A 226,079-nucleotide genomic window follows, 5' to 3' on the forward strand; every position below is an offset into this window, starting at 1 on the left:
GCCGAGCCCGCTTGCCCGCCACACCAGCCCCGACAGCGGGATCAACACGATCAGCACCAGCCAACTCAGCGTGATCCCGAGCGACAGCCCAAAGCCAGGCAAAACACTCGGCTGGCGAAATCGCCAGGGCGCAGTCTTCGTCGCTTCCGTCAATGACACTACCTTTACAAAGCTCGCGAGACGTAGTGAACCGCGCTTCGTGCCAAGGGCCCGGCGCGGCGCAAAGCAAGACGCGCGGCCGGATTGTCCGGCCGCGCGTCCAAGGTCGGTCTTATTGGCCCGGCTTGTAAAGCTGGTCGAAGACGCCGCCGTCGCCGAAGAATTTCGGCTGGGCTTCCTTCCAACCGCCAAAATCTTCGATTGTGACGAGCTTCAGGTCGCCGAACCGCTTGATATCAGCCGGATCGGCCGCTGCCGGCTTGAACGGCCGGTAGTAATGCTTGGCCGCAATCTTCTGACCGGCATCGCTGTAGAGGTAGCCGAGATAGGCTTCCGCCACCTTGCGGGTGCCCTTGGCGTCGACGTTGCCGTCAACGAGCGCCACCGGCGGTTCGGCCTTGATCGAGATTGACGGCGTGACGATCTCGAATTTGTCGGGGCCGAGTTCCTCGAGCGACAGATAGGCTTCGTTTTCCCAGGCGAGCAGCACGTCGCCAAGGCCGCGCTGCACGAAGGTCGTCGTCGCGCCGCGCGCGCCGGTATCGAGCACCGGAACATGCTTGAAGAGTTCCGTCACATATTCCTGCGCCTTGGCGTCATCTCCGCCATTGGCAGCCCGGCCATAGGCCCAGGCAGCCAGGAAGTTCCAGCGCGCGCCGCCCGAAGTCTTCGGGTTCGGCGTGATCACCTGGATGTCCGGCTTCACCAGATCGCCCCAGTCCTTGACGCCCTTAGGGTTGCCCTTGCGCACCAGGAATACGATCGTCGATGTGTAAGGCGCGCTGTTGTTCTCGAACTTCGTCTTCCAGTCCGCCGGGATTTTGCCGGTTTCCTTGGCGATCGCGTCGATATCGGCTTCGAGCGCCAGCGTTACGACATCGGCCTGCAGGCCGTCGATGACGGAGCGGGCTTGCTTGCCCGAGCCGCCGTGCGACGTCTGGATCGTCACGGTTTCGCCAGCGTCGGCCTTCCACTTCTCAGCGAAGGCAGCGTTGAAGTCCTTATAGAGTTCACGTGTCGGATCGTAGGACACGTTCAAGATCGTCGTGTCGGCAAACGCAACACTCGCAGCTCCCAGCTGCAGGCCCCCGAGCACAATTGCCAGTCCCACCATTCCGGTAATTCGTCCAAAGACCATTTCGACCTCCATCGGTTACCAGATAAAACTATCAATTTTATCGACTGCTACAACGCAAACAGATGACCCCGAGGGCGGCAAACGGGAAATGTCCTATCGTTCTCGCCGCGTTTTCGGGAACGGTTTGCCTGCAACCGCCCAGTATGGCCGTGCCGGCCCGCCAAGGTCATTAGATGGAGGGCGCGATGCCGGTGTCCAGTGGACGCGCGTCGATTCTCCTTTCGATCGTTTGCCGGACCGATCCATCGATGAGCCTTCAGCCCTGCATTTCCGGCGAATGCGGGGCTCTCCAGGCGAGCACAGATTTCTGCAGAATAGGGTCTCTAAGGCGCGATTCTAAAGCACGCGGCCGCGGGCGACGATCGGCCAGGTGTCTTTCAGGGTGTCGCCCTCGATGATATGGACCGCATCGACCATGTTGGTCACGACGCAGGCGTGGTTGGGCACGATGCGGAGCTGATCACCGACCTTGAGGTTGATCGGCCCATCGGTGACGAGGCGGCCGTGTTCCTCCGAGAGTTGGTCGATGCGGATGTCGTCGCGGCCGAGCACGTGACCATAGCCTGTCAGTCCCAGCAGATCCGAGGTCAACACCTTACTGCCGGCATCGATGATCGCGCGGGTTTCGGATGGGACGGAGACGACGGTCGCAAGCACGGTCAGCGCGCAATCGTCCCAGCTGGCGACACCGCGCGAAACCAGGGAGCGGTCGTTGTAGATATAGGTGCCCGGCCGATACTCGCTGGCAACCGGCGCACCGGCGGCATGCATCATGCTCGGCGTGCCGCCTGAGGTGATCACCGGCACCGCGTTGCCGTCGGCTTCGATCAGGCTTTTTGCTTCGCTCATGAAGGCCTGGACCTTTGCCTCGCCGTTGACGGGCGGATAGGTCATCAGTCCACCGAAGACGAGCCCTTGGGCATCGGCGATCCGCCGCGCCAGCCGGGCCGCCGCCTCGGGAGCTCCAACGCCACAACGATCGGCGCCGGTGTTGCATTCGACGAAGACTCGAAGCGGCTTGTCCTTGCCGGCGAAATAGCCCGCAAGCCCGTCGATGACGGTCTCGCTGTCGGCGACGACGGCAAGCGCGACGCGGCCATTGAGCCGCTCCAGCCGTGCCATCTTGGCCTCGCCGAGAATGTTGTAGGTGATCAGCACATCCTGGATCCGGTCGCTGCCCTCGACCATTGCTTCGGCTTCGGTCACCTTCTGGCAGGTGATGCCAACGGCGCCGGCCTCAAGCTGAAGCTCGGCCATCTGCGGCAGCTTGTGCGTCTTGATGTGCGGGCGCACGCGAATGCCATGTTCATCGGCATAGGCCTGGAAGCGCTCGATATTGCGCTTGGCAATTTCGAGGTCGACGAGAACGGCCGGCGTTTCGATCGGCAGGGGCATCGCGGTCACTTCCTCTTCTCGCGCGGGACAACGTGTGATGAACGATTCTCACAAGAAGGAAAAGGCGTTGCCAAAGCAATCCCGGTCGTCGCCCGCAGGCACCCTCAGTCTTTCGCCAGCGATCGGCCGGTGTCGGGATCGAAGAGATGAAGGGCATCCGCCTCGATCGTGAAGGCGCGCTCTTCGCCCGACAGAACCGCACTGCGCGGTGGCAGGCAGGCGGTGATGCGCTGGTCGCCGATCCGCGCCGTGGTGACGAGTTCGGGACCGGTCAATTCGACCACCTCGACGCGTGCCTTGAACTGCGGCACCGGCTCGTCACCAGCGGCAAGTCGCAGCGCTTCCGGGCGAATACCAGCCTTGACGCGCTGGCCATCGGAGACAACGTTGCGGAGGCGTGCCGGCAGGGCGATCGCCTGGCCGTCGCCGGCGATTTTCAACCGACCTTCCACAACGGTCGCATCCAAGATGTTCATCGGCGGCGAGCCGACGAAGCCGGCGACATAGAGCGTGGCCGGGCGGTCGTAGATCTCTTCCGGCGTGCCGAGTTGCTCGATCCGCCCGTCACGCATCACCGCGATGCGGGTCGCGAGCGTCATCGCCTCGATCTGGTCGTGGGTGACGTAGACGATCGTGGTCTTCAGCATCTGGTGCAGGCGCTTGAGCTCGGTGCGCATCTCCATGCGCAGCTTGGCGTCGAGGTTGGAGAGCGGCTCGTCGAAGAGGAACACCTGCGGATTGCGCACCAGCGCCCGGCCGATGGCGACGCGCTGGCGCTGGCCGCCCGAGAGCTGGCTCGGCTTGCGGTCGAGCAGGTTCTCGATTTGCAACAGCTTTGCCGTCTCCGCCACCGCCTTTTCGCGCTCGGCCGAGGGGACCTTGCGCATTTCAAGGCCAAAGCCGATGTTCCTTGCAACGCTCATATTCGGGTAGAGCGCATAGGACTGGAACACCATGGCGATGTCGCGATCCTTCGGATGCGCGCCGAGAATGGATCGGTCGCCGATGCGGATATCGCCGCCGCTCGGCTCCGCAAGCCCGGCGATGATGTTGAGCAGGGTCGACTTGCCGCAGCCGGAGGAGCCGAGCAGCACCAGGAACTCGCCGCTCTCGAGATCGATGTCGATGCCCTTCAGCGTCTCGACCTCGCCATAGCGCTTGTGAATGTTCTGAATGGCGAGTGCGCTCATGCGCCGGTCTCCTGAAGGTAGGACGAAAGCGGTTTGCCGTAGCTGCGCGGCAGGGTGGAAATCGCCTCCGAGGCGATGGCGACGCCGGTGCGAAGACAGGCCTCCAGAGGCATCTCGGCGGCAAGGGCTGCCAGGAACCCGGCATTGAAGACGTCGCCGGCGCCGATGGTATCGACCACAGTAACCGCTGGGGCGGCGGCCGATGAAAGACGGCCTTGCGCATCGATAGCGATCGCGCCATGGGGACCACGCTTGACGACGACGATTGCGCCTTCGGGCATGTGGTTCCTGAGCTCGTGGGCTGCCTCGGTCGGGTCGGAGAGGCCCGTCAGCGTGGTCGTTTCAACCTCGTTGAACAGTGCGAGCCGGCAACGCTTGAGCCAGCCCACGGTCGCCGCGCAGTTCGTTTGCGTCCAGCCGTCGAGCGGCCAGCCGGTGTCGAGCGCGACAGCGATGTCGTGGGCATCGGCCCAGTCGAAGAAGCGGTCATAGTCCGATGTCAGCGCATCGGTCAGGAAGGCACCGGTCAACAGCGCATAACCACCGCGGAGCTTCTCGCCGTTGAGCATGGTGCGGACTTCGTCGAAGCTGAGCAGCGGCAGATGCCCACGCGTCGTGAAGAAGGTGCGCTCGCCGTCGGGATGGGTGATGCCGACGGAAAGCGTGGTCCCGACATTTTCGACCGGCCAGGACTTGGACCGCGCGGGAAAAGCCTCTTTCAACCAGGTGCCGAACTGATCGTTGCCGACATTGGCGGCGATCGCGTAGTCGACGCCGAGGGAATCCCAGGCGAGCGCGCTGTTGCCGGCGCAGCCGCCGACACGCAGCTCGTCGTGGTCGACGATGATTTCGGTTCCGGCTTTGGGCCAGGGGGCCGCCGGCCCGAGGATGAGATCGACATTGGCATTGCCGACCACGGCAAGAGGACGCATCGTTTATTCGCTCCGGGTGATCTTGGTCGAGCGCACGGGAGTGCCGGCATTCTCGACACGCGACGCCGCAAAGGCGATCATGAAGGACTGGGCGACGGGCAGCATGGCGAAGATCGCCGCCATGCCCGCGGCCGGCGCAAAGGGAATGGTGGTGACGCCTTCGATGGGCGCCTCGCCGGAGGCATCGAAGACGATGACCGGCGAGCCGGCTTCGGCGGCGGAAAGCGCCATGGCTTCTACAAGGCCGGCGGTCGGATCTGTCGCGCGGAAGAGCACAACACCGACGGATGGACCGAGCATTTCCATCGGGCCGTGGCGAAGCTGGCCGCCTTCAAGCGAGAAGCAGGGCAGGCGGGAAAGCTCGGTCAGGCCGAGGCCGATCGCTTCGGCGAGGCCTTGCAGCCGGCGGCCCGAAGTTACAACGGATCGGACGCTGTGCAGGGCTTCGAGTGCCGCCGACGTATCGGGCGATTGCGGGTTTTCCAATGCGTGAAGGGCATCGGCCGGATCATCAGCGAGGGCGGCGAGAATGGCGAGGTGCAGGGCGAAGCTGATGGTCAGGCTGCGGGTGGCGGCAAAGGCCTTTTCGGTTCCGCCAACGCCGACCAGAGAAGGCGCATTGCTGGCGAGGAAGGAACCGCCTTCAAGCGTCAGTCCGAAGGTGTGCGGCGTTGCGCCATTGGTTTCGCTGAACCAGCGCAGCACCTCGGCGCTTTCGCCGGACTGCGAGGTGATGAGGATCGTCTTGCCTTCGATGACAAGCGGCTGGCCGAGTTGTTCCGAGAGCGGCAGGGCAATGGCGTCGATGCCATGGGCGCGGTAGAGCGGCTCGACGGCGCGACCGACGGCATGCGAGCCGCCCATGCCGAGCAGCAGCAGCTTGCCGGTAGACTTCAGTGAGGCAGCGACACTGGCCGCCATCGCTGTCGCCTGGTGCACGGAGGCGATGGCGTCGGAGGCCTGACGCGCCATTTCGCGATCGATCGCGACGAGCCCGGCGGGGCGTTCCGAATTGGTCATAGCCGTCATCCTTTGACGCCGCCGCTGGTGAGCCCGGAAATGAGGGCACGCTGCATGACGAGACCGATCAACACCGGGGGCAGGGCGGCCAGCACCCCGGCTGTGGCGATCAGCCCGTAATCGGAGACACGGCCGCCGGCGAGATCGGAAATGGCAACCGTGAGGGTCTTGGCGCGCAGATCCGACGTGAAGAGCAGCGCGTAGAAGAATTCGTCCCAGGCGAGCAGGAAGGCAAAGAGCGCCGACGTCGCCATGACGGGTGCCGCGAGCGGCAGGGTGATGAGCCGGAGGATCTGGTCGAGACGGGCGCCGTCGATCATCGCGGCACTCTCGATTTCCTTCGGGATGGAATCGAAGCCGGATTTCAGCAGCCAGGTGGTGAAGGGCGCCAGAATGGTGAGATAAACAAGCGCGAGGCCGAAGACCGAGTTCAGAAGGCCGAGATAGGCAAGCCCCATATAGAGCGGCACGGCAAGCGCTACTGGCGGCAGCATGTAGGTGGCGATGACCGCATAGAGCGACCAGGAAACGTTGGATGTGCGCGATACCGCCCAGGCGGCGGGAATGGCGACCGCGATCGCCGCCAGCGTCGCCATCCCGGCAACCTTCAGGCTGTTGAAGAGCGAGGCAGTAAAGGCAGCGCCGGTGCTGTTTTCGATCGTGGACAACAGCAGGCGGTAGCGCGACAGATCGATCTCGTTGGGCCACCAGTTGAGCGGCTTTGTCGAGAGGTCGGCGGCCGACGAAATGCTCATGACGAAGAGCCAGAGAATGGGGGCCAGGATGATGGCTGCCAGCAGCAGAGCCGCAGCATAGACGAAGGCGGTGAAAACCGGGTTCTGGCGTTCCATCAGGATGCTCCTGCGGCTTTGCGCACCATTGCTGCATAGGCGACGGCGAGCACGGTTACGAGCAGCGTGACGATCAGCGCCAGCGAGGCGCCCGATCCGGCACGCTGGAAGGAGAACGCTTCCTGGTAGACGAGGATCGACAGCGTGCGTGTGCTGTTTGCCGGGCCGCCGCGGGTCATCACCCAGATCAGGTCGAACACCTTGAACGCCTCGATCGTGCGCAGCACCAGTGCCACCAGCAGGGGACCCGCCAGATAGGGCATGATGACATAGCGAAAGCGATTGAGCGGACCCGCGCCATCGACGAGCGAGGCGGCGGTGATGTCACGCGGCACGGCCTGGAGTGCCGCAAGCGCGATCAGCGCAACCAGCGGAAAGTTCTTCCAGCAGTCGGCGATGATCAGCGCCGTCAGCGCCGAGCCGGGTTCGCCGAGCCAGGAGCGGTAGCTGTCGATCAGGCCGATTTGCGTCAAGGCGGCGTTGAGCGCGCCATATTCCGGATTGTAGATCAACCGCCAGAGCGTGGCGTTGACCACCGTCGGCAAAGCCCAGGGCAGGATCATCAAGGCTCTGAGAGCCGTGCGCCCGCGAAATTGTTGATTGAGCAGCAGGGCTGCGAGCACCCCGAGCACCATTTCAGCGGTGACCGAGACGACGGCGAACCAGGTCGTCGTCACGAAGGCGCGCAGGAAGTTCGAGCCGCCGAGCATCTTGGCATAGTTGGCGAGGCCGACGAACGTGCCTTCCGTGCCGACGAGCCTGGCGTCGGTGAAGGAAAGCCTGACCGTATCGATCAACGGCCAGCCGATGACGGCGATCATGACCACCAGCAGCGGCAGCATGAGCAGCCATGCGCGCGTTGTTATCCAGGTGCCGGACATAAGATGGAAACCTTCTCGGGCCTAGGGAGCCCCGTCATGCTATCGCATATTGCCCCGGATCGTCATCGACCCAAGCGAATGATGCACCAAATCAAAGTGTTAAAGCGCGTGGATGCCAGCGCTACCGCATAATTCCCGCGGTCCCCGGGCGGTTACCCGCCCGGGGCTTGGGAGGGCGGCTCAGAGGCCGCTGTTTTCGGCCGCCGTCTTCAAGGCGTCCTCAGGCGAAGCCTGGCCGAGCAGTGCTTCCTGGATCGCCTGCTGAAGCGCAGTCGAAAGTTCCTGGTATTTCGGTGTCGTCGGACGCGGATACATGGCCGCGAGGCCGAGCTTGGCGGCGCCGATCAGCTCTTCCTGGCCCTTGGTGACGCTGGCATCTTCGTAGGAAGAGGCCCAGATCGGCAGGCTGAGCTTGGCGTAGGCATTCTGCGTCTGCTGCGAGGTCATGTAGACGATGTACTTCCAGGCCTCGTCCGGGTTCTTGCTGGTCGAGGTGATGCCAAGACCCATCGAGCCGTTGACGGCGGAGACTTCGCTCTTGCCGGCAACGCCCGGCGCCGGCACGACGCCGACCTTGCCTGCAACCTTGCTTTCCTTCGGATCGTTGGCGAGGTTGTACATATAGGTCCAGTTGAGAGCGAAAGCGGCTTCGCCGTTCTGGAACACCTTGCGGACATCCTCCTCCAGAAACTCCTTGGAGTTGGGATTGGTGAGGCCCGAAGAGTAGCTCGCCACCATGTAGTTGAGCGCGTCGAGGCCGCCACCCGACGCGAAGGCCGGCTTACCGCCGTCAATGAACTTGCCGCCGTAGGCGCTGACGAGCGTGGTATAGTCGCAGATCGCGGCTTCGGCCTGCGACCAGCTCCAGGCGATCGGGGTCGCGAGCAGACCCTTGTCCTTGATCACCTTGGCCTGTTCGGCAAGCTCGTCCCAGGTCTTCGGCGGCGCCTTGATGCCGGCCTTCTCCAGGATTTCCTTGTTGTAGAACAGGTATTTGGTGTCGAGGATCCAGGGCATGCCATAGCGCTTGCCGTCATATTCGACGGTCGTCCAGGCGCCCGGCAGCACGCCGGATTTCATCTCGCCTGTGATGCGGTCGGTCACATCGACGAGCACTTTGTTGCTTGCATATTCGGCCGGCCAGATCACGTCGAAGAGCACGACGTCGTAGCCGCCGCCGGAACCCTGCGCCAGCACGGTCTTGTCGTGCAGGCCCTCATAGGGCACGAATTCGAGATTAACCTTCACGTCCGGGTTGGCCTTGGTGAAGGCCTCGGTCATGGCGCGCACATCCGCCTCGCTATAGGCGGCCTGGGCCATGAAGAGGGCGTTGAGCGTCGTTTCCGCATGCGCGTGGCCGACGAAGGAGACGCCGGCGAGGGTCGCGCAAAGCAAGGTGGTTCTTATCGATTTCAACATGATTTCCTCCAGTAACTTGAGCGTTTCAGCCTTCTTCGGCGCGCCTCTGCGATGCGCCGTATGCGAGAAGTCCGTCCGTTTCCGAGCGGCCGTCGACATATCCATCGGAGCGCCCGCAGCGGTGCTTGCCGCTGCTTTCGTTCCCCCGGAGCTCTTTTGGGCTCCTATTAAGTCAATTGTCTTGACTTATTTTTTGTTCAATATTCTAACAGTGTCAAGAGGGGTTTTTTGGATGAACGATATGCGCCTGATCCGGGCGAAGAGCGGCACCAACCAGGAGGGGACGAGCGCACACAACCGGCGCGTCATGATCGACGCGCTGCGGCTGAACGGTCAATTGTCCCGGGCGGACCTTGCCCGCGCGACGGCGCTCACGAAGCAGACGGTCTCCAACATCATCGAAGACCTGGAGCGGGACGGGCTGGTCGAATCGCTCGAGGCGGTGCGCAACGGCCGCGGGCAACCTTCGACGCCCTATCGCCTGGTGCCGGAGGGTGCTTTCGCGATCGGCCTGCAAATTGACAGGCATGTGACGCGGACCATCGCTGTCGATCTCGTCGGCCGGGTGCTCGCCCGTGGCGAGGCCAACCTGCCGGTCGGTGGGCCGGCGACAGGCGTGCGGACGATCCTCGAACTGATCGAGAAGACCCGCCGTGATCTCACGGAGATCGCGCCGCAATCGGAGGATCGCCTCGTCGGCCTTGGGGCGGCGATGCCCGGGCCCTTCGGTATCGAAGCCGACGACGACGATACCTGGATGATGGCGGCGTGGCAGAATTTTCCGTTGCTGGAGACGCTTGCGACCGGCACGGGGCTCGATGTCGGCTTGCAGAACGACGCGGCCGCGGCCGCTACTGCCGAGCGCATGGTTGGCGCTGCGCACGGTGTCGACCATGCCATCTGCATCTATCTCGGCTATGGCCTTGGCGCCGGGCTGATCCTCAACGGCGAGCTCTACCGCGGCGCCAATGGCAATGCCGGCGAGATCGGCATGATCCTCAGCCTGCCGCGTGGCGCATCGCTGGACGAACGCACGCCGCTCGAACATCGCGCTTCGATCGCCTCGCTCTGCAGGCTGCTCGACCTCGATCCCGCCGATCCTGAGCTTTACGCCCATATCGATGCGATTGCCGCCGGCCCGGACGAGCGGGTGCGGCGCTGGCTCGATGCGGCGGTCTTTGAACTACGCGCCGCCGTTCAGGCGCTCGAAACGATCTTCGACCCGCAGACGGTGATCCTGTGCGGTGGGCTTCCGCCGGGGCTCGCGCGCCTGTTGGTCGAGGCGATGATGCCGCTGCTCCCCTCGATCGCCGATCGGCGAGACCGCAGTCTCCCGCGATTGCAGATCGGTTTCACCGATCCCTGGGCGGTGGCGATCGGTGCGGCGGCAGAGCCGATCAGCCGCACGTTCGATCCGCGCTTCTCCGCGATCTTGAAAACACGAGAGCACGCCACGGTGTAATGGCGCGACCGTCAGGTTCTGGGCTCGTCCAGACGGGCAAGTTCAGCATATCCGGCGGCCAGAAAATCGAGCAGGGCGCGCACCGAAGGAAGCAAACCCCGGCGTGAGGGAAAGACCGCGTGAATGATGCCGGCCCTCGGCGCCCAGTCGGGCAGCACATCGACAAGCGTGCCATCCTTCAGGTCTTGCCGTATCACCATCTCCGGCAGTTGGCAGATGCCGACACCGCGCAGGGCGGCAAGCCGCAACGTCACCATGTCTTCGGTGGCGAGCCGCGGCCGATGGCGCACGATTGCGGTTGCGCCGCCGGGGCCCTCCAGCCGCCAGTCGTGCTCCGGGCGATCAGGGTTCCAGGCAAGGCTTGGGAAGGCGGCGAGGTCGGCCGCCATCAACGGCTTGCCGATGGACGCGAGCAGCCCCGGGCTGGCGACGAGCCGCTGCCGGCTCTCGGCAAAACGTTTGACGACAAGATCGCTTTCTTCGAGTGGCGGAAAGCGGACGCGGACGGCGATGTCGATGCCTTCGCGTAGCACGTCGGCGCGCCGGTTGGTGCTTTCGAGCACGACCTCGACCTTCGGGCATTCTGCCATGAACCGGGCGATCATTTCTGCGACCTGGAAATAGACCACAGAAGAGGGGCAACTGACATGGACCACGCCCTGTGGCTCGGATCGCATGCGCTCGATCATCTCCTGCGCCGCTTCGGCTTCCACCAGCATGGCGACGCAATGGCGGTAATATTCCCTCCCGATCTCGGTGATGACGAAATGACGCGTCGAGCGCTGCACCAGCCGCACCCCGAGCCGCTCTTCCAGAAGGCCGATGCGGCGGCTCAAACGTGAGCGCGGCATGTTCAACTTTCGGGCGGCAGCGGCAAAACCGTTCTGCTCGACCACGTCGACGAATAGCTTGAGATCGTTCAGGTCCTGCATGGGGAATTGTCCTATTTTCAGGACATTATAGCTCGATATGGCCGTCTACTGCTAGGTTTGGTGCAGGGATATCTTCTCCTCAACGCCAACCACCATGGATGGGGTGGTTGCTCAACCGAAAAGGAGCAAGACCATGACACCTGCAAACTTCAACGGACAGCGCCCGGTCATCGACCCCGATGACGCCGTGATGCTTCTGATCGACCACCAGAGCGGCCTGTTCCAGACCGTCAACGACATGCCGATGCCGAAGCTGCGCGCCCATGCGGCGGCACTCGCCAGCATGGCGACGCTGACCAAGATGCCCGTCATCACCACGGCCTCCGTGCCGCAGGGCCCGAACGGCCCGCTGATCCCGGAAATCCATGCCAATGCGCCGCATGCCAAGTACGTCGCCCGTCGCGGCGAGATCAATGCCTGGGACAACCCGGATTTCGTCGCCGCGGTGAAGGAAACCGGCCGCAAGACCCTGATCATCGCCGGCACGATCACCAGCGTCTGCATGGCCTTCCCGGCAATCAGCGCCGTCCATGATGGCTACAAGGTCTTCGTAGTTGTCGATGCTTCGGGCACCTATTCGAAGATGGCTGAGGAGATCACCCTTGCCCGTGTCGTCCAGGCCGGCGTGGTGCCGATGGATACCGCAGCAGTCGCCTCCGAGCTGCAGCGCACATGGCACCGTGACGATGCCCAGCAATGGGCGGAGATCTACACCAAGATTTTTCCGGAATATCAGTTGCTGATCGAGAGCTACCTGAAGGCGCAGCAGGTCGAAAAGGACCAGGAACAATTGGACTCGCAGCGCGGCTAAGAACGCAGGCAAGCCGTGAAACCGGTTTGCAAGCACCCACGGCAGACTGTCTGCCGTGGGTGCTTGGCTTTATCGGTCAGTGCCGGTCGAGTTCCAGGATGGTCTGGAACAGAACCTCTGCGCCACGGGCGCACTCTTCGGGCGCGGTGTATTCCGCTTCGTTGTGCGACAGCCCGTCCTTGGAAGGCACGAAGATCATTGCGGTCGGCATGATCGTCGCGATATGCGCCGCATCATGCCCGGCACCGGAAACGACGTCCGTGGCCGAATAGCCGAGCGCTTCCGCGCTGTTGCGGACGGCATCCACGATCGATGGATCGAAGACGACCGGCGCTTTAGACCAGATGCGCTTCAGTTCGGCGCGGGCGCCGGCCTTGCGAACCGCCTCCTGCAACGCACCTTCCATCTGGTCGAGGCCGGCCTCGGACGGATGGCGCATGTCGATCTGGAGTCGAACAGAACCCGGCACGACATTGCGCGAATTGGGGCCTACCTCGACGAAGCCGACGGTGCCGACACCGGGAGGGTTCTCTCGGGCGATGTCGCGCACGGCGAGCACGATTTCGGCCGCGGCGACAAGCGCATCGTCGCGCTGCGCCATCGGCGTGCTGCCGGCATGCGCCTCGGTGCCGGTGACAGTGATATCGAACCAGCGCAGCCCCTGGATGCCGGTGACGATGCCGATCTCGGTTGCGGAGGCTTCCAGCAGCGGTCCCTGCTCGATATGCAGCTCGACGTAAGCCGCGAAGGCCGCCGGCTCGACCCATGCTTCACCGCGATAGCCGATGGTATCGAGCGCCGCACCGATCGTGACGCTGTCTCGGTCGGTGAGCGCGCGCGCCGCATCGAGCGAAAGCGCGCCGGCAAAGACGCCTGATCCCATCATTGCAGGAGAAAAACGCGACCCTTCCTCGTTCGTCCAGTTGACGACCGTCAGCGGATGGCGGAGCACGGTGGATGTTTCCTTGAGGGTGCGCAGCACCTCAAGGCCGGCAAGCACGCCGAGAATGCCGTCGAACCGGCCGCCCTGCGGCTGCGTGTCGAGATGGCTGCCGACGGCGATCGCCGGCAGCGACATGTCTTCGCCGGCATAAGTCGCGAAGATGTTGCCGATGCCGTCGACTTCGACCGTGCAGCCGAGCGTCCGGCACGCGGCGACGAACCAATCGCGGACCTCACGGTCCTCCTCAGTCAGCGTCAGGCGGGTGACCCCGCCTTTATCGGCGGCGCCGAAGCGTGCGGTCGCGACGATGTCGTTCCACAGCCGGTCGCCGTTTGTAACCGGCGTGTTGATGCGCTTGGGCTCAGTGCGCAAGGCTTCGGCGCTCATTTCGGCTGCTCCGGTGCGTCCTTGTTCAGCTTGTAGCGGAAGTCGCAATGGGAGGCACCCTGCATCACCGTCTGGGTGCGCTCCAGCGTGATGCGCGGATCGTAGCCGGTACAGAAGACGCCGTCGCGGTTGCAGGAAAGCAGGTGCCCGATATGGCCGAGCCCCATCTCGCGATAGGTTTCGGCGTAGCGACAGCGCTTCACATTGTAGTGGAATTCCTCATCCGTCGCCTTGGTCACCTCGATGACAAGCGCGTCGTCCTGCGTCCAGAGGTCCTGCAGTTCCTGGAAGGTGCGCAGGTTGGTGCCGCCAGGCGTCTTTGCCGCAAAGGTCCTGCCGGCTTCGATCGCGGCCTTGGTGATCGCCTTGTCGAGGATTGCTTGCGCGCGCTCCTCGCCGATCTCCTCGCGCATCGCCTCATAGATCGGCGCGATGATGCCGGCCTCGATGCGGCGGCGCGCGAGTATGCCGATCTCGCCATCCATTGCCGCCCGCGAGGTGGTTTCGGTGTTTTCTTTGTCCGTCTTTTCCATGGAATGCCTCCCTGTCTGCCACAGGGCAGAACAACGGCGGCAGGATACTACGTGGGCAATGCCTCTGTGTTGCAAATCTGTGCCGGAGGTATTTCGCGTCGTGCAAAAATTTTGCGCTATTCCGCGATTATGCAGGAATCAATCTTAGCCCGACCGATGCCACGCGAACTGCAGTCGCGTGGGGGCCCGGATTCGGCTGTGCGCAATCAGCGCTCGCTGCTCGAAACGAACCAGCGGTAATAGGGATTGTCCGGCTCCACGCGCATCAGCAGTTCCATGTCACGCGCCCATTCGTCGCGATAGCCGGCATAGGCGTTGAGCGAAGCCTGATAGAACAGCATTAGCCGGTTGTGGGCGTCCGCTACGGATTTCTTGAACGCCACGTCCGCTCCGACGAGCGGTGCCTTGCTGCGCAGGCCGACCACGGCTGGGAGTGTGCGCTGCAACTCGCCGGGACGAACCCAGCTTGCATATTCGATCCGCGGCTGGTCGTCGGTGGCAGGCTGCGCCGATCCGGCGTAACGATCAAGTCCGGCGCGGTCGGTCATCCAGGTCGCGAGCAGGTCGGCTGCACCACCTATGCCGACTTCCTTGAACGCCGCGGCGACGGACGGGTCGGCCATGCGCTTGGCAATGCGCGCGACGTCGAGTGCCTGTGGTTCGACGGAGCCGATGAGCAGCATCTCGTGCAGCTCGGTCGACCAGAGCGAGGCATGCGGGAAACTGTCGAGGAAACTGCGCACGAGCGCGCGCGTGTCCTCGTCGTTCTGTGTGGCGATCGGCAGCCATTGCGCAACAAGACCGTTTGGAGCGAGGCGTTGGCGGGCCAGCCGGTAGAAATCGGACGAATAGAGATTGACCACGCCAGCGGCCGACGGCGGCGGTGGTTCCAGCGTGATGAGATCGTAGCGCTCCGCGCTGCGCATCAGCTCGCGGCGACCGTCTGCAACGCGCACTTCGAGGCGGCTATCCCCTGCCGCGTTGAAATTGCCGGCAAACAAGGTCGAGGCGCGGGCGACCGACGGCAGCAGTTCGGCAGCGACGCGTCGGTCGAGCCCAGGATAGGCAAGCAATGAGCCGGCGGTAATGCCGGTGCCAAGCCCGATGACGAGCGCCGATTTCGGCTCGCCCTTGTGGATCATGAGCGGCAAGAGCGCCTGCAGCCGCATGTAGCGCAGCGACGGCATGGCGTCGCCGGTGTTGGACACGCCTTGGATATAGAGGCGGCGGAAGCGCCGGTCCGGCTGGCCCTGTTCGATGACTGCGACGGTGGCACCGAGGCCCTCCTCATAGGAGACGATCGTGCCGTTGCCGCGCGAGAGATTGAGCAAGGTGGCCAGCCGGTCCGATGGTGCCATCACGGCGATCAGCACGGTGACGACGCCGAGCGCTGGCGCCGCAAGGCGCCAACCCTTCCAGCCGGTTGCCCCGCGGCTGGCTGCGATGACGCCGATGATGGCTGCAGCGACGGCGAGAACGGCGAAGCTTCTGACGATACCGAACGACGGAATTAGCACGAAGCCGGTCAGAAGCGTGCCGGCGATGCCGCCGAGTGTGTTGAACGCCAGAACGCGCCCGGTGTCGCGACCGACATGATGAGGATCGACCGCGAGCCGCAGGGCGACCGGGAAGGCGGCGCCGAGGATCAGCGTCGGGACGAAGACGATCGTGAGCGCCGCGACGAGGAAGCGTGCGCACATGCCGGCAAAGATGCTGCCAGTGATACCGGCGATGGCTGCTTCCGCGCTGGCCTGCAACGCCGTCAGCCAGGGGCCGAGCAGGGCAAGCTCGGCCAGCGCCACGAGGCCGGCCAGCGTGATGAGCAGGCCGAAGGCACTCCAGGGATCCGACAGGCGGTCGGTCCGGCGCGCAAAGAGTGCGGCGCCGAGCGCCAGCCCGGCGAGATAGGTGGCCAGCACCACGGAAAAGGCAAAGGAACGGGTGGAGATGAATTGCACGATCGCCTGCGACCAGGCGACCTCATAGCCGAGGGCGATGCCGCCGGCGATCGCGTAGAGGAGCAGCGCCAACCTTGAACCAGCGGTGCCCTGCGCCGGTATCGGCATATCAGCTTGCGCGTCTTCGCGAATCGCGGTCGTGCTTAGCGATAGCGCGATCGCCGCGGCGCCAAGCCCGAGGCCGGCGGCGGCAAGGCCGCTTGCCTGCACGCCGAGAGTGGGGATGAGAACGAAGGAGACCGCAAGGCAGCCGAAGATGGCGCCGAGCGTGTTGGCGGCATAGAGCCGGCCGCCCTTTGCGCCGACGCCTCTCGGCGCCCCTTTGAGCGCTCGCAACAGCAAGGGGAGGGTGCCGCCCATCAGGAAGGCGGGTGTAGCGACGATCAGGATCAGCAGGGCCCAGGCGGCGAATGCTGTGGTGTCCTCGATTGCGACGAAGAGCGGCGCGATCTGGGAAAGGATGAGGGTGACGCCGGCGCCGAGCACGGCCACACCGGTTTCGAGCAGGGCATAGAGGCGGAGCGGCTGTCGGGAGCGGTCGCCAATGCGCCCGAGGGCGAAGCTGCCGAGCGCCAGGCCGAGAAAGAAGGCGCTGACCCCGGTGCTGACCGCATGGACATCAATACCGGTGATGAGCGAGAGCTGCTTGATCCAGAGAACCTGGAAAACCAGCGCCGCGGTGCCGGAGAGGAAGAGCATGAAGGCGGCGATTGCCGGCGCGACGTGTGCCCGCGGTCTCGCCAAAGGGTCTTCAATCGACTCCTCGTAGGCGATCGTTCGAGCGGGCTGAATGTTCTTCGTCATCGCGGCACGCCATTTTTAGCAAAAGTGAAAGAGAAGGCGGCGCGGGGCGCCGCCTTCTCGAGAGCGTTATTGTGCCGGCTGGGTCTTCGCCAGGATCTCGTCGATCTTCTGGTGCACGCTTTCTTCGATCTGGTCGACCGAGAAGCTTGCCGGCGTCTGGCTTGGCGGATACGCGACGAAGGTTTCGAGGAATGCCGCCGATTTCCCCACCGCTTCGGCGAAGAGATAAGCGTTCTTCGTCCGCCAGTCGTTGTACTGATCGGAGACGGTATCGGCTCGCTCGTAAGGGTCCATGCGCAGGTTGAAGATCTTCGGAACGCGCAGGCAGGTGAACGGATCCTGCCAGACGTCGAAGCCACCGGGTTTGCGCATTTCGCAGAAGACGGCTTTCCAATTGTCCCAGCGCATGCCGACGAGCTTGGCGTCGTCATTGAAGTAATAGAACTCGTTGCGTGCGCTCTTCGGCTGTTCACCGGTGAGATAGGGCAACTGGTTGTATCCGTCGAGATGCACCTTGAAGGTCTTGCCGCCGAGGTCGGCGCCCTTCAAGAGGCGCTCCTTGATGTCCTTGTCACCGGCTGCTGCAAGCAGTGTCGGGAACCAGTCGAGACCGGAGAACATCTCGGTGGAGACGCCGGGCTTGATCTTGCCCGGCCAGCGGACCATCGCCGGGACGCGGAAGGCGCCTTCCCAGTTGCTGTCCTTCTCGCTGCGGAACGGCGTGGTTGCCGCGTCCGGCCAGGAGAACTGGTTCGGGCCGTTGTCGGTCGTGTAGACGACGATGGTGTTGTCGGCGATCTTCAACTCGTCGAGCAGGTCGAGCAGCTTGCCGACATCGTTGTCGTGCTCGATCATGCCATCGGCATAGTCGTTGCCGGGCATACCGCTCTGGCCCTTGTACTGGTCGCGAACATGGGTGAACAGGTGCATGCGCGTCGTGTTCATCCAGGTGAAGAAAGGCTTCTTCGCCTCCGTCTGTTTCTTGATGAACTCTATCGCTGCGGCGGTCGTCTCGTCGTCGATCGTTTCCATGCGCTTGCTGTTGAGCGCGCCGGTGTCCTCCACCTTGCCGTCGGCGAAGGAATGCAGCACGCCGCGCGGCGCGTAGGACTTCAGGAAAGCCGGGTCGTCCTTCGGCCAGTAGGGGCGTTCCGGCTCCTCCTCGGCATTCAGGTGATAGAGGTTGCCGAAGAACTCGTCAAAGCCGTGGGCTGTCGGCAGGAAGCGGTCCTGGTCGCCGAGATGGTTCTTGCCGAACTGGCCGGTGGCGTAGCCGAGCGGCTTCAGCGCCTGGGCGATGGTCACGTCACGGTCCTGGATGCCGACGGGGGCACCGGGAACGCCGACCTTGGACATACCTGTGCGCAGCACCGTCTGCCCGGTGATGAAGGTGGAGCGGCCGGCGGTGCAGCTGTTCTCAGCGTAATAGTCGGTGAACAACATGCCGTCGCGCGCGATCCTGTCGATATTCGGGGTCTTGTAACCGACGACGCCGAAGGAATAGGCGCTGATGTTGGTCTGACCGATATCGTCGCCGAAGATCACGAGGATGTTGGGTTTGGCGGCGTCTTGCGCGACGGCGGGGAGCGCCGAGGCGGAAATCGCCGACATCAGCACGGTGCCGGCGAACGCCAGCGCTTTCGGTTTCATCGACCGCTCGACGGCGCACGCCGCGAGCCGCCCAAGCCTGGTCTTCAAATCGATACTCATTTCAAGTCTCCCTGAGGCCGCAAACAAATCGCTCTCGGAATGCAGGCAAAGTTTCGAATTTACCGATGCAATCTTCGCGGGAACGCGACCTCAGGTAAGTACGTAACAGTTACGAAGGCACGCAGGACGCGTAACACGCGCCCTCACAGGGCTTCAGCGGATCTGCCGCAAGGCGCTGTCGAACACCGGGTTGAGCTCGGGCAATTCATCTAGCGCTTCGTCGCCGTCGTCGGAGAATTCGTCCAGCCAGCGTCGCCGCGCCGACTTCAATCCGCTTCGCAGCCGGGAGAAATCCGGCCGTTCGTGATGGGATTGTGGAGTGCCGTAGCGGTTCTTTCGGTGCATAGCGAAAGCGACCCTCGCCTCCGGATCGGCAAACCGGTCGAACCATTTCGCAAGAGGTACATTGCCGGTCTTGCGCGACCAGCGATCGAGTGCCGCGTCCAGCCGCGCCCTGTCGTGGTCGCGGCAAGCGTCGAGAACATGGCGGAAGGCCGTCTCCTCTGACTGCGCCTTGCGCGAGAGCGCCGCACCGATCCAAGTTTCCAGCCGTCCGAACAGATTGGCGGCGAACTGGATGACAATGGCGACGGCGAGGACAGTGGCCATCGCGATGCCCCACCAGAGCCAATCGAAGGGTTCCTTTGTCGGCGGAGGAGCGGGTGGTGCGATGGCAACCTTCGTTGCCGGCCCGGCACCGACGACCACTTCCGCGCCATCGGCCTCCGCGGTTTCGGTCTTTCCGGTCTGAGGATTGAACCACTCCAATGTGATTGCCGCCAGAGAGAAGGTGCCCGGCTCGGCAAAGACGTAGGTTGCGGTGTCCTTGCGCAGTCCCGCAGCGATCTCGCCGCGCGGCGTGCGCTCCTCGGAGAGTGCCGGATCATGCTGATAAACCTGCACGCCCTCTGGAGCCTTCAAGCTGGGCTCGGGAATCATCATCGGCGCGAGGCCGGCTGCGCGGGTGGTGACCGTGCGCACCAGCGCATCGCCCGCATGCAGGCCGGCTGGGTCGCGGTCGAATGTCTGCGTGATGGTGATTTCGCCAGCGGTCACGCCGGGCGTGCCGCCGACACCTCCTGGTACCGCTTCCACGGTAAATTTGAGCCGCGGCACGGTAACCTTACCCTGTGTCGTTTGGCCCGGCACGGCGGCATAGCCAAAGGGGATCACGATTGTCGGCAGGGCATAATTACCTGCCGCCTGTGGCGTGATCACATAGGTTTTGCGGATGCCGGAAAAGGCCTCGCCATCGACGGTCTCGTTGAGGTTCAAGCCGCGGTCGTCGGGCATGGTGACCACCGCACCCCTAAGATCGAAGAGCGGAAACTGCGGTGGTGTCAGGAAGTAATTCGGCACGAAGACGTCGATGTCGATCTCTATCTGCTGCCCGGCATAGATCGTGCCCCTTGTCGCGAGCGTGGCGCGCGCGAAGGGGTTGTCGGCGAGCGCATGGCCCGCAAGCCAGAGCGACAGGCCGACGAGCCAGACCAGTAACCGAGGCATTCCGGACAAGGCACTCACGGCGTCGCCTCCTTTGCCTCGATCGCGAATTTTCGCGCGAGCAGCTCGGCGGGCGAGACCTGGATGTTGCGCATCCACATGTCCGCCGTCTGTGGTCCACCCTGGATCGTCGCCTCCGTGCCTTTCTTGCCCTTTTCGTCGAACTGGACCTGATCGGGGTCCATGCCCGCCTGTTCCTGTTGTGCGTCCTGTTCCTGCTTGTCCTTGTCGGCCTTGAATTTTTCGGCAGCCGCCAGGTTCCTTTTCGCGTCCGGCCAGTCGGGGCGGCGTTTCAATGCCTGCTTATAGACGGTGATCGCCTCTTCCGCCTTGTCGAGGTGCATCAGGGCGTTGCCCTGGTTGTAGTAGCTCTCGGCCGTATCGGTTTCGGCAAAGGCGTCGATCGCATCCTGGAAACGGCCGGCCCGGTAGAGCGCCGCTCCGCGCCAGGTGGGATCGGCGAATTTTTCGGCGGCACCCTGGAAGTCGCCCTCTTCGAACGCGCGACGACCCTGCTGGTCCGGCGTCAGCCAGAGATCGAGGAAGCGGTTATCGGCCGCCTCCGCCCGCTCGTTGCTCAAGAGCAGGCTGATGGCGAGCAGATAGACGGCCCAGCGCACGGTCCAGCCGCGCCGGAACCAGAACAGCCCGAAGACGGCGATCGGGATCGTCAGCCACCACCCGGCATCGTGCCAGCGGGTCAGCCCCTCGGCGGTCTTTGCGGCAAAGTTGGTCTGGATGCGCCTGACGATCCAGCGCACGTCGGCATCATCCGATGTGATAGTCGCGACCTCGGCCTTAGATGCGGACTGCAAGGCCTTGAGGCCGTCGACATCCAGTTTGGAGCGAACATGACTGCCCGTCGCGTCGGTCAGGAACCCGCCGTCGGCAGTCTTCACCGGGCCGCCTTCTACCGTGCCGATGCCGAGCACCATCACCGCGTTGCGGCCTTGATACTGGCTGAACGCCTGAAAGGCGGAGCGCTCGACCCCGTCGGTCATGAAGAGGATCGTGCCAGGCGCGGTTTCATTGGCCAGGGCTTTCTCGACCTCCTGCAGGGCCTTTGCCGTATCCTTGCCTTCGACCGGCATGATCTGAGGCGAGAGTGCCGCGAGATAGGTCTTGACCAGTGCCGCATCGTCGCTCAGCGGCAGCACCATATGGGCGGAGCCGGCATAGGCGAAGAGCGCCGTGCGCGAACCTTTTCTGAGGCTCAAAATATCCTGGACCTTGAGCTTGGCGCGTTCGAGCCGCGTCGGCGAGATGTCCGTCGCGTTCATGGTCGGGTTGAGGTCGATGGCGATCGCCAGCGGCGCGGTGTCCTCGACGAAGGGCGGGCGCTCGCGCTGCCAGGTCGGACCGGCGGCAGCGATGGCCGCAACGGCGATCAGCGCTGCGGTGATGTGCACGGGCTGGAGGCGCCGCTTGCCACCCTTCTCGATCAACAGGTGATCGAGCAAGTGCGGCGCGATCATGCCTTGCCATTGCGAGCGGACATCGCCGCGCCGGCTGACGAGGTAGACGAGCAGGGGGACGGCGAGCAGTGCCAGCAGCCAAAGCGGTCTCAGGAAGTGGAAGTCCGAGATCATGGCGCTGCCTCCTGCCGCCGGCGGCGCTCGGCGAGTGAAGAGAGGAGCCACATGATGGCGTGGTAGGCGAGGACGATCAGCAGTGCTGCGCCAAGCGGGTAGTGGAACAGTTCGATGCGCGGCCGCCAGGAGAGTGTCTTCTGGTTCGCCGGTGTCAGTTGATCGAGCAGTTCATAGATGTTCTGCAGGCCCGCCTGGTCCTGGCCGAAGAAGTAGCGGCCCTTCGTCGTCTCGGCGATACCCTGAAGGGTTACCGTATCGAGCTTCTGCTCGCCTTGCGCACTGGGATCACCAATCCCCACGGTGTGGATCACCACGTTCCGGTCGGCAGCGATGCCGGCGGCCTTGTCTGGCGGCATCTTGCTGGCGGTATCGTTGCCGTCAGTCAAAAGGATCATCACCTTGTCCGGCGCGGTGCTGGCGTCGAACATCTTGATCGCGAGCCCGATCGCGTCGCCGACCGCAGTGCGCGGGCCCGCCATGCCGGGCAGGCTGTCGGCCAGCATCAACTTGACCGTCTTGTGGTCGAGCGTGAACGGCACCAGTGGATAGGGCGCGTCACCGAAGGCGATCAGGCCGAGCCGGTCGTCCGGCCGCCGGTCGATGAAGTCGGCGACAACCTTGTGCACCGCCTCGACGCGGGTCTGCAGATTGCCGGAGGGATCGCGAAAATCCCGCGTGTCCATCGACTGCGAAAGATCGATCGCCAGCATCAGGTCGCGCTGTGGCTCGGTCTTTTCGATTGGCGGTTCGACATATTGCGGCCGCGCCAGCGCCACTACGATCAGGGCCCAGCAGATGGGCGCAATCGCCTTCTGGCCGAGATTGGTCCTTGGGACGACGGAGCCCTCGGTCGGCCCGAGATTGGCGGCGGCCGTTATGTCCTTGAAGAAAGGTATTCTGACCGCGGCCGATTGCTCGCGGTAGGGTGGAAGCAGCCACCAGACGACGAAGGGCAGAGGCAGAAAGATCAGCGCCCAGGCGTGGTCAAGCACGTACATGGTGCGCCTCGATCCAGTGACGTGCCGCGGCGGCATAGGTCCGCGCTTCGGGTTCCGGGACGGCGCAGAGCGCCGCGCTGCCACGATATTCGGCTTCCTCGAAGAAACGCGCCGAGGCGATCGGGAACACCGGGCCGCCGGAATGGGCATCGAGGAAGCCCGTCCAGCCCGTGCCATGGAGCCCGGCTATCGTTTCGCGCGGCCAGAGCACCAGGGCGGTGCGCTTCAAGAGGACGGGCAAAGCGACGAGCGCCTCGCCGCGGGTTGCGGGCGCGGTGAGCCGTCCCTCAATTTTCTTGAGGTCGGCGAGCGCTTCGCGACGGTAGCGATTGGCCTCCCAGCGCCGGTACCAGCGCCAGCATGCGAAGGCGATCAGCAAGAGTATGACGCAGCCGAGCGCCGCCCAGGCCCAGGTCTGCGGCATCATCGAGACGGGCTGAGGCATGGCGATGTCCGCGAGCTGCCGAAGGGTTGCCTCGAGCAACGGGTCTTTCGCAGGGGCGGCCGTCGCCATCGCTATCGCCTCCGTTGCCGGCTGGCGAGCTGGCCGAGCATGGTGCGCAATTGTGGCGCGACCTCCTCGGCGGCGGAAATCGGCAGCATCGGCAGGCCGAGTTCTTCCTGCCAGGCGCGCAGTTCCCGCCCGCGTTTTCTGGCAAAACTGTCGATCGCCTCGCGGACATTGCCGTGGGCGAATTGCACTTCGGCTTGAAGCAGGCCGCCGCTGAAGACGATATCGCCCTTGCGTGGCAGTTCGAGCAGGAAGGGATCGTAGATGAGAACGGAGATCACATCGTTGTGGGCCGAGAGCTTCAACAGCATGTCGCGGGTTTCGAGGCTGTAGCCGTCGAAATCGCTGATGACGATGACCAGGTGGTCGTGCCGGGCAATGTTGGCGACGGTCGTGAGGACGACGTCAAGCTGCTCCGCGCCATGCGGCGCCTGCGAACCGGCCTGCAGCGCCGTATTGTGGCGAACAATGCTGTCGGCAAGCCGGACCACCGCCTCGCGGCTGCGGTAAGGGCGCACCTCGGTAACCTCTTCGTCGCCGAAGATGAAGCCGCCGACACGATCGCCGAGCGCCAGCACGCGCCAAGCCGAGAGTGCGGCGACTTCGGCCGCCGCGACCGACTTCATCGCCCGGCGGCTGCCGAAGAACATGTTGATGCGCTGGTCGACGAGGATCAGGGCCGGCCGGTCCTTCTCTTCGTCATAGACACGGACGACCGGCTTGCCGGTGCGCGCCGTCACCCGCCAGTCGATCGTGCGGATGTCGTCGCCCGGGAGATAGTTGCGTAGCTCCTCGAAGGAAAGGCCGCGGCCGCGCATGCGCGATTCATGGCGCCCGGCGAGCAGGCGCTGCACCGGTGCCTTGCGCAGGAAGGTCAGGTCTCGGGCCATGGCCTCGAGGCCGACGAGCGTGTCGACCGAGGTGTAGACGCCGGTCGTATCGACCTGGCGGGGTTTTACGATGCCGCGGGAACGGGCGAGAGCCGGCAGGGATATGGCCATCGGCAAACCTCCATCCTCAGGCGACCGCGACGAGTTCGACGATACGGTCGATTACCTGGTTGGCGGTGGTGCCGCCGGCATGTGCTTCGTAGGAAAGCACCAGCCGGTGGCGAAAGACGTCGTGCACGGTGGCCTGCACATCGTCGGGGGTCACGAAGTCGCGGCCGTTCAGCCAGGCGTGGGCTCGCGAGACCTTGTCGAGACCGATGACACCGCGCGGGCTGACGCCGACCTGCAGCCATTTGGCGAGATCCTTGTCGACCTTGTCGGGGTAGCGGGTCGCCATGACGAGCGCGACGATGTAGTTCTCGATTGCCTCTGAAACGGTGATCGCCGAGATCTCCTGGCGCGCGGTAAACACAGCATCTTGGGCGAGTTTTTCCGTCGCGTGATTGTTGGATTTCGCGTGGATTTCCTCGGAACGTACGAGCCGCATGATGTCGGCTTCCGACGCGGCGTCGGGATAATCCACCTGGATATGCATGAGGAAGCGGTCGAGCTGTGCCTCGGGCAGGGGATAGGTGCCTTCCTGCTCGATCGGGTTCTGGGTCGCCATCACCAGAAACAGATCCGGCAGCGTGTGGCTCTTGCCACCGATGGTGACTTGGCGCTCCTCCATCGCCTCGAGCAGGGCCGATTGCACCTTCGCCGGCGCACGGTTCACCTCGTCCGCGAGGATGAGGTTGGCGAAGATAGGGCCTTCCTGAAAACGAAACTCGCCTTTGCCGCCGTCGGAAAAATAGATCTCCGACCCGGTGATGTCGGCGGGCAGGAGGTCGGGGGTGAACTGGATGCGCGACAGCTCTGCGTCGAGGTTCTTCGCCATGCTCTTGATGGCCCGGGTCTTGGCGAGCCCCGGCAGGCCTTCGACGAGCAAGTGGCCGTTGCTAAGCAAGCCCAGCAGCAACCGCTCGATCATGCCCTCCTGGCCGATGATCGCTTCGCCGATGCGCTTGCCGAGTTGCTCGATATCGTCGCGTGCACCCATGAATTCCTGCTCCCTCTGCCTCTCCGGCAGCATCGGTCATCATGAAATTTTGGCAGAGCTTATTGTTAAATCAGGCCAATTGGAAAGAACGTAACAGTAACGAAGACCACCGCAAGGACCACATTTGGCCGATTTTCATCGTGGCCACGAGGTTTTGTTTGCCATCGTAACGGTTACGTACTTTGGGCCGGCGAGGAATGGCGTTAGCTTGGACCGGTTTGGTGGTCGAACCCGCCACCTTCGGGAGATGGAAGCCGCATGCAAGTGTCGTCGAAGATACCGCTTCTCAACGAAACGCCGGCAGCAATCAGCGCGCGCGAGCCGATCTGGATCGAAGGTGGCACCTTCGTCATGGGGTCGGACAAGCACTATCCGGAGGAAGCGCCGGCGCATCCGGTCAAAGTGGACGGCTTCTGGATCGACGTGGCGCCGGTGACCAACCGGCAGTTCGCCGCTTTCGTCGAGGCGACCGGCTACGTCACCGAGGCGGAGAAGACCCCGGACCCCAAGGATTATCCCGGCGCCCTGCCGGAGATGATGCGCGCCGGCTCGGTGATCTTCGATCCGCCGAAGCGGATTACCAGCAACAGCCCGTCGCAATGGTGGAACTTCAAGTTCGGTGCCGATTGGCGGCGGCCCTATGGGCGGCAGAGCAATATCCGCGGCAAGTTCGATCATCCGGTCGTCCAGGTCTCCTATCTGGATGCCAGGGCCTATGCGGAATGGGCGGGCAAGGACTTGCCGACGGAGGCGGAATGGGAGTTCGCGGCAAAGGGCGGGCTCGAAGGCGCGGAATTTGCCTGGGGTGACGAACTGGTGCCGGAGGGACGTTTCATGGCGAACACCTGGCATGGCATGTTCCCGACGGAAAATCTCAGACCCGACGGCTTCGAACGGACCTCGCCGGTCGCAAGTTTCCCACCGAACGGCTACGGCCTCTACGACATGATCGGCAATGTCTGGGAATGGACGAGCGACTTCTGGTCGACCAAGCATCCGGCGCCGGCGCAAAAGAGCTGCTGTATCCCTTCCAATCCGCGCGGCGGCGACAGGGAAGCAAGCTTCGATCCGAGACAACCGACGATCCACATCGCCCGCCGGGTGGTGAAGGGCGGCTCGCATCTCTGCGCGCCCAACTATTGCCGCCGCTACCGGCCGGCGGCGCGCCATGCGCATGAGGAAAACGCGGCGACCACCCATATCGGGTTCCGCTGTATTCGGCGGCCCTGACCCTGCCAGAGGCTTCAAATCGTTCCCGCAAGGAGGATGCGTGATGAGGGCAACAGCGATGCGATCCAACTCGGTGCCAAGCGGGTACCGCTCGCGGCTCGTCTGTCTCCTGTTCCTGCTTTCCACGGCGTTCGCTGCTCCGGCTGCCGTCGTCGCGGCCGATGCGCCGGCCGACAATCTTCCGTCCTGGAACGAGGGCGAGGCGAAGTCGACCATCGTCGATTTCGTCACCCGCGTGACCAGCGAGAACGGAGCGGACTTCGTGGCGCCGGAGGAACGGATCGCCGTCTTCGACAATGACGGCACGCTCTGGACCGAGCAGCCGAACTATTTCCAGGGCATGTTCGCTGTGGATCGCGTCAAGGCGATGGCGCCGGAACATCCGGAGTGGAAGGACAAGGAGCCATTCGCATCGCTGCTCAAGGGCGATATGGCGGCCGTCGCCGCCTCGGGCGAGAAGGGCATCGTCGAACTCGTGATGGCGACCCATGCGGGCATGGCGACGGTTGCGTTTACCAAGACGGTCAAGGACTGGTTTGCGACCGCCAAACATCCGCGCTTCAACCGTCCCTACAACGAGATCACCTATCTGCCGATGCGCGAGCTGCTCGATTATCTCCGGGCAAACGGTTTCAAGACCTACATCGTCTCCGGCGGCGGCATCGAATTCATGCGGCCGATGACCGCACAGATGTACGGCATCCCGCCCGAACAGGTCGTCGGCAGCAGCATCACGACGAAGTATGACCTCGATGGCGATACGCCGGTGCTGACACGCGAGCCCAAGATCGACTTCATCGACGACGGCCCGGGCAAACCCGTCGGCATCAACACGTTCATTGGCCGGCGGCCGATCTTTGCAACTCCGACGGCGACTATGAGATGCTGCGCTGGGTAACAGCGGGCTCCGGTCCACGCTTCGGCCTGATCGTGCACCATACGGACGGCGAGCGCGAATGGGCCTATGACCGGCAATCGCCCGTCGGCAAGCTGGACAAGGCGCTGACCGAAGCCGAACAGAGAAACTGGCTGCTGGTCGATATGAAACAGGACTGGCGCAAGATCTATACTTTCGACAAGTAAGGAGCGGACAATCAGCCCCTTTGGTTGCGCGCCCATGTAGGTCGACTTCGCCTGCGACGTTCCGGCCGACGGATTCTAGTCTTTGAGGAGTTCCGGAGACGATGACCTACGGTTCGACAATGGCGTCCAAACCGGTCTGTCATCGATAGGGATCGCCTTGGCGATACCGGGACCTGCTGAGGCATAAAGCTTGTCGTATCCAGGGACGAACTCGGACGATCATATCGTCGGCGTCAAGACTATCGGGGCAAAGTTACTGTTACGTACTTCCGAAACGGAGCGTCTGTTGTCACGTTAACCACCGAGGGAGAGGTCCGGTCCGGCTGCCAGTTTTGGTTGAGCGCTGGGCGGGCTGATGTGTCGTCACGGTCCCGGAGAAAATGATCCTTGAGAAATGGGGCGCCAGCGTATCGGGCCGGCGGCAAGGTCATCGATTGTCGATCAGGCGGGTAGGAAACAATGCCCAACGCGGCCGTACAGCGCGGACTTCTGAAGCTCATGCTGAAGCTTCCGGCGTTGCGCGGCCAACTGCAACTGCTGAGCGTCAAGAACCTTTCTCTTTCCAACCTCTGCGAGGCCTATGAAGAGGCGAGCTCCATGCTCGACCGGCAACGTAAGCTCGATCCGCTGGATCATTCGATGATCTCGGAGTATGAATTGATCTGTCGCGAGATCGAAGAAGAGGTAATTTCCATCTGTATCATCGATTCAGGCCGCGAACCTAGTCCATTGTGATTAACAAATAGCCTTATCGGGTTCATTCATTTCATGTAAATCCCGTGAAAATTCTGTGGGATTTTCGATTGGTTCTTGCTCTATTTTGAAATGACTCATTTCCTTCGTGAAAATGTTTTGTGATGGCGCAATATTTTTCTTTTCGCCACTGCGGCTCTCGTCTAGAGTTCGTCTCGCGTTTGCACTCTCTTTGAGGTTGTGGGCAGTTGGGAGCGCATCATGGAAGCCAGAAATGCGGGTCAAGCAGCGCATTGTGCCGTTGCCGAATGTGACGCACGCCCTGCACTTGATCGTATTCTTGCCGATAGTCAGTTTCATGCGACTGAGCGCCACCGGAAACTCCTGCGCTACCTGGTCGATGAATTCTTCGCTGGGCGCTCGGGGCAGGTCAAAGCCTATACCATCGCGATCGACGTTTTCGGTCGGCCGGCTTCCTTTGATCCGGCAACCGATCCGATCGTGCGTGTTGAAGCTTCGCGCCTGCGCGCCGCGCTGACGCAATATTACGAGACCGTCGGCGATAAGGCGGGGCTTCGCATCGAGCTTCCCAAGGGCAATTACGTTCCGCATTTCGTGGTGAGCGACCGCTCACCGGACCCGTCGGAAATCGCGACGGCTCTCAAGGAGACGGCGAGTGAGCCGGAGGAACTGGTCGATGTCGCTCCCGCCATCGTCCAGCCGAAGCGTCGGCCGTTCGGTCTGATCGCCGTCGCTGTCGCAGGGACCGCGGTTATGGCTGGAGCCTTCTATCTCTCCGTCGTCGAGCGCCTCCCGTGGCAACCGGTGCTTTCCGCCAAGCCGACGATCGTCATCGACGTTCCGGCGGCCAGCGGAGCCGGTGCCGAAGAGCAGAGGAGGGCGGGCGACTATCTGGTCCACGCGCTGTCGCAGTACTCCGCGGTGCGCACTTTGGCGCAAGCGCCGGCGCCGGGTGTCGATGTTGCATCGGTCACCGGCTGGGTCGCGTCGGCACCGCCGGTGAAGCTGCAGGGGAGCAAGGAGTACCGGCTCTCGGTCGCTTTCAGCGCTGACGTCAAGGAGCATCAGATCTCGTGGCAGGTTGTCGATGCGCAAAGCAATGAGGCGCTCCGAGCGGGTACGGCGAAAGCCGATATCGACAGCGGTGACGCACGAGCAGTTCAGGAAAAACTGCTGGCTCGGCTTGCCCGATCGCTCGCCGGCGAAGAAGGTGTCATCGTCAGCCTGGAGGCGGCGCGGCAGCTCGTGTCACCGTCGATCGGCTACGGTTGCGTGCTTCTTGCCGATGTCGCGCTGGCGCGGATCGACCCGGAAGGATTGGCTTCGGCACATGCCTGCCTGGAGCAATCGGTGACCTATCAGGCCACAGACCCTGACGTCCTTGCCAGCCTGGCCACGGTGCTGGTGGCGACCGGCGAGGCAAGCGCCTTGCCGACGGTGGCGGCGCGGGCGGTGAAGCTCGCGGACAAGGCCGTGGCTCTCGCACCGCAATCGAGCCAGAGCTACATCGCTCAGATGCAGGCGCGCTTCGCCTCAGGCGACACCGAGGCCGCGTTCATGTCCGGTCGCCGCGCCGTTGCGCTCAATCCGCTCGATGATGCCATTCCCGCTCGGCTCGGCCTGCTGCTCTTCGTCAGCGGGCAATATTCGGAGGGCGTGAGTCTTGCGCGGGTGGCGGAAGTGGGCTGCGAATATGTGCACCACGACGCGGCGCTCACGCTGGCGCTCGAAGACTACCGAAACGGCAAATACCGCGAAGCACTGACGCGTGCGCGCCAGCTCGCCAATCCCGCCGACACTGCCGTCAACCTCCTGCGGATGGCGGCGGCAGGTCAACTCGGCCTGACGAGAGAGGCCACGAGTGCCCTTGACGGCTTACAGCGGAACAAGGCTGGCTCGATGCGGTCGATTGAGAGCGAACTCGCCGCGCGTGGTTACACGCCCGAACTGATCGCGCTTCTCGATGATGGTCTTGGCAAGGCCGGCGTCCGCCTCGCCAGCCTGCACTGATCGCTCGCGAGGCGTGGTTTTCAGTTCTCGGCGGCCACCCGCACGACCAGCTTGCCGAAGTTGCGGCCTTCGAGGAGCCCGATGAAGGCATTCGGGGCGTTCTCGATGCCATCGACAACGTCCTCCTTGTAGCGAACCTCGCCGCTGGCGATCCAGCCTGCCATCTCCTGGTAGAAAACCGGACGCTGATCGGCGAATTCGCGCTGGATGAAGCCCCTGATCAGCAGGCTCCTGCTCAGAACTTCCCGCATGACGCCCGGCAGCCTGTCGCCACCAGCTTGCGGACCGCCGGCTTGGTTGTATTGCGCAATCAGGCCGCAAACGGGCACGCGGGCGAAGTCGTTCAGCAGCGGAAAAACCGCGTCCCAGACATGGCCGCCGACATTCTCGAAATAGACGTCGATGCCTTTGGGGCAGGCCGCGGCGAGCTGCTCGGCGAAATCCGGTGCACGGTGATCGATCACCGCATCGAAGCCGAGCACGTCGCGAACGAAAGCGCATTTGTCCGCACCGCCCGCAATGCCGACCGCGCGCGCCCCCTTGATGCGGGCGATCTGGCCGACAGCCGAGCCGACGGCGCCGCTTGCGGCGGCCACGACGACTGTCTCGCCCGGCTTCGGCTTGCCGATCGTCAGCAGTCCTGCATAGGCGGTGAAACCGGGCATGCCGAGAATGCCGAGCGCGGTCGACAGAGGTGCCGCCGACGGATCGAGCTTGCGCAGGTCTGCGCCGCGCGACAGCGCATAGCTCTGCCAGCCGGAATGGGAGAGCACGAAATCACCGTCGCTGAAATCCGGGTGGCGCGAGCGCACGACGCGGGCAACCGTGCCGCCCTCCATAACCGCGCCGATCTCCACCGGCTTGGCATAGGACCGGCCGGTGTTCATGCGCCCGCGCATGTAGGGATCGAGCGAGAGGTAGAGGATTTTGAGCAGAACCTCGCCTTCGGCCGGCTCCGGTATTGCCGTCTCGACGATGCGGAAGTCGCTCGGCGTCGGTCGCCCCGATGGCCGGGCGGCCAGCAGAACCTGGGTGTTCGTGCTCATTGTCTTTCCTTCCTTATGCATGGCCGGATCTGCGCCGGGGTGCCATCCGACGGACGCTCGATTAGAGCATGTTGTGGCATGAAACCGAACGGAGGCCTACCGGCGCGTTCGGACGCCAAAATGGCGCCGCGGGCCCGGCCCTAAAGGGCGAGCCCGCGGCAACTCCCGCAAAAGCGTTCGATCAGGCGGCGTCAATCGCCTGCTTGATGTCGGCGATAATATCGTCCGGATGCTCGATGCCGATCGAGAGCCGGACATAGCCCGGCGTTACGCCGGTCTTCAGCTGGTCGTCCTCGGTAAGCTGCGAATGCGTCGTCGTCGCCGGGTGGATGGCAAGCGAGCGCGCGTCGCCGATATTGGCGACGTGGTAGAGCAGCTTCAGCCCGTCGATGAGACGGCGTCCCGCCTCTCGTCCATCCTTCAGTTCGAAGCCGACCAGGGCTCCATAGTGTCCATTCCGGAGATACTTCTCGGCGCGAGCCTTCGCTTCGCCCTTCTGGAATTTTGGAAAGATCACGCGCGCCACTTTCGGGTGGGTGCGGAGGAACTCGGCCACCTTGATCGCATTCTCGTTATGCTGGCGGATTCTGAGCGGCAGCGTCTCCAGGCCCTGGATGAACTGGAATGCGTTCAACGGACTGATGGCGGCGCCGAGGTCGCGCAAAAGCACCGCGCGGGCGCGCAGAATATAGGGATGGAAGGCGATCGCCTCGGCCTTTTCGAGCCAGGTCTTGCCCTGGTAGCTCGGGTCCGGCTCATGCAGGTTCGGGTGCCGCGTCTCATGGTCGTGCCAGGGGAAGCGGCCACTGTCGATGATCGCGCCGCCGATCGAAGTGCCGTGACCGCCGATATATTTCGTCGTGGAGTAGACGACCACTGCGGCGCCGTGATCGAAGGGGCGGATCGTCAGCGGTGCGGCCGTGTTGTCGACGATCAGCGGAATGCCGAAGCGCAAGCCGACTTCGGCCACTTCGGCGATCGGAAAGACCTCGAGCTTCGGGTTCGGCAGGGACTCGGCATAGTAGGCGCGCGTCCTGTCGTCCGTTGCCCGGGCAAAGGCCCCCGGGTCGGCGGCATCGACGAAGCGCACCTCGATGCCGAAGCTTTTGAGGGTCGCGGCAAAGAGCGCCCAGGTGCCGCCATAGAGGCCGGCGGCGCTGACGATGTTGTCGCCGGCACGGGCAAGGTTCAGCAGCGCGAAGGCCGATGCCGCTTGGCCGGAACCGAGCGCCAGTGCTGCTGCGCCACCTTCGATTTCCGCCAGCCGCTGCTCGAACGCATCCTGGGTCGGATTGGAGACACGGGTGTAGAGATGCCCGGGAGCCTCCAGCGCAAAGAGCTTGTCGGCGCCATCGGTGCCCGGCAGCTGATAGGAGGTCGTCTGATAGATCGGAACGGCGACGGCGCCGCTTGCCGGATCGAAGCGATAGCTGCCGCCATGGAGCGCCAGCGTTTCCGGATGCAGCCGTCCGCCGGGCTCGCGCAGCCCTGTCGGTGCCTTGATCTCGGCTGCTGGTTCTTCCGGCTTCTGATGGATCGTCATGCCATTTCTCCTTGGTTCTCAGGTTGATCGGCGCTGTCCGGTCGATCAGGCGGGCACGGCCGCCTTCTGCTGCTCCAGCAGGTCTGCATGGTGCTCGGCGGCGACATCGGGGTGCGAGCGCAGCCGGGATTTCAGCACGTTGCGGCCGACCTCGTGGAAGAGCGGGTTCTGCGGATCCTGGGTGACGCCGCGGACCTCGGCCGCAAGCGCCGGCGGCAGGTCGAGCACCGGGATGGTGGAGGCGAGGTTGGCGCCGAGGAAGAAGGCGACGGAAAGCCGGTCGCCGCCTGCAGGTGGCGTAACCACCCGGTGGATATTGGCGAGCAGATAGCCGTTCGACGCCAGTTCCAGGAGTTCGCCGACATTGATGACGAAGGTGCCGCGCTTCGGCGGCGCGTCGATCCAGCCGCCCTTGCCGTCATCGACCTGCAAACCGCCGACCACGTCCTGCAGCAGGATGGTGACGAAACCGCCGTCCTTGTGGGCGCCCACCCCCTGGTCGCTTTCCGTCTTGTCGCGGCCGGGATAGCGGATGATCTTCAGGAGCTGGTTGGGGCCATCGCGGTAGATCGGCCCGAAGACATCTGGCTGCTGGCCGAGCGCTTCGGAGAAAATCTCGATCAGTCGGATACCGAGCCCGGTGACGGCGTCTATGTAGGCGAGGATCGCCAGCTTCAACTCGGGCAGAGCTTGCGGGAACTGGTTGGGGCCGACCAGCCGCTTCCACGGTGCATCCTCGGGCTTGACCTCAAGGCTCTGGCGCTCGGGGCCGAAATCGACCTGTTCGCGCCAGTCCTGGGTGCCGCGGGTATATTCGAGCCCGGCGCGATTGTAGCCGCGAAAATGCGGCGACTTGCGCATCTCGATTGCCAGCTTGTCATCCTCAGACAGTGCGAAGAAACGCCGCGAAAGCGAAAGGATACCGTCGATCTGTTCCTGCGGAATCCCGTGGCCTTCGAGATAGAAGAAGCCCACCGAGCGGGCAACGCTGCGCAATTCGTCGAGCGCCGTCGCCCGCTCGGGGTGGCCCGCCGCAAAGCGCGAAAGGTCGAGGACGGGTAGGGTAGGGGTGGTCTGGCTCAAGATCGTCTCCGTTGTTTCGTTAGGCGTGCCGCTGGCTGCCGAAACCCGCGGATTAAGCGGAGCGAGCAGGGGCACATCGAAGGACTTCGGGTGAGGCCGGCGGATGCGGCAGCAGCCGCAGTGCCTATTGGCCGCAAGGGGGTGCTGCGCGACAAAACGCTGGTCGTTGAACGGCGTTGGCTCATGGCATCCCCGCTTGTGTCGAGTGGTTCAAGCCTAACCGGCGGCGCTGATTATTCAATAATATCTATGGAAATTATGGACTAAATTCTGAGCGTCAGGCGAAGCAAACATTCGAACGGGCCGAGGTTCCGGGGAAATTCCGTCCGTCCCCTTCCATCTCGCCCTGGCGAGCGTGCCCTCGCGTGGAAATTGAAATACCGACGACTGCCCGGTGACGCAGCGGCGGAGCTGCAATGCCGTCACCTTAAGCCGCGCCGTGCACATCGCAGCAGGCGAACTCGCTTGCAGGCGGAAAATGAAAAGCCCCGTTTTGCTTTTCTGCAAAACAGGGCGTTGTAACGATTGGGTTGATCAGATCATTCCATCGTTCCGGAAGACGGAGGACGATCCTTCACGGCTGCGCAATTCTGGACGCAGAACACCCGAACTTGCTGGCCTCAGCAGCGGCCGAGGCTCGGTCGCGTCAGCAGTTCGTTGGTCAGATGTGCGCGCTTGTCTCCCCATTCCTCTGCCTCCTTGAGCAGCGATGCGAGCGCCAGCTCGAGACAGTATTGCACACCTTCGACATTGAGGGTCTTGGCGGAGTCTCGCGCATAGGTGACAAGGCGAGCCAATGCCAGTAGCTCCTTCTCCTTGTCTTCCGGTTCCACCGGTACAGCAAATGAAGACAGCATGATTTTCCCCAGCTCCCTATGGATCAGCCAGATCCAGTTCAGCGTGACCAATCATAGCGTGACTGCGCGGCAGTGCGCGTGACATGAGCGTGACACACGTTGTATGGGAAAACCGCGCGCTTAAGATGAGGCGTCAGGTTGACCGGACAACCTCTTCCACATGCTGGTAGAATTGAATTCCCAGTCTCGCACCACAACCGTTCGTTGGTTCGGCGCGTTGTGCAGTGCGTCGAGCAGAAGCAGCGCATCGATACGTTTCTGATCGACGAATTCGGCGGCAAGCAGGTCTGCGAGACACGTGCGGTCTGTACCGGCGGGAAGGCGTGCGCGCTCGACAACCGCGGCCCAGGTGCGCTCCTTGTAGAAGACGCCGGCTGCCGCGGCGCGGACCGCCGCCACCGCTTCAACAGAAAGCAGCTGGCGATCCGCCAGGCGTCTGAGGGTCACGTCCACATTGACGAGCGGCAAGGTCAGCGGCAGGTATCCAAGCTCAGCCGGACTATGGATCAGGGCGACATCGGCATCGTCCACTCGCTCGCCTTGCGCATATTGCCGATAGATCTCGCCGATGCCCGTCATGCCGAAGGGAGCGCATTCGGCAGCGCGAAGCGCGCCCATGCTGGCTGCCCCGAAAACCTGAACGCCTTGCGTCAGTGCGTAGAGGATCTCCTTGTGCCAGACCGGCGCGACCTGTTCAAAGTTGCCGTCGATCAGACCGATAGCCGTTGCACCACGCTTGGTCGCGCGGAGAATGTCGCCCTGCATGGCAGGCGGCTGGAGCGTGATGGCGGCGCCCGCAACGCGGCGCGCGTCCGGCAGGGTCGGCCCGACGAAGACGATCTTCATCCGACCTCCAGTGCGCGTGCCAGCGCCCGCTCTCCGAAACGGCGCTTGCGCAGCCCATCGGGGTTTTCCAGGCCCGGAACGAGAACCTTGACGGCAGAGAACGGCACGGCCCCTTCTTCCACCAGCGGTACGACCACAACCGAGCGGATACGCGCCTCCCTGAGCCGCTGCATCAAGAAGCGCAGCAGCGCGGGCAGTCCGCCCTCGGCACCTGTGGGGATCGTCGTTTTCCGTTGCGGGACCGCCTCGAACAGGCGCCGCGTCTCGCCCGGAAGGGGGCGGATAAAGGTCTCGGGAAAGACGTCGTCGCGGGCGCCGCTGATATAGGTGAGCCTTGACTGGGCCGCCTCCGTCACGGCGCGGATGGCGGCTCTGCGCGCCACCAGGTGCGCACCGTGGCCGATTGTCACGTCGTGGTACCGAGGTTGCCGCGCGGTCAGAATGCCAGCATCGGCAAGTGTCGCCGCATAACAGGGGACGGCGACGTCGCTGGTCATGTCGAAGAGACGCAGGTTCAGGCCGCAAGCCGTGATCTGCCGCGCCATCTGGTCGAGGAGCGGGTCCTCGAACGATGCCGGATCAATGCACGTCGCGAGCTTTCCGCTTAGCGGCAGCAGGCGCCAGAGCGTTTCGGCGTCGCGCTCGATCCGCTCGAGCAAGCCATGCAGGATGGCTTCGGTCTCGGTGTTGCCGGAGGCAAGGCCATCGGAGGATTGCCAGTATCGGCAGCCCTCGATGGTTCGGTCGAGGGTGGTCGCATGAAGCGGCGCCCATGTGGTAGTTCCGTCTGCGAGATCGAATCCGCGAAGCCAGGCGACCGTCTCATCGTCGCCGAGATCGGGCTCGCCCGTCGCGACCAGACCGGGAAGCGTCAACGCCCGATCGCCGCTTTCGCACAATGCCCGCCGCGTCGCCATTCTGGTCGGCACTGCCGGCGCGCAGGCAACGGCGCGTTCGATCGCCTCCATGGCGGCCGAAACCTTGGCGTCGTTGTCGGTGATGCCTTTTCCTTGATTGATGACGATCGACCGCGCGTTCGGGGATATGGCGCTCCAGACCGGGATCCCGATCTTGTCGAGCCCGGTCAGGCGCGCAAGCCTGCTGACGCCGAATGTCGGCAAAAGCGGCTCGATGCGCCGAAGGGTCTCTTCGGACGGACAGGCACGATCGCTGTATGAAAGCATACCGGCCGTCGGATAACCGAAGCAATCATCCGACGGCCGATCAATTCCGGTGACTTGCGCCACGTGTCGGCGCTAGCCGTCCATGAACCCGCCGGAAACCGAACCGGACGAGGCCGCCACCACAGCGAGGTTCACGCCCTTGTGCACCGTTGCGCCACCGTTGACGCGCAGATCGTTGGCCGCTGCCAGCGGCCCCTGCGTCGGCGTCGGAATTTGCGTCACCGTTCCCGCGTCCAGATCCGCCATCCAGAGCCTGTCGTCGCCCGCCACGCCAATTACCACCACTTTCGCCATTTACCCCTCCTGGCTTTCGCTGAATGAAGACGTCAGAAACCTGCCTTGCGCAGGCCCTCGCAATAGTGGACTCGCTGCCACTCTTCCCTGAAGGGAACGATGGCCATCCATTTGTCGAGATCAAAATCCGGATGTACGTCGAATGTCTTGCGGACGAATTGGCGGGCCTTTTTCCTGTTGCCAAGCATGCCCCAACTCGCCGCCGACAACCGGTCTGCAGGCGTCGGATCGCGCATACGCTCGATATAGGCGATCGCCTGCTCGTACTGGCCAAGCGAATAGCTGGCGCCGGCTGCAGTCCAGAAATATTCATCCGGTGCGATCGGGTTGAGGTCGAGTGCCGCCTGGATCTTGCGTAGACCACCTTCCGGACGCGAGGCCTGCACCAGCGTGTCGGCATAGCTCGCGATCACGTTGGCATGCTGCGGGCTGAGCGCCTCCGCCTTGTCATGGTATTCCATGCTCTCATCGAATTGTCTCAGATAGAGCTTGACGACACCGAGCTCGCGATAGCCCGTTGCCAGCGTGTCATCGGCCCCCACCGCGTCGCGCGCATGCCTTTCCGCAAGCGCCAGCAACTCGCTGTCACCACGCGCCGTCAACAGCCACTCGAAGAAGTAGCTGCGCGCCAGCCCGCTCATCGCCGGCGCAAAGTCGGAATTCTCGTACAGCGATTCACGGAAACTCTTGCGAGCGCGCCGCACTTCCGGAAGGTTCAGCTGCTTGAGATAGCGCTGCCCCAGTAGGAAGCTGCGATAGGAGCCGACATTGGTTTCGTAGGTCTTGCGATGCGCCTCGTTGCGTTCCACCTGGCTGGCGATGGCATAGGCGATCTGGCGTGCGATCTCTCGCCTGGAGGTCATCAGTCCGTCGCCGTCGAGGTTGAAGCGGTCAGCCCAGATCACTTCGTCATTGGCAAAAAAGATCAGCTGCGTGAATAGCGTCAGCCGGCTGCCCTCGTCCGTCAGGCGAGTGTCGAGGATGTAGCTGATGGCGTGCTTCTGGTAGGTGTTTGCCTTGTCGGCCTGGAGGCTGATCTGCGCGGCCGTGTAGGGGGCGATGACCGAAACCGAACGAAGCGCGCAAAGGCCGATGGTGACGTCCTCGATCAAGGCGCCAGCAAACTGGGTGGCGGGACTGTCGATCGCTCCGTTGCTCGGCGGCAGCAGCACGACGCGCGGCGGACGCAAGTCCGCGGCCGCCTCGGAGGCCGGCGCAAAGATCGTCGAGGCTGGCCGCCATTCCGCGATCGCCGGAACGGCCGGCGCATTGCTGTGTGCAAGTGCTCTCGCTTCCAGGTGATTGCCTTCCAGCTGAAACACCTGGGTCAGGATCTTGCGCACCTCCTCGTCGAGCGGATTGCGCTCGAGGAGCCGCGCTGCCGCGGCCTTGACCAGCTTGCGATGACTCTTCGCCGCTTCCGGCGCGGCTGCGATGAGACTTTCGCGCAAGAGCGTCATGTGTTCGCCGCGCTGCCGTTCGATCCAGCCGTGCAGCGCTTGCCCCTGGGACTTCAGGTCCTTGAGAAAGTCCTCCTGGAATGTCGTTGCTGCCAGTTGGAAGCGGTTGAGCGCATCGCCCGGATCACGACTGATTTCGTCCAGGTCGCTCTGCAGTCGATCGACGTCGAGTCCGACCGACGATGGAGAGAAGCTCAGGAAATGACAGCCGAGTTCGTCCTGCCGTGCACTAATCCGGGAGATCGTCTTGCGCAGATTGACGAAGGCCTGACTGGGAACGACTTCGTCCCACAACAGCTTGGCGATGTCGTTTCTCGATTGTTCGCGATATCCGCCGACGATCAGATAGCAAAGGATAAGCAGACCCTTCTCCGGGAACGTCACTTCGCGCCCGTCCTTATCGACGAGACGCAAGCGCCCGAGGGTCTGCAGTCTGAATGTCATCCGGTCATTCCTGTCGGGTGCACACGATTATCCGTGCAGATCCTGGGCGTGGCTGGTTCCTGTACGGGTGCTCTCCGTCTCGGGCGTCTGGGCGACGGCGGCGACGAGCGAGATGATCTTCTTGCGCAGCACCGGATCGGTGATCTTCAGGAAGGCGCGGTTGAGAGCGATGCCTTCCTTCGACGAAACGAAAGAGGAGATTTCGCTCGGCTCGCGCGTCGTGTCGCCGTTGCGGGCAGCGGCGTCGTCGCCTTCCTGGAAGAAGAAGCTTGGATGCACGCCGAGGATATCGGCGATCGCCTGGAGGCGGCTGGCGCCGATGCGGTTGGTGCCTTTTTCGTACTTTTGAACCTGCTGGAATGTGATCCCGAGACCGTCGGCCAGCTTTTCCTGGCTCAACCCGGCCATCAACCGACGCATCCTGACGCGGGAACCGACAAAGACATCAATCTGGCTGGGGGCTTTTGTGTTCACTTGTATTTCCTCCGCACGTAGGAATGGTCAAATCATACATATGAGTTTGCTTGAATAAATCCCCTGATGCAATCACCACGGGCTAAAACGCGGAGATTTGCGGCGCCGTCCCGGTTTTCCAGGGGATGGGCCGGGCGATGCTGCCGTCACCGGGGCGCAAGCGCGCGAATTGTGGCGGGTCGCGTGCGTCACGTTGTCTCGATCGCGCCAAAATGCGAGGCGGCCCCATGCGAATCGATCCTGCGTCAATCTGCGTTCGGCGGCCCGAAGGGAGGCTCATGCCCGGGCCTCATCGTCCCTTTTCAACGGCCTGTTACGGTCGCCGTTACTGTTACGTACTTGTGCTGCCCCCGATGCCGAAGATGCTGCGATCATACCGGTCCGATGTCCGCTCCTCACCTGCCAACAACGTGGCACAGGCGGCGACAGCACGGTCTCGGTTCGGATTGCTGCTAGACGCCGGAGAACCGTGATGCGCAGATTGACCCTGGCCTTGACCCTTTTCGTGATTGCCTCCGTTCCGGCCGAGGCCGGTCCGGCTACGACAAACGCGTCCGTCAATTTCCGGGAAGGGCCGGGCACCGCCTTCGACAGCCTCGGCACGATTGCGGAAGGCGCGGAAGTCGACGTCAAGGAATGCGACGATGGCGGCACATGGTGCGCGGTGAGCTTCAATGGCCAGAACGGCTTCGTCAGCGGCAAGTATCTGAACGATGCCGATCCCAAGGGGCTCGGCTGGCCACGCGCCTTCAAGACCGACATCGGCGCGACCATTACGCTCTACCAGCCTCAGATCAACGCTTGGAAGGACTTCACCGATCTCGATGCGTTGATCGCCGCCGAATACAAGCAGTCCGACGATGCCAAGCCGATCTATGGCGTCATCGGGGTGACCGGCATGACCGACGCCGACAGCGCATCCGGCCAGGTCGTCGTATCGGACATCAAGATGACGGAGATCAATTTTTCCGTCCTCGACCGGAAGGAACTGGCGGATCTCGCCCTCGAGGTCGGCAAGCTGATGCCGGTCGGAACCATCACGGTTTCGGAAGACAAATTGACGGCGAGCCTGGCGGACTACGAGCGGCTCGGCAATGTCGAGGGGCTGAAGGCCGACCCGCCGCCGATCTTCGTCAGCAAGGCGCCGGCGGTGCTGCTGCAGACCGACGGCAAGGCGGTGTTCGCGCCGGTCAAGGGTGTCGAAGGCCTGTCCTTCGCGGTCAACACCAATTGGGACCTGTTCAAGGTCGATGCGGACAGCGCCTATTATCTGCGCGACGACAAGGCGTGGCTGCAATCGAAGGACCTGGCCTCGGGGTGGCAGCCTGCAGCGTCCCTGCCGGACATTTTCGGCAAGCTTCCGGACGACGACAACTGGAAGGATGCCAAGGCGACTATCCCGCCGCAAGCGGACAAGGCCGCGGTGCCTGACGTCATCTATTCGGACAAGCCCTCCGAGTTGCTCGTCTTCGACGGCGAGCCGAAGCTGGAGCAGGTGCCCGGCACCGGGCTCAAGGTTGCGACCAACAGCGAGAGCGACGTCTTCTATCGCGATGCAGATTCCAACTGGTACATTCTCGTCTCCGGTCGCTGGTTTGCGAGCTCTTCCCTCGACGGTCCGTGGACTTTCGCGACGCCCAAGCTTCCCGAAGATTTCCAGAATATCCCGCAGGACGCCGCCTATTACACGGTGCGCTCGTCCGTTCCAGGCACGTCCGAAAACGCCGAAGCGCGGCTGAAGGCAAGCATCCCCGAAAAGGCGCGTGTGGCGCTCGACGGGTCGGTCACGGTGGACGTGACCTATAGTGGCGATCCGAAATTCGAGAAGATCGACGGCACCTCGCTGACCTACGCCGTCAACACCAACGAGACCGTCATCAAGGTCGGTGACAAGTATTTTGTCGTGAAGGACGGTATCTGGTTCGTCGGCGATGCGCCGACCGGACCCTTCAGCGTCGCCAAGGCGGTGCCCGACGAGATCTACAAGATCCCGCCATCCTCGCCCGTCTACAACGCCACCTATGTACGGATCTACGAGACCGAGCCCGACGCGGTCTGGTTCGGCTACACGATGGGCTATCTCGGTGCCTATCTCGCCTGGGATACCTTCGTCTACGGCACCGGCTGGTACTATGACGATTATTGGGACTATGGCTGGGCTGGCGGCGGCTACTGGCCCTATTATCCGCGTCCCGTGACCTATGGCGTCGGTGCGTTCTACAACCCGGCTGTCGGAACGTTCGGCCGCTACGGCTATGCCTATGGCCCCTATCGCGGCATCGCCGCCGGTGCAGCCTACAATCCGCGCACCGGTACCTACATGCGAGGCGCTGTCGGCTACGGGCCGAACGGTGACCGGGGCTTCGTCGCCGCCTACAATCCGCGCACCGGCAACGCGGCGATCGCGCGTGGCGGACACAATGTCTACGGGAGCTGGGGAACGGCATCCGTCAAGCACGGTTCCGACTTTGCGCGCATTTCCGGCGGTTCGACTGCGGCCGGCGCGGGTGCCCGTTGGCGCACGTCAGACGGCAACCATGGTTTCGTCGCCGGCGGCAAGGGTGGCGACGTCTACGCCGGGCGCGACGGAAACGTCTATCGCCGCGACGACGGGCAATGGCAGAAGCACACGCCTGACGGCTGGCAGCCGATCGACAAGCCTTCCATCCAGGACAGGGCCAAGGCGGGCGAACAGTTTTCCGCCAATCATCCGGACGCCGTCCAAAACCTGAACCAGCGGATCGGATCCGGCCAGGGGGCAGGCACCCGGACTCTGGACCGCGCACCCGATCATCTGGCCATCGACAATATCGGCCGACAGCTCGGCAACCAGCGTTCCTTCGAGCGTCAGTCCTTCGATCAGCGGCCGCTGAATTTCCCGAGCAGTGGAGGTGGTGGTTTTGATCGCCCGGGTGGCTTTGGTGGCGGTGGCTTCGAGGGAGGCGGTTTCCACGGTGGCGGCGGTTTTCAGGGAGGCGGGGGCTTCCACGGTGGGGGAGGCTTCCATGGGGGCGGCGGCTTCCGTCGTCGTTGATCCGCGGCGCGGCGAAAGGGCGTTGGTAGAACCGCCTACAGGTATGTTAGCATTTGTAAAAGTTGAGAATCGTGCCGGTCGGGGCCGGCATGATCCCTGGGGGTGGTAAGAATGGGCTGTGTCGGGTCGTCGCGTCGTTTTCTGGGGCCGGTATTCGGCCTTCTTGCGTTTCTTTCAATTATTTTCTGTCCCGTTTCCGAGGGGTTTGCGCAGGAGGCGGTGCCCGCAGCTCCGCCTGCGAAGGTTCAGCAATTGATCCAGCTTCTTGATGACCCGGAAGTGAAGCAATGGCTGTCGGCGAAGCCGGCTCCGGCACCGGCTGCCCAAGCGCCGGCTGCGGGCGTCGTCGCGCGCTGGACCGCCGAGATCAGGCGGCGGCTGACCGGCATTCGCGATGCCGTGCCGCGCGTTCTACCGGAAATGCAGGCGGGGCGGGATCGGCTGGCCGGCGTGATGGAGAGCCACGGCAGGGCGCCCGTTCTCAAGGGCTTCTTCTTCATTCTCCTGATCGGCTACGGTGCCGAATATCTGCTGCGCTGGCTGTTGCGGCGTAGCCTGCAAGGGGCCGCGTTGGCAGGACCGGCGCGGACCATGTTGGCACGCGTTCTGCCGCTCGTCGTCTTTGCTGCCGCCAGCATGTCAGTGCTTGCCTTCGCAGAATGGCCAAAGCTGCTTGAGGCGACGATCGCGCCGCTGCTTGGAGCCTGGATCGGCGCTCGCCTGCTGATGATCATCGCATCCGCCGTCCTGAAAGGTGGTCGCGAAGGCGAGGAGAGCGCCGACGCCCGTGGCGGCTATCTGTCTCTGACCGCAGACGAGGCAGGCTTCTGGTATCGTCATTCTCTCTGGCTGATCAGTGCCGCCGCGCTCGTCTGGGGCGTCGGTGATGCGATGTTGGCGCTTGCCATATCCGCGGATGTGCGCGAACTGGTTACGGCGATCCTCGGGCTCGGAGTCCTGGTCCTGGCGATCGCAACGGCTTTGCGGCGACCTATTGGCGCGGTTTCCGGCTCGCGCCGCGTGGTTAGCAATGTGCTGCTGGTCGCTTTCCTCATCGTGCTGTGGCTGCTCTGGGTCGCGGGCATGGAGGTCCTGTTCTGGATCGGTCTCTATGTGATTGGCCTGCCGCCACTGCTGCGCTTCACCAGCGCCTTCACGAAGACGATGCTGGACGCCGACGCCGCCGATGATCTCAGGGTGATGCGCAACGTCCTGATCGAGCGGGGCGCCCGTCTGCTGATCATCGCCCTCGCGGCCGCCTGGTTGGGAGTCGTGTTCAAGGTCAACGCGACGGCGATGATGCATGATGATGTTTTCAATCGGATTTTCCGCGGGGCGCTCGCCGGCGTCGTCATTCTGCTGGCGGCGGATCTCGTCTGGCAACTGGTGAAGGGTTTCATCAGCCTGCGCCTGACGCAGGCGCATGCGGCGGCCAACGATCCGGCGGAGTTGGCTCGCAACACGCGCATGCTGACCCTGTTGCCGATCCTGCGCAACTTCCTCGCGATTTTCATCGCCGTCGTGGCGGTACTGATGGTTCTCTCCGGCCTCGGCGTCGAAATCGGTCCGCTGATCGCCGGCGCCGGCGTGTTCGGTGTCGCACTCGGCTTCGGATCGCAGTCGCTGGTCAAGGACGTCATCAGCGGCATCTTCTACATGACGGATGACGCATTCCGGGTGGGCGAATATATCCAGAGCGGCAGCTACAAGGGCACGGTCGAATCCTTCAGCATTCGCTCGGTCAAGCTCCGGCACCATCGGGGCCCGGTCTTTACCGTGCCGTTCGGCTCGCTGGGTGCGGTCCAGAACATGAGCCGCGACTGGGTGATCGACAAATTCATGATCAACGTTTCGTTCGATACCGATGTGGCGAAGGTAAAGAAGGTGGTGAAAGGTATCGGGGCCAAGCTGCTCGAGGATCCCGAACTGGGGCCGTTGATCCTGGAAACGGTCAAGATGAAAGGCGTCGAACAGTTTGGCGATTATGGGATGACGCTCAGCTTCGCCATGAAGACGAAGCCGGGAAATCAGACCCAGGTCAGACGTCGGGCCCAGGTCATGATCAAGGAAGCCTTCAAGGAAAACGGCATCAATTTCGCTTCGCCGACGGTGCAGGTGGCGGGCGACGAGCAGCAGCAAGCTGCGGCGGCCGCTGCCGCGACCCGTGATGCCATAGCCAAGAAGAATGCCGCAGCAGCGCTCGGCGAAGGTGGCCCGCCGCAGGAATAGGATTTCGCCAACAGGTTTTCCAGGGGCGGGGGAGGCCGACCATGAAACGCGTTCTGTTCGGGATCTTGCTTCTCGTGTTCTTCGCGGGCGGCAGCGCCTTGGCGCAATCGAACGAGCAATTCGTTCGGTCGATGCTCGCTCCGCACACGGACGACTTCGACGGGATGGAAAAGCGACGTGTGATCCGCATCATCGTACCGTTCAGCAAGACGATCTATTTTATCGACCGCGGCCAGCAATTGGGCACGGCTGTTGAATTTGGGACGGCGCTCGAAAACGAGCTCAACAAGGACCGCAAGAAGCAGACCGACAAGATTCGCGTCGGTTTCGTACCGATGCCGCGGGCGAGACTTCTGTCGGCGCTGGAAGAAGGTCTCGGCGATATCGTCATGGCGAACCTGACGATCACCGAAACACGGCTTGCCAAGATGGATTTCACGGCGCCGCTCTACGACGAAGCCAGGGAGGTTCTCGTCACCGGCCCATCCGCGCCCGCAATCGCCAGTCTTGATGACCTGAGCGGACAGGAAATCCATGTGCGCCGCTCGAGCAGCTACTACGAGCACCTTGCGGCCCTCAGTGCCGGTTTCGAGAAGTCCGGCCGCCCGCCTGTTGTCTTGAAGGACATGGATGAGAACCTGGAGGACGAAGACGTCCTGGAGATGATCAATGCCGGCCTGCTGCCGTGGACGGTCGTCGATATGTACAAGGCGAACATCTGGTCGAAGGTCTTCACCGACCTCAAGGTGCGGGAGGACATTGCTGTGTCCGATCATGGCGAAATCGCCTGAGCGATCCGCAAGGACAGCCCGAAGCTCAAGGCCGTCCTCGACGACTTCGTCAAGTCTCACAAGGTCGGCACCACCTTCGGCAACATCTTGAAGAACACCTACTACAAGGGCGACAAGATGCTGAAGCGCGCCTATGATCCGGCGGATGTCGAACGCTTCAAAGTGCTGGTCGAGATCTTCCGCAATCACGGAAAGACCTATTCCTTCGACCACCTGATGCTGATGGCGCAAGGATACCAGGAATCACAACTTGATCAGTCCAGGCGCAGCCATCGCGGTGCTGTCGGCATCATGCAGCTCCTGCCGTCGACCGCAGCGGACAAGGCGGTCAACATCCACGGCATCGACAAGGACGAGAATCTGAATGTCGAAGCTGGATCCAAGTATCTGCGCTTCCTCGTCGATACCTATATCAACGACCCGGCCGTGACCCCGCGAGATCAGTTGCTGTTTGCCTTCGCGGCCTACAATGCCGGGCCTGGGAACCTGCGCAAGTTCCGGGCAAAGGCCAAGGATATGGGGCTCGATCCGAACCTCTGGTTCGGCAATGTCGAAAATGCCGCCGCCGCGATCGTCGGGCGCGAGACGGTTCAATATGTCAGCAACATCTATAAGTACTATGTGGCCTACAGCCTGCTGGACGCCCATGACGCTGACGCGGTCGCGGCGAAAGTCGAAAACAGGTCGGCGGCCACCGCGCCATAGGCGTGCGGCGCACGTGTTCTCGCGAGATGTGGAGGTCTCGAAATGGTCGCTATGAAATGCAACTCGCCTGTGAGGCGGTCGGCAGCCTTTCTTTGCCTTTTCGCTCTGATGCTCTCCGGCTGTACCACGCCAGATATCGAGCCGATCCCGGGCAGCATCACCTATGGTGGACAGCCCCGCACGAAGCTGACGAAGGCGCCGGTGGGCAGCATCGTCCCGCACCGCTTCACGAGCGGCAACAGTTTCGTTCAGGAGACCTACGTCATTGAACCGGATCGCACGCTTAGACTTATCCGACGCGATTACTATGATCTGCCGATCGACTGACGAACCGGTTGTGCGTACGGAAACCCATTGGTTGACAGTCTCGGGCGGAGGCACGATAGCTCGCTGCGGATGAAGATCGCCTTTTATGCACCGCTGAAATCGCCCGATCACCCGGTGCCGTCAGGCGACCGGCTGATGGCCCGCATGCTGATCGCGGCACTGCGGATCGGTGGGCACGAGGTTGCGATTGCATCGGATCTGCGCAGTTTCATGGCCAAGCCATCGGATCAGGATTTCCGCGAACTTGAGCTTGCGGCGGAAACCGAAACCGCGCGCCTTCGGACACTCTGGCAGAGCGAGGGCGTTCCCGATCTCTGGTTCTGCTACCATCCCTATTACAAGGCGCCCGACCTTCTCGGCCCCGGGCTCGCGGGCGAGTTCTCCATTCCCTATGCGACGGCGGAAGCGTCATACTCGATGCGGCGGAATGAAGGTGTCCGCGCGATTGCCCAACGCCATGTTCTTGCGGGGATTTCGCAGGCGGCCGTCAACATCTGCCTGACGCGCCGCGACCGCGACGGCCTTCTTGAAGCCGCTCCCTCATGCCGCCACGCGATGCTTGCGCCGTTCATCGACGCTGCGCCGTTCATTGAGAGCAAGCCATCAGCCGATGCCCCCTGCCGGCTGGTCGTGGTCGCGATGATGCGCAGCGGCGACAAGATGAATAGCTACCGCATGCTGGCGCAGGCGCTGACGCGTGTTGCCGACGCCGCCTGGACCTTGACGATCGTCGGCGACGGACCTTGCCGCGACGAGGTCATCGGGGCCTTTGCGACTTTGCCTCCCGAGCGATTGATGTGGCTTGGCGAAAAGGATGCAGCCGACCTGCCGGATATTCTTGCCAGCACTGATCTCTACGTGTGGCCCGGCTGCGGCGAGGCCTACGGGCTTGCCTATCTCGAAGCGCAGGCTGTGGGCCTGCCGGTCGTTGCGCAACGAACGGCCGGCGTGCCGGAAGTGGTGAGAGACGGCGAGACTGGGCTGCTGACGCCGGACGGGGATATCGGCGCCTATGCGGCGGCGGTGCGCGACCTGATCGAGGATCCGGCCGGCCGCAGGCGATTGGGCGCAGCCGCCCGACGGTTCGTTCATGAGGAGCGCTCGTTTCCGGCAGCCGCCCTACGGCTTCGCTCGATTTTCGATGAATTTCTGGAGACGCCGAAATGACAGAGGAAATCCATTGGCAGCGCCTTGCTGCGGAGCTCGATCGCATTGAAGCGTCGGGACGGCCGGTGGATTTCTGGCTGCGTGACGACGACGCAGCCGAGCCGACGCGGGCGCTCGATCGGCTGCTGTCGCTGGTCGACCGACACGCTCTTCCGGTCGTTTTGGCCGTTCCGCCAGCCCAGACCGGCGAGGCGCTCGCGCGCCGCCTTGGCGGGCTCGCAGATGTCAGCATTGCCGTGCACGGGTGGGCGCATCGCAATCATGCGCCGCCTTCGGAAAAGAAGCAGGAGCTTGGCGCGCACCGGCCGCGCGCCACGGTGCTCCACGAACTCGAACTCGGCTATGACCGCTTGCGGACGCTCTTCCCGGGCGGCTTCGTGCCGATGCTCGTTCCCCCGTGGAACCGGATCGACAACACGCTTCTCGACGGCTTGCCCGACATCGGTTTCAAGGTGCTCTCGGTCTTCGGGCCGGAGAAACCATCGCCGTTCAAGCTCGTCAACACGCATGTCGATGTCATGGATTGGCGCGGGACGCGCGGTTGCCGCGACCATGCACTGATCGTCTCCGACATCATTGCGAGGCTTCGGCAGGTGACCGGCGACGTCGAGGAGAGAGCGGAGCAGAAGGGCCGCACGATCGGCGTGCTGACGCATCACCTCGTTCACGACGAGGGCGTCTGGACATTCCTCGAAAAGCTCTTTGCGGCGACCAGCGGACATCCGGCCTGCCGTTGGCTTGCCGGCCGCGAGATTACAGCTCGATGATCTGTCCGTCGCGGGCGGCAAAGGCGCCGGCGAACGTCGCCTGAACGTCGCGTTCCATCGCGGCCAGCGCCTCGTCGGTGCGGGACGGATCGTGATGGAACATGGCGAGATGCTTGACACCGGCGGCCATCGCCAGCCGGGCGCCATGCATGCCGGTCGAGTGCCCAAAGCCCTGAAAATGATCCATCTCGCTTTCGAGATAGGTGCAGTCGTAGACCATCAGATCACAGCCGGCGATCAGATCGAGAACCGCGGGATCGAGAATGCCGGGCTCGTGCTCGGTGTCGTAGACGAGTGCGACGGCGCGCCCGTTCCATTCGACGCGGTACCCGACACAGCCGCCCGGATGCCTGAGGCTTGCCGTGCGGACCGTGATTCCCGCCCGTGGCGTCAGCACGTCACCGGGTTTGAAATCCAGGCCGTCGAGGCTTGCCTGACAGATATCCGGGTCCACTGGGAACCACGGTGGGCGCATAAAGTCGCGGATCATTTCCTTCGTGGTCATCGTGCCGTGCAGATGGCCGGACCAGAAGCGTACCGAGTTCTGACACTTGTAGATCGGCTTGAAATAGGGAAGGCCGATGATGTGGTCATAGTGGCTGTGGGTGAAGAAAAGGTCGAATTGGTCGATGCCTTCGGCGATCAGCGAGTAACCGGCCTCGCGCAACCCCGACCCCGCATCGAAGAGCAATACATCCTTGCCGCATCGAATCTCGATGCAGGATGTATTTCCCCCATAGGCGACGTATTGTTGGCCGGATACCGGCAAACTTCCTCTTACGCCCCAGAACCGCACTCGAAAGTTGTCGTCACGCATTCAGTTTCGGCTTCACTACGCACGCTCGGACCATTTTGATCCTTGTGTGACTGTTAAACAAGCACAATGGCCACACCCCTGCAATGCCATGGGTTATTATTTGGAAAGTAACCTTAGCGTCGCCAAGAGCGCCCGGTTGGAAATCGTCCGACGAAACCGCATTTCAGCGGGGGGCGCCGGATCGATGGCGAGGCCTTCGCAACAGCACATGAAACTTTTCCTTGCGCTGTTACGTGGATTATTTATCGAACGCAGTAACGTAGGGAACAGGTCACGCATGGTTGAGGCAGCAGACGGGCGGTTCTATGACAGCGTACCTCTCTTCGATGCGTTCGAAGGGGTCGCGGACGAGGCGAATTATCGTCCGCTGCCGGACGGCTGGCTTCTCGCCGTTGCCGACATCGTCAACTCCACCGGCGCGATCGCCGAAGGCCGCTACAAAACTGTGAACATGGCAGGCGCCAGCGTCATTTCGGCGTTGATGAACGCGCTCGAAGAAAAGTCGATGCCCTTTGTTTTCGGGGGAGACGGCGCGCTCGCCGCGCTGCCGGCGCCGATGACGGACCGCGCACGCGACGCACTCGCCGCCGTGAAGACCTGGGTCGCTGAGGAACTCGGGCTCGAATTGCGCGCCGCCCTGGTGCCGGTCAGCGATATCCGCGCCAACGGCCTCGATATGCGCGTCGCCCGCTTCAAGGCGAGCGAAGAGGTTTCCTACGCGATGTTTGCGGGCGGCGGCGCCAGTTGGGCCGAAGCGGAGATGAAGGCGGGACGCTATCCCGTCGGCGCCGCGGCGGCTGGCAGCCGGCCCGACCTCACCGGGCTTTCCTGTCGCTGGAACCCGATCGAGTCCCGCCACGGCGCCATTGCCTCGATCATCGCCGTGCCGGGGCCGAAGGGCAATGGGCCGGAGTTTCAGGCGTTGATCGCCGATATCGTCGCATTGGCCGACGAGGAAGAACGCAATGGCCATCCTGTTCCCGAACTTGGGCCGAGGCCACGGTTCTCCTTCAAGGGCATTGAAGCCGAGACGCGGGCCGTGGCGCCGAAAGGACGGCGCTTTCTTCCCCGTTGCTTCATCACCGTGCAGACGCTGGTTCTGTTTGTTTGCCTCCGGCTGGGCTGGAATCTGGGCTCGTTCGACACAAACCGCTACCGCCGCGACCTCGCCGACAACACGGATTTCCGCAAGTTCGACGACGGGCTGAAAATGACGATCGACATCAGCACTGAACGGCTCGAACGGATCGAGACGAGGCTAAGGCAGGCAGAGGCCATAGATGTCGTGCACTATGGCCTGCATCAACAGGATTCGGCGCTGATGACATGCATCGTGCCGACGCCGATGACACGGGATCACATGCATTTCGTCGACGGCGCGTCGGGCGGCTACGCGGTGGCGGCAAGCAAGCTCAAGGCCGCGCTGGCGCGCGTAAGCACCGCCTAGCAAGACGCCGCAAGTGCCGCCTGTTTCAGCCGTGGTGGGCCGGGCGGACTAAGCCTTGACGATATGCTCGCCGGTCAGTCTGTTGCGGTAGAACACGTTGCGCGTATCGACGATGAGCGAGGCGGAAGCGGCAAGGGCCGCGTAATCCACCTGGTCGTGATCGGTGGCAATCAGCACGGCATCGAATGTCGCGACTGTTTGTGCGTCGAGCGTGACCGATCGCCGGCCCTTCAAAGCACCGTGTTCGCGTGTCGGTGGGATCTCGGCGACGTAGGGGTCGTGATAGGAAGTGCGTCCGCCGCGCTCTTCGATCAACTCGATCAGGCGCAGCGACGGGCTTTCGCGAATATCCGGAACATTCTTCTTGTAGGCGAGGCCGACGACGAGGACGTTGGAACGGCTGAGCGCCTTGCCAGCCTTGCGGTCGAGTGCCTCGGCGAGGCGGCTGACCACATGGCGCGGCATGGCCGAGTTGATCTCGCCGGCAAGCTCGATGAAGCGCGTCGGCAGCTCGTATTCCCGCGACTTCCAGGTGAGGTAGAAGGGGTCGATCGGGATGCAGTGGCCGCCAAGCCCCGGTCCGGGGTAGAACGGCATGTAGCCGAACGGCTTGGTCTTCGCCGCTTCGATCACTTCCCAGACGTCGATGCCCATGGCCTCGTAGACGATCTTCAATTCGTTAACGAGGGCGATGTTGACCGAGCGGAAGATGTTCTCGGTGAGCTTCACGGCCTCCGCCGTGGCGTTGGAGGAGACCGGCACGACGGTTTTCACCACGGCTGCATAGAACCGTTCCATCAAGGCCGAAGCCTGCGGTCCATCGCCGGCGACGACCTTTGGAATGCTGACCGTTTCGTAGGTCGGATTGCCGGGATCCTCACGTTCCGGCGAAAAGCCGACGAAGAAGTCGCTGCCGGATTTGAGCCCGGTTTCCTCGAGGATGGTGCGCACGACGCCGTCGGTCGTCCCGGGATAGGTGGTCGATTCCAGGACGACGAGTTGTGCAGGCCTGAGGGTCGCCGCGATCGCGCGTGACGTCTTTTCGACGAAGGAAAGATCCGGGTCGCGGTGCTTGGTAAGCGGCGTCGGCACGCAGATGATGATGACGTCGCAGTCCGCCAGCTTTTGAAAGTCCGTCGTCGAGCGGAAGCGGCCGGCACCGCTCTGTTTCGCGAGCGCGGCGTCCGATACGGCGGCGATGTAGGACTTGCCCGCGTCGAGCGCGACGATCTTGGTGGGGTCGATGTCGAATCCAATGACGGCAAAACCCGCGCGAGCAGCGGCGATGGCGAGCGGCAGGCCGACATAGCCGAGACCGATGACGCCGACCTTGGCGTTCGAGGCGGAGATGGACGAGAGCAGGCTTTCGAAATGAGGTGAGGTCAAGTTTGCTTTCCGGATCTCGTGGGCAGACGGGTGGCGCCGCGCGAACATGTCGTGGTTTGTTGGAGAGAAACAAGCTCCAAGTCAAGCGAGGCACTGCGTCACGCCGAAGGACAGGCCTTTGAGCTCTCTATCAAAACATCATGCGAGAAAAACTTTGCCCGGCCTCTGGAAATCGCCGGGTGGCATCAATATCTGCACCATATAAGTGCCGCATTCCGGGTGCCTGCACGTCATCGACGCCGGAATCGGTTGGAGCATTTTCTTAACGGGCACGGCTCATCATCATCCACCGCGAACATGGACCGGCAACTTGCCGGGGCGTTCGTCGTCTCCGGATGCTGACGCGGGACGGTCTGTCATGGTGAGGACGCGAAATGGCCCCGACGAACGACAACGTATCCGAAATCCTCATCGACAAGGTTGCCGACTGGCTTATGCGGACGTCGCTCAGCGACGCGCCGCTGGAAACGATCGTCAAAGGCTTTTGCGAGCGGCTCGCTGCCGCCGGCCTGCCGCTGATGCGCGTCCATCTCTCCTTTTCGATGTTGCACCCGCTTTATGATGCGCTTGGTTTTACCTGGATCCGCGGCAAGGGCGTCGAGGTAAGCGGCCTTCGGCACGAAGAGCTGGCGCTCAATCCCGAGCGTTTCCTGCAGAGCCCCTACTACTATCTGCTCAACAACAATCTCGAGCATGTCCGGCGGCGTCTTTACCAGGATACGCCGTCCGAGTTCCCGATCTTCGACGATCTCAAGGAGATGGGCGCCACGGACTATCTGGCCTTCATGCAATCGCTCGGCGCCGATTCGGGGCATGGCATGGTCGGATCCTGGACGACGGACCGCCATGGCGGCTTCACCGATGATGTGATCGGGGCGTTGCTCAAGCTTCAACACCACCTGGCGGTCGCCGCGAAGATGGCGGTGCTCGGAAAGCTCGCCGACAATATGCTGACCACCTATCTCGGCTCCAGTGCCGGCCGGCGCGTGATGAGCGGCCAGGTCCGCCGCGGCGACGGCGAAACCGTGCGCGCGATCCTGGTCATGGCCGACATGCGTCGCTCGACGATGCTGGCGGAGAAGGAGGGGCGGCAGTCCTATATCGAGACGTTGAACACCTATTTCGACGCGATCGCCGCGCCCTTCAATCGCAATGGCGGCCATATCCTGAGCTTCGTCGGCGACGGGTTCATCGCCGTCTATCCGTGTGGGCGCCATAAGGAACCGTCCGAATTTGCCGCCCGCGAGGCCTTTGCCGCCGTGCGCGCAGCAACGGCGCGGATGGAGATGCTGAACGGCGAACGGCGCAAGCAATCCCGCGATCCCATCGGCTACGGCATCGGGCTGCATGTCGGCAACGTGATGTTCGGCAATGTCGGGCTGCGCGACCGGCTGACCTTCTCCGCCTTCGGCTCGGCCGTTAACGAAGTGCAGCGGTTGCAGAACCTCACCAAGAAATATGCGCATAGCGTCGTCGCCAGCGAGGCCTTCGTCAATTACTGCGGCGGAGATTGGACGGCGCTCGGCCAGGAAAAACTGCGCGGAGTGCGGCAGAAATTCACGATTCTCTACCCCAACGATGCAGCGTTGCTTGCCAGAGCAGATGAGCGCTTCGACGATGTGTTGCAGGATGGACTTTCCGAGGCGGAACATGTCATGCTGCTTCACCGCAATACTCGTCCGCTTCAGCCGCCGCGCGGCCTTATCGACAAGATGCTTCAATAGGGGGAAGAATGTTCCGAGCCGTGTTTGTCGCCGCCAGCATCACCATGGCCGGAGGCGCGATGGCGCAGCCGTGGGAAAGCAAACTGTCAGACGGCTTCGAGGGACAGAATTTCGCACCCGAAGGCGGGCTCTACTATCGCGATAACTTCGAGCAGAGTGCGGGCACGGTGGAATTTCAAAACCAGGTGACGCACACCGGCAAAGGCGCACTCAAGTTGAGCGTCGTTCCGACCTGTCCGGATTCCCTCGACGGTTGTAGCGAGCGAGCCGAGATCTGGGAGAAGACGGCGCTGCGCGTGCCCTACGACCAGGGGGTCTGGTATGGTTTCGCGGTCAAGTTCGCCGATCCGGTCCCGAAGGAGGATCATCGTTATCTGATCGCCCAATGGAAGCGTGAGATCGATCCCGGCGCCGAAGGTGATTTCAGTCCGTTCCTTGCTTTGCGCCTCGAGGCGGGCAAACTCTTCGTCACGGTGGAGACGAATTACATGGCGCCGCTCTCATCCGGCCCGGAAGGTACGCCGGCGAACTGCAGGCCTGGCGAGATCCCGGTGTGGGGGCGGCCTAGCGTCAACCAGATGCGTATGCTGGTCGCCGCCGACAGCAACTGGAAACCGGAAGACGGCAGTCTGTTCAACGCCTGCACGGATGCCATCAAGGTGACCAACCATGGCAATCCGCTGCCCGATCCGAAGTCCGGCTGGATCGACTTCGCGATCTACACGCTGCCGGGGGCCGGTGGCACGGGACGCATCGAACTCTTCGCCAACGGCAAGCCGATCATCACGGTGGCGGGGCATGTCGGCCACGCCGACAAGGGGCTCGGCAAGAATCAGTACTTCAAGTTCGGCCCCTATCGGGCTGCCGATACGACCGACTGGACGCTGTTCTATGACGACTTCCGCCGCTCGCCGAACTGCGCCGACGTGCTGAAGGGCGGGACGTGCCCCGCGCTCTAACCAACTGAAGATGCACGAGGCAATGCTCCGGTTGCAGTTGGCCATGCTGGACAGCCCTCTGAAGCTGCGCTAGTCTTTTTTAGAGGCGGCGGATAAAAAGCAATGAGGGAAGCGTGCTGCTATGACATCTGGGGCGGACCTGCTTCGAGTTGAAGGTCTGCGGATCACATTCTCGGTGCTTGGCGGCGAAGTTCAAGCCGTCAATAATGCGAATTTCAGGATCTTGCCCGGCAAGGTCACGGCGCTCGTTGGCGAGTCGGGATCGGGCAAGTCGGCAATCAGCCAGGCGGTGATGGGCATCTTGCCCAACGTCGCCAGGGTTGGTGGCAAAATTCTGTTCAACGATCCCACGACGGCGGCAAAGCCCATCGACCTGCTTTCGCTGGAGCGGGAAGGTGATGAGATACGTAGCCTGCGCGGCACGCGTATCAGCAAGATCTTTCAGGAGCCGATGACGTCGTTGTCGCCGCTCCATACGATCGGAAACCAGATTTCCGAGGTGCTGAAGATCCACACGGATGCGGAAAAGGCTGAACGCCGGGCACGGACCGAGGAACTGCTCGGCTATGTTGGCTTTGCCAAGCCGAAGCGCGCCTACGAAATGTATCCGTTCGAGCTTTCCGGCGGCATGCGCCAGCGCGCGATGATCGCGATGGCACTGATCTGCCGACCGGCCCTCTTGATCGCCGACGAGCCGACAACTGCGCTCGACGTGACCGTACAGGCCCAGATCCTTAAACTTCTGCGCGAGCTTCAAGTGAAGCTCAATATGGCAATGCTGCTGATCACCCACGACCTCGGTGTCGTCGCCAACATGGCCGACGAGGTTGTGGTGATCTATCATGGGCAGATCGTCGAGGCTGGCCCTGTCGAGGCCATCTTCCGCAACCCGCAGCATCCCTATCTCAAGGGCCTGATGGCCGCCGTTCCGCATTTCGACATGAAGCCCGGCGAACGGCTGAAGGCGCTGCGCGAAGTGCCGGTCAAGGCCGGGTCAGTGCTTGGGACTTCGGTGGCCAACCGGCGCGCCGGCCCACAGGTGCTGCTGTCCGTCCGTAACCTCTCGAAGACATATGGAACGCGAAAATCGTCCTGGTTTGGTGGCGGCGAAAGTTCTCATCACCGCGCCGTCGACGATGTCAGCTTTGATATCCGCCGCGGCGAATGCCTCGGCCTCGTCGGCGAGAGCGGCTGTGGCAAGACGACAGTCAGCAAGATCCTGATGCGGGCGGTAACGCCGGACACCGGCTCGGTGACCTTCGACAACGGCGAAGGTCCGGTCGATGTGCTGAAGGCTCAAGGCGACGAACTGAAGGCGCTCCGGTCGAAGATCCAGATGGTGTTTCAGGACCCGGTTTCGTCGCTTTCCCCGCGCATGACCGTCAAGAACATTCTCAGCGAGCCCCTGGAGATCCATGGGCGCGGAACGGGCAAATCGCGCGTCGAGACCGTGCGCGAACTGCTGCAAGCCGTCGGGCTCGACCAGCGCTTCATCAACCGCTATCCGCACAGTTTCTCGGGCGGGCAGCGTCAACGCATTGGCATTGCCCGCGCTTTGGCGCTGGTGCCGGAACTGCTGATCTGCGACGAGCCGGTATCGGCGCTCGACGTTTCCGTTCAGGCGCAAATCCTCAACCTTCTCAAGGATTTGCAGAAAGAACTGGGACTGACCTGTCTGTTCATCTCGCACAACCTCGCGGTCGTGGATTACATGGCGGACCGCATTGCCGTCATGTGCGCCGGGCGCATCGTCGAGCTTGCGCCGCGCGAGGTGCTGATGCGCAAGCCGGTTCATCCCTATACCAAGTCGCTGTTGGCGGCCGTTCCCTATCCGGATCTCGATCGGCCGCTCGACTTTGACAGGCTGAAGGACAGCGAAGGATCGGATATGCGGCGCTGGGGACCGCAGTTCCGCGTCGACGACGCTGGCGACACGCTCATCCCCGCCGATCTCGGTGGCGACCACTTCGTGCTGGCGCGCCGGTCCGTGGATGCAAGGGAGTTACGGCCATGATCACCCGCCGAACTGTACTGGCATTGCTTGCATCCGTGGCATTTCCCGTGCGGCTCCTGGCTGCTGGGAGTGAACCGGCGTTTCTTGAAAAGCTGATTGCCGACGGCAAGCTTCCGCCGGTCAACGAGCGCTTGCCCAAGACGCCGCGTGTCATCAACGTTGCGGCGCTGGGGCGCACGCCCGGCAAGCATGGCGGTATCGTGACGATGATCATCGGCAGTGCCAAGGACATCCGGCTCATGACCGTCTACGGCTATGCCCGACTGGTCGGCTATGATGAAACGCTGAAGCTCGAAGCGGATGTCCTCGAAAGCTACGAGACGGTAGAGGACCGCATCTTCACCTTCCACCTGAGAGAAGGGCACAAGTGGTCCGACGGGACACCGCTGACGACCGAGGACTTCCGCTATTGCTGGGACGATGTGCTCAACAACGAGAAGCTGAGCCCCGCCGGTTTGCCGACTGCGCTGGTGATGGACGGCGAAGCCGGAAAGTTCGAAGTCATCGACGAGCGAACCATTCGCTATACTTGGTCGACGCCGAACCCGGACTTCCTGCAGAAGCTCGCCGCACCGCAGCCGCTGGTGGTGGCGGTGCCTTCAGCCTATCTCAAGCAGTTCCACGAGAAATATCAGGAAGAAGACAAGCTCAAGGCTTTGATGAAGGAGCAGCGCGTTAAGAAGTGGAGCCAGCTCCATATGCGCATGGCTCGCTCCTATCGCCCTGAGAATCCTGAGCTTCCGACGCTCGATCCATGGCGCAACACGACGTCGCTTCCTGCCGAACAGTTCATCTTTGAGCGCAACCCCTACTTCCACCGCGTCGACGAGAACGGGTTGCAGCTTCCCTATATCGACAAGTTCGTGCTCAACGTCAGCTCGTCGGCGCTAATCCCGGCGAAGACGGGCACGGGTGAAAGCGACCTTCAGGCGACGGGCATCGACTTCGTCGACTATACTTTCCTCAAGGATTCCGAGAAGCGGTACCCGGTTAAGGTACTGCTGTGGAAGAAGACGCAAGGCTCGCGCCTGGCGCTGTTGCCGAACCTCAACTGCTCCGACACGGTCTGGCGGTCGTTGCTGCAGGATGTGCGGGTTCGCCGTGCGCTCTCGCTGGCCATCGACCGCACCGAGATCAACAAGGCAGTCTTCTACGGCTTAACCAAGGAGAGCGCCGACACGGTTCTGCCGGACAGCCCGCTGTTCCGTCCGGAGTTCGCCAACGCTTGGGTGGCCCACGATCCAGCTCAAGCCAATGCACTGCTCGACGAAGCGGGCCTGACGCAACGCGACAGTGACGGCATTCGCGTCCTGCCCGATGGCAGGGCCGCGCAAATCGTCGTGGAAACGGCCGGCGAAAGCACGCTCGAGACGGACGTGCTGCAGCTCGTCACCGACTACTGGCAGAAGGTCGGGATATCGCTTTTCATCCGCACCTCGCAGCGCGACACGTTCCGCAGCCGTGCTGTCGGCGGCGAGATCGTCATGTCGATGTGGTTCGGGCTCGACAACGGCGTTCCGACCCCGGGCATGAACCCGGGGCAACTGGCGCCGACGGCCGACGACCAGCTGCAATGGCCGGTCTGGGGGCTCAACTACCTGTCCCATGGCGAAATGGGCCAGCCGCCGGATCTGCCTGCCGCTGTCGAACTGACGGAGCTGTTGCAACGCTGGCGGCATTCGGCTGAAGACGCCGAGCGCACGGAGATTTGGACCCGCATGCTGTCGATCTACACAGACCAGGTCTTTTCGATCGGTATCGTCAACGCCTCGCTACAGCCGATCCTCGTGGCGAAGAAGCTGCGGAATGTGCCGGAAACGGGGCTCTACGGCTTCGATCCCACGTCCTATTTTGGTGTTTACAAAACCGATACCTTCTGGATCGAGCAGGAAGCCTGACATGCTGCGATATATTCTCTGGCGTATCGCAGCGATGGTTCCAACCCTCCTCATCATATCGGCTCTTGTCTTCACCATCATCGAACTGCCGCCCGGCGACTACTTCGAGAGCTATGTCTCTGAGATCAAGGCGCAGGGCGAAGGCGTCGACATGGAGCAGATCGAGGCGCTGAGGAAGGAGTACGGCTTCGACCAGCCACCGGTCCTGCGCTACGTCTACTGGCTCGGCGGCATGCTGCAGGGCGATTTCGGCTATTCCTTCGAATACGAACTGCCGGTCAGCGCCGTCGTCGGCGACCGTCTGTGGCTGACGATCCTCGTCTCCTTCGTCACCATCATCTTCACCTGGCTGATCGCCTTTCCGATCGGCATCTATTCCGCGACCCACCAGTATAGCTGGGGCGACTACGGCCTGTCGCTGGTGGGCTTGATCGGCATTGCCATTCCGAATTTCATGCTGGCGCTGATCCTGATGTATTTCGCCAATATCTGGTTCGGGATTTCGATCGGCCACCTGATGGACCAGCAGTATCTGGCCGAGCCGATGAGCTGGGCCAAGGCGAAGTCTATCCTCGAACATATCTGGATCCCCGTCGTCATCGTCGGCGCGGCGGGCACGGCCGGCATGATCCGGCGTCTGCGCGCAAATCTGCTCGACGAGCTGCAGAAGCAGTATGTCGTAACGGCCCGCGCAAAGGGCCTTTCGCCGATGCGCACGCTGGTCAAATACCCTCTGCGCATGGCGTTGAACTTCTTCATATCGGATATCGGCTCGATCCTGCCGGCGATCATTTCCGGCGCTGAAATCACCGCGATCGTGTTGTCGCTGGAAACCACCGGGCCGATGCTGATCAAGGCCCTGCAAAGCCAGGACATGTATCTCGCCGGTTCGTTCCTGATGTTCCTCGCCTTCCTAACCGTGATCGGCGTGCTGATTTCCGATATCGCGCTCGCCATTCTCGATCCTCGAATTCGGCTGCAAGGCAGGAGCACCAAGTGACGTCATTTCTTCCGGCGCCCGGCGAGCCCTTGCCGCATTACGTATCGACTGCTCCCTTCGATCCCTATTCCGTCGAGGCGATGACCGACGAGCAGGTGCGCGTCAACCAGGCTTCCCAGCTTCGCCTGATGTGGTGGAAATTCCGCCGCCACAGGCTCGCGCTCGTCTCCGGCATCTTTCTCGCGGTGTTCTACCTCACGATCGTCGTCTCTGAGTTTCTGGCGCCTTACAACCTGCATACCCGCAACATGGATTACATCTACGCACCGCCGCAGGCGGTGCACCTGTTCCATGAGGGCCAGTTCGTCGGTCCCTTCGTCTATGGACGGACCATGACGCTGGATATGGAAACGCTGAAGCGCAACTATGCCGACGATGTCACGGACGTGCAGCGACTGCGTTTCTTCTGCCGGGGCGACAGCTATCGTTTCTGGGGCCTGTTCGACAGCAACGTGCATCTCGTTTGCCCGGCGAAGGACGGTCAGGCGTTCTTCCTGGGGACGGACCGTCTCGGTCGCGACGTGTTGTCGCGCATCATTTACGGTGCCCGAATTTCGCTGACGATCGGCCTGCTCGGCATCACCGTCAGTTTCGTGCTCGGCATCGTCATCGGTGGCCTTGCTGGTTATCACGGCGGCGTCTTCGATCTCGTCGTCCAGCGCGTCATCGAAGTCCTGCAGTCTATCCCGAGCATCCCGCTCTGGCTGTCGCTCGCAGCGATCATGCCGGCGACCTGGAGTCCGATCCTGATCTATCTGGCGATCACGATCATCCTTGGCCTCCTGGACTGGACGGGGCTTGCGCGCGCGGTGCGCTCGAAACTGCTGGCGCTGCGCGAGGAGGATTATGTGCTTGCGGCCCAGTTGATGGGCGCAAAGAGCAGCCGCATCATCGGCCGGCATCTCGTGCCTGGCTTCATGTCGCATCTGATCGCCACTGCGACGATCTCGATCCCCGGCATGATCCTCGGCGAGACGGCTCTGAGCTTCCTCGGTCTCGGTCTTAGACCCCCCATCACCAGTTGGGGCATTCTCTTGACGGAGGCCAAGAGCGTCAGCGTTATTGCTTTCTACCCCTGGCTCCTATTTCCCACAATTCCGGTCATTCTTGTGATTTTGGCGTTCAACTTCTTGGGAGATGGGTTGCGTGACGCAGCCGATCCCTACAAATGAAGCCCGGTTTGAAGCTGACAACCAGTCAGCGCCGAACGGTTCATTGATCCTGAGCGAAAGGTTTCTTGCATGATGCGGCGTTTTGAAGATGCCCGGATCCTCATGTATAGCCATGATACGTTCGGGCTTGGGCACCTCCGGCGGTGCCGCACGATCGCGCATTCCCTGGTGGAAGACTACCGCGGTCTGAACATCCTGATCATCTCCGGCGCGACGATCGCCGGTGCGTTCGACTACCGTGCGCGCGTCGACTTCGTGAAGATTCCGAGCGTCATCAAGCTGCACAATGGCGACTACACCTCGCTCGACCGTCATATCGAGCTCGACGAGACGCTGAAGATGCGTCAGGCAATCATTCGCCACACAGCCGAGACCTTCAAGCCGGACATCTTCATCGTCGACAAGGAGCCGATGGGCCTGCGCGGCGAGGTAGAGGAGACGCTGACCTATCTGAAGGCGCATGGCACGACGCTGGTCTTGGGCTTGCGCGAGGTCATGGATGCGCCGCATCTGCTGGAAGCGGAGTGGAAGCGGCGCGACACCATGCGCAAGATCGAGCAGTATTACGATACGATCTGGGTTTATGGCCCGCCGGATTTTTACGATCCGCTGACCGAGCTCGAAGTGCCGCCGGCTGTCCGCGACCGGATGAATTTCGTCGGCTTCCTGCAGCGCAGCGTTCCGCGGGAAGAACTGCCGGGCCACAAGCCGCAGGGCGATTATATCCTGGTCACCACGGGGGGCGGCGGCGACGGTGCGGACCTGATCCACGACGTCATCCACGCTTACCAGCAGGACCCGGAGCTTACGCACAATGCGTTGATCGTGCTCGGGCCCTATATGCCGGTCAAGAAGCGGGAAAAGCTGATCCGCAAGGGCAGCAAGATCCCCTATATCAAGATCATCGAGTTCGACAATCGCATGGAAGAGCTCATCGCCGGCGCAAAGGGCGTCGTCGCCATGGGCGGCTACAACACCTATTGCGAAATCCTCTCCTTCGACAAGCCGGCGCTGATCGTGCCGCGCATCCAACCGCGCGAGGAGCAGTTGATCCGCGCCCGCCGCGCGGCCGAGCTTGGGCTCATCGAAATGCTGTTGCCGGACGAAGCGGACGATCCGCTGCGGTTGGCGGCGGCGCTGAAGGCGCTGCCGTCCCGGGCGCCGCCTTCGAAAAGCACCGCCAACGGCTTGCGGCTGGAAGGGCTCGTGCATATCTCCGAGATCGTTGGTCGGTGGCTCGACCGGCCGTCGAGCGACCACTTGAATATCGTGAAGAAATCGAGCTGAAGCATTGCCGACAGATCGCAAGATTGCAGTCGTGCTGAAGGGCTATCCGCGTCTTTCGGAAACCTTCATCGCGCAGGAACTGCTTGGCCTTGAGCGGGCCGGACTAGATCTCGTACTGATCTCGCTTCGCCGTCCGACCGACGGCAAACGTCATCCGGTGCATTACGAGATTCGTGCCGATGTTCACTATCTGCCCGAATATCTGCATGAAGAGCCGCTGCGGGTGCTGCGCGGTCTCGTGCGTTCCCTGCCGAAGCCGGGTTTCTGGCCGGCATTCGGGCTCTTTCTGAAAGACCTGCGCCGCGATTTCAGCCGCAACCGCTTTCGCCGGTTCGGGCAGGCGGTCGTGCTCGCTTCGGAATGGCCGGGCAATCCGCGCTGGCTGCATGCGCATTTCATCCATACGCCTGCTTCGGTGACCGCCTATGCCAGCGTGATCGCCGCTACGCCCTGGACCTGCTCGGCGCATGCCAAGGACATCTGGACGTCGCCGGACTGGGAGCTTTCCGAAAAGCTTGGCCGGGCGCGCTGGACGGTCACCTGCACGCGCATGGGCTACGAACATCTGAAGAGCCTGACGAGCGAAAAGGCGAGGGTGCATCTGAGCTACCACGGCCTTGATCTTGATCGTTTCCCTCGTTTCGAGGGCACGCATTCTGACCGCAATGGTTCCGACCCTTCGGATCCCGTCCGCATCGTCAGCGTCGGCCGCGCCGTCGACAAGAAGGGCTACGACGTCTTGCTGAAGGCACTCTCGCTGTTGCCGGCGGACCTTCATTGGCGGTTCGAGCATATCGGTGCCGGTGAACTGACCAGCACGCTCAAGAGGCTTGCGGCCGAGCTTGGCGTTTCCGACAGGGTTGCCTGGAAGGGTGCGCTCGACCAGACCGACGTGCTGGCGCATTACCGGACGAGCGATATCTTCGCGCTTGCCTGCCGGATCACCGCCGACGGCGATCGCGACGGGTTGCCCAACGTGCTTGTCGAAGCGTCGAGCCAACGGCTGCCGTGTGTCTCGACGGCGATTTCCGGCGTTCCGGAACTTCTCATCGATGGTGAGAACGGCAGGGTCGTCCCGTCGGAAGACCCGCAGGCGCTTGCACGGGCCCTGGAGCAACTCATCCGAGATCCCGCGCTCCGTCACGGCCTGGGCGGTGCGGCGGAGCGGAAGGTCCGCGCGCAATTCGATCACCACACCAGTATCGATCAGCTTGCAGGGCTGTTTGCCAGCGAATGGAGAGCCGCGTGATGCGTGCGCGCCGTGTCTTTTTCTACGTGCAGCATCTCCTCGGCATCGGCCATCTGGCGCGGGCGAGCCGGATCGCGAGCGCCCTTGCCGCCAGGGGCTTCGAGGTGACCGTCGTGACCGGCGGCAGCCCGGTTCCGGGATTCCCGGGGAGTGACGTAAAGCATGTGGCCCTTCCGCCGGTGCTCGCGGGCGACAAGGGCTTTTCCGGCCTTGCCGACAGCGAGGGAAATCCGGTGAGCGACGCCTTCAAGGATCGGCGCCGGGAGCTGTTGATCGAGGCGTACCTTGAATGCGATCCCGATATCGTCATCTTCGAAGCCTTCCCTTTCGGCCGCCGCCAGATGCGTTTCGAGCTGATGCCCTTGCTCGAGGTGATCGAAAGGCAGACCCCAAGACCCCTCGTTGCCGCTTCGCTTAGGGACATCCTGCAGGAGCGGACGAAACCCGGCCGCGCCGAGGAGACACTCGACGTCGTCAGGGCGTATTTCGACCTCGTGCTCGTGCATGGGGACCCTGCCTTCGCGCGGCTCGAAGAGACCTATCCCTATGCGGCCGAGATCGAGGACAAGGTCGCCTATACGGGCCTCGTGGCGGGGCCGACACCGGACGCTCCGACGGAAACGTTCGACGTACTCGTTTCGGCCGGTGGCGGTGCGGTGGGGAAGGAACTGATCGGCGCGGCGTTGCAGGCGGCGAGCTTGCTGCCGCGCGAGCTGCAATGGTGCCTGGTCACGGGGCCGAACCTGCCGCAGCAGGACTATGACGCCTTGCAAGCTGCCGCGCCCGGCAACGTGCAGCTCTTCCGCTTCCGCAAGGATTTCGCGAGCCTGCTTTCGGGCGTGCGGCTTTCGGTTTCTCAGGCCGGCTACAACACGGTCTGCGACATCATCCGCGCCGGTTGCGGATCCCTGCTGATCCCTTTCGTCGCCGGCGGCGAAACCGAGCAGTCGACCCGAGCGGAACGGCTCGAAAAGCTCGGCCTTGCCGGCGTTCTGCCGGAGGCGGAGGTGACGCCCGAGAGGCTGGCGCGCGATGTCGAAGCGATGCTGGGGCGACCGAAGCCGAACATTCCGCCGCTGGATCTTGACGGCGCGATGAAGACCGCCGAAATCCTGGAAGGCCGCACGGCTCTTTGATCGGTCTCCGCGCGGGCGGCGGCTTCTGTGAACGTGTGGCCGGTTTGCGGTGCTATTCGACAGACAGATAGCTCGCTTCGCTGCGGCGCCCCAGCCGCCCTCAGACCGTGCCGATCAGCATGAAGCGGGTATATTTTTTCGTCGGCAGCGCGCCGGCAAATTCGACCGCCGAAAGCGCCGCCTGTTTCGTGAACTCCTCGACGGAGGCCACGCAATTGATATGGGTGGGCTCGCTGAAATAGTCGTTGGATTGCAAGAGGACGCGCGTGCCAGCGGGAATGCGATCGAGCCACGACCTCAGATCGGCGATGTGTTCGCAGCTCGTGTTGATGACCAGGTCGGCCCCAAGCGTCGTATAGTCGATCGCATACATGTCGGCCGTGACCGCACGGAATTTCTCCGGGAAGGCAAAATTCAGGGTTCGCGCAACCGTTTCCACATCCGGGTCGATGTCGAAGCTGTCGACCGCAGCCACGTTGAAGCGCGCATCCTCCAGCAGCATCGCGCCCAGGATGCCATACCAACCGCCGAGGATCGCAATCCTGGCGTAGGATGAACCAGCAACACTCAAAAGCGTGTCGCGCGCCCAGAGCTTGCAGGCAATCTGCTTGTGATTGAAGGCGTTGGCGATGTGGGCTTCGGGATGTTTGGCGATTACCTTCGCGACGCCTTCGATGAGGGGGCTCTGCGTATAGGCGGCGATACCGCGTGCCAAATCAAAGGCATGCTCGTACCAATCGCTGGTTTGGGAAGTCGGGTGGCTGGTGTGTTTCATGCTCTCGTTGTAAGCTGGGCGCCGGGCGAGTGCAATAACGGCGTGTGCTTCGGAGAGTGACGTTCTCTGTGGTTGCTTTCGCGGCAGTGGAGTCGAAACCACGTCCATTGCAGATTTCCCTCGCACCTGCATAATCGACAGAACCGGATTCGGCGCCGGACGGAATATGCAGGCATCCACTTCGCGATCGAGCGCCGACAGGCACCCATCCGGAGGCTTCGCCGAGGAATGATGCGTGGTGAGGCAAACGGCAGCCCGCCACGCCAGCAGCTATCGTGTTCAATAAGGTCCTATTGCCAGACACATGGAACCACGCCTTTCCCGCTACATCTGGGCCCACACGCGCAAGGATCAGCTTTGGATTCTGGTGATCGTCGCGCTGTCGATGATCCCCTATTTCCTGTCCTTCGACCTGCCGAAGCAGATCGTCAATGGACCGATCCAGGGTGACGGCTTCGACAGTCCGGAGGCGACGCAGGCCTTCCTGCCGATTTCGTTCGACTTGCCGTATTTCGGAACGATCAATGTCTTTGACGGTTTCCATCTCGGCCGAGAAGGCATGCTGCTCGCGCTCAGCCTGGTTTTCCTGCTGCTGGTGGTCATCAACGGCCTCTTCAAGTTCTACATCAACACTTTCAAGGGCCGGCTTGGCGAGCGCCTGCTGCGGCGCATCCGCTTCGAACTCGTCGATCGTGTCCTCCGCTTTCCGCCAAGCCACTTCAAAAGAGTGAAGCCGGCCGAAATCGCAACGATGATCAAGGATGAGGTCGAGCCGCTCGGCGGCTTTACCGGTGACGCCTTCGTCTCGCCGGCGCTGCTCGGCGGCCAGGCGCTGACGGCGCTGGTGTTCATCCTGCTGCAGAGCTTCTGGCTCGGTCTGATCGCGACGCTGATCGTCGCCGTGCAGGCGGTCATCATCCCGCGCATGCGCAAGCGGCTGCTGGTGCTTGGGCGTGAACGGCAGCTGACGGCGCGCGAACTCTCCGGTCGTGTCAGCGAAATCGTCGACGGCATCGGTGCCATCCGCGGGCACGATACCTCCAACTATGAGCGCGCCGACATCGCGGCGCGGCTCGGCCGGATCTTCAAGATCCGCTACGACCTCTACCAGTGGAAGTTCCTCGTCAAGTTCATCAACAATTTCCTGGCGCAGGTCACGCCTTTCCTGTTCTACGCGATCGGCGGCTATTTCGCGCTTCAAGGTCGCCTCGATATCGGTCAGCTCGTTGCCGTCATAGGCGCCTATAAGGACCTGCCAGGTCCGCTGAAGGAACTGATCGATTGGGATCAGGCTCGCCAGGACGTTCAGGTCAAGTACGCGCAGGTCGTCGAGCAATTCAGCGTCGATCCGTTGCTCGATCCGAAGGTTCAGGCCGTTGCGGCGGGGACCATCGAATCGTTGAGTGGTCCGCTGGCGGCGGTGAACCTGACGGTGATCGACGACGGCGGCTCGACCGTGCTCGACCACGTGTCGCTTCAGGTGCAGCCTGGCGAGAAGGTGGCGCTGACAGGCGGTGGCGAGGTGCTGGCGGAGGCCTTCGGCCGGCTGGTCTGGCCGGCGAGCGGCAAGGTGGTCATCGGCGGCCAGGACATTCTGGAGATCCCGGAATCGGTTACCGGACGTCGGATCGCCTACGCTTCGTCCGATGTCTACGTGTTCCAAGGCAGCCTCGGCGACAACATCCTCTACGGCCTCAAGCACGCTCCGCTGACGGAAGTAAACTACGAAGGGGAGGGCGCTACGCACCGCAAGTGGGAAGTGACCGAGGCGCGCCTGGCCGGCAATCCGCATCTGGATGTCAACAGCGACTGGCTCGACTACGGTTCGGCCGGGGCGAGCGGTCCGGATGATCTGCTCGTGCAGATCCGCCCGGTTCTCGACGCCGTGCTGCTGACCAATGACGTGATGGCGCTGGCCGTCCGCTCGACGATCGACGCGAACCGCCATGCGGCGTTCGCAGCCGGCATCGTCGAAATGCGCAGCGCGCTCAGGCAACGTCTTGAAAAGGAAAAGCTCAGCGATCTCGTCGTGTTCTTCGAACCGGGAACCTACAACATCGAGGCGACGATCGGCGAAAACATGCTGTTTGGCACGATCACCGATCAGGCGATGTGGGCGAACGCGCTTGAGAACCACCCGTTCTTCAAGACAATCCTGCAACGGGTCGGGCTGCGTGACACATTCTACGCGATGGGGATCGAGATCGCCGAGAACGTCGTCGAACTGTTCCGCGACTTGCCGCCGGATCACCCGTTCTTCCAGCAGCTGACCTTCATGACCGCCGAGGAAATACCTGTCTACGAGGCCATCCTGCAGAAGGTGCGCAGTCGCGGCAAGGCCGAGGTTTCCGAAGACGATCAGATCAAGATCATCCGGCTGTGCTTCGATTACATCGAGCCGCGGCACCGCTTCGGTTTGCTGACGGAAGAGGTCATGGCGAAGGTTGTTGCCACGCGCCGTGAGTTCGATGAGGGTTTGCCGGCCGACCTCGCTGGAATGATCGAGCATTATCGTCCGAACCGTTACATTGCCTCAGGCAGCATCATCGACAACGTGCTCTTCGGGCGTATTGGCCACAAGCATGCCGATGGGTCGGAAAAGATCCGGGCGATTGTCCGCGATCTCTTCGAAGCCGGCGGCCTCTATAACGAAGTGCTGGCTTTCGGTTTCGACTACAATGTCGGCGCGGGGGGCAAACGTCTGACGGCAGCACAGCGACAGAAGCTCGATCTTGCGCGCGCGCTTATCCGCGCCTGCGATTTCTATATCTTCAACCAGCCGCTGCTTGCGCTCGATCAACGCGTCCAGGAGCAGGTCGTGCGCAACGTCTTCTCGATGCTTGACCGGGCCGGGCGCGATCCAGCGATCGTCTGGGTTCTTGCCAATCCCTCGTTGATGGACCTCTTCGACCGTGTCGCAAAGTTCGAGAATGGGCGCCTGATTCATGACACCGGTGCCGATGCCGCAGTGGATGACGGACGCGACTACAAGGAAATGGCATCTTGATGTAATATTAATGTCAGGGCACGAGCATATGGTCCCGCCGCGATGCGGGAGGCAGACTGCTCCCGACGGGAAATCGGAGACACGGATTGTGATGTTGCTCAAGGATGAAGTTGAAATGCTGCGCCGGATAACCCTGTTTTCAGGATTGCCGCCGGCAAAGTTGAAGCTTCTTGCCTTCACGTCCGACAGGGTGATGTACGGTGCCGGCGACGCGCTGTTCTATCAGGGCGACATCGGCGATGCGGCCTATGTCATTCTCTCCGGCAAGGCGGAGGTCCTGATCAACACCGCCGGCGGGCCCTTCAAGATTGCCGAGTTTGAGCAAAATTCGATCGTCGGCGAAATCGCCATCCTCTGTAATACGCCTCGTACGGCGACCGTGCGGACCACCACACCGCTCGAAGCCTTGCGTATTCGCAAGGAGGATTTCCTCAAGCTGCTGGCCGACTTTCCCGAGATGGCGGTGGAAATCATGCGTGTCCTGGCTGACCGCCTGGCCCAGACCACGGCCGAACTCAGCGAAGCCCGTAACCAGGTCGAGCGGGTTGACGCCTGACGCACCTCGCAACCTAAGCTGTACCATGTGGAGACATTCCCTCGGGGCATGTGAGCCTTTCGCAAAAGGGATTCCGCTTGGCGGGTTTATCGGCTAGACAGGCGACATGCGTTCGATCACCTATTTCCGCAAAACCGTTCAGTTTCCCGAAAAGCCGGAGAAGAAGCGTTTCTTCGCGCGGCTGCAGAATGGCGATTGGGAGCCTTGTACGTTTCAGAACATCGAGCGCCTTGTCGATCGCAAGACGACCTTCATCGACATCGGCGGATGGATCGGAGTGACGCCCTATTGGGCCGCGCAGATCGCAGACAACGTCATCACCGTCGAGCCCGACCCCGTTTGCTTCGGCATCCTCAAGGAGATGCAGCCCGAAAACAGCGGTGAGGTGCGCGTGATCAACGCCGCACTTTCCGAGGACGAGGTGCTGGTGTTGCACTCTGTCGGCGGCGGTTTCGGCAGCTCGGAAACCTCCGCGCTGATTGCCGACGACAACGGCGAGGCGATCCGGGCGCAGACGGTTACGATCGCCGAGCTTCAGACCATGGCCCGGACCGAGCGGCTCTGCTTCAAGATCGACATCGAGGGATATGAGTATCGTGCCCTGGATCAGTTCCGGGCTATCGATCCGCAACGCACAGCCGGCGTCCTGCTTGCGGTGCACCCGCAAATCCTCTTTGCCTCGCTGAGCGGTCCTTCAGTGGTCCGCGCCATTCGCACGATTACAGCCACGATGCGCCTGATCCGCAGCCTGCGCGGCTTCAGCCTCGACAATCCCTCGGCGATCTGGGCGGCGCTGCGCAAATCGATCGCCCGCCGGGAGTTTCGGGGCTTCGACCTTTTGTTCGTTTCCAGGCAGCGCGACCGCTAGGCGGTTGCGAGAACGGCACCCACCGCTTGAAGCAGATGGCTGTCTCTTCGCGCAGACGCGCTCGGCGATAGGCGTTCAGGTCACGTCCTGCGGGATCATTCTCGAGCGAGACAGGCTCCCGCCGACAACAGGCGCGGAGCCGGCATGGTTAACCATTCTTTAGAGAATGTTAATTCTTCGTTTAAAGACGTAATTTTCAGTGCTATAAATTTCTTGGCCGCTATTGCTTACCGCGCCGCGCGTCATATGAGACGCGCAAAGGTTGTTGTAGTACTTTGATTTGCTGCATGCCTTTGTCCTCAGATTGAGGTCGATCCAAGGGTTCATGCAGGAAGCTTGATATTGTATCGTGAGGGCGACCGCATGTCATGGATGTATTTTGCGTCTGCCGCCTATTGCCTGACCGCCTTGTTTCTCCTGGCGATGACTTTTCTTGAAGGTTTGCAGGCGCGTGCGCCTTGGAGCATGTATCGCTTTGCTGGGCTGCTCATCTGCATTTTTTGGCCGGTCCTGTTTCTCTATCTGATGTTTAAAATGATATCGAAAACAAGAATTTCGGAGCGATAAGGTTAGACTTCCCTGCCACTATGTCGGGTTTTGCGCCCGAACCGTGGCATTTACCATACAACCAGAAAATGCCGGAGATTTAACCCATGAGTACCTCATGCGGATTATGCTTCAGCGGTGATCGACCGGTGTGAAAGTATTTGAACATGTGCGGTTTCGGTGGCTATTTCGGCTCAATTCCAGACGCAAAGCACCTCCTCGAGAGAATGGTTTCCGCGATTGCCCATCGCGGCCCGGACGAGAACGGCGTCTTCGTCGACAAGGAGGCCGGGCTTGGTCATGCGCGCCTGTCGATCGTCGGTCTCGGCGACGGCCAGCAGCCGATGTCGGACGAGAGCGGTGAATTGACGATCGCCTTCAACGGCGAGATCTTCAATTATGTCGAATTGCGCGATGAGCTGCGTGCCAAGGGCCGGCGCTTCCGCACCTCGAGCGACACCGAAGTGATCCTCCATCTTTACGATGTCATGGGGGAGGAATGCCTGTCCCGTCTCAATGGCGACTTTTCCTTCGCCATCTGGGATCGCCGCCGCCAGCGGATGATGCTGGCGCGCGACCGGATGGGCGTACGCCCGCTGTTCTACATGAACCATGGCGGCACCCTCTACTTCGCATCCGAGATCAAGGCCCTGCTTCAGGTGCCGGGCGTTTCTGCCGAACTCGATCCCATCGCGCTCGATCAGATCTTCACGCTCTGGGCGCCGATCGCGCCGCGCACCGGTTTTCGCGACATTCATGAGCTTGAGCCGGCGCATCTCATGATTGCAGAAAAGGGCAAGGTCGCGATCCGCCCCTACTGGCAACTCGACTATCCCGACCGCGGGGCGTCGCCGCTGTTCACGGACGACCGTGCCGCTGCCGAAGAACTGCGCGCGCTGCTCACGGATGCCACCCGGATCCGGATGCGCGCCGATGTTCCCGTCGGCTCCTACCTTTCGGGCGGGCTCGACTCCTCCATTGTCGCGGCGATGGCGACCGGCATGGCGCCGCGGGGGCTGAGGACCTTCTCCGTCACCTTCGATAGCGTGGAGCATGACGAGAGCGCCTTCCAGATGGAAATGGCGACAGCGCTCGGCACGCATCACAGCGCCGTTGCCTGCCGGGCGGGCGACATTGCGCGGTCTTTTCCGGAGGTGATCCGCTTTGCGGAGCGACCGATCATCCGAACGGCGCCGGCACCGCTCTATCAGCTTTCGGGTCTCGTCCGGGAGCAGGGGCTGAAGGTGGTTCTGACGGGCGAAGGCGCCGACGAGGTCTTTGCCGGCTACGATATCTTCAAGGAGGCGCGGGTCCGTCGGTTCTGCGGCCGCCAGCCCGGGTCGCGCATTCGCCCGCACCTCTTTCGCAAGCTCTATCCCTACATCCCGGGCCTGCAGCAGCAATCGGCGGAGTATCTCGCCGCGTTCTTCGGCGCCGGCGACGTGCCGCTCGACGATCCGCTCTTCTCGCACCGGCCACGCTTCAAGAGCACGGCGGCGACCAAGATCTTCTTCTCGGGCGATCTGCGTACGCGGTTGAGCAACTACGATGCGGCAGAGGATCTGGCGAGCCGGCTTCCGGCAGCCTTCGGACGCTGGCACCCCTTGCACCAGGCGCAATACCTCGAAAGCCGCTTCCTGCTGCCGGGCTATATCCTGTCGAGCCAGGGCGATCGCATGGCCATGGCCCACGGGATCGAAGGACGCTTCCCGTTCCTCGATCATCGCCTCGTCGAATTTGCGACCCGTCTGCCGCCCGAAATGAAGCTGAAGGGGCTGGTGGAGAAGCATATCCTGCGCGAAGCGACGAAGGATCTGTTGCCCCCGTCCATCGGCCAGAGAACCAAGCAGCCCTATCGCGCGCCGGACAGCCATTCCTTCACCGGGGTGGGCGAACTCGATTACGTTCGCGATGTCATGAGCGAGGCGCGCGTCAGCGACAGCGGGCTTTTCAATGCCAAAGCCGTGACGAAGCTCTACGAAAAATGCCAGTCGCAGCCGGTCACCGGCTTCCGCGACAATGCGGCTTTCGTCGGAGTCCTGTCGACACAGCTCTGGCTGCAAATCTTTACCGGCACCAGCGTCCGCGCGGCGGAAGCAGCCTGAACTATTGAGGAAAGGAAACCACATGACGGAAACGATCAAAGACAAGGTTAGAGCCTTCGTCATCGAAAACTTCCTGTTCGGCGATACGTCCTACGATCTCGCCGATACAGCCTCGCTGATCGAGAATGACATCATCGATTCAACTGGCGTTCTCGAACTGGTGGCCTTCATCGAAGATCAGTTCGGCATTGTCATGGGCGACGCCGACATCGTGCCTGCGAATCTCGATTCGCTTGCGCGCATTTCGGCCTTCATCGAGGCCCGGGTCGGGGCGCCGGCCACGGCATAATCTAGGCGCGAGGGGGCGTCCATGCGGTTCGAGCAATTCCTTATTGGCAATGCCGGCAGGCAAGCGGCGAAAACGGCGCTGGTCACCGACCGCCGTCGCCTTAGCTACGGCGAATTCGACGACCTAACGGGCAGGCTGGCTGCCGCGCTGGCGCGGGCCGGCGTCAAACGCAACGATCGCGTGCTCGTCTTCATGGACAATTGCTGGGAAGCGGCTGTCTCGATCTTCGCGATCCTGAAGGCCGGCGCGACCTTCAGCCCGATCAACGCCTCGACCAAGGCGGACAAGCTCGCCTATATCATCACCGACTGCGAGGCGGCGGCGATCCTGACGCAGGCAAAGCTGATGCCGATCGTGGCGGAGGCCCAGGCGCTGAGCGGCAACTCGGATCTCTTCGTTGCCTCGACGGCTGCGCCCAATGGCCAGACGCCGGCTGACGCGATCTCCTTCGAAACCTGCCTCGCGGAAGTGGCAACGCCCGTGCCGCATCGCGGCATCGATGTCGACCTTGCGATGCTGATCTATACCTCGGGTTCGACCGGTCGGCCGAAGGGCGTGATGATGACCCATCGCAACATCGATGCTGCATCGGATTCGATCACCACCTATTTGCGCAACGAACCGGACGATATCATCCTCAACGTATTGCCGCTTGCCTTCGACTACGGCCTCTACCAGATGCTGATGGCGATCCGCATCGGCGCGACGCTGGTGCTCGAAAAATCCTTCGCGTTCCCGCATGCGATCTTCGAGCGGATCCGGGAGGAGGGCGTTACCGGCTTCCCACTGGTTCCGACGATGGCGGCGATGATCCTGCAGATGCGCGATCTGGAACCCGGCTTCCTGCCGAGCCTGCGTTATCTCTCCAACACCGCCGCTGCCTTGCCGCCGCCGCATATTGCGCGGCTCCGCGAGCTCTTTCCGGGCGCCCGGCTCTATTCGATGTACGGGCTGACGGAATGCAAGCGATGCACCTATCTGCCGCCGGAAGAACTCGACCGCCGGCCGGGTTCGGTCGGCATCGCGATCCCGAACACCGAGGCGTTCGTCGTCGATGACGAAGGCCAACGCGCGCCGCCGGGCGTTCCCGGTGAACTTGTCATTCGCGGTCCCCACGTCATGCAGGGCTACTGGCGCAACGATGCCGCGACCGAGCGCATGCTGCGGCCGGGGACGAACCGATGGGAAAAGGTGCTCTATACGGGCGACCTCTTCCAGGCCGACGAAGAGGGCTTCCTCTATTTCGTCGGCCGCAAGGACGACATCATCAAGACGCGCGGCGAGAAGGTCGCGCCCAAGGAAGTCGAGACCGTGCTGCATGCGCATCCGGGCATCGCCGAGGCCGTGGTGGTCGGCGTCGCCGATCCGGTGCTCGGCCACGCGATTGCGGCGCTGGTGGTGCTGTCCGATCCCAGCCTGACGGACAAGGACATTATTCGCCACTGCGCCCGCCATCTCGAAGATTTCATGGTGCCGAAGATTGTCGAGTTCCGCACCGAACTTCCGAAGACGGATACTGGTAAGGTCAGCCGCCGCCTTGCGGCTGAGACGATGGAGCCCGCCCAATGAACATTCTGATGACTGAGGGCGCGCGCCCGTTTTCGGCCGAGACGCTGACGATCGATCATGCGGCCGAGACTGACCGGATCGTCGCCGGGCTGCGTGAGCAGTTGCGGTCGATGAAGAAGCGCGGTCTGGTGCTCGGGCTCTCCGGTGGTATCGACTCGAGCGTTTCGGTCGCGCTGGCCGTGCGCGCCGTCGGCGCCAAGAATGTCTTTTGCCTGTTCATGCCGGAAAACGATTCCGATCCGGAAAGCCTGCGCTTTGGCCGCCTCGTCGCCGAGACCTTCGGCGTCGAGGCAATCATCGAGGATATCGGTCCGACGCTGAAGGCGATGGGCTGCTACGAGCGTCGCGATGCATTCATTCGCGAACTGGTTCCGGACTATGGTGACGGATGGGCCTCGAAGATCGTGATCGCCAATGCGCTCGAAGGCGAAGGCTACAACATTTCCTCGCTCGTGGTTCAAAGCCCTGAAGGCACGCAGTCGAAGCATCGCATGCCGCCTTCGGTCTATCTCGGCATCGTCGCCGCCACCAACATGAAGCAGCGCACGCGCAAGCAGGTGGAGTATTACCACGCCGACCGGCTGAATTTCGCCGTGCTCGGCACGCCGAACCGGCTGGAATACGACCAGGGTTTCTTCGTCAAGAACGGTGACGGCGCGGCCGACGTCAAGCCGATCGCGCATCTCTACAAGTCGCAGGTCTACGCGCTTGCCGCCCATCTCGGCATTCCTGAGGAGATCCGGCGCAGGCCGCCGACAACCGACACCTATTCGCTGGAGCAGACGCAGGAGGAATTCTACTTCTCGCTGCCATACGACCGCATGGACCTCTGCCTCTACGGGCTCAACAACGGTATCGAGATCGACGCCGTCGCTCAAGCGGCAGGCCTGACGGTCACGCAGGTGGAGCGCGTCTGGGCGGATATCGCCGCGAAGCGCAAGGCGACGCGCTACCTGCATCTGGGTCCCCAGCTCGTGCAGCCGGTGGAGGAGATCAAGGGCTGAACGCGAGCCGCGTAGCTCGGCGAGGTTGTTGCGGTGGCTTCAAGGAAGCGCCGCAATAACCGAAGCCCTGGTCAGTCGAACTGTCCGGCGATCAGCCGGCACCAATGCTCTCCGGCAATACCATTGAAAAAGCCTTGCCCGTCCCGGCAGGCCTGGACGATTGCCGGGTCACGGGAGTGGAGCACGGTCGAGGCGACATGGACGAAGGCAATCCGGCGCCCGAGCATGGCTTCCATAAGCACCGGCTGTGTCCGTCCCCGTAGGCCCGGAAGTCCACGCTTGGCGGCATGATCGACAAGACAGTCGATGACCGGGCCGGCCTGGCCCGGCAGCGCCAAAACCTGGAGGACCCGTCCGATCGCACCCGCCCTGGCGTAATAGGCGAAAGCGCCAACGAGCGTGCCGGTGCGCGCCGCGACCAGAGCGTAGACGAGCTCTCCCTGTTCGGGCTTTTGCTCCGCATCACCGAGAATGTAGTCGAGCTGCCCTTCGGCCCATTCGGGGCGCAGCGGAAACTGCGCGATGAAACGATCGACCACAGCGGCAAAGCCGTTGCGATCGGTTTCCTGTGTCGTGAAACCGGCCTGGCCGATGCCGGCGGCAGAGACGGCGGACCAACGTTGTTCGCCCGGCGCCATCCGCTTGCGGTAGGCACTGTCAATGGCCCGCGCGAAGGGTGCGGCAAGCCGCGCCGGCTTGATGCGGTTGGCCGCTACACTCAGGCTGAAGGAAGCGGGTTGGATGACACGCACCCAATCGAGGCTGTATTGCGGCAGGACGACGCCCCGAAGCCGTGTCCACATCTGCATCGAGACGTCGCTTGCGGTTTCGCTGAAGGAAAGATCCTGTGGGCCGGCCAGAAAGGCCTTGAGGATGCGCGCTCCGGCCAGGGGGTCGCTCTCGCGATCCTCGACCATCAGCGAGCCGCAGATGGCGGCGCGCAGCCGGCGGCCATTCAGCACCATTGGCAGGACGTTGACGCCGACAAATCCGGAAATGACGCCCTTGTCGTTCACGTGCACGAGGGGGCGTATCTGCGGATCGCAGCCGGGCGCATCGAGGTAAAGCTGCTGCATGTAATCGGCAAGTGCCGGCGGCGGTGTGCTCTGGTCATTGCGGAACACCCGCTGGAACATGCCTGCAATCGCCGGGATGTCCGCGCGTTCGAGCGAACGGATTTCGCTCATGTGGGTAAGCTTCCGGCCCGGTCATCGATTTTTCTGACGATGGCGACGCGTGGCTTGCCGTCGCGATCGGTTGCGAACGTCACAGGCTCATAGGTCTTGATGCGCGACAGAAGGGCCGCCGCCTGTCGATCCTGGCCCTCGCCAAACTCGAACAGCAGCCAGCCGCCCGGCTTCAGAAAGGCGACGGCGTCGCGGATCAGGCGCTGGTGAATGGATATGCCATAGGGGCCGCCATCAAAGGCTTCACGCGGCTCGCTTTCAAGCAGGTGCGCCCGGTCTCCCTCCAGCCGTCCGGTCGAGATGTAAGGCGGGTTGCAGACGATCATATCGACCGCGCCTTCGAGATTATCGCCTTCGAAGGCGGCGAAGAGATCCCCCTGCCGGATGCCAACGCGTGCGCCGGTTCCGAGCCGGTCGACGTTGCGGCGCGCCAGCGCAACGGTGCTGTCCGTGAGGTCGGCGCCCCAGACGCGGGCAGACGGGACATCGTTGGCGATACCGAGTGCGAGATTTCCAGAGCCGCAGCACATGTCGATGACGGTCGGTGCCGAAGGGCCATCCGCGAGGATCGACACGGCTTTTCTTCCGAGGAGCTCCGTTTCCTCGCGCGGGACGAGAACGTCGGGCGCCAGTTCAAGCTCCACGCCCATGAAACGATGCAGACGGATATGATTGTCGTTGTGCGGCACGGCCACCCCCTCATGTCCTCGGTCGAATTGTTCCTGGATAAATCTGTAGACGCGCAGTGCTGCAGCCTATTGTAATCGGGTAAATGAAGCTCAAATGCAATTGCGGCGCATGTGTTAACCGCGCAATCATCTCTACCTGCTACCTTGCGCAGCGATCAAAGGCGATTGCTCGCTGTCATTGAGTGCGCTTCTGGGCAATGAACGGCTGGTTGGTGTCAAAGGCAGATCGGAATGGCTTCGGAAGGTGTGAAGGAACGCGCGCACAGACCGTTCCTCTCGATGATCATGTCCTATGCTGCATCCGGCGGCAGCCTCGTCATCGGGTCCGCCGCCCAGCTTCTGACGTTTGCTATCCTGGCGCGCTGGCTCGGCGTGCATGAGTTCAGCGTTTTCGTCGCAATTACCGCTGTCGCCAACATCGCCGTGCACCTGTGCGGTCTCGGCGCGATGGAATGCCTGGTGCGCCGCGTGGCGCGCGATCGCAGCATGTACGCGCGCATGCTCGGGCACAATATTCTGCTGACCGCCGTGAGCGGCGTGATCCTGGTTCTGCTCGGCGCTGCCGTCCTGCCATTCTTCTTCACATTGTCACCGGATCCCGCCACCAATGTCGCGGTGATCACGCTGATGCTCATCACCAACATCGTCTTCGTTCGCATCATCGTGCTGGCGGAGCAGATTTTCCTCGCGCATTCGAATTTTGCCTCGGCAAACAAGGTCGTCGTCGGCTTTGCCGTGGCGCGCACCATTGCCGCCGCGCTCGCCTGTATCGCGTTCGGAGTTGCGACGGTCGCCTCCTGGGCGGTGTGGCAGTTCATCTGTCATGTGCTCGTGGCTGTCGGATGCTGGCGTGCCGTCAAGGTGCTGGGGCGTCCGACCTATGGCATCGTCCGTGAAGAGTTGCCGCTGGGGCTCTATTTCAGCATCCCGTTCATCCTGCGGGCCGTCAGGCAGAATGCCGACCTCTTGGTTTTGAGCCTGGTGGCGACTGCCGAGGTCATGTCGAGCTACAGCGTCGCGCGGCGTATGCTGGAGAGCAGCTATCTGTCGGTCGAAGCGCTGAACCGGTTGATCTATCCCGGCTCCGCGAAAGCGACTGCAACCGGGCTGCATCATGCGTTCGAACGTGTGCGCAAGGTGCTGATTGCCGCCACCTCGATCAGTATCGCTGCTGCCGTCGCGGTCTTTGTGCTCGCTCCAGTCTTGCCCTATCTTTTCGGCAAGGATTACGTGTCGCTCGTTTCCTTCGTCCGCATCCTCTGCTGGGTCGTGGTGCCGCTTGCCATGTGGACGGTGGCGATGGAGGCGCTCGGCGCATCTGGGCACCATCCGGCGCGCGCCTCGGTCATGGGCCTCGGCAGCGTGCTCGGCGCCGCGCTTACGGCCTGGGCCACCTGGCATGCGCCGCCGACCGGAACCTTCGTCTCCTTCTACGTCATCGAAATCGCGATGGTCATCGTGTCCTGGACCGTCTTCCTGCGCTTCGTGCGGAATGATCGGGAGCAGGCCGCTGGCGGCGCGTCTCTGGCAACGAGGATGGCCCATGAAACTTGAGGCCGAAAACAGCCATGCCGCAAGGCCGCTCGGCCGGGAAACGCCGCGCCTGGGCAACGTACGGGCCATGGAGCCTCGGGATATCCCCATCGTCAGCAGCATGTTCACCCGGATCTTTCGCAAGCGCCAACAGGCGGCGAGCGAAGAGCTTCAGCGGTATCTCGAGACCACCTTCTTCGGCAGCCCGCTCTATACCCCGGACAACGGCAGCATCGTCTATGACGACGGGACTGGCGGTATCGGCAGCGCCATACTGGCGCTCCCGATGGAGTTCACGGTCAATGGCCGACATACGGTGGCGAAACTGCTTTGCGCCTTCATGTCGGAAGGCAAGGCCGGCGCAGTCGGCGCGGCCTGCCTTGCCCGCGCCATGCGCGCCGCCAGACAGGACATGTGCTTTTCGGACAATTCGTCGCCGGTCAGTGCGGACCATTGGGTGGCAGGCGGGGGCGTCGTGCTTCCGATACAGAGCCTCGATTGGCGCCGTGCCTTTCGGCCGCTCAAAGCCTGGGCTCTGACGATCGGCCGGCAGGCGCCGCTCCTCCGGTCGCGCGTCGTCCTGGGGCCGCTTGCGGTTGCCGATCGAATCTTGCGCCGCCGCCGCCCCCGGACGAAGCCGGATGCGCGAGCCGGTTGCGCGACGCGCGCCATCGATCCCGCGGCCTTTGTCGAATGCGCCGGGCCGATGCTCCAGCGTTTTGCCGTCAGACCCGTCTGGTCCCGCAGTGAATTCGACTGGCTGACGGCCGTCGCCAGTTTGAACAGCACTCTGGGGGAACTCCTGAGCCGGGAGGTCGTGGATGAGGGCGGGCGCGTGATCGGCGCCTATCTCTATTTCGGCAAGGCCGGCGAGACGGCGACGGTGCTCAACATCGTCTGCGAGGCGGGCCGTGAGTTCGACGTCACCGCGCAAATGTTCCATTCGCTTGATGCGGAGGGCTACGTGCTTGCCACCGGCAGCGCGCAGCCTTTCCTGATGAACGCGATCTCTCGCCAGAGATGGCTCTCCTTCCATCATCGCGGCTACTTCTGCATGGTGACCCGGCACGCGGATCTCAAGGATGCCGCGCAACGCAACGACATCTATGTCGGCGGACTGGCATCAGAGAGCTGGAGCCGGTTGCTGACTGACTTCTGACCCCGCGCGTTAAGCGGCAAGCCCTGCCATTTAACGGAATATTCACCCTACAACCTTAATTCTGCGATAGATGGCGGCTCGCGGGGTCACGATCTTCGCGTCTTGATGGGCGTGCGTGAGGGATGCTTATGTATAGGCCGGACGAGGCCGAGAAACGGAGGCCCAGCCAGCCGGCGCACGATCAGCGTGCACCGGCCGCGAGAGGCTCGTTGCTCGATCTGCTGTCGTCTGACTTGCCGGAAGCGGAGCAGGTGGCCGATAAGCCCGCGAATGCGCGCTTGCAACCCGACGAGCCCTTGGGAGCGTCGCGGCTGCAGCCCAGGGCCGCTGTGGCTACTCCACCGGTGCGTCGCGAAAGTTACTTCCCGGGATTGAACGAACTCGGCAACGTCGGCGTCGATGATATCATCGGCTGGCTGCGGGACGGGCTCCTCTGGATCGTCGTCGCAGTGATGCTCTGCGTGGCCGCCGCGCTTGCCTATGCGATGACGGCGACGCCGCGCTACAATGTCTACACCGACATCGTTGTCGACCCCTCCAATCTCAATGTCGTCAGCGACGACGTTTTCACCTCCAACCCGCAGCGCGACGCGCAGTTGCTGGAAGTCGAAAGCAAGCTTCGCATTCTCACATCGCGCAACGTGCTGTCGCGCGTGATCGACCAGTTGCACCTTGCCGAGGATCCGGAGTTCGTGAAGCCCTCGGCCTTCGGTTCGCTGAAGAGCCTCTTTTCGACGAAGGCGGAGCAGCAGGCAGGAAATGAACTTGCCGCGATGCGAGCGCTATCGGAGCGCGTCGAAGCCCGGCGCGAGGAGCGCTCCTTCGTCGTGGTCATGAAGGTCTGGAGCGAGGAGGCGGCGAAGGCGGTGACACTGTCCAACACGATCGTCGCGGCCTTTGAGCAGGAGCTGTTTCAGTCTGCCGCCGAGAGCGCCGGCCGTGTTGCCCAGAACCTCAATGCGCGCCTCGATGAATTGCGCCACAATGTCACCGAGGCTGAACGCGCCGTCGAGGATTTCCGCCGCAAGAATGGTCTGCAGTCGACCAACGACGGCCAGCTCGTCAGCAATCAGCTTTCGAACGAACTGAACACGCAGGTTCTCGACGCCCAGCAGCGCTTCATCCAGGCGGATACGCGCTACCGGCAGATGAACGATGCCATCGCTCAGGGCCGAACCGCGAGCGCCTCGGAGTTCGAATCCGTCAACATGACGAACCTGCGCGAGCAATATAACGTGCTGCAGCAGCAGATCGCCTCGATGCAGCGCACCTATGGCGAGCGCCATCCGCGTCTCGTCAATGCCCGCTCCGAGCGCACGACGCTGGAAGGGGCGATGACCGACGAAGCGCGCCGCATTCTCGATCGTGCCAAGGCGGACATGGATCGCGAGCAGCAGGCATTTGCTGCCCTGCGGGCCAAGGCGAGCGACGAGAAGTCCAACGTGTTTTCCGACAACGAAGCCCAGGTGCAACTTCGGGATCTCGAGAGAGATGCCCGTGCCAAGGCCACAATCTACGAGACCCACCTGGCGCGCGCCCAGCAGATCACCGAGCGCCAGCAGATCGACACGACCAATGTCCGCGTGATCTCGCGCGCCTTGCCGCCGAATGCGCGGAGCTGGCCGCCGCGGACATTGATCCTGCTCGCGGGAGGCGCGATCTTCGGTCTCGCGCTTGGTATCGGCCTGGCCCTGACGCTGGGGCTCTGGCGTTTCCTGCGCGGACGCCGGCCCGCAGTGGCCTGAGAAAGGGGACGGCATGACGAGCGCCGTCTATCGCGAGGAGAGCCCGGCGGACCTGCTCCGCGTCCGTATAGGAACCGTGCTCTTCATGGCGACGTTCCTGTTCTTCTGGATAACGACCACGCCCTTCATCGACCTGACCGGGGCGGCGGTGCTGGATCCTTCGGCCGGCAATTCCAATCGCTTGAACCAGATCGTATCGCTTGCACTTTTCGCGGGCATGTTCGCCTATGGGCTGGCGCACCCGATGCGGGGCATCATCCTGCAGCCGCGGCCATTGCTGGCCGTGCTCTACATCTGGTTCCTGTTCGTCTCGGCTATATCGGCCTATCCGATGTTCGGCATCAAGGGGACCGTGCTCGCCGTAATGGTGACGATCAACGCCAGCATTTACCTGCTGCTGCCCGCTTCGGAGCGACATTTCGCCAAGATGCTCGGTATCGGCACCTTGTTCATGCTGACGGTCGCCTACTACGGCATTCTCTTCAAGCCGACCCTGGCGATCCACCAGGCCTCCGAACTGCGCGAACCGATGAACGCCGGCCTTTGGCGTGGTCATTTCCCCCACAAGAACAGCGCCGCGGCGGCCATGGTGATTGCCGCCTTCTTCGGTCTCTTCGTCATGAACGTCTGGTCGCGCGTGGCCGGGGTGGCTATCGTCGTTCTGTCGTTCAACTTCCTGCTCCACACGGGCGGCAAGACTTCGACCGCCATGCTGCCGGCGATTGTGCTGCTTGCCTGGGTTTTCGAGCGGTTCCGCTTTCTGCGCATCCCGATCGTTATCGGCGGGGTCGGTCTGTTCAATCTCTTCGCCGTCGGCTCCGCTGTGTTCAAGCCACTTAGCGACTTCGTCACCGAGCTTGGCATCGATGCGACCTTTACCAACCGCGCCGATATCTGGCGCTTTGCCTTCACGGCGCTCGCCGAACAACCGATCACCGGCTACGGCTTCAAGGCTTTCTGGCAGACGTCGGAACTGGTCAACAGCGGGGGCTCGATCGAGACCTGGGCTGTGGCTGCCGCAAATGGTCACAACTCCTATCTCGACATCGCCCTGACGACGGGTTTTCCCGGATTGTTGCTGACAGTGATCTGGCTTTTGGTCCTGCCTCTCCGCAACATCGCGCGCCTGGCACCGGCCGTGGAGCATTCGCATCTGACCCGGCTTTACATCCGCGTCTGGCTCTACACGATCTTCAACGCCGGCCTCGAAAGCCTGTTTTTCGAGGGCGGCAACCTCCTCTGGTTCACCTTCCTCTTTTCCCTTTACGGCCTGCACCTACAGTCGCGCGCGGTTCTCTCGGTGGCCCCGCAGCAGGTAAAATCCGGAGCCGTCTATGCCTGATCTCCTGCAAACCGTCGACGGCCTTGTCGATCGCGTCGCCAACCGGTTGATCTGGCGCTTCGCGGCCAAGCCGCGCGACGTTGTGACCGATGTGCCGCTCGTTTCCTTCACCTTCGATGACGTGCCGGATACTGCGCTTCATAACGGGGCAACGATCCTCGAACGCCACGGTGCGCGGGGAACGTTCTACATCGCTGGCGGATTGGCCGATCGCGTCGAGGTTGATCGCACTCTGATCTCAGCGGAGGGCTGCGCCGATCTCGCCGATCGAGGCCACGAAGTCGGCTGCCATACCTTTTCACATAACAAGATCAGGCGCCTGGGTGCTGCCGGTCTTGCTCGCGATCTCGACCGCAATGCCGACTATCTGAAGCGCAGCGGTGTCGGGCCGGCAGCGACGAATTTCGCCTTTCCCTACAATGCCGCCTGGCCGCTGTCGCGCCGGGAGCTGAGGCGGCGCTACCGCACCTGCCGCGCCGCTGGCGAAAGCATCAATCGCACCGCCGTCGACCCGTTGATGCTGAAGGCAGTGGAGATCCGTCAGCCGGAAGCGGATGCGCGCGCCCTGAGCGGATGGATCGACGATGTGGTCGCCCGCCCCGGCTGGCTCGTGTTTTTTACCCACGACATCGCCGCGCGTCCGACGCCCTATGGCTGCACGCCGGAGACCTTCGAACACCTCGTCGAATACGCGGTCGCGAAGGGATGCATGGTCCTGCCCGTCGAGCGGGTGCTCGACAGGCTCGGCTGGTAGGGGAGCGCCATGTCCGGTCAGCGGCTGCTCGCAATCAACAACTACTTCTATCGCCGCGGCGGCGCCGAAGCGGTTTTCTTCGACCATGTGAAAATGTTCGGCGACATCGGCTGGGACGTGGTGCCCTTCGCCATGGAGCATGAGGACAACGAGCCTTCGCCATGGTCCGACTATTTCGTCTCCGAGATCGAATACGGCCGGCGCACCAATCTGCTGCGCAAGGTCGTGCAGGCGGCGAGCGTGATCTATTCGCGCGAGGCGCAGCGCAATGTCGACCGGCTGATCCGGAGTGCCCGGCCCTCGATCGCCCATGCGCACAATGTCTATCATCATCTGTCGCCGGCGATCTTCTCGACGCTGAAGCAAGCCGGCATCCCTGTCGTCATGACGGCGCACGACCTGAAGCTTGCCTGCCCCTCCTACAAGATGCTGCGTGACGGCGCCGTCTGCGAGGACTGTCGCGGCGGGCACGTCTACAACGTGTTGCGCCACCGCTGCATCAAGGGAGAGGTGACGCTGAGCGCGGTGGTGCTTGCGGAAACGCTGGTCCACCGCGCGCTCGGTCTCTACCGCAACCAGGTGGACCGCATCGTCGTGCCGAGCAAGTTCTACGTCGAGAAGCTGGTCGAGTGGGGATGGCCGCGGGAGTGCATGGTCCACATTCCGAACTTCGTCGACGTCGACGATTATTCCGACCACTGGACAGAGGGCGACTACCTCGTCTTCGCCGGACGTCTGGCGCCGGAGAAGGGGTTGGGGACGTTGATACGAGCGGCGGCATCGTCGCGCCAGCGCCTGGTGATTGCCGGAACCGGGCCCGAGGAAGCGATGCTTCGCGCACTCGTCGAGCAGACGGGGGCCGATGTCACATTCGCCGGTTATCTCTCGGGCCAGGCCCTGCACCGTCTGATTGGGGAAGCACGCGCCCTGGTCCTGCCGTCTGAATGGTACGAGAACGCGCCGATCAGCGTGCTTGAAGCCTATGCCTTGGGACGACCCGTCATCGGCGCATCGATCGGCGGTATTCCCGAAATGATCCGGGAAGGTGAGACCGGGATGACGGCAAAACCCGGTGATGCTGACGATCTCGCGCGCGCATTGACGCGGATGGCGGCGCTCCCTTCCTCCGAACGTGCGGCCATGGGGGCATCGGGCCGGCGCTGGGTCGCCAGTGAATTCTCGGCTGCCGCCTATCGCGACAGAACACTTGACCTCTATGCATCGCTCGGGGCGGGCGAGGGCCGGCGCCGTTAACCGTCGCGCGCAATTTGTAGTAAAGTGGGCTCGCCGTATGGTTTCTGGTCAGTTATATAAGTGGTCAATGAAATATTTACTTGGTCGATAAGTATTTCGCCGTGAAATCCGGTACGGACAACTTTCGAGGCGACGCATGAGCAGTAACTCTGATGTCTCGCGAAGTCACCGCCAGCAGCCGGTGATTGCACAGGAGATGGCACAATCCGGGCTGTCCGAGGGACGCGCGCAGATGCCCCGGCGCGGCGCGGCTCTGTCTGGGAGGCAGCGGGCTCTGGCCGTCCAGAGTGGAGCTGTTGCCGCCAGAGGCGAGCGCAAGCGCGTGATGATGCTGGGCTTGCGCGGTATTCCGAACGTCCAGGGCGGTGTCGAGAAACACGTTGAAATGCTCGCCAGCAAACTCCTGGGCTACGGCTGGGATGTCGAGGTCGTCGGGCGTCGGCGCTATCTTCAGGAAAGCGACTGCTACGCCTGGAACGGGGTCGAGGTCATCCCTCTCTGGTCGCCGCGCCGCATGGCGCTGGAGGCGCTGGTTCACACGTTCCTCGGCGTATGTCTTGCCGCCTGGCGGCGGCCGGACGTATTGCATATCCACGCCATCGGCCCGGCATTGATGACGCCGCTTGCACGCGTTTTCGGACTGAAGGTTGTCGTCACCCATCATGGCTACGACTACGACCGGCAGAAATGGGGCGCCTTTGCCAGGCGCACGCTGAAGCTCGGCGAGTTCTTCGGCATGCGGTTCTCGAACGGGCGCGTGGCGATATCGCAGGATATCGTCCAAACCATGCGCACCCGCCACCATGTGTCGATGACGCTGGTCCCAAATGGTGTCGCGATTACGCTGCCCTCCGGCAACGCCGGTATTCTGCATGAATTTGGCCTGGCGCCGCGACGCTACATCCTGCTCGCCGCACGATTGGTTCCGGAGAAGCGGCAGCTCGATCTCATCAGGGCCTTTGCGAAATGTGGGCTGATGGATGTCCGGCTCGTTATCGCTGGCGGCGCGGAGTTCGAGACACCCTATGTCCGAGAGATGAGAACCCTCGCCGCCGAGGTGCCGGGGGTTGTGCTTACCGGCTTCCAGTCCGGCGATAGACTGGCAGAACTCTTCGCCAATGCCGCCCTGTTCGTGCTGCCTTCAAGCCATGAGGGCATGCCGATCGCGCTACTGGAGGCGATGGCCTACGGCCTGCCCTTGCTGGCAAGTGATATCATTCCCAACCGGGAACTGGACCTTGCGCCCGACGAGTATTTTCCGCTGGGCGATATCGATGCGCTTGCAGCCGGCATCACCGCAAAGCTTGCTGCGCCACTCAGCGATGACGATGTGCGGGAGCGCACGGCCCACGCGGAAGCTACCTACAGTTGGACAAGCGTGGCGCAAAAGACTGCGGCGGTGTATAGCGCATTGCTGGCGAAATAGGCTGACGTTTGCGTCTGCCCGTGTCTTCGCCAATTATGTACGACAGCGCGCCTTGCACGTTTGGACGGGCAGGCGGGCGCCGTCGTGGCCCGTTCGACGATTGCCGTGCCTTGCACGCCGCCTGGAAGACAAGCTGACAATGAACCTCAAGCGCGCCGCCGGCCTTTTCGCCTGGCTCCTTTTTTCCGTGATCGCCTATTCGACGATGTCTCCCCTCGAACTGCGTCCGCGCATCGGGCATCTCGTCCACCTCGAGCGGTTCGGCGCTTTCGGCCTGCTGGGGCTGCTGTTCGCGATCGCCTATCCGAAGCACCTCATGCGTGTCTTGGTTCTCGTGCTTGCCACCGCGATCGGCTTCGAACTCTTGCAGATGATTTCGGCGGATCGCCATGCGCGGGCGGCTGATGTCGCCGTCAAGCTTCTCGGTGGTGCCTGCGGCGTCTTCGGCGGCTGGTTCCTCTTTCGCTATCGGTTGCCATTGCTGCGCTTGCTGGGGCGGTAAACCAAAACGCAAAATATCGCGGGTAATATCGCCCGCGACTTGGGCGCGGTTGTCGACGCGCAGTTGATATGGGGGGAACGCGTGGCAGTATCCGTCATCATCAAGACGCTGAACGAAGAAAAGCGCATCGCCGCGAACATCGAGAGCGCGCTTGTCGCGCTCAAGGCGGTCGGCGGTGAGGTCATCGTTGCCGATAGCGGTTCCTCCGATAGAACCATAGAGATTGCCTCCCTCTATCCGGTCGTCATCGCCCAGATCAGCCCGCCGGCGCTTCCAAGTTGCGGGATCGGTCCGCAGCTCGGTTTCCAGTATTCCCGCCACGAGCACATCTGCCTGCTCGATGGCGACATGCTTCTGGACAGCGATTTCCTTGAGGTTGCCGAGGCATTCCTGGCCGACAATCCCAAGGTCGGCGGCGTCACCGGTCATGTCCAGGAGATGCTCACCTCCAACCTCGAATTTGCCCGGCGGGTCACGCGCAATGCGCCGGAGAACCGCATCGGCGCGATCGACCGCATGAACGGCGGCGGCCTCTATCGCCGCTCGGCGATCCAGGCGGTCGGCTATCTCTCCGATCGCAATCTCCATGGCTACGAGGAGTTCGACCTCGGTATCCGGCTGCGCAGTGCCGGCTGGAATCTGCATCGCCTCGACCGCCGCTTCGTCCAGCATTTTGGCCACACGGACAATTCCTACCGGTTGCTCGTCCGCCGCTGGAAGAGCAAGTATCTGTTCGGCATTGGCGAGCTGCTGCGCGCATCGCTTGGCCGGCCCTATTTCCTGCAGCTCATCAGGGAGCTGCCAGAGCTCAAGCTCTGGGCGCTGGTCTATCTCTGGTGGGCGGTTTCGCTCGGCCTGCTGCTTTTCATGCCTAACAAGGCGCTCGCGCTCGGCGTGGTCCTTGCGATCCTCGCCGGCGTCGTCGGGCTCATGAGCCTGCGCAAAGGAGGCATCAGCATGGGGCTCTATACCGTGGTCGCCTGGTTCTTCCATGCGGCGGCCCTGCCGGTCGGTTTCTTCCGGGCGCGCCGGAAGCCCGATGCGCCGATCGAGAGCAAGCTGCTCGGGGCCTCGGCGTGACGGGGCGTCGGCTGTTCGCTGCTCTGGCAATGCTTCTCGCACTTGGTTCGCCCATGCGCGCATCCGATCAGTGGCTTCCTGTGCGCGAAGTCTCGCTCGAACTGCGCACAGGCAGTCCGCTCGACTTTTCCTCTTTCCTGCCGAACGGGACGATCGATGCGGATCGTCGCCTGGTCGCAGGCGCCAATGGCCGGCTCGCGTTCGCGAGCTCGCCCGAAAAACCTGAAAGGATGCTCTGCGCGTCACTCGCCTGGAGCCCGGCTTCCGGCGGGTTTCCCGATCACGTAACGGCCGATCGCTACGCCCGGCAGTTGGCGATGCGCGGCTACAATCTCGCTCGACTGCATTTCGTCGATGCCAGCCTGATGTTCGGCCGTGACCGGGATTTCGACTTCGACCCCGAGACACTCGACCGCATTCACTATCTGCTTGCGGCGCTGAAGCGCAACAGCATCTATTGGATGGTCGATGGCCTCTCGTCGTTGCGCGGCGTCTATGGCGGCTTTGACGACCGTTGGGACGATGGAGGAAACCTCAAGCTCGAGCTGTTTGTGGATGACCGGGCGTTCGATCACTGGAAGCGCATGCAGGAAACGATCCTTGCGCGCGTAAATCCCTATACGGGCGTCGCGCCCATCCGCGACGATGCCCTGGCGGTCGTCATTCTCGCCAATGAGAACGGGATGGAGTTCGACGCTGTCGTGCACGATCGGCCGGGAAAAGCGCCTTACGATCCGTTGCTCGCGAAGCCGTTCAATGACTGGCTGGCGAAACGCTATGGCTCCACCGAAGCTTTGGCCAAGGCTTGGCCCGATCTTCGCTCCGATGAGACGATCGAGGCGAGATCGGTCGAGCTTCCCGCAGACCGCTACGGCGACAGCGCGCGTCTGCGGAATCTGCAGGCTTTCTTCATCGAGACGGAACGGGCCACAACCGCACGAATGAGCGCGGTGCTGCGCCGGCTTGGCTACCGCGGCCTGATCAGCAACTACAACAATTGGCCGACGGTCCAGGCGTCGCTCAGCCGCCGCGACCTCGAAGCCGTGACCATGAACACCTATCACGACTGGGTCAGCGGCTACGCGCCGGGAAGCAAAACCACCCAGGTCAGCTCGATTGCCGACGGGGTGAACTATCTCCGGATGATCGCGGCAGCGCGCTGGCTCGGCAGGCCCTTCGTGGTCAGCGAGTACGATCATCTTTTCTGGAACCGCTACCGCTACGAGGCGGGGCTGGCGATGCCGGCCTATGCGGCGCTCCAAGGCTGGGATGCGCTTTGCCGCCACGGTCACGGCCCGATTGTTCTTACCTATGGCGAGCCCTTTCCGCACAAGAAGGCGATGCTGCCCTACGCGATCGCGCTCGATCCCGTCGCCCGTGCCGGCGAGACGCTGGCAGCGTTGCTTTACCGCCGCGGGGACGTTGCGACATCGGACGTAACCGTTCCGTTTGCCGTGCGTGGTGAAGAGGATCTATCTGACGACATGCAGGCGCGGGAGCCGGAATATCTGACGGATCTTGCACTCATCGGGCGGATCGGACTTGAGGACGCGAACCGGCTAGGCGAAACTCCTGCGGTGCTGCAACCACGTCAGCAAAACAGCGAAGCGCTCCTCGAAAGCCTGCGCCAAAGCGGCGTGCTTCCGAGGGACAATGGCACGAACATCGATGCCGGCATCTATCAGAGCAGCACAGGCGAGATCGTGCTGAACCGTTTTGCCGGGCAATTGCGCGTTGCAACGACTGCAACCGAAGCCGCAGCCTTCTCGTCGCTGCGGGAGCCTATCGATCTCGGCGTCCTGCGCATCGAAGGGGCCGACGGCAACGGGCTCGTCGCGGTCTCGGCGCTCGATGGCGAAGCATCTCTGAGCAAGAGCCGCCGTTTCCTCTTGATCTTTGCGACCGATGCGCAGAACACCGGCATGACATTTCGCGACACCGAAGAGAAGGTGATCGAGGATTTTGGGCGTTTGCCTGTCCTGATCCGGGAAGGCTATGCGGACCTTTCGCTGGAGCGAAGCGCTGCGAGCTGGAGCGTTTCGCCTGTTGGACTCGATGGGACTGTGCATCCGCCCGTCGTGAAGGGGAAGGGCGCCGTCGCCTTCCGTCTCTCAAACGACGTTCCCTCCGGTCCGACGACCTATTTCCTTCTCGAGCTGCAATAGAAATCGTCTGTCGCCAGTGGATCAATGAATGGCCACGATGTCAGCTTACTCTCCGCCGCTTTCAAGCACAGGAGGGTACGATGAAAATATCGGAAGCCATGCATCCCGGCGCTCGCTGGATCTCTCCCGAAACAGATATCAAGACGATCGCACGCATCATGCGGGACGAGGATATTGGGGCCTTGCCCGTCGGCGAAAACGACCGCCTGATCGGCATGGTCACGGATCGCGACATCGCCTTGCGTGCCTTTGCCAACGGGCGCGATCCCGCTTCGATGACGGCACGCGACTTGATGACCAGGGATATTGTTTACTGCCGCACCGGTGAGACGATCGAACACGCCGTCCACCTGATGGAAGCGAAACAGGTCCGGCGTCTGCCTGTAATCGACGAGGACAAGCGCATGGTCGGCATGCTGTCACTGGGCGACATATCCCATGCCAGCAGCCGGCAGCTGTCAGGTGAACTTGCGCGGGCAGTCACGGCTCATCACCTCTAACATCCTGCCTCTACAGTTGCGGCGCCTACTACGGCGCCGCAAACGGTTTCTCGCGTCGCTCCGCGAACGGATCAGAACCGGTAGCTGATACCGGTGCCGATCAGCCACGGGTCGAGCTTGACCTTGCCGCTGACCGCGCCGGCGCCAGGTAGCGTTGCGTTGACCTCAGGCTCAAGGAACAACTTCTTGACGTCGAAGTTCAGACCCCAATGGTCGTCGAGCTTGATGTCGACGCCCGCCTGCAGCGCCACGCCGAAGGTGTTCTTCATGTTGAAGCTCGAGAAATCGCCCCGGGGCTTCTCGTTGTAGAACATCGTGTAGTTCACGCCAGCGCCGACATAGGGCTTGATCTCGTCGGTGACGTTGAAGTGGTACTGCAATGTCAGCGTCGGCGGCAGCAGCCACGCCTTGCCGATTTCGCCGAGACCGGAGATCGAGCCGCTGCCACGCGCCGTGTGCGGCGTCGTGCCGAGGACCAGTTCAGCCGCGATGTTGTCGGTGAAGAAGTAGGTGATGTCGAGTTCCGGCACGACGGAATTGCTGACGCCGACCTTTTCGCCATCAAGCGCTGTGCCATTCAGGGAGAGCGAGGCTTTGTCGTCGGGCAGGACGGCCAGCGCGCGGGCACGGATCATCCATGGGCCGGGCTCGCTGGCGAGAGGCATTTCCGGTGCCGCGACCGCGCTCGGCTCGGAGAGATCTGCCGCCGTCGCGATCGCGAGCGGCGCCGCGAGTACGGCAAAGAAGACGGCAGATGGCAAGATGGCGCGAGTAGGCATGATTTCCGGGCCCCCAGAAGAAATTGAACATCGCCGGTCAGGGCGTTCGGCCACAGAGTATCTGCGGCCGGCGGCACTATGCTCACGATGTGCGTCTCAGGGGTTGTCCTGGATCAATGCGGCCACGAATCACCAAGTCTTTGGGGATAAAGGCGGATTCGTCCGGACCCACGAACTTCGTGCAATCCCTTGTCAGGCCGGCATGCGCGGAATGCTGGCAAGCAACCGCTGCGTATAGGGGTGCTTGGGTGCAGCCAAAATGTCGCGGGTCTTGCCGCTCTCGACCACCTTGCCCCGTTCCAGGATGATCATTTCTTCACAAAGGGCGGCAACGACGCCGAGATCGTGGGAGACGAACACCAGCGTCAGCTTTTCCGAAAGCGTCTTAAAGAGCTCGACGATGCGGATGCGGGTCGAAAGATCGAGCGCACTGACCGCTTCGTCGGCGAGCACGATCTGCGGACGGGCGACGATCGCACGGGCAATAGCGATGCGCTGGCGCTGGCCGCCCGAGAATTCGTGCGGATAGCGGCGCATCGCGTCAAGCGGCAGGCCTACCGCTTCGAGCGCTTCGGCGACCGTCTGCGTGCGATCGCCCGGGATCCGCAACGACCTGAGCGGCTCGCCGATGATGTCGATCACCCGCTGGCGCGGGTCGAGGGACGAATAGGGATCCTGGAAGACCGGCTGCACCGCGCGTCGATAGCGCTGCATGAAGGCACTGTTGCCAGTATCGAGGCTCTCCTCGCCGAAGCGAATGACACCGCTGGTCGGGCGAATGAGCCCGAGCATCAGCCGCAGAAGGGTCGTCTTGCCGGAGCCGGATTCGCCGACGAGGCCGACGCTGGTACCGGGGCGGACAGACAGCGAGACGTCGTTGAGCGTGGTCTGTTCGCGGGAATAGCCGAAGCTGACGTTTTGAAGATCGAGCATCATGATCCGGTTGCCCCGAGCGCTTCGTCGAACAGGCGGGCGGCCTCAACCAGGGTTTTGGTGTAGTCGTGTTGCGGGTTGCCGAAGACCGTCTTGACGCGCCCTTCTTCGACAGCAACGCCGTTCTTCAGCACGATCACGCGCTCCACCACTTGGGCAACGACGGGCAGGTCGTGGCTGATGAACAAAAGCGCCATGCCGGTCTCGCGCACCAACTGGTCCAGTAGCTTGAGGATTTCTGCCTGCGTCGTGACGTCGAGTGCGGTCGTCGGCTCGTCGGCAATCAAGAGCTTCGGGCGGCAGGCGAGCGCCATGGCGATGGCGACGCGCTGGCGCTGGCCGCCCGACACTTCGTGCGGATAGGAATTGATGATGCGTTCCGGCTGTGGCAGCGCCACCTTGTCGATGAGGTCGCGGACTTCACGGCTGATGGCATCCTTCGATGCCTTGCCGCTCTCCAGCTCCAGTCGGCGGCGAACCGGTTCGGCGATCTGCCGGCCGATCTTCATCAGCGGGTCGAGTGCTGTCAGCGGCTCCTGAAAGACAACGGCGGCGGCAGCGCCGCGCAGGCGGTTCAGGACCCTGTCGGTGGCGCCGACCACCTGCTGGCTGTCAAGCTCGATCGAACCGCTTACGCCGATCGACACGGGCAGCAGGCCGGTCGCAGCCATGGCGGTCATCGACTTGCCTGAGCCGGACTCGCCGATCATTCCGATGCGCTCGCCGGGCCGGATCGAGAAGGAGAGATCGGATACCAGCGGCTTATCGCCGGCGCGAATGCAGAGGCCTTGAATGTTGAGAAGCGCTGTCATCGCGATCTCCCGCGTGTCGGATCGCCGATGTCGCGCAGGCCGTCGGCGAGAAGGTTCATGCCGATGACAAGGGCGACCAGTGCGATGCCGGGAGCAATCGCGCCGATCGGCGCCGTATAGACGGTGCCTTGTGCTTCCTGCAGCAGCCGTCCCCAGGAGGCGTTCGGCGGCGGTGCGCCGAGACCGAGATAGGAGAGCGACGCCTCGGCGATGACGGCAAGGCCGAATTGCAGGGCGAAATTGACCGAGAGCGTGGGCCAGATATTGGGAAGCACGTGGCGGAAGACGACACCGGCCCAGGAGGTTCCCGATGTTCGCGAGGCGACGATATAGTCCTGGCGCAGTACCCGTTTGGTGAGGATGCGGGTCAGCCGGGCGACGATGGCGGAGATCGCGAGGCCAAGGGCCAGGATTGCCGTCCAGAGGCTGGCGCTGTCGCTTGCCGCGACCACCAGCATGGCCAGAAGCAGGGTCGGGAAGGCGATCAGGATATCGAGCGTCGCGGCCATCACGTCGTCGGCAATGCGCGTTGCAAAGGCGGCGAGAACGCCGAGACTGACGCCGATCGTCGCGCCGATCGCAACGGCGCCGGTGCCGACAAGAAGCGCCGTTCGCGCACCGATCATCAGTTGCGTGAGCAGGTCGCGCCCCAGCCGGTCGGTCCCGAGCCAGTGCAGGAGCGATGGCGCTTCCAGTCGGCCACCGGAAGCGTTCAAAGGATCGTACGGTGTCCAGAACAGCGTGAGCAGGGCGACGAGTAGATTGACGCCGACGAGCGCGAGCCCGACGGTGAGGGCAAGAGAGTGCCGTTGCTCCCGTCTGGATACGGACGTCTCGACCGGGCTCATGCGCTGCCTCCGACGGCGCGTTCGCGCAGGCGCGGATCGATCAGCCGCTGGGTAAGATCGGCACCAAAGCCGATCAGCAGCACCAGCAGCGTCGAGATGAACAGCACGCCCTGGACGTTGGGATAGTCACGCTGCTCGATCGCGAGCAGCAGCATCGAGCCGAGACCTGGCAGCGCGAAGACACGCTCGATGACGACGGCGCCGAGCAGGGTCGTGGCAAGCTCGATGCCGAGAATGGAGACGATCGGCACGGCGCCGTTGCGGATGCCGTGGCGGATGAGGGCTTCCGGAAAACTGGCGCCAAGGGCGCGCGCGGTGCGCAGATAATCGCTGCCGAGAACATCCTGTGTCGCCGAACGCACGTAGCGCAGCAGCGATGCGCCCATGACGAGCCCGATCGTCAGTACAGGCAGCGCCAGCGCATAGAGCACCTGTCCCTCATTCTGCCAGCCGCGGCGGGGAAAGCCGCCTGATGGAAACAGTCGGAAGGTGACGGCAAAGACGGTGACGAGCAGGATGCCGACCCAGAAGACCGGAATGGCGATGCCGAGCTGCGAGACCGTCGAGATCAATCCGCCATACCAGCGGTCGGCCTTGACGGCCGAAAGGATGCCGAGCGGCACCGCAATCAGAATGGAAAGCAGGAAGCCCATCAGCGCCAGCGGCACGGTGACCGTCAGCCGCGCGGCGATCTCCTCGATCACGGGCTTGCCACTGACGAAGGAGGTGCCGAGATCGAAGCGGGCGAGGCTGCCGGCAAAGCGAAGGAACTGCTGCCAGAGCGGCAGGTTCGAGCCGACCTGCTCGCGAGCCTTTTCGATCTGCGCGGCATCGGCGCCGACGGACAGAAGCGCATTGGCCGGGTCGCCGGGGAGCAGGCGCAACAACACGAACAGCACCACCGCCGCGATCAGCAGCGACAGGAGCAGGATGGCAAAGCGGCGGACGAGATAGGTGAGAATGGCTGCATTCCTTTCTTCTCACGGGGCGCCGTGATCAGAGAAGTTGGCTTTTGCATCAAAACAGAGAGGGAGGCTAGAGCGAGGGCCTTACTTTAGCGGGACCTGTGCGTGGCCGGCCGAAACGGCGCGGATGAAGTCGGCCATGATCGCGAAACGCAGAAGCCCCTGGATCCGATCCAGGGGCTCTTGGTGCCGCGAAAAGCGGAAGTGGTTTGGCTTACTGCTCGCTCTTCTTGATGCCGAAGGCGAAGAACTGCGAGTTCAGGCCGTTCACCGGGTAGCCAGTCACCGCCGAGCTTGAAACGACGATCTGCGGATAGAGGTAGAGCCAGTTGCTGGCGGCGTCCTCCGCGATGATCGTGTTGGCTTCCTTGAGCTTGGCCGTCTGCTCGTCTGTGTTGGCGGCGGATTCCGAGGCCTTGATCAGGTCGACGACCTTGGGGTTGTTGTAGCCCCAGTAGAAGTCCGGGTTGCCATAAAAGACGATGTCGCGGTGGTTGACGTGCTCCTGCAGCGTCGCCTGGAAGTCATGCGCCTTGTAGACCTTCGTGTACCACTCGTTGGCGGTGATGACGTTGATCTCGACCTTGATGTTGACCTTGGCGAGTTCGCTCTGGATGAACTGCGCGACGATCGGATGCGGATCGTAGTTCGGTGTGTCGAGCTTGAAGGTGAAGCCATCGGCAAAGCCCGCTTCCTTCAGCAGCGCCTTGGCACTTTCGACGTCATAGGCGTCGACGGCGGTCAGATCCACGTACCACGGATCCGTCGGCGGCACGAAAGAGCCGATCAGCGTGCCGTACTCGCCCCAGATCGACGTCAGCAACTTCTTGTCGTCGATGGCGCGGGCGATCGCCTTCCTCACCTTGACATTGTCGAAGGGGGCGACGCGATCGTTGAAGGCAAGCAGTTCCTTTGTGGTCGACTGGCCTGCCGTGACGGTGAAGTCGGGATTGTCTTTGAACTGGGCGATCGAATCCGGGCTCTGGACGCTGGTGATGATGTCGACGGCGCCGGTCAGAAGCGCATTGTTGAGCGCGGTCGCATCGGTGAAGTACTGGAAGACGACTTCGCCATTGGTCGGTGCTGTGCCCCAATATTTGTCGTTGCGGGTCAATGCCAGCGACGAGCCGCGGCGCCATTCGTCGAGGCGATAGGGGCCGGTGCCGTCTTCGCTGGCGTTCAGGTCCTTTGCCGCATCGTTGACGATCCAGACGTAGCTCAGATTGTAGGGGAGCGAGATCGAGCGTGCGGACAGCTTGACGACGACGGTTTGGTCATCGGGCGTCTCAATCGCGCTGATCGTCGAAAGGCTCTTCTTGCGCGAACTCTTGGAATGCTCGACGGTCACGCGCTCGATGCTGTACTTCACGTCGGCTGCGGTGAGCGGGTCGCCGGAATGGAAGGCAACGCCAGGGCGAAGCTTGAACGTGTAGGTAAGGCCGTCTTCGCTGACGCTCTGCGCGGCGACCAGACCCGGCTGGACGTCGCCCGCATCGGTCAGCGTGAACAGCGCTTCATAGACATTGCCGTTGAAGGCTTCGTTGATGCCCTGGCCGGCGCCGGCGGTGTTGTCGAGGTTCTGCGGCTCGTAGAGCGACCCGATGGTGATCGAGGCGTTGGGGTCAAACTTGGCGTCCTCGGCGAAGACGGCTGTGCTCGTCGACAGAGCGAGCGCCAGTGTGGCGGCAGCCAGAGTTGCCCCTCGTGCGCGGCGGGCTTGTCCCGCGGTCTTGCCAAAACCGATGATAGTGCCAGTCATGTCCCAAACTCCTGCATTGTGCCTGTCACGCGGATCGCGTCGCCACCCGAATGTACGCACCGGATGATTGCGATGCATCATACTTATTCCCTAGTAATTTAGTGGGAAAATTGGTTTCTTTTGTCCGTCGAAGTTGAAAATTGTACCCGCGGCCGTGGCGGATGGGCATACGCGTATTTCGCCTTCCGTCGTCCGGCGCACTTTCGAGATATATCAGGGAGCCTTCACGGACCAGTTTGGTTCCGGCGAATTGGGCCGCCACCCAACTCTGATTTTGAACGGTCTTCTCCATAAGCTTTATGCAGGATTGCCGGCTTGGAATAAGGGGGGACGTCGATTGTTATTCATGACGATTTTCCCTCGAAAATTGCAAAATGCAACACGTCGACAAAAGGATTCGACACCCAGGAGATTCTGATATATCGCATGATTAATCGTTTAATCATGCGATAGCGGAAACCACGGATTTTGGCGCGTTCCGGACCAAAACTAACGAGGATTGCCAGAACGCTCGGCGTGTCCGCAGCCACGGTTTCGAACGCGCTCTCCGGCAAGGGCCGCGTGTCTGCCGAAATGGTGGAGAAGATCCGCGCGACCGCGGCCGAGCTCGGTTACGTACCGAGCCAGGCGGGCAGGGCGCTCAGGACCGGTCGCACCGGCGTCATCGGTCTCGTTCTTCCCGATATCGCCAATCCGCTCTTCCCCCAGATCGCCCAGGCGATCGAGCTTGCCGCCTCGTCGTCGGGCTACGGCGTGCTGATTGCGGACTCGCGCGGCGACGTCTCGACCCAGACCAAGGCGATCGAGCGGCTGATCGACCGCGACGTCGACGGCCTGGTGATCGTGCCGCGGCGCGGTACCCGCGTCGCCGATGTCGGCTGTCCGGTTGCCGTCATCGATACGCCCTCGACGCCCGGCAACACGGTTGCCGCCGACCACTGGGGTGGCGGCCAGCAGATCGCCGAGCACCTGAAGGCGCTCGGGCACCGGCGCGTGCTGATCATCGGCAACAATCCCGCCTCGAACGTGCAGAACGACCGCGCCGGCGGCATCCGCTCCGTCTTCGGCCAAGGGCTTCATACCGACACGCTCTGGATCGAGCCCTTGGAGAAAGTGTCCGGAAAGGGCTGTCCGCTCGGGCTCGCCGGGAAGGTGGCGGAAGGCTACACCGCGTTTGCCTGCATCTCCGATCTCCATGCGCTCCGGGCACTGACCGAATTGCAGCGCGCCGGCATCAATGTTCCGGAAAAGGCGAGCGTGACCGGTTTTGACGATCTGATCTGGTCGCCGGTTATCACTCCAGCGCTCACGACCGCGCGCATGGACATGACCGAGATTGCCGCGATTGCCGTTGCCGCGCTCGTCAAGGCGATCCGCGAGCGCGATCCGTTCGATCCCGAGATCGGCGCACCGGTCACGGCCGAGAAGTCGAAAGTGCCGATGCATCTGGTCGTCAGGCAATCGGCCGCCGCACCGCCCGCGCTTCAACCCGTTCATACCACTGCCACCGCAGCCACATCCGTCACCGAAGGAGGACACCAGTCATGAAGAAGTTCCTGCTTGCCTCGAGCGCGCTCTTGCTCGTCGCCCCTGCCGCGTCTGCTCAGGAAAAGACGCTCACAATTTCCGTCTACGGCTTTGCCCAGGACGCATTCAAGGAGCTTGTCTACACGCCGTTTGAGCAGAAGTGCGGTTGCAAGCTGGTGGTCGAAACCGGCAACAGCGTCGAGCGCCTGGCAAAGATGGAAGCCAACAAGGCAAGCCCGGTTGTCGACATGGCCGTCGTTTCGATGGCCGACGCGCTCTCGGCTTCGCGCGCTGACCTGATCGAAAAGATCGACACCTCGAAGCTCCAGAACTTCAACAAGCTCTATGACCTTGCCAAGGATCCGAACGGCGACGGCATGAGCGTCGGCTACACCTTCTACGCAACCTCGATCGTCTATCGCTCGGACAAGATGGAAGTGAATTCCTGGGCCGATCTGCTCGACGAGAAGAACGCCAGCCACGTCGCCTTCCCGAACGTCACGACCAACCAAGGCCCGCCGGCGCTCTACATGGTTGGCGAGGCCATCGGCAAGAATACGCCGGACCTCAAGGAAGCGATTGCCGCCGTCGGTGCCAAGAAGGACGACATCGTCACCTTCTACGTCAAGTCTTCGCAGCTCGTGCAGTTGATGCAGCAGGAAGAGATCTGGGCCGCACCGATCGGCCGCTTCTCTTGGGAAGGCTTCACCAAGCTCGGCCTGCCAATCAAGTGGGCAACGCCGAAGGAAGGCCAGACCGGCGGCATGAATGTGATGGTGCTGACCAAGGGCGGCAAGAACCAGGACTTGGCGCTTCAGTTCATGGATTTCTGGCTCTCGACCGAAATCCAGACGGCGCTCGCCGAAAAGCTGGTCGACAGCCCGGCCAACAAGGACGTCAAGGTTTCGCCGGAGATCGCCGAGAACCTGACCTACGGCGAAGAGACGGTGAAGAACCTGAAGCTGATCCCCTCGGCTGTTGCCCTCGACAACCGCGAAGCGTGGCTGTCGGAGTGGAACGCGCAGGTCGGCCAGTAAGCCAAACAACTGAACTCCATCGGCCGAACTTTTCGGCCGGTGGAGCCACGGCCACCGGGACGGGCAGGCCGCTCTACTTGATGCCTTGAAAGGAAGAAGGATGTTTCAGAACCGCGCCGAAGCCCTGGCGCTCGCTCTGCCCGCAGCGGTCTTTGCGGCGATCGTCTTTCTTGCGCCGGTGGTGATCCTGCTGGCGGAAGGCTTTCGCAACGCCGACAGCTGGTCGCTGTCGGCCTATACGACCTTTTTCTCGGATCCGCTGAACCGCACCGTCTTCCTGCGTACCTTCCGACTTGGTCTGATGGTCACCGCTGTTTCGGCGGTCATTGGCTATGCCGCGGCCTTTGCCATCGTCAATCTGACGCCGCGCAACAAGGGGCAGATGATCGGCCTCGTCGTGCTGCCGCTGATGATCTCGTCGGTTGCCCGCACCTATGCCTGGATCGTCATCCTCGGCCGCACCGGCATCGTTAACCAGGCGCTGCAACTGGTCGGCCTCTCGGATGAGCCGATCCGCTTTCTCTTTACCGAAACGGCCGTCTTCATCGGTCTCCTTCAGCTCTTCCTGCCGCTGATGATCCTGTCCTTGATCAGCGCGCTTGAGAACATGCCGAAGGATGCAATTCCTGCGGCGCGTGTTCTTGGCGCCAACTGGTTCCAGGTGTTCTTCAAGGTGATCCTGCCGCTCACCAAAGAGGGCCTTGTGATCGGCGGCACACTGGTCTTCACCGGCTCGCTGACGGCCTACATCACGCCTGCGATCCTCGGCGGTTCCAAGGTGCTGATGCTCGAAACGCTGCTCTACCAGCGCGTCACCGTCGCCAACGATTTCGTCGCAGCCAGCGTCATCGCCTTCATTTTGATCGTCATGAGCTTTGCCGCCAATCTTCTTTTGAAACGGCTTGCCACCGCGAGGAACAAGCGATGACACCCCGCGTCTTTTCACCCCTTGTGCTCTTCCTGGTGATTGGCTTCCTGATAGGGCCGTTCTTCATCATCGTCGCCGCCTCGCTTTCAGGCGGCGAGACGCTGGCCTTCCCACCGCAGGGCTTCTCGCTCAAATGGGTCGCCAAGGTCTTCACTGTCGAGAGCTTCCGCGAGAGCTTCGCGATCTCGATGCTTTTGGCGATCGGCGGTACGGCTGCGGCGCTTGTGCTTGGCGTTCCCGCGTCCTATGCGCTTTCACGCTACAAGCTGCCGTTCGGCGAAACCATCCGCACGATCGTGTCGCTGCCGATCATTGTGCCGGGCATCATCGTCGGCCTGGCGCTGCTGCGCTACATCGTCGTGCCCTTCGGTTTCAACATCACGCTGACCCTGTTTCTCGCGCATACGGCGCTGGTTCTGCCCTATGCGGTGCGGGTGGTCTCGGCGAGCCTCAACAACCTGCGCTCCGACATCGAGGAGGCGGCCGTGCTGCTCGGCTCCTCGCGCGCCGGCGCCTTCTTCCGCGTGGTGATGCCGAACATCCGCAGCGGCATCTTGGCCGCCTTCATCCTCGGCTTCGTCACGAGCTTCAACCAGGTGCCGGTATCGCTCTTCCTTTCCGGCCCCGGCGTGCGCACGCTGCCGATCGACATGCTCTCCTACATGGAGATCACCTACGATCCGTCGGTCGCCGCCCTCTCGGCACTGCTCGCCTTCATGTCCATCGGCATCGTCTTCCTTGCCGAACGCTTCCTGGGATTCTCTCGCTATGTCTGACGCCGCCTTCCTCAGCCTTGAAAAACTGACGCTCGCCTATGGCGATACCGTTGCGGTGAAGGATCTCGACCTTTCGATCCGCAAGGGCGAACTCGTGGCGTTCCTCGGACCGTCCGGTTGCGGCAAGACGACGACGATGCGCTCGATCGCCGGCCTGCTGACGCCGGCCTCCGGTGCCATCAGGCTCGACGGTGCCGATATCACTCGGGTCTCCGCAAACAAGCGCTCCGTCGGACTAGTCTTCCAGTCCTATGCACTGTTCCCGCACCTGACCGTGTTCGAAAACGTCGCCTTCGGCCTGCGGCTGAAGAAGCTGCCGGCGACAGAGATCGAGAGCAAGGTAACGGCCGGGCTGAAGTCGGTCGGGCTTTCGAAGTTCTCCGCCCGCAAGCCGGGCGAACTCTCGGGCGGCCAGCAGCAGCGCGTGGCGCTGGCGCGCTCGATGGTCATGGAGCCGAAGGTGCTGCTTCTCGACGAGCCGCTGTCGAACCTCGACGCCCGCCTGCGCCTCGAAATGCGAACGGAATTGCAGCGCGTCCAGAAGGAAACCGGCGTCACGATGATCTTCGTCACCCACGACCAGGGCGAAGCCTTGTCGCTGGCGGATCGGATCGTCGTCATGCTCAACGGCGCGATTGAGCAGATCGGCACGCCCGAGGATATCTACAACCGCCCGATCTCGCGCTTCGTCGCCGATTTCGTCGGCTTCGAGAACATCTTTGCCGTCGAGGGCGGCAAGCTTGCGGTCGGCAACGGCCCGATCGATCTTTCCGGATCCCTGCCGCCTGACACGGCAGGGCTTGCGTGGCGTCCGCGCATGGTGACCCTTGGTTCAGGTCCTTTCCAAGGCACCGTGCGCGGAGCCTCTTTCTCCGGCAGCACGCGCGAATACCTGCTCGATACGCCGCTCGGTGCCATCAAGGCCGAGGAAGATGCCGCATTGGCGGCGCGCGAAACCGGCTCTACGATTGCCTTCGATCTCCCGGTCGACAAGGCTGCGCGCCTCAAGAAGTTCGGTTGACGTCATATGGGTGTCTGGATCGATACGGACATGGGCTTCGACGACATCGCCGCGGTGCTTGTCGTCCTTCATGCCGCTGAAGAAATCGACGGCGTTTCGCTCGTCTTCGGCAACACGCCGATCGAACAGGTGAAGCGCAACGCCGCCAGTGCCGCGCTCGCCTTCGGCTGGAACTTCCCCATCCATGAGGGCCGCGCCTCGCCAGTGCTTGGCAGGCTTGAGACTGCCGAACGTATTCTCGGCGAGGCCGGCATGCCGACCGCCGGGCTGACGCTGCCGCGAGCCGATGCACTGCCGCAAAGCGACGCTTTCGCTGCTCTCTCAGCCTGGTTGGAACAGGAAGGGCCAAAGCGCATTCTCGCTCTCGGGCCGCTCACCAACCTTGGCGCCCTCTGCCTTGCCCGCCCGGACCTTGCCGCGCGCATCACCGACCTTACCTGGATGGGCGGCGGCGTCACGAGCGGCAACCACACAGCCTCCGCCGAATTCAACGCCTTTGCCGATCCGGAGGCGCTTGCCATCGTGCTCGCGCACGGCCTGCCGCTGCGCATGGTCGATCTCGATCTCTGCCGCAAGGTCTTTGCCTATCCGGACGACGTTGCGCCGATCCGCTCGGCCGGCGGCGTCAATGCCGCGCTGATCGCCGATCTGCTTGCCGGATACATCTCGATCGGTACCAGCCGAGGACGCCCGGGCATGGCGATCTATGACCCCTCAGCCGCCGTCGCCTTCGTCAACCCCGGCGCAGTCTCCTTTAAGAGCGCACGTATCGATGTCGAGCTTGGCGGATCCCTGACGCGAGGGCGTACCGTCGTCGAAACCCGCGCGAGCCATGCGACCTTCAATGCCGAATACGCCGTTGACGCACACGTCGAGACGACGCGGGCCCAGATCCTGGGTGCGTTGATGAAAGAAGCGCAGAAATGAACTCCGTGCTGCAGCCTCAGGACCTGGCCGATGCGGCGCTCCGGACCCGCGCGGTGGCCGCAGCGCGCGGTGAGCAACCCTTCGACATCCTGATACAAGGCGGGACGCTGGTCGACGTGGTCACCGGCGAGCTTCGTCCGGCCGATATCGGTGTGGTCGGATCGTTGATTGCGAGCGTGCACGAGCCCGGCACGCGCAGCGACGCGGCTGATATCATCGATGCGGGCGGTGCCTCCGTTTCACCTGGCCTGATCGATACGCATATGCATGTCGAAAGTTCGATGGTGACACCGGCGACCTATGCCAACGCGGTGCTGCCGCGTGGTGTCACGACCGTTGTCTGGGACCCGCATGAGTTCGGCAACGTCAACGGTGTCGCTGGAGTGCGGTGGGCTGCGGATGCCATTCGCGATCTGCCGCTGCGCACCGTTCTGCTGGCGCCGTCCAGCGTACCGTCGGCGCCGGGTCTGGAACTGGCCGGCGCCGATTTCGACGCTGGCATCATCGCCGACATTTTGAGCTGGCCGGAAATCGGCGGCATTGCCGAGATGATGAACATGCGCGGCGTCATCGACGGCGAGGCGCGCATCAGCGCTATCGTCCAGGCCGGGCTCGCCGCCGGCAAGCCGGTCAACGGCCATGCGCGCAGCCTTGCCGGCACCGACCTTCAGGCGTTCGTCACCGCAGGCGTCAGCTCCGACCACGAGCTCGTGTCCGGCGACGATCTGATGGCGAAGCTGAGAGCAGGGTTGTCGATTGAACTGCGCGGCTCGCACGATCACCTGTTGCCTGAGTTCGTCAATACCCTCAATGCCCTAGGCCATCTTCCTCAGACGGTGACGCTCTGTACCGACGACGTCTTTCCGGACGATCTCGCCCGCGCTGGCGGCCTTGATGATGTCGTCCGCCGGTTGGTCCGCTACGGCCTGCCCGCCGAATGGGCGCTACGGGCGGCGACGCTCAACGGTGCCGTCCGGCTCGGCCGGCACGATCTGGGGCTCGTTGCGCCCGGACGCCGGGCGGATATCGTGGTCTTCGAGGACCTGAGCGAGTTCCGCACGCGCACGGTGATCGTCGACGGCAAGGTCATCGCGAAGAGCGGTGACATGATCGAGCCGCTGACTGACATCGATGTCGCGCCGTTATACGGCACGATGAAAATTGCACCGCTCGCAGAGGCCGATTTCCGCATCTGCGCTGCCGGAACGAAGGTGCGCGTCGCGACCATCGATCGCCCGCGTTTCACCCAATGGGCCGAAGCAGTTGCCGAGGTGGAAGGCGGCTTCGTCGTGCCGCCCGAGGGGACTACGGTGATCGCAGTCGCGCACCGCCACGGGCGCGCTGACAGCCGGCCACGCGTCGGTTTGCTTTCGGGTTGGGGCGCCTGGCGCGGGGCCTTCGCCACCACGGTCTCGCACGACAGCCACAACCTCACCGTCTTCGGTGGCAACGCTGCAGACATGGCTGTGGCGGCCAATGCGGTGATCGCCGCCGGCGGCGGCATGGCCGTCGCGTCCGGCGGCAAGGTTGACGTTCTCCTGCCGCTACCGATTTGCGGGTTGGTTTCGGAACAGCCGCTCGCGGAGATAGCTGCCGGCTTCGCAGAACTTCGCGATGCTGTTGGCCGCATTGTGGATTGGCAGCCACCCTATCTGGTCTTCAAGGCCTGCTTTGGCGCGACGCTCGCCTGCAACGCCGGACCGCACCAGACCGACCGCGGCATCGCCGATGTCGCAATCGGCAAACTGATGGAAAGCCCGATATTGGAAGTGCTTTGAGGTGTAACTCGCGCGGTCAGCTCGGTTTAAGCCGCCTGTGCGATCCGCTCTCAGCTCCAATGGGACAGATCGCTTCTCCGTTCAGAGAACTGATACAAGCCCCTGAAATTGCGCATCTTCGGGTGATTTGCGGCCACGCGCCCGGGCTGGCGCGCGCTATTCGGCGCGCGGCAGCTCCTGCTCCACCAGCGTCGACCAGAAGGCAACGCCCGGGCCGATCGCGGCGTCGTTGAAATCATAGGCGGTGTTGTGATGCAGCGCGCCGTCGACGGCGGGGCCGTTGCCGAGCCACACATAGCAGCCCGGAGCTTCGAGCCCGAAAAAGGCGAAATCGTCGCCGGCGGTGGAGGGCGGAAATGCCGTGCGGGTCTTTTTGCCGAAGACGGTTTGGGCCGCCTTCAGCGCCCGGGCGGTCGCATCGCCATCGTTGACGACGGGTGGGATGCGGCGCTCGAATTCGTAGTCGACCGCAATCCCGTACATTTCCGCCGTGCCCCGGGCCAGTCGTCCGATCTCGGTTTCGAGCTGGTCGCGCACTTCGGGTGTATAGGCGCGGGCGGTGCCGCCGATTTCCACGATGTCGGGGATCACGTTCAGTGCTTTTGGGTCGCCGGCACGCACGGAGCAGGCGCTGACGACGGCCGGTTGCAAGGGATCGACGACGCGGCCGACGATCGACTGCAGCGAGGCAAGGAAGGTACCGGCCGCCGTTACGGGGTCGCGGCCGAGATGCGGCTTGGCACCGTGGGTTCCGACACCGCGGAAGGTCAGACGCCAGCTGTCCGAGGAGGCGAGCTGCGGCCCGGCGACGACGGCGATTTCGTCCGGATCGAGGCCGGGCATGTTGTGCAGACCGTAGACGGCGTCGCAGGGAAAACGCTGAAACAGCCCTTCCTCGACCATGCGCTTCGCGCCGCCGCGGCCTTCCTCGGCCGGTTGGAAAATGAAATGAACGGTGCCTGAGAAATTGCGGGTCTTTGCCAGATGGCGGGCGGCACCGAGCAGTAATGTGGTGTGGCCGTCATGGCCGCAGGCATGCATCTTGCCGGCTTCGCGGGACTTGTAGGGTCGGTCGGCGATTTCGGGCATGGCGAGTGCGTCCATGTCGGCGCGAAGACCGATCGAGCGCGTGCCGTTGCCCACTTGCAGGGTGCCGACGACGCCGGTTTTTCCCAAGCCTCGATGGACCTTTAGCCCGGCGGCCTCGAGCCATTTGGCAACGAGGTCGCTGGTGCGCTCCTCCTCGAACCCGAGTTCCGGATGGGCATGCAGATCGCGACGGAAGTCCGTGAGGAAGGCGAGGTCGTCAGCAATTCCGTCTGGCAGGCGCATGTTCAGGTATTCCCGTGGTTCATCTGGCGAAGGGCTTGTGAATTCCGCGCGCTTTGCTCGCTGCACGGTGCCCTTTCGGTTTGATCGAAGTCGCAAACGGTATAGACGAAAACCACCGGGATCAGAACAGCGAACCGGCTTTTTTGGTCGCCTTTCAATCCGGGCGAAATGCGCAGACGAGGACGGAACCGATGCAGCCTCACGACTTCTGGCAGGAGGTTTACCCGCCGAAAAGTTTCGGCATTCAGGCGGGTTATCGCGATTTCTTCCCGGCAACGCTCGGCGACGGCCGCCAGATATTGCTGCCGATCCGGCCGCTCTCGGATGGCAGGCACGCGCTCGCCTCGCTGATCGTCAACCAGGCGAGCTTTGCGGTGGAAGATGCGCTGGCCACCGAACTTGCGGCAAAGCTTGCCGCCTTCGAGCCCGATGTCGTGGCCGGTCTCCCGACATTGGGCCTGACGCTTACTTCTGCCGTTGCGCGCAAGCTCGGCCATAGCCGCTACGTGCCGCTCGGTACATCAAGAAAATTCTGGTATGTCGACGACCTGTCGGTGCCGCTCTCCTCGATCACGACGCCGGACCAGAAGAAGCGGCTCTACGTCGATCCGCGCATGCTTCCACTGCTCGAGGGGCGACGTGTCGCGCTGATCGACGACGTGATATCGAGCGGCACGTCGATCCTGGCCGGGCTGACCCTGATGGAGGCTTGCGGCATCGAGCCGGTCGCGATCGGCGCCGCCATGCTGCAGACCGAGCGCTGGCGACAGCCGATCGCCAACCTCGCGCCGTATTGGCCGGAACGCGTCGTGGGGGTGTTCCAGACCCCGATGCTCGCGCGCAGCGACGATGGCACTTGGCAGGTGGTCTGACCGCGTAGAGATCGCAAACAGGCGCGCTACCATGAAACGGCCGAGCCCGAGAGGGCTTCGCGAACGGCATTCTCTTTGCCATCTTTCAACGTGAAAACTTTAGGCAAGCTTTGATCCGAGCGGCAGTCTTCGCGAAAGGAAGTCCATGCGCTTCGTCAATCCGATCCCTTTCGTCCGCGACATCGCCCGGTCGCGGGAATTCTACGAGAAGACGCTCGGCCTGACAGTTCGCGAGGACTTCGGAAACTTCGTCCTCTTCGAGGGCGGCTTTGCCATCCACGAAGGCCGCTCGCTCGAGCGAACAGTCTGGCGGGAAGAACTCGCCTCGGCGGAACCCTATGGGCGAGGAAACCTGCTCCTGTATTTCGAACACGATGATGTCGACGCAGCTTTCGCACGCGTCGCGCCCCATGTGGAACTGATCCATCCGGTCGAACGGCAGGATTGGGGGCAGCGCGTGTTCCGTTTCTATGATCCGGATGGGCACGCCGTCGAGGTCGGGGAGCCGCAGGCGCTGGGATCCACGGTCGAACTGGAGAAGCGCTAGCTTCCTGCGAGGCTGAGCTTCATTGGGGGCCAGACGCTTCCGACGAAAGAGGAAGCGCCCAGGTTTCGTGCTTGCGAGGCGCTTCGGGGCCGAAGCGCTGCCGCTTTGCAGCCAATGCCCTAATTCGCCGGACGGACCTGATAGTAGACCGTCGACTGGGCGCCTGCCTTGGCGATCGTATAGACGTCGTAGGACGCCTGCGGGTCATTGCCCATGCCGAGCGAGCCTGCGGGCATGCCGGGCACGGCGATGCCGGCGATATCGGGCCGCTCAGAGAGAAGCTTGCGAACCGCTTCCAGCGGCACATGCCCCTCGATGACGTAGCCGTCGACTACTGCCGTATGGCAGCCTTCCACGTCGGCGGGCACCGCGAAGCGCGTCTTGATCGCCGACATATCGGCCTCGTCGTGCACCTCGACCTTGTAGCCGGCCGCCTCCATCGCCTCGGCCCATTGCTCGCAGCAGCCGCATTGCGGATCCTTGTAGATGGCCATGGTGCCGGCCGCAGCCGCGGCGGCTGTCGCAAAGAGGGTGATGCCTGCGATTGCGCCTGCTACGAAATGTCTACGTAACACGTCCATTGGACGCTCCTTTCCGGTTCTGCCTGACTATAGCATCGTGCCGGCCCGGGCGGCGTGATTTCGACCCGGGCCGTTTGTCGCAGCTTACTTGACTTCGGTTACGGTCAGCTTGCCGTTGACCCGGTCGGCGACGAATTCGATCGAGGCGCCTTCCTTGAGCTTGGCAAGCACCGCATCGTCGCCAACGCGGAACACCATGGTCATGGCCGGCATGTCGAGGTTCTTCAGGTCTTCATGATCGATCGTCACCTTCTTGGCCTTGGTATCGATTTTCTTGACGACGCCCTTGGTGAACTCCGCCGCGTGTGCGGGAAGGGCAAAGGCGGCGGCGGAGGCAGCGAGCGCAAGCGCTGCGAAGAATGTACCTACGGTCTTCATGGTCAGATCCTTTTCTATGATCGGGGATTACTTCTTCACGACGTCGAGCGGACCGTGCATGCCGGCGTCGTAGTGGCCGGGCACCAGGCAGGCGAACTCGAAGGTGCCGTCATTGGTGAAGGTCCAGTAGATGTCGCCGGATTTGCCGGGCTCGAGCCGGATGGCGTTCGGGTCGTCGTGCTCCATGTCGGGGAACTTCTCCATGGTGATCTTGTGTTCCTGGATCGTCGCCTTGTCGTCGAGAACGAATTCATGGGCCAATTCGCCGGCATTCTTGATCGCGAAGTGAACGGTCTGGCCCTGACGCACCTTGATGGTCGCCGGGGTGAAGATCATCTTGCCGTCGTCGGTTTCCTTCATCGTGACGCGGATCGTCTGCGTCGCCTTCTTGCTGTCACCGGGCTCGCCGACGGACACTTTGTCGTGGCCGCCCGCGTGGCTGCCCGATGCGAGCGCCTGGGTGGAGAAGGCAGAGGCGACAACGAGCGCCAGAGCGAATGCTGTTTTCTTCATCGTATGGTTCCTGGTGGAATTGAGAGAATTCATCGTGGTCAGCCGTTGCTTCATGGTTTCGGCGTGATCACGGTCTTGGCACCCTTTGCCCGCGTTGCTTCCGGCAGTTCGCCGGTCCACTCCCAGGCTTGTGTTCCCGGCGGGTTCTCGTACCAGCCGGGATCGCTGTAATCGCCGGCGGAGATGCCTTCGCGCACCTTCACCACCGAGAACATTCCGCCCATCTCCAACGCGCCGTGCGGACCCCAGCCGGTCATCATCGGGATCGTGTTGTCGGGGAGCGGCATTTCCATTTCGCCCATGTCGGCCATGCCGGCCGTTCCCATGGGCATGTAGTCGGGCTTGACCTTGCGGATCTTCGCCGCGACCGATGTCTTGTCGGCGCCGATGAAGGTCGGGATATCGTGGCCCATCGCATTCATCGTGTGGTGCGATTTGTGGCAATGGATCGCCCAGTCGCCCTCATACTTTGCGTCGAATTCGTAGGCGCGCATGGCGCCGACGGGGATGTCGATCGACACTTCCGGCCACCGCGCCTCCGGCCGCACCCAGCCGCCATCGGTGCAGGTTACCTCGAAATCGTAGCCGTGCATGTGGATCGGATGGTTGGTCATGGTGAGGTTTCCGACCCTCACCCGCACCCGGTCGTTCTTGGACACGACCAGCGGGTCGATATCGGGGAAGATCCGGCTGTTCCAGCACCACATGTTGAAGTCGGTCATCTCCATGATCTTCGGCACGTAGGTGCCGGGATCGATGTCGTAGGCGTTGAGCAGGAACACGAAGTCGCGGTCGACGCGCATGAAGTCCGGGTCCTTCGGATGCACCACGAAGAAGCCCATCATGCCCATGGCCATCTGCACCATCTCGTCGGCGTGGGGATGGTACATGAAGGTGCCCGACTTCACGAGGTCGAACTCGTAGACATAGGTCTTGCCCGAGGGGATGTGCGGCTGCGACAGTCCGCCCACGCCATCCATGCCCGAGGGCAGGATCATGCCGTGCCAGTGGATGGTGGTGTGTTCCGGCAGCTTGTTGGTGACGAAGATCCGAACGCGGTCGCCTTCGACCGCCTCGATCGTCGGACCCGGCGACTGGCCGTTGTAACCCCAGAGATAGGCGGTCATACCGTCGGCCATTTCGCGTTCGACCGGCTCGGCGACGAGGTGAAATTCCTTGACGCCGTTGTTCATGCGGTGTGGCAGTGTCCAGCCGTTGAGGGTGACGACCGGGTTGTAGTCAGGTCCGCTCGTCGGCACCAGCGGCTTCTGGGTCGCGGCATTGTCCATGCTTGCCGCTTCGGGCAGGCCGGAGTTGGAGGTTTGCGCCCATGCGGCGGTGGAAACGAGAGCCGCGCCTGCACCAAGGAAGTGTCTTCTGTTGAACATGATCCTATTCCTTCTCAATGCCCTGCAGCGCCGGCTTCCGCCGTCGCGGGGGCGGCCGTTGCTTCGGCTGCTCCGCCTGATCCGCCACCGTGGATCGCCGTCATCAGATCGCTGTCGGCGAGCCAGAAATCGCGTTTCGCATTGACTGAGAGAACGGTCGAATCGACCCTCGCCCTGACGTCGGCAAGCAGTTCGAAGGTGCTGGTGATCATGCCGTTGTAGCTAAGCGTCTCCTCCTCCTCGATCTTGCTGCGCAACGGCACGACGCTGTTGCGGTAGTGGCGGGCGATCTCGAAACGCGAGCGATAGGCCTCGTAGGCCGAGCGGGATTCGGAGCGGATATTGACCGCCTTTTCGGCGAGCAGGTTGGCCGAGCGCATGTGGGCAAGCTCTGCCTTGCGCATGCGCGCATTGCCGCTGTCGAAGATCGGGATGACGAATTCGAGCTCGAACTGGCCCGTCGTCTCGACCTTGGTGCCGTGATCCTCTTGCTCCCGTTCCGCTTCTGCACCAGCGACGAGTTCCAGATCGGTGACGAAGCGGGTCGCCTCGGTCAGCTTGTAGGATTTTGCGACGGCCTCGAGATCGAGACGGGCGATCTGCAAGTCGACGCGTCGCTTCAGCGCCTCCGCCTCGATGCTATCCTTGCGGGCAAGCGTCTTCGGCAGGTCCGGCAGGCGGTTCGGTACCTGGTAGTCGACATCGGATCCCCACAGGCCCATCCGTCGTGTGAGGTTCTCCTTGGCAAGCCGCGCGGCAAGTCGCGCCTCGGCCGCCTGTCCGGCAAGTTCCGCATTGAAGACATGTTCCCGCGCCTGCGCGCCCTTGCCCATGGCACCGGTTTCACCGAGCTTGGCGGCAAGTTCCGAGGAGGCGTCAGCAGCAATCTGGGCCCGGCTCAACTGTCCGACGGTTTCCCAAGCAGCGACGGCCTCGATCCAGGCGCGACGGGCTTCAGCGGCAAGTTCCAGGGTCCTGAGCGCTGCTGAAAGTTGCGCCTGGCGAAAACGGGCATCGGCGATGGCAATGGTCTTGTCGCGCGTCAGAAGAGCCAGGATGTTGGTGGTGACCAGGCCCTCGATTGCGCGGTAGGCTTCGAGTTCCGGCGCGCCGATCCCGGTCGTGCCGATCGAGACGGTGGGGTTAAGGAAAAGGGTCGCCTGCCAGGCGTCGGCCGAAGCGTCGCCGAGATCGGCATAGGCGGCCTGCAGGCCCTTATTGTTGAGAAGCGCGATCTGGACGGCCGTGTCAGCGTCGATCGTCTTGCGCTTCAAGAGCGCCTTGACCTCGGCATTGACCTTGGCGGCCTGCGCGCGGTTCTGGATCCAGACGCTTTTCTTGGTCGCAGCTGTCGCAACCTTCGCATCCACCGTCGTAAAGCCAGCGTCCCTGGCCGAATATTCGGCGTTGGTGGCGCAGCCGGCGAGCGCGAGCGGCAGGCCGATGAACGCCGCCAGCTTGATCTTGCGGCTCATCATGACGCGTCTCCCTTGGCGGTCGACTGTGCGTCGTTGAGTGGGCCCCAGGCCTTGGGGCCGGTCGGCTCGCGGTGGGTGTAGCCTGAAATGGGGCTACGATACTGCGTGCTTCGAATGCTGCTGGAGCTATCGGCGGGATCGCCAAGGCTTGAAACCTCGGCAGGCAATGTGGCAGCGCATCCGCCCAGGATCATGGGCAGGAGCGCCATGGAAAACAATCGTTTCATGGTCAAACCTGAAATGTGAATGGCAGAGGTCGGCGACCGACCGGCAACAGTCCGGGCGGGCCTCGTCGCGGACCGCGCTACAGCACCGAGCGCCTCAACAGGCGCGCAAGGGCCGCTGTGCTTTGCATTACTGCAGGCTCTTGCCCTTCAATCGGCTACGACCAAAGGAAACATGCAGTAGCGGTCACGGATTCAGAAGTCAGGCTTTTGGAGGGCGATGTAGGCCGTCGCGTTCACCCGGGGCGAGCTGCGACTGCGGTCCGAAGGTGAGGATCGAACGCGGGACGACGGGGTGGCTGCTGCCGGTATCGGCAAGAACGGCCACAGCGGCGCAGAAGGTCTTGCAGCAATCCTTCTTGCCGGCCTTGCCGTCCTGTTGGATGGGCTTCACCTTGCCCTTGTCGAGGCTCGGGCAATGCTCGGTCGCTGCCTGGATCGGGTTGTCCGAGGACACCTCGATCTGCATCGAGCCGTGCGTGGCCGCATGTGTCATGCCGGATGCGGTGGAATAGGGCAGCAGGGCCAGCGACAGCATGACTGCCAGCTTCAGCACAATCAGCAAACGCAGATATGTGGTTCGCACCTTTTCCATAATCGATCCGTAAAAACGCCCGCGATTCCTGTCAATGCCGCTTGCGCTTCGCACCGTCACGAATGCGTGAGACTTTGCCAAGCGCATGGGACCACGTCATCCGCGGCGGCGGTTGCGAACAGGATCGATGCCGGCCGTGCCGAAACGGGCGGGCTCCGCCTGCTTTGCTGGGGTGTTCCCGGCATCGGCCAGATCGTCAAGAATAGGACAGTCCGGGCGTCCGTCGCCATGGCAATGGGCCGCGAGATGCGTCAGCGTCCGGCTCATCGCCTTCAGCTCCTCCGCCTTGCGTTCCAGGATCTCGACATGTTCGAGGGCGATCTTCTTGACCTCGCCGCTGGCACGCGATCGGTCGCGCCACAGCGCCAGGAGGTCGGCCATCTGCTCGACGGTGAAGCCGAGATCCCGCGAGCGGCGGATGAAGCGCAGCGTATGGACGTCGTTGTCGCCATAGTTGCGGTAGCCGGCTTCGCTGCGGTCGGCCTGTGGAATGAGGCCGATCGTCTCGTAATAGCGGATCATTTTCGTCGAGACGCCGGAGGCGCGTGAAGCTTCGCCGATATTCATGATTTCATCCTTGCAGCCGCCCTCGCGGCCATTCCCTTCGAATATAAGGGCTCTCCCCGGCTTCCGCCATGCGTGGCAGGTAGCCGGGAGAATGTCGATCTTATGCCGCGCGTCCTGCCGCTACCGGGCGAAACGCCCTCAGCCGCAAGGCGTTGCCGAGCACGAAGACGCTCGACAGCGCCATGGCGCCGGCTGCGAAGATCGGCGACAGCAGGAGCCCATAGGCCGGATAGAGCGCGCCGGCGGCAACCGGGATCAGCACGGCATTATAGGCGAAGGCCCAGAACAGGTTCTCCTTGATGTTGCGGATCGTCGCCTTGGAAAGCGCGATCGCATTCGGAACACCGAGCAGGTCGCCGGACATCAGCACCACGTCGGCGCTTTCGATGGCGACATCCGTGCCGGTGCCGATCGCCAGCCCGACATCGGCTTCGGCCAGGGCCGGCGCGTCGTTGATGCCGTCGCCGACGAAAGCGACAGCGCGTCCGCCTGCCTTAAGCTTTTTCAGCGCTGCGACCTTGCCGTCGGGCAGGACTTCGGCGATGACCTCGTCAATGCCGAGCTTGGCGGCGATGGCTTCGGCGGTGCGGCGGTTGTCACCGGTGATCATCGCCACCTTGAGACCAAGGTCGTGCAGCATGCGGATCGCCTGCGGCGTCGTCTCCTTGATCGGGTCTGCAACGGCGATGATCGCTGCGAGCTTGCCGTCGATCGCCGCATAGAGCGGGCTCTTGCCTTCGGAGCCGAGGCGGGTCGCCTGCTCGGCGAAAGCGGAAACGTCGAGCTTCAACTGCGCCATCAGCCGGTCGGCGCCGACATGGACGGTGCGGCCCGTGACTTCGGCGCTGGCGCCGAAGCCGGGGATGGCCTCGAACTTCGCCGGCTCGGCGATCGCCAGGCCCTTTGTCTTTGCGGCCTCGACGATTGCTTCGGCGATCGGATGCTCGGAGCGGGTTTCGACGGCGGCGACCAGTGCCAGAACGGTATCGCGGTCGAAGCCTGCGGCGGTTTCTAGGTCGGTCAGTTCAGGCCGTCCCTTGGTCAAGGTACCGGTCTTGTCGACGGCGATGACGGCGGCATTGCGCAGCGTCTGCAGTGCCTCGCCCTTGCGGAAGAGTACGCCCATTTCGGCGGCGCGGCCGGTGCCGACCATGATCGACGTCGGGGTGGCAAGGCCCATGGCGCAGGGGCAGGCGATGATCAGAACTGCGACGCCGTTGACGAGCGCGAAGGTCAGCGCCGGATCGGAGCCGAAGACCAGCCAGATGCCGAAGGTCAAAAGCGCGATGGCGATGACTGCGGGCACGAACCAGGCGGTGACGCGATCGACCAGCGACTGGATCGGCAGCTTCGCGCCCTGGGCCTGCTCGACCATGCGGATGATCTGCGCCAGCACCGTGTCTGCGCCGACCTTGGTGGCACGGAAGGTGAAGGAGCCGGTCTTGTTGATCGTGCCGCCCACCACCTCGCTGCCGGCGACCTTTTCAACCGGAACCGGTTCGCCGGTAATCATCGATTCGTCGACATAGGAGTTGCCGTCGATGACGCTGCCATCGACGGGCACGCGGTCGCCGGGGCGCACCAGCACGGTGTCGCCGGCGTGCACGTCGGAAAGCGGGACCTCGATCGTCTCGCCGTTGCGGACCAAGCGGGCGGTCTTTGCCTGCAGGCCCATCAGATGCTTGATCGCCTCGGATGTCCGGCCCTTGGCGCGTGCTTCGAGGAAGCGGCCGAGCAGGATCAGCGTGACGATGACGGCCGCCGCCTCGTAGTAGACGTTGGCAGTGCCGTCAGGCAGCAGATCCGGTGCAAAGGTTGCGACGACCGAATAGATCCAGGCGGCCGACGTGCCGATCGCGACAAGCGAGTTCATGTCGGGCGCCAGGCGGAAGAGGGCGGGGACGCCCTTCTCATAGAAGCGCAGGCCCGGGCCGAAGAGCACCAGCGTCGTCAGCACGAACTGCAGATACCAGCTTTCCTGCATGCCGATATTGGTCATGACGAAACCATGCACGGCCGGGATGAAGTGCGAGCCCATTTCGAGCACGAAGATCGGCAGCGTCAGGACGCCGGCGATCAGCAGCGAGCGTGCGAGCTTGCGGGTCTCCTGTTCGCGCTTCTCGCCTTCGCGGTCGGCGCTTTCGTCGCCGGTGATGCGCTTGGCGGCGTAGCCGGCAACGCGAACCGCCTCCTCGAGCGCGGCGGCCGTTGCGATCCCCTTCGTCACGTGTACGGAGGCGCGCTCGGTCGCCAGATTGACATTGGCCCCCGTGACGCCCGGCACCGCCTTCAGCGCCTTTTCGATGCGCCCGACGCAGGAGGCGCAGGTCATGCCTTCGACTGTGAGTTCGATCGTGTCTTCGGCGGCGCCGTACCCTGCATTTTCGATCGCCTTGACGATGTCGGCGGACTTGGTGCTGGCATCGAAGCGAACATCGGCGCGTTCCGTTGCGAGGTTGACCGAGGCTTCGGTGACACCAGGCACGGCGCGGATCGCCTTTTCAACGCGGGAGACGCAGGACGCGCAGGTCATGCCCTCGACGGGTATGCTCGCACTCAGCGCGGCCGCGGAAATCGCTTCGAGATTGTTCGTTCTAATGGGGGTCACCGATCCCATGATCGTGCTCCTTTCGCTGTCTTTGTCACAAGATGGAGCTTCCAACGATGGGAAGGTCAATGGCGCTGCCGAACTTTCTGTGCGCCGCCAACCCTGATGGGCCAAAACTAATTTGAAGCGGCGCCAAAAACACACGGCACAAACCCAAAAAATCTTGGTGTTTCCGTTTGCGTATGTCCTTGATGTAAAATTGATTAGTCGCTCTCGCGCGATTTAAGCGGGCCCGCCGTTACTTGGCTTCGTCCTCGGTCCGCTTCTCGAAACGAACATTCGCCGCGCAATGACCATCTCGCGCCCGATCAGTCTTGTGCTCCTTATCGCAACGGTTGGCATGTTCGTGCTGATGGTCGTGCCGTCCTTCCGGCGGACGCGCGAAGAAGCATTCCAGGACGAGGAGGCCTGATCGCAAGCCGACTGGGAAACTTTGATAACGGCGGCCACGTGCGGCCGTTATCAATTTCAGCTCGGTCCCAGGTGAGCCAGAAGCTCTCGCATTCGAAAGCCCTGATGGAAGGCTCGAATCTGTTCAAGGCGAAGAAGCTGGTCCGACATCGTGCTCGATGCCAACTGCGGTCCACGCTCAACGACGGCTTTGCGCCCTCGCTCCTTCCGGAATGCCCGGTGGAGTTCCCAAGAGCATACGTTCCCCCGGAGGCGAGTTTCCCGACCCGCGCTACTCGTCTTTGCTTGAAAGCAATTCGTCGAGCTGCTCCAGCTGTTCCGGCAATGCGGCCGCCGAGCCCTGTAGTGCTTCCTCAAGCGCCTCCTTGGACGGATAGATTTCGTGGAAATTCAGCAGCGTCTTCCCGCTCTGGTCCTCGAAGGTTACGGTCGTGACCGCGCCCTCTTCGCCCTCGTCGTTGGTCCAGACGATGCGCTCGTTCGGCACCACCTCGAGATACTTGCCGTAGAAGGCCATGGTGTCCGAACCGCCGGCGCCGAATTCCAGCCGATATTTGCCGCCGGTACGGACGTCCATATCGCACGATACGAGCGAAACGCCGGATGCCGATTTTGGCACCCACCAGCGTTGGAACAGCTCGGGCTGGCTCCAAGCCCTGTAAACCGTGCTCGGCGGCGCATTGAATGTCCGCGTTACGACGAGTTCGCGATCCCCTCTGCGCTCGACTGACATGCCGTGCTGCTCACCACCTGGACTGTTAACTTGCTGAATCATCGCTTCCCTCCTTTTTCATTTCGCGGATGATTTCGTCCAATGCTTCGAAGCGGGCCTCGAAGAGTTTGCGATGCGCCTCGATCCACTCGGCCTCCGGTTGGAGGCCGCGTTTCCCAAGCTTGCACGTTCTCACTCGTCCGACCTTCTGCGTGACGACGAGCTCCGACCTCGGGAGTCGGGCACGTATCGCCCTCAGGATCAATCCGGTTTGACCTCAAGGCTGCTGGCATGAAGATGGGCGGGGGCCCAAAGCAGTTTGGAATTGACCAACGCTGAAAGCCGACCTCTGTATTCAGCGTAGTGGGCCGACTGCAGAGACGACGAACGGAGCGACGGCCCTTACTTCACCGTGATGGCAATACCGCTGAGATCGGCGTTGACTTGCAGGCCTACCTGCTTGCCTGAGAGCTCGAGTTGGGCGCCCTTGTCATTGGTCATGACGATCACCTGGGCCCCTTTGCCGACCGCGCCGCCACCGCCCGCCGCACCGTAGACCCCCGTCACATCTCGGGCGCGGCGAATGTGGCGAACGGTACCATGGAAATAGGTCTTAGAAGCCCCGAAGGCGAGGCCGCCCGAGATGCCGCCGACAGAGATGGGATAGCGGCGACCATGGAAGGTCAGCGTGCCCTCGCCGCCAGAACCACCCACAAAGAAGGCCGCCTTGTAGACTGAGAAGCTGATCGTACCGCTGTCGGCATGCGCGGCACCGGCAAAGCTGATTCCTGCTGCAGCGATAACCGCAGCCGCGACTGAACGAAATCTGGACGAAATCTTCATGATGCGAGTCTCCTCAAAATCGAGGCTTACCCAGCCAGGAGGGCGCGTCAGCGTCATGCCAAAGTCACAGCTGAAACAGTCTCGCCCGTCATTAGTTCCAAGCACGCGGCCAGAATCCGGCTGCGAGAAGGCCGCCGGCTCCTGTCGACGGTGAAGAGAACGTCGCCCTTGCGAACCACGGCATTGTCGGCGACCGCAACGCGATCGACGAGCCCGGTGACGTCGGGCGCAAGCGAAACGATGATGCAGCGACCGCCAAATCTCCTATGATCCGGAACTATCGCGCTCGCCAGCTATTGTTGCGCGAAAGGAGCGCACCGATGACAGACATCCGAAACGCCACATTCTACGTGTTGGAACCGGACGATCCCCCTACGCCCAGTGATGCAATACCTGTCAGTTTTGAAGACGCCTTCAAGGAAGCTGAAAAGCTCACGGCGAGCGGCCGCGCGGTTCACGTCCTTTACACCGAGGATGCAACCCAGATTCAGCTCACCCGCTTTGCCGCGGCTGGCATCAGAACGAGCGTTGCTCCGCACGGGTAGGGTGGATTGGCCGCGCAGGGCGCGAACCTCGGATCACAAAAACCACGGAATAATAACGGCGAGGTTCGTGTCTAAGTTACAAGCGGCGAAAAATGCATTCCGTTCGGAGGACATCCGACGAATACCGGGATCCCGCGACTCTCGATCATTGTCTCCATCATAGGTGTCCTCGCCACCGGTTGTGTCGCCGTTTCGGATCAGAAGACGGGGGCAATTGCCTCCAACGGCGGCTATGGGCCGAACCCGACGCTGCCAAAGCCGCGACCGACGCTTATCCCCACGATCCGGATCGCCGAAGCGAAAGGTTGGCGGGACGGCACGGCGCCGACGCCCGCAAAAGGCTTAAGGGTCAATGCCTTCGCCACAGGTCTCGACCACCCCCGTTGGCTGCACGTCCTGCCCAATGGCGATGTGCTGGTTGCTGAAAGTAACGCGCCGGAAAAGAAGGGCGGCGGCTTCAGCCTCCGCAAGCTGGTCATGGGCGCCGCAATGAAGCGTGCCGGCGCGGCAACCAAAAGCGCCAATCGGATCACGCTCCTGCGCGACACCGATGGAGATGGCGTCGCCGACATGCGCCGGACATTTCTGGAGGGACTGAATTCGCCCTTCGGCATGACTCTTTCGAACGGCAGGATCTACGTCGCCAACACCGATGCCCTCGTCGCCTTCCCCTACAGGAGCGGCCGCACCCGTATAACTGCTCCGGCGCAAAAGATTGTCGATCTGCCGGCGGGCGATCTCAACCACCATTGGACCAAGGACGTCACCGCCAGCCCTGACGGGCGCAAACTGTACGTTACAGTCGGCTCGAACAGCAATGTCGGGGAAAACGGCATGGCAGCGGAGGCGAACCGGGCCGCTGTTCTCGAGATCGACCGCGCAAGCCGCCGCACGCGCGTCTTCGCCTCGGGCCTGCGCAACCCGAACGGCCTCTCCTGGAATCCGCAGAGCGGCGAACTCTGGGTCGCCGTCAACGAACGGGATGAGATCGGTAACGATCTCGTCCCCGACTACATGACCTCCGTCCGCGATGGAGGCTTCTACGGCTGGCCCTACAGCTATTTCGGCGGGAACGTCGACGCCCGCGTCAAGCCACAGCGTCCCGATCTCGTCGCCAAGGCTATCAAGCCGGACTATGCGCTGGGCTCGCACACCGCCTCGCTGGGTCTTACGTTCTCAAAGGGCGCTTCAATCGGCCCACTCTATCGCAACGGAGCTTTCGTTGGTCAGCACGGCTCCTGGAACCGGAGCGTCTACAGCGGCTACAAGGTTGTCTTCGTGCCTTTCCGAAATGGCAAACCCAGTGGCCGGCCACAGGATATTCTCACGGGCTTTATCGGCCCCGACAACAAGGCAATGGGTCGTCCGGTCGGCGTAGCGATCGACAAAAGCGGCGCATTGCTTGTGGCAGATGACGTCGGCAACGTCATTTGGCGCGTAAGCCGACGCAATTGAGAACCGAGCGCAGGTATAGAACTCATTTTGGCGAAGGGGAGGGGCGTGAGTTCGTCTCCGAAAGCCGACAAAGCGCCTGACGGCGAGCCTAAGCGCAGTATCAGCACAGCCTCAGCTTGTTGCTCAGAATAGGCGCCTTTCGAGAATGACTGCATGTCTCGCGACCCATCGGCGACGCAATAGACCATACTGTCCGATCCCACGACGCGGTAGATCAACCGCCAAGGCTTGTGCGATAGCCCATATTCTATCGTGGCCAACCGCATCGAAAGGAATAACGACGCCAGCAGGCGTGTCATACGCTTCGACAACAAAAAAGATGGAGTTACTGCAATGAGGATCGTTACCTTGATTACCGCCTCGGCGGCCTTGCTGATCTCCTCCGGTGCGATCGCCCAAGCGGACGACCATCTATTCCAAGCGCAACAGAACGGATTGGCGGCTGGCGGCACAGCATCTTCCAACACACACGCTTTCACGACAAACAGTGCAGGCCATAGTGGTACCTTGGCGCCCGGTCAGGGCAGTCCCTTCACCGGCCATGACACCCAGACGCCCGCTACTGATACCGATGCCGCCAACCAGCACGCCAACGTGAAAGTCCGCTAAGGCTGAAGGAATGGCAAGGGCTCCGCGTCTCCCTGCTCTTCGACGGCCCCGTTACATAGGCGATCGAGGCAGCGGCGCCGGCTCCGAATCTGAGGCGAGGCCGGCTGGCTGGCGGAAGGCGAGGAGGTAACGCTCTTGCTGGCTGGCTTGGCGTGGTCGTACTGGCCTGACGGCATTCCTTGATCTGAAGCCGGGCGAAACGTTGCGAGTGTCACCGGAGCGGCAGCATGCGGGCGACAATGGAGTGGAGCACACAGCACAGCACGCCCGCCAAAATCAGGGCTATGCGATGTAAGCTTCGTGATGGCTTCACTAGAACATTGCGATGCCTGCGCGCCCTCGAAGTGGTAGGATAAAGTTGGCCATTGGAGTGTGGGCGGGAAAATGGAGAGGCGGCTCACCGCAATACTCTCTGCTGATGTTGTCGGCTATAGCCGCCTGATGGGAGAGGACGAGGTTGGCACCCTAGAGCGGCTGAAGGCCTGCCGCCGGGAGTTGGTTGATCCCGCCATAGCCGACTTCCATGGCCGCATCATCAAGCTCATGGGCGATGGTGCGCTCGTTGAATTCGCGAGCGTTGTGGACGCGGTTCAATGTGCCGCCGTGATCCAGCGGAGAATGGCCGGCCGCTGCGAGGCTGTTACCGCGGCACAGCGAATTCAGTTCCGTATTGGCATCAATCTCGGTGACGTCATCGTCGAAGGCGATGACATCTACGGCGACGGCGTGAACATAGCCGCGCGACTGCAAAGTGTGGCCCAGCCTGGCGGGATATGTATATCCGGAACCGCGTTCGATCACGCCGTGCACAAGGCCAATGTCGGCTTTTCGGCCCTCGGTGAGCAGCACCTGAAAAATATAGCCGACCCGGTCCGTGTCTATCGCGTTCTGCTCGACCCATCCGAGGGGGGAAAGGTCTTGACGGTCGGCCGCAGGCACGGCCGTCGGGCTATTATCTTGGTAGTGGGCCTCGCCGCGATGCTGATCGGAACCTTGGCGATCGTCTTCGCATGGCAATGGTCGTTTGCCCCGCAGCATACATCGGTTGCGGTGCTGCCATTCGCTAATCTGAGCGGCGACCCGGCCGAGGATTATTTCACCGATGGCATCACCGACGATCTGATTACCGATCTCGCAAGTCTATCGGACGTGGAGGTCACCGCCCGGAATTCGGTGTTCGCTTACAAAGGCAAAGCCGAAGCTGCGGCGGACATCGGACGCAAACTCGGCGTGCATTTTGTCGTCGAGGGCAGCGTTCGTCGAACGGGGGATCAAATCCGCATCAATGCCCAACTGATCGATATCGCAAGCGGCGACCATGTTTGGGCCAAGAGGTTCGACCGCGACGAAGCGGAGGTATTCGTGCTGCAAGACGAGATGAGCAGGCAGATCGCTAAGGCACTCGGGTTAGAGTTGACCCGGTCGCAGACCGAACGGATTGCCCGACCGCCGACCGCGAACCTTGAAGCATATGACAATTATCTGCGGGCCGAGCAGGCGACGAGGACCGGACGCCCTTCCGAGTTGCTGGAGGCCCTAGCCCTGTTTGACAAGGCGGAGGCGCTCGACCCCGGTTTTGCTGAGGCCTTCGCGGCCGACGCGCGCGCCACCGCTTACGTCTGGCGAAACGCATTTGACGACGTTCTCCAGAGCGCATTGGCGCGAAAAAGGGCCTACGACAAGGCAAGCCGTGCCTTGGCGCTCGACCCCGCCCTTTCATCGCCGTACGCGGTCCTTGCCGTCATTCAGGTCGTGGAGCGACGCTATGAAGAGGCCATCGCCTCAGCACGGCAGGCGATAGCCCTCGGGTCCGCCGATGCCGAAGCGCAGATGGCCGTCGCATACGTTCAACTGTTCTCCGGAAACCTTGCCGAAGCCGCTGCGGCCGTCGAGACGGCGCTCAAGCTCGATCCGAACCTGTCGGCCATCGACCGGTATACCGCTGGGCTGATTTTCTATCTACAACGCGACTACGTGAAGGCCATCGAAAATTTTGCGCTTGCGCGCGATGGTTCGCCCGGAAACGGCTATTTCGTTACCCCTCTCGCTATGGCCTACGTCCAGGTCGCCCGGCTTGAGGATGCCCGTGCGGCTGTCGCCGAAGGAATCCGGCTGCTCGGCGGTAGCAAATCTGCGGAGTCCCTGGCGGGCTGGCGGATGAGTCATGCCCACTTTCGAAACGCGCAGGACTTGGCGTTTATCCTCGATGCCCTGCGCGAGGCCGGTATGCCGGAGTGGCCATTCGGATTCCAAGGCGACGCGCACGACCGGTTGAACAGTGACGAAATAGCGAGCACGGTCATGGGGAAACTTCTGCGGGGTAAGATCGGCCCCTCCGGAAGCCCGGCACTCCTGCAGGTTAACCGCGATGGCAAGGCGGCATTCCGCTCAGCAACGCAGATGATGACCGAAACGGTTTTCGTCAAGGGGGACTTGCTCTGTGAGCAGAGTGAAAACGCATTTGGTCAAGCCGATTGCGGCCCGGTCTACAAACGTGCAAGTTCGCCCGATGAAGGCGGCTATGCTTACGTGAACTCGAGCAAGGTCTTCTACTTCTCGCCAGTCAAATAGATACGCGCATCCGTGGCGGTTCAGTGATATTGATCCAGCTTGAGGTCGGCCGCGATCTTCGGCCAATTGTCATCGGCTTTGGCCACTGCTTCCACCGCGTGGGTCGCAAACCAGTTCGCACCGCCCTGATCGTAGGTCAAGTAAAGCTTGCCGTCGATAATCTTGAACGCTTCTGGATCGATGTTTACCGTGACTGACCCGAATGCGACCTCGCCCGCGCAGTAGCCGCCATACTGCGGCGCATACTTCATCGGCTCGCTGATAAACATTTCGCGGTGTTTGGCATTGGCGAAATGCCAGGGCGTCCCCAGCCATTCGTAGGAGAATTTCTCGGAACCTTTCATTGCCTTGCCGCGGGTGAAGTAGGCGACCGGGTCGTATCCCATGATCGCTACGCCGCCGAAGTAGCCTGTGTTCACCGAGTCATCGGCGAAAGCTGATGGTCCACCAACATTGGCTGCGATCGCAAGGATAACCATCGCCACAGAGCCGCGAAGCCCCCGAGTCGGAGCGCGTTTGCTCATCGCATGCATCGTTCCCTCCTGCTCAATCGTGGATTCCCAAACACTTCATGTAATCGTCGTCGCCCAAAACGCTGGCCGGAGGACAGGTCGCGCCATGCCGCTTCAACAGCCGGACAATGTCGGTATTGCCTTTCCAAAACGCCCGTGTGATGGGCGTGTAGCCGTGAACCTCCACACGGCCGACATCGGCTCCCCTGGCGAGAAGAAACGTAGCGAGAGCGACGTGGTTTTCCTCCCCGGCAACCATCAGCGGCGTCACACCCGCCTTATTGGCCGCATCGTCGAGCGTCGCGCCGTGGGCGAGCAGTAGTTTGGTGATCGGCAGGCTGCCAGAAAAGGCCGCGGCATGAAGCGGGGTAAAGCCGCCAGAGTTTCGCGCCATAACGTCGGCACCTTTATGTATCAGCAACTCGGCGATTGCGAGCTGGTCGGCCAAAGCAGCGTTTATCAGAGGCGTTGCTTGATCGTGCGCCCGGCTGTTGACATCGGCGCCCGAGGCCAGAGCCTTCTCGACAGCGGCGGAATCTCGGGCTGTTACGGCATCGAACACGGAATTCCCCGCGGCGGCGATTGTCGCCGTGAAGATCAGCGTTTCCAATGCCAATAACCCGCGCATGGCTGGCCTTTCTAGGCTTCTAAAATAGCATGGACCCTGTTTTTTGGGTAGGCGGCGACGCGCCTAGTCTCGTGTAGGCCCCTCCTTGTGGGCGATCACAATCATAAGGAGAGTAGTAGGTTTCAAAGCGGGCACGCGGGTCTTTGTCAAACACTGTGCGGCATAGCACCGGCCCTGACTGCACAGCGTATCTAACGCGGATTGTGCCGCGGTGAGGTCCACCAAAGGGGTGCTTGGTGTCAAACGCGTGAATCTGTCCGGCCGGCATTGCCTCAGGCAAAATGGTGCGCTGGCTTTAACTGCGTGGGGGAGGGCGATGCCGGGGCACAGTCGATTGGGGCCCCGACCAGCTGCGCGCGAGAGCCTCGTCAGCACGTCGCGTGTCGTCGCCTTGCCCGAAGCGAGATCGGCGTGGAGGATCTGAAGGGCGAGAAGATCATCTCGTTCTCACGGCAGAACCTCTCTGACACTGAGCGATATTTCACTAAAAAGTTCGAGGAGCACGATCTGTCGAAGAGTTTCGCCTATACTGCGACGACACCTTCTCGCTGGTGTCGTTGGTCTCCGCAGGTCTTGGCATCGATCTGCCCAACCGCAAGTTCGAGCCCATGGAGGTGAGGGGCATCGACTTCCCTGGCCTTCCCGCGGCGCGGCGTGCCGGGTAGTCGGCCCCGGTCCCCGGCTGATGGCTTGGCTCTCCTAATTCTCTTGGCAGACGGCACTTTTAAGCGATTAAGGCCCGAGCGGACGGACTCTCCAACATGCTTTTGCTATCTTCTAGCTCGGCAACCTTTGCCGCTGCCTCCTTCAGCGACGACTTTCTCTGCTCGGAACTTACGTTGACCCCATCTGCAGTGATAACCTCAGGACTGGCGATTCCGATGAAAGTCAGCACGCTCTTCAGATAGCTCAGCGTGTGCTCCAATTTCTCTGCTGGTGAACCCGGTCCGTAGAAGCCGCCGCGCGCCAACGCTATGATGACGCGCTTGTTGAACACCAAGCCTTCGGGTCCCTTTTCGGTGTACCGAAACGTCTTGCCCGGGACGGCGATTCGATCAATCCACGCTTTCAGTTGGCTGGGCACGCTGAAATTATACTGGGCTACGCCGAGAACGACGGTGTCGGCTGCCAGGAACTCTTCCAGAACAGCTTGGCCAAGCGCAAGGTCGACCTGAAGCGCGGCATCATGGCTCGCTTCCAAGCCTCCCCTGACCACGGCTACGTAGTTGCCTGAGAGGTGTGGGATCGGCTGGGCTGCAAGGTCGCGATACACCACGTCAAAGCCAGGATTGAGATCCTTAAGGCGTGTGACCACAGCCGCCGAAAGCGCTCGGCTGACGGAGTTTCCGCCGAGAATGCTGGAATCGAGATGCAGGAGGGATGGCATCGATGAACCTCACACACGGAATTGAGCGGGGATGGGGCTGAGCAAGATGGAAGTCTCGATCAACAGAAATGATTATAAAGTCATTTCGACGATATAGTCAATATGAAAGTTCACTGATCATCTGGAAATTAGAAATGGGTCACGCCAGCTTTCGATCGCCTCTGTCGCGATTTTGCGGTTGCCCTTTCAGGATGGCTTGGCCTGCCGCATCCGTCGATCGGGCGCGGCGCCGGGAAGCGAAAGCTCCAATACAATTGAACGCAATAGTCAAAACGACTATATGCTCATAGCGAGCCACGGGATTTGCGGAGCAGGTTGACGAATGGCAAAGATAAATATGGAGCGCCGGGCGAAGATCGGGCGCGAAAGGCGGGCCAGGACGCACGCGCAAATCGTCGAAGCGGGGACGATGTTGCTCGCGCAAGGGCCCGCCAAGGCCCTCACAGTGGAAGCTGTTGCAGAGGCAGCGGGCCTCGCCAAGGGCACCTTCTACTATCACTTCCAGAATATCGAGGAGTTGGTTTCTGAGGTAACCGGGCAACTCGGCCGGAGTTTCGACGACGTGCTGTCGCCTGATCGGTTCGAGATGAGCGACCCTATCGCCCGTATTTCTTTCGCCTTCACGCAATCACTGGAAAAAGCGATTTCAGACACTGGCTGGGCGCGGTTGGTCGTTCAGAGCGCGCAAACCCGCGGCGAGTTCGCCCGCAGTGTTCGCGACAATCTCAAAACCGAGATTGCTGAGGCGATTGCCCAAGGGCATATGACAGTGAGGGACCCGGAACTGGCTGTCGACATCCTCGTTGGAATTTGGCTGCAGGTGACCCGTGGCATTCTCCAACGAGTCGCCCCCCCTGAATTGTCCAGCCAGGCCCTGGAAGCGGCACTTCGGGCCATCGGGAGCGCCCGACCCAAGAGCCCGAGTCCTTGATGGGTTCTGGCGAAGCTTCCGTGTCGGCATTAGAGAGCATGTACCATGCCCCCGGGGTGTGCCGCTCGCAAAGCAGTCCGAAATCGCGAAGCTTGCTCCGCCCCGCATGTTCGCTACTTGGTCGCGCTTCGCGAGGAATTGTCCGACATGGGAGTTGCCGGTAAGCGCATAAGGACAGACTTGGCCTCCTGGGCATTGAGGCCGATCGCGCGCAGAATCGCGCTGATGGCAGCGTCACGGTCGATCGAGGACAACCTTCCTTCGCCGAGCGCGCGTAAGATCTGGAGCATGATTCCGACGACAATCTCCAGTTTCAGCTCTGCAGACACCCCGTCGTCCGGCAATGCCTTCGAGAACTGCTGTAGGTCTTCGAAGAGGCGGCGGCGGGCAATCTCGCCGCCCTTCGGCGCCGCTGCCGCCAGTCTTGCGACAACGCTGGCCCATAGAGGGTCTTTGAGAGCCTTGTCGATGAATGAGTAGCACCCGAAGGCAATCTTTAGAGCAGGGTCGGTGAGGGAGCCCCGGCCCGGCTGAAGCAGTTCGTCGAAGGACCGCACCAGTTCCTCTGCGACCGCTGCGGTCACTGCCTCCAGGCTGTCGAAATGAACGTAGAAGGTTCCCTTGGCGACGCCGGCCTCCTTGACCACGTCATCCACTGTGACAGATTCCACCGCCTGCCTAGCAAACAGCGAATTGGCGGCAGCAACAAGCTGCGCTCGAGTTCTCGCGCGCTTTTCACGCCCGATTTCGGCGCGTCGGATCGGATCGATTTTGGCCACGGTACAGACAACCTGAAAACTTTTCATGCAAATAGGTCATATTGACCAGAATGTCCAGTTATCAGCCCTAACCAGATGCGACGACCTTTCTAAGTCGCGGAGGGGCAGCACCGGCTAGTTCTGTGCGATCGTGCCGCTGCAGCCGTCGTAAAGCTACCGGCAAACCCAGTGCGCAAGAAGTACTATCATCGCGCCCCCGTATTCCCGGCGCTAGGCTCGGCGAGGAGAGAACTCCTGCATCGTACAAAAGCGTAATTCTCATATTGACGTTAAGGTCGAATTGACATATTAGTCAACTCGAAGGTCAAATTTGATCATGCGTAGGCCTTCTCATCGTCAAACCCTTACAACCTCGAACCTTTCGAGCGGAGGCTTTCATGCGCCCGTCGTCCGGTCAGTTTCTTTGTGTCTGTGTTGCTAGCCTTTATCTCTCTGGCAGTTGCGAAGTCCTCGGACTCGCAGTCGCGACCATGCTGACGCTGGTCTCCTATATCGCCGTCAACCAATTTCGGGAGACGGACGAGCCGGCGATAGATCCGCGTGCACTCGCGGCGCCTGCTGCCGTACGGCTGCACTGAGGCGGAACAGCCATGCCGGAGACCCCAGCCTCGCTCCTTGAGCGCTCTCTTCGATCGGATACCCCGATGTACGCCTCGCCGAGTGAGAACAAGCAGGATTATGTAGACAGGATGCTCCTTGCCGCATTGCAGGAAACGCAAGTGACGGCGCGCTCCTATGACACCAAGGCGCAGATCGTTGGCGCCGGCTACATCCTGGCACTCAATCTGGTGCTGCATTTCGGCGATCTCCTGCCGACGCGTGCACCGCTTGGCCCGCTGTTCTTCGCCGTGGTCTGGGGCGTTGTCATCCTGCCGATCCTGCAGTTCGGGCAAGTGCTCTATCCGAGCCGAACCCGCGCAGAAAAGGACCTGCTCGGGAAAACGTCCGCTGCTTCCGATCAGCGCGTCTACTATGTCGAACCCGACACATTTGCCGATCTCAAAGACTTCGTCCGAGAGGCGCTGAGATCCGACTGGACCTCGGTGCTCGGCGCCGAGCTGCTCAAGACGTCTCGCGTCAGGATCATCAAACAGGTGCGCTTCCGGCGGGGCCTTATGATGGCCGTCGTGTCTTTCATCGTGCTCGGAGGCGAGCAGTTTATTCGAAGTCTCGCCATCCCCTGATAAGGAACATTCGGTAGGCGGGGACGATCCGGCCCGGTTCGAGTTCCACACCGGAAAAGATAGGAGATTCTATGCGACTTTAGAGGTGCACAGAGATCGGCAAGATCCACCTGGGGCTATGAACGCGGTAACAGTCCGTTTAGGGCCAGGTCGAAATGCGCCTCGATGAAGGCAGGCCCATCAATCGGCTTTCGATCCGCAAACATCAGGCGCCACACGGCAACGTGAAGGATCGAACTGGCGACGACGTCGGGAAACTTTGACGCGGCCCCCTCGCGGAATTCTCCCGATGCCACGCCTTCATCGACGAGCGTACGGACGGCAGCGATCAACGGAGCGATGAACTCGTCATGGTGTCGGTCCACAATGTCGGGGAAGCGCGTCCCCTCGGACAATGACAAGCGCAGGAGTTCTCTTGTTTTCCGGTCGTCGGCGATCTTTTCGTATGCCAGGAGCAGAAGGGCCCGTAGCTGGTCCGCCGTCGAACCTTCGAGTGTGCCGACAGACGCCAGCAGGTCCGCGAACGGGGTCGACATATGGCGGAACATTTCCTCGAAGAGAACGTCCTTCGTCGGAAAATAGAGATAGACGGTGCCCTTCGTCACCCCGAGGCGGGCAGCAACGTCTTCCACCCGCGTCGCCGCGTATCCCTTGACGGTAAATTCTTCGAACGCGGCCTCGAGGATCTCCTGAGGGCGCCTGGCTTTTTGTTCCGCCCGAGAGGTCTTCTTTTCGGTCTTTGTCATCACACTTCCATTTCCTGCTGGATTGGACCGGTTGTTCGAGTCGCCTGGTTGCAAGCAATCCTAGCAGGTTAGCCCGGGTACAGACGGTTCGCCGCTTTGGCAACTGTGATCATCCCGGCGCCTTGCTCAACTAATTGACTAACCCGTTAGTCAGTGATACTAGCGCACCACCCTTTTGATTGCAAACCGCTGTGGAGAAAAACATGCAGCCCTTTCGTTTGATTGGAATTGGTCTCGCCTGCGCCTATCTCGCCGCTTGCGAAGACAAAGCCGAAGTGGCCGCGCCACCACAGCAGGTTCGGGCGGTTCGCGCGTCTGCGGCCGAGTATCAACCGGCCGCAGAGATTACCGGCGAAGTCAAGGCACGGATCCAATCCGATCTGTCCTTCCGCGTCAGCGGCAGGGTTATCGAGCGTCTCGTCGACGTTGGATCGCATGTGCACGCCGGCGACGTCCTCGCTCGTCTCAACGATACCGAACAACGGGCCGATGTGGAGGTAGCCCGCGCTGGGCTCGAATCGGCGCAGGCGATCGTCAAGCAAAAGGCCCTGACGTTCGAACGGTATGACGCGCTATTGCGCTCACGCTCGATTGCTCAGGCGACCTTCGATCAGGCTGACAAGGAACTGCGAACGGCACGAGCGTCACTGGATGCTGCGGAAGCGGCGTTGGCAACGGCCAAGGACGCATTGTCGCATACCGAGTTGAAGGCCGGCTCGGGAGGGATCATCACCGCGCGCGAGATCGAAGTCGGCCAGGTGGTTTCCGCGGCGCAGCCTGCCTTCACTCTCGCCCATGACGGCCCCCGCGACGCCGTTTTCGACGTCTTCGAGGCTTTCTTTCTCGAAGGACGGCCATTGGCGCAGGTCGGTGTCGCACCGGTCGGGGATCGCGCGCTCGAAACTCAAGCGACCGTCAGGGAGATCGCTCCTTTCATCGACACGAGAACCGGAACGATCCGCATCAAGGTGGCGCTTGCGGAAGATGCGCAATGGCCGCTTGGCACGCCGGTTGTCGGTGAATTCCGTTCGCCGTCACGCAAGGGGATTGTCCTGCCCGCCGGCGCGATCGCCTCCGCGATGGGCGAGCCCGCCGTGTGGCGCATCAACCCCGTGAAGAACTCCGTCTCGCTGCAAAAGATCGCAGTCGCTAAGTACCGGCAAAGCGATCTGATCGTGGAGGGCGGGATCGCCCCGCAAGACCTGATCGTCACAGAGGGCGGAAAGTTCCTCAAGCAAGGCCAAGTGGTGGCCTGGGAGGGCAAGTAAGATGGTTGCTTACCGTCCCCAAGTCTCGTTTTCACTCCTGGCAGCGCTGGCGATTCTTGCCGGCTGTAGTCAGGATGCCGGCGCAGGTGAGACCGCCAGGCCGCGGCCGGTCAAGTCCGTTGCGGTGAGTGCAGCGCACGTGCAGCTAGTGCGCCTCCCCGGGATCGTCCAGGCCAGGGTTGAGACCGATCTTGCATTCCGAACCTTGGGACGCGTCGTGTCGCGCAAGGTAAATGTTGGCGACCTCGTGCGTGCCGGCGATGTCGTGGCTGAAATCGATCCGTTTGCTCTTCAGCTTGCGGTCCGCAGCGCCGAAGCCGATCTGCGCAACGCTGAAGCGCAGTTCGAGAACGCCTTGTTGACGCAGGACCGCAAGCGGAGGCTTGCCTCGACGAGCGCCGCGAGCACCGCGGATCTGGACCTCGCCGATCAGGCGCTGAAATCGGCCTGGGCGGGCGTCGGCAAGGCAAATGCCAGCCTGGAGAAGGTACGCGAGCAGCTTGGCTATGCTGTGTTGAAGGCCGAGTTCGATGGTGTTGTGACTGCGACCTGGGTCGAAGTCGGACAGACGGTAACTGCCGGGCAGCCTGTCCTGAAGCTTGCGCGTCTTGATCAGCGCGACGTAGTCGTCGACGTTCCCGAAACGTATCTACGATCGTTGCGTCTGGGGGACCGAGCGGACATTGCCCTCCAACTCGATGACGCGCTGCAGACCTCCGGCGTCCTGCGCGAAATTGGCCCGCAGGCGGATGCCGGTACTCGTACTCATCGGCTGAAAATCGCCATCGATGAGGCGCCGGAGGTCTTCCGGCTGGGATCGGTAGTGACCGCGGCACCAGCCGGCGTTCGGCAAGGGGCGGCGATCGACGTACCGGCAACGGCCGTCGTCAAGAAGGACGGCGCCGACCGTGTCTGGGTGGTTGACCCGGAGACACACACCGTCTCGCTCAAAGCCGTGCGGCTCGACGGCTCCTCCACGGACATCCGTTCTGTCCAAGTCCTCTCCGGGCTCAAGGATGGCGAAGAGATCGTCGTCGCCGGCGTGAATGAACTTGCCGAGGGGCAGAGTGTGAGAACTGAACAGGATAATCGCCCGTGAACAAATTCAATCTTTCAGACTGGGCGCTCGAGCACCGCTCGCTCGTCTGGTATTTCATGATCATCTTCGCAGTGGCGGGAGCGTTTGCCTATCTAAGCCTTGGCCGTGAAGAGGATCCATCCTTCACGATCAAGACGATGGTGATCCAGGCCCAATGGCCCGGCGCCTCTGCCCAGGAAGTGACGCAGCAGGTTACCGACCGCATCGAAAAGAAGCTGCAGGAACTCAACAATCTCGAACACACCCGCAGTATCACAACCGCCGGCCAGACGATCGTCTTCGTCGATCTGTTGCCGGATACGAATGCGCAGGATGTAAAGCCCACCTGGTCGCGGGTGCGCAACCTGATCGACGACATCAAACACGAGTTCCCTCAGGGCGTCATCGGTCCGTTGTTCGATGACCAGTTCGGCGATGTCTACGGCAATATATTTGCCTTAACCAGCGACGGGCTAAGTCACCGGGAACTGCGGGACTTCGCGGAAGATGCCCGTACCCAGATCCTCAAGATTGCGGACGTCGGCAAGGTCGACATCGTCGGCGCGCAGGACGAGGTCATCTATCTTGAGTTCTCCACCCGCAAGATCGCGGCCCTCGGCCTTAATCGCGCCGACATTATTTCCACGCTGCAGGCGCAGAACGCCGTCACCCAGTCGGGTTTCATTCAGACGGGACCAGAACGCGTCGCATTGCGGGTCGGAGGACGCTTTATCTCCGAAGACACCTTGCGTGGGATCAACCTACGGGTAAACGACCGATTCTTCCCGCTGACAGACGTTGCCAACATCACGCGTGGCTATGTCGACCCGCCGACCTCGCTCTTCCGATTCAAGGGAAAACCGGCCATCGGGCTCGCAATTGGCATGAAGACCGGCGGTAACCTGCTTGCCTTTGGCGAAGCGCTCGAAAAGACGATGGCCGGGATCGTTCAGGATCTTCCCGTCGGCGTCTCGGTCGAACAGGTATCCGACCAACCGAAAGTCGTTCACGAGGCCGTGGGAGGCTTCACGAAGGCCCTGTTCGAGGCGGTGGCCATCGTGCTCGCGATCAGTTTTATCAGTCTCGGTTTCCGGGCAGGCCTGGTCGTGGCGATCGCGATCCCATTGGTTCTCGCTATCACCTTTATGGTGATGCTCTATTCGGGCATTTCACTGCAGCGAATCTCGCTCGGTGCGCTCATTATCGCACTCGGTCTTCTCGTCGACGACGCAATGATCGCGGTCGAAATGATGGTGGCCCGGCTGGAAATGGGTGACAGTCTCAGGAAGGCCGCCACCTACGTCTACACGTCCACGGCCTTTCCGATGCTGACCGGCACGCTCGTGACCGTCGCGGGCTTCATCCCGGTCGCCTTCAACAAGAGCAGCGCCGGCGAATTCACTTTCACCCTCTTCGTCGTGATCGCCGTATCGCTCGTCGTCTCCTGGATCGTTGCCGTCCTGTTCACGCCTCTCATCGGCGTTACCTTGCTGCCGAAGACTATGAAGAAGCATGCCGAACACAAGGGCCGGTTCGCGAGGGCATTCTCGAGCATGCTGCAGTTCTGCTTGCGCTGGCGCTGGATGACGATCCTCGCGACCGTTCTCCTCTTCGCAGGTTCGCTCGCGGGTCTGACGATGGTGCCGCAGCAGTTCTTCCCAAGCTCTGACAGGCCGGAACTGATCGTTGACTGGAACCTGCCGCAGAACAGCTCGATTGCCGAAACGAGCCGTCAAATGGCTCAGTTCGAGCGCGAGATGCTGGCCGGAAACCCTGCGGTCGATCACTGGTCGACATATGTCGGAAGGGGCGCGCCGCGCTTCATCCTTTCCTTCGACGTGCAGCCGGCAGACGTTTCCTTCGGTCAGACCGTTATCGTCGCCAAGGAGCTCGACGCCCGCGACAAGCTGAAGCAAGAAGCGGAAGCTTACCTCCAGAAGGCCTTTCCCGGCACTGACGCCTATGTGAAGCTGCTGGAAATCGGACCGCCGGTCGGCAAGCCGATTCAGTACCGCGTGTCCGGCGAAGACCTCCAGACGGTGCGCGACCTGGCACAGAAGCTGGGGTCTGTCATCGGTGCCCATCCTTCCCTCAAGAATCTCGCCTTCAACTGGAATGAACCGGCACGTGTCGTAAAGATCGACGTGCTGCAGGACAAGGCGCGGCAGCTCGGTGTCTCGTCCCAAGACATCGCGATGGCGCTCAACACCGTCGTACAAGGTGACGCCGCAACGCAGGTCCGGGACGACATCTATCTGGTCAATGTCGTCGGTCGTGCCTCGGAAAAGGAGCGCGGCTCGATCGACACGCTGCTCGACCTGCAACTGCAGAGCAGCAACGGTCAGTCGGTTCCGCTCTCATCGGTCGCAACGTTCCGTTACGAGCTCGAACAGCCGACGATCTGGCGGCGCGACAGGGTCCCGACCATCACGATCAAGGCCGGGATCAGTGGTACGACGCAGCCGGCGACCATCGTGAAGGCGCTCGCCGACAAGGTTGCGGCGTTCGAAAAGACGCTGCCGGTTGGCTATTCCGTTGCAGTCGGCGGCGCGGTCGAAGAAAGCGCCAAGTCGCAGGGGCCAATCGCCACGGTGGCGCCGGCCATGCTCCTTATCATGGCGACCCTGCTGATGATCCAGCTTCAGAGCTTCCACAGGCTCTTCCTGGTCTTCTCGGTTGCCCCTTTGGCGCTGATTGGTGTCGTCGCGGCGCTGTTCATGAGCAATGCCCCGCTCGGCTTCGTCGCCCTCCTGGGCGTGCTCGCACTCGTCGGCATTCTCATCCGCAACTCGGTGATCCTGATCGTGGAGATCGAGGAATTGCGAGCCGCGGGAAAGTCGCCCTGGACGGCGGTCGTGGAGGCGACCGAACACCGAATGCGGCCAATCATGCTGACGGCCGCAGCCGCGACCCTGGCGCTGATCCCGATCTCGCACGAGATATTCTGGGGACCCATGGCCTATGCAATGATGGGCGGTATCGTCGTGGGCACGGCACTGACGCTCCTCTTCCTGCCGGCGCTCTATGTCGCCTGGTTCCGGATACCGCGTGAGATCGGGCAGAACTGACATGACAATTCCCAAGATCTCATTCCCCGGGCGTGGTTTCGCCCGGGGGCCGCAACGAACTGCCCTGTCGCACCGCACCGCTGCAATGTATGCGTTTCCGCCGCGGGCGCTTGCTTCCCTTATTGTGTTATGTGTCCTCGCCTCCGGCTGCGCGACCCGGGTGGAGAACGTCCTTCAGCCTCATCAGGTGGCAGCCAACGACGCCAGCCGGGTGAGCATGCTGGTGGCAACGACGCGAAGGCCATCCGACGATCCCGGCCGCCTCTATTCGGGCGAGCGTGGAACGGCGATCTCGCTGAATAACCTCACCGTCTCCATTCCTCCGGATCGAAACCGCAAGATCGGCGAGGTGCAGTGGCCCTCACGCGTTCCGCCGAATCCGGAAAAGGAGTTTGCAATCCTTGAAGTCGGCAAGGTTGCGACGGAAGGGCAGGCTCTCGCATGGTTTCGCAAGAATCGGAACGCCAAGCGGCAGGTGCTCATCTTTGTTCATGGCTTCAACAACACTTATGCCGACGCCGTCTTTCGCTTCGCCCAGATCGTACACGACTCGGGCACCGATGCGGCACCTATACTCTTCGCCTGGCCATCGCGGGCTCGCGTTTTCGACTACCTCTATGACAAGGAGAGCGCCAACTACTCACGGCGAGCCTTGGAGGACCTGCTCCTTCAGGCCACCCGAAGCCCCGATGTCGACGAAGTGACGATTCTCGCGCATTCGATGGGGACCTGGCTCGCGGCGGAGGCACTGCGCGGTGTTGCCATGCGAGAAAAATCGATCCCGGCCAAAATCAAGAATGTCATCCTTGCATCGCCGGACATCGACATCGATGTGTTTCGCCGGCAGTTTATCGAAATGGGACCAAAGCGGCCGCATTTTGCGATTCTGACATCCACACGTGACAAGGCGCTCGAGGTTTCGGGCTTTCTGTCGGGCGGAGTTGACCGCGTCGGAGGATCCGATCTCAGACCCTATGCCGCTGCGCTCGAGGAGTTGGGCGTGTCAGTCATCGACACGAGCGCCATTACGTCAAACGATCCGCTTGGCCACAATGCCTTTGCTGACAGTCCCGAGATCGTGCGTCTGCTCGGCCGGCGTCTGGCCGGCCAATCGATTTCGGGCGGCGAGGAGACGTTCGCGGATCGCGTGGGAGTAGCCGCCGCCAATTTCGCCGGGTCTGCAGCGCGCGTGGCCGTTGCGGCTCCGGTCTCGGTCATCAGCGGCGATGCGCGCGAAGTTTTGAAACGCGAACTTTCTCCCTCGAGCGGGCAGATCGTGGATGGGAGGATCGCGTATTGATGACAGGTCTGCTTGGCAGACCTGTTTTCTGCCTAGCTGCCTCCATTCATGTTTGGCGCCCCTTGGCGCGCACCGTCGAGATCATCCAGTCGATCTGCGACGCCGTTTCCGGCGGCGAGGATCAAAACGAATACCCCACTTTGACGGCGGCGCTGACGAGATCGTTGTCCGTAAAATTTCCGAATGAACCCGACGCATCACCGAACTGGTGGTAGCTGATAGCGGTGGTTATTTTCATCCCGTCCTTCGTATAGATCGCCCCAAGCGTGGCGCCCCACAAACCGTCGGTTGCGTCGAGCGGCCCTTCAGCCGATACGTCGGTCGAGGGTTCATATGTCAGAGTTGTGAAACCCGACCATTGTTCACTGAACATCTGTGCCACGCCGAGCGTGTAGGTCGTCGTGTCGTTGAAGTGGACGAGTGATCCCAAAGGGTAGCCCGGCGGATTGATCGTGTGTTCGCTCCAATCGGCCCAGCGAACTGTCGCGAAGAGCAACGTGGAAAGGCTGATCGGCGCCTGGAGATGGACGTTGACCGATTGCGGGGTCTCGACATCCGTGGTCCCTTGATAGGCACCGGACGTGTCGAAATCGTAGTCGATCGCGGAATTATATGTGACTGCGATCCGGACATGGCTCTCCGGGATTTCAAAGGCCGCCCCAACCACGTAGCCCGCCACCCAGGTGTCGTCAAAGGTGACATTGCCAATACCGGCAGGCACGCCGCCTGCGAAAACTGAGATATCGGTGTCGCCACCCATACGTTGCAGTCTGGGTCCGCCGAAGACGCTGAAACGATCCGTGAGCTTGTAACGCAGCAAACCTGTGACTGCGATCGACTCGACTTTTCCCGACAGGCCGGACAGCGGCCCGCTATCGTACTCGACTCTGCGCCCATAGGGATTGTCTACGATGACCGCTCCTGAGAATTGTTCGTTGATATCGGCCTTGAAGGCGCCATTGTAGAATGGAACCGAGGGCGCCGTATCGCCGGAAGCAAACGGGGGCCCGACGGCAATGATTTGTCCCCCCACGTTCGGACTGCCAAAGCCGATCCCGAATTCGACGTAGCGTCCCGTCTCGAAAAGGGCTTCATTCGGCTGCCCCAGGAGATCGAAGCCTCCTCCCATCGCCGGTGTGACCAAAAGACAGCTGAACAATCCGGTCGACAAATTAATAGCTTTCATGCGGGTCTCCCTCCTCCGAGACGTGTCGCTTTTCCGCAAAGCCCAAGGAAATGCGCATTGCTCTCTTTGCCTGCAGCCCTGCGCGTTGCCGGCTGCTCCAGGTCAAGGGGCTAGACCAGAAGGTGACACCCGAGCCCTTCACACCTCCGCCGATTAGACTGTGGTGCGGGCGGCCACGGCGTGCGCGTCCTGGTCTCGCCGAGATCACGCGTCCGCGATTGCGAGCAATTGCCTGCCAAAATCGACCGCGCTGTCATCGGTGCGCATTTCGGCACGCATTATGTCGCCCGGTGCGAGGTAACGTGCGTGCGCGGTCGCCTCCTGGATGATCGCTTCCTTCCGCTCCGAATCCTTGAAGAGCTTGGTCGTCAGGATTTGGGCGAGGGGGGCGCTCGCTTGCAGGATCACGCCGCCCGGCGTCCCCGTCAGGACCAGATCGCCCGCAGCCAGGTCCATTAGAGACGCAATGTCGTTGAGGCAGGTTTCCGGGCGAAAGACGAAGTCCCGGGAATGGGCCGACTGCCGCAGTTCGTCGTTCAGCCAGAGACGGATCTCAATCCTGTCGAGCAGATCCGCCACCTCGTCCGCTTCGGGAATGACCAGCCACGGACCACAAGGGCAGAAGGTCCGGGCGCTTTTGCCGCGGAACCACTGCAAGAAGGCTTCACCGAACATGACGTCGCGGGCTGATATGTCGTTGCACATGACGAGTCCGCCGATGAAATCGCCGAGGGTCTCTCGGGTGACGTGGTCGCCTGCAGTTAGTGGTCGCTTCAGGACAAGCCCAAGTTCCACTTCGTAGTCGAGCATCTGACATCCTGTCGGCCGGATGACGGGATCGAACGCTCCGGATAGCGAGGAGGCGGCCTTCATGAAGAGCAGGTTCTTCTGGCGTGACGCATGCCCCGATTGATCCGCGTGATCTGCATAATTCAGACCCTGGCAAACGATCTGCGCCGGCGCTGTGACGGGGCTCAGAATGGTTGCCGAGTTGATCGGGAAACGTTCAGCGCCTGCCCGCGCCTTGAGCTCAGTGGGAGGAAGGCGCAGGATGTCGGCAGTCGAGACGAAGGTGCCTTCGAGGGGTGCGATCTCTTCTCCATCCAAAATTCCCCACAAGGGTTCTCCACCGATCGCAAATCGGGTCACTTTAACAACCATTTCATTTCCTTTTTTGAGGGGGCCGCTTGGAAAGCGGCTCGAATCTCCGCTCACAGCACTTTGAAGGTCGGCGCGGCGTTAGGCGCGGTCCTTGCCCTTGAGCTCCCCGTATCGCTCGCGATAGTTCTCGATCGTGTCCATTGCCCCGCAGAATTCGACATTGTGCCAGTCGGGGTCGTAGAGATAGCAGGCCACGTTTCCGCCGGTCTCGCCGTCGCCCAAAGGCGGTTCGCTGTTGTGGCGGACTGGACCGTAGTTCAACTGGAATCCGTCGGCCTGCTGTTGCTTGGCAAAGGCCAGGACATCCTCCAGTTGGTTTCCTTTCACCTCGAGCGCGAAATGGAAGAAGCTCATGCCCGAAGGTACGGTAATCCTGCCTGAAGGATCGTATTCCTCGACGAGCACGAGGCATTCCTCGTGGTCAGTTGCACTCATGTAGCAGCAGCGAATGCGCCACCCTTCCTTGAACGGATGCGGCTCCAGCTCGCAGGTGCGGCTATGGATCATGCCGGCAACTTTCTCGTACCAGGCCCGGCTTCGCGCGATGTCGCGCACATAGATGGAGAGCTGTCCGATATGAGAAACGAGCGAAGGCTTGAAGACGCCGTAGTCCTCAGTCTTGTTGGAGAACCGCCGCTTCGTCAGCGTCGGCCACAACAGCACCATTTCGCGAAACCATTTCCGCTTCAGGAGGCCTGCGAAGCGTAGCTTGAATGGGGGCAGGACGTTCGGGGGAACGAATGCGGTATTGCTCATCTGCTGGGCTCCTCAATGATCTCGATCCAGTGCCTGTCTGGGTCCTGGAGGCAAAAAGCACGCGGTACAGGGCGCGCGGAGGCGAGCATGCGCCCCTCGCGGATCGGTAAGTCCATGTCTCGTGCGCGGCGTCTGATCTCGTCGAATGCCTCTGCGTCCTTCACGGCTAGCGTGAAGTGGAGCATGGAATTGTTGTCCATCTTCAGCTTGTGATGCTTCACCAGGCAGATGTCGTGATGGTGGAAGCCGAATGAGAAGAAATGCATTTCCTGCTGCGACAAACGCATCGCGGCGCTGCTGTCGGGATGGTTGAGAGCGGAGAACTGCAGGTCGAAGACCTTGATATAGAAAGCCTTTGAGCGTTCCAGGTCGGTAACGTAGAAGACGTGGTGTTGAAGGTGGGTGACGAGGATTCGAGTTGGAGCGTTCATGACTGGTTTCCTGACTGCTGGTTTGCCCATGAGAGTGCTGGCGCCCCGATCTCGGAAAGGGCAAAATTGATCGCCATGACTGGCTTCCTTTTCTTCTCGCGAGTGTTCAGAGGAATTGCGCCTTAAAGGCGTAGTGGCCCAGTTTTTCGCGCAATAGGCGTGGATCGCCCTCTGCTGTAATTCTTGCAAGCAGCCCGAGCCGGGCGTCTTGAATGACCGAAAGCGATTCGAGCTCCACGCCGGACGACGCCGCCTCCTGAAGGACGACATCCTCGATCTCCAGCATCGACAACGCTGGCTTGAAGAGCTTGCCGACGGGTGTGACGGGGAGCGTGGGCAGAATCCGGACGGATTTGGGGTGCGCAGCGCGCTCGGGAATACGGCCGACGGCATGGGCAAGCAGATCCGCCTCCGTTGCGGTCGTCCCGGGCTTCAATTGGACGTAGAGCACCGGCAGTTCTCCCGCGCGCTCATCGGGTCTTCCCACCGCTGCGGCAAGCTGTACCGCCGGGTGATCTTGCACGGCATTTTCGATCAGCTTCGGATCGATGTTATGCCCGCCCCGGATAATGAGCTCCTTCTTGCGACCGGTCAGCCAGAAGTAGCCGTCAGTGTCCTGGCGGGCGAGATCGCCGGTGTTCAGCCAGCGCTCGCCGTCAATCTCAAGCCAGAGGCCCTTGTTGTGTTCGGCATTGATGTAACCGGCAAAGACATTCGGCCCGCGGATCGCGAGCACGCCGACCTCGTCCGTCCCGGCGAACCCGGTGAAGCCCGAATCGTCGAGTCTGACCACTGCCATTTGCTGGTAGGGGAGGCGTAGGCCGATCGAACCGACACGCCGCTCGCCTTCCGGCGGGTTGACGCTGGAAACACAGGCGCCTTCCGTCAGGCCGTAGGCCTCCAGAATGCGGATTCCAATCGTCTCTTCGAAAGTGCGGAACAGTTCCACGGGCATCGGAGCCGCGCCGCAAAAACCGTAGCCGACGCTCGAAATGTCGCGGCCGCCGACCGGCACCTGCATCAGTGCCGAGTATACAGTCGGAACGCCCGAGAAGGCCACGACACGATAGTGTTCGACGATCTCCCAAAAGGACGGAATAACTCCCTCTCCGCGATAGCCGTGCGGCGTGCCCATGACGACATGCCCGCCTTGCGACCACGGGATGAGGCCTGTCACCAACTGTCCATTGACGTGGAAGAGCGGCAGGCCGCAGAAGATCGCCTTGCCCGGTGCGAACACACTCCCGATAAAGGCTTGGGTGGACCAGGCGTCGAACACCTCCGACAAATGGGTGCGCGCGGCGATCTTGGGCAGTCCGGTTGTGCCGCCCGTGCAGAAGTATGAAGAGATATCTCCGGGATTGGGCATCTCGAAGGTCAACCCGTCGCCGCGTTCCCCGGCAATTTCCTGACGCAGGCTGAGAACGGGGATAGAAAGGCCGCCGACATCCCGAGCCTGTGAGCGTACCTCCGTGGCTTCCTCGGTGGTGCCGCGGAAATACGGTTCAAAACTGACGGTCAGAATTCCCTGCAAATCCGGTACATTCGCCGCGGCCTTGATCGCCTTCTGCCAGATGTCTGTTCCCGGAAAGGGGGCCAGTGTGACGAGCCATTTTGCTTTCCCGGCAATGAGGAGCTCGCAGATCTGTCCCGATTCAAGCAGCGGATTGATCGCGAAGGTGATGCCCGCCGCCTCGCCACCCCAGATCACGAAATGCGCTTCGGGCAGATTGGGCAGCACGAAGGCCACGACGTCGTCGCGACCGATGCCCAGCCGCCGCAGGGCATTGGCTGTCCTCGTGATGTCAGCGAGGAGCTCGGCGTGCGTCCAGACGACGGGATCACGGAAGTTTTCAGAGCGCAGAAAGAAGGACAGGGCAAGCTGATCCGGCGCGACAGCGGCGCCGTGCGCAAGCATCTCATAGGTGCTTGCCGGGAGGTTACGCTCCGGCAAAGGGATTTGCTCGAATGCCTCAACATCGGGCAATGTGGCAATGGGGCGACTGACGCCGCCATGGGTTTTTGCGAGCATAGTGATCTTCCTCCCTGTAGGTCTGCGCCGGCTCACTTGGACACCGGCGGCAACTCCCAATTAGCGATGCGACGAGCTTCCTCCGGCTCGATCTCAAGTGCCTGGAGCACGAACTCCGCAGCGTCGGAGCCGCCATCCGCCCAGGTCCTATGGCCCTGCAGCACCAATGGCACTGCAGCGAGACTGGTGCCGGCAATCATCGCCAGCCTTAAGAAGGACCCTTCCGGAGGGCCGCAACACTGAAGGAAATCAGGACTTCGGGCGTGATGAGCGGGTGCCTGAGATTGAAATTCTTTATCGCTTTGGGCTCCCAGAGTGCCGCAGTTGACGCGCAAAGGCATTCAGCGGCCCGAACACTGTCCTGTTGTCGAAATTCCTGTGCATCAACACCCTGTTCGACAAGTTCAGCGACGATGCCCTTAACGCGTTGTGCGTGTGCCTCGAAAGCGGGCCAGCGCTCATCATCGGCGATCGTGAGCAGCTCGAATATTTTGTCCTCATCCCGCATGAGAGCAAGGGCCCCTCCATGCAGCCCCAGCATGAACTCTCGGAGCGTTTCGGCACTCGTAAGGGTTCCGGAGCCGAGTTGGATGACGGGAAAATTGTCTTCGAGCACCCGCGTAACAAGCCTGTCATATATCGCCACTTTGGAAGAGAAAAAACGATAGACGTTTGCTGGCGACATCTTGAGGTAGCTGGCGATGTCGCACACGTTCGTTTTCCTGGAACCATAGAGAGCGCACAATTTCTCTGCCGCGCTTAGAATACGGGCAACATTCGTTTCCCGGTTCTCCTGCCGGCTTGTTCGCCGGTGGGGCATGCCCGAGCGGCAGTTATCACTCTCAAGCATCGGCGCCCCCCCGCGAATCTGCGGCGCCGGGACGGGCCAACCTCAGTTCGCCCAGATAGACGCTCTCGGACAGGACGCAGTCGCGCCAGACGCTGCCATGGGCATGGGACACTTCGACACGATATGTGCTTCCGTCACCCCGCAAACCGTCGAAGCCAAAATCGCCGAAGCTGTTCGTCGTGGCTCTCGCGAGACGCTTGCCTGCCTGGGATAGGGTTACCTCCGCCCCTTCGAGACATTCCACCGCCCCGGCGATGTCGGCGCTGACGCTGCCGCCTATGAAGCATGTCTCCCACCGTTCCAGACCCCGGTACCAGATGCGGGGGTTGGTTCCGAGCTCGGGCTTTTGCACCTTGAGCCCCTCGGTGGCCGCCTTTAGCTCCATAGCGGCGTCATCTAGTTTCACCGCCTCGAAGACGTCCGTCGGACAACTCTGCTGGCAGCGAGGCCGCTGCCAGCCCTGATCGAGCAGGTGGGCATCAAAGATCCAGGTCTGCGGCACCTGCTGCTCCTCGTTCCAGACGATTGCCCGGTACGGGCACGAGCCGAGAATGTCCTTGCGGCCCTTAGCCTTCTCTGGATCAATGATAACGATACCGTCGTCGCGTTTGCGGATGGCGTCGCCCGCATATCGCATGCAGGGCGCGTCATCGCAGTGGTTGCACATCACTGGCAAATAGGTGGTCTCCACCATCGGCGCACTGCCCTGTACGCGGCGCAGGATGCGGATCGGACTCTCTCCCACTGCAGCAGCCGGCGCCGCGTAGCCCGGAAAGTCGTTGCCGACATGTTCGTCCCGGTCCGCGATCACGCAATTGTGGCAGTTCTCGCAGCGGCCGACGTTGATGATCAGATTCCATTTGCTCAAGACTTTCTCCTACGCCGCGCAGCCATCTTGAAGGCGTCCGCGTTCTGCCACTTCTCGATTTGCACAAGGCAGGAATTGGGAGCCATGCTGCTGGTTCCGCGGGTCTGCGACCGGTCCGGGGTAAGGATGTTCAAGCAGCCGCCGACCTCTGCGGTCTCTCCTTCAACTTCGATAAGCTGGAACTCGGCGCTGGCCTCATAGGACTTGACGACGCCCGGGGTCACCAGGGCCGAAATGTCGGCGGCGCAGATCACGGCTCCGCGATCGTTGAAGATTTTCACCAGGTCACGATGACCAATGCCGCGGGTGGCGGCATCGGCCGGGTTGATCCGCAGCAACCAGAAGCGATGGCCTGCAACCAAGGCACGATGGTCCTCCACCTGATTAACCGCGCTGTTCTTGCCATCCATGCTGGTGTGGAAGCTGTAGCGGCTATGTGTGGCGATCATCTGCAGCGGATAGCGCTCCGTCAGCTCGGTGGTGCGCCGCCCTTCCCAGGAGGGAATGTAGTGATTGATCGGTGGCCGATCCGGATTGTCCGCCGTGTTCCGCTTGAGGATCTCGGGCACGAATTCGAGTTTGCCGCTCGGCGTTTGCAGGCCCATGCCGAACTCTTCGGCATACTGGGATGGCATCGGAAGTGGTTCCGGCAGATCCTTGCGCCTGCCCTCGGCGAACCAGCGCATGTCGACGGGCTGGCGCAGTTCCGGCTTTTCGGGCGGCACGACGTAGTAACCTTTGCGACAGAATTTCTTCCAGGAAATTTCGCCGGGCAGATCTGACGAATCGAACACCCGCTTGACCCAGTCGAGTTCGCTGCAGCCTTCGCTGAAGACGGCGCCCAGGCCCAGCCGGGTCAGGATGGCTGTGAATATGTCGTAGTCGGACTTCGACTCGCCCAAGGGCTCGATGCACTTATGCTGGAGGGTGATGACGCGATGGTTGACCACGTTGACGCCGTGGTGGGCGTAGCCTCCGGAATTCGCCCATTCGCCGATGTCCCAGCGCTCCAGCGAAGTGCAGGCCGGCAGGATGACATCGGCAAACTGGGCCTCGCCCTCCATCCAGATGGACTGGTTCACCACAAACTCGATGCTCTCGTGCCGATAGGCGTCCACCCAGCGTCCCGATCGAGTTACGGTGCTAAGGGACGATCCGCCGTAGCGGTAGATCATGTGTATCGGCGAGTAGCCCGGCATAGGATAGCTGAAAGGCGCAAACTGGGCCTCTTGGGCCATGCCGTCCCAGAGATAGCCGGTGGCGTGACCGGTGATGATCGCCTCGGGCAGTTGCTGGCGCGGCACCATCTGCTTGACGGGATTCATCGTCAGGATATGGGGCATGCGCTGATAATTGTTGACCGCATTGCCGGTCCACGCCAGGTCGCCGGAAATCCCTCCATCCGCATAGCCCGGAAAATAGAAATGCAAGTCGTGCGGGACCCCGATCTGGAGACCGCCGAAATTGACGCCCGGCTTGCCCCAGCCCTGCATGGCCATCATCATGATCATGCAGCGGGCCCACTGGGCTCCGGTCGCGCCGCGGCCTGCGCCGCCGAACCCCGTGCCGGTCATGCCAACAGCTAGATAGACCTTCCTGCCGCCCCACTTGCGGGCCAGGGCGCGCACGTCCCTGGCAGGTATGCCGGTCTCGGCCTCCTGCCATTCAGGAGTCTTCGGAACGCCATCGGTTTCGCCCAGCAGGTACGCCTTCCATTCGTCGAAGCCGGTGGTGCGGGTCGCGACGTATTCCTCGTCATAGAGGCGTTCCTTGACCCAAACATACATGATGGCCTGGGCCAGGGCCGCGTCGGTCTGCGGCCGGACGGGAAACCAGCGTCCGCCCAGCAACTGGGCTGTCGGATTGCAATGCGGGTCGATATGCACGAGCTCAATGCCGAGTTCCTTGGCCCATAGACGACGTGTCGTGCCCTCAAACCCCGCATAGGCTCCATTGGTGCTTTCGGGATCGCAGGACCAGAAGACGATCATCTCGGCTTCCTTCAGGCAATCCTCGACCCCGCCATAGCCCGCAGGCACGCCGACCCGCATTGAATTGCCGAAATGATGCATTGCGCCCCAGTACCAGCCTTCCCAACTGTCCGGATTGGCCGCGACCCGGGTGAATCCGATCAAGTTGGCGAAGCGCATCAGCGAGCTCAGGTAATAGCCCACATTGCCCCACTGGTGGTGGGACGACATCGGGAACGTGATGGAACCGGGCCCGTGGACGCGCTTCTGCCGATTGATCTCCGTCGCAACGATGTCCAGCGCCTCATCCCAACTGATCCGCACGTAGCCGGATTTGCCGCGGTTCTGGGGATTGCGTTCGCCATTGGGATCGAAATCCACCCGCTTCATCGGGTAGAGGATACGCTTGTCCGAATAGACGAGGGATTTCATCGTCAAGGCGTGCGGCGCTACCAGCGCCCGCCGAGGCGGACTGAATTTGCGGCCGCGAGCCTCGATCACCCAGGTGGCCGGGTCGGTATCGTCGAACTCGATCGGCGTAACCCGCAGAATGCGTCCATCCTTGACATAGACGAACAGGGGACCGCCGTTGGTGCAGGTGGTGAAGCGATGGCTGCCATCGGGCATGGGCATCCCCATGGCCACGCCGGCGGTCTCGCTCATGTTGAGAGTCTGGGTGAACCAGACAATCAGTTCATCGGGCCCGGTGGTCACCACCTTAAAGTTCTTGGCCGCGTGGATGATCTCACCCTGATCGCGATTGGGTAGCAAGAGTTTCAAGGCGGTCGCCACGTCCTTGAAGGACATGACCACTTCGCCCTCGGCCGCCGTGCCCGGACGGGAGCGGAATTTGCCGCCTCGGATTTCTACAATGCGGCCGATGCTGCCGTCCTGCAGGCCGATCCACGCGGTGACGTCGTGCTGCTTCAGCCGCTCCGCAAACGCGGGAGCCCGGGACGCCGTGTGGTTGAGCACCTTCGGCAGGGCAAAGAGGATAGTTCTGAGAACCTGCCGGTTCACTCTGGATCTTATGGCTACCATATCGATGCGGTCCGCCAGTCGAAATGTTCGTTTTCGACGTCATGAAAAAACGGCCTGATCGCGACATAGCGCGAGGCTTGCACGTCCATTGATCGCTCTCCTCCAACTCCCATTCCTCAACATTGACTATAAAATCACAATGACTAATTAGTCAATTCCAAAATGAGGGCCGAGCGGCGGTGGAGGGATGAAGGCGTGAGCAGGCCAAAGATACGCCCGCGTCGCTACAGCCCGAGCCCAGCAATCGACGGTTCCAATTCATGGCATTGACGTTGGCGTTGCCCAAGTCACGTTGGAAGATCAACAAGTCGCCTTCCTCGAGCCGCGGGGGCGGCGTTTGCGGCGACCTTCCGCCAGATGCTGATAGAGCTCCAGCGCCTGATCTTCCTTGCCGTAGATGAAGCGATAGATCGTCTCGGTGCAGACCCGCACGGCGCTCACGCCATCGGCGAGCAGACGACCGGCGATCTGTTCCGGGGACCACAGCGCCTTCAGCTGCTCGATCACCAGTTCGCGCAATTGCGGGTGCCGCACAAGCTTCCTCAAACGCTGCCGCCGCTCCTTGCGGATCTCGTCAGCAACCGTTGGGAAGTAGCCGCTATAGTCGGGCAGCTCGCGATCGTGGAAGGTGTTGCGCCGGATCTCACGATAGATCGTCGATCGATGACGGCCGAGGTCGCGCGCCATTTCTTTGATCGGCAGCTTGCGTTCGACAAAGTGGAAGAGGCGGCGTCGATCGGCCAGATTCAGCTGCGAATAGCGTCGGGACATGCCAAAATCTCCAAGGGGAAACCATTGAAATCATTGGCATGTCGCACTTCAAATTAGAATGTACCTTCTATGCCTCTAGGATCGCATAACGTATCGTCGGGAACCGCATGGGCCAGACCCAAGCCGCCCGGAGACCCAGATAGCTCAAGTGTCTTCCGGTTCTGCCGACAAACCGCTGGAGCCCAGCGCGGGAAGGATCGCCCTGACGTTTCGAGGCCGTGACGCCGAGCTGACGGGACCTAAGTCCCCATGGAGGACATATTGTCGGCCCTATGTTGAGAATACGTGCTCGGTCCGCGTGATCGAGACGCCTGTAAGGGCCCACCTGCCATCAGTGTCCCCGCTAGAGGTGGGTCTACCGAGGTCCCTGATGCTCGCAATTCTCGACCGGCTAGCGAAAGCCGGGCGCTGTTCACCTCACCGGTAACGCTTCGGCGGGGCGTTTTTTTTTACCCAGCAGGGATGAGTTGTAGTGACCCACCCCGCAGGGCCTCAGCTGGGGTTCGAGTATGTTCCTCATCCACTTGGGTTAGGGCGAGCTGCGTGGACCTCTTTCGTGCCGCGAGCGTTCCACAACCGTTCGCGCATATTTCAGAAGTTGTAGCTATTCGGAGCGCCGCTGGGATGTGCTCCCGCAAGTTGCAATAGAAGAGCCCCACCTCCGCCCGAACGTCGATGGAGCTCTACCTTGATCCGGAGGGATTTTGGATCATTGGCGAGCCTAACAACGCGCGTGTTCTCGGAATGGTTCCTTAAAAGAAATGGCCCCGTCGGGGTGACGAGGCCAGAGGCTACCTTCGGACTTCACTCCGGGGATTTGGTGAAGCCTGCCATGTGATCCCGAGCGGGGGTGTCGGGACCAAGACACGCGAGAAACGCGCATACGGCGGAAAGGTTCCTGCTGGCAGGGAGCGAGCCAAAAAGAATGGCCCCGAAAGGCGACGACGGGGCCAAGCAAGCGTGTACCTGGCAGGCTCCGTGGACATAGGTCCGGCGTCGTGGATCATCGGCAAAGCAAAGAACGGTCACCGATGCGGAATGTTCCCTATGCGTCCGGCCGATACTGAGCAACGTCGGAGTGCTGCTCCTGCCACATGGCGCTCTCGAACAGCGCAGCCTCATCGCTCACCCCGTTGCGAAATTGCTCGATGATATTCCGGGCCAACGTTTGAGCGCGCTTTCCGTAGCGTGGAATGCTGCACCAGATGCACACCCGATCGAATGTTCGTTGAAGCATATCAACATCGTCCGGACTTATCTTGACGGATGGCTCTCCTGCGATCTCCTGCATCGAGACTTCCGGATTACCGTGGATGAGCGCTTCGGCGTTCGCTGGCGCCACCGATCTTTTGTCGAAACCGGTCATGTATTTCAGGGCGCCGCTCTCTCGGATGCCTCTCTGGTAACAACTGAGAATGCGTCTTGCGATCACTTCTGCCGTCTCACAATCTCGCGACAGCCCCCGTTCGCGCAGGATGTCTTGGAAGATCCGATCGATCTCGTTCATTTCGTGAGGGAGAAGCGCCATCGATCTAGGCAGGGAATGCATGCGCGACCTCCTTTCCCAGGGGTGGCGCGAGGTTCCCTCTGCCGGAGCCCCATAGTTTCGAAAATCGAGTGTGAAGAAAAAATAATATCGGCTAATCAATCCGACAAGATAGCCAAAAAGGGTGATTGAGGTCGCTGATAACGGATCGGAGCGGTCTTTATTGTGGCGCGCCAGTTCGTCGACGGCGAGGCTGCTCGAGTACGCGCGAGTGTCGCGTTTTCGGCCAAGTGGTATCCACAAACCTGCCGATCGACCGCAAATGGGCGTCAATCTCAGTTTCAGTGGATTGCGGTTGCCGTACTTCTCTCCAATGCAGTGGCGTCCTGTTCGTCGTCATCGCCAATCACATACTTATCGTGCCCCACGGCGCTGGTGTCACACCCAGCCTCGATCACGTCCGACGAATGCAGGAATTTCGTCCTCGCTCATCAGGCGCGTCACAGGGCTTTGCTCATGCTGGTTTCCTCCCCATGTGGGATCTGAAGTGAGGTAGGCCGAGGCGCCGAGTGGTCGCTGGGCGCAAAAGTGCTAGTAAGATTTCGGGGCATGGGCCACGTGTGGGATGGACCCTGGAGCGCGGAGTTGATTGGGACGGGGACTTGCTAGAATTTTGCCAGTTCAGCTCCTGTGGTCTGGTCCAAAACGGCGGAGAAGTCAGTCAAGATAGCAAGAGAGCAGAGGTGCTCGTCAGCGATTTGGATCAACGCTATGGCGACGTCATCATCAGACCAGCCCGCTGCCGTACAATAATCGACGAACACTCCGAACGCCTCTCTGAGGGCTTCTTGGCATTCATCGCTGCTCTGTTCGTATTTGGTTCGGCGGGTTGGAGGGGCGATTATCGGTAGAGTTACGTTCTTCATTGCTTCACCCAAGCAGCCTCATTGATTTTCCAGTGGCCCACAGCGGCCCTGGTTGAATCAGAATATGCCGTAATCGAAATACGCGACAATTGACCTCAGACCATTGGCGGACCGACTGGGACTTAGGTCGTTACAGCAAATGGGTGGGTCACAGAGTAGCTCCTAACTCGAAGTGGCTATCCGGAATCCAAAGGGATTAACTGCCATGGCCGCGAGGGGCGGGAACCTCTGCGTCAACCACTTGTTTCCGTGTCCTACGAGCCCACCTTTGAAAGCAAGATCGACCCCAATCAACCTCGCTGCCAACGGCGTCGCACCGAACTGGACGGCAACAGTGTCGGCTACATCGGGCGTATCAGGAATGAGACCGGCGGCAGGTCAGATCACGACCATGTGTTCTCGCCCCGAGGAATTGCTGGTTGCTCGCTGTACATTCCAGACTCAGCTCTTTGATGTTCCAGACTCGTGCTCTTAAGCTGCGGGGTCGGTAGATGGGGACGCCACCCCGCCCAAGAGCCTTGCCGGACCGGCTGCTATCGCGAAGTGGCCACGGAGAGCTTCGGAAGGACAGTGGCGATCGGACGGCCGCCGTCGCTCAAAGCGCCCCCGACCAGCAGGTAAGCAGCGATTACCGCCATTGATAGAAGCATTACTCCGATTGGGAGGGCCGTCGTAAACTTCCTCTGTGGCGTTCCGTAAGTGTGTCGTTCGTACATTCGCAAATCCTCAATCCTTCAATTGGGCAACGACATCAAAGCTGGTCCCTGCTGACTGCAAGGGGCGCTCCGGCGCCGTTGCCCGCCCAAGGCAGTTAAGGGCTGTGCTGCTTGGGCTAAGAAGAAACTAACGCGACGGTAGGGTGCGACAACGAACCTAAGACCTTTGCGCTGGCCGTCTGGGACTGAGGTCCCATGGCGGAACCTTTTCCGCCGCCCTAGGTTTGGATATGTTCTCGATCTTCGACCCGATCGAGGCGCCTCTGGGCCCCGCCTGCCATTAGTGTCCCCGTTAGATGTGGGGCCCACCGAGGTCGTTAATGCTCGCAATTCTCGACCGGCTAGCGAAAGCCGGGCGCTGGTTCACCTCAGGTCCCGCTTCAGCGGGGCCTTTTTTTACCCAGAATGGATGAGTTGTGGGCTGATCTTGTAGTCGCACACAGCCCCGGGGAGCTTCCACCCCCGGAGGAGGCTCCCCCATCTTCCATTCGGGAAGGGACAGCCGACCGCCGCCCGAACCTACCTTGGCTGCAGCGGTCACACCCAAGCAGGCAGAAAGACTGGCGCCACCCGGTAGCGCCCTCACGCAACAACGAGTCAAGTAGCTACTCGTTGGCAATTCCTGCCCACCGCGAGACGTAGGGCAGCGTCCCGGTTGGTAGGTGCGGGCGGACCCTCCTCGCTCCACGCCAAGCTCCCGCAGGCGGGTACCACATTGAAGCTATCGCGCCTGTTCAAGTCACTAGGAACCGAGGGTTTGCAGCTCCTTGAAGTCTGGTTCGTCGAGCAATCCGGACTGCGCCGATATCAAAGGAACAAGGATCAAATTCGCTGGTTTGAAGCTCAATGGATCGGGCTCGCGCCTGACCAAGAGGAGGCGCAAATGATCGACGACCCAAAGGACCGCAGACCCCAGCAACAACAAAGTTTCTCACCGTCCGAGGAGCGCGGTCGATACCGGGAAGGTCTTGGAAATCGTTCTGCCGAGTGGCTGGATGAAAGCCAGGCTGATGAAAGCTCACCCGGTGATGATCAAGTCAATCAAGCGAAAAGAGCCGCAATGCGGGCCGTGGATGACGAAAAGAGCGCGCTGGCCCGCCAACTGCGCGGTTTAGCAAGCGCCGTGGAAAAGGTCGGATCCGAACTTCGCCAGTCGGAGCAACCGGCGCTTGGGCGCTACACACAGCAAATTGGGAATTCAATCGGACGGCTGGCGCGCGATTGTGAAAACCGAGAACTGGGCGAAATAGCGGCTATGGCAGAAGATTTCGGGAGAAAGCAGCCTCTCGCCTTTCTCGGAATCGCAGCAATTGCTGGACTGGCGGCAAGCCGATTCCTGTCTGCCTCGGCCGAACGGTCCCACATCACCCCGAATGTTGCCCAACCGAATTCCGCTGCGACACACCGCAAGGAAGGCGACTGGGACTTTGAAAAGGAATTGCGCGATGCTTGACCCTCGTGATGACCGCTCCTTATCCGACCTCATGACAGGATTGGTGACAGACATATCCGGGCTTTTCCGAAAGGAAATCGATCTCGCGAAGGCCGAGGCAGGCGAGAACCTAAATCGGGCTATCGGCAGCATCGAGACGTTTGTCGTTGGGCTTATCTTCGCAATAGCGGCCGTTGGTGTACTCTTGGGCGCGGTCGTGCAAGGGCTCGGCGCCTTCCTCATTGCGCAAGGAATGCAGGAGGCGAACGCTGATGCCCTATCAGCGGCCGTCGTCGGTCTCGTCGTGGGTCTTCTCGCATGGGTGATGATCTCGCGTAGCCTCGCCGGGCTCGGACACCGCAGCGTGCGCTTCGACAAAACGACGGCGTCCCTCCACCGTGACCTCGAAGTGGCGAAGGAGACAGTACGATGACCGTGGACACGCATTCGTCTGCTCAGTTGCAGCGCGAGATCGAAGCCGATCGCCAAAGGATCGAAGAAAAGCTTCACGCTATCCAGGAACGGATGTCGCCTGGTGAACTGATGGATGAGTTACTTGCCTATGCGAGGAGGAGCGGAGGCGCAGAATTTCTCAAGAATCTCGGCGGCGCGATGAAGTCGAACCCCATTCCGGTAGCCCTGACGGGCATCGGCCTTGCGTGGCTGCTGGCGGATCCTGCGTCCCGTGCACCTCAAGCTTCGGCCCCCGATAACGGTGTAGACAACTATCCACTCGCTTTCGTGAACGGCAGTCTTCGGCGTGTTGGGCCGGTCGAGGCAAGTTTTGGCGAAAGATACAGCCATTTCGAAGATCAGGGAGGCAGTCGCTTTCGCGCCCGAACCGATGCGGCCGGCCACAGGGCCGGTCATTTCGTGGATCCGAGTGGCGCCGTCTATCGCGGCTTCACCGACGCATCCGGATCACCGATCGAGGACATCCGTGATGAAACGGGAAGGTTGTTCGACGAAGCCTCCGGCTGGGGGTCGGCTACCTGGCGAGAGATGAAGAGCGCAGCAAGCGGCATTTCCGATACGATTGCAGAAGCCGGCCGATCGGCGGCGGACAGTGCTCGCGGCGTCCGCCAGATTGCTCAGACTCAAGGAGCACAGCTGAACGCTGCCATCCTCAAGAACTTTCGCGACCAGCCTCTCGTTGGCGGCGCGCTTGCGTTTGCGATCGGTGCAGCCATTGGAGCAGCGCTGCCTGCAACGGCGCTGGAGGATGTTACCGCCGGCGCGGCCTCGGACCGCGTGCGCGACCATCTCGCGGCTACGGCCGATGCCGCCGCAGAAGGAGCGATCGAAGGTGCCAAAGGAGCCTTGGACGAGACCCGCAGAACGACACCAGGCGAGACGCCTAATGGATGACGCCCGACCGGGTCATCCGGCCGGCCCATTTCGATGATAACCCAATGCCGCCGGCGGTTGAGAGCGCTTCATGTTAGAGATTGCCTATATTCTGCCGGTGGGCGATCCTGCCGCCGGTGGAATGGAGGGGGAAATGAGTGGCTTCACCAACAAGGAGACAGCGGCCGGGCTAAAGCGCCGTGATGGCATACTTGTTTTCAAGTATGTCGACGGCACGTTCGGTAACTTCGAGGTCGCAGCGACGGCAGAGCAATTTTCGAAAGATTAATCGCCCAACAAAAAGGCCGAAGCGATCGCTTGCGGCGCGGACTTCGCCCACGCCCAGTTTACCTGTTCATCTCCGGTTTTGGTTGCCGTGATACAATTTGCGAGTCGGATGCATCCAAGAGGAGCCAAGCATGAGCCGAAATACCGTCCTTGGAATAATTCTTGCCGTGGTGGTCATCATCCTCGTCGTCCTTCTAATGCCAAAGAAGGAAACGACCCCGGAGACCGCAACACCGCCTGCGACCACGACTGAGCCGACGACATCTCAACCGTCGACGACCACGCCATCTACAACAGCACCGTCGACCGCTGAGCCGTCAACCACCCAACCGTCGACGACCACACCGTCCACTACGGAGCCGTCAACAACGACACCGTCGACTACGCAGCCGTCTACGACGCAACCTTCAACTACGACGCCTGCTCAGTAGAGCTTTTAAGTGTCGCGACCACCCTGCGCATAGACCGCGGTCCTTGGGTGGTCGCGCTTACCCAGTAGGTACTCTTCTGCTCATCGTTCGCAATGTTGAGGGCCTGTCGCGCGTGTTGTTCTTGAACCTGGAGGGCCTTCCAACGCGCAGAGATCTCGTCCATGCCGGCATCGGCATCTTGCGAAACAGTTCAGCGCTCACTTGACCATCTCGACTTCCAAGCCGTGGCAGGCCTTCATGAGCTTCTGTTTAATACGGAGTAGCGGGGTGACGACGCCCTTCGCATCGATGACGCGGCGGCGCCTCATGACGACATCAGAGGTTGCGCTTGCGGCCTCTCTGTTCCCAGCCTGTCGACGGGTGGGAGACGGAGCTTAATCATGCGGCCACCTCGATCGAATCTTGGAACAAACACAGTCCGGTATCGGTTGACCTCCTAAACAGGAGTCGAAAACGATGCCGACTGAACCGATCCCGAGGCCGCCCGATCCCGAATTTCCGCCCGGCATGCCGCCGGACGTGCCGCAGCCGCCCATCGAGGAACCAGAGCCCGACGTCCTTCCGGACGAGGTTCCCAATCCGAACCCGGATGAGAATGACAAGCCACCGAAGCTGAAAGCGTGAGTCCAGCCAGCACAACCCTGACGGAACGAAGGTTGCATCCCGCGGTTATGTCAGTATGGAAAGGAGGCGCCGATGATCGAAACTTGGAACGAATGCGTGATCATCCAGCTTCCGGAACTCGACGGAGTTCAAATAGTGTGGACTCCCGCCAGGGCAGCTATGCTGCTTACCGAGAGTGGCCTGTCGACTATGGCGTCGCCTATTTGGCCGCTCTGAACAAATGCACGGACGCCATGCTTGGCACCTACCCGTGGGAGCAAGCGCGAGATGCGTTCGCGGCGGCCATTGCCGAGGCTAGGGTAAAGAACAAGGTTGAGGGAATTTCGATACCGTGGCTCCGCGAGCAGGAAGGTCTCATCGCATTTTATCCCGGCAAGCCGATCGACCCACGGGAACGGGAATTCTGGATGATCTCGATTTGGAAAGATGTGGAGTCAATTAAGAAGGCTGCTGGACATGAATGGCAGCAGCCGATTCTACTAGAGGACGAGGCGGACCTCGTTGAGACCGTCGAAATCCATCACTTCGAAATCTTTGGAAACAAACACACCTGAAGCTCTTAAAATCGAGCGGCAGGAAATTCTTCTTTCCACCCTTCTGAAGAAGCTTTGCCCCGCTTGGGGTCGGCTCCGGTATTATCCCCTTACACTGCGCTGAGAACGACTCGGATGCTTCCGTTCTGGCTTAAAAAAGCGGAACGTTCGAGAGGCGGCCCGCGCCGCTGCTTTACGGCTTCAACAGCGCGCGCACACCACCGAGGTCTCTAGATATTGTCGATCCGGTACTCGGGCAGGGCACCCAACTTCGGCCTGGGACCAAATAGTTAGATGCGAACCTTTGGGCTTGATGAGCTTACCCATTCGCCGGGACTCGTCAGAGAGAAAGAGCGCCTGATGCAGTCGGCGACGACAGGTCTGTCAGTCATTGCTGCCTTGCGCCAGAAATTGTACGAGCGCCGAAACAAGGGCCTCCGCGCTGTAGTAATCCAAAGGGACTTCGATGTTCGCGCCCGTGAATGAGGTCAGTTCAAGTGTCCCAAGAAGCGGCTCCCGTGAGACGATACTGATTTCGAAACCCTGAAACTCTGCGGTTATTGTGGTCCGATCGTCTTCCATCTCTATCCCCCTCCAGGCAAGTAGCTGGCAATAGAGCGCTGAAAGGTTGGCACATCTCACCGCACTCCCTTGTATATAAGCGATACGTAATATAACTCACCTTCAAGGCCGACGAAAGCCGTCCCCCGGCCAGAAGAGCCGCGTCTCATCAAAGCAGAGATTGCGAGTGCGATTGTGGAGTTGTTCCGGAACTCGGCTATGCAGTGTGGCAGATCGATAAGCTTGAACGCGTCGTAGCACTCGACGTCCGTTCTGACGATCTCAAGACGCTGGTTCTGGACGAAAACCTGCCAGGCAGCCGATCGCCTATGCGCAGACGATGGCGTTGGCCCCACAACGGCAGCGGGACTAGCGGACGCGCCCTTGTATCGTTGGGAACTCACAGCCTGGCACCGGTGATTTCCCAACCTTCCAGATTGGCAACTGCGCGATTTTCGCCGGACCGGACAGACTTTTTCAATGAAGCGAGGCTACCATTCTTCGGCGGTTCGTCCTGCAGGCAAACTATGCAATCAAATGGCTATCGTCGCGCTAGTCTCGCCGTTTAGTAGTCGCCTCAGGTGGAAGCTCGCAAGCCGATCATCCGAGTTTCGACCGACGAGGGCTGCAAATGACGCGACCGCATGGGGATTACCCGCCTCCAACTCTTCGAATGCTTGGAAATACGCCTGTGTTGTCTGGACTGGCGTATCGCGCCGGCTCAAGCGGCTCGAAAGCGTGGATCGGCTCGACCCTGCCTCGAAGTAACAAGTTGCCAACCGGGCGACCACAGAACGCCTGCACCCGTGCAGCCAGGCTGCTACTGACGCAGATACGTGTGCCGATCGTTTTGTTGGCCGACTCCAATCGCGCGGCGACATTGATGGTGTCGCCATAAGCACTGTAGTCGAAAAACCGCCCTCCGCCGAAGTTGCCGACGACAGCGGTGCCCGCGTGTGCACCGATCCGAGTATAACCAAGCGCTATTCCCTTACTGCGCCATTGCTCGCGGAAGGACGAGGCGATCATCCTGGCAGGCATGCTCGCCAACATGTGCGTGGAATCGCATTTGCGGGAATTTCTCGAACTGGGATTTGAGGTAGCCGTGGTCCGCGACGCCGTTGCCGCACCGAAAATTCCCGAAGGCGATGGCTATCTGGCGGCCCTCATCAACTTTAGGTACATGGCGAATGGGCTTTGGACGACGGAAGAAACGGTCGGAATGCTTCGCAGCTAAAGCGGTTCATGGCGCTTCGGGATCGGCATGAGATTCCCAAATCTGCAGATTTGTCATTCGTATTGGATGCTGGATGGAGGCCAGCATCCATGACACGACCCTTAGCAGGCGCCATTGTCTGTCACGACACGGGCAACGGCGACACCGAGACCGGCATTAATAGACGACGGCCGCATCGAGGAAGGCGGCCGCGCTTTCTTGTCGCCTCTTCGGGGAGCCGCAGCCCAGCTTTTTTGGCCGCTCGGCCAGGGCACCACGCGTCAGTGTTCTCAATGGCTGAGACCCTTCGGCGGCATGAACGATAGGGACGCAACTGAAACGGACATTTCTCGTTCCCAACGGCTGGCGATCCGTGTTCTCCAATCCCCGCAGATGTTCCCAGTGGGTGAAGGGTCGGGTGTTTCGTTTTCGCCCAGTCTTTCGGCTCGAAAGCGCGTTAACTTTGTTCACAATCTTTAATTTAGCAAATTGAAATCTTCTCTTTTCTACTCCATGAAATATGTTATGAATCCATTAAGGATATGGGGTGTCAAGGCCGATTGGGGAAAAACCGGCTGAGGAAACCAACATAAATTTCAGGAAGTTAGTTTGGGAGCGGCTGTTTTCTCGGCTGCCCCGATAGGAGTAGTCGTGCGCGGATATTTCTCGCTCCGAGAGGGCGTGCCTGCTGCAATGAAACCGGCTCAGACTGGCCCGATTTCTTGCCTCTGCTTGGACGAGAATTGCTGCGTCGCTTCTTCTACGGACGTTCGACCAATCAGGCGATTGCGACCAGGTAGTCGCGGGTTCGAACGCGGTCGCTTCGCACAGAACATCGGTGCTTCGGGACGTTTTTGCGCTCCGCATGAAGGATATCAATCAACGGTGGGATGGGATCACCGGTGACACAAAAGCGCCACCGGGTGGAAATCGCGTAACACCACAGTTCCCCGGATACCGGGGCACGCGACGGGAGGGGTAAAGTCATGGCTACGCAGACCACGGGTGGTGGAAGCACGACGTCGTTCAGCAATGCACCGCAGGCGCAGGGTGACGCCTATGCGTGGACCGAGGAGCAGCTGAAGTCATCTGGCCTCTACAATTCCACTACGAACACCATCACCCTCGATGTCATGGCAAACGACCTCGGCGGGAAGGCAAAAACGCTTTGGTCGGTCGACGACGGTGGCTCCGATATGATGTCCGAGCTTCTGAAGAGCAACGTCACGACGACTTGGGAGAGGACCGCAGCCGGAAACTGGATACGCATCTACGACGGAAAAGTCGAGTTCAGGCTCGATGACGGTTCGAACACGCCCGGCAGCGCCAGAAGCATCGATGCGCTCTCAGCATGGGACCACATCCAGGACTCCTTCTATTATTCCATCCGGCTGGGCAACGGAACGCTCAGCTATGCCAAGGTGACATTGGACATCGGCGGCCAAAACGATGCTGCGTCTGTAGGCGGAAAGTTCACGGGGACCGTGACGGAGGCGGGCGGAACAAACAACAACGATCCAGGCGCACCGTCCGCCTCCGGAACGGTGGCGGTATATGACGTCGATCTCGGAGAGAAGCATTTCAAGGCAGCGTCGGAAGCTGCGCTGAAGGGCACCTACGGCAACTTCTCTTTCAATCCGGCGACAGGCGAATGGAGCTACACGCTCGAAAATGGGCGTGAAGCAACACAGTCGCTCAAAGCCGGACAGGTTGTGACTGAGACGCTGACGGTCTGGTCTGCCGACGGTACCGCAAGCAAGGACATTGTCGTTACGGTCAACGGTAGCAATGATACTCCGACGACGTCGGCCGTGACGCTGGCAGCGATCGCCGAGGACAGCGGCGGACGGGTGATCACCCAGGCCGAGCTTTTGGCCAATGCCAGCGATATCGATAGCGCCACGCTGACGGCGACGGGCCTGACGATCGACAGTGGCAGCGGCACGCTGACCGACAATGGTGACGGCACCTGGACTTACACGCCGGCGGCGAATGACGACAGCGGCGTTTCGTTCAGCTACACGATCAACGACGGCAATGGCGGCAGTGTCGCTGGTACCGCGAGCCTCGACCTTACCGCGGTCAACGACGATCCGACGACGTCGGCCGTGACGCTGGCAGCGATCGCCGAGGACAGCGGCGGACGGGTGATCACCCAGGCCGAGCTTTTGGCCAATGCCAGCGATATCGATAGCGCCACGCTGACGGCGACGGGCCTGACGATCGACAGTGGCAGCGGCACGCTGACCGACAATGGTGACGGCACCTGGACTTACACGCCGGCGGCGAATGACGACAGCGGCGTTTCGTTCAGCTACACGATCAACGACGGCAATGGCGGCAGTGTCGCCGGTACCGCGAGCCTCGATGTCACGCCAGTCAACGACGCGCCCACCAATACTGTGCCGGGCGCGCAGGCCGTCAACTCGAACGCGTCGAGCGCAATCGGCGGTGTCGCCGTCGCGGATGTCGACAACGCCAATGTCTCGACAACCTTATCTGTCGCCCATGGCAAGCTGACGGTTGGCACCGCCGGCGGCGTGACCGTGAGCAACAATGCCACGGGTACGGTGACCATCAGCGGAGCGCTCACGCAGGTCAATGCGGCGCTGGCTGCCCTGAGCTACGTCAGCGAAACGAACTACGGCGGCATCGACACTTTGACCGTCACCACGTCTGACGGCTTGGTGAGCGATACCGACACGGTGGCGCTCACGGTCAATCCGCCGCCAAATCAAGCTCCGGCGGCGCCCGCCTTTACCTTTAATGCCGGGGCGGTGAGTGGAGACGATGGCAACAAGCTGCTTTCGGGCACGCATCTCGGCACCTTCGCCGCGGTCGACCCCAATGGTGATACCGTCACATACGGTTTCGGGGGCGGTGCGACCGCCGGCTTGAGCCTGAACCCGGCCACGGGCGCGCTCAGCCTTTCCGCTGACCTCAACAATGTCGATCAAACGTTCAACGTGGTCGCCACGGATACGCATGGAAATCAGTCAACCACGACCACCGTCCGGCTTTGGATCGGAACCTCGGGCCAGAACACCCCTACTTTCACCAATAACAGCGAAACGATCATCGCTTTCGGTTTGAACCAGAGTGACACGATAACGATCACCGGTGGATCCGGACATGATGTTCTCGTCGGCGGCGGCGGCGCCGACTCCCTCGGCGGGGGCGGCGGCAACGACTGGCTTATCGGCGGTGCAGGCAGTGATGTTCTGAACGGAGGAGCCGGCAACAACATTCTCGCCGGCGGGATTGGCGACGACACCTTTGACTTCGGAAACTTCGGCAGTGCGGTGAACCACATTACGGATTTCGAAACCGGTACGAATTCAACGACCGTCGATAGGCTGCGTTTTGATGTGGGAACCGGAGCGGGCGCGTACTCCGTTGGTGACAACGATACGACCGTCGAGAATTTCAAGTCGGGGAACAATGCAGCACTCAATGTCGCTGGTACTGAGATTGCCGTGAAAACAGATGCGAGCGTTACCAACGCCTCGGTCCAAAGCACGATTAACGGCTACGGCAATATCACCTCTGGCGCGTTCTTCGTCTTCCACAACTCGGAACTGGGTCACGCAGCGGTCTACTACGACCCCAATCCCAGTGCCACAGGTGGTGCGATCCTCGTTACAGAACTCGACAATGTCACGCTGCTCGGCAATCTCGGCAACTTGAATGCCGGCGATTTCCAGTTCTCCTAGGAGCGACGATGAGCCGGGCTTCAAATCAGTCCTCCCTCCAGGCGGTGATTGCCGAACTTCGGCGTGCCGCCTGGCCGCTCGTAGCCTTCAGCGCGGCGATCAACATCCTGATGTTGACGGCCGCACTCTACATGCTGCAGGTCTATAATCGGGTGCTTTCGAGCCACAGCCTTGAAACGCTGACGGCGCTTACCGTCATGGCCGTCGTTGCGCTCCTGGCTCTGGCCATACTGGAGACCGTGCGATCGCAACTGCTTATCGCGACCGGGATCTGGTTGAACGGTCGCCTGTCGCCGGTTCTCCTTGCCGCGTCGGTCGAGCAGGCGGCCGGAAAGCGGGGCAATGGCGGCGCTCGGACACTGCGCGACCTCGAGCAATTCGGGAATTTCGTAACCGGCTCGGCAATTTTCCCGATACTCGACGCGCCCTGGGCGCCGATCTTCTTTGCGGCAATCTTCCTTTTGCACCCTTGGCTCGGCTGGCTGGCTTTGGGTGGCGGTATAGCGCTTTTCCTTCTGGCCGTGCTTACGGAGCTTGTCACGCGAGAGCCGGTTGCCCACGCGAACAGTGCTCAGAGCAAGGCCTATGCGCAAGCGGAAGCAGCGATCCGAAATGCTGAGGCCATACAGGCCATGGGAATGCTGCAGGCGATGATGTCCACCTGGAAGCCACTGCAGAAGGCTGCGGCCGAGGGGCAGGCGACTGCAAGCCTTCGTTCGGCTGTCCTTGCCGCGGCGGCACGCTTCCTGCGTCTCGGTCTGCAGATCGGCGTTCTCGGGCTCGGAGCCTATCTTGTCGTGCACGCCGAAGCGTCTCCCGGCGCGATGGTGGCGGCTTCCATCCTGATGGGGCGGGCACTCGCACCCGTTGAGCAGGCGATCGGCACGTGGAAGGCGGTCGTGAGCGCGCGATCTGCATATCAGCGACTATCGGGTGTGGCCGGCGCTCGGCGTGAGGAAGCGCCCATTCTGCCATTGCCGCGGCCTGAGGGACGGCTTGTCGTCGAGAACGTCATTGTTGCGCGCGAGGGCGGCGGCGAACCCATCCTGAAGGGCGTGAGCTTCCAGCTCGAACCCGGCGAGGTACTCGCGGTTATTGGTCCGTCTGCGGCGGGCAAGACGAGCCTGGCAAGACTCATCGTGGGGGCTGCTACGGCCGGCCACGGCCGGGTGCTACTCGGTGGCATGGATGTCGCGCAATGGGCGACCGCCGATCGTGGCCAGCATGTCGGCTACCTGCCACAGGACATCGAGCTTTTCTCCGGAACCGTCGCCGAGAACATCGCTCGATTTCAGGAACTCAACGAGCAATCGTTCCGGGATGTCGTGCGCGCTGCCTGCGAGGCCGGGGTCCACGAGCTCATCAAAGGGCTCCCGAAAGGCTACCACACAGAAATCGGGGAGGCGGGGGCGGTGCTCTCGGGCGGCCAACGTCAACGCATCGCGCTTGCACGCGCACTCTATCGCGATCCTGCATTCCTGCTCTTGGACGAGCCCAATTCGAACCTCGACCGGGATGGTGAGCAGGCGCTGAGCAATGCGCTACAAGGACTGAAGGCTGCCGGAAGAACGATCGTTCTGATTACGCATCGCTCAAACATGATGGAAAGCGTCGACAAGGTTCTCGTGCTTCAGCGCGGTCAGATCGATCTCTTCGGTCCGCGTAGCGATGTGTTACGTGCAATGGAAGAGCGAGCGCGAGCCGCGACGGCTGCCCCGCGATTGGGGATCGTGAGCGCATGATTGCAAAGCTGACAGCCCTTGGTCGCGGCGATCCCACGGCATACACGGCTTCTGACGATCCGCGGCTTCAGCCGCGACTAAAACCCGCCATTGCGATCGGGAGTGTGGTGGTACTCGCATTCTTTGGCATCTTCGGCGGCTGGGCAGCTCTGGCGCCGCTCGACAGTGCGACAGTCACGCAAGGCGTCGTCAAGGTCGAGGGCGAACGCAAGGTGATCCAGCATCTCGAAGGCGGTATCGTTTCGGAGCTGAAGGTCGTTGACGGCGAACACGTCAAAAGTGGCCAGGTCCTGATCAAGCTGGATGACACACAGGCGGCCGCTCATTTGGAACTCCTTAGAAACCGTGTCATGTCTCGCAAGGCGTCGGCCGCCCGCTTGCGGGCCGAACGGGACGGAAAGGACGAGATTGCGTTCGAACAGGAGCTTCTGGTGCCTTCGTCAAACTCGGCTGCCCGAGAAGCGGTTGCGGTGCAGAACGAAGTTTTTCGGGCGCGGCGTCTGGCTCTTGGCAACGAAACCGGCATTCTGCATCAGCGCACCCTGCAAAGCGAGAATGAGATCAAAGGGCTCGAAGACATGGTCGCGGCCCAGGACCAAGTGATGGCGTCCATTGAAACAGAGGCGGCTGATCTTGAAAAGCTGTCGAAGAAGGGCCTCGCCACGCGCGAGCGGCACCTTCAGTTGCGCCGGCGCCAGGGAGAGCTCAAGGGAGAGCGCGCCACGAACATCGCCGCAATCGCACGGATTCGGGAGTCGATGGCGGAGATTGAACAGCAGATCATGAAATTGTCCACGACGCGCCTGAACGAGGCGGTTGCCGAGCTCAGCAAAGTGGAGGCCGAACTTTTCGATCTTCAGCAGCAGTTGCGCGCGGCAGAGGACGTGCTTGCCCGCGCTGACATCCGAGCGCCCGTCGACGGCGTTGTCATGGGATTGCAGGTGCACACGGCCGGTGGTGTCGTCCGCCCCGGCGAGCCGTTGATGTCGATTGTGCCCCTCGGCCAGAAACTGGTGATCGAGGCGATGGTCCGCCCGGAGGACGTCGACACCGTCGCCATCGGGCAGACGGCACATGTCAGGATATCGGCCTTTGCACGTTACGATATGCCGCCGCTTGAGGGGCGCGTTGAGCTCGTATCGGCCGATCGCATGACGGACGACAGGACCGGCGCCGGCTACTTCACGACGATCATCGTGGTCGATGAGCAAGAGCTCGACAAGCTTGCCGGCCGCAAGCTGCTCCCTGGCATGACCAGCGAAGTGATGATCCGCACCGGCAGCCGAACGATGCTTGCGTATATCGGGGAACCGCTTGCGCGAACGTTTCGCAGGGCTATGCGGGAAAACTAGAATTCCTTCGCCGGCCCGGTCTCGAAGTTTTTTACGCGACCCCCAATCAAGCTTCTATATAGGGCCTCCGCGGAAGCGAACGCCGCTCGCCCATGCGATATATTTAGGGGAAATCGGGTTCCAGCATTCACGCAAGGGGTAGGGGTGGCGGATGCTCGAAAGTCGGGCCATCAATCCACGACAACCGACGAACCTTCGGGTCGCAAGAAGCGTCTCTCCGAGTATGGACTCGTGCTGTGCTGCAAATCCATCCTCGAACAATAAGAGTGCCGCCAGGCCGCCAGGGAGATGGCGTGCGGCCGACCGCATGCACCATAACGTTGGCGTCGCACGAACGAGTCCCTGCCTGGATCATGGGCTTGACGGTATTGTCCGTAAGGGCACCCTGACGTCTCCTAATCCAGACACTAAAGCTTGTAGCCGATCTTTCGCAGCAAGTCTTTCCGCCACGTAATGTCCGCATCGGTTTCGACACCCAGCGGTGAGGCGCCATCCACCACGCCGAGCACGCCGCGGCCCAGCTCCGTTTCAGCGACGATCACCTGCGTCGGGTTGGCCGTCGCGCAATAGATGCGGCAGACCTCTGGCACCGCGCGCACCGCAGCCAGCACGTTGACGGGAAAGAATCCGTCGCCCAGGAAGATCAGGAAAGTGTGGCCGGCGCCAATGGCCAATGCGTTGTCACGTGCGAGGGTGAGCATGGCTTCTTCATTACCCGACCAGCGCACCAGCCGCTTACCGGAGGCCTCGCAGAAGGCCAGCCCGAAGCGGATGCCAGGAACCGCGCCCACCAGCGCCTCGTGGAGGTCTTCCACAGTCTTGATGAAATGCGACTGGCCAAAGATGAAGTTGGCGGCGTCCGGCTTGACGATGGGCACCACGGTGAGTTCCATGGCTGCGCTCCTTCAAGGTGGGCAACGCAATGGTAGGTAGGACCACGGAAGGCGATTTCAAGCCGCCATATGCGACCGCTTTGGCCCCCCAGCGCTGTCACCTTCACTTCTTCGCGGATCGACCAACACAAGGGAGGCGAAGACCAAGCGTGAGGTCAGTTTTTCAAATGCTGGGGATCGTCGTTTTATGGGTGAATTCGGTATCCGATATCGGGAATATCCGACGGCTCCCTCCCCGCCAGACGGGGTCTGTTGGCCGCTTACTTGAAATCAGTGAATTTCCAGCGATAGATGGCGCGTCTGTGAATTCGAACGCTCAGACGGAAGGCTCCAGATCATCCTCGTGGCGTTCTGGGTCCTTTTTCAATCTCAGATCGCATTGCTCACAACGTGAGCTGCGACAACGCCAGTAGGGCCGCGCCAGTACGATGGCCGTTCTGTATCGCGCTAGAGAAGCGCTAACCCTTCCGGATTTCGCCGGCGCGCTCGTCGTAGCATGACTGAGCCTCTGCTCGTGGACGGCATTCGCGGCACTGCATCCGTCCGCAAGCCAAAGGTCCAGTAACCCGATGGTTGGGACCTCAAACGTTAAGCCACGCAAGCAGTAAGAGAAGGACCAGCCCGGCGCTCACGACTCGGACCCAATGATTGTGAATGATTTGGCTCAGTAGGCTAGGGGAACCAGGCCTACCGTTGACATAGCTGGTGGTGACGTCTTTGCCGGCATAGGCAATGTCGTCATCGTCCCATCCATAGCCGGCTGACGTCATGGATGCCCACTTTCGCTGTCGCCTAAACTCCTCTATCCGCCACAAACTGCGTTCTTGCACCGCCTTGAGAGCTTCGTCCTTCACATTCGGCGTTTCGATGATCCTGACCGCCGTGAGCTCCGTGGCTTTCAGAACTTTCTGCTGGGCAAAGATGTTCCCGCCGGTGTGATAGGGATTGAGAAATTGCCTTTTGAGCTGCTTCTCACTCAGGTCCCCGAACAGAAAAATCGGTTCGTCACCATTCTGAGCGGTCCAAACGACGACGTGGAAATAGTTCTGTTGCTCCATCGTCTGCCTCTAGCGTTCGAGGTGAAGCAAACAGTGCGAAGGGAAGCAGTGTCAGATCGCCGAGAAAGTCACAGGCGAAGAGGCGGGCACCCAATTAACAAAGCGGGCACTGATATTGGTGAGCAATCTCACCACTTTGTCTTCGATCGCCTGACAGTTGCTTTCGTATTGGGCGAGCAGAGATTCGCCTGAGATCGTGTGTCCTTGGAGTTCATCCCGGGTGATCACCGCGATGCCACAAGCCTCTAACAGGGTACTCAGCGAAAGGAGCCTTAGCTTCGCAAGCTGTTGCCGATGCCTCGGCAGCCGCACCATAAGGCGTGTCCGTCCGACTTCTCGAAATCCATCGTTTCGGCCTTCAGGCAACGCCTGAAAGCCAGTGTCCTCCACAATCCGATAGGTAGCAACATGAATATGACGCACAGGCTCTGCAGCGACGACATGATTTTGCCCGAAGGCTCAACAGTCGCCTCGAGTAACCGGCGCTGTATCTGGCGATTGACCACGTCTCTTTGGATATCGAGGAAACCCCTGGCTCTCGCGGTTTCAGGCGGTGATGCTGGCACACCTGTCGCGCCGGTCGCGCATGACGAGAGTGGCGATAATAAAACCCGGGACTAAGAGCAGCGCGTAGCCTCCGAGTATGATCTCGCACGGCACCACAAAATTCAGTTGCGGCGCGGCGCCGAGGATGACCGGCACGCTCCAGGAGACAATCGAAATCACGCCGCATCCTATCAGAGCGGTCTTCGTGGCGGGTCTGATTTCCGAGAGGAGCGTGGAGCCGATTTGGCGGCGGATGAACGGTATCACGAAGCGATGGATAGCGAAGCCGTTGACAGTGAGGATGCTGACGATCGTCACCTTGGCCCAGATCTTCGGGTTGAGCAGCTTCTCGGGTTCGGTCACTTGATAGAGAAGGAGAAATCCCAGGCCCGAGGCCCAGAGCAGCAAGAGTCCGGCCGCGATAAACCGGCTGATCCATTCGACGTGTTCGACGAGTTCCGAGCTGACGATCATCCGACGGTAGCGTGACAACATCAGATCAAGAAACACCGCGCCGCCGAGCCCGAGAACCAATCCCGAGAAATGGACTAGCCGTAGCGTTGTACGGATGTATGAGGCCAGCTGGGGCGCTGACGACAAAGAAAGATCCAGAACACCCATTTCCCAACTCCCCCAAGAAAACGCGCAAATGCATTCGCACCCCGAAACAGGGCACGTCCGATGCTTCGGACTGTTGTGATTTGCTGCTCCGAAACGCGATCGGGACCCGGTCTCGGAGCGAGCCCGTTCTATGAAATGGTGAGTTCCATTGTCAAGTATTATGCCGCGCTAATTCAGCAATTTGTAGATTGAAGGTGCGGCTAGCCGCCTTTGCTGCTTCGGGCTTGATGGCGGCTGATCCTGGCGATCGCCACCAGGATCAGGAAGCTTGCAATGCGGCTCGTACTTCAGATTTTGACCAGTATTCCAGTGGTTTACACAAAGGCAGCACCGGATGCCAAACCAGCGAAGGAGGCGGCGTAAGGACTGCCTTGATGCCTTGTCCGTTCGAGCGCCCGATCAGGCCGCACACCTCCACGACGACCTGGTGCGATCGCGCCGGCTCCGACGGCAAGCGCGATTGCCGTCCACTGCAGCGAGTAGGCGAGGCGTCCGGTCCAGATCCCGATGACGGCCGGGCCGCCCGCAAGCAGAGCCAGGCCGACAAACGACAGCGGGCCCGTCGTATGGCAGATAGCGCTTACAGCGCGGGTCCGCTGACGAGGCCATAGGCTACATCCCGACAGCCGAAGGCGCGGAGCAGTCTTACTGCAGGCCGATCGAGCCAGCCATGGTCGGAGCTTCACCCACCCGGTCTCCGGCAAAGCTAGGGCGGTCAGTCTAAGCCGATCCAGACAGAGCCGTCCTGTACGCGGCACGGGTAAACAACCAGCTTGGCGCGGTTTTTCGAAATGTCGCCCGCGTATTCATAGCCAGGCGCGGTGCCATCCTGCTGCAACTGCGCCCACTGCCTGATTTCGCCTGTGAGCAGATCAAAACAGCTGTGATGCCATCGGCAAACCAGGCCAAGATCGCTGGTAATCGCACTTTCGGTGTGTGGGAGTTGCAGCCCTTTTGTCTGGGCTGGACTGCGACGCTCGTATAAAGGCAGGTGAAGATGTGGGCAGGCGTTGTTGAAGGCACAATAGCCATCCGCTTCGCGAACGATGACGATGTCGTAGTCCTCGAAGTCGAGGATCCGTCTTTCGTGGAGCTGAAGGTCTTGTTCAGCAAGAGCGCAAACCCACCTTCTGCCGCCATGTCGGATGGTTTCGCGGGAGGGCTTGGCGTTGAGTTCGGCGTCGATTTCGGGCCTTAGCCTATCGACTTCGAATAGCGTCGTGCGCTCGCTCGTACCGCGAAGGCGCACCCTGACAAAGTCAGCGATTTCAACTTTATCGGCAAGTGCGTTACGGAGCGGTTCGGATATCAGCAGCCGCGTACCGGCATCCTTGTTGGCGGCCTCGATCCGGCTCGCCACATTCACAACGTCACCAACGGCGGTCAGTCGTCCATGTCCGGAAAAACCCAATGTCCCGATGACAGCCTCGCCGTAGTTGAGGCCGATGCGGATCTCGAAGTCGATGCCATACATCGAGGCAAAGAACGGCTTCAATCGATCCACGGTGCCGAGAGTCTGGAGGGCTGCATTGACGGCACGGAGCGGTGCGTCAGGTTGACCATCAATGCCGAATATGGCCATGAGCCCGTCACCAATGAAACTGTCGATGAACCCGCCATTCTTCTCGATAATTTCGCCGACCTGGGCGAAGTATCGATTGAGTAGATACATCACGTCGTAGGCAGAGAGCTTCTCCGACAGCGCTGTGAAATCGACAATGTCGCTGAAGAACACCGTGACGTGCTTCGCTTCCCCAGAACGTGTCGCGGCTGTTGCGCCAAGTTGGTTGGTGATCATCAGGTCGGTTTCGTCCAACACCAATCGCCGGATACGAAGGTCGCCTTGAGGTTTAAGCTGGCAAGCCAACCGAACTTCGTCCGTCAAACTCAATCGATCCGCCATCGAAGCCTCAGCGGCATTCCGATTTGGGCAGGCCTCCAAGCCAGAAAGGATCCAGACACGGCAGGTCGAGCATTTCGCCCGCCCGCCGCATGCATGCGCGAACGGCACGCCCGATCTCAAGGCCGCCTCCAGCAAGGTCTCGCTGGCGGTCACGTCGAAGTCCGTCTGATCAGGCAGGGCGGTTACTCTGGTCGTCATCTTCGACTCCGCGGGTTGGTCCCAATTCTAACACCAAGGGAACAGGCGATCGAATCCTGTACGGGGTCGGGAGGCCGCAAAGTCCATCGGTGATCTCGGAGGTGTCGGCTTAACGATTGGCGCTGATCGCGAAAGTATCGCAAGAGGGAAGTGCCCTGGACAAAGGCAGCGCCTCTTGCATTGTTCAATAGCGGAAGTGGCTTAAGCGACGCGACAAAACGCCATCGGTTCGATTCCTTTCACATCAGGATTTTTGTCAATGGTTCATTCACGTGGCATCGAATTGTTCCTTCGTAAGCGGATCCACGGTCTGAGCCCATAGCATTTACCGGCCCGTCCCCGGACCTGTACAATCTCACATCCGGTCGCCGCTTGTTACGGCTGCACCACTAACCCGCTTTCGACGGGAACGGGCTCAGGAGAACGGGACCAATCTCAAGGTCGGCGGGTAAAGCCAAACGGAATCCCGGTCCGTCCACCTGGATCCGTCAGGGCTGATCAAGCCCTGAGGATTGGAATTTAGGTCTATTGGCTGGTTTGATGGCTTAAGCGCTTTTCATGATCGCGCCCTCGATGACGACGCCAGAGCTCACGTATTTCCAAAGTGCAACCAGCAACTTGCGAGCCAAAGCCACGATCATCGGCTGTTTGAGACGGCCGCTGTTGCGGGCAATGCGCTCCTTGAACCAGAGAGCGAGCGCCGAATTTGGTTGGTGACGCAGCCACAACCAGGCAAGCTCGACCATCGTCGCTCGCAAACGCGGATTTCCTGCCTTCGAGACACCTTGCTCACGATTAACGTTGCCGCTTTGCCAAGGCGAGGGAGCTAGTCCCGCGTAGGCAGCGACTTGGCGCCGATTGTCGAAGTGTCTGAACAGACCTTCCGAGTAGAGGATCGTCGCGAACTCAGGACCTATTCCCCGGATTCCTAAGAGCGCGGCGGCTCTTGGCGGTGTCTCGGCTGTCTCGCGAGCGATCAAAGCATCCGTCACGAGCCATGTGGATTTGCTCAATTCCAACGAGACGAAAATTGCGCCAAGATCGATGTGGGTAGCGGCCCGTGCTGGAGTTTGATCTGCTGTCATCGGCATGGTTGGCCTCCAGAGAGTTTTCTAGCGACCTCACTCTGCCACGGTGCAGGCCGCTATCCACCCCTGATGGGATCTCAAGGCGAGGGAATTATCGGTCGTGGGGCGTGCAGGTTTCAACTGGATGATAGGCAAGTGGGCAGCCGTTTCCTCCCCCCCCAAAGAAGCCTCAAGCGTAGCGAGGCCGAGGCGACTCCAACAACGTCGTGTGTGTGTCCCCGTGGAACTTTTGGCATCAGATCTGATTTTACAGTTACTTTCACGGGAGGAGCGAATGAATGGCGAGACCCCAAGTGCAGTGATGCATCGACGAGTGCCACAGCTGCTATTCCGTCTGTTTCTGGACCCAGTGCACAGACTGCAGGCGCGTGGCCGACATGAGCGCTTATGTCGAGGCTTACCGCAGTTGCATGGAAGTCCGTCGCCAGCGTTGGACAGATGGTCATTGAGGTAAATACGCCTGCGAAAGGTGTGCGATGGTTGGCGATCACGGTGATCTGCGCCTGCTGTGCTACCTGTACGACCACGCAAGCGCCCAACACGAACCGCAGCAAAGCATACATCTCCGAAAAGGTATACGGAGCGAAGGCTAATCCGTGGGTCGCCCACCGCAAGAATGTCGCCAAGGGCGGTGGCCGCTATGTGGTTGGCAAGCCCTATGTAGTGAAGGGCAAGAGCTATTTTCCGAAGGAGGACCCGAACTACGACAGGAAGGGGGTGGCTTCCTGGTACGGCTCAGCTTTTCGGGGGAGGCGGACAGCAAACGGCGAAGATTATGACCCGAAACACCTGTCCGCCGCACATCCGACCCTTCCCTTGCCCAGCTATGTGCGGGTGACCAATCTTGAAAATGGTTCTTCGCTCATCCTGCGCGTCAACGATCGCGGTCCTTATCGAAAGGGTCGCATCATCGACGTTTCCAGCAAAGCAGCAGACATGCTGGACCTGAAGCACCGTGGCACGGCATCCGTTCGGGTGCAGTATGTGGGGCGCGCCCGCTTGGGTGGGGACGACATGCCCTACCTCCTAGCCTCCTACATCAAGAAGAGTGACCGTTTCCCAGCCGTCAATCCGGAGCCTCAAATCGCAACCGGCGTGATGGTGGCCTCGAATCAGTCGATCGGCGACCAGTTGCGAAGCGACAGTCAGTCTTTCTCTCCGACGCGAACGAACCTTGCCGGAAAAACGCCGAGCGCCTCCTACCAGATTGGGACCAACTCCGCGGTCGCGTCACACACATCCAACCAACTCGGGATGTTGCCTGATTGGCTGTCCGAATACACACCATCGATGTCACGAAGCGCCAAGATGGCACCACAGACTCACGAAATAGCTTCCCTGACGACCCCTGGTGTCAAATATTGCTTGGACGAGGACGGCGATGACGGTCTGCGCGACATGTGTGGGGTTCAAGTTCTGCCTCTGGCGGCCGGCAGCGGCACCAAGCGTCTTACCGGGGTAATCTCCAAAAGCCGGCGCCGCTCTTGCGAAGGCGGCTGCCGCAGGCGGGGCACAACATTAGGTCTTACTTAGCGTCGCAAAGGTTCATCACCGGACATGCCCGGCACATTGGGCGTTAACAAACGAAATGAGGGTTCAGAAGTCCGATCGGGCCGAGCGATTGACGTTCGTGCCGAGACGCCTATTCACGGGCATGCAACCTACGGCGTCCCCTTTGGGTCGAATCCGGATTGCCACACTCGGCTTGTTAGGTGATGGGAGACGGAGGATGGGATGGGTTTTGATGAGCGCGCGTGCTCAATCGGTTGTCGGAGTTCATTGACGGTCGTCACCGCCCGCCGCGGCTCGATGGAAAGCCTTCCATTGACCTCCGTGGCAAGCACCGTTCATCGGATGCTATAGTCGGCTGAGCAACTCCGACTTCGTGGCCTCGAATTCCTGATCCGTGAGAATGCCTTTCGCATGAAGTGCTGCGAGGCGTTCGATCTTGTCGAAGATGTCCTCATCCGACCGAACCGCCTCCGGCGCTGGATGTGCCCCCTGTTGTGGCTCGGCGGATACCGACGCGGACGATGCGAATATCGACGGCGCAGCCGTGGCGGCGGATGCTTCGGTAGCCGGCGTGTCTGCCGGTTCCTTGCCGCCCTGCCGTATCAAATCCAGTTCCGCAATTTTCACCAGCCCATACTGAGAGGTAAAGCTCAGCGACTGGTCGCCGCTTTGCTGTTGCGAGAACCCGCCAATGCGATGGTCCTTCGTGTCATAGACCATAACCTGGCCGTCGATATCGATCGCTAGCCGTCGGGTTGTCGGGAAAAAGGCATAACGCAGGTCATTCTGCGCGCCGGTCGAGGCAGGATGCCCGAGCTCCTCGGGCCACCAGTTCCCAGCCGAAAGCGCGCCCGGCACGAACAGGCTGGCGCCGCCGCCCTGGTCTTGATATTGGGACTGGTGCGACGTCTGCGGGCGCAGCAAATCCATGCCGCGCACCAAGGCGGCAAGCTCGGAACAAACTCCGGCCACGTTCGCCTTCAGCGCATTGTTGAACATGTCGCCGACCATGATCATGCCGCCCTGCGACCATTGCCCCATCCCACCTAGATCGGGATGGTTGAACTGGGCCTGTGTCGCCTGCCCGGCGATAATCGCCATCAGAAGGTGCTCCACCGCGCCGAGGCTGACCCCGTACCGCTCTGCAATCTCTCCCAGGGTTCGCCGGCCCTCTTCACTGAGTTGTCTCATCGCGCTCGCTTCCTTACGCATCTCCGCTGAGGTCGCCTGTCTGTTCCGTTTGAAGGTCTGCAAATCCGATTTTAGCGGTCGTGTTGAAATCCAGCACGCCGATAATACTCGCGCGCTGCCCTGCCTTTCAATGCGGTCTAGGCGTTTCTCGATTTGAAGTGGGCGAAGAGCTTGTCATAGCGTGTTGCGAATGTGCTTCGTCAAACTCGCTATCGCCCTATGGCTCAGATAGTAATTCGTCACTACTAGGCCTCGCCCCGCTCCATCGCCAGTTCTGCCTCGAGGCTCTCGGTGTCGCGGAAGATCGTGGCGACCGCCAGCACACGTCCGCCGCGCTTGAAGCGCAGGAGGCAGTCCTTGGCGGGAATGTCGCCCTCGACCTCGATCTCGTCCCATCCCTCGGCATGGCCGACATAGTTGATCGGAACGTTGTAATGCTGGCTCCAAAAGAACGGCACATCCGTGAACTTCTTCTGGCGTCCGAGCATGTTGAGTGCGGCGGCAGCGCCTTGCCGCTGCGCCACCACCCAGTGCTCCACTCTGATGTTCTCGCCGCTGTGGGGATCGGGCCACCGGGCGATATCGCCGGCCGCATATATGCCCGGTCCGCTGGTCTCAAGATAGGCATCGACCAGGACGCCCCGATCGGTGGCCAGCCCGGCCCTTTCGGCGAGATCGACCCGCGGCCGGACGCCGATGCCGACAACGACCATGTCGGCGGCCAGCGAGCTGCCGCTGCTCAGCAGGACGTCACTCGCGCCGATGCTCGCCGCAGTATCCCCAAGGTGGAAGATGACGCCATTTTCCTCATGTAGGGCGCGGATGAAATCGCCGATCTGTGGCCCCAGTATCCGTTCCATCGGCCGTTCCTCGGGCGCCACCACATGCACTTTGACACCGCGGGTCCGAAGGGCGGCGGCAACTTCGAGGCCGATGAAGCTGGCGCCCAGGACGACGGCGCTGCGTGCGGTGCCGGCTTGCGCGATGATCTTCCGACTGTCGGCAAGCGAGCGCAGCGTGTGGACATGAGGCTGGTCGGCGCCGGGTATGGTCAGGCGAACCGGTTCGGCGCCCATCGCCAGCAACAGTCTGTCGAAGGCGACCCGCGCCCCATCGGCGAGCAAGATTTCGCTGGCGCGGACATCTATGCCGGCAACCCTGGTTCCGAGGCGCAAGTCGATGCCGTTCTTGGCATAGAAGCCCTCCTTGCGCAGCGGGATCCAGTCCTCCGGCGCCTTTCCGGCAAGATAGTCCTTCGACAGGTTAGGGCGGTCGACGGGCAGCGCCTCGTCATCGCTGATCATGACGATTGCGCCCTGAAATTGTTCGCGCCGCAGTCTTTCGGCGGCGGCAAAGCCGGCGGCGCCGCCACCGACGATGACGATCTTTTCGGGAGCCGCTCCGGCATCGCCTTCGCGTGAAACCGGTGACTGCTTCTTGCGCTTCTCGCCGACGATTATTTTGTCGCCGTGCTGTTCAACCGACCAGCAGGCAAGCGGCGATAACGCCGGAGCACGCAGGGCCTCTCCGGTGCGCAGATCAAAGCAGGCGTGATGCCAGGGGCAGCGAACGGTGTCGTCGGCGACGAGGCCATCGACCAGCGGCCCACCGTAATGCGAGCAGTTGGCGGCTATCGCGAAAATCTCGGATCCGCGGCGCACCAGAAGCACCGGCTCGCCATCGCGATGACCGACCAACTTTCCGCCATCGGGGAGATCGGCGAGCGCAATGCCGAAGGCGAGGTCGGGTCCGCTCGGATCTGATTGGTTACCGGCCATCTTCTCCTCCGTCGAAGGGCAACTGCCGATGTCGCCCACTGCGACGCTGGGCTTGCCTACCCAACAGGCAACTCGTCTGGAATTGTCCGCCATTCTGGCTCCCAGGCAAGCGAATTTGACCTGCAGTTGCGCGCAATTTTCGCAATATGCCCCATAGGAGCAACCCGGGCACCGGCGCTGTGCCTCCGTGAATACGGCGGCCCTCGCCAACGTGACCATAACGTTGTTCGGCGGTTCAGGACCGCGCGAATTCCAATAGTGGGCCGAAGTCGTGATTGTCGGCGGATCGCAAGGCAGTCACATAGCACGCTCGCAGCTGAACGAGGCGGCGTGTCTTGCGCAGCTGGGAAGGATCAGTGAGGCAAGTAGGGCGGTGAGCGAACTGCCCGACGACTTCGATGCCGCCTTATACGCTCGCATTACCGCCGAGATCTGCAGCTTGAAAGAGGACGCGGCTCTTTGGTTTGATGGTTTTCGTAATGCTGGAGTTGCGGTCTGAGGCTGTGGCAAGACTATGCGACCGATGGTTCGAATCCTTCGAGAGCGTCAAGTTTTGACTTCGCTTGGCTTCACTCATGCATCCGCTGATCTTACTTCAGCCTTTCGATTTCTCCCGCGCTGATGCCTAAGCGGCCGCTCATGTGGTGGGGCAAGATAGATTTCCAACAAACGCAATCCGAGGATCAGTGCCGAATTGATGACCAAATATATGGCGGCTACCATGCAGAATACTTGGATGACGGCGAAGGTCTCGCTCATCAGATCCTTTGCTACGCCGGTCAGTTCCATCACCGTGATGGTGCTGGCAAGCGACGTCGCCTTGAGCGTCACGACGATCTCGTTGCTGTAGGCCGGCAAAGCGCGTCTCACAGCTATCGGAGCGGTGACGAGAAAAAAGACCTTGATTGACGACAGTCCCAGCGCGCGGGCTGCCTCGATCGCGCCTTTGGGCACGGCGGCCAGACCGCCGCGCATCACCTCGGCCGTATATGCGCCCGAGCAAAGGCTCATGGCGATCACCGCACAGGCGAAAGGCTCCCTCAACAAGATCCATGCTGGACTTTCGCGCAGCCATGCGAACTGGCTGAGGCCATAGTAAAGGACGAAGATCTGAACCAGCAGCGGCGTGGAGCGGAACGCTAGAACATAGGCTGATGCGATAGCCCGAAGAGACCCATGACGCGAAGCACGCGCCCAAGTGGCAATACCCGCCAGGACGAAACCAAGTGGGAGGGTTGCTGCCGCCAGTGCCAATGTGACCCAGATTGCGCCAGCCAGCTCGCTAGCAACGTGTAGTGTCGTTTCGAAATCCATGATCAGCCCCAGCGCATTCTGTTCTCGACGGCGACGAACACCCGCGAGGATACGGCGACAAGCACGAAATAGATGACAGCTGCGGCGCCGTAAAAGACGAATGGTTGTCCGGTCGTGCGCCCGGCGAGGCCGACGACCCGCATAAGCTCGGCCACAGAGATCACGGAAAGCAGTGTCGTTTCCTTGATGGCCATGATCCAGACATTGCCCAGGCCCGGCAGGGCCTGCCGGAACATTTGCGGCATGATGACCAAATAGAGTCCCGGAAACGGACGAAGGCCGAGCGCGGCAAAAGCCTCGAACTGCCCGGCTGGAATTGTGCCGTGCGCGCCGCGAAACACTTCGGAGCTATAGGATGCCGAGACGAGGGTGACGGCCATCACGCCGACCGAAAACGCGTCTATCTCGATGTAGCCGGTGTAGCCGAAACCGCGCGCGACCCACATCAGCGCCCCGTTGGTTCCGAAAAAGAGAAGGAAAATGACGAGCAAGGGCGGCACTCCTCGCATCACCGTCGTATAGAGATTGGCTGCGCCCGCGATCCAGCGATTGCTTCCGAGCTTCGCCAGTGCAATGGCAAAGCCAAGGGCGACACCAAGAACGTAGCCGAGGCTCGCGCAGGCTACGGTGACGCCGAGCCCGAACAGGAGCGGCCTGGACCAGCCCTGATCGCCCCAGGCCAGCATTTGAAGAATGGACGCGTCCGCAGCCATCAAAAATCATTCCCCGCAGATTTTCGGGTCGGCCTTGGTCGAGATATCGAAACCAAACCATTGCTGCGAAATCCGTGTGACTTCGCCGTCTTTCTTCAGTTGGCAAAGGGCCACGTCCCATGCTTTGCGAAGCTCCTCGGTATCCTTGCGCATCAGTCCGCCGACACCGACGCCGAGATAGTCGAACTGCTCGAAATCAAGATTGGGCGACAGGATCTCGATCGTTTCGCCTTGTGACGAACCCGTGAGAGCTATCCACGGGGAACGCCCCGCAAGCGCGGCGTCAATCCTTCCAGCCAATAGGTCGAGATTGAGGCTGTCCTGATTGTCGTAGAGGCGGACGTTGACTTCGCCCTTCAGTTCATTGTCCATGAACTTTTGACTTTGCGTGCCGGATTGGACGCCGACCGTCTTGCCTACCAGCGCATTCTTGAGCTCTGCCCAGGAGCTTTTCCCGTTCAGGCCGGAATTCTTGGCGGCCGCAAAATTGATCGGCAGGTTGCCGTAGCTCTGCGTGAAGGCAAGGCGTTTCTGCCGCTCTGGGGTGATCGATATCCCACCGACGAGGATGTCATATTTGCCCTGCTCAAGAGCGGGAATCTGTCCTTCCCAGGGTTGGGCGGTGAAGCGGCAGCTGCGCTGCATTCGCTGACACACGAGCCTTGCCAGTTCAATATCGAAACCGGTCAGCTCTCCCGCAGGCGTCATCGAGGTCCAGGGAAGATAGCCGCCATCCGTTCCGATGCGCACTTCAGGTAAGTCCTCAGCCAAGACTGGTGTCGCGCATAATGCTGCAAGCGTCAATGCTGCGACCAGTTCCGTCCATTTTGCATTCATGATTGTCCCCCTCTTTGTATTTGTGTTGGTAGGCTCAAAAGCGTTCGGGTCGGTCGTCCGTGCCGAGGTCCCAGAACAGGCCTGCCATGATTGCAAGACCCTCTGCGACAAGTGGCGTCAGCAGATGTTCGTCCGGCGCATGCTGACAGCATCCCGAATAGGAGTGCGGCACCCAGACCGTTGGAATTCCTAACAGATCTGCGAAGCAATCGTTCGGTAGAGAGCCTCCGGCATTCGGCAGAATTGTCGGCTCCACCGTCGTCGTCCTTTGAACGGACGCGGCCGCCCAGCGCATCAAGGGATGCTCGGGATCGAGGCGTGTGGCGCCCCATTCCAGTTTCGTTGCCGTTGGGACGACGGCGACATTGCCAAAGCCGTTTTCGTCGAGGTAGACGCGAATTGTCTGCATGAAGCCCGCCGGATCGGTATCGACGGTGTAACGGATCTGCAGTCGTGCAGATGCGCGGGGCGGAATGGCATTGATCGGTAAAGCCGGCGTGCCTGCCGTCATCGCCAAAACTTCGAGCGCCGTCCAGCCGAAGACGCGTTGCGATGGCGTCAATCCCGGCTCGCCCCACCAGCCGTCAAGCTCCGGGCCGCCGCTCTCGGCTTGAAGCTCTATTCGACCGAGCGCGGCCATGACGCCTTGAGGAACTTCAGTCGGAAGAATTCCTCGAACATTGATTTGACCGGTCGCCGACACCAGGCTGGAGATGGCGTTGGCGAGGATCACGGCCGGGTTGGCAAGCAGACCGCCCCAATTGCCGGAATGATGTGCGCCAGCCCTGAGATCGCAGATCAGATCGAAATCAACGGTTCCACGGGTGCCACCATCAAGTGTCGCGCGATCGCGGGCCAGGCGAGGTCCGTCCGATGAGATCAGCCAATCGGCCTTGAGCTTCGAACGATGTTCCGAACAAATCTGGTGAAGTCCGGCCGAACCGGTCTCCTCAGATGTTTCGATAAGCACCACGACGTTAAAGCCGAGGGATCCGCGCGTCGCCAGAACCGCTTCCAGAGCCAGCATCACGATTGTGTGCTGGCCCTTGTTGTCGGCGGTACCGCGACCGTAGAGGCGGTCGCCCTCGACACTCACTTCCCAGGGATCACGGCCATTCGACCATGCGCCTTCCATGCCAGCCACCACGTCCGCATGTCCGTAAACGAGCAGTGTTGGCAGATGTCCGGCTTCGTCGCGCCGCGCGATCAGCAGCGGGCCGCCTATGGGATCCGGGTTGTCCAGAATGTCGCCAGTAAAGCCGAGGCTTGCGAGATCCTGCCTGAACTCGTTTAAATAACGCACGCATTCCGGGCGCCGTGCGGGATTCTGGCTTTCCGTCGCGATTGCGACCCGGCGTGTCAGATCGGCCAGAAAGCGCCCGTTGGCCAGATAGGCGACGGCGGTGGCTATAGATTGATCCCTAGACATAATCCTGCTCATTCATTGCGTTGACAGCACGATGTCACGGGGACGAATATGCAAGCAAACCAAAAGTTCTCTCGGTTACCCTTAGCTGGATTGAGTCTCGACATGGCCCGTCATTTGCCACCGCTGCCCGCACTGCGCGCTTTCGAAGCTGCGGCGCGCCACCTGAGCTTCGCCAGGGCGGCTGGTGAGCTGAGCGTGACCCCGGGCGCAGTCAGTCATCACATGAAACAGCTCGAAGAGTGGGTCGGTGGACCGCTGTTTGAACGGCGCGCCAATGGCGTGGGGTTGACGGAGACCGGCCGGGTCTTTGCAACGCGCCTCGGTGCGATCTTCGATCAACTCACCGCCGTCGGCGCTGCGGCGCGAGTGCCCGGTGGGCTCAGCACCGTCACCGTTCGTTGCCAGTTTTCACTCGCAACGAAGTGGCTTGCACCCCGCATTGGCAAGTTTCGCAAGGCCCATCCCGACATCTCCGTGGCTGTCATGGCTCTGCCGCACCGATGGAGCGCCAGGGAGCCGGATCCGGATCTTGCAATCTATCATGGCCGTGGAACGATTCCGGGCGTCCGACAGGATACGCTGATCAATGGCAGCCTGGTTGTCGTCGGTTCGCCCGACTTGGCGGCCACCCTCCCGCCTGCGTCGACACCTGCTGACTTGTTGTCCCGGCCCCTGATCAAGGTGGATTATGCCGAACCGGGCTGGCACGATGAAGGGTGGGAAGCATGGTTTGCTGCAACTGGGTTTGGGCATCTCGAACTGCGGTCAACCTTGTCGTTCAATCTGGTGCACCTTGCGATCGATGCCTGTCTGTCGGGCGCCGGCTTCGCTCTGGTTCCAGATTTCCTGGTCGAGACCGAGCTTTGCACCGGGCGGCTGGTCGATGCCTTCGGGATATCGCTGCCGATTAGGCAGCCCTATGTCATCATGACACCCGACGCTAATCTTGCGCGACCAGAGGTTGCGATCCTAAGAAGCTGGCTCTTGGATCAAGGTATTGCGACGGCGAAACTGGGGTAACCGGTCCCGCACGGCTTTCAGTCCGAGTACTGTTTTCGCCGACCCCGTTCGAGCAAGAGACGCATGGCATTGGGCAGAACGCGCCATTCACCGCGCTTGGCGGATGACAGAAACGGGTCAAAGGGAGCCGTTCTCCTCGATCCCCGTGCACGGCTTGCTGCGAGGTTGTTCACGTTCTGGGCTAAGAAGATCGCATAATTTATCGACGGGAAGGGACTGTCGTGATCCTTCGATCCCCTACGCACTCAGCGCGGAAGGCTTTCACGCCACCACAATCGGGACTTTGGTCGGCGAAGCCTTGACCCGGTTGTAGAGGTCGATGACGTCCTGATTGATCATGCGCACGCAACCGGAAGATGCTTGAGTGCCAATGGTCCACCATTCCGGTGAGCCGTGCACGCGATAGCCAGTGTCGTGGCCGTCCTTGTAGATATAGTGCGCGCGGGCGCCGAGCGGGTTGTCGAGCCCGCCTGGCTGACCGCCCGTCCATTTCACCAGTTCCGGCTTGCGCGCGATCATCTCTCTGGGCGGTGTCCAGGTGGGCCACTCCTTTGTGTACTGGATCTCCGCGCGGCCGTTCCATTCGAAGCCGGCCTTGCCGATGCCGACGCCGTAACGGATCGCTTCGCCGCCTTCCTGCACCCAATAGAGATGCCGCTCGTTGAGCCGCACCACGATCGTACCCGGCGCCTCGCCGGTCGGATCGATAACAATCTGACGCCGGAATTCCGGCCTGACCTTCTGGAATGGGATTGCCGGGATCACGAAACCATTGTCGACCAGCGAGGCATACATCGTGCTATTGTCGGTGATGTTGCTGTCGACGCTGATCGGTGGGATCGGGCGGATGGACCCGGTCGGCATGTGGTCAACGCCCACAGGCGGCATACCACCAGACGGCTCGATTGGTCCCAGCGAAGGGAGTTCCAGCGTCTGCGAGCAGCCGGAAGCGCCAAGCAGGGTCATGACACCGAGGCCCGAAAGTACGGCGCGGCGGGAGACGATGTACCCGGACTCCGGTATGGGAGCGTCAGAGGATAGCTTCTGATCTTGCGGCTTACGCATGCACTTTTCACCCCAAACGAACGGTCGGCATCATACCCACCGGATGGGCACATTTTCACAATTCATGGTTAAGAAGGCGTAAAACCGGCCGCCCGGCTGCTTGCCATTTGCAAGTGCAGGGTAATTCAAGCTCGAACTAAATATGGCTCTGGTTGCCAGCGATAGGCGAGATATCACTGGCAATTCCAATGTAGTGATAATTTTGAATGGCGTGTTTCTGACGGCCCCGAATTCGTACGAGGGGATGCGACGTTTCACGTAGGAAGCTCGATGCTTCCTATGGAAGTTCGATCTCGCCGGTCACCACGTGGTCGAGGTCGGTGCCTTCCGCCGTCAGCGTCATGCGGACCTTCAGCTTTTGGCCGCCGGTCTGCCCTTCGCGCACCGTCTCCTCGATCTTGCGCTGCGAGGTGATGCCGACTTCCTTCAGGAACTTGCGGATCGACATGTTAAAGGCGTCTTCGCTCATGGCAGAACTCCACTATGTTCAGAAGGGATTGTAAGGGAAGGGAAGTGGTCAAGGAAGCAGGACGGTGAGGCGCGGTGTGCTACAAACAGACTGCGACCGAAGAAGAGGCGCCGAGGCCTTTTGAACTTAACCGACTCTGAGAGGAGGCGTGAAACCGATCCACGTTATGCGCGGCGGGGGGAGCTCGAAAATCGCATAATGTTTCGTGCTGAACTTGAGTTTCGCGTTGCGCTCGGAGGAGCAATTCGACTTGCTCGGAAGTTTGGTGGGGGATGGTGTCCGGCTCCACACCCGGAAGGGCGACGATCGGTTCGTAGCGGCTATTTTGCGAGCAACCTTGTAGGTTTCGTCCGGCACGCCTGTCGGGACGTAGCCAGAGACGCCGCTGAGGGCTTTGACGACGGACGACCGTGATTGCTGCCCCTGCTTGCTCTCCACCCCGAGAATCCGGCACCACTGTCACGCGGCGCCGTTACGCTCGTCTATTTCGGTAAGTTCTCTGTATGCACTGATGCGAGGAGATCCGGGCGTCCCGCGTCTCCCAGACATCACGGAGGCTGATACTCGTCCACCACTTCGGCGCGACCCTCGTTCGACGGATATGCATGCGAACCACGGGTCTTCGGTTCCGATCCCATCAAGGCAACGGATGCACAGTCCAACTCCCAAGGTCGGTGTCTCTTTGGCCCAGAGCTCAGCTCAGAGCTGGTATCGTCCAGGAAGCGGAGCGGATGCTATCCACGAGAGTGCAGGTCTCCCTCACGACCGAACCGGTATCGGGAAGGCCGAAAGCGCCTCCTTGATGCGGCTGTAATACGCCTGTCACGCTGAGTTTCTATCGCAAGAAGGGTAACCACCGCTCAAGAGAGGCTCTCCCATGCGTAAACTTCTCCTCGCCCTGGCATCGGCAACGATCCTTTCCGGCGCAGCACAGGCCGCGACTGTTTATCCCATCGATCGCGCGACGATCCTCGTCGGTTCGCCGTTCGACTTCAAGGTAGAGTTCGATACTGTCGTGAAACCGGAAGACGTGAAGGTCACCGTCAACGGCCAGGACTACGAAACCGTTTTCGGCAAGAAGGCCGAATTCGTCGTCGAGGAAAAGGGCGCGGAAGACAAGGTACTCGGTTCCGCCCTCGTCCTGCGCGGCCTGACGATCGGCACGGCCGGCGCCTACAAGGTTGAGGTTTCAGCCGGCAGCGAAACGCAGTCGGTGGGCTGGGATGTCTACGGCACCGCCGCCGAGCCGAAGGCGAAAAACGTCATCTTCCTGATCGCCGACGGCCTCTCCGTCGCCCACCGCACGGGCGCGCGCATCATGTCGAAGGGTATGACGGGCGGCAAGGCGAATGGCCGCCTCGCCATGGACGACATCCCGCCGGTCGCCTTCATCGGCACGTCCTCGACGCATTCGATCGCAACGGACAGCGCCAATACCATGTCGGCCTACATGACCGGCCACAAGTCGCGCGTCAACGCGCTCGGCGTCTATGCCGACCGCACGCCGGCAAGCCTCGACGACCCGAAGATCGAGACGATTGCCGAGGCACTGCGCCGTACCACCAAAAAGTCCGTCGGTATCGTGACGACCGCCGAAGTTGAGGACGCCACGCCGGCAGCCGTCGTCTCGCACACCCGCAAGCGCGGCGACAAGGCGGAGATTGTCGGCATGCTGTTCGATGTCAAGCCGGACGTGCTTCTCGGCGGCGGCTCCGCCTATTTCCTCGGCAAGGACGTACCGGGCTCCAAGCGCAAGGACGACAAGGACTACATCGCGGAATTCAAGAACGCCGGCTACGCGCTCGCGACCGACAAGACGGAACTGGCCGCTGCCACCGGCTCCAACCAGGACAAGCTGCTTGGTCTCTTCCACACCGGCAACATGGACGTGACGCTCGACCGTGAATTCCTCAAGAAGGGCACCGTCGAGAAATTCCCGAACCAGCCCGGTCTTGTCGAGATGACCAAGGTCGCGCTCGACAAGCTCTCCAAGAACCCGGAAGGCTTCTTCCTGATGGTCGAAGCCGCTTCGGTCGACAAGATGAGCCATCCGCTCGACTGGGACCGCGCACTCGTCGAAACGATCGAGTTCGACAAGGCCGTGGGCGTGGCCCGCGAATTCGCTGCTGCCAATCCCGACACGATGATCGTCGTCACCGGTGACCACACCCACGGCGTCGCCATCATCGGCACCGTCGACGACGAGAAGCCGGGCGAGGACATGCGCGCGAAGGTCGGCACCTATGACGACGCCGGCTTCCCGAACTACGAGGACAAGGACGGCGACGGTTATCCGGATCGCATCGACGTCACGCGTCGTCTCTTCCTGGCCGCCAACAACGGTCCGGATCACTACGAAACCTTCCGTCCGAAGCTGGATGGTCCGTTCGTTCCGGCCGTGCAAAACGAGGCGAAGGAATATGTCGCCAACGAAGCCTATAAGGACGTTCCCGGCGCCGTCTTCGTCCGGGGCAACATCCCGAAGGATGGCGACAGCGGCGTTCATGCTGTCGACGACGTCGTGCTTCAGGCGGCCGGTCCTGGTTCGGAAGGCTTCCGTGGTTACATGGAACAGAGCGACGTCTACCGCGTGCTTGCCGACGCCTTCGCCCTCGGCACCGCGAAGGACTAAGGGCTTACATCCCTTTGACGGACAGGCGGTCCCGCGCCGCCTGTCCGCATGATTGCGAATGAAGAGGGAAAGCACGGCCATGACCGAAGAAACCCGTAGGTTTTTCAACAGACGGCGGGTGCTCGGCGCGCTCGCGGCCCTGCCCCTCCTGTCCCTCTCCCGCCCGGCGCTGGCGGAGGAGACGCTTGGCTTCGAAGAGCTCTACAAGAGCTTTGGCGTGCTGGGCCTCGAGTTTTCCGACAAGGTGAAGCGGCTGAATGGCCAGGACGTCACCGTAAAAGGCTTCATGGCGCCGCCTTTAAAGGCCGAAGCGAATTTCTTCGTGCTCACCGAAATTCCGATGTCGCTCTGCCCCTTCTGCTCTTCCGACGCGGACTGGCCGGACAATATCGTTGTCGTCTATCTCGCCCGCAAGCAGACCTTCGTGCAATTCAACGCACCGATCGAGGCGCAGGGCGTACTGGAATATGGTTCATGGATCGATCCGGAAACCGGATTCGTCAGCCAGCTTCGCCTGCGCGAAGCCGCATTCAATACGGTCTGACGATGCTGGCGCTCGCTATTTCCGGCCTCACGATGCGGTTTCCCGGCCTCGACGCGCCGGTGCTCGCCATCGACCGGCTCCACCTTCCGGCCGGTGGTCGGCTTGCAGTCACCGGCGCTTCGGGCTCCGGCAAAAGCACGCTGGTCAACGTCATCACGGGGCTTGAAATCGCAACCAGCGGTTCCGTTTCCTGGGGTGGGACGGACATCGCCCGCCTTTCGGCCGGACGCCGCGATGCCTTCCGCGCAGCGCATATCGGCCTCGTCATGCAGGATTTTCATCTTTTCCCCGGCCTTTCGGCCTTCGAGAATGTCGTGCTGCCGGTCCGGCTCTCCCGCCGCCTGACGCCGGTCGAGCGCGAGCGGGCGCTGCATCTTCTCGAAACCACCGGCATCGCTCGCCCGAACCAACCCATCGAGACCCTGTCGCGCGGCGAAATGCAGCGCATCGCGGTGGCACGGGCACTGTTGTCAAAACCTGGCGTGATCGTCGCTGACGAGCCGACCGCCAGCCTCGACCGACGCACAGGCAACGAGGTGGCCGAGCTGATCGTCCGGCTCGCCCGCGAGCAGGGCGCCACACTCGTCGTCGTCACCCACGATCCGGCCCTGGTGGATAGGCTTGACCGTCGGATCGGCCTCGACGGCGGCCGCATCGTCGAAGACAGCGCGGAGGCGCGCGCTGCGTGATCCGTTTCATCCTCGCCGATCTTCGCCGGTTCAAGGGTGGTGCGCTTGCCGTCATCGTGCTGATAGCGCTCTCCGTCGCGCTCAGCGTCACCGTTACCTTGCAGGAGCGCGCCGTCAGGCTCGGCAGCGCCCGGGCGGCGGAAAATTTCGATCTGCTGGTCGGCGCCGCCGGCAGCGAAACCCAGCTTACCCTCTCGGCCGTCTTCCTCCAGCCCTCGCCGCTGCCGCTGATGTCCGGCAGCGTGCTGGCCAAACTCTCCGAGGACCCGCGCGTCGATTTCGCCGCCCCGGTTGGCTTCGGCGATTCCGCCGATGGTTATCCGGTGGTCGGCACAACCGTCCAACTCGTATCGGCTCTCTCGCCAACGCTCGCTGAGGGTGCGATCTTCGCTCGCCTCGGCGATGCGGTGATCGGCTCGGACGTGCCGAAGCGGTTGGGCGCACAGATCAAGCCGATGCATGGTGCAGCCGACGAAGGCGGTCATGCCCACACCGAGCTCGTCTACGAGGTCACCGGCCGCATGGCCCCGACCGGCACCGCCTGGGACCGGGCGATCCTCGTGCCGATCCGCGCTGTCTGGCAACTGCACGGTATGGCTGGGGACGGCGGACACGCCCATGACCACGTGACCGAAGGTACCGCGGCGACCGATCATCATCATGCCAGCGAAGCATCCGAACGCTCGGCCGCAGACGAGCGCGACCGCGAAACGCATGTCGAGGGCGATGCGGCGCTCGACGAGCATTTCGATACCGATACGCCCCGCATTCCCGCCGTTCTCGTCAAGCCGAAGACGGTCGCCGATGCCTATCGCCTGCGCCAGGAGTATCGCGGTGAGACCACGCTCGCCGTCTTCCCCGCCGAAGTGCTGACCCGTCTCTACGCCACGCTCGGTGATGTGCGCAGCCTGCTGCTGGCGATCGCCATCGGCACGCAAGTCATCGTCATCGCCGCCATCCTTCTGGTCACGATCATGCATGTCGGCGCCCGCCAGCGGCAGATCGGCGCTCTCAGGGCCTTCGGCGCTCCAGGACGCGCGGTCGTCGCCATCGTCTGGGGTGAACTCTTCCTGCTCTTCCTCGCCGGTTTCGGTCTCGGCATTCTCATCGGCTATGGCGCGGCGCAATTGATCTCGGCCTCCGTCACCGCCACGACGGCCATCCGAATGCCGGTGGAGTTCGCCCGCGAGGATGTTTCGCTGGCCGCCTGGTTCGGGGTTCTGGCTGTGCTGGTATCGATCGTGCCGGCGCTCTCGGCCCTGCGTCTCAGCCCGGCAACGGCGCTGAGGGCCTGACGTCTCGTAATCATTGCCGCGTTCGAACTACCAGTGCTGCCGTTTGCCACCCTGAGCAGCGATGCGGCGCAGGGGTATTTCGCCGACGGCCTCGCGGAAGACCTCATCACCGATTTTCCAAAGTTCAAGGCCTCCTGGTGATCGCCCGTCATTCGAGTTTTGCCTATCGCGCGCTGGATTTGCGCGATCGCCAACGTCCGCTATCTGGGGCTTTCCGCCGCAAGCCCAGAAACTGCGAAGTTGAAACCGTTGACTACGACAAGTCCGCACATTGGATGACTCGCGTTTTCCTCGCCTTGAGCGTTAACTGTGTTGTTCTGGCGGAGGAGACAAATCATGGCCATTTATCTCACGCGCTTCAGCTACACGCCCGAAACGTGGGCGCGAATGATCGAAAACCCCGAGGATCGCCGAGAGGCGGCGCGCACTTACATTGAATCCGTTGGCGGAAAGCTCCATGGGTTCTGGTACGCCTTTGGCGAGCATGATGGTTGGAATCTGTGGGAGGCGCCTGATAATATATCGATGGCGGCAGTCGCCCTTTCTATTGGCGCAGGAGGCGCGCTCAGTTCTATTGAGACCACTGTTCTGCTCAGCGTCGACGATACGATCGAAGCCTTGGAAAAGGCAAAGTCAATTCGGTATCGTCCACCGGCAGCGTAGGCGGCGACCCACTGCTTGCCATCATGTTGAGATGCGTGCTTCGTGCGTATCTCCGTCGCCGGCGCAAGCTGTCTTTGAATAACGCTGGAGGCAAGAAGAGTCGAGAATGGGTCGACAGTGGCCGCTGATCGCAAATTATCCGATGTTCATGCACGAAGTTGACTCGTAGACGAGCGATGACCCCGTTATGTGCTTCTAGCATCGCATAATGTATCGACCGGAACTGGTCACCAATTGCCTGTCTGCGCCGGTCAGCCGATCGGGCGATAAAACCAAGCCAACAACAGGCTATAGCGGCCGGTAGATTTACTCGGCCCGTGGCTCGCGTTGGCAGAGATAATTTGCAGGGTTACCAGCCACTTGCCTTGCCAATCACGATGACCGCCCGGTGGCGAGGAAAGTAGTTGCAAGCGGGGTCGCCTCAGATGCATCCGCGGGAGCGACGTCCAGGCCATGCGCCGCTCGGTTCATGGCGGTGGCGTCACTAAATGGGGTTGGATCATTCGGAACACCGAACGCGCAAGCTATTCTCCATTCGGAAATCCGAACATTGCCCAATGGCTCGGCAAACCGCAACGTTTGACTTCAATGACTTAGCGGCACGGCTCGGGCCCGCTCGAATTGGCACGCCTGTTGCTCTCTTCAGGTGACACTCGCTCGGCAGCGGGTGGATGGAGAGGAGTAAAACGCCCGATGACTGTTGCCTTGAGCCGTACAGAGCATGATCTGCTCGGGGACCGTGAGGTCCCCACGGACGCCTATTACGGCGTTCACACGCTGCGCGCCGTCGAAAACTTTGCGGTGACCGGCATTCCGATTTCACACTATCCGGATCTGATCCGCGCGCTCGCGCAGATCAAGATGGCGGCGGCGCGGGCGAACATGGAGCTGGGACAGCTCGATGCCGAGAGGGCCGAGGCGATTGTTGCCGCCTGCCACGAAATCGAGGCCGGCGCGCTCAACGATCAGTTCGTGGTGGACGTGATCCAGGGAGGAGCCGGTACGTCCACCAACATGAATGCCAACGAGGTCATCGCCAATCGGGCGCTTGAGCTCCTGGGCCACGCCCGCGGCGACTACCGGCGCCTGCACCCGAACGAACATGTCAACCTCGGCCAGTCAACCAATGACGTCTATCCGACGGCGCTGAAGCTTGCGACCTACAGCGGGATCTTCCGCCTGATCGATGCAATGGCCTATCTCCGCGCAGCCTTCGAACGCAAGGCAGACGAATTCCACGACATCCTCAAGATGGGGCGGACCCAACTGCAGGATGCAGTGCCGATGACGTTGGGGCAGGAGTTCTCCACCTACGCGGTGATGCTTGGCGAGGACGAGCAGCGGCTGCGCGAAGCCGCACTACTGATCCGCGAGATCAATCTCGGCGCGACTGCCATCGGCACGGGCATCACCGCCCATCCCGATTATGCGGCTCTGGTTTGCCAGTTGCTCGCGGAGGATAGCGGCGTGCCCGTGATCACTGCGCCCAATCTCATCGAAGCCACACAGGATTGCGGTAGCTTCGTCCAGCTGTCGGGCGTCTTGAAGCGCGTGGCGGTCAAGCTTTCCAAAGTCTGCAACGATCTTCGCCTGCTTTCCAGCGGACCGCGGGCGGGCTTCGGGGAGATCAACCTGCCGCCGCGCCAGGCTGGCTCCTCAATCATGCCCGGCAAGGTCAATCCGGTGATCCCTGAACTCGTCAACCAGATCGCCTACGAGGTGATCGGCAACGACCTGACGGTGACCTTTGCGGCCGAGGCGGGCCAATTGCAGCTCAACGCCTTCGAGCCGATCATCGCCCACAGCCTGTTCAAGAGCATCGGCCACCTCAGCCGGGGATGCCTGATCCTCGCCGACAAGTGCGTCGACGGCATCACCGCGAACCGCGAGCGCCTGGAGGCGAGCGTGCTGGGTTCGATCGGCATCGTCACCGCGCTCAACCCCATCATCGGCTACGCCAATGCGACCGAAGTCGCGGCGGAGGCGCACCGAACCGGAAAGGGTGTCGCCGAACTCGTGGAGGCGCGCGGGCTGATGACCGCCGAAGCGCTCGCCGAAGTCCTGCGCCCCGAGGCGCTGACCCAGCCGCGCCCGATCACGGCGCGCAGCTGAACCACCCATCTGTTGACTGAAAAACCGCCCGGATGGACCGGGCGGGGGAGGAAGGAGATTATCATGAAGATAAACAAGCAGACGACCTGGATCGTCATCGCAATGATCCTGGGGGTTGTCGTCGGCTACGGCTGCAACGTGCTCTCGGGCAGCCCGGCCGTGGCGAAGGATATCGCCGGCTATTTCGCGATGGTGACCGACATTTTCCTGCGGCTGATCAAGATGATCATAGCGCCGCTTATTTTCACGACCCTCGTCGCCGGCATGGCTGGCATGGGCGATGCCCGGACCGTCGGCCGTATCGGCGGCAAGGCGCTCGGCTGGTTCCTGATGGCGTCGCTCGCATCGCTGGCAATCGGCCTCGTCTTCGCCAATCTTTTCCAGCCCGGCGCCAATGTTGGCGTGCCGTTGCCCGATGTCTCGGCCTCTGCTGACCTGAAGACCTCCTCGCTCAATCTCAAGGACTTCATCACCCACGTCTTCCCCCGCAACATCTTCGAGGCGATGGCGAATAACGAGATCCTCCAGATTCTCGTCTTCTCGGTATTCTTCGGTCTCGCCCTCGGCAGCTTGAAGGACACGAAGGCTCGAGCCCTGATCGAGGTCATCGAAGGCGCCGTCCCGGTCATGCTGAAGGTGACGGATTATGTGATGCGTTTCGCACCGGTCGGCGTCTTTGCTGCCGTCGCCAACGTCGTCACCGTCCAGGGTCTCGGCATCCTGATGGTCTACGGCAAGTTCGTCGGCAGCTTCTACGCAACGCTCGTCGTGCTTTGGGCCGTGCTAGTCGGCGCCGGATTCCTGGTGCTCGGCGCGAACGTGTTCCGACTGGTCAGGGAAGTGCGCCAGCCGATGCTTGTCGGTTTTTCCACCGCTTCCAGCGAAGCGGCCTACCCGCGCGTCATGGAGAAGCTGGAAGACTTCGGCGTGAAGGAGCGTGTCATCGGCTTCGTCCTGCCGCTCGGCTATTCGTTCAACCTCGACGGCTCGATGATCTATACAGCCTTTGCCGCTCTTTTCATCTCGCAGGCCTACGGCCTGCCGCTCACAATGGAACAGCAGATCGTCATGCTGCTGGTCCTCATGGTTTCGAGCAAGGGCATCGCCGGTGTGCCGCGCTCCGCGCTGGTCGTTGTCGCCGCCGTTCTGCCGATGTTCAACCTGCCGGAGGCGGGCGTGCTGTTGATTATGGGTATCGACCATTTCCTCGACATGGGGCGCACCGCCACCAACGTGCTCGGAAATGCGATTGCCACCACAGTTGTCGCCAAGTGGGAAAACGCGCTCGACATTCCTGACGAAACGGAAGAGCGCACACGCGGAAGACTGGCCGCAGCCGAATAGCAGGACGCCCAAGGACAGTCTGCCCGCTTTCCCTTGAGAAGGCGGGCAGTTTCCCGCACGCTCGCTCGGTCTCATCGGATGTGGTAGGGAGCCGGATCAACAACAACACCGTTGCGGCGTGTGCATCCGCTTCCATTCGTTCCCATGTCGATCGCCTCTTTCATTCACAAATACGGTTTGCTGCTGCCCGGCCTCGTCGCTATTGCGCTTGCCGCCGGCATTGCCGGCTTTCGCGTCAGCGAGAACCTGGGGCTCGCTGAGTTGCAAAGAACGGGAACCCAACGCCTCGAAGTCTACGCCACCAGCCTGAACAGGCAGATCGACAAATACGCCTACTTCCCGGCGACGCTTGGACTGGAGCGGGACGTAATCGACCTGGTCGCGCGCGGAAAACCGCTCACCGACACCGTCAACCGCTACCTCGAACAGCTCAACCACCGGGCGGGCACGCTGTCTATCTATCTGCTCGACCGGCAAGGACATGTGGTTGCTACCAGCAACTGGAACCGACCTGACAGCTTTATCGGAGAGGACCTGTCCTACCGCTCCTACTTCACAGATGGCATGCGGGGCCGGCCCGGCCGGCTCTTCGGCATCGGTATCACCCGCGGCGAGCCGGGCTACTATCTCTCTTCGCCGTTGCTCGCGAATGGCGAGGTTGTAGGCGTTGCCGTGGTCAAGGTCAGTCTTGAACAATTGGAGCAGTCCTGGGCGACCGTCGAAGTGCCCGTCATCGTCACTGATCAGAACGGTGTCGTCATCCTCGCGTCAGTGTCATCCTGGAAATTCACGACGCTGCGCCCGTTGCCGGATCAAGAAAGGCGGCGGCTGGAGCGCAGCCTGCAATATAACGCCCGCCCGCTTCCCTCGCTCGGCCTGACGCGTGAGGAGGCTTTCGATGAAAATGCTGTCCTCGTGCGGCTTGCTCTGCCGTCGGACGTCGACGGCGGCTCCAAGTTGTCCGGCAATTTTCTGGCGCAGACTGCTCCCATGGGCGACACTGGCTGGTCGCTGACCGTGCTCTCGCCCGCCGGCGAGGTCAGGGCTATCGCCTGGACACGCGCCGCGCTGGCGGCGATCGCCAGTGCCTTCGTCGGCATCTTGCTGGTGCTGCTCGACCAGCGGCGGCGGCATCTGCGCGACCGGCTGCGGGCGCGAGAGGCGTTGCAGCGCGCCCATGACGAACTCGAACGCAAGGTGGAGGAGCGGACACGGACGCTACGCGCGGCGCAGGACGAGCTCGTCCATGCTGCCAAGCTGGCAACGATCGGTCAGATTTCCGCAGGCCTTGCCCATGAATTAAATCAGCCTCTGGCAGCGCTACGCACGCTTTCCGGCAATGCGGTCAAATTCCTCCGTCGCGGCGACATCGCGACCGCCGAAAGCAATCTGGACCGCATCGGCAGCATCGTCGATGGCATGGGCACGCTCACCAACCAGCTCAAGTCCTTCGCCCGCAAATCCTCCGGCATGCCGGGCCCGGTCGATGTCCGACGCGCCGTCGACAACGCGCTGTTCCTGCTCGACCAGCGCCTGCGCCGCGCAAACGTGACCATAACCACCGAGATTGGGGCGGAAATGACGGCGCTCTGCGACGCCAACCGCCTGGAGCAGGTCATGGTCAACCTGATTGCCAATGCGCTGGATGCGATCGAGGGCATTGCGGCGCCCATGTTGCGCATTCGCGGCCGGCGCGAGGCGACGCGCGTGATCGTGGAGGTCCATGACAATGGGCCGGGTCTGCCGGAAGACGTGCGCGAGCACCTCTTTGAGCCATTCTTCACGACCAAGGAAAGCAACAGGGGATTGGGGCTCGGCTTGGCCATTTCATTGGAAATCGTGCACCATTTCAGTGGAACGCTGTCGGGGGCGAACCATCCCGAGGGCGGCGCGGTTTTCACCGTCGCTCTTCCCGCAGCCGATATCGGAGAAACGCCATGGGCGACCACCTCAAGGTCCTGATCGTCGAGGACGAACCGAACGTCCGGCTCGGCTGTCAGCAGACGCTCGAGCTCGAAGGCATGGCGGTCTTGGCGGTCGAAAGTGCCGAAAAGGCACGGCAGCTCGTTGCTGCGGATTTTCCGGGTGTCGTCGTCACCGACATCCGCCTGCCGGGCGATGACGGCATGGCTCTCATGCATGACCTCCTACGGCAGGATCGCGACCTGCCGGTGGTCCTGATGACTGGCCATGGCGATGTTTCTCTGGCGGTCCAGGCGATGAAGGACGGAGCGCACGACTTCATCGAGAAGCCGTTCTCGCCCGACTATTTCGTTGAGATTGTGCGGCGGGCGCTGGAAAAACGCACGCTGAGGCTGGAGGTGCGCGAATTGCGCGCGCGACTTGAGAACAGGCAATCGACCGCCAGCCGCATCATCGGAGATTCTGCTGCCATCGAGCGCGTACGCCATCTCATCGGCGAGCTTGGAAATAGCGCAGCCGACGTGCTGATTCAGGGCGAGACCGGGACCGGAAAGGAGCTCGTCGCGCGCTGCCTGCATGATGCGAGCCCAAGGCGTAGCGGCAATTTCGTCGCCATCAATTGCGGCGGCGTGCCTGAGAACCTGTTCGACAGCGAAATCTTCGGCCATGAGCCTGGAGCCTTCACCGGCGCCGCCAAGCGCCGGATCGGCAAGATCGAGCACGCCAATGGCGGCACGCTGTTTCTCGACGAGATAGAAAGCATGCCGATGGCCATGCAGGTCAAGCTGCTCCGGGTGCTGCAGGAACGCACGCTCGAGCGTCTCGGGTCAAACACCCCGATCCTCGTCGACTGCCGTGTCATCGCTGCGACCAAAGTCGATCTGGCAGTACTTGCCGAAAAAGGCGAATTCCGCGCTGATCTCTATTATCGCCTGAACGTCGCGACACTGCCCTTGCCGCCCTTGCGCGAAAGGCGCGAGGACATCGGTCTCCTGTTCGAGCATTTTGCTCTGCAGGCTGCATCACGCCACGAGCGCCCCGTGCTCGCGCCTGACGCCGAACGCACGCGATGTCTGCTCGCTTACAACTGGCCCGGCAACGTGCGCGAGTTGCGCAATGTCGCCGAGCGCTGCGTGCTGGGGATCGCAGCCGGCTTCCCGCCCTTTGGTGGGGCGACAGGCACCGCCCCTCGGCCGCTGGCGCGAACCGTCGAAGCCTTCGAGCGTGCCCTTATCGCCGAAGCCCTCGGCCGCAACGGCAACAGCCTAGCCCGCGTCAGCGAGGAATTGCTAGTGCCGAAGGCGACCCTGCATGACAAGATCCGTAAGTATGGCTTGTCGTGATGCTGGTCCATCCGCGTTGGGTTGCGGTGTGGTTATATCCTTAAGATCGAATGTTGCTCAATCGCTTTCGCCGGGGACGAGAGCCATGGGCCAGAGAAATCGCTCAGACCTCGCCGGGTAGTAATCTGCAAAGGCTGGCATCGTTGCAAGCAGGGACTCGGCAAGCGCAATCCCGAGGTCGCGCAGCGACAGACTGAAGGATGTCAGACGGGGCGACAGGAATTGCGAATGCGGGCTTTGGCGTCCGATGATCGCCATGTCTCGCCCGGGCTTTATCCCGGCTTCGACAAGCCCCCGATAAAGGCCGACAGTGATTGCTTCGTTGATGAGCACGATTGCCGTTGGCCGGTCCTCAAGCGCGCTCAGTTCGCGGGCGATCTGGTATCCTCCCGCCTCGTTCGGGGTTGAACGAAAAACGTGACGCTCGTCGAGGTGAAGCCCGTGTCGGGCGAGGGTCGCCCGGCACTGATCCGCGAAAACGTAGCCGAGATTCATGTCGTCGTGCGGTCGTGTAACGGCGATGTGCTTGTGGCCGCGGGAGACGAGCCGATCGATGGACGCCTCGGCCATGCCCTCGAAATCGAGATCAAGCCAGGGCTGACCGACATCCGTCAAGCTTCGTCCAAGCGTGATGAACGGGATCTTGCGTTTGGCCAACAGTTCGAAACGAGCGTCGTGGCGCCGGGTCGCCGAAAGAATGATGCCGTCGGCAAACCCACGCGCAACCACGCGTTTCAAATAGTCGTTGGGATCCTCCTCGGAGGAGCAGAGCAGGGCGACAAGATCGAGCTTGTGACGGGCAAAGACGGTCTGAACACCGTCGAAGACGCTCATGAAGAAGGTGTCACCCTGACCGGTAATTTCGGAGCCGGTCTGCATCATGAAGCCGATGACGCCGGTCGCGCCCTTCCTGAGCGCACGGCCTGATTGATTGGCGACATAACCAAGGGATTCTGCTGCTTCAAGAACCCTTTTTCTGGTTTCCTCGTTGACGTCGGGCTTGCCGTTCAGCGCGCGCGATACCGTGCCGATAGAAATATCGAGGTGTTCGGCAAGTTCGCGAATCCCCTTCATTTTTCCGCGTTCCTCCCCAGACCCGCGATTGGTCATTTTCTCACCTCTTGACATAAAAACCCGTTGCCGCATAGTATCGTAAACGTTTACGGAAGCCAATTGAGGAGTTGCCGCTTCCGTTTCTTGGAGGAAATCACGTGAGACACAGGGCCGTTTTGTGTGGGTGCGGAGCTATGGCCAAAGGGTGGCTAAGAGCTCTGACGCAGAGCAAAGTTCTTCGAGAGAAGGTAGAGATTGTCGGCCTTGTCGATCTTAATCAGGCGACCGCAGACGCGCTCGCCGCAGAATTCCACCTTGGCCACATCCTGATCGGTACGGACCTGACGGAGGTTCTTCGCGGAAGCCGGGCGGACCTGCTCTTCGACATCGTCGTTCCTGCGGCGCGGCGCGCGGTGGTCGCTGCCGGTCTTGCGCATGGTTGCCACGTTTTGAGCGAGAAGCCGATGGCCGCCACGCTCGATGAGGCGCGCGAATTGCGCCGGCTTGCGACCGCGGCCTCGCGCGTTCACGCCATCGTGCAGAACCGCCGCTTCATCGGTGGTGTCCGTCGCATCCGTCGCCTCATCCAGTCCGGCGCCTTGGGCGAGCTGACGGCGTTGCATTGCGACTTCTTCCTCGGTCCGCATTTCGGGGGATTTCGCGAGCAGATGGACAATGTCCTGCTTCTGGACATGGCCATTCACACCTTCGACGCAGCGCGCTTCATGTCCGGCAAGGAACCGCTCGCGGTCTATTGCCACGAATACAATCCTGAGGGTTCCTGGTATCGCCATGGCGCCGCCGCCAATGCGATCTTCGAGTTTTCCGACAACGTTGCCTTCACCTATCGCGGTTCCTGGTGTGCTGAAGGCGCGAACACGAGCTGGGAAAGCGCGTGGCGCATAACAGGTTCGAAGGGCACGTTGCTTTGGGATGGCGGCGAGCGCTTTGAGGCCAATGTCGTCACAGGCAGCGAAGGTTTCCTGCGTGCCGTAGAGGCGATCGCAGTGCCTGAGGCCGAAGACAGTGCCGACACCAACGGCCACACGAGCGTCATCGAGCGTTTCATCCGCGCGATCGATGCGGGAACAGTGCCGGAAACCGACGGCAGCGACAACATCAAGAGCCTTGCCATGGTCTTCGGCGCGATCGACAGCGCGCGCGAGGGCAAACGCGTTACCATTGCAGCCTAGGGAGCCCATTTTGACCAACCCCAGCAAATCCATTCGCATCGGCACGATGATCCCGGCCACCAAGGGCGGCGCCGACAGGCGCATCGGCCAGATCGCCGACATGGGCTTTGAGAGTTTCGAGCCCTTCTTCTGGCAGACGACCAACGGCCAGGATCTTGCCGAACTTGGCAAACGTTGCGTGGCGGCAATCGGCGACCGCGACATCACCATGTCTACCCTTGGCATGTTCGGCAATCCGCTGGAGACGACAGAGATTGACGAACAGACCCTCCAGGGCTGGCGAGACTGCATCGACAACGCCCACCACTTCGGCGCCACCTGCGTCGCCGGTTTCACCGGCCGTCTTCGCGGCAAGCCGCTGACCGACAGTCTGCCGCGCTACCGGAAAATCTGGTCAGAGCTATCAAAGCGCGCAGCCGACAGGGGCGTGAAGATCGCCTTTGAAAACTGCGCCATGGACGGCAACTGGCAGAGCGGTGACTGGAACATCGCGCACAATCCGGACGCCTGGGAGCTGATCTTCAATGAGACGCCGGACGATCATATCGGGCTCGAATGGGAACCATGCCATCAGATGGTCTATCTGATCGATCCGCTGCCGCAGATCCGCAAATGGGCAAAGAAGATCTTTCACGTGCATGGCAAGGACGCCACGATCCGTTGGGACGTCATCCGCGAACACGGGATCTTCGGCAAGGAGAAATTCGTCTTCATGCGCACGCCCGGCTTCGGCGACACCAATTGGACCGACGTGATTTCCGAACTTCGGCTGGCCGGCTGGTCCGGCTCGATCGATATCGAAGGCTGGCATGACCCGGTCTATCGCGACGAACTGGAGATGACCGGCCAGGTCCATGGCCTGAATTACCTTAAGACCTGCCGGGGTGGCGACTTCGTCATCGACCCGGCCTGAGACGTGCATGTCGGCCGGCATGGAGGATGCCGGCATCGGGATAACCAAAGGAGGAGAAAATGGCTATCCGCGGATCCGCAATCCTGGGCGCTCTCGCCCTTGCAGGTGTCTCTCTGTTTGGACTTTCAGCCAAGGCGGAAGATGTCACGATCAACGTCTGGTCGCTCGATCGCGACATCCAGCCCGCACCGAACCTGATATCGGACTTCAACAAGCTGAACACGGGCATCAAGGTCGAATATCGCCAGATCCAGTTCGACGATGTCGTCAGTGAGGCGATGCGTGCCTATTCGACCGGGCAGGCACCCGATATCATCGCCATCGACAATCCGGAACATGCGCTCTTTTCGTCACGCGGCGCCTTCCTCGATCTAACCGACATGATCGCAAAGTCGACCGTGGTGAAGACCTCGAACTATTTTCCGGGACCTCTTGCCTCCACCATGTGGGACGGCAAGAACTATGGCCTTCCCAAAGCGACGAACACGATTGCGCTCTACTACAACAAGGACATGTTCAAGGCGAAGGGGCTCGATCCGAGCAAGCCGCCGCAGACCTGGGATGAACTGGTCGATGCGGCTCGCAAGCTGACGGATCCTTCGGCGAACGTCTACGGGCTCGCCTTCTCGGCCAAGGCCAATGAAGAGGGGACATTCCAGTTCCTGCCCTGGGTCCAGATGGCCGGCGGCAGCTACGAGCACATCAACTCGGAAGGTGCCGTCAAGGCGCTCGACATCTGGAAAACCATCATAACCGAGAAACTGGCCTCGCCGGATACGTTGACCCGCGGACAGTGGGATTCGACCGGCACCTTTAACTCCGGCAATGCCGCCATGGCGATCTCCGGTCCGTGGGAGCTCGACCGAATGGTGAGCGAAGCGAAGTTCGACTGGGGTGTGGCGCTGCTGCCGGTGCCCGAGGCCAGTGCGGAGCGTTCGTCGGCCATGGGCGATTTCAACTGGGCGATCTTCTCCAACACGCAGCACCCCGCCGAGGCGTTCAAGGTGCTCGAATACTTCGCCTCCCAGGACGTCCGCATGTTCAAGGACTTCGGACAGCTGCCCGCCCGATCCGATATTGCCATCCCTGAGACTGGTGTGCCGCAGAAGGACGCGGCCCTCAAGGTCTTCATCGAGCAGCTCAAATTCGCAAAGCCCCGTGGACCCCATCCGGAATGGCCGAAGATCTCCAAGGCCATCCAGGACGCAATCCAGGCGGCCTTGACCGGGCAGATGACGTCGAAAGATGCCCTCGACCAGGCGGCTGAAAAGATAAAGGCAGTCCTTGGCTAAAGCCTCTGGCAAGGCGGCCTGCAGGCTTCCGGACGGACCGGAACAGCCGGCCGCCTTTCACAAGCGCTTAATCCGCTTGAGGCGCTCGGGCGGAAAAACCGCAAAACCATGCCGGCGAGGCCGGCGTGCTTCTGGTCGTTCTAGTTTGCAGGCCGGGTTGTGCGAGCGGTATATGCTGGCGCCTTGGCGGCGGAGGAGCTCATGAAACGCTTTCTATCCAGCATGATCGATGGTCGCGGCTTCGATATCGGCCTTGTCGGCCTGCCGCTCGCGTTCCTGCTCACGCTCTCCGGTCTTCCGCTACTCTACAATATCGCCATGAGCCTCCAGGAGGTCGACATGTTCAGCCTCGGGAGCTTCTGGCGCCCTTTCGTCGGCCTCAAGAACTACCGTGATCTGTTCGCTCAGCCGGAAACGTGGCCGATCCTGGTCAATACCGCGACCTTCGTCGTCGCCTCGATCGCGGGTCAGTTTCTTGTAGGTTTTGGCCTGGCATTGTTCTTCTGGACGAATTTTCCGGGCGCCTCGTGGCTGCGGGGTCTGTTCCTAGTGTCCTGGGTGATGCCCGGTCTTGTGGTCGGTGCGATCTGGAACTGGATCCTCTCGGGCGACTTTGGCGTGCTCAACTTTATCCTGCGTGAAACCGGCCTCATCGACGGCAATATCTTCTGGCGCTCGGACCCCGGCTTTTCGCTCTGGGCCGTCATCATCGCAAATATCTGGCTCGGCACATCTTTCAACATGATCCTTCTGTCCGTTGGCCTGTCGTCGATCCCACGGGATCTTTATGAGGCATCCGAACTGGACGGCGCCAATGTCTGGCAGCGCTTCTGGACGATCACCTTGCCGATGATGCGCTCATCCATCGGGGCCATCATCGCGCTCGGTCTGATCTTCACGCTGCAGCAATTCGATCTTTTCGCCGCCATCACCTCGGGAGGACCGAACAATGCTTCGAACGTCACACAATACTGGGCCTGGGATTTGTCGTTCCGACAGTACGATTTCGCCAAGGGCGCGACGATTTCGGTGATCATGATCGTCTTCGTGATGATCGCCTCAGTCGTCTACGTGCGCTCCACACGGCACGAGGTGCGCGGATGAGCCATCAAACCCGCGACCGTCTGCTGCTCGCAATCGCGATCATCCTCGCCGGCATTTATCTGTTTCCCCTCTACTGGATGTACATAACCACGATCAAATCGGGATCGGAGATGTTTGCCACTCCGCCGACCTTCTGGCCGACCGATCCCCAATGGCAGATCTTCGGCAACGTCTGGCAAGGCCGCAACATGGGCCGGTACATCTGGAATTCTCTGGTCATCGCTTGCGGAGCGGTCAGTGTCATCACCGTACTCGGTGTCGGCTGCGCCTATGTGCTGGCGCGCTATCGTAACATTTGGGTCGATATCGGGCTCTTCCTCATTCTCATGTTGCAGGTGCTTCCGGCCTCACTGATGGTCACGCCGATCTTCGTGGGTTTCTCTCAGATCGGGCTGCTCAATTATCCCCGCCTTGCGGTGATCCTTGCGATCGCGGCGAAAAGCATGCCGTTCTTCGTGGTTCTGGTGCGCGCGACCTTCATGAGCGTGCCGCAGGAATTGGAGGAAGCCGCCCTCGTTGACGGCAACTCGAGGGTTGGCGCCTTCTTCAACATCGTCCTGCCGCTGGCACGAAACGGCATCCTTGTCAGCGCCATCCTGATCTTCATGCAGGCGTTCGGAGAGTTCGTCTATTCGAAGTCGATGATCCAGGCGGTGGAGCTGCAGCCGGCAAGTGTCGGACTGAATTCCTTCATGGGACCGAACACCAACGAATGGAACAATATCATGGCCTATGCGGCGATCTACGTGACGCCAATCCTCGCCATCTTCGTCCTCCTGCAACGCCGCATCGTCTCTGGCCTTACCTCGGGAGCGCTCAAATGACCGCCCAGATCGAACTGACCAACGTCAACAAGTATTATGGTGCCTATCATGCATTGAAGGACATCGAGCTCTCGATCCGCAAAGGCAGCTTCACGGCGCTTGTCGGCCCTTCCGGTTGCGGGAAGTCGACACTGCTGCGGTCGCTGGCCGGCCTGGAGAGCATATCGTCCGGCACCCTGAAAATCGCCGGCGAGGTCATGAACGCGATGCCGCCGCGCAAGCGTGACGTGGCGATGGTTTTCCAATCCTATGCGCTCTATCCGCACATGACGGTCGAGGAGAACCTCACCTACAGCCTGCGGATCAAGGGCGTTGCCAAGGCTGACCGCAAGAAGGCGGCCAATGAAGTCGCTGCAGTGACCGGGCTTACGAACCTGCTCGGACGCTATCCGCGTGAGCTTTCCGGCGGTCAGCGCCAGCGGGTGGCGATGAGCCGGGCGATCATCCGCCATCCCAAGGCGTTTCTGTTCGACGAACCGCTTTCCAATCTTGATGCAGCGCTTCGCGTTCATATGCGCAAGGAAATCCGCGCGTTGCACGACCGTTTGGGTGCCACTTCGGTCTATGTCACCCACGACCAGGTCGAGGCAATGACGATGGCGGACCATGTCGTCATCATGCGCGATGGCGTCATCGAACAACAGGGCAGCCCGCTTGAGCTCTATGACCGGCCGGACAACAAGTTTGTGGCCGGGTTCATCGGATCTCCGGCCATGAATTTTCTGCCAGCAGTCGGCGGTCCGGATGGCCGGTCGATCATTCTCGATCTCGGTATGAAGCAAACGGTCTCTCTCGAACGCGCCGTGCAGCCGGGGCGGGCCTTGGTCGTTGGCTTGCGCCCGGAGAACATCGAGCTTGCCCCGGCGGATGAGGGCGTTGTCTCGGTACAGGTGGCGCTGGTCGAATCGACCGGGGCGACATGCTTCTTGACCATGGCAACGACGCCTGAGCTTTCGGTAGTCTTCAACGGGCGATCGCAGGCGCAAGCCGGCGATCGGGTCGGACTGAACTTTGCACCCGCCAGCATTCATCTTTTCGACGCAGATACCGAACGGCGTTTGCCGGGCTGAGGGCAGATACTGACCGCCCTATAGCGCGTGGGTTGCTTCGATATGCGTCCGGCTGGCCCTTGCCAGTGGCTCAGGGACGCACCAGCGCATTCCCGTCCGCTTCTTTGAGATAGCTAACAACGGCGTCGGCGATCATGGTCCGATGCCTGCCGATCGTATGTGGCTCTGAGAGGTCACGGCGAAAGATCGTGCCGAACGTATAGCGGTTGGAGACCCGGAAGAAGCAGAAGGCACTGATCAGCATGTGCACGTCGATCGGGTCGGCCTTTCGCTTGAATACGCCTTCAGCGATACCGCGCTCCAGAATGCCGGCAATCGTCTCGATGACCGAGACATTCAGATCGCGGATCGCTTCCGAACGCAGCATATGTGCGGCGTGGTGGATGTTTTCGATGCTGACCAATCGCACGAAATCGGGATTGGCCTCGTCGTGGTCGAACGTACTGGAGATGAGGGTGCGCAGCGCCTCTTCCGGCGCAAGGCTTGCAAGCTTCAAATCCTCCTCAAGTGTGCGGATCTTGCGATAGGCGCGCTCCAGCACGGAGAGGTAAAGTCCCTCCTTGCCTCCGAAATAATAGTAGATCATGCGTTTGGAGGTGCGGGTCCGCTCCGCGATGGCATCGACCCGCGCGCCAGCCAGACCATGCGTCGAGAACTCCTCCGTGGCGACGACAAGGATGTCTTCCTTGGTCCGTTCCGGATCGTTCTTCCGACTTGCCTCAGCCCGCCCCACCATTCTTTCGTCGTCACTCCTCCGGCGTTAACCGAAATTTTCTCAATAAAACCAATTCGAAACGGGCGGGCCACAGGGACTCGTCATCTCGCCTCCGTTGAAAGTCATATTGAGGTTGCAGGGGTCTTTCAAGAGACTCCTCTTGACATACGTACTAGTTCGTACATTTTGTTATGAGCGATTACGCCTGGAGGAGGGCGTGGTCGCCCCGTGCCCCTGATGCGCATCCCGAAGCCGATACAACGCTCGGGCGCAAAGACGGCACTCTGCTTTGGGAGGAGCGCATGACCCGCATCATCGATTTCTATTTCTTCGCGCTGAAGGTGGCGATTGCCGTGCTGCTCGCCGGCATGGTTGTCCTCGTCTTCGGCAATGTCGTTCTGCGTTATGCCTTCAATCAGGGGATTACGGTTTCCGAAGAGCTGTCACGCATCTTCTTCGTCTGGCTGACATTCCTTGGCGCCGTCGTCGCCATGCGCGAACACGGTCATCTCGGCGTTGATACGGTCATCAAACGTCTGCCACCCGTCGCGGCAAAGATTGCTGTGCTCCTGGGCCATGCGCTGATGCTTTATGCGACCTGGCTGATGATCAGCGGCAGTTGGGCGCAGACGCTGATCAATCTCCACGTCGGTGCACCGGCGACCGGGCTTTCGATGGGCTTCTTCTACGGCGCCGGTCTCGCCTTCGGCATTCCTGCCTTCCTGATCCTACTTGCCGACGCGTTGGCGATCGCCACCGGCCGCATCGACGTGACAACGGCCGAACTCGTGCGCGAGAGCGAGGACGAGTTGGCCCTCGACGATCTTCCCGAGCCGGTGCTCGATCCCGTTTCCGCGAAACGCTGAGGAGCTGGCCATGACCGTTACGATCTTCCTCGGTGCACTCCTTGGACCCATGGCGCTCGGTGTGCCGATCGCCTTTGCACTCATCCTCAGCGGTGTGGCGCTGATGCTTTACCTCGGTCTTTTCGACGCACAAATCGTGGCGCAGAACGTCTTGAATGGTGCTGACAGTTTTCCGCTGATGGCCGTGCCCTTCTTCCTGCTCGCAGGCGAAGTCATGAACACAGGCGGGCTTTCCAGGCGCATCGTCGCGCTGGCGCTGGCGATGGTCGGCCATATTCGTGGTGGTCTCGGCTTTGTGGCGATCTTCGCCGCCTGTATTCTTTCAAGCCTCTCTGGCTCGGCCGTCGCGGACGCGGCTGCCCTCGGAGCGCTACTCCTGCCGATGATGCTGAAGAGCGGTCATGACGCAGCGCGCGCTGGCGGGCTGCTCGCCTCCGCCTCGGTGATCGGACCGATCATACCGCCGTCGATCGGCTTCATCCTCTATGGCGTCGTTGGTGGCGTCTCGATCACCAAGCTTTTTCTCGCCGGCATCTTCCCGGGGCTGATGATCGCTGCGGCCCTTTGCATCACCTGGCTGATCGTTGCCCGCAAGGAGCAGTTCGAGTTGCCGCCAAGGCAGAGCGGCACCGTGCGGCTCAAGGCGCTCGTCGACAGCATCTGGGCGCTGATGCTGCCGGTGATCATCATCGTCGGCCTGAAGTTCGGGGTCTTTACACCAACCGAGGCCGGCGTTGTTGCTGCCGTCTACTCGCTTTTCGTCGCCATGGTCGTCTATCGCGAACTGCCGCCAGCACAGCTCTTTCACGTCTTCGTTTCGGCGGCAAAAATCACCTCCGTCGTCATGTTCCTGGTCGCTTGTGCCGCGGTCTCCGCCTGGCTGATCACGGTGGCCGACGTCCCCGGTGCGCTTGCCTCGCTGATCGAGCCGCTGATGGACAACCAGACGCTTCTCTTGATTGCAATCATGGTCCTGATCGTGCTCGTCGGCACTGCGATGGACATGACGCCGACCATCCTCGTGATGACGCCGGTGCTGATGCCCATCATCAAGCAGGCGGGAATCGATCCGGTCTACTTCGGTGTCCTGTTCATCATCAACAACTCGATCGGTCTGATCACGCCGCCCGTCGGCACGGTTCTGAACGTCATCTGTGGCGTCTCGAAACTGTCGATGGAAGACCTTATGAAGGGCGTGCTGCCCTTCCTGGTCGCCGAGTTGATCGTCCTGTTCCTGCTTGTCCTGTTCCCCGCGCTGGTGACCGTTCCGGTTACCTGGTTCGGGCACTGACCGAAACTTCAAGCTTCAACACGGCCGGCGGAACTACCGGCCAAATCTGGGAGGAGAACATGTTGAAATTGACGAAACTGGCCTTGGGCCTTGCTCTGCCGCTCGCTTTGCTGACGGCAGGACCGACGCTTGCCGAGATCCGCGATCAGACGATCAAGTTCGCTTCGGCCAACAACAAGGGTCACCCGCAGGTGACCGGCATGGAGAAGTTTGCCGAACTCGTGAAGGACAAGAGCGGCGGCAAGATCGAGGTAAAGCTCTTCCCGGGCGGCACGCTCGGCGGCGACGTCCAGACTGTCTCGGCCCTGCAGGGCGGCGTCATCGAGATGACGGTGCTGAACGCCGGCATCCTCGCCAACAACGTCAAGCAGTTCGGCGCCGTCGACCTTCCCTTCCTCTTCGACAGTGGTGCGGAGGCGGACAAGGTCATGGACGGTGCTTTCGGCGACAGTCTCCTCAAGCTTCTGCCCGATACCGGCCTTATCGGTCTCGGCTATTGGGAACTCGGCTTTCGCAATCTCACCAACAATCGCCATCCGGTGACGAAGCTCGAGGACATCAAGGGTCTGAAGATCCGCACGATCCAGTCGCCCATCCCGATCGAACTCTTCAACACGCTCGGCGCCAATGCCGTGCCGCTGCCCTACACGGAACTCTATACCGCGCTCGAGACAGGGACGGTCGACGGGCAGGAGAACCCGGCCGCAAACATCATGAACGCCAAGTTCTACGAAGTGCAGAAGTACATGACGCTGACCCGTCACCAATACAATCCGCAGATCGTGCTCGTCAGTAAGAAGTTCTGGGATGGGCTGAATGACGAGGAAAAGGCCGTCCTTGAGGCGGCCGCGACCGAAGCGCGCGACTACCAGCGCAAGGTGTCACGCGACGCGGACGCCGCAGCTCTCGAGGAAATTCGCAAGACCGGCATGGAAGTCAGCGAATTCAGTCCGGAGGAAACGCAGAAGCTGCGTGATGCCGTCAAGCCGGTGATCGAGAAGTTCAGTGCCGAGATTGGCGCTGAGACGGTTCAGGCGCTGTTCAAGGAGATTGGTGCCGCACGGGGCCAGTAACAGGGTGCGAAGTCTTCGGCCCGCCCGCAAGTCACGGCGGGCCGGAAGCTGGCTGCCCGTACTTGCGGGCTTTGAGGATGGAAACGCAAATCATGACCGAAACGCTTGTAAGACCCTTGAAGGCCGGTCTGATCGGCGCAGGCATTCAAGCGTCGCTGACCCCAGCGATGCACATGGCCGAAGGCGCGGCTCAAGGGCTCCGCTATGTGTACGAACTGATCGATCTTCGCGAAATCGACGCGACGGAAAACGACCTGCCGCGTCTGCTTGCCGATGCTGAACGGCAGGGATTTGCGGGCCTCAATATCACCCATCCATGCAAGCAGGCGGTCATTGCGCATCTTGACGATCTCGCACCTGACGCGCAGCGGCTTGGCGCCGTCAATACTGTCGTGCTCAAGGGAGGGCGGCGACATGGCCACAATACCGACTGGTGGGGTTTTGCCGAAGGTTTCAGGCGGGGGCTGCCGGATGCCGACCTTTCCTTCGCCGTGCAGCTTGGAGCAGGCGGCGCCGGCGTTGCAACGGCCTATGCCGCACTTTCGCTCGGCCTGAAACGTCTAGCGGTTTTCGACCGCGAGCCGGAGCGGGCACAGTCGCTTGCCGAGATGCTGACCGCCCTGTTCCCCGAGGCGGATATCTCAGCCGGCACGGACCTTGCGGCTGCAATGCGGTCGGCGTCGGGGTTGATTCACGCCACGCCGACAGGGATGGCGAACTATCCGGGGCTGCCGCTCGACGGTGACCTTCTCGATCCGCGCCACTGGGTCGCCGAGATCGTCTACTTCCCGCTCGAAACGGCGCTGCTCAAGGAGGCGAGACGGCGCGGCTGCCGCACGCTCGATGGGGGAGGAATGGCCGTCTTCCAGGCGGTCGGCGCTTTTCGACTGTTTACCGGGCTCGAGCCGGACGCAGCGCGGATGCTCAACCATTTCAAGGCCATGACCGGCTGACACTGACGCCGGAAGTTCCAGCAAGGACAGAAACATGAAGACCTCGATAGCAACGGTTTCGCTGAGCGGCGATCTCAAGGACAAGCTGCGCGCCATCGCCAAGGCGGGCTTTGCCGGTGTCGAAATATTCGAGAACGACTTCCTTGCCTTCGACGAAAGCCCGCGCGAGGTCGGCCGAATGGTGCGCGACTTTGGCCTGGAGATCAGTCTGTTCCAGCCGTTCCGTGATTTCGAGGGTATGCCGGAGCCACTCAGAGCCCGGACTTTCGACAGGGCCGAGCGCAAGTTCGACCTGATGCAGGAGTTGGGCACCGACTTGGTGCTCGTCTGCTCGAACGTGTCGCCGGCGGCAGTGGCTGGCATCGACAGGGCAGCCGCCGACTTTTGCGAACTCGGCGAGCGGGCGGCGAAGCGGAACTTGCGCGTCGGTTACGAGGCGCTCGCCTGGGGGCGCCATATCAGCGACCATCGCGATGCCTGGGAGATCGTCCGGCGCGCCGATCACCCGAGCATAGGCCTGATCCTCGACAGCTTTCATACCCTGTCGCGCAAGATCGAGATCAATTCGATCCGCTCGATCCCGAAGGAGAAAATCTTCATCGTCCAGCTTGCGGATGCTCCGCTGATCGACATGGATCTGCTCTATTGGAGCCGGCACTTTCGCAATATGCCGGGCGAGGGCGACCTGCCGGTGACCGACTTTACCCGCGCGGTGGCGGCGACCGGCTATGATGGATATCTGTCGCTTGAAATCTTCAACGACCAGTTTCGCGGCGGTAACGCCAATGCCATCGCGGTCGACGGCTACCGCTCGCTGATCTATCTCGGGGACCAGGTGAAGCGCGCCGAGCCGGACGTCCGCCTGTCGGTTCCTGAGATGCCCCCGCGCGTCGACGTCAAGGGAGTGGCCTTCGTGGAGTTCAGCGCCTCGGAGGACGAGGCGGGCGAGCTCGAAGCGCTGCTCGTCACCATCGGCTTCAGGAAAGCGGCGCAGCACCGGACCAAGCAGGTGGTGGTCTACCGCCAAGGCTCCATCAATCTGGTGATCAACACCGAGCGGGAAGGCTTCGCCAACGCTTCCTATCTGGTTCACGGCACGTCCGCCTATGCGTTCGGCCTCGTGGTCGACGATGCCAAAGCGACTGCTGAGCGAGCCCGGGCGCTTGGCGCTGAACCCTTCGAACAGCCAGTCGGCCCAGGAGAATTGCTGGTTCCGGCGATCCACGGTGTTGGCGGCGGGATCATCTACTTCCTCGACGAGCGATCCGACCTCGCCAGGATCTGGGAGATTGAGTTCGATCCGGTGCCGGACAAGGGAGCGGCGATACCAGCTGGCCTGACGACCATCGATCACATTGCCCAGACCGTCAAATATGAGGAGATGCTGACCTGGCTGCTGTTCTACACATCGCTGCTCGATGTGCGAAAGACGCCGATGATCGACATCGTCGATCCGGCCGGCATTGTTCGCAGCCAGGTCGTTGAGAATGATGCCGGGACGCTGCGCCTGACGTTGAACGGCGCGGAGAACCGCAACACGCTTGCGGGCCACTTCATCGCCGAGACCTTCGGCTCCGGTGTGCAGCATATTGCCTTTGCCACCTGCGACATCTTCGCAACGGCTGAGGCGCTGCGTGCAAACGGCTTCAAGGCGCTGCCGATCTCGCCGAACTACTACGATGACGTCGAGGCGCGCTTCGGGCTCGACGCGGAACTTGTCGAGCGGCTGAGGGCCGAGAACATCCTTTATGACCGGGACGAGAACGGTGAATATTTCCAGCTCTACAGTCCGACCTACGGCGAAGGGTTCTTCTTTGAAATCATCGAGCGGCGCGGGTATCGCGGATACGGAGCCGCCAATGCAATCTTTCGCATTGCGGCGCTGAAAAAATACCTGAGGCCAGAGGGTGTGCCTAAAAACTGATCTTCCAACGTCAGCTTTGCGTCGGTAACTGGCACGGCTCAGGCAAGTGCTCATTCCGATCGTTGAGGCGTCCTAGACGACCCAGCGTCACGCACGCACTTGCTATTGATGCTCTTTCCTTCGCGACCGAGGGGTCCGGCGTCGATGGAATGGGCGCCGAACGCTCTCTCGGCGCCCACATAATCAAGCTGGGGGCTAGGTTGTCAGAAGTAGCGAACCTCTTCGGCCTTTATGCTGAGCGGGTCTTTGCCGTGTTTGGACAGCCAGGAGTAGACGGGCGGCGATCGACTCCACGTGGATGTCGAGATCATGCATGGGCCGTCAGTATAGGCGAAGGCCGCAAGGGCTGCGTCCAATTCCCTTCCGTTTTTTCGCCGTTCATGCCTTCACAGGCAATTTCCGGATGTTTCCGATAGATACGGAAGTTCCATAATTAGTCGTACGCCTCAGCGGCCGTCAGATGTTCGATCCGAGGGGAACTTTACTTATGTCGACCGGTTTTGCAGTGGAAAGCGCGAGCAACGAGTTTATGACTGAGAAAATTGTTCCTCCGCCCAAGAAGGGCGATCCCAAACCACGGCCCGTCCGCCGTCCCGAGCCCCAGGACTCGACGCCGAAGTCCGAAGAACGGATACATCCGCCTCGGGACACTAGAGAGGCGCCGGCGCCAAACCCGAATGGCGAGGATGCCACTCAACCGTGACGGCGCGCCGTCGTGCGCCGAAGGCTAGCTGATCTGCCGCCCTTCGCCCGGCGCAGCCCCGACACGCCAAAAGGGGTTCGAGGGCGGGGAAGAACATAGGGCTCGACAGAACCGGCGTCGTGGGTGAGCCATAAAGCTGCCGTTCAATGGTCAGCAAATTGCCCCGGTACCGCCGCACCGAGCCCTTCCCAGCGTTTCATCGTCACTGACGCGTTCGGTATCCAGCCGACGTGAGTGACGATCGAAAGGCCCTATCGCTGCCGATTACGTCATGAACATCATAGAGGAATGAATATGATCACTCGTTACACGCCAATTTCATCGCTGACGGCTGCAATCTTCAGTTTCATGATCTTCAGTCCAGCATCTGCCTTTGAAATTGCTCAGGCGCAAGAGACGCAGCCGACGCAGGGACAGGCCGACAACAAGGGTACGGACGCCGCCATCAGCGAACAAAAGATCGAAGCCTTTGCTGTTGCCTATCTTCAGGTCGACAAGGTCAGGCAGGAATATTCCGCAAAGATAGAAGCAACATCGGACGAGGCGGCGAAGAAGAAGCTGGAGACCGAAGGCAGCAAGAAAATGGTCGAAGCCGTCAAAGCATCGCCGGCCATTTCGGTCGAAGAATATTCGGCAATTCTTACAGCGGCACAGAGCGATCCGGCAGTCGCCAAGAAGGTTCAGGCAGAACTTCAAAAGACCGCTCCGGCACAGCAGTAGGTGGCCTCGGCAGCAATCGGATTGCCGGACACTTGCGTGCGGCCCGCGAACTCATTTTGCGGGCTTCCGCTCCCGAGTGCTAAATACGCAAGGAGGCTTGCTGGCAGGCCCCGTGGAACTGTCGGCTACTAGCGGCCACTTGCCAAATTTTGGCGGCCACTTCCAGCGACCTTTCGAATGCCTGCACCGGCAGAAACGCGAAACGCGTGTGGAAGTTGTAGGCGCCGGTGAAGACGTTGGGCGTCGGAATGCCGCGGGCCGAGAGCACCGCGCCATCGGTGCCGCCGCACATCGGGATCAGCTTCTTGTCGATCCCGAGTTCGATGCGCCGCGATCACCACGCCATCCTCGAAGAGGGGATGTGTTTCCACGTCACCCCCTGCCACAAGTTCACGAGGAACCCAGTTCTCTTGCTTCCGCTGCATCGCCCGCGCGACAGGAAGGGTGCTTCAACGATCGCATAATGTATCGTCCGGAACGGTCGCTCGGGCAGGCGGATCGCGCATGGCCAGCCCTCCATGCTTTCCACTACGATTTCAGCGACGATCTCCTGACCGTCGGCGCGCGGTTCTGAGCTTGATCGCCATCGCCTCGGAGCCGATAAGAGCGGGAAGCCATAGGGAGAATCGTTGCCATGAGAGCACTTATCCAGCGCGTTTCATCTGCGCGTGTCACCGTCGACGAAACGGTGACGGGGGAAATCGGCAATGGTCTGTTGGTCTTCGTTTGTGCGATGAAGGGTGACTCTGAAAAGGAAAGCGAATGGCTGGCGCGCAAGATTGTCAACCTGCGCATCTTCAGGGACGATGCGGATCGCATGAACCGTTCGCTTGTCGATGTCGGCGGCTCAGCTCTCATCGTCAGCCAGTTCACATTGGCCGCCGAGACGAAAGGAAACCGGCCGGGCTTTTCTACGGCAGCGCCGCCGGAGGAGGGCAAACGCCTATATGAGACTTTCTCTGCCAATTTCTCGGCCCTTGGCGTTGCCGTTGCGAATGGCGTCTTCGGTGCGGACATGCGGGTGGAATTGGCCAACGACGGTCCAGTTACGATCTGGCTGGACACGACGTCCGGCTAACCGCTTCAGGGTCGCATATTAAGCGGAACGAGCTTGAGGCGATGATCACCTATACTCGCGATCGGATCGCCTGGATGAATGACTGTCGGGCCGGGTCAGAGCCCAGGTTGAATAGCATCGACATGCGATCGGAGGTGCCGGGCTTTGAGTTGAATTACTACGAGCGTCGGTGCCCTTTGTTTGCGTCCACCCGCACGGCCGACGGCGCGATCCCTTCCACAAGGTCTGTGCTGAAAAGGTCGCGTCATCTATCGAACGGAACTGCCAAGCTGGCGCCGAGTACGTCAGCTCCGGCTCCTGGCGAGAATTCCTGCGAGCACTGTAATCTCACGTTCGAGCACTTCGGGCGTTATGCCGACGAACCGTCCTTCAAGGCTGAGAGAGATCACGCCATGAACGGCCGCGAAGAACGTCCGGGCACGAATTGCCACGTCTTGGCGAGAAGCATCAGGCATATGTCGCGCGAGTGGTGCTGCGATGAGCCCGATCAGGAAAGCGTGTTCGGCAAGGTGCCACTCCGGAACGGAGACGCCCTCCGGCATCCTATGTTCGAAAAGGGCGGACCACAGGTTTCGCTCTGCTAGCGCGAAGCGCAGGTATGCCAGAGACAGGCTGAGGAAAGTCTCCTCAATGGCCGCTGATGGCGAAATCGCGGTGTTGAGGGTGTTCTCCAACTGTTTCAGCGTCCCCGAGTTGACGTGGAGAATCAGCCCGTCGAGATCATCGAAGACCGTGTAAAGACCACCGAGCGCCGCGCCGGCGCGTTCGGCGATATCCCGCGCGCGCAGGTTCTTCAGCCCTTGTTCGCGAATGAGCTCCGTGCAGGCGACTATCAGCCTTGCCTTCAGGTCTTCCTTCTTCGTTTGACGCTTTCCGACCACCGGTAACCTCATTTTTGAACGTTGTTCATTTTTAACTTGAACATCGTTCATCTTTGTGACAAAAGATTATTGAACATTGTTCATACATGGAGGTGAGGAAATGTTCAAACAAATCGCAACGCTGATACGAGGTCGCGCCCACGAGGCGGAGGAGGCCTTCGGCGATCGGCATGCGCTACCGATACTTGCGCAGCAGATCCGTGATGCCGCGCGCGGCGTCGAAAGCGCACGTCGGGCGGTCGCTCTGGCGATCGCGCAAAATCGCCTGGAAAAAGAAAATGCCGAGAGGCTCTCTGCCCGCATCGATGATCTCGAAGCGCGCGCTATCGCAGCCCTTGAAAAGGGGCGAGAGGATCTGGCTACCGAGGCTGCAGCCTCGATTGCTCGGCTGGAAACCGAACTGCAGAACGCACGTCAGGTTCAGGCGGAATTTACAGATGGAATAGATCGGTTGAGGCAAGCGGTGCGGCAGAGCGAAACGCGCCTGGCTGCGCTGCGCCGCGGCGAGCGCCTGGCCGAGGCACGTGACCGGACGCGGCGCCTTTCCCGAGACGTGCCTGGCAACGATCTGGCTACGCTCAGCGATGCCGAGGCAACACTTGCGCGGCTCGAAACGCGCCAGCGCGAGGCTGAGTTGACGGCCGAGGCGCTAGTTGAGCTGGAAGACCGGCCTGATCCGACCGCGCTTGCAGAGAAACTGGCCGCTGCCGGTTGCGGCCGCCCGCTCGTAACGAGCGCTGAAGACGTGCTCGAGCGTCTGCGTGCCAAGGCAAACCCTACTCTTTGAACCCACTATCTCTCAAAGGAAAACGACGATGAACGACAGTCTGATGAAACACTCCCCGGCCTGGACCTCCTTCTCCTATGTGAGCTTCGGCGTGGCCGCCTTCATGGTGGTGATCGGCCTTTACATGATGCCGATCGATCTCTGGGGAAAGGGCTATCTCGCCATGGGCATCCTGATGCTCCTGCAGACGGCGGTAAACGTCACCAAGACGCTGCGCGACAATCTGGAAGCTGAAAAGCTCATCCGCAGGATCGATGATGCAAAGACCGAGAAGCTGCTGCTCGGCATCAAGGCCGACGACGTTTAATTCATCGTTAGCCCTGTCGCCACAAAGCACAACCTGTGAACGAGAGTGAAACGACTTTCATCTAGAACGCTCAAAAAAAGGGGAGACGTTCCGTGAAAAACAATCTCATGACTTCTCGGCGGTTTGCGCCACTCTTCTGGACGCAGTTCCTGTCGGCGTTCAACGATAATTTCCTCAAGAACACGCTCGTCTTCCTCATCCTCGCCACCGTGGCGGCAAATGATGCCGGATCGCTCGTTACGCTGGCCGGCGCCGTCTTCATGGCGCCGTTCCTGCTCTTTTCCGCACTCGGCGGCCAACTTGCCGACAAGTTCGACAAGGCGGTCGTCGCCGAGAGGCTGAAGCGGTGGGAGCTCGCTGCCGCAGCCGTTGCGGTCGTCGGTATTGCGTTCTCCTCCATTGCCGTTCTGCTGGTTGCGCTCTTCCTGTTCGGTGCCATCTCCGCGCTCTTTGGGCCTGTCAAATACGGCATCCTGCCGGACCACCTGGAGCGCAAGGAACTGCCGCGCGCGAACGCCTGGATCGAGGGGGCGACGTTCATCGCCATCCTCGGCGGCACAGTCGTCGCAGGGCTTGCCGCGGCCGATGGCGTCGATCCCTGGCTGTTTGGCCCCATGATGCTCGGCCTCGCGCTCGCCTGCTGGCTTTCCAGCCGCTACATTCCTCGCCTGGGCGCCAAGGCGCCGGACCTTGTCGTCGATCGCAACGTCCTCCGTTCCACGGGGCGGCTCCTCGCTTCACTGCGCAGCGACAAACGGCTCTGGCGCACCGCGCTGATGGCGGCGTGGTTCTGGCTGGTGGGCGCGATCGTACTGTCGTTGCTGCCGCCCATGGTGAAGAACTATCTCGGCGGCGACGAGACTGTGATCACTGCCTATCTCGCCGTCTTCGCCGTGGCGATCGGCGTTGGCTCGGCAATCGCTGCCTGGATGTCCGCAGGACGTATCGTGCTCCTGCCGGCACCGCTCGGCACCCTGATCATGGCGCTGTTCGGCCTCGATCTCGCCTGGTGCGTCGGACATGCCGGTGCGGCCGCAGCGGCCGAGACGCTCTCCGCCTTTTTCGCCGGTCCCTACACTCTGCGCATCGCCATCGATCTGGCCGGCATGGCCATCGCCGGCGCCTTCCTGGCCGTACCCACGCTTGCGGCCCTTCAGGCCTGGGCGCAAGAGGACGAACGATCGCGTGTCATCGGCGCGTCGAATGTATTGTCCGCGGCCTTCATCACCGCCGGCGGCGGCCTTGTCGCCGTCCTGCAGGCGTCCGGCGTGTCGACAGCGGTACTTTTCGCCGGCCTTGCGCTCGCCAATGCCGTGGCGGCCTGGGTCATGCTGCGCACGTTGCCGACCAATGCTTTCCGTGATTTCGTATCCATCCTCTTCCGCGCCTTCCTTCGGCTGGAAGTGGAGGGCCTCGACAATCTGAAAAAGGCGGGGCGTGCGCCGATCATCGCGCTCAACCATGTTTCCTTTCTCGATGGCGCACTGGCCCTGGCGCTGACGGACGAGGAACCGACCTTCGCGGTCGACTACACCATCGCCAAGGCGTGGTGGGTGAAACCGTTCCTGAAGATGTGCAACTTCCTGCCGTTGGATCCTTCGAAGCCGATGGCAACGCGTACGCTCATCAAGACGGTCAACAATGGTGAGCCGCTCGTGATCTTCCCCGAGGGCCGCATCACGGTCACCGGCGCGCTGATGAAGGTCTATGACGGCGCCGCGATGGTGGCCGACAAGACCGGCTCCATGGTCGTACCGGTTCGTATCGACGGGCTGGAGAAGAGCTACTTCTCGCGCCTCAGTTCCTTGCACGTTCGCCGCCGCCTGTTTCCGAAGGTGAAGGTCACCATTCTAGAGCCCGTTCGCCTCTCTGTTCCGGAAGAGCTGAAAGGTCGCAAGCGCCGCATGGCCGCGGGTGCTGCTCTCTACCAGGTCATGTCGATGTTGATGTTCCGCACCACGGATACCAACACCACCGTGCTCGAAAAGGTGATCAAGACGGCCAAGGAGCGCGGATTCAACCGGCTCGCTGTGCAGGACCCGGTCACCGGTTCCCTGTCGTATGGCAAGCTGCTGACGGGCGCGGCCGTGATTGGCGCGAAGTTCAAGTCGCTCTTCCCGGCTGAGAAGGCGCTCGGCGTTCTCTTGCCCAACGCCAACGGTGCGGTCGCAACCATCCTCGGCGTGATGTCCGCCGGCAAGGTGCCGGCAATGCTCAATTTCACGGCGGGCGCGGCCAACATCATTTCGGCCTGCAAGGCGGCGCAGGTCCGCTACGTGCTGACGTCGCGTGCCTTCGTCACCCAGGCGAAACTCGGCCCCGTCGTCGAGGAGTTGGCGAAGACGGTGGAAATTATCTGGCTCGATGATCTGCGCCAGACGATCGGCCTTGCCGACAAGCTGCGCGGTCTCCTGCAGAAGGCACGTCCGCTTGTTCGACGCACAGCCGACGATCCGGCAGTCATACTCTATACCTCCGGTTCGGAAGGAACGCCGAAGGGCGTGGTGCTGACACACCGCAACATCCTCTCCAATGCGGCTCAAGCCGCGTCCCGCATCGATTTCCACTCGGGCGACAAGGTGTTCAACATCCTGCCGGTGTTCCATTCCTTCGGGCTCACCGCTGGTACTGTGCTGCCGCTCATCTCCGGCGTCCCCGTCTATTTCTATCCGTCGCCGTTGCACTACCGGATCATTCCGGAACTGATCTACGCCTCCAACGCAACGATCATCTTCGGGACCGACACCTTCCTGAACGGTTATGCACGGACGGCTCATCCCTATGACTTCCGGTCGATCCGCTATTGCTTCGCCGGCGCCGAACCGGTCAGGGCGGCTACCCGTGCGCTCTACATGGAGAAGTTCGGCGTCCGCATCCTCGAAGGCTACGGTGTGACCGAGGCGGCGCCAGTGATTGCGCTGAACACGCCAATGTTCAACAAGGCCGGTAGCGTCGGCAAGATCATGCCGGGCATGGAGTATAGGCTCGATGCCGTGCCGGGTGTCATGGAGGGCGGAAGGCTTTTCATCCGCGGCGCCAACGTCATGGCCGGATATCTCCGCGTAGAAGCGCCCGGCGTAATCGAGCCGACGCCGGACGGCTGGCATGACACCGGCGACATCGTCACTGTCGATGAAGATGGTTTCATCGTCATCCGGGGTCGGGCCAAACGATTTGCCAAGATCGGCGGCGAGATGGTTTCGCTTGGCGCTGTGGAGGCGCTGGCGGGAGAGCTGTGGCCGGGTCAGTTGACGGTTGTCGTGTCGCTGCCTGATGCCAAAAAAGGCGAGCGCCTGGTCATGCTCACTGACGCTCCGGGTGCGACACGCGCCGCATTCCTTCGCTTCGCCAAGGAAAAGGGGGCGATGGACATGATGGTTCCCTCGGATGTGAGGGTGGGAGCCGTGCCTGTGCTTGGAACCGGAAAGGTGGATTTCGTCAGTGCTCAGAAGCTTCTCGCCGAGACTGCAAGGACCGAGGACGCCGCCTGATATGGAAAAGGGAGCCGGCTTCAGTCCGGCTTTCCGTCCAGCACGAGAGCATGGGCCGGAAGGCGATACTTCGGAACGGTCGACGGCGCCGGCCCCACGCGCAGGACATTGATCAGCCGGTGGCCGGGTGGCAACGGGAAGCGCTGCCGCATCGCCTCTGCAGCGGACGGTAGATCAGCCAGCACCGCCATCGGCCAACCGGCGAAGCCGAGACGCGTGAAACCCAGCCAGAAACGATAGAAGGCTTGTCCGGAGACGATTGGGCTCTCGTCTTCCGGCCGATGGAACAGGAGGCAAGCCGCGGCGGTTATCGTCTTTCCCGCTTCGGCGACGAGACTTTTGCCGAGGCCCAGCCGATCGGCAATGTCGAAAAGTGGTGAAGCGAGCACATGCTCCGCCAGTGCGCCTTCCAGCCGCCCCATCTGCAGCGCGGCAATATTGAGCCCATCGAAGGCATAGGCCGGATGGGTTGGAGAAAACCGCATCCACGCCACGAGTTCATTGCGGAACGATCTATCGCGCATGATCGACAGACTTGCGCGGTCGTTAAGTGCGGCAATGAAGGCGAGATCCTCGTGGCCGCTGGCGAGCTTTACATCAGCCGTCTCAGCCACCCAGTGCTCGAGCCTTTCGATCTGTTCGGGCGCCGCGGGCAAGAAGCGGGCACGCCATGTGAAGCGCTTGGTGCTCCAGCCGGCAAGCTCCGTGGGCATCGCCGCGCGCGCAAGGGTCAGCCGCGCGGCCAATCGGTAGTCGGGCCTCCAGTCGAGAATGTTATCGCCCCAGAGATCTTCGATGGCCACACCGATCCCGCGCGCGGCGAGCGCCATCACCATGCCCTCGAGCGCCGCTCCACAGGAGAGCCCCATATCGCGACCGGTCGGATCGCCGATGCCGAGGTGCCGGGAGAGGTCGGCAGCAAGCAGAATGCATCCGTCTTCGTCCAGTATCCAGCGGGCCGGCTGGGTATTGTGGACGGAGGGGGCGAGATTGGCCTCAGCCGCCAGATCGACGAGCATGGCGGTGTCAATGCGGCTCATAATGTCTTTCCGAAGAGATGCAGACGATGCAGGGGCCTTGCGCCGGCTTTTTCCACCTGCCTCAGGCTGGCCGCATTGACGTCCGCGATCCAGGTGCCGCCGGCAGTCTCGTAGCCGGCGCGGCGCATTTCTTTGAGCACATGGGCAAGAAGGAGCGGATTGAGGCCGCGCCCCTGATGCTCCGGTTTCACACCCTGGAATATGATCACGGCACGGCGGCGCTTGAGGCGGTGCTTGAGCAGATGCCAGGGCGCACTCAACCCGAGCCGCGAGCCCATCGCCTTCAGCATCGGATTGACGTCGGGTATGGCAATCACCGCACCGGCTGGCGCGCCGTCTTTCTCCGCGACCGCCGAGATGCGTGGATCCATGATCCACTTCATCTCCTTTGCCTGAAAGTCGTATTCCGCACGGCTGACGGGCACGAACATCGGATTGTCGGCGAAGCTCTCGTTGAGGATCAGCCGGGAATCCTCCAATCTCCGTTCGAGCGTTGCCCGCCGGATCGGTGAAAAACGGAAGCCGTCGTCGAAAAGCGCGCGCATTTGCGCACTGGCGAGCAGACCGTCGACTGCCACAGTGCGGACGTCGATTTCGAAGGTGGTCATCGGGAAGCATGGGGCGTACCCCCGGCGTTCCAGCAGGCGGGGCAGATGCGGTGGCCCCCAGATCTGATCCGTATAGGGCGCGTTCTCGAAACCGCCGGTCATGATGCCGACTTGCTGCATGGCAGTCAGGTTGAAGTTTCCGAGGATTTCCCCAAAGCCCTTCGCGCGCGCCCAATCCTCTGCCCGCTCCAACAGGGCGGCCGCGACGCGCTCGTCGTCGGCACAGTCGAAGTAGCCGAAATAGCAGCGATCGAGGCCAAACTTCGCGTTCGATGCGCGGTGCACGTGGGCTGTTATGCGCCCGCGCACGGCGCCGCCTTCATGGGCCGTGAAGATGGCGAAGTCTTCTGCCGTATCGAAGAGAGGGTTCTTTTCAGCTGAAAGGAAACGCCTGAGGTCGCTGAACATCGGCGAGACATAGGGCGTGCGTGCACCGTAGATCTGAAGGGGCGCAGTGAAGAAGGCGTCGATATCCCCCTCGCGGATCTCAATCATGGAGCGGGTTCCTCTCGGAGATCAGCATGGCCATGCGCTGGACGACCTTCAACTCTGTCTCCGCACCCGGTGTGGCAGTGACGGAGGGCATGTTGAGCGCAATGAGCCGGAACGGCCGGTTCGACACCAGCATGACATGGGTGGCCTCGTATTTTTCGAGCAGCCAGGCAAGCTGCTCGGCATCCGATTGGGAAAGGCTGCCCGTTTCGGTAGTGCGCATCAACGGCCGGGCAGCAAAGAGCGCCTTGATCACCGGCAAGTCGAGGTCTGAAAGTTCATTCTCGCCAAGCAAAAGTGCGCCATCCACCAACGGATGGTTCTGTAATTCCTTGAGGAAGCCGAGCGTGTCGTCGATGCGGTCCTCGGCCAGATGCCGGATCAGGCTCTGCCGCCTTTGCTCCGTGCGAAGGCTTAGGCTGTCTTTCCAGATCACGCCAAGCAAGGCGGCGCTGAGGATGACGCTGGCCGCTCGCACCAGCGCTGCCGGTTCGAGCCCGTTTTCGAAGCCGACGACAAGGGCTGCGAGCAGAGCGACCGAAAGCAGGATGGCGAAGGAAACGACCGTGTCACGATGCCCCGCGGCGCGCTGGCCAAGGCTGATCAGCAGCCAGCACAGGAACAGGATCGCGACCCCGCCGAGCCGCACCGGCTGGTCGATGTAGGCCGAGCGGAAATCGGTGACGAGGAGTGGCAGGATCAGAAGCAGCGAGAGGGCCATGCGGTCAACCGCCTGGTTCTCCGCCTTTGACAGGCTCGCCCGGTCGCGCGTTACCGTCATATGCCCGGCGAGAGCGAAGGTGACGAGTTGATAGACGAACAGCAGCGCGACACGCCAGGGCTCGGCGATCGATGCCGGAAGGAAGGCGAGCGCGAAGAAGGTGGCCGCGCCGCCGGCTGCGATCCATTTCGTCGTCCTCGGTGCATGGCGGCGCAACAGACCCTCGGCGAGGAGAACTGTCGAGAGCGGAACGAGGCCCGCAGTTATGATCGTTGCGGCTTTGAAGATGAAGAGGTCCGTCCACCAGGCGAGCACCCGGCTCGCCATCAATGCCGCCAGCACCTGCAATCCAAAGAGGAAGCGGCGGTTCAGCGGGCTTTCCGTATCGAAGCTACGGATGGTGCCGATCAGCACAAGGAGGCCGCCAAGCGCCGCCAGCGAAACGAAACTATCGGCAACGAGCGGCGTGTTCATGGCGCTGCCGGAGCCGCAAGGCGCTTGAGGTAGCGACGTACCAGCGGACGCAGCAGCGCAGCGACGATTGCATTGCGGGGCCGTTCGATGCGCCCGGCATGGAGGTTGAAGAACCAGCCGCGGCAATCGGCGGACTGTGGACGGCCGAGGACCACGTGGATCGCCTCGTAGGCCATCAATGTGCCGGTGGAGATCACCATTGGCGCGAAGGACATGCGACTGCGGGTGCCGGCAATCACTTCGCCGGCGAGCGAAAGATCGACATGGTGGCGTGACGACGAATGGACCATCACGTATTCCGCCTCGCGCAGGAAAGCTTCCGTCCGCTGGTCGGCCGTCAGTGCGTTCCAGGCGGTTCCGGCAGTCGGATAACCGAGCCGCTCTTCCGGCATCGGATCTTGCGGTCGCGTCACGTACACGGAGGGCAAAGGAGACGCATAGGCGTCGATCACCGTCCGGCCGAGGTTTCGCGAGACGCGATAGAGCAGGAGGCTGGCGCCGAGATCGTCCGTCCCGTTGATGACGACGTCCGCGTCGGCAATGAGCGTCTCGGCATGATCGGTCCAATCCGGGCCGAAGACGGTCACGTCCAAGTCGGGATTGATCTTTAGGCAGAGGTCTCGGGTCGCTTCTGCCTTGGGGGTGCCAATAGTGTCGGCAAAACAGAAGACCTGGCGATTGAGGTTCGACAGCTCGAAGCGGTCGATATCGGCGAGGATGAGACGACCGATGCCGGCCCGCGCCAGCGCCTGGATGCAGGCGCCGCCCATACCGCCGGTTCCGCAGACGAAGACGGTCGCCAGTCTCAAGCGTCGTTGCTCCGCCTCCGTGACGAAGCCGATGTTGCGCGTGGTGAAGGCCTCATAGGAGAAGACGCTGCTCATTGGTTTGAAGGCCTCAATATGCCCCACTGCCGACGGCTGTCCGCCCAATGCAAGACCGGTAGAGCCAGCCTTTGGACGAGGATGACGAAACTTGCGACGGCAAGACGACCGAGCGCGTTGCGCGGCACGCTTTCCATGAGGTAACGCTGCGCCGCGTTGAGGTCGAGCTGTCCGATTTGAAGCAGGTCGTCGCCGCGATCGTAGTCGAGTTCGGCCGCGCAGAAATCGTTGTACTCAGCCTTGCGGTGCATCGGCGCCGCCTCGAAGGTCTTTTTCAGGTTGTCGGAACCGCCCGTATAGGCGTTGGTGATCACGAAGCGATCGGCGTCGAAACCGGCATCAGGACCGACGCCGAAGACATGCCGATGGGAGCCCATGATCGCCGTGGCGATCAGTTGCTGATGCAACGATCGGCGCGCGCCGCGCGTGGGCGCAGGGAAGACGCCACTGAAGGTCTCGGCCACCATGCCGGCAACGGCCGGCACCTGGGTGACATTTGAAATCCAGAGCGGACGAAGCTGGTTGCGCAGGAAAAGAAGAAAGCAGGTGAGACCGTAGAGCACCCAGGAAAGCCCCTGGCTGCGAACTGCGGGATCGATCATCACCAGCCCCAGGTGGAGAACGTCGACGGGTTTGCCCGAGAGAGAGACCTGGATGACCGGCAAGGCGTTGAAGGCGACCGGCTCGCCGTCGGAAACCCGATAGACGACCGTCACGATCGTCCGGGCGAGGGCGTCTTCACGCTCGGAGAAGACGCCGTAGTCCAGCTCTCCATCGGCAACCGATCGCTGCGCGACCTTTCGCAGATCGTGCCGCAGTCTGGCGACTTCCCGCTCGCTCATCCACAGCCCGGGAGCTTCCACGATCCTCGCGCGGAAATCTGGTGAAGTCTTGAATGAGAGGTCGAGGCGCTTCTTCAGCACGACCGATATCAGATTGTACAATGGCCCGGCCCGGCAGCGTCAATTCTAGAATGGAGGTTTGTGCAAGCTTGGGTCGCATCTTCGCGGGAGAGAGCAAACATTTGGTTTAATTTTTGCCTGAGAGCAAGCGCCAACGGTTTGGTGTCAGGCAGTGATGCCGTGATTGACCTCGCCGACGCCTCTTTTTCTCACAAGAAGCGCAGATCGTCATAAGACAAGCGCCGTGCGTTCAGATGAACGCACAAAAGTACGCTCCAGCACCTTGATTCTAGAGTATCTTTTCGCTTCTAGTTATTCCACTTGAAAGCGGGAGCTCTAGTCGAGCATGACCATATGAGCGGTCAGTTGTTCCTCGAAGAATTTCGAGAACGTCGCGATGCGCGGCGGTAGGGCCTGGTACGGCGGATAGTAGAGTGTCAACCAAAGGTCTGGTGGCGACCAGCCACGCAGAACATGGACGAGCCGTCCGCTGCGAATATGCTCGGCGATATGAAATCCCGGCAGCATCGCCACGCCCGCGCCGTCTGCGGCCATGTCGGCAAGTACCTCGCCATTGTTGGCGCTGAATGCCCTTCCGGCGACGATGGTGATGCTCGAGCCTCCGTCCGAAAGCAGCCAGTTCTCCCGTCGGCTTTCGCCGCTATAGGCGAGACAATCGTCCGGGGTCAGCTCGCTCGGGTGTTGCATCTCAGCGAACCTGCTGCCTGGTGCGGCCACCAATATCCTCGGCACCACCTTGATCTTGCGCCATATCGTGAACTTGTCCGACGGCGCCGACGAGATGCGGATCGCGAGATCGTAGTCGTCGTCAACGATATCGACCAAGCCGTCCGACAGCGAGATCTCGAAGCACATTTTCGGGTAGAGCTCCCGGAAGCCGGAGAGGATCGGCGGCAGCACCGTCTTGCCGAGCCAAGTCGGCGCGCTGATCCTTAAGCGTCCCTGGTCAGCCTTGTGGGCATTCTTGACGTCGCGCCGCGCGTTTTCGAGCGTTTCGACCGCCGGCTGGATCTGGGCGGCAAAAACGGCGCCGTCCGTCGTCAGCGATACCTGGCGGGTCGTGCGAACAAACAACTGGACCCCGAGATCATCTTCAAGCGCGGCAATGGCCCGCGTGACGGCAGCGGGCGTCATATCGAGCTCGCGGGCAACCTGAGCGAAGTTGCGCTTCTCGGCGGCCATCAGGAAGATTTTCAGGGCTTTATGATCGTTCATCTCTATTGTTTCAAAAATCGCAACTCACTCGAAAGAAATATTGCAATTCTGCGACCTAATCAACCCGAGTACATCTCTTCGCATCGACGGACAAGTCAACGAAGAAAGGCACGGGCCATGATCAAGGATATCAAGGGACTGCATCACGTCACCTCCATGGCGTCGGATGCGCAGCAGAACAACAGGTTTTTCACCGACACGCTCGGCCTTCGCCGCGTGAAGAAGACAGTGAATTTCGATGATCCGAGTGTGTATCACCTTTATTATGGCGATGAGAACGGTACGCCTGGTACCGTCATGACGTACTTTCCGTTCCCGCACATGATGATCGGGCGGCCGGGCGTCGGCGAAGTCGGCGAAACCCAGTTCTCCATTCCAAAGGGGGCGCTGGCCTTTTGGAAAGACCGTCTCATTGCGCAAGGTGTGGGTGGTATTCAGACCGATACGGTCTTCGGCGCCAATCGCCTGCGTTTCACGGGCCCCGATGGTGACGGCCTCGCCCTGGTCGAAGCGGCCGACGACGTCCGCGCCCCCTGGCTTGCCGAGGGCATTTCCGAGGCCAACGCCATCCGCGGCTTCAGCGGTGCCCGCTTCAACCTTCACGACACTGCGGCGACCGAAGAACTCCTCCGTTTCATGGGCTATGAGCGTTCTGAAATCGAAGGGGACGTCACGCGGTTCATCATTCCCGGCGGCAACGGTGCAGACACGATCGACTTGGCGGCGCTCCCGAAGACACCGTTTGCCCGCCAGGGGGCAGGTTCGGTCCATCACATCGCCTTTGCGGTCGAGAACCGTGAAAAGCAGCTCGAAGTGCGCAAGGCATTGATGGACACCGGCTACCAGGTAACCCCCGTCATCGATCGCGACTATTTCTGGGCGATCTACTTCCGGACACCGGGCGGGATCCTGTTCGAGATCGCAACGAACGAACCCGGCTTCGACCGCGACGAGGATACCGCTCATCTCGGCGAGGCGCTGAAGCTGCCGAACCGATACGAGCCTTTCCGCAACAAGATCGAGGCAAATCTGGCTCCGCTTGCTGCATGAGGTCAGCGCCTGACCGGCGCCACCCGCAAGCAGCGCGTCCACCCTGGAAAACGCATCGGATACGATAGGCAAAGCCACTCTGGGCCGACCCGCTCGGGGTGGCAGCTACACCAATCAAGGATCACCGTCATGAAACTCTATCTCCTGTCACTCGGCGCCGGACTGCTCGTCGGCATTGTCTATAGCCTCCTCAATGTCCGCTCGCCGGCACCGCCGGTTATCGCCCTGGTCGGTCTTCTTGGAATTCTCGTCGGCGAACAGATCGTTCCTTTTGCCAAAACTCTGTGGGGCAAGGAGCCGGCGGTGATTTCCTGGATCAACCAGATCAAACCCCACATGTTCGGTCACATGCCGAAGGGAGAAAACCGGAGCGATGTCGCTGCGGCCCAGCGGGTTCGGATCAAGTCTGATAGCTGAGCCCGCGCCGAAAACCTTTCCGCGTCCAGCACGAGCCCAATCGAAATGGCAGAGTCGGAACGGCAAGTTCTGAAGCCCCTTCGATACCGAGAGATTGCAACCTCGCTGCCAAACGGCGAAACATTGGCAGGGCCGATCCGACAGGCCCTGTCGACCTCTGGAGAACGATCATGAGCGGAACCAGGCTTTTCTCGCCCTTCGAAATGGGATCGCTTAATCTGCGAAACCGCATCGTCATCGCGCCAATGTGCCAATATTCGGCCACGGACGGGCAGATGACCGACTGGCATCTTATTCATCTCGGTAATCTGGCCATGTCGGGTGCGGCTGTGCTCACCATCGAGGCGACCGCAGTCCTGCCTGAGGGCCGTATTTCCTATGGCGATGTCGGGCTTTATTCGGATGCCTGCGAGCGCGCGATGGGCCGGGTTCTGGACGGGGTGCGTCGGTGGTCCGACATGCCCATCGCCATTCAGCTCGGCCATGCCGGACGGAAAGCTTCCAGCGAAGTCCCATGGAAAGGCGGCCGCCAGATCAACCCGAAGGACGAAGGCGGCTGGAAAACCGTCGCACCGAGCCCTGTCCCGTTCCACGATGACTATGACCATCCGGTTGCGCTCGATCGCGCCGGCCTTGCGCAGGTCCGCTCGGCCTTCGCCGACGCCGCCCGTTGCGCCGCCGCTCTCGGGCTGGACGCTGTCCAGATTCATGGAGCCCACGGCTATCTCCTGCATCAGTTCCTGTCGCCCCTCTCCAACCGTCGCACGGACGACTATGGTGGAACGCTGGAAAACCGCATGCGCTTCCCCCTTGAAGTCTTCGAGGCCGTTCGCGCGGCATTTCCGGCGGACCGGCCGGTGACGATGCGGGTCTCGGCGACCGACTGGGCCCAGAACGGCTGGGATATCGAGCAAACCATTACCTTTTGCCAGGCGCTTGAAGCACGTGGCTGCTCGGCTATTCATGTCTCGTCGGGCGGCCTTGCATCCCACCAGCAAATTGCGATCGGCCCAAGCTATCAGGTACCCTTTGCGCGCGCCGTCAAAGAGAATGTGGCGATACCGATCATCGCCGTCGGCCTCATTACCGAGTTCGAACAGGCCGAAGCAATCCTGACGACGGGTGATGCCGACCTCATCGCGATTGCCCGCGCCATTCTCTACGATCCCCGCTGGCCCTGGCATGCCGCCGCGCATTTCGGCGAGCGGGTGTGGGCGCCCGATCAGTATCTGCGATCGCAACCCCGACAACTCCGTCATCTCTTCGACCGCTAAAGCCTGTCGCGCAAAAGTGCGCAGCGGTTTTGCGACAACGACATGCGAAACATCAAAAACTTAGAGCGCAAGGAGCGAATCTGAAAGATCGCGACGCGCTTTAGGCAGACGTAAGAACCGGCGCCCCCGCCATACCGATGTCGGATCGCGCCCTGGTTCATTCCGGCGCAGAAAGAAGACCGTCTCCTGCGGCAGGAGACGGTCTCAGCGGCCCGGGGCGGCCCGGGGGTTTCGAAAGGTAGACCTGCGCGGTGCGCCACGTAACTACACTTAGGTATCGGTGCGCCTGGACAAGAAGCTTGTTTTGTCCGGCGAAAACGGCGGGAGCGCAAACGGATCGTCGCCTCCTATCCATCAGTTTCTGCAACAGGCCGTTTGAAGCCCGGCCGGAGAAGGGAACGCGTCCCATGAACCAATCCGAAAACAATGTGGTTATCGAGCGCCCGGAGCTGCGCCGCTTCGAACTGGCGGTCGACGGGGGCATCGCCGCCGTCTACTACCGTCAGGAGGATGGGCGCCTAGTGTTGATCCATACGGAGGTTCCTGAGGAATTGTCCGGCCGCGGGATCGGGTCGCGGCTGGTGACCGGCGTTTTCGACCTCGTGAGAGCGAGCCACCGGAAAGTCGTCATCCGTTGCCCGTTCGTGGCCGCCTGGTACGCTCGCCATCTGGACTATGGCGACGTCGTCGACGGTTGACCGGCGCGACCGACCGTCAAAGCTTGGCGTCACCGCGCGCCGCATCAAGGCCGACGGGTCCGCCGCCTGCGGCAGCGAGGTAGAGGAACACGAAACAGAAGATGATGGCGGCCGTACCGCCGTTCTGAGCCGGATAGAAACCCTGCGGCGCATGGCGCAGGAAATAGGCCGACGCCATGAGGCCGGAAAGAATGAAGGCGGAAAGCCGGCTCTTGAAGCCGACCAGCAGCGTGAAGCCGAGGACGAGTTCGAACAATCCGGCAATCCAGGGCAAGGAGCCGACGGGCGGTCCGCCGCCGTCACTTGCGGGAAAGCCGATAACCTTCTGCGTTCCGTAGCTGAAGAGGACGAGGGCGGAGACGATGCGCAAAAGGCTGAGCAGATAAGGGGCCAGCTGGTTGGATAAAGCGTGCATGCGTGTTTCCTTTGCAAGCGACCCGGTGAGGTCAATGTGGGCGTGATCTGAAACATTCAAAATAATGACCGGCTTCATGCGAAGCCGGTCTTATTGTGGGTCTGGGGTGTTGCGCGGTGGGCAGATCGCCCCGTTATTTTGCCGGGTTCGGGCCGATCGTCTTGCCGTGGCTGACGCGTTCGTCGCCCTTGTGAACCATGGTGACGGCGTAGTCGATGCCCATGCCGTAGGCGCCGGAATGCTCCTTCACCAGCGAAGTGACGGCAT

General features: G+C 61.6%; 194 protein-coding genes and 12 pseudogenes. 107 read left to right on the top strand and 99 right to left on the bottom strand.

The window, feature by feature from the left end; translation table 11 throughout:
* The 9 genes and pseudogenes from IB265_RS37005 to IB265_RS30335 form a co-directional block, all read right to left on the bottom strand.
* Positions 1-153, bottom strand: a pseudogene (locus tag IB265_RS37005) (molybdate ABC transporter permease subunit); the annotation flags it as partial.
* A 118-nt stretch (positions 154-271) separates the two neighbouring features.
* On the bottom strand, positions 272-1,273 hold the full coding sequence (locus IB265_RS30300; protein ID WP_375293098.1) for a sulfate ABC transporter substrate-binding protein: 1,002 nt from the start codon (positions 1,271-1,273) through the stop codon (positions 272-274).
* A gap of 360 nt (positions 1,274-1,633) precedes the next feature.
* Positions 1,634-2,692: a D-TA family PLP-dependent enzyme gene (locus IB265_RS30305; protein WP_057251338.1), complete on the bottom strand. Its 1,059-nt coding sequence runs from the start codon at positions 2,690-2,692 to the stop codon at positions 1,634-1,636.
* Between the two features lie 104 nt (positions 2,693-2,796).
* Positions 2,797-3,882: an ABC transporter ATP-binding protein gene (locus IB265_RS30310; protein ID WP_057251337.1), complete on the bottom strand. Its 1,086-nt coding sequence runs from the start codon at positions 3,880-3,882 to the stop codon at positions 2,797-2,799.
* On the bottom strand, positions 3,879-4,814 hold the full coding sequence (locus IB265_RS30315; RefSeq protein WP_113133821.1) for a PfkB family carbohydrate kinase: 936 nt from the start codon (positions 4,812-4,814) through the stop codon (positions 3,879-3,881). The genes IB265_RS30310 and IB265_RS30315 overlap by 4 nt, the downstream gene beginning before the upstream one ends.
* 3 nt (positions 4,815-4,817) lie before the next feature.
* Positions 4,818-5,834 (bottom strand): aminotransferase, encoded by a 1,017-nt coding sequence (locus tag IB265_RS30320; RefSeq protein ID WP_112996892.1) that lies wholly within the window; start codon positions 5,832-5,834, stop codon positions 4,818-4,820.
* Positions 5,835-5,839: 5 nt separating this feature from the next.
* Positions 5,840-6,685, bottom strand: coding sequence for a carbohydrate ABC transporter permease (locus IB265_RS30325; RefSeq protein WP_058324649.1), 846 nt, complete (start codon positions 6,683-6,685; stop codon positions 5,840-5,842).
* On the bottom strand, positions 6,685-7,566 hold the full coding sequence (locus tag IB265_RS30330; protein WP_057251333.1) for a carbohydrate ABC transporter permease: 882 nt from the start codon (positions 7,564-7,566) through the stop codon (positions 6,685-6,687). Before IB265_RS30330 ends, IB265_RS30325 begins: the two co-directional genes overlap by 1 nt.
* A 180-nt stretch (positions 7,567-7,746) precedes the next feature.
* Positions 7,747-8,985: an extracellular solute-binding protein gene (locus IB265_RS30335; RefSeq protein ID WP_057251344.1), complete on the bottom strand. Its 1,239-nt coding sequence runs from the start codon at positions 8,983-8,985 to the stop codon at positions 7,747-7,749.
* A gap of 232 nt (positions 8,986-9,217) precedes the next feature.
* Here IB265_RS30335 and IB265_RS30340 point away from each other — a divergent pair, with 232 nt between their 5' ends.
* Positions 9,218-10,447, top strand: a complete 1,230-nt coding sequence (locus IB265_RS30340; RefSeq protein WP_057251332.1) for an ROK family transcriptional regulator — start codon at positions 9,218-9,220, stop codon at positions 10,445-10,447.
* Positions 10,448-10,458: 11 nt separating this feature from the next.
* On the opposite strand, the gene IB265_RS30345 is transcribed toward IB265_RS30340, so the two are convergent.
* Entirely contained in the window at positions 10,459-11,379 is a 921-nt protein-coding gene (locus IB265_RS30345; protein ID WP_057251331.1) for a LysR substrate-binding domain-containing protein, read from the bottom strand.
* 133 nt (positions 11,380-11,512) lie between these two features.
* Between IB265_RS30345 and IB265_RS30350 the strand changes: the two genes are divergently transcribed.
* Positions 11,513-12,190: an isochorismatase family protein gene (locus tag IB265_RS30350; RefSeq protein ID WP_034799134.1), complete on the top strand. Its 678-nt coding sequence runs from the start codon at positions 11,513-11,515 to the stop codon at positions 12,188-12,190.
* 76 nt (positions 12,191-12,266) lie between these two features.
* Here the strand turns inward: IB265_RS30350 and IB265_RS30355 are convergent, their stop codons facing one another.
* From IB265_RS30355 to IB265_RS30400, 10 genes are all read right to left on the bottom strand, one after another.
* Positions 12,267-13,520 carry a Zn-dependent hydrolase gene (locus IB265_RS30355; protein WP_113133820.1) on the bottom strand — a complete coding sequence of 418 codons (1,254 nt, stop codon included), beginning with the start codon at positions 13,518-13,520 and terminating at the stop codon, positions 12,267-12,269.
* Entirely contained in the window at positions 13,517-14,053 is a 537-nt protein-coding gene (locus IB265_RS30360) for an L-2-amino-thiazoline-4-carboxylic acid hydrolase (RefSeq protein ID WP_112996889.1), read from the bottom strand. The genes IB265_RS30355 and IB265_RS30360 overlap by 4 nt, the downstream gene beginning before the upstream one ends.
* Positions 14,054-14,259: 206 nt before the next feature.
* Positions 14,260-16,815 carry a spermidine synthase gene (locus IB265_RS30365; protein WP_113133819.1) on the bottom strand — a complete coding sequence of 852 codons (2,556 nt, stop codon included), beginning with the start codon at positions 16,813-16,815 and terminating at the stop codon, positions 14,260-14,262.
* A 66-nt stretch (positions 16,816-16,881) separates the two neighbouring features.
* On the bottom strand, positions 16,882-18,525 hold the full coding sequence (locus IB265_RS30370) for an arylsulfatase (RefSeq protein WP_210334633.1): 1,644 nt from the start codon (positions 18,523-18,525) through the stop codon (positions 16,882-16,884).
* 153 nt (positions 18,526-18,678) lie between these two features.
* Positions 18,679-20,049 carry a BatD family protein gene (locus IB265_RS30375; protein ID WP_162733747.1) on the bottom strand — a complete coding sequence of 457 codons (1,371 nt, stop codon included), beginning with the start codon at positions 20,047-20,049 and terminating at the stop codon, positions 18,679-18,681.
* Positions 20,046-21,617 carry a VWA domain-containing protein gene (locus IB265_RS30380; RefSeq protein WP_113133817.1) on the bottom strand — a complete coding sequence of 524 codons (1,572 nt, stop codon included), beginning with the start codon at positions 21,615-21,617 and terminating at the stop codon, positions 20,046-20,048. Before IB265_RS30380 ends, IB265_RS30375 begins: the two co-directional genes overlap by 4 nt.
* A complete protein-coding gene (locus tag IB265_RS30385) occupies positions 21,614-22,618 on the bottom strand; it encodes a VWA domain-containing protein (RefSeq protein ID WP_113133816.1) in 1,005 nt (334 codons plus the stop codon). Before IB265_RS30385 ends, IB265_RS30380 begins: the two co-directional genes overlap by 4 nt.
* Positions 22,605-23,132, bottom strand: a complete 528-nt coding sequence (locus tag IB265_RS30390; RefSeq protein ID WP_113133815.1) for a DUF4381 domain-containing protein — start codon at positions 23,130-23,132, stop codon at positions 22,605-22,607. Before IB265_RS30390 ends, IB265_RS30385 begins: the two co-directional genes overlap by 14 nt.
* Before the next feature lie 2 nt (positions 23,133-23,134).
* Positions 23,135-24,130: a DUF58 domain-containing protein gene (locus IB265_RS30395; RefSeq protein ID WP_192495625.1), complete on the bottom strand. Its 996-nt coding sequence runs from the start codon at positions 24,128-24,130 to the stop codon at positions 23,135-23,137.
* A gap of 16 nt (positions 24,131-24,146) precedes the next feature.
* A complete protein-coding gene (locus tag IB265_RS30400) occupies positions 24,147-25,118 on the bottom strand; it encodes a MoxR family ATPase (protein ID WP_112996883.1) in 972 nt (323 codons plus the stop codon).
* 258 nt (positions 25,119-25,376) lie between these two features.
* On the opposite strand from IB265_RS30400, the gene IB265_RS30405 reads away from it, so the two are divergent.
* The 4 genes and pseudogenes from IB265_RS30405 to IB265_RS30420 all read left to right on the top strand — a co-directional run bounded on the left by IB265_RS30405 (position 25,377) and on the right by IB265_RS30420 (position 30,155).
* Complete coding sequence (locus tag IB265_RS30405; RefSeq protein WP_192495626.1) at positions 25,377-26,348, top strand: formylglycine-generating enzyme family protein; 972 nt, start codon at positions 25,377-25,379, stop codon at positions 26,346-26,348.
* A 58-nt stretch (positions 26,349-26,406) separates the two neighbouring features.
* Positions 26,407-27,431, top strand: a pseudogene (locus IB265_RS30410) (HAD family hydrolase).
* 459 nt (positions 27,432-27,890) lie between these two features.
* On the top strand, positions 27,891-28,166 hold the full coding sequence (locus tag IB265_RS30415) for a hypothetical protein (protein WP_058324637.1): 276 nt from the start codon (positions 27,891-27,893) through the stop codon (positions 28,164-28,166).
* 219 nt (positions 28,167-28,385) lie between these two features.
* The gene (locus IB265_RS30420) at positions 28,386-30,155 is read left to right on the top strand and encodes a tetratricopeptide repeat protein (RefSeq protein ID WP_192495627.1); all 1,770 of its coding nucleotides are present in this window, start codon (positions 28,386-28,388) and stop codon (positions 30,153-30,155) included.
* A 20-nt stretch (positions 30,156-30,175) separates the two neighbouring features.
* Here IB265_RS30420 and IB265_RS30425 read toward each other — a convergent pair whose 3' ends face one another.
* The 9 genes from IB265_RS30425 to IB265_RS30465 all read right to left on the bottom strand — a co-directional run bounded on the left by IB265_RS30425 (position 30,176) and on the right by IB265_RS30465 (position 39,386).
* Positions 30,176-31,201, bottom strand: coding sequence for an NADP-dependent oxidoreductase (locus IB265_RS30425; protein WP_057251319.1), 1,026 nt, complete (start codon positions 31,199-31,201; stop codon positions 30,176-30,178).
* A gap of 181 nt (positions 31,202-31,382) precedes the next feature.
* Positions 31,383-32,744, bottom strand: a complete 1,362-nt coding sequence (locus tag IB265_RS30430; RefSeq protein ID WP_082615863.1) for an O-acetylhomoserine aminocarboxypropyltransferase/cysteine synthase family protein — start codon at positions 32,742-32,744, stop codon at positions 31,383-31,385.
* 45 nt (positions 32,745-32,789) lie between these two features.
* The gene (locus IB265_RS30435; protein WP_057251318.1) at positions 32,790-33,827 is read right to left on the bottom strand and encodes an isopenicillin N synthase family oxygenase; all 1,038 of its coding nucleotides are present in this window, start codon (positions 33,825-33,827) and stop codon (positions 32,790-32,792) included.
* Between the two features lie 620 nt (positions 33,828-34,447).
* Positions 34,448-34,684 (bottom strand): hypothetical protein, encoded by a 237-nt coding sequence (locus IB265_RS30440; protein ID WP_057251317.1) that lies wholly within the window; start codon positions 34,682-34,684, stop codon positions 34,448-34,450.
* A 120-nt stretch (positions 34,685-34,804) separates the two neighbouring features.
* Positions 34,805-35,530: a TfuA-like protein gene (locus IB265_RS30445; protein WP_057251316.1), complete on the bottom strand. Its 726-nt coding sequence runs from the start codon at positions 35,528-35,530 to the stop codon at positions 34,805-34,807.
* Positions 35,527-36,714: a YcaO-like family protein gene (locus IB265_RS30450; protein ID WP_057251315.1), complete on the bottom strand. Its 1,188-nt coding sequence runs from the start codon at positions 36,712-36,714 to the stop codon at positions 35,527-35,529. The genes IB265_RS30445 and IB265_RS30450 overlap by 4 nt, the downstream gene beginning before the upstream one ends.
* A gap of 72 nt (positions 36,715-36,786) precedes the next feature.
* Positions 36,787-37,008, bottom strand: a complete 222-nt coding sequence (locus IB265_RS30455) for a hypothetical protein (RefSeq protein ID WP_057251314.1) — start codon at positions 37,006-37,008, stop codon at positions 36,787-36,789.
* Positions 37,009-37,040: 32 nt separating this feature from the next.
* Positions 37,041-38,912: an SARP family transcriptional regulator gene (locus IB265_RS30460; protein WP_113133810.1), complete on the bottom strand. Its 1,872-nt coding sequence runs from the start codon at positions 38,910-38,912 to the stop codon at positions 37,041-37,043.
* A 27-nt stretch (positions 38,913-38,939) separates the two neighbouring features.
* Entirely contained in the window at positions 38,940-39,386 is a 447-nt protein-coding gene (locus IB265_RS30465) for a helix-turn-helix domain-containing protein (RefSeq protein WP_057251312.1), read from the bottom strand.
* Between the two features lie 472 nt (positions 39,387-39,858).
* Between IB265_RS30465 and IB265_RS30470 the strand changes: the two genes are divergently transcribed.
* The 7 genes from IB265_RS30470 to IB265_RS30495 all read left to right on the top strand — a co-directional run bounded on the left by IB265_RS30470 (position 39,859) and on the right by IB265_RS30495 (position 48,406).
* A complete protein-coding gene (locus IB265_RS30470; RefSeq protein WP_192495628.1) occupies positions 39,859-42,420 on the top strand; it encodes an SH3 domain-containing protein in 2,562 nt (853 codons plus the stop codon).
* 111 nt (positions 42,421-42,531) lie between these two features.
* Positions 42,532-44,649 (top strand): mechanosensitive ion channel family protein, encoded by a 2,118-nt coding sequence (locus IB265_RS30475; RefSeq protein ID WP_057251310.1) that lies wholly within the window; start codon positions 42,532-42,534, stop codon positions 44,647-44,649.
* 41 nt (positions 44,650-44,690) lie between these two features.
* Entirely contained in the window at positions 44,691-45,440 is a 750-nt protein-coding gene (locus tag IB265_RS37010) for a transporter substrate-binding domain-containing protein (RefSeq protein ID WP_246806098.1), read from the top strand.
* Positions 45,441-45,527: 87 nt separating this feature from the next.
* Positions 45,528-46,145, top strand: coding sequence for a transglycosylase SLT domain-containing protein (locus tag IB265_RS37015; protein ID WP_244495615.1), 618 nt, complete (start codon positions 45,528-45,530; stop codon positions 46,143-46,145).
* Positions 46,146-46,187: 42 nt separating this feature from the next.
* On the top strand, positions 46,188-46,472 hold the full coding sequence (locus IB265_RS30485) for a hypothetical protein (RefSeq protein ID WP_375293096.1): 285 nt from the start codon (positions 46,188-46,190) through the stop codon (positions 46,470-46,472).
* A gap of 69 nt (positions 46,473-46,541) precedes the next feature.
* Positions 46,542-47,639, top strand: a complete 1,098-nt coding sequence (locus tag IB265_RS30490; RefSeq protein ID WP_057251309.1) for a glycosyltransferase family 4 protein — start codon at positions 46,542-46,544, stop codon at positions 47,637-47,639.
* The gene (locus IB265_RS30495; protein ID WP_057251308.1) at positions 47,636-48,406 is read left to right on the top strand and encodes a polysaccharide deacetylase family protein; all 771 of its coding nucleotides are present in this window, start codon (positions 47,636-47,638) and stop codon (positions 48,404-48,406) included. The genes IB265_RS30490 and IB265_RS30495 overlap by 4 nt, the downstream gene beginning before the upstream one ends.
* Here the strand turns inward: IB265_RS30495 and IB265_RS30500 are convergent.
* Complete coding sequence (locus tag IB265_RS30500) at positions 48,393-49,223, bottom strand: MBL fold metallo-hydrolase (protein ID WP_057251307.1); 831 nt, start codon at positions 49,221-49,223, stop codon at positions 48,393-48,395. The two genes, IB265_RS30495 and IB265_RS30500, sit on opposite strands and share 14 nt — an antisense overlap.
* Before the next feature lie 277 nt (positions 49,224-49,500).
* Here IB265_RS30500 and IB265_RS30505 point away from each other — a divergent pair, with 277 nt between their 5' ends.
* Positions 49,501-50,670, top strand: coding sequence for a DUF3095 domain-containing protein (locus tag IB265_RS30505; RefSeq protein WP_057251306.1), 1,170 nt, complete (start codon positions 49,501-49,503; stop codon positions 50,668-50,670).
* 48 nt (positions 50,671-50,718) lie between these two features.
* On the opposite strand, the gene IB265_RS30510 is transcribed toward IB265_RS30505, so the two are convergent.
* Positions 50,719-52,056, bottom strand: a complete 1,338-nt coding sequence (locus tag IB265_RS30510; RefSeq protein WP_057251305.1) for a nucleotide sugar dehydrogenase — start codon at positions 52,054-52,056, stop codon at positions 50,719-50,721.
* 374 nt (positions 52,057-52,430) lie between these two features.
* Between IB265_RS30510 and IB265_RS30515 the strand changes: the two genes are divergently transcribed.
* The 9 genes from IB265_RS30515 (at position 52,431) to IB265_RS30555 (ending at position 64,495) form a co-directional block, all read left to right on the top strand.
* Complete coding sequence (locus IB265_RS30515; RefSeq protein WP_057251304.1) at positions 52,431-53,780, top strand: adenylate/guanylate cyclase domain-containing protein; 1,350 nt, start codon at positions 52,431-52,433, stop codon at positions 53,778-53,780.
* A gap of 8 nt (positions 53,781-53,788) precedes the next feature.
* Complete coding sequence (locus tag IB265_RS30520; RefSeq protein WP_057251303.1) at positions 53,789-54,739, top strand: polysaccharide lyase; 951 nt, start codon at positions 53,789-53,791, stop codon at positions 54,737-54,739.
* Between the two features lie 121 nt (positions 54,740-54,860).
* A complete protein-coding gene (locus IB265_RS30525; protein ID WP_057251302.1) occupies positions 54,861-56,753 on the top strand; it encodes an ABC transporter ATP-binding protein in 1,893 nt (630 codons plus the stop codon).
* Positions 56,750-58,651, top strand: coding sequence for an ABC transporter substrate-binding protein (locus tag IB265_RS30530; protein ID WP_057251301.1), 1,902 nt, complete (start codon positions 56,750-56,752; stop codon positions 58,649-58,651). The genes IB265_RS30525 and IB265_RS30530 overlap by 4 nt, the downstream gene beginning before the upstream one ends.
* Before the next feature lies 1 nt (position 58,652).
* Positions 58,653-59,651 carry an ABC transporter permease gene (locus tag IB265_RS30535; RefSeq protein WP_057251300.1) on the top strand — a complete coding sequence of 333 codons (999 nt, stop codon included), beginning with the start codon at positions 58,653-58,655 and terminating at the stop codon, positions 59,649-59,651.
* On the top strand, positions 59,648-60,823 hold the full coding sequence (locus IB265_RS30540; RefSeq protein ID WP_057251299.1) for an ABC transporter permease: 1,176 nt from the start codon (positions 59,648-59,650) through the stop codon (positions 60,821-60,823). The genes IB265_RS30535 and IB265_RS30540 overlap by 4 nt, the downstream gene beginning before the upstream one ends.
* Before the next feature lie 69 nt (positions 60,824-60,892).
* Positions 60,893-62,110 (top strand): glycosyltransferase family protein, encoded by a 1,218-nt coding sequence (locus IB265_RS30545; RefSeq protein ID WP_057251298.1) that lies wholly within the window; start codon positions 60,893-60,895, stop codon positions 62,108-62,110.
* 4 nt (positions 62,111-62,114) lie between these two features.
* On the top strand, positions 62,115-63,359 hold the full coding sequence (locus tag IB265_RS30550; protein ID WP_057251297.1) for a glycosyltransferase family 4 protein: 1,245 nt from the start codon (positions 62,115-62,117) through the stop codon (positions 63,357-63,359).
* On the top strand, positions 63,359-64,495 hold the full coding sequence (locus IB265_RS30555; RefSeq protein WP_113133802.1) for a glycosyltransferase family protein: 1,137 nt from the start codon (positions 63,359-63,361) through the stop codon (positions 64,493-64,495). Before IB265_RS30550 ends, IB265_RS30555 begins: the two co-directional genes overlap by 1 nt.
* A gap of 100 nt (positions 64,496-64,595) precedes the next feature.
* Here IB265_RS30555 and IB265_RS30560 read toward each other — a convergent pair whose 3' ends face one another.
* Positions 64,596-65,270 (bottom strand): hypothetical protein, encoded by a 675-nt coding sequence (locus IB265_RS30560; RefSeq protein ID WP_057251295.1) that lies wholly within the window; start codon positions 65,268-65,270, stop codon positions 64,596-64,598.
* 304 nt (positions 65,271-65,574) lie between these two features.
* Here IB265_RS30560 and IB265_RS30565 point away from each other — a divergent pair, with 304 nt between their 5' ends.
* From IB265_RS30565 to nadE, 8 genes are all read left to right on the top strand, one after another.
* Entirely contained in the window at positions 65,575-68,277 is a 2,703-nt protein-coding gene (locus IB265_RS30565; RefSeq protein ID WP_057251294.1) for an ABC transporter transmembrane domain-containing protein, read from the top strand.
* Positions 68,278-68,368: 91 nt separating this feature from the next.
* Positions 68,369-68,833 (top strand): cyclic nucleotide-binding domain-containing protein, encoded by a 465-nt coding sequence (locus IB265_RS30570; RefSeq protein ID WP_057251293.1) that lies wholly within the window; start codon positions 68,369-68,371, stop codon positions 68,831-68,833.
* 106 nt (positions 68,834-68,939) lie between these two features.
* The gene (locus tag IB265_RS30575; RefSeq protein WP_057251292.1) at positions 68,940-69,701 is read left to right on the top strand and encodes an FkbM family methyltransferase; all 762 of its coding nucleotides are present in this window, start codon (positions 68,940-68,942) and stop codon (positions 69,699-69,701) included.
* A gap of 363 nt (positions 69,702-70,064) precedes the next feature.
* Positions 70,065-70,268 (top strand): hypothetical protein, encoded by a 204-nt coding sequence (locus IB265_RS30580; protein WP_057251291.1) that lies wholly within the window; start codon positions 70,065-70,067, stop codon positions 70,266-70,268.
* A gap of 146 nt (positions 70,269-70,414) precedes the next feature.
* Positions 70,415-72,352 carry an asparagine synthase (glutamine-hydrolyzing) gene (asnB, locus tag IB265_RS30585; RefSeq protein WP_192495629.1) on the top strand — a complete coding sequence of 646 codons (1,938 nt, stop codon included), beginning with the start codon at positions 70,415-70,417 and terminating at the stop codon, positions 72,350-72,352.
* A 22-nt stretch (positions 72,353-72,374) separates the two neighbouring features.
* Positions 72,375-72,641, top strand: coding sequence for an acyl carrier protein (locus IB265_RS30590; protein WP_057251289.1), 267 nt, complete (start codon positions 72,375-72,377; stop codon positions 72,639-72,641).
* A gap of 21 nt (positions 72,642-72,662) precedes the next feature.
* Positions 72,663-74,210 (top strand): class I adenylate-forming enzyme family protein, encoded by a 1,548-nt coding sequence (locus IB265_RS30595; protein ID WP_057251288.1) that lies wholly within the window; start codon positions 72,663-72,665, stop codon positions 74,208-74,210.
* Positions 74,207-75,214 carry an NAD(+) synthase gene (gene nadE / locus IB265_RS30600; protein WP_057251287.1) on the top strand — a complete coding sequence of 336 codons (1,008 nt, stop codon included), beginning with the start codon at positions 74,207-74,209 and terminating at the stop codon, positions 75,212-75,214. Before IB265_RS30595 ends, nadE begins: the two co-directional genes overlap by 4 nt.
* Positions 75,215-75,285: 71 nt before the next feature.
* Here the strand turns inward: nadE and IB265_RS30605 are convergent, their stop codons facing one another.
* Together IB265_RS30605 and IB265_RS30610 are read right to left on the bottom strand one after the other, a co-directional pair.
* Complete coding sequence (locus IB265_RS30605) at positions 75,286-76,401, bottom strand: hypothetical protein (RefSeq protein ID WP_192495630.1); 1,116 nt, start codon at positions 76,399-76,401, stop codon at positions 75,286-75,288.
* The gene (locus IB265_RS30610) at positions 76,398-77,051 is read right to left on the bottom strand and encodes a HemK/PrmC family methyltransferase (RefSeq protein WP_192495697.1); all 654 of its coding nucleotides are present in this window, start codon (positions 77,049-77,051) and stop codon (positions 76,398-76,400) included. The genes IB265_RS30605 and IB265_RS30610 overlap by 4 nt, the downstream gene beginning before the upstream one ends.
* Positions 77,052-77,321: 270 nt before the next feature.
* Between IB265_RS30610 and IB265_RS30615 the strand changes: the two genes are divergently transcribed.
* From IB265_RS30615 to IB265_RS30665, 11 genes are all read left to right on the top strand, one after another.
* A complete protein-coding gene (locus IB265_RS30615; protein ID WP_192495631.1) occupies positions 77,322-78,644 on the top strand; it encodes a lipopolysaccharide biosynthesis protein in 1,323 nt (440 codons plus the stop codon).
* Entirely contained in the window at positions 78,634-79,782 is a 1,149-nt protein-coding gene (locus tag IB265_RS30620) for a GNAT family N-acetyltransferase (RefSeq protein WP_375293097.1), read from the top strand. Before IB265_RS30615 ends, IB265_RS30620 begins: the two co-directional genes overlap by 11 nt.
* A gap of 128 nt (positions 79,783-79,910) precedes the next feature.
* Entirely contained in the window at positions 79,911-81,527 is a 1,617-nt protein-coding gene (locus tag IB265_RS30625; protein ID WP_192495632.1) for a GumC family protein, read from the top strand.
* Positions 81,528-81,540: 13 nt separating this feature from the next.
* A complete protein-coding gene (locus tag IB265_RS30630) occupies positions 81,541-82,869 on the top strand; it encodes an O-antigen ligase (RefSeq protein ID WP_192495633.1) in 1,329 nt (442 codons plus the stop codon).
* Positions 82,862-83,623, top strand: coding sequence for a polysaccharide deacetylase family protein (locus tag IB265_RS30635; protein WP_192495634.1), 762 nt, complete (start codon positions 82,862-82,864; stop codon positions 83,621-83,623). Before IB265_RS30630 ends, IB265_RS30635 begins: the two co-directional genes overlap by 8 nt.
* Positions 83,624-83,632: 9 nt before the next feature.
* Entirely contained in the window at positions 83,633-84,877 is a 1,245-nt protein-coding gene (locus IB265_RS30640; protein ID WP_192495635.1) for a glycosyltransferase family 4 protein, read from the top strand.
* Between the two features lie 325 nt (positions 84,878-85,202).
* The gene (locus IB265_RS30645; protein ID WP_246806105.1) at positions 85,203-86,303 is read left to right on the top strand and encodes a glycosyltransferase family 4 protein; all 1,101 of its coding nucleotides are present in this window, start codon (positions 85,203-85,205) and stop codon (positions 86,301-86,303) included.
* 139 nt (positions 86,304-86,442) lie between these two features.
* Positions 86,443-86,805 carry a VanZ family protein gene (locus IB265_RS30650; RefSeq protein ID WP_192495636.1) on the top strand — a complete coding sequence of 121 codons (363 nt, stop codon included), beginning with the start codon at positions 86,443-86,445 and terminating at the stop codon, positions 86,803-86,805.
* Between the two features lie 81 nt (positions 86,806-86,886).
* Positions 86,887-87,885: a glycosyltransferase family 2 protein gene (locus IB265_RS30655; RefSeq protein ID WP_192495637.1), complete on the top strand. Its 999-nt coding sequence runs from the start codon at positions 86,887-86,889 to the stop codon at positions 87,883-87,885.
* A 53-nt stretch (positions 87,886-87,938) separates the two neighbouring features.
* Positions 87,939-90,050 (top strand): glycoside hydrolase, encoded by a 2,112-nt coding sequence (locus tag IB265_RS30660; RefSeq protein WP_246806099.1) that lies wholly within the window; start codon positions 87,939-87,941, stop codon positions 90,048-90,050.
* Between the two features lie 80 nt (positions 90,051-90,130).
* Positions 90,131-90,550, top strand: coding sequence for a CBS domain-containing protein (locus tag IB265_RS30665; RefSeq protein WP_057251516.1), 420 nt, complete (start codon positions 90,131-90,133; stop codon positions 90,548-90,550).
* A 71-nt stretch (positions 90,551-90,621) separates the two neighbouring features.
* Here IB265_RS30665 and IB265_RS30670 read toward each other — a convergent pair whose 3' ends face one another.
* The 6 genes from IB265_RS30670 to IB265_RS30695 all read right to left on the bottom strand — a co-directional run bounded on the left by IB265_RS30670 (position 90,622) and on the right by IB265_RS30695 (position 96,646).
* Entirely contained in the window at positions 90,622-91,329 is a 708-nt protein-coding gene (locus IB265_RS30670) for an OmpW family protein (protein WP_192495638.1), read from the bottom strand.
* A gap of 192 nt (positions 91,330-91,521) precedes the next feature.
* Positions 91,522-92,268 (bottom strand): ABC transporter ATP-binding protein, encoded by a 747-nt coding sequence (locus IB265_RS30675; RefSeq protein WP_192495701.1) that lies wholly within the window; start codon positions 92,266-92,268, stop codon positions 91,522-91,524.
* Positions 92,262-93,074, bottom strand: coding sequence for an ABC transporter ATP-binding protein (locus IB265_RS30680; RefSeq protein ID WP_192495639.1), 813 nt, complete (start codon positions 93,072-93,074; stop codon positions 92,262-92,264). Before IB265_RS30680 ends, IB265_RS30675 begins: the two co-directional genes overlap by 7 nt.
* Complete coding sequence (locus IB265_RS30685) at positions 93,071-93,922, bottom strand: ABC transporter permease (RefSeq protein ID WP_192495640.1); 852 nt, start codon at positions 93,920-93,922, stop codon at positions 93,071-93,073. Before IB265_RS30685 ends, IB265_RS30680 begins: the two co-directional genes overlap by 4 nt.
* Positions 93,919-94,884: an ABC transporter permease gene (locus tag IB265_RS30690; protein ID WP_192495702.1), complete on the bottom strand. Its 966-nt coding sequence runs from the start codon at positions 94,882-94,884 to the stop codon at positions 93,919-93,921. The genes IB265_RS30685 and IB265_RS30690 overlap by 4 nt, the downstream gene beginning before the upstream one ends.
* Before the next feature lie 217 nt (positions 94,885-95,101).
* Positions 95,102-96,646: an ABC transporter substrate-binding protein gene (locus tag IB265_RS30695; RefSeq protein ID WP_192495641.1), complete on the bottom strand. Its 1,545-nt coding sequence runs from the start codon at positions 96,644-96,646 to the stop codon at positions 95,102-95,104.
* 468 nt (positions 96,647-97,114) lie between these two features.
* Here IB265_RS30695 and IB265_RS30700 point away from each other — a divergent pair, with 468 nt between their 5' ends.
* From IB265_RS30700 to IB265_RS30730, 7 genes are all read left to right on the top strand, one after another.
* A complete protein-coding gene (locus tag IB265_RS30700; protein WP_192495642.1) occupies positions 97,115-98,194 on the top strand; it encodes a LacI family DNA-binding transcriptional regulator in 1,080 nt (359 codons plus the stop codon).
* The gene (locus tag IB265_RS30705) at positions 98,191-99,210 is read left to right on the top strand and encodes a PotD/PotF family extracellular solute-binding protein (protein ID WP_057251523.1); all 1,020 of its coding nucleotides are present in this window, start codon (positions 98,191-98,193) and stop codon (positions 99,208-99,210) included. Before IB265_RS30700 ends, IB265_RS30705 begins: the two co-directional genes overlap by 4 nt.
* Positions 99,211-99,310: 100 nt before the next feature.
* Positions 99,311-100,138 carry an ABC transporter permease gene (locus tag IB265_RS30710; RefSeq protein WP_057251524.1) on the top strand — a complete coding sequence of 276 codons (828 nt, stop codon included), beginning with the start codon at positions 99,311-99,313 and terminating at the stop codon, positions 100,136-100,138.
* Positions 100,135-100,914, top strand: coding sequence for an ABC transporter permease (locus IB265_RS30715; protein ID WP_057251525.1), 780 nt, complete (start codon positions 100,135-100,137; stop codon positions 100,912-100,914). Before IB265_RS30710 ends, IB265_RS30715 begins: the two co-directional genes overlap by 4 nt.
* The gene (locus IB265_RS30720; protein ID WP_057251526.1) at positions 100,907-101,935 is read left to right on the top strand and encodes an ABC transporter ATP-binding protein; all 1,029 of its coding nucleotides are present in this window, start codon (positions 100,907-100,909) and stop codon (positions 101,933-101,935) included. The genes IB265_RS30715 and IB265_RS30720 overlap by 8 nt, the downstream gene beginning before the upstream one ends.
* A gap of 6 nt (positions 101,936-101,941) precedes the next feature.
* Positions 101,942-102,862 (top strand): nucleoside hydrolase, encoded by a 921-nt coding sequence (locus tag IB265_RS30725; RefSeq protein WP_057251527.1) that lies wholly within the window; start codon positions 101,942-101,944, stop codon positions 102,860-102,862.
* The gene (locus tag IB265_RS30730) at positions 102,859-104,640 is read left to right on the top strand and encodes an adenine deaminase (RefSeq protein ID WP_192495643.1); all 1,782 of its coding nucleotides are present in this window, start codon (positions 102,859-102,861) and stop codon (positions 104,638-104,640) included. Before IB265_RS30725 ends, IB265_RS30730 begins: the two co-directional genes overlap by 4 nt.
* Positions 104,641-104,796: 156 nt before the next feature.
* Here IB265_RS30730 and IB265_RS30735 read toward each other — a convergent pair whose 3' ends face one another.
* Entirely contained in the window at positions 104,797-105,972 is a 1,176-nt protein-coding gene (locus IB265_RS30735) for a M20 aminoacylase family protein (protein ID WP_192495644.1), read from the bottom strand.
* A gap of 143 nt (positions 105,973-106,115) precedes the next feature.
* Here IB265_RS30735 and IB265_RS30740 point away from each other — a divergent pair, with 143 nt between their 5' ends.
* Entirely contained in the window at positions 106,116-106,844 is a 729-nt protein-coding gene (locus tag IB265_RS30740; RefSeq protein WP_256436679.1) for a phosphoribosyltransferase, read from the top strand.
* 145 nt (positions 106,845-106,989) lie between these two features.
* Complete coding sequence (locus tag IB265_RS30745) at positions 106,990-107,391, top strand: VOC family protein (RefSeq protein WP_192495646.1); 402 nt, start codon at positions 106,990-106,992, stop codon at positions 107,389-107,391.
* 119 nt (positions 107,392-107,510) lie between these two features.
* On the opposite strand, the gene IB265_RS30750 is transcribed toward IB265_RS30745, so the two are convergent.
* From IB265_RS30750 to IB265_RS30790, 9 genes are all read right to left on the bottom strand, one after another.
* Positions 107,511-107,966: a DUF411 domain-containing protein gene (locus IB265_RS30750; RefSeq protein ID WP_375293099.1), complete on the bottom strand. Its 456-nt coding sequence runs from the start codon at positions 107,964-107,966 to the stop codon at positions 107,511-107,513.
* Positions 107,967-108,056: 90 nt separating this feature from the next.
* On the bottom strand, positions 108,057-108,350 hold the full coding sequence (locus IB265_RS30755) for a copper-binding protein (RefSeq protein ID WP_057251531.1): 294 nt from the start codon (positions 108,348-108,350) through the stop codon (positions 108,057-108,059).
* 27 nt (positions 108,351-108,377) lie between these two features.
* Entirely contained in the window at positions 108,378-108,863 is a 486-nt protein-coding gene (locus tag IB265_RS30760; RefSeq protein ID WP_246806100.1) for a plastocyanin/azurin family copper-binding protein, read from the bottom strand.
* A 50-nt stretch (positions 108,864-108,913) separates the two neighbouring features.
* The gene (locus tag IB265_RS30765) at positions 108,914-110,251 is read right to left on the bottom strand and encodes a multicopper oxidase family protein (protein ID WP_057251532.1); all 1,338 of its coding nucleotides are present in this window, start codon (positions 110,249-110,251) and stop codon (positions 108,914-108,916) included.
* A 14-nt stretch (positions 110,252-110,265) separates the two neighbouring features.
* Positions 110,266-111,729: a TolC family protein gene (locus tag IB265_RS30770; protein ID WP_192495649.1), complete on the bottom strand. Its 1,464-nt coding sequence runs from the start codon at positions 111,727-111,729 to the stop codon at positions 110,266-110,268.
* Positions 111,726-111,956 carry a hypothetical protein gene (locus IB265_RS30775; protein WP_112994697.1) on the bottom strand — a complete coding sequence of 77 codons (231 nt, stop codon included), beginning with the start codon at positions 111,954-111,956 and terminating at the stop codon, positions 111,726-111,728. Before IB265_RS30775 ends, IB265_RS30770 begins: the two co-directional genes overlap by 4 nt.
* A 199-nt stretch (positions 111,957-112,155) precedes the next feature.
* The gene (locus IB265_RS30780) at positions 112,156-112,548 is read right to left on the bottom strand and encodes a hypothetical protein (RefSeq protein WP_192495650.1); all 393 of its coding nucleotides are present in this window, start codon (positions 112,546-112,548) and stop codon (positions 112,156-112,158) included.
* Between the two features lie 96 nt (positions 112,549-112,644).
* Positions 112,645-113,115, bottom strand: coding sequence for a Cu(I)-responsive transcriptional regulator (gene cueR / locus IB265_RS30785; RefSeq protein ID WP_192495651.1), 471 nt, complete (start codon positions 113,113-113,115; stop codon positions 112,645-112,647).
* 100 nt (positions 113,116-113,215) lie between these two features.
* Complete coding sequence (locus IB265_RS30790) at positions 113,216-115,732, bottom strand: heavy metal translocating P-type ATPase (protein WP_192495652.1); 2,517 nt, start codon at positions 115,730-115,732, stop codon at positions 113,216-113,218.
* 280 nt (positions 115,733-116,012) lie between these two features.
* Between IB265_RS30790 and IB265_RS37405 the strand changes: the two genes are divergently transcribed.
* Entirely contained in the window at positions 116,013-116,135 is a 123-nt protein-coding gene (locus IB265_RS37405; protein WP_256436680.1) for a hypothetical protein, read from the top strand.
* A 270-nt stretch (positions 116,136-116,405) separates the two neighbouring features.
* On the opposite strand, the gene IB265_RS30800 is transcribed toward IB265_RS37405, so the two are convergent.
* The 4 genes and pseudogenes from IB265_RS30800 to IB265_RS37855 all read right to left on the bottom strand — a co-directional run bounded on the left by IB265_RS30800 (position 116,406) and on the right by IB265_RS37855 (position 117,982).
* On the bottom strand, positions 116,406-116,909 hold the full coding sequence (locus IB265_RS30800; protein WP_192495653.1) for an SRPBCC family protein: 504 nt from the start codon (positions 116,907-116,909) through the stop codon (positions 116,406-116,408).
* Positions 116,893-117,084 (bottom strand): annotated as a pseudogene (locus IB265_RS37640) (ArsR family transcriptional regulator); the annotation flags it as partial. The gene IB265_RS30800 and the pseudogene IB265_RS37640, both read right to left, overlap by 17 nt.
* A 164-nt stretch (positions 117,085-117,248) precedes the next feature.
* A complete protein-coding gene (locus IB265_RS30805; RefSeq protein WP_192495654.1) occupies positions 117,249-117,689 on the bottom strand; it encodes a hypothetical protein in 441 nt (146 codons plus the stop codon).
* A gap of 53 nt (positions 117,690-117,742) precedes the next feature.
* Positions 117,743-117,982, bottom strand: coding sequence for a biotin/lipoyl-binding protein (locus IB265_RS37855; protein ID WP_192495703.1), 240 nt, complete (start codon positions 117,980-117,982; stop codon positions 117,743-117,745).
* Between the two features lie 27 nt (positions 117,983-118,009).
* On the opposite strand from IB265_RS37855, the gene IB265_RS30815 reads away from it, so the two are divergent.
* Positions 118,010-118,234 (top strand): hypothetical protein, encoded by a 225-nt coding sequence (locus IB265_RS30815; RefSeq protein ID WP_192495655.1) that lies wholly within the window; start codon positions 118,010-118,012, stop codon positions 118,232-118,234.
* Positions 118,235-118,330: 96 nt separating this feature from the next.
* Entirely contained in the window at positions 118,331-119,689 is a 1,359-nt protein-coding gene (locus IB265_RS30820; RefSeq protein ID WP_192495704.1) for a sorbosone dehydrogenase family protein, read from the top strand.
* Between the two features lie 143 nt (positions 119,690-119,832).
* On the opposite strand, the pseudogene IB265_RS37025 reads toward IB265_RS30820, so the two are convergent.
* Positions 119,833-119,928 (bottom strand): annotated as a pseudogene (locus IB265_RS37025) (type II toxin-antitoxin system RelE/ParE family toxin); the annotation flags it as partial.
* 94 nt (positions 119,929-120,022) lie between these two features.
* Here IB265_RS37025 and IB265_RS30825 point away from each other — a divergent pair.
* Positions 120,023-120,298, top strand: a complete 276-nt coding sequence (locus IB265_RS30825) for a hypothetical protein (protein ID WP_057255115.1) — start codon at positions 120,023-120,025, stop codon at positions 120,296-120,298.
* A gap of 384 nt (positions 120,299-120,682) precedes the next feature.
* A complete protein-coding gene (locus IB265_RS30830) occupies positions 120,683-122,869 on the top strand; it encodes an adenylate/guanylate cyclase domain-containing protein (RefSeq protein ID WP_192495656.1) in 2,187 nt (728 codons plus the stop codon).
* Between the two features lie 20 nt (positions 122,870-122,889).
* On the opposite strand, the gene IB265_RS30835 is transcribed toward IB265_RS30830, so the two are convergent.
* The gene (locus tag IB265_RS30835) at positions 122,890-123,402 is read right to left on the bottom strand and encodes a YHS domain-containing (seleno)protein (protein ID WP_112994301.1); all 513 of its coding nucleotides are present in this window, start codon (positions 123,400-123,402) and stop codon (positions 122,890-122,892) included.
* A 13-nt stretch (positions 123,403-123,415) separates the two neighbouring features.
* Positions 123,416-124,009, bottom strand: coding sequence for an ankyrin repeat domain-containing protein (locus IB265_RS30840; protein ID WP_057255118.1), 594 nt, complete (start codon positions 124,007-124,009; stop codon positions 123,416-123,418).
* Positions 124,010-124,405: 396 nt separating this feature from the next.
* Here IB265_RS30840 and IB265_RS37030 point away from each other — a divergent pair.
* A pseudogene (locus tag IB265_RS37030) lies at positions 124,406-124,641 on the top strand (LysR family transcriptional regulator); the annotation flags it as partial.
* Between the two features lie 92 nt (positions 124,642-124,733).
* On the opposite strand, the gene IB265_RS30845 reads toward IB265_RS37030, so the two are convergent.
* Complete coding sequence (locus IB265_RS30845; RefSeq protein ID WP_192495657.1) at positions 124,734-125,396, bottom strand: FMN-dependent NADH-azoreductase; 663 nt, start codon at positions 125,394-125,396, stop codon at positions 124,734-124,736.
* A gap of 322 nt (positions 125,397-125,718) precedes the next feature.
* Between IB265_RS30845 and IB265_RS30850 the strand changes: the two genes are divergently transcribed.
* Entirely contained in the window at positions 125,719-126,327 is a 609-nt protein-coding gene (locus IB265_RS30850; RefSeq protein ID WP_057255120.1) for a TetR/AcrR family transcriptional regulator, read from the top strand.
* Positions 126,328-126,440: 113 nt separating this feature from the next.
* On the opposite strand, the gene IB265_RS30855 is transcribed toward IB265_RS30850, so the two are convergent.
* Complete coding sequence (locus IB265_RS30855; RefSeq protein ID WP_210334636.1) at positions 126,441-127,133, bottom strand: TetR/AcrR family transcriptional regulator; 693 nt, start codon at positions 127,131-127,133, stop codon at positions 126,441-126,443.
* Positions 127,134-127,483: 350 nt separating this feature from the next.
* On the opposite strand from IB265_RS30855, the gene IB265_RS30860 reads away from it, so the two are divergent.
* Positions 127,484-127,684 (top strand): hypothetical protein, encoded by a 201-nt coding sequence (locus tag IB265_RS30860; protein WP_156414745.1) that lies wholly within the window; start codon positions 127,484-127,486, stop codon positions 127,682-127,684.
* Positions 127,685-127,696: 12 nt separating this feature from the next.
* Positions 127,697-128,290, top strand: coding sequence for a hypothetical protein (locus IB265_RS30865; protein WP_192495658.1), 594 nt, complete (start codon positions 127,697-127,699; stop codon positions 128,288-128,290).
* Between the two features lie 116 nt (positions 128,291-128,406).
* Here IB265_RS30865 and IB265_RS30870 read toward each other — a convergent pair whose 3' ends face one another.
* A complete protein-coding gene (locus IB265_RS30870) occupies positions 128,407-129,036 on the bottom strand; it encodes a TetR/AcrR family transcriptional regulator (protein ID WP_057255123.1) in 630 nt (209 codons plus the stop codon).
* A gap of 203 nt (positions 129,037-129,239) precedes the next feature.
* Here IB265_RS30870 and IB265_RS30875 point away from each other — a divergent pair, with 203 nt between their 5' ends.
* The 4 genes from IB265_RS30875 to IB265_RS30890 all read left to right on the top strand — a co-directional run bounded on the left by IB265_RS30875 (position 129,240) and on the right by IB265_RS30890 (position 135,750).
* A complete protein-coding gene (locus IB265_RS30875) occupies positions 129,240-130,304 on the top strand; it encodes an efflux RND transporter periplasmic adaptor subunit (protein ID WP_192495659.1) in 1,065 nt (354 codons plus the stop codon).
* Position 130,305: 1 nt separating this feature from the next.
* A complete protein-coding gene (locus tag IB265_RS30880) occupies positions 130,306-131,403 on the top strand; it encodes an efflux RND transporter periplasmic adaptor subunit (RefSeq protein WP_057255125.1) in 1,098 nt (365 codons plus the stop codon).
* The gene (locus IB265_RS30885; protein WP_192495660.1) at positions 131,400-134,450 is read left to right on the top strand and encodes an efflux RND transporter permease subunit; all 3,051 of its coding nucleotides are present in this window, start codon (positions 131,400-131,402) and stop codon (positions 134,448-134,450) included. Before IB265_RS30880 ends, IB265_RS30885 begins: the two co-directional genes overlap by 4 nt.
* A gap of 217 nt (positions 134,451-134,667) precedes the next feature.
* Positions 134,668-135,750 (top strand): alpha/beta hydrolase, encoded by a 1,083-nt coding sequence (locus IB265_RS30890; RefSeq protein WP_192495705.1) that lies wholly within the window; start codon positions 134,668-134,670, stop codon positions 135,748-135,750.
* A gap of 121 nt (positions 135,751-135,871) precedes the next feature.
* Here the strand turns inward: IB265_RS30890 and IB265_RS30895 are convergent, their stop codons facing one another.
* The 11 genes and pseudogenes from IB265_RS30895 to IB265_RS30945 form a co-directional block, all read right to left on the bottom strand.
* Positions 135,872-136,936, bottom strand: coding sequence for an OmpP1/FadL family transporter (locus IB265_RS30895; RefSeq protein WP_192495661.1), 1,065 nt, complete (start codon positions 136,934-136,936; stop codon positions 135,872-135,874).
* A 204-nt stretch (positions 136,937-137,140) separates the two neighbouring features.
* The gene (locus tag IB265_RS30900; RefSeq protein WP_192495662.1) at positions 137,141-138,097 is read right to left on the bottom strand and encodes a fumarylacetoacetate hydrolase family protein; all 957 of its coding nucleotides are present in this window, start codon (positions 138,095-138,097) and stop codon (positions 137,141-137,143) included.
* 78 nt (positions 138,098-138,175) lie between these two features.
* Positions 138,176-138,853 carry a VOC family protein gene (locus IB265_RS30905; RefSeq protein ID WP_057255129.1) on the bottom strand — a complete coding sequence of 226 codons (678 nt, stop codon included), beginning with the start codon at positions 138,851-138,853 and terminating at the stop codon, positions 138,176-138,178.
* Positions 138,850-139,284 carry a VOC family protein gene (locus tag IB265_RS30910; protein ID WP_192495663.1) on the bottom strand — a complete coding sequence of 145 codons (435 nt, stop codon included), beginning with the start codon at positions 139,282-139,284 and terminating at the stop codon, positions 138,850-138,852. Before IB265_RS30910 ends, IB265_RS30905 begins: the two co-directional genes overlap by 4 nt.
* A 106-nt stretch (positions 139,285-139,390) precedes the next feature.
* Positions 139,391-141,376: an acyl-CoA synthetase gene (locus IB265_RS30915; RefSeq protein ID WP_246806101.1), complete on the bottom strand. Its 1,986-nt coding sequence runs from the start codon at positions 141,374-141,376 to the stop codon at positions 139,391-139,393.
* Positions 141,377-141,524: 148 nt separating this feature from the next.
* Complete coding sequence (locus tag IB265_RS30920) at positions 141,525-142,166, bottom strand: TetR/AcrR family transcriptional regulator (RefSeq protein ID WP_246806102.1); 642 nt, start codon at positions 142,164-142,166, stop codon at positions 141,525-141,527.
* A complete protein-coding gene (locus IB265_RS30925) occupies positions 142,159-143,034 on the bottom strand; it encodes a 4Fe-4S dicluster domain-containing protein (RefSeq protein ID WP_192495664.1) in 876 nt (291 codons plus the stop codon). The genes IB265_RS30920 and IB265_RS30925 overlap by 8 nt, the downstream gene beginning before the upstream one ends.
* Positions 143,031-145,979, bottom strand: a complete 2,949-nt coding sequence (locus tag IB265_RS30930) for a molybdopterin-dependent oxidoreductase (RefSeq protein WP_309140529.1) — start codon at positions 145,977-145,979, stop codon at positions 143,031-143,033. Before IB265_RS30930 ends, IB265_RS30925 begins: the two co-directional genes overlap by 4 nt.
* Before the next feature lie 378 nt (positions 145,980-146,357).
* Positions 146,358-146,816, bottom strand: a pseudogene (locus tag IB265_RS30935) (IS30 family transposase); the annotation flags it as partial.
* Between the two features lie 1,045 nt (positions 146,817-147,861).
* Positions 147,862-148,365, bottom strand: coding sequence for a hypothetical protein (locus IB265_RS30940; RefSeq protein WP_192495666.1), 504 nt, complete (start codon positions 148,363-148,365; stop codon positions 147,862-147,864).
* A gap of 602 nt (positions 148,366-148,967) precedes the next feature.
* The gene (locus IB265_RS30945; RefSeq protein ID WP_192495667.1) at positions 148,968-149,228 is read right to left on the bottom strand and encodes a hypothetical protein; all 261 of its coding nucleotides are present in this window, start codon (positions 149,226-149,228) and stop codon (positions 148,968-148,970) included.
* A 1,473-nt stretch (positions 149,229-150,701) separates the two neighbouring features.
* Here IB265_RS30945 and IB265_RS30950 point away from each other — a divergent pair.
* The 6 genes and pseudogenes from IB265_RS30950 to IB265_RS37035 all read left to right on the top strand — a co-directional run.
* Entirely contained in the window at positions 150,702-151,397 is a 696-nt protein-coding gene (locus IB265_RS30950) for a nutrient deprivation-induced protein (protein WP_192495668.1), read from the top strand.
* Positions 151,390-151,809, top strand: a complete 420-nt coding sequence (locus IB265_RS30955) for a phage holin family protein (protein WP_192495669.1) — start codon at positions 151,390-151,392, stop codon at positions 151,807-151,809. The genes IB265_RS30950 and IB265_RS30955 overlap by 8 nt, the downstream gene beginning before the upstream one ends.
* Positions 151,806-152,744 (top strand): DUF3618 domain-containing protein, encoded by a 939-nt coding sequence (locus tag IB265_RS30960; RefSeq protein WP_192495670.1) that lies wholly within the window; start codon positions 151,806-151,808, stop codon positions 152,742-152,744. Before IB265_RS30955 ends, IB265_RS30960 begins: the two co-directional genes overlap by 4 nt.
* A gap of 70 nt (positions 152,745-152,814) precedes the next feature.
* On the top strand, positions 152,815-153,012 hold the full coding sequence (locus tag IB265_RS30965) for a hypothetical protein (RefSeq protein WP_192495711.1): 198 nt from the start codon (positions 152,815-152,817) through the stop codon (positions 153,010-153,012).
* An 886-nt stretch (positions 153,013-153,898) separates the two neighbouring features.
* Positions 153,899-154,066 (top strand): hypothetical protein, encoded by a 168-nt coding sequence (locus tag IB265_RS30970; RefSeq protein ID WP_192495671.1) that lies wholly within the window; start codon positions 153,899-153,901, stop codon positions 154,064-154,066.
* 72 nt (positions 154,067-154,138) lie between these two features.
* Positions 154,139-154,371 (top strand): annotated as a pseudogene (locus IB265_RS37035) (DUF982 domain-containing protein); the annotation flags it as partial.
* Positions 154,372-154,983: 612 nt separating this feature from the next.
* Here IB265_RS37035 and IB265_RS30980 read toward each other — a convergent pair.
* A complete protein-coding gene (locus IB265_RS30980; RefSeq protein ID WP_057255141.1) occupies positions 154,984-155,181 on the bottom strand; it encodes a hypothetical protein in 198 nt (65 codons plus the stop codon).
* A 129-nt stretch (positions 155,182-155,310) separates the two neighbouring features.
* On the opposite strand from IB265_RS30980, the pseudogene IB265_RS30985 reads away from it, so the two are divergent.
* A pseudogene (locus IB265_RS30985) lies at positions 155,311-155,533 on the top strand (hypothetical protein); the annotation flags it as partial.
* A 160-nt stretch (positions 155,534-155,693) separates the two neighbouring features.
* Here IB265_RS30985 and IB265_RS30990 read toward each other — a convergent pair.
* Positions 155,694-156,183: pseudogene (locus tag IB265_RS30990) on the bottom strand (adenylate/guanylate cyclase domain-containing protein); the annotation flags it as partial.
* A gap of 16 nt (positions 156,184-156,199) precedes the next feature.
* On the opposite strand from IB265_RS30990, the gene IB265_RS30995 reads away from it, so the two are divergent.
* The 4 genes from IB265_RS30995 (at position 156,200) to IB265_RS31010 (ending at position 163,183) form a co-directional block, all read left to right on the top strand.
* Positions 156,200-156,397, top strand: coding sequence for an isochorismatase family protein (locus IB265_RS30995; protein ID WP_210334638.1), 198 nt, complete (start codon positions 156,200-156,202; stop codon positions 156,395-156,397).
* A 965-nt stretch (positions 156,398-157,362) separates the two neighbouring features.
* Positions 157,363-160,089 (top strand): cadherin-like domain-containing protein, encoded by a 2,727-nt coding sequence (locus IB265_RS37500; RefSeq protein ID WP_192495672.1) that lies wholly within the window; start codon positions 157,363-157,365, stop codon positions 160,087-160,089.
* Positions 160,090-160,097: 8 nt separating this feature from the next.
* Positions 160,098-161,831, top strand: coding sequence for a type I secretion system permease/ATPase (locus IB265_RS31005; protein ID WP_192495673.1), 1,734 nt, complete (start codon positions 160,098-160,100; stop codon positions 161,829-161,831).
* Positions 161,828-163,183: an HlyD family type I secretion periplasmic adaptor subunit gene (locus tag IB265_RS31010; protein WP_192495674.1), complete on the top strand. Its 1,356-nt coding sequence runs from the start codon at positions 161,828-161,830 to the stop codon at positions 163,181-163,183. The genes IB265_RS31005 and IB265_RS31010 overlap by 4 nt, the downstream gene beginning before the upstream one ends.
* 407 nt (positions 163,184-163,590) lie before the next feature.
* Here IB265_RS31010 and IB265_RS31015 read toward each other — a convergent pair whose 3' ends face one another.
* The 6 genes and pseudogenes from IB265_RS31015 to IB265_RS31040 all read right to left on the bottom strand — a co-directional run.
* Complete coding sequence (locus IB265_RS31015) at positions 163,591-164,076, bottom strand: adenosine-specific kinase (RefSeq protein ID WP_057255142.1); 486 nt, start codon at positions 164,074-164,076, stop codon at positions 163,591-163,593.
* 581 nt (positions 164,077-164,657) lie between these two features.
* A complete protein-coding gene (locus IB265_RS31020) occupies positions 164,658-165,134 on the bottom strand; it encodes a hypothetical protein (RefSeq protein ID WP_192495675.1) in 477 nt (158 codons plus the stop codon).
* A gap of 51 nt (positions 165,135-165,185) precedes the next feature.
* Positions 165,186-165,449, bottom strand: coding sequence for a hypothetical protein (locus tag IB265_RS31025; protein ID WP_192495676.1), 264 nt, complete (start codon positions 165,447-165,449; stop codon positions 165,186-165,188).
* A gap of 231 nt (positions 165,450-165,680) precedes the next feature.
* Positions 165,681-166,301, bottom strand: a complete 621-nt coding sequence (locus IB265_RS31030; protein ID WP_192495677.1) for a hypothetical protein — start codon at positions 166,299-166,301, stop codon at positions 165,681-165,683.
* A 715-nt stretch (positions 166,302-167,016) separates the two neighbouring features.
* Complete coding sequence (locus IB265_RS31035) at positions 167,017-168,402, bottom strand: adenylate/guanylate cyclase domain-containing protein (protein ID WP_192495678.1); 1,386 nt, start codon at positions 168,400-168,402, stop codon at positions 167,017-167,019.
* Positions 168,403-168,947: 545 nt separating this feature from the next.
* Positions 168,948-169,388, bottom strand: a pseudogene (locus tag IB265_RS31040) (transposase); the annotation flags it as partial.
* 540 nt (positions 169,389-169,928) lie between these two features.
* Here IB265_RS31040 and IB265_RS31045 point away from each other — a divergent pair.
* On the top strand, positions 169,929-171,023 hold the full coding sequence (locus IB265_RS31045) for a septal ring lytic transglycosylase RlpA family protein (protein WP_192495708.1): 1,095 nt from the start codon (positions 169,929-169,931) through the stop codon (positions 171,021-171,023).
* A 324-nt stretch (positions 171,024-171,347) separates the two neighbouring features.
* Here the strand turns inward: IB265_RS31045 and IB265_RS31050 are convergent, their stop codons facing one another.
* Both IB265_RS31050 and IB265_RS31055 read right to left on the bottom strand, forming a co-directional pair.
* Positions 171,348-172,214: an SHOCT domain-containing protein gene (locus IB265_RS31050; RefSeq protein WP_309140531.1), complete on the bottom strand. Its 867-nt coding sequence runs from the start codon at positions 172,212-172,214 to the stop codon at positions 171,348-171,350.
* A gap of 224 nt (positions 172,215-172,438) precedes the next feature.
* Positions 172,439-173,971, bottom strand: a complete 1,533-nt coding sequence (locus tag IB265_RS31055; protein ID WP_192495679.1) for an FAD-dependent oxidoreductase — start codon at positions 173,969-173,971, stop codon at positions 172,439-172,441.
* A gap of 373 nt (positions 173,972-174,344) precedes the next feature.
* On the opposite strand from IB265_RS31055, the gene IB265_RS37415 reads away from it, so the two are divergent.
* Positions 174,345-174,470, top strand: coding sequence for a hypothetical protein (locus tag IB265_RS37415; RefSeq protein ID WP_256436681.1), 126 nt, complete (start codon positions 174,345-174,347; stop codon positions 174,468-174,470).
* Between the two features lie 74 nt (positions 174,471-174,544).
* Here IB265_RS37415 and IB265_RS31060 read toward each other — a convergent pair whose 3' ends face one another.
* From IB265_RS31060 to IB265_RS31075, 4 genes are all read right to left on the bottom strand, one after another.
* Positions 174,545-175,285 (bottom strand): ABC transporter permease, encoded by a 741-nt coding sequence (locus tag IB265_RS31060; RefSeq protein WP_192495680.1) that lies wholly within the window; start codon positions 175,283-175,285, stop codon positions 174,545-174,547.
* A 2-nt stretch (positions 175,286-175,287) separates the two neighbouring features.
* Complete coding sequence (locus IB265_RS31065; RefSeq protein WP_210334639.1) at positions 175,288-175,998, bottom strand: ABC transporter permease; 711 nt, start codon at positions 175,996-175,998, stop codon at positions 175,288-175,290.
* A 6-nt stretch (positions 175,999-176,004) separates the two neighbouring features.
* Positions 176,005-176,802, bottom strand: coding sequence for a transporter substrate-binding domain-containing protein (locus IB265_RS31070; RefSeq protein ID WP_192495681.1), 798 nt, complete (start codon positions 176,800-176,802; stop codon positions 176,005-176,007).
* A 67-nt stretch (positions 176,803-176,869) separates the two neighbouring features.
* Positions 176,870-178,264, bottom strand: coding sequence for a M20 family metallopeptidase (locus IB265_RS31075; RefSeq protein ID WP_192495682.1), 1,395 nt, complete (start codon positions 178,262-178,264; stop codon positions 176,870-176,872).
* Positions 178,265-178,312: 48 nt separating this feature from the next.
* On the opposite strand from IB265_RS31075, the gene IB265_RS31080 reads away from it, so the two are divergent.
* Positions 178,313-179,284: a LysR substrate-binding domain-containing protein gene (locus tag IB265_RS31080; protein ID WP_082616217.1), complete on the top strand. Its 972-nt coding sequence runs from the start codon at positions 178,313-178,315 to the stop codon at positions 179,282-179,284.
* A gap of 261 nt (positions 179,285-179,545) precedes the next feature.
* Here the strand turns inward: IB265_RS31080 and IB265_RS31085 are convergent, their stop codons facing one another.
* A complete protein-coding gene (locus IB265_RS31085; RefSeq protein WP_113133392.1) occupies positions 179,546-180,349 on the bottom strand; it encodes a L,D-transpeptidase in 804 nt (267 codons plus the stop codon).
* Positions 180,350-180,626: 277 nt separating this feature from the next.
* Positions 180,627-180,818: a DUF6494 family protein gene (locus IB265_RS31090; RefSeq protein ID WP_057255154.1), complete on the bottom strand. Its 192-nt coding sequence runs from the start codon at positions 180,816-180,818 to the stop codon at positions 180,627-180,629.
* Positions 180,819-181,695: 877 nt separating this feature from the next.
* Between IB265_RS31090 and IB265_RS31095 the strand changes: the two genes are divergently transcribed.
* The 9 genes from IB265_RS31095 (at position 181,696) to IB265_RS31140 (ending at position 193,363) form a co-directional block, all read left to right on the top strand.
* Entirely contained in the window at positions 181,696-183,450 is a 1,755-nt protein-coding gene (locus IB265_RS31095; protein WP_192495683.1) for an alkaline phosphatase, read from the top strand.
* Between the two features lie 79 nt (positions 183,451-183,529).
* Complete coding sequence (locus IB265_RS31100) at positions 183,530-183,994, top strand: hypothetical protein (protein WP_192495684.1); 465 nt, start codon at positions 183,530-183,532, stop codon at positions 183,992-183,994.
* A 2-nt stretch (positions 183,995-183,996) separates the two neighbouring features.
* Positions 183,997-184,683: an ABC transporter ATP-binding protein gene (locus IB265_RS31105; RefSeq protein WP_192495685.1), complete on the top strand. Its 687-nt coding sequence runs from the start codon at positions 183,997-183,999 to the stop codon at positions 184,681-184,683.
* Positions 184,680-185,978, top strand: coding sequence for an ABC transporter permease (locus tag IB265_RS31110; protein ID WP_192495686.1), 1,299 nt, complete (start codon positions 184,680-184,682; stop codon positions 185,976-185,978). Before IB265_RS31105 ends, IB265_RS31110 begins: the two co-directional genes overlap by 4 nt.
* A 336-nt stretch (positions 185,979-186,314) precedes the next feature.
* On the top strand, positions 186,315-186,641 hold the full coding sequence (locus IB265_RS31120) for a GYD domain-containing protein (protein WP_057255159.1): 327 nt from the start codon (positions 186,315-186,317) through the stop codon (positions 186,639-186,641).
* A 693-nt stretch (positions 186,642-187,334) separates the two neighbouring features.
* Positions 187,335-188,753, top strand: coding sequence for an aspartate ammonia-lyase (gene aspA / locus IB265_RS31125; protein ID WP_113133397.1), 1,419 nt, complete (start codon positions 187,335-187,337; stop codon positions 188,751-188,753).
* 63 nt (positions 188,754-188,816) lie between these two features.
* Positions 188,817-190,097: a dicarboxylate/amino acid:cation symporter gene (locus IB265_RS31130; RefSeq protein ID WP_113133398.1), complete on the top strand. Its 1,281-nt coding sequence runs from the start codon at positions 188,817-188,819 to the stop codon at positions 190,095-190,097.
* A 144-nt stretch (positions 190,098-190,241) separates the two neighbouring features.
* The gene (locus IB265_RS31135; RefSeq protein WP_192495687.1) at positions 190,242-192,059 is read left to right on the top strand and encodes an ATP-binding protein; all 1,818 of its coding nucleotides are present in this window, start codon (positions 190,242-190,244) and stop codon (positions 192,057-192,059) included.
* Entirely contained in the window at positions 192,035-193,363 is a 1,329-nt protein-coding gene (locus tag IB265_RS31140; protein ID WP_192495688.1) for a sigma-54 dependent transcriptional regulator, read from the top strand. Before IB265_RS31135 ends, IB265_RS31140 begins: the two co-directional genes overlap by 25 nt.
* 57 nt (positions 193,364-193,420) lie before the next feature.
* On the opposite strand, the gene IB265_RS31145 is transcribed toward IB265_RS31140, so the two are convergent.
* Entirely contained in the window at positions 193,421-194,437 is a 1,017-nt protein-coding gene (locus IB265_RS31145) for a LacI family DNA-binding transcriptional regulator (protein ID WP_057255164.1), read from the bottom strand.
* Between the two features lie 137 nt (positions 194,438-194,574).
* On the opposite strand from IB265_RS31145, the gene IB265_RS31150 reads away from it, so the two are divergent.
* From IB265_RS31150 to IB265_RS31175, 6 genes are all read left to right on the top strand, one after another.
* A complete protein-coding gene (locus tag IB265_RS31150; protein ID WP_082616221.1) occupies positions 194,575-195,609 on the top strand; it encodes a Gfo/Idh/MocA family protein in 1,035 nt (344 codons plus the stop codon).
* Between the two features lie 10 nt (positions 195,610-195,619).
* On the top strand, positions 195,620-196,522 hold the full coding sequence (locus IB265_RS31155; protein ID WP_192495689.1) for a sugar phosphate isomerase/epimerase: 903 nt from the start codon (positions 195,620-195,622) through the stop codon (positions 196,520-196,522).
* Positions 196,523-196,581: 59 nt separating this feature from the next.
* Complete coding sequence (locus IB265_RS31160; protein ID WP_192495690.1) at positions 196,582-197,814, top strand: sugar ABC transporter substrate-binding protein; 1,233 nt, start codon at positions 196,582-196,584, stop codon at positions 197,812-197,814.
* A 201-nt stretch (positions 197,815-198,015) separates the two neighbouring features.
* The gene (locus IB265_RS31165; RefSeq protein WP_057255168.1) at positions 198,016-198,918 is read left to right on the top strand and encodes a carbohydrate ABC transporter permease; all 903 of its coding nucleotides are present in this window, start codon (positions 198,016-198,018) and stop codon (positions 198,916-198,918) included.
* A complete protein-coding gene (locus IB265_RS31170) occupies positions 198,915-199,742 on the top strand; it encodes a carbohydrate ABC transporter permease (protein ID WP_057255169.1) in 828 nt (275 codons plus the stop codon). Before IB265_RS31165 ends, IB265_RS31170 begins: the two co-directional genes overlap by 4 nt.
* Positions 199,739-200,812, top strand: coding sequence for an ABC transporter ATP-binding protein (locus IB265_RS31175; protein ID WP_192495691.1), 1,074 nt, complete (start codon positions 199,739-199,741; stop codon positions 200,810-200,812). Before IB265_RS31170 ends, IB265_RS31175 begins: the two co-directional genes overlap by 4 nt.
* A gap of 70 nt (positions 200,813-200,882) precedes the next feature.
* Here the strand turns inward: IB265_RS31175 and IB265_RS31180 are convergent, their stop codons facing one another.
* On the bottom strand, positions 200,883-201,548 hold the full coding sequence (locus IB265_RS31180) for a TetR/AcrR family transcriptional regulator (RefSeq protein ID WP_192495692.1): 666 nt from the start codon (positions 201,546-201,548) through the stop codon (positions 200,883-200,885).
* Between the two features lie 281 nt (positions 201,549-201,829).
* On the opposite strand from IB265_RS31180, the gene IB265_RS31185 reads away from it, so the two are divergent.
* From IB265_RS31185 to IB265_RS31210, 6 genes are all read left to right on the top strand, one after another.
* Complete coding sequence (locus IB265_RS31185; protein ID WP_057255172.1) at positions 201,830-202,393, top strand: TRAP transporter small permease; 564 nt, start codon at positions 201,830-201,832, stop codon at positions 202,391-202,393.
* Between the two features lie 10 nt (positions 202,394-202,403).
* Entirely contained in the window at positions 202,404-203,684 is a 1,281-nt protein-coding gene (locus IB265_RS31190; protein WP_057255173.1) for a TRAP transporter large permease, read from the top strand.
* A gap of 59 nt (positions 203,685-203,743) precedes the next feature.
* Positions 203,744-204,757, top strand: a complete 1,014-nt coding sequence (locus IB265_RS31195) for a TRAP transporter substrate-binding protein (protein WP_113133404.1) — start codon at positions 203,744-203,746, stop codon at positions 204,755-204,757.
* A 92-nt stretch (positions 204,758-204,849) separates the two neighbouring features.
* Positions 204,850-205,710, top strand: coding sequence for a shikimate dehydrogenase (locus tag IB265_RS31200; protein ID WP_057255532.1), 861 nt, complete (start codon positions 204,850-204,852; stop codon positions 205,708-205,710).
* A gap of 34 nt (positions 205,711-205,744) precedes the next feature.
* Positions 205,745-207,634 carry a bifunctional sugar phosphate isomerase/epimerase/4-hydroxyphenylpyruvate dioxygenase family protein gene (locus IB265_RS31205; protein WP_057255175.1) on the top strand — a complete coding sequence of 630 codons (1,890 nt, stop codon included), beginning with the start codon at positions 205,745-205,747 and terminating at the stop codon, positions 207,632-207,634.
* Positions 207,635-208,631: 997 nt separating this feature from the next.
* Positions 208,632-209,057, top strand: a complete 426-nt coding sequence (locus IB265_RS31210; RefSeq protein WP_082616269.1) for a DUF4168 domain-containing protein — start codon at positions 208,632-208,634, stop codon at positions 209,055-209,057.
* A gap of 79 nt (positions 209,058-209,136) precedes the next feature.
* Here the strand turns inward: IB265_RS31210 and IB265_RS31215 are convergent.
* Positions 209,137-209,379, bottom strand: a pseudogene (locus IB265_RS31215) (hypothetical protein); the annotation flags it as partial.
* A 312-nt stretch (positions 209,380-209,691) separates the two neighbouring features.
* Here IB265_RS31215 and dtd point away from each other — a divergent pair.
* Complete coding sequence (gene dtd, locus IB265_RS31220; RefSeq protein ID WP_057255177.1) at positions 209,692-210,135, top strand: D-aminoacyl-tRNA deacylase; 444 nt, start codon at positions 209,692-209,694, stop codon at positions 210,133-210,135.
* Positions 210,136-210,419: 284 nt separating this feature from the next.
* Here the strand turns inward: dtd and IB265_RS31225 are convergent, their stop codons facing one another.
* Positions 210,420-211,016, bottom strand: a complete 597-nt coding sequence (locus tag IB265_RS31225) for a TetR/AcrR family transcriptional regulator (RefSeq protein ID WP_057255533.1) — start codon at positions 211,014-211,016, stop codon at positions 210,420-210,422.
* Positions 211,017-211,116: 100 nt separating this feature from the next.
* On the opposite strand from IB265_RS31225, the gene IB265_RS31230 reads away from it, so the two are divergent.
* The 3 genes from IB265_RS31230 (at position 211,117) to IB265_RS31240 (ending at position 215,601) form a co-directional block, all read left to right on the top strand.
* Complete coding sequence (locus tag IB265_RS31230; RefSeq protein WP_112994280.1) at positions 211,117-211,803, top strand: PspA/IM30 family protein; 687 nt, start codon at positions 211,117-211,119, stop codon at positions 211,801-211,803.
* 28 nt (positions 211,804-211,831) lie between these two features.
* Positions 211,832-212,110 carry a YiaA/YiaB family inner membrane protein gene (locus IB265_RS31235; protein WP_057255179.1) on the top strand — a complete coding sequence of 93 codons (279 nt, stop codon included), beginning with the start codon at positions 211,832-211,834 and terminating at the stop codon, positions 212,108-212,110.
* A 92-nt stretch (positions 212,111-212,202) separates the two neighbouring features.
* Positions 212,203-215,601 carry an acyl-[ACP]--phospholipid O-acyltransferase gene (locus tag IB265_RS31240; protein ID WP_057255180.1) on the top strand — a complete coding sequence of 1,133 codons (3,399 nt, stop codon included), beginning with the start codon at positions 212,203-212,205 and terminating at the stop codon, positions 215,599-215,601.
* A 20-nt stretch (positions 215,602-215,621) separates the two neighbouring features.
* On the opposite strand, the gene IB265_RS31245 is transcribed toward IB265_RS31240, so the two are convergent.
* From IB265_RS31245 to IB265_RS31270, 6 genes are all read right to left on the bottom strand, one after another.
* Positions 215,622-216,641, bottom strand: a complete 1,020-nt coding sequence (locus IB265_RS31245; RefSeq protein ID WP_057255181.1) for a hypothetical protein — start codon at positions 216,639-216,641, stop codon at positions 215,622-215,624.
* Positions 216,638-217,744, bottom strand: a complete 1,107-nt coding sequence (locus tag IB265_RS31250; RefSeq protein WP_192495693.1) for a GNAT family N-acetyltransferase — start codon at positions 217,742-217,744, stop codon at positions 216,638-216,640. The genes IB265_RS31245 and IB265_RS31250 overlap by 4 nt, the downstream gene beginning before the upstream one ends.
* A complete protein-coding gene (locus IB265_RS31255; RefSeq protein ID WP_057255183.1) occupies positions 217,737-218,936 on the bottom strand; it encodes a hypothetical protein in 1,200 nt (399 codons plus the stop codon). Before IB265_RS31255 ends, IB265_RS31250 begins: the two co-directional genes overlap by 8 nt.
* Complete coding sequence (locus tag IB265_RS31260; RefSeq protein ID WP_057255184.1) at positions 218,933-219,820, bottom strand: ThiF family adenylyltransferase; 888 nt, start codon at positions 219,818-219,820, stop codon at positions 218,933-218,935. Before IB265_RS31260 ends, IB265_RS31255 begins: the two co-directional genes overlap by 4 nt.
* Positions 219,817-220,764, bottom strand: a complete 948-nt coding sequence (locus IB265_RS31265; RefSeq protein ID WP_113133406.1) for a hypothetical protein — start codon at positions 220,762-220,764, stop codon at positions 219,817-219,819. The genes IB265_RS31260 and IB265_RS31265 overlap by 4 nt, the downstream gene beginning before the upstream one ends.
* 294 nt (positions 220,765-221,058) lie before the next feature.
* A complete protein-coding gene (locus IB265_RS31270; protein ID WP_112994274.1) occupies positions 221,059-221,958 on the bottom strand; it encodes a LysR family transcriptional regulator in 900 nt (299 codons plus the stop codon).
* Positions 221,959-222,075: 117 nt separating this feature from the next.
* On the opposite strand from IB265_RS31270, the gene IB265_RS31275 reads away from it, so the two are divergent.
* The 4 genes from IB265_RS31275 to IB265_RS31290 all read left to right on the top strand — a co-directional run bounded on the left by IB265_RS31275 (position 222,076) and on the right by IB265_RS31290 (position 225,397).
* Positions 222,076-223,008 carry a VOC family protein gene (locus IB265_RS31275; protein ID WP_192495694.1) on the top strand — a complete coding sequence of 311 codons (933 nt, stop codon included), beginning with the start codon at positions 222,076-222,078 and terminating at the stop codon, positions 223,006-223,008.
* 129 nt (positions 223,009-223,137) lie between these two features.
* Complete coding sequence (locus IB265_RS31280; protein ID WP_057255187.1) at positions 223,138-223,425, top strand: XapX domain-containing protein; 288 nt, start codon at positions 223,138-223,140, stop codon at positions 223,423-223,425.
* Positions 223,426-223,595: 170 nt separating this feature from the next.
* Positions 223,596-224,699 (top strand): NADH:flavin oxidoreductase/NADH oxidase, encoded by a 1,104-nt coding sequence (locus IB265_RS31285; RefSeq protein ID WP_192495695.1) that lies wholly within the window; start codon positions 223,596-223,598, stop codon positions 224,697-224,699.
* A 407-nt stretch (positions 224,700-225,106) separates the two neighbouring features.
* Complete coding sequence (locus IB265_RS31290; RefSeq protein ID WP_058330206.1) at positions 225,107-225,397, top strand: GNAT family N-acetyltransferase; 291 nt, start codon at positions 225,107-225,109, stop codon at positions 225,395-225,397.
* A gap of 16 nt (positions 225,398-225,413) precedes the next feature.
* Here the strand turns inward: IB265_RS31290 and IB265_RS31295 are convergent, their stop codons facing one another.
* Positions 225,414-225,812, bottom strand: coding sequence for a DoxX family protein (locus IB265_RS31295; RefSeq protein WP_113133408.1), 399 nt, complete (start codon positions 225,810-225,812; stop codon positions 225,414-225,416).
* Between the two features lie 133 nt (positions 225,813-225,945).
* A pseudogene (locus IB265_RS31300) lies at positions 225,946-226,079 on the bottom strand (hydrolase); the annotation flags it as partial.

It is taken from the genome of Ensifer sp. ENS10 (assembly GCF_014852025.1).
GTDB lineage: Bacteria > Pseudomonadota > Alphaproteobacteria > Rhizobiales > Rhizobiaceae > Ensifer.

Excerpts from the sequence above, each read along its gene's own strand:
- IB265_RS30300 (WP_375293098.1), bottom strand. The coding sequence starts at position 1,273 with ATGGTGGGACTGGCAATTGTGCTCGGGGGCCTGCAGCTGGGAGCTGCG.
- IB265_RS30305 (WP_057251338.1), bottom strand. The coding sequence starts at position 2,692 with ATGCCCCTGCCGATCGAAACGCCGGCCGTTCTCGTCGACCTCGAAATT.
- IB265_RS30310 (WP_057251337.1), bottom strand. The coding sequence starts at position 3,882 with ATGAGCGCACTCGCCATTCAGAACATTCACAAGCGCTATGGCGAGGTC.
- IB265_RS30315 (WP_113133821.1), bottom strand. The coding sequence starts at position 4,814 with ATGCGTCCTCTTGCCGTGGTCGGCAATGCCAATGTCGATCTCATCCTC.
- IB265_RS30320 (WP_112996892.1), bottom strand. The coding sequence starts at position 5,834 with ATGACCAATTCGGAACGCCCCGCCGGGCTCGTCGCGATCGATCGCGAA.
- IB265_RS30325 (WP_058324649.1), bottom strand. The coding sequence starts at position 6,685 with ATGGAACGCCAGAACCCGGTTTTCACCGCCTTCGTCTATGCTGCGGCT.
- IB265_RS30330 (WP_057251333.1), bottom strand. The coding sequence starts at position 7,566 with ATGTCCGGCACCTGGATAACAACGCGCGCATGGCTGCTCATGCTGCCG.
- IB265_RS30335 (WP_057251344.1), bottom strand. The coding sequence starts at position 8,985 with ATGTTGAAATCGATAAGAACCACCTTGCTTTGCGCGACCCTCGCCGGC.
- IB265_RS30340 (WP_057251332.1), top strand. The coding sequence starts at position 9,218 with ATGAACGATATGCGCCTGATCCGGGCGAAGAGCGGCACCAACCAGGAG.
- IB265_RS30345 (WP_057251331.1), bottom strand. The coding sequence starts at position 11,379 with ATGCAGGACCTGAACGATCTCAAGCTATTCGTCGACGTGGTCGAGCAG.
- IB265_RS30350 (WP_034799134.1), top strand. The coding sequence starts at position 11,513 with ATGACACCTGCAAACTTCAACGGACAGCGCCCGGTCATCGACCCCGAT.
- IB265_RS30355 (WP_113133820.1), bottom strand. The coding sequence starts at position 13,520 with ATGAGCGCCGAAGCCTTGCGCACTGAGCCCAAGCGCATCAACACGCCG.
- IB265_RS30360 (WP_112996889.1), bottom strand. The coding sequence starts at position 14,053 with ATGGAAAAGACGGACAAAGAAAACACCGAAACCACCTCGCGGGCGGCA.
- IB265_RS30365 (WP_113133819.1), bottom strand. The coding sequence starts at position 16,815 with ATGACGAAGAACATTCAGCCCGCTCGAACGATCGCCTACGAGGAGTCG.
- IB265_RS30370 (WP_210334633.1), bottom strand. The coding sequence starts at position 18,525 with ATGAGTATCGATTTGAAGACCAGGCTTGGGCGGCTCGCGGCGTGCGCC.
- IB265_RS30380 (WP_113133817.1), bottom strand. The coding sequence starts at position 21,617 with ATGATCTCGGACTTCCACTTCCTGAGACCGCTTTGGCTGCTGGCACTG.
- IB265_RS30385 (WP_113133816.1), bottom strand. The coding sequence starts at position 22,618 with ATGTACGTGCTTGACCACGCCTGGGCGCTGATCTTTCTGCCTCTGCCC.
- IB265_RS30390 (WP_113133815.1), bottom strand. The coding sequence starts at position 23,132 with ATGGCGACGGCCGCCCCTGCGAAAGACCCGTTGCTCGAGGCAACCCTT.
- IB265_RS30395 (WP_192495625.1), bottom strand. The coding sequence starts at position 24,130 with ATGGCCATATCCCTGCCGGCTCTCGCCCGTTCCCGCGGCATCGTAAAA.
- IB265_RS30400 (WP_112996883.1), bottom strand. The coding sequence starts at position 25,118 with ATGGGTGCACGCGACGATATCGAGCAACTCGGCAAGCGCATCGGCGAA.
- IB265_RS30405 (WP_192495626.1), top strand. The coding sequence starts at position 25,377 with ATGCAAGTGTCGTCGAAGATACCGCTTCTCAACGAAACGCCGGCAGCA.
- IB265_RS30415 (WP_058324637.1), top strand. The coding sequence starts at position 27,891 with ATGCCCAACGCGGCCGTACAGCGCGGACTTCTGAAGCTCATGCTGAAG.
- IB265_RS30420 (WP_192495627.1), top strand. The coding sequence starts at position 28,386 with ATGGAAGCCAGAAATGCGGGTCAAGCAGCGCATTGTGCCGTTGCCGAA.
- IB265_RS30425 (WP_057251319.1), bottom strand. The coding sequence starts at position 31,201 with ATGAGCACGAACACCCAGGTTCTGCTGGCCGCCCGGCCATCGGGGCGA.
- IB265_RS30430 (WP_082615863.1), bottom strand. The coding sequence starts at position 32,744 with ATGACGATCCATCAGAAGCCGGAAGAACCAGCAGCCGAGATCAAGGCA.
- IB265_RS30440 (WP_057251317.1), bottom strand. The coding sequence starts at position 34,684 with ATGCTGTCTTCATTTGCTGTACCGGTGGAACCGGAAGACAAGGAGAAG.
- IB265_RS30445 (WP_057251316.1), bottom strand. The coding sequence starts at position 35,530 with ATGAAGATCGTCTTCGTCGGGCCGACCCTGCCGGACGCGCGCCGCGTT.
- IB265_RS30450 (WP_057251315.1), bottom strand. The coding sequence starts at position 36,714 with ATGCTTTCATACAGCGATCGTGCCTGTCCGTCCGAAGAGACCCTTCGG.
- IB265_RS30455 (WP_057251314.1), bottom strand. The coding sequence starts at position 37,008 with ATGGCGAAAGTGGTGGTAATTGGCGTGGCGGGCGACGACAGGCTCTGG.
- IB265_RS30460 (WP_113133810.1), bottom strand. The coding sequence starts at position 38,912 with ATGACATTCAGACTGCAGACCCTCGGGCGCTTGCGTCTCGTCGATAAG.
- IB265_RS30470 (WP_192495628.1), top strand. The coding sequence starts at position 39,859 with ATGCGCAGATTGACCCTGGCCTTGACCCTTTTCGTGATTGCCTCCGTT.
- IB265_RS30475 (WP_057251310.1), top strand. The coding sequence starts at position 42,532 with ATGGGCTGTGTCGGGTCGTCGCGTCGTTTTCTGGGGCCGGTATTCGGC.
- IB265_RS37010 (WP_246806098.1), top strand. The coding sequence starts at position 44,691 with ATGAAACGCGTTCTGTTCGGGATCTTGCTTCTCGTGTTCTTCGCGGGC.
- IB265_RS30485 (WP_375293096.1), top strand. The coding sequence starts at position 46,188 with ATGGTCGCTATGAAATGCAACTCGCCTGTGAGGCGGTCGGCAGCCTTT.
- IB265_RS30490 (WP_057251309.1), top strand. The coding sequence starts at position 46,542 with ATGAAGATCGCCTTTTATGCACCGCTGAAATCGCCCGATCACCCGGTG.
- IB265_RS30495 (WP_057251308.1), top strand. The coding sequence starts at position 47,636 with ATGACAGAGGAAATCCATTGGCAGCGCCTTGCTGCGGAGCTCGATCGC.
- IB265_RS30500 (WP_057251307.1), bottom strand. The coding sequence starts at position 49,223 with ATGCGTGACGACAACTTTCGAGTGCGGTTCTGGGGCGTAAGAGGAAGT.
- IB265_RS30505 (WP_057251306.1), top strand. The coding sequence starts at position 49,501 with ATGGTTGAGGCAGCAGACGGGCGGTTCTATGACAGCGTACCTCTCTTC.
- IB265_RS30515 (WP_057251304.1), top strand. The coding sequence starts at position 52,431 with ATGGCCCCGACGAACGACAACGTATCCGAAATCCTCATCGACAAGGTT.
- IB265_RS30520 (WP_057251303.1), top strand. The coding sequence starts at position 53,789 with ATGTTCCGAGCCGTGTTTGTCGCCGCCAGCATCACCATGGCCGGAGGC.
- IB265_RS30525 (WP_057251302.1), top strand. The coding sequence starts at position 54,861 with ATGACATCTGGGGCGGACCTGCTTCGAGTTGAAGGTCTGCGGATCACA.
- IB265_RS30530 (WP_057251301.1), top strand. The coding sequence starts at position 56,750 with ATGATCACCCGCCGAACTGTACTGGCATTGCTTGCATCCGTGGCATTT.
- IB265_RS30535 (WP_057251300.1), top strand. The coding sequence starts at position 58,653 with ATGCTGCGATATATTCTCTGGCGTATCGCAGCGATGGTTCCAACCCTC.
- IB265_RS30545 (WP_057251298.1), top strand. The coding sequence starts at position 60,893 with ATGATGCGGCGTTTTGAAGATGCCCGGATCCTCATGTATAGCCATGAT.
- IB265_RS30555 (WP_113133802.1), top strand. The coding sequence starts at position 63,359 with ATGCGTGCGCGCCGTGTCTTTTTCTACGTGCAGCATCTCCTCGGCATC.
- IB265_RS30560 (WP_057251295.1), bottom strand. The coding sequence starts at position 65,270 with ATGAAACACACCAGCCACCCGACTTCCCAAACCAGCGATTGGTACGAG.
- IB265_RS30565 (WP_057251294.1), top strand. The coding sequence starts at position 65,575 with ATGGAACCACGCCTTTCCCGCTACATCTGGGCCCACACGCGCAAGGAT.
- IB265_RS30570 (WP_057251293.1), top strand. The coding sequence starts at position 68,369 with ATGTTGCTCAAGGATGAAGTTGAAATGCTGCGCCGGATAACCCTGTTT.
- IB265_RS30575 (WP_057251292.1), top strand. The coding sequence starts at position 68,940 with ATGCGTTCGATCACCTATTTCCGCAAAACCGTTCAGTTTCCCGAAAAG.
- IB265_RS30580 (WP_057251291.1), top strand. The coding sequence starts at position 70,065 with ATGTCATGGATGTATTTTGCGTCTGCCGCCTATTGCCTGACCGCCTTG.
- asnB (WP_192495629.1), top strand. The coding sequence starts at position 70,415 with ATGTGCGGTTTCGGTGGCTATTTCGGCTCAATTCCAGACGCAAAGCAC.
- IB265_RS30590 (WP_057251289.1), top strand. The coding sequence starts at position 72,375 with ATGACGGAAACGATCAAAGACAAGGTTAGAGCCTTCGTCATCGAAAAC.
- IB265_RS30595 (WP_057251288.1), top strand. The coding sequence starts at position 72,663 with ATGCGGTTCGAGCAATTCCTTATTGGCAATGCCGGCAGGCAAGCGGCG.
- nadE (WP_057251287.1), top strand. The coding sequence starts at position 74,207 with ATGAACATTCTGATGACTGAGGGCGCGCGCCCGTTTTCGGCCGAGACG.
- IB265_RS30605 (WP_192495630.1), bottom strand. The coding sequence starts at position 76,401 with ATGAGCGAAATCCGTTCGCTCGAACGCGCGGACATCCCGGCGATTGCA.
- IB265_RS30610 (WP_192495697.1), bottom strand. The coding sequence starts at position 77,051 with ATGGGCGTGGAGCTTGAACTGGCGCCCGACGTTCTCGTCCCGCGCGAG.
- IB265_RS30615 (WP_192495631.1), top strand. The coding sequence starts at position 77,322 with ATGGCTTCGGAAGGTGTGAAGGAACGCGCGCACAGACCGTTCCTCTCG.
- IB265_RS30620 (WP_375293097.1), top strand. The coding sequence starts at position 78,634 with ATGAAACTTGAGGCCGAAAACAGCCATGCCGCAAGGCCGCTCGGCCGG.
- IB265_RS30625 (WP_192495632.1), top strand. The coding sequence starts at position 79,911 with ATGTATAGGCCGGACGAGGCCGAGAAACGGAGGCCCAGCCAGCCGGCG.
- IB265_RS30630 (WP_192495633.1), top strand. The coding sequence starts at position 81,541 with ATGACGAGCGCCGTCTATCGCGAGGAGAGCCCGGCGGACCTGCTCCGC.
- IB265_RS30635 (WP_192495634.1), top strand. The coding sequence starts at position 82,862 with ATGCCTGATCTCCTGCAAACCGTCGACGGCCTTGTCGATCGCGTCGCC.
- IB265_RS30640 (WP_192495635.1), top strand. The coding sequence starts at position 83,633 with ATGTCCGGTCAGCGGCTGCTCGCAATCAACAACTACTTCTATCGCCGC.
- IB265_RS30645 (WP_246806105.1), top strand. The coding sequence starts at position 85,203 with ATGATGCTGGGCTTGCGCGGTATTCCGAACGTCCAGGGCGGTGTCGAG.
- IB265_RS30650 (WP_192495636.1), top strand. The coding sequence starts at position 86,443 with ATGAACCTCAAGCGCGCCGCCGGCCTTTTCGCCTGGCTCCTTTTTTCC.
- IB265_RS30660 (WP_246806099.1), top strand. The coding sequence starts at position 87,939 with ATGCGCGCATCCGATCAGTGGCTTCCTGTGCGCGAAGTCTCGCTCGAA.
- IB265_RS30665 (WP_057251516.1), top strand. The coding sequence starts at position 90,131 with ATGAAAATATCGGAAGCCATGCATCCCGGCGCTCGCTGGATCTCTCCC.
- IB265_RS30670 (WP_192495638.1), bottom strand. The coding sequence starts at position 91,329 with ATGCCTACTCGCGCCATCTTGCCATCTGCCGTCTTCTTTGCCGTACTC.
- IB265_RS30680 (WP_192495639.1), bottom strand. The coding sequence starts at position 93,074 with ATGACAGCGCTTCTCAACATTCAAGGCCTCTGCATTCGCGCCGGCGAT.
- IB265_RS30685 (WP_192495640.1), bottom strand. The coding sequence starts at position 93,922 with ATGAGCCCGGTCGAGACGTCCGTATCCAGACGGGAGCAACGGCACTCT.
- IB265_RS30695 (WP_192495641.1), bottom strand. The coding sequence starts at position 96,646 with ATGACTGGCACTATCATCGGTTTTGGCAAGACCGCGGGACAAGCCCGC.
- IB265_RS30705 (WP_057251523.1), top strand. The coding sequence starts at position 98,191 with ATGAAGAAGTTCCTGCTTGCCTCGAGCGCGCTCTTGCTCGTCGCCCCT.
- IB265_RS30710 (WP_057251524.1), top strand. The coding sequence starts at position 99,311 with ATGTTTCAGAACCGCGCCGAAGCCCTGGCGCTCGCTCTGCCCGCAGCG.
- IB265_RS30715 (WP_057251525.1), top strand. The coding sequence starts at position 100,135 with ATGACACCCCGCGTCTTTTCACCCCTTGTGCTCTTCCTGGTGATTGGC.
- IB265_RS30720 (WP_057251526.1), top strand. The coding sequence starts at position 100,907 with ATGTCTGACGCCGCCTTCCTCAGCCTTGAAAAACTGACGCTCGCCTAT.
- IB265_RS30725 (WP_057251527.1), top strand. The coding sequence starts at position 101,942 with ATGGGTGTCTGGATCGATACGGACATGGGCTTCGACGACATCGCCGCG.
- IB265_RS30730 (WP_192495643.1), top strand. The coding sequence starts at position 102,859 with ATGAACTCCGTGCTGCAGCCTCAGGACCTGGCCGATGCGGCGCTCCGG.
- IB265_RS30735 (WP_192495644.1), bottom strand. The coding sequence starts at position 105,972 with ATGCGCCTGCCAGACGGAATTGCTGACGACCTCGCCTTCCTCACGGAC.
- IB265_RS30745 (WP_192495646.1), top strand. The coding sequence starts at position 106,990 with ATGCGCTTCGTCAATCCGATCCCTTTCGTCCGCGACATCGCCCGGTCG.
- IB265_RS30755 (WP_057251531.1), bottom strand. The coding sequence starts at position 108,350 with ATGAAGACCGTAGGTACATTCTTCGCAGCGCTTGCGCTCGCTGCCTCC.
- IB265_RS30760 (WP_246806100.1), bottom strand. The coding sequence starts at position 108,863 with ATGAAGAAAACAGCATTCGCTCTGGCGCTCGTTGTCGCCTCTGCCTTC.
- IB265_RS30765 (WP_057251532.1), bottom strand. The coding sequence starts at position 110,251 with ATGTTCAACAGAAGACACTTCCTTGGTGCAGGCGCGGCTCTCGTTTCC.
- IB265_RS30770 (WP_192495649.1), bottom strand. The coding sequence starts at position 111,729 with ATGATGAGCCGCAAGATCAAGCTGGCGGCGTTCATCGGCCTGCCGCTC.
- IB265_RS30775 (WP_112994697.1), bottom strand. The coding sequence starts at position 111,956 with ATGAAACGATTGTTTTCCATGGCGCTCCTGCCCATGATCCTGGGCGGA.
- IB265_RS30780 (WP_192495650.1), bottom strand. The coding sequence starts at position 112,548 with ATGGAAAAGGTGCGAACCACATATCTGCGTTTGCTGATTGTGCTGAAG.
- cueR (WP_192495651.1), bottom strand. The coding sequence starts at position 113,115 with ATGAATATCGGCGAAGCTTCACGCGCCTCCGGCGTCTCGACGAAAATG.
- IB265_RS30790 (WP_192495652.1), bottom strand. The coding sequence starts at position 115,732 with ATGGGATCGGTGACCCCCATTAGAACGAACAATCTCGAAGCGATTTCC.
- IB265_RS37405 (WP_256436680.1), top strand. The coding sequence starts at position 116,013 with ATGACCATCTCGCGCCCGATCAGTCTTGTGCTCCTTATCGCAACGGTT.
- IB265_RS30800 (WP_192495653.1), bottom strand. The coding sequence starts at position 116,909 with ATGATTCAGCAAGTTAACAGTCCAGGTGGTGAGCAGCACGGCATGTCA.
- IB265_RS30805 (WP_192495654.1), bottom strand. The coding sequence starts at position 117,689 with ATGAAGATTTCGTCCAGATTTCGTTCAGTCGCGGCTGCGGTTATCGCT.
- IB265_RS30815 (WP_192495655.1), top strand. The coding sequence starts at position 118,010 with ATGACAGACATCCGAAACGCCACATTCTACGTGTTGGAACCGGACGAT.
- IB265_RS30825 (WP_057255115.1), top strand. The coding sequence starts at position 120,023 with ATGAGGATCGTTACCTTGATTACCGCCTCGGCGGCCTTGCTGATCTCC.
- IB265_RS30830 (WP_192495656.1), top strand. The coding sequence starts at position 120,683 with ATGGAGAGGCGGCTCACCGCAATACTCTCTGCTGATGTTGTCGGCTAT.
- IB265_RS30835 (WP_112994301.1), bottom strand. The coding sequence starts at position 123,402 with ATGCATGCGATGAGCAAACGCGCTCCGACTCGGGGGCTTCGCGGCTCT.
- IB265_RS30840 (WP_057255118.1), bottom strand. The coding sequence starts at position 124,009 with ATGCGCGGGTTATTGGCATTGGAAACGCTGATCTTCACGGCGACAATC.
- IB265_RS30845 (WP_192495657.1), bottom strand. The coding sequence starts at position 125,396 with ATGCCATCCCTCCTGCATCTCGATTCCAGCATTCTCGGCGGAAACTCC.
- IB265_RS30850 (WP_057255120.1), top strand. The coding sequence starts at position 125,719 with ATGGCAAAGATAAATATGGAGCGCCGGGCGAAGATCGGGCGCGAAAGG.
- IB265_RS30855 (WP_210334636.1), bottom strand. The coding sequence starts at position 127,133 with ATGAAAAGTTTTCAGGTTGTCTGTACCGTGGCCAAAATCGATCCGATC.
- IB265_RS30860 (WP_156414745.1), top strand. The coding sequence starts at position 127,484 with ATGCGCCCGTCGTCCGGTCAGTTTCTTTGTGTCTGTGTTGCTAGCCTT.
- IB265_RS30865 (WP_192495658.1), top strand. The coding sequence starts at position 127,697 with ATGCCGGAGACCCCAGCCTCGCTCCTTGAGCGCTCTCTTCGATCGGAT.
- IB265_RS30870 (WP_057255123.1), bottom strand. The coding sequence starts at position 129,036 with ATGACAAAGACCGAAAAGAAGACCTCTCGGGCGGAACAAAAAGCCAGG.
- IB265_RS30875 (WP_192495659.1), top strand. The coding sequence starts at position 129,240 with ATGCAGCCCTTTCGTTTGATTGGAATTGGTCTCGCCTGCGCCTATCTC.
- IB265_RS30880 (WP_057255125.1), top strand. The coding sequence starts at position 130,306 with ATGGTTGCTTACCGTCCCCAAGTCTCGTTTTCACTCCTGGCAGCGCTG.
- IB265_RS30890 (WP_192495705.1), top strand. The coding sequence starts at position 134,668 with ATGCTGGTGGCAACGACGCGAAGGCCATCCGACGATCCCGGCCGCCTC.
- IB265_RS30895 (WP_192495661.1), bottom strand. The coding sequence starts at position 136,936 with ATGAAAGCTATTAATTTGTCGACCGGATTGTTCAGCTGTCTTTTGGTC.
- IB265_RS30900 (WP_192495662.1), bottom strand. The coding sequence starts at position 138,097 with ATGGTTGTTAAAGTGACCCGATTTGCGATCGGTGGAGAACCCTTGTGG.
- IB265_RS30905 (WP_057255129.1), bottom strand. The coding sequence starts at position 138,853 with ATGAGCAATACCGCATTCGTTCCCCCGAACGTCCTGCCCCCATTCAAG.
- IB265_RS30910 (WP_192495663.1), bottom strand. The coding sequence starts at position 139,284 with ATGAACGCTCCAACTCGAATCCTCGTCACCCACCTTCAACACCACGTC.
- IB265_RS30920 (WP_246806102.1), bottom strand. The coding sequence starts at position 142,166 with ATGCTTGAGAGTGATAACTGCCGCTCGGGCATGCCCCACCGGCGAACA.
- IB265_RS30940 (WP_192495666.1), bottom strand. The coding sequence starts at position 148,365 with ATGCATTCCCTGCCTAGATCGATGGCGCTTCTCCCTCACGAAATGAAC.
- IB265_RS30945 (WP_192495667.1), bottom strand. The coding sequence starts at position 149,228 with ATGAAGAACGTAACTCTACCGATAATCGCCCCTCCAACCCGCCGAACC.
- IB265_RS30955 (WP_192495669.1), top strand. The coding sequence starts at position 151,390 with ATGCTTGACCCTCGTGATGACCGCTCCTTATCCGACCTCATGACAGGA.
- IB265_RS30960 (WP_192495670.1), top strand. The coding sequence starts at position 151,806 with ATGACCGTGGACACGCATTCGTCTGCTCAGTTGCAGCGCGAGATCGAA.
- IB265_RS30965 (WP_192495711.1), top strand. The coding sequence starts at position 152,815 with ATGTTAGAGATTGCCTATATTCTGCCGGTGGGCGATCCTGCCGCCGGT.
- IB265_RS30970 (WP_192495671.1), top strand. The coding sequence starts at position 153,899 with ATGCCGACTGAACCGATCCCGAGGCCGCCCGATCCCGAATTTCCGCCC.
- IB265_RS30980 (WP_057255141.1), bottom strand. The coding sequence starts at position 155,181 with ATGGAAGACGATCGGACCACAATAACCGCAGAGTTTCAGGGTTTCGAA.
- IB265_RS30995 (WP_210334638.1), top strand. The coding sequence starts at position 156,200 with ATGCTCGCCAACATGTGCGTGGAATCGCATTTGCGGGAATTTCTCGAA.
- IB265_RS37500 (WP_192495672.1), top strand. The coding sequence starts at position 157,363 with ATGGCTACGCAGACCACGGGTGGTGGAAGCACGACGTCGTTCAGCAAT.
- IB265_RS31005 (WP_192495673.1), top strand. The coding sequence starts at position 160,098 with ATGAGCCGGGCTTCAAATCAGTCCTCCCTCCAGGCGGTGATTGCCGAA.
- IB265_RS31010 (WP_192495674.1), top strand. The coding sequence starts at position 161,828 with ATGATTGCAAAGCTGACAGCCCTTGGTCGCGGCGATCCCACGGCATAC.
- IB265_RS31015 (WP_057255142.1), bottom strand. The coding sequence starts at position 164,076 with ATGGAACTCACCGTGGTGCCCATCGTCAAGCCGGACGCCGCCAACTTC.
- IB265_RS31020 (WP_192495675.1), bottom strand. The coding sequence starts at position 165,134 with ATGGAGCAACAGAACTATTTCCACGTCGTCGTTTGGACCGCTCAGAAT.
- IB265_RS31025 (WP_192495676.1), bottom strand. The coding sequence starts at position 165,449 with ATGGTGCGGCTGCCGAGGCATCGGCAACAGCTTGCGAAGCTAAGGCTC.
- IB265_RS31030 (WP_192495677.1), bottom strand. The coding sequence starts at position 166,301 with ATGGGTGTTCTGGATCTTTCTTTGTCGTCAGCGCCCCAGCTGGCCTCA.
- IB265_RS31035 (WP_192495678.1), bottom strand. The coding sequence starts at position 168,402 with ATGACGACCAGAGTAACCGCCCTGCCTGATCAGACGGACTTCGACGTG.
- IB265_RS31045 (WP_192495708.1), top strand. The coding sequence starts at position 169,929 with ATGGTCATTGAGGTAAATACGCCTGCGAAAGGTGTGCGATGGTTGGCG.
- IB265_RS31050 (WP_309140531.1), bottom strand. The coding sequence starts at position 172,214 with ATGCGTAAGGAAGCGAGCGCGATGAGACAACTCAGTGAAGAGGGCCGG.
- IB265_RS31055 (WP_192495679.1), bottom strand. The coding sequence starts at position 173,971 with ATGGCCGGTAACCAATCAGATCCGAGCGGACCCGACCTCGCCTTCGGC.
- IB265_RS31060 (WP_192495680.1), bottom strand. The coding sequence starts at position 175,285 with ATGGATTTCGAAACGACACTACACGTTGCTAGCGAGCTGGCTGGCGCA.
- IB265_RS31065 (WP_210334639.1), bottom strand. The coding sequence starts at position 175,998 with ATGGCTGCGGACGCGTCCATTCTTCAAATGCTGGCCTGGGGCGATCAG.
- IB265_RS31075 (WP_192495682.1), bottom strand. The coding sequence starts at position 178,264 with ATGTCTAGGGATCAATCTATAGCCACCGCCGTCGCCTATCTGGCCAAC.
- IB265_RS31080 (WP_082616217.1), top strand. The coding sequence starts at position 178,313 with ATGCAAGCAAACCAAAAGTTCTCTCGGTTACCCTTAGCTGGATTGAGT.
- IB265_RS31085 (WP_113133392.1), bottom strand. The coding sequence starts at position 180,349 with ATGCGTAAGCCGCAAGATCAGAAGCTATCCTCTGACGCTCCCATACCG.
- IB265_RS31090 (WP_057255154.1), bottom strand. The coding sequence starts at position 180,818 with ATGAGCGAAGACGCCTTTAACATGTCGATCCGCAAGTTCCTGAAGGAA.
- IB265_RS31095 (WP_192495683.1), top strand. The coding sequence starts at position 181,696 with ATGCGTAAACTTCTCCTCGCCCTGGCATCGGCAACGATCCTTTCCGGC.
- IB265_RS31100 (WP_192495684.1), top strand. The coding sequence starts at position 183,530 with ATGACCGAAGAAACCCGTAGGTTTTTCAACAGACGGCGGGTGCTCGGC.
- IB265_RS31105 (WP_192495685.1), top strand. The coding sequence starts at position 183,997 with ATGCTGGCGCTCGCTATTTCCGGCCTCACGATGCGGTTTCCCGGCCTC.
- IB265_RS31120 (WP_057255159.1), top strand. The coding sequence starts at position 186,315 with ATGGCCATTTATCTCACGCGCTTCAGCTACACGCCCGAAACGTGGGCG.
- aspA (WP_113133397.1), top strand. The coding sequence starts at position 187,335 with ATGACTGTTGCCTTGAGCCGTACAGAGCATGATCTGCTCGGGGACCGT.
- IB265_RS31130 (WP_113133398.1), top strand. The coding sequence starts at position 188,817 with ATGAAGATAAACAAGCAGACGACCTGGATCGTCATCGCAATGATCCTG.
- IB265_RS31135 (WP_192495687.1), top strand. The coding sequence starts at position 190,242 with ATGTCGATCGCCTCTTTCATTCACAAATACGGTTTGCTGCTGCCCGGC.
- IB265_RS31140 (WP_192495688.1), top strand. The coding sequence starts at position 192,035 with ATGGGCGACCACCTCAAGGTCCTGATCGTCGAGGACGAACCGAACGTC.
- IB265_RS31145 (WP_057255164.1), bottom strand. The coding sequence starts at position 194,437 with ATGAAGGGGATTCGCGAACTTGCCGAACACCTCGATATTTCTATCGGC.
- IB265_RS31160 (WP_192495690.1), top strand. The coding sequence starts at position 196,582 with ATGGCTATCCGCGGATCCGCAATCCTGGGCGCTCTCGCCCTTGCAGGT.
- IB265_RS31165 (WP_057255168.1), top strand. The coding sequence starts at position 198,016 with ATGAAACGCTTTCTATCCAGCATGATCGATGGTCGCGGCTTCGATATC.
- IB265_RS31170 (WP_057255169.1), top strand. The coding sequence starts at position 198,915 with ATGAGCCATCAAACCCGCGACCGTCTGCTGCTCGCAATCGCGATCATC.
- IB265_RS31175 (WP_192495691.1), top strand. The coding sequence starts at position 199,739 with ATGACCGCCCAGATCGAACTGACCAACGTCAACAAGTATTATGGTGCC.
- IB265_RS31180 (WP_192495692.1), bottom strand. The coding sequence starts at position 201,548 with ATGGTGGGGCGGGCTGAGGCAAGTCGGAAGAACGATCCGGAACGGACC.
- IB265_RS31185 (WP_057255172.1), top strand. The coding sequence starts at position 201,830 with ATGACCCGCATCATCGATTTCTATTTCTTCGCGCTGAAGGTGGCGATT.
- IB265_RS31190 (WP_057255173.1), top strand. The coding sequence starts at position 202,404 with ATGACCGTTACGATCTTCCTCGGTGCACTCCTTGGACCCATGGCGCTC.
- IB265_RS31195 (WP_113133404.1), top strand. The coding sequence starts at position 203,744 with ATGTTGAAATTGACGAAACTGGCCTTGGGCCTTGCTCTGCCGCTCGCT.
- IB265_RS31200 (WP_057255532.1), top strand. The coding sequence starts at position 204,850 with ATGACCGAAACGCTTGTAAGACCCTTGAAGGCCGGTCTGATCGGCGCA.
- IB265_RS31205 (WP_057255175.1), top strand. The coding sequence starts at position 205,745 with ATGAAGACCTCGATAGCAACGGTTTCGCTGAGCGGCGATCTCAAGGAC.
- IB265_RS31210 (WP_082616269.1), top strand. The coding sequence starts at position 208,632 with ATGATCACTCGTTACACGCCAATTTCATCGCTGACGGCTGCAATCTTC.
- dtd (WP_057255177.1), top strand. The coding sequence starts at position 209,692 with ATGAGAGCACTTATCCAGCGCGTTTCATCTGCGCGTGTCACCGTCGAC.
- IB265_RS31230 (WP_112994280.1), top strand. The coding sequence starts at position 211,117 with ATGTTCAAACAAATCGCAACGCTGATACGAGGTCGCGCCCACGAGGCG.
- IB265_RS31235 (WP_057255179.1), top strand. The coding sequence starts at position 211,832 with ATGAACGACAGTCTGATGAAACACTCCCCGGCCTGGACCTCCTTCTCC.
- IB265_RS31245 (WP_057255181.1), bottom strand. The coding sequence starts at position 216,641 with ATGAGCCGCATTGACACCGCCATGCTCGTCGATCTGGCGGCTGAGGCC.
- IB265_RS31250 (WP_192495693.1), bottom strand. The coding sequence starts at position 217,744 with ATGATTGAGATCCGCGAGGGGGATATCGACGCCTTCTTCACTGCGCCC.
- IB265_RS31255 (WP_057255183.1), bottom strand. The coding sequence starts at position 218,936 with ATGAACACGCCGCTCGTTGCCGATAGTTTCGTTTCGCTGGCGGCGCTT.
- IB265_RS31260 (WP_057255184.1), bottom strand. The coding sequence starts at position 219,820 with ATGAGCAGCGTCTTCTCCTATGAGGCCTTCACCACGCGCAACATCGGC.
- IB265_RS31270 (WP_112994274.1), bottom strand. The coding sequence starts at position 221,958 with ATGAACGATCATAAAGCCCTGAAAATCTTCCTGATGGCCGCCGAGAAG.
- IB265_RS31275 (WP_192495694.1), top strand. The coding sequence starts at position 222,076 with ATGATCAAGGATATCAAGGGACTGCATCACGTCACCTCCATGGCGTCG.
- IB265_RS31280 (WP_057255187.1), top strand. The coding sequence starts at position 223,138 with ATGAAACTCTATCTCCTGTCACTCGGCGCCGGACTGCTCGTCGGCATT.
- IB265_RS31285 (WP_192495695.1), top strand. The coding sequence starts at position 223,596 with ATGAGCGGAACCAGGCTTTTCTCGCCCTTCGAAATGGGATCGCTTAAT.
- IB265_RS31290 (WP_058330206.1), top strand. The coding sequence starts at position 225,107 with ATGAACCAATCCGAAAACAATGTGGTTATCGAGCGCCCGGAGCTGCGC.
- IB265_RS31295 (WP_113133408.1), bottom strand. The coding sequence starts at position 225,812 with ATGCACGCTTTATCCAACCAGCTGGCCCCTTATCTGCTCAGCCTTTTG.